The organism is Anabaena subtropica FACHB-260 (assembly GCF_014697105.1).
GTDB classification, from domain to species: domain Bacteria; phylum Cyanobacteriota; class Cyanobacteriia; order Cyanobacteriales; family Nostocaceae; genus Trichormus; species Trichormus subtropicus.
Genome location: NZ_JACJRF010000006.1, coordinates 1 through 190,058 on the forward strand (window position 1 = coordinate 1; position 190,058 = coordinate 190,058).

Consider the following 190,058-nt stretch of genomic DNA (forward strand, 5'->3'; position numbering starts at 1 on the left):
ATTGCTGCCAAAATCGCCTCTCACACACTACGCAAATTGCTTCGCCGCCTTTTTGGTATTGATGTTCTCACCTTCCAGTCTCATTCTCTTTAATTCACATTAGACGTAAATTATTCTAAATTGACGGTTAGTTGGGTGCGTCAGTATGAATAATTGCTTAGTAAAGCTAGGTTTTCTTGCACTGACGCACCCAACCTACTTGGATATTTTTTTATATTTTGAATTTCTTGTTGGAGTACTAGCCATAGAATTTCTAACTAAAATTTTTGAGTGTATATCTTGGCTAAGTTAACATATACTCTGAATTTTTATTTAAACTTAATAACTTTATGACTAACCATATCTAAATTAAATTATGGTTATTTGCTGAGTTGCCATAGAATTGAGTAGTTGATTTGACTCATCACAACCTATAGAATATGGTTAAAATAAAAAAATGTATTCTACAATACAGAATTAATGTTTAGGTAAATAGAGAATCAATAAAATTTATTGAACAACCAACCAAATGACAATGTTTGTAACAGAAGTTAATTGATTAATTTCTGTAATTCTTGCTGTGAGTTTTTGATATTTAAAGTTGAGATAGTTTTAACAAAAGCTAGAACAATATTTGATCCAAAACTTGTTTAATTGAGCTAATTAATCTAACTTGTAGGGGTAATTCTGTCACTAATATCAATCATCGCTATGAACGCAGTCACAGATAAGCTCATAAATAAGCGTATTCGACCCTGGCAACGCCTATTTGTACTAGCGATCGGCTCGATGGTATTTGCTGTTTATGCCCCTACAGTCGTGCAAGCAGCAGATTCTCCCACCCTACAATCTTTATCAGCAACTACAACAAAACTGCAAATTTCAATTGACACTACCTGGGTATTACTTTCTGGGTTTTTAGTGTTTTTTATGCAAACCGGCTTTGCCATGTTAGAAGCAGGTTTGATTCGTCAAAAAAGTGTAGTTAATGTTTTACTAGAAAATTTTATTGATGCTGCTGTAACCATTCTGGCATGGTGGGCAGTAGGCTTTGGTATTGCTTTTGGGACAAGTGCTGGTGGTTTGTTTGGTATAGACACATTCTTCCTCAGCCAACTACCTGATGTTGATGGTAGCTATCCATTAGGCGCACCAGGTTCTACAGCCGCTATCAACACCTATACTTTGTTTTTCTTTCAGTTTGCTTTTGCGGCTACAGCCAGTACTATCACTACTGGTTCAATGGCTGGCAGAACAGACTTTATTGGTGACTTAATTTACAGTGCAATTATGGGTGCTATTAGCTACCCAGTAATTGTTCATTGGGCGTGGAATTCTAATGGTTGGCTAGCCCAACTCAGTTATCATGATTTCGCTGGTGGTTCGGTTGTTCACACTGTTGGTGGCTGGACAGCACTAATTGGTGCATATTTGCTTGGACCTCGTTTTGGTCGCCCACCCTGGGGAAAACTACCACCAGCTCATAATTTAAGCTTGGCAACATTGGGAACAATGATTCTCTGGTTTGGTTGGTACGGATTTAACCCTGGTTCAACCCTTGGTACCGCTAATCCAGGTTTAATTGGGTTGGTAACTGTAAACACCACACTTGCCGCAGGAGCAGGTGCATTAGCAGCCTTAATTTTTCTGTATATCCGTACAGGTAAGTGGGATCTAGTTTATTGTCTCAACGGTTCCCTATCGGGTTTAGTCGCAATTACAGCTGCTTGTGCTTATGTCGCTCCCTGGGCTGCTGTATTAATTGGATTAACTGGCGGTGTTTTGGTGGTGCTAGGGGTGGATTTAATTGAGTCACTCCATATTGACGACCCAGTAGGAGCATTTGCTGTACATGGTATTAACGGCATGATGGGTACTCTTGCCGTTGGCTTTTTAGGCCAATCAGAACTCACCCTGAATCAAAAATCAGGGCTACTTTTAGGCGGTGGGTTTGATTTACTAGGTATACAAATACTGGGTATGGTGGCAATTATAGTTTTTACCGTAGCTTTTGCCTTTCTGATGTATTGTGGACTCAAAGCTATGGGACATTTACGTGTTAATGCCAAAGCAGATCACATCGGTATTGATGCGTATGAACATGGTGTATCAGTATGGCCTGATGTTTATGCAGTCGAACAATTGATCGCAGAACAAGACCAGATTAAAACTTCTGAAACTAATGCTTTGGAGGATGAATAAAGTGGCAAAGCTGATCAATTTTCATCTGACCACTCCTTACTTAAATTGCTTGAAAACGATATTGACAATGTGAAGCTATCCCTCCTTTCAATCAGAAATTTTGTTAATTAAAGACTCAATGAAGGAGATGTAACTGTGTGAAAAAACAATCTATAATAAATTCTTCAGAATTCTAGCCAATAATATTTACAAAAGTGCCATTAATTTCCTAAACTCCTATTTAGGTTAATTGAATTGCTCATTGGTCAATTAAGTGGGATCAATAAAAAATAGCAAATAACCACTTAATTTTATCTAAGTAGTTGTCATGAACTGCATGAACTGCGTACACAAGAAAGAATGAGAAAGGGACTAGGGACTCAGGACTCAGCACTCAAGACTCATTACTTTCTTTCATCGGCTGTTAAAGATAGTTGGAAGGTTAGCGATCAGACTCATGTACCAACAGAAATCAAGAACAAAAAATAGACGTTTTTCTACAAGAAATAACGTCAAAAACAGACAATCTAACGCTCAAAACAAGATATTTACTTTCATCAAAAAACTCTCTCCCAGTTGGCAAGCCTGCATACCTCTGGCTTGTTTAATCGTTTTGGGTTGGAGTTATGTAGCAGTTGCCCAAGCCCCAGCCGCCGGCCCAACAACGGCTGAACTGAAAGTTGCTCTTGACACCCTATGGGTAGCGATCGCAGCCTTTTTGGTATTCTTTATGAATGCTGGTTTTGGTATGCTGGAAACCGGCTTCTGTCGTCAAAAAAATGCTGTTAACGTTCTTGCCAAAAACTTGATCGTGTTTGCCCTCGCAACCGTTGCTTTTTGGGCAATTGGTTTTGGCTTAATGTTCGGTGATGGTAATGATTTCATCGGTTTAAACGGGTTTTTCCTTACAGGCGCAGATAACAGTCCCGCCACCGGTGATGCTTATAAAGGTGTGTTTAGCGCTCTGAGTTGGACTGGCGTACCGTTAGAGGCAAAATTCTTATTCCAGTTGGTATTTGCAGGAACTGCGGCAACAATTGTTTCTGGTGCAGTTGCCGAAAGAATCAAGTTTGTTGACTTCTTGATTTTCAGCCTCTTACTTGTAGGTATAGCCTATCCCATTACTGGACACTGGATTTGGGGTGGTGGTTGGCTGGCAAAAGCTGGCTTCTGGGATTTTGCTGGTTCTACAGTAGTCCATTCGGTTGGTGGCTGGGCAGCTTTGATGGGAGCCGCATTTCTCGGCCCCCGCATTGGTAAATATCAAGATAAGCAAGTTGTGGCTTTACCCGGTCATAACATGAGTATTGCTACCTTAGGTTGCCTGATTCTGTGGTTGGGCTGGTTTGGCTTCAACCCCGGTTCTGTAATGGCTGCTGACCCCAATGCAATTACTCACATCGCCTTAACAACTAACATGGCTGGTGCAGTCGGTGGTATTGCTGCTACTGCTACCGCTTGGGTGTACTTGGGCAAACCAGACTTGTCCATGATTATTAATGGTGTTTTGGCTGGTTTGGTGGCAATTACTGCACCTTGTGCTTACGTTAACATTCCCGGCTCTATCATCATTGGTTTGATTGCTGGAGTTTTAGTTGTTTTCTCCGTCACCTTCTTCGACAAAATTGGTATTGACGACCCAGTAGGTGCTACCTCAGTTCACCTAGTTTGTGGTGTTTGGGGAACTCTGGCAGTTGGTTTATGGGCTGTTGGGCCTGGTGTTTATTCTTGGTATGGTGAAGGTGGTGGGCCTGCCAGAGGTTTGTTTAGTGGTGGTAACTTAGCACCGTTTCTCACTCAATTCTTAGGCGCTGCGGCAGTCGGTGGTATGACAGTCCTTGTCAGCAGTATTTTCTGGCTAGTTTTGAAGGCAACTTTAGGTATTAGAGTCACCAGAGAAGAGGAATTGGAAGGCTTAGATATCGGTGAACACGGTATGGAAGCCTATAGTGGATTCCTCAAAGAAGCCAGCCCAGGTGGATTTACAGAAGGCAAGGCTTCTGGTAAATACTCTTCAGGTGAAGATTACACAATTAGCTGATAAATCTTCTATTTAGAGCTGAAGACCCCGTTTTTTGATAAAGCGGGGTCTTTTAGTTGGGCTTTTAGTTGAGAGTCAATAAAATCACTTATTAAAGCAAACAGAGGTAGAAAGAAAAATAACTGTTGACTAATGACCAATGACTAATGACTAATGACTAATACCGATTTAAAATCTGAGTCAAATCATTGGTAGATGTCGCTAGTCGTGTCAACTTCTACAAAACACTTTCCTATTTGGGCTTTTTTCTCACTGGTATCCAACGGCATACTGATGCTGGCGGTCATCCTGCTAATTTGGCAACAGCAGAAATTGACAGTCTTTTCTAGTAATGCACCCCTTTCGGTTCCAGCTAGTCAACCCCAAACTGTTGCACCAGAGTTAGGCCCTCGTCACAAACTCAATTACCAAAAATGGGTAGATATCCTCAAACAAGAAGCCAACGTAGCTGCGGAAAAACGCCCCCAGCGCTTAAGCATACTGGCAGGCGATTCTTTGAGCCTATGGTTTCCCGTTGAATTATTACCAGAAGATAGAACTTGGCTCAATCAAGGAATTTCTGGCGAAACTAGCCGTGGACTATTACAAAGATTGAATCTTTTTGATAAGAGTCAGCCAGAGACGATTTTTGTGATGATTGGCATTAATGACCTAATTCGAGGGGTAAGTGATGAAGTTATTTTAGATAATCAGCGACAAATCCTGAATTACTTGCGAAAAACTCATCCGCAAGCGAAGATTTTTGTCCAGTCGATTTTGCCTCATGGGGGAGAGGACGCAACTTGGGAAGGACGAGAAAAACTTCTAGTCATCCCCAACAGTCGGATTCAAAAGTTAAATCAACAGTTGCAAAGCATAGCCACTAATCAAGGCGTGAAATATTTAGACTTATACCCTTTGTTTACGAATCAAAAGGGAAACATCCGCCAAGAATTCACCACCGATGGTTTACATCTAAGTCCCGCCGGCTATGTAGTTTGGCGCACTGCATTGCAGGTTTATCAGCAAGGAGTGGACAAATAAATTCAAAATATCCTACGGGAAGAGCAAGCGCTGCAAAATTCAAACTTAAAGAATTTCTCCCCCTACTCCCTGCTTGATTTTTAATTTTTCTTGCCTATCTCCCAATCTCCGTAACCAAATTGTGTCTTGGCACGAGAGAATCAGAGGAGGAGATATTAACAAATACAACAATGGATACAAAAACTTTTAAGCGTACACTACAACATTCAGAAAATTACAACCGCAAGGGCTTTGGGCATCAGGCAGAAGTTGCTACCCAATTGCAGTCTGAGTATCAGAGTAGCTTAATTCAGGAAATACGCGATCGCAACTACACTCTGCAAAGAGGTGATGTCACTATCCGACTAGCCCAAGCCTTTGGTTTTTGCTGGGGTGTAGAACGTGCTGTGGCGATGGCTTACGAAACTCGCAAGCATTTCCCCACAGAACGTATTTGGATTACCAATGAAATTATTCACAATCCCTCGGTGAATCAACGGATGCAGGAGATGCAGGTAGGATTTATTCCAGTGGAAGCTGGTAAAAAAGACTTTTCTGTTGTTGCCAACAATGATGTGGTCATTCTACCTGCCTTTGGTGCTAGCGTCCAAGAAATGCAGCTACTGAGCGAGAAAGGCTGCAAAATCGTTGACACTACTTGCCCTTGGGTATCGAAAGTTTGGAATACAGTCGAAAAGCACAAAAAAGGTGAATATACTTCAATTATTCACGGTAAATACAAACATGAAGAGACTGTTGCTACTAGTTCCTTTGCTGGAAAATATTTAATCGTCTTAAATTTACAAGAAGCCCAATATGTTGCCGACTATATTCTTAATGGTGGCAACCGAGAAGAATTTTTGCAAAAATTTGTTAAAGCTTGTTCAGCAGGTTTTGACCCTGATAAGGACTTAGAACGAGTCGGTATTGCCAACCAAACAACCATGCTCAAAGGTGAAACTGAGCAAATTGGCAAACTGTTTGAGCATATCATGCTGCAAAAGTATGGACCGATGGAATTGAATAAACATTTTCAAAGTTTTAATACCATCTGTGATGCTACTCAAGAACGACAAGATGCGATGTTGGAATTAGTGCAAGAAAATGTAGATTTAATGATTGTTATTGGTGGATTCAATTCTTCCAATACTACTCAATTACAACAAATATCTGAAGAACGCGGCTTGCCTTCTTATCACATCGATATCGTTGAACGAATTAAATCAAGGGATGCCATCGAACATCGGCAATTGAATGGAGAATTAGTAACTACGAAAAACTGGCTACCAGCAGGAGAAATTGTCGTTGGAGTTACTTCTGGGGCTTCTACACCAGATAAAGTAGTGGAAGATGTGATTGAAAGAATTTTTGCTTTGAAAGCAACATCACCAGTACTTTAAACATAGCCAACTTAGGAAATAACTCTTGTAGGGTAGGCATTCCGTCTGCCCTGAAACTTTTTTTCACAACAATATCAACGCATATACAAATTAATCCTGAGAATTTAAATTCCATGAATTATTGGCTAATGAAGTCAGAACCAGAAGTGTATAGCATTATTAATCTACAACAAGATGGACAGACTATCTGGGATGGTGTTCGTAATTATCAAGCTCGCAACTTTTTGCGACAAATGCAACCAGGAGACTTAGTTTTTTTCTATCATTCTAATACTAATCCCCCTGGCATTGTTGGATTAATGCGTGTAGTCAAAACAGATATTGCTGACCCCACTCAGTTTGACTCAAGCAGTAAATACTACGATTCAAAATCAACTCCTGAATCTCCTCGTTGGCAAACGGTTATAGTAGAATTTGTAGAAAATTTTTCTCAGCCTATCTCATTAACAACCCTCAGAAAAAAATTTAGTGCAGAAGAACTCATAGTTATTAAACAGGGAAATCGATTATCAGTAATGCCTGTGTCTGATACAATAGCGCAAAAGATTTTGGCAATGCAACATAACACGAGCGATCGCTACCCGTTACTGCATACCTCCTGATATTTCTTTACGTATTTATAGCGTTTTTTATTATTTCAAGTCTTGAGAGTTGATTTAATTTCAGGAATGTATGATAAAAAATGCTGAATAACTAATTCTTGGAGCGTTGCATAAGTGCAGACATAACACCTAGTCGGGAATATTATCTGCTTTGCTAACTCACCTGGGGAATTTGGGATCTAATATTTGTAAGATGTATCTTACATGAGTTATGAGTAAATATTTAATCAATCGTCTACTAGTTGCTATTCCTACACTAATTGCCATTAGTCTAGTTATATTTACTATCCTGGCATTAGCGCCTGGTGATCCAATGGGTGAATTTGCTCTCAATCCCTCCATTACAGCAGAGGTAAGAGAAAATATCAAAAAATCTTTAGGATTAGACCAACCAATTCATATTCGTTATCTCAAATGGGTGATAGCTTTTATTCGTGGAGATATGGGCTATTCTTTCACTAGTCGCAGTCCTGTAATTGATTTAATTTTACAACGCCTACCGACAACATTATGGATAGTTGGTTCAGCTTACCTACTAGGTGCTATGCTGGCTATCCCTTTAGGGATGATTTCTGCCCTGAAACGCCATACATTGATTGACCATGTTTTAACTACATTAGTATTTTTCGGTTTCTCTCTGCCAACTTTCTTTACGGGCTTACTGTTTATTATTATCTTTAGCATTCAGTTAAAATGGCTGCCTTTCATCTATAACAGTACATTACAAGTAAAAGATTGGCAGAGCTTGATTGCCCAAATTCAACAATCTATTATGCCAATTTCTGTGTTAGCACTTTGGCAGACAGCAATGTTAATGCGCTTTGTTCGTTCAGAAATTTTGGAAAATATCCATCAAGATTATGTACGTACTGCTTATGCGAAAGGATTACCCAAATTTTTAGTCATTAGTCGGCATATTTTACGGAATGCGTTAATTCCTGTAGTGACATTAATAGCATTGGATATTCCCAGTGTGTTTACAGGTGCTTTGGTGACAGAAAAGGTTTTTCGTGTTCCTGGTATTGGTGCTTTATTAATTGACTCTATTTATAAAAATGACACTCCCGTTGTGATGGCAATTACCTTTATATATGCAATCTTAATTGTGATTTTTAATCTGGTTGCTGATATTCTCTATGGTTTATTAGATCCTCGTGTTCAATATACAAAGTAGGGTAATCACAGAATTTTTTGCTAGTTGGTAGTCAGCACTTTATTACTAAAAAAATAAGAAATGAATTCCTGAATAAAAATAAATTTATTCCTCAAAAAAGATGTTGAAAAGATGGTTTAGTAGCACTTCAGAAATACCTCCATTATTGGCTACAAGTAATATTGCTAGACAAGAAAGCCTCTCTCAAGAGGCGTGGCGTAAGTTTCGCGGTAATCGTCAGGCTATGTTGGGTGCTGTGCTGCTGATGATTATCATTTTGAGTGTTCTGTTTGGGCCTTTGATTTACAATGTTCCCATCAATAAAATTGATTTTGCTAAGTCCACTCTTCCACCAAGTTGGGAACATCTATTTGGGACTAATGATTTAGGTCAAGATATATTAGCCAGGGTATTGTACGGTGGCAGAATATCAATCGCCGTAGGTGTGTTTTCGATGTTGGTAGCGATAACTTTGGGGATACTCATCGGCGCACTTTCAGGATTTTATGGTGGTTGGTTGGATGTGGTATTGATGCGCTTGACTGATTTGTGTCTGGCTTTACCGCGTCTACCATTATTGTTATTGGTAATATTTTTGTTTCGGGATGTAATTAAGGCGATCGCTGGCCCAGAACTAGGTATATTTGTCTTAGTTGTCCTAGTTATTGGGGGACTCAACTGGATGTCTGTAGCCAGGTTAGTGAGGGCTGGTTTTTTAACAGTGCGTGAACAAGAATTTGTCACCGCCGCCCGCGCCCTTGGTGCTTCCCCTAGACGGTTAATCTGGATTCATATTTTGCCAAATGTCATCAGTCCGGTATTGGTAGCGGCTACTCTTTCTGTGAGTACGGCTATTATTACGGAATCTACACTCAGCTTTTTCGGTCTGGGTTTTCCCCCAGATGTACCAACCTGGGGAAGAATGCTTTATGATGCACAAAATTTTTTGGAGTTTGCGCCTTACATGGTGATTTTTCCTGGGATGGCCATATTTTTGACTGTCTTGAGTATCAACTACATAGGTGATGGTTTAAGGGATGCCCTTGATCCTCGATTGTCTTAGTATAAGTTTGCATCAATTCGAATCTTTTTTAAACACAGAAGAACATAGAGTAGTGCAGAGTTTTGCGAACATCAGTTAACTGTGAATTACGGTTAGTTTCTCAATTGCACAGGCATAGCTAAATAAGTCATCTTCAAACCACCTAATGGAGTGAAAATTACTGGTGTGAGATTTTGATTGATGTGTATTTGAATTTCTGAAGATGGTAAGGCTTTTAATCCTTCCATTAAATACTTAACGTTAAAGGCAATTTCTATATCCTCACCCGCAATTTCCGCAGTCATTGACTCTCTACCACTGCCCATTTCTTGAGCTTCACAAGATAAGGTCAGTTCTTGAGCAGTACTATCAATTGTCACCTTGACAATATTATTTTTCTGGTCTGCTAGTACAGCAATTCGCTCTAAAGTGCTTAATAATTGTCGGCGTTCAACTGTTACTTGTCGCTCAAATTGGCGGGGGATGAGTTGGCGATAAGCTGGGTATTGACCTTCTAAAGTACGACTAGTTAAGCGTTGATTTTGCCATGCAAAAACCACTTGACCTTGGTCTAAATATAAGGCTATGGGTTCCTCCGATGAAGCATTATGAGTCAACATCCTTTCTACTTCTCGTAATGCTCTGGCTGGTACTGTCACCTCTAGTTGTTGCTCGTTATCTTCTAAAGGACGTTCGTTAGCGGTTTCTACTACTGCTAGGCGATGTCCATCAGTAGCAGCAAATTCCAAGGTGTCTTGTTTAACGGTGAGATGGACTCCCGTGAGTACTTGCTTTGTTTCGTCGCCACTAGTAGCAAATAATGAACCCCGTAATCCTTCCATTAAGGCAGTGGCTGTGAGATAAATAGCTTCGGTATTTTCAATTAAAGGTAATTCAGGAAACTCTTCAGACCCCATTGCTCGCACTTGGTACTGTCCGGTTTTTGGTGTCAGCGTGACGATTAAACCTTCTCCGGTTGCTGTACCATCGGTCAAGGCTGATTCATCATCTAGGGTAATTTCTCCTTCTGGTAGACGTGAGGTAATGTCTACTAGTAACTTAGCAGGAAGTGCGATCGCTCCCCCTTGCCACACGTCCGCATTAAAGCTGGTACGGATACCTAAACTGAGATCAAATGCTGTTAAGCTTACCTGATTAGTTTGAGCATCGGCTTGCAGCAGTACGTTAGCGAGTATTGGATGAGTTGGTCGTGACGGTACAGCACGGCTGACGAGGGAAAGGTTTGTACTGAGGTCGCTTTGGGCGCAAACTAATTTCATAATCTATTGGGGAATTGGGAATTGAGAAACGGGAATGAAGAAATGTAGTTTGTAATAGTGGGTGGTATCAAATTTTATCTGAATCTGCGCCTTTTAAACTTTTTGGTAGTGCTTTTATTTTCTATACAGTCATTAACGGGAAAATCCCACAACCAAACATAAACAAGGTTTCTTTGCCCATTCCCTATTTTTAATACCGTCTACTACTCTAATCTCTAACCTCTTCGCTAAAAATGTAGAAATTGTGGAAAAAGTGCTACGGCTTCATATCTGTGGAAAACTTGTGGAAAAACCCCCTATTTTTTCCACAGGGTAATTATACTTGAGTTAGCTTTTCCACCCAAGGTATCAAGTTTTCCACAAAAAATAACTATTTTTCCACAGACAAGATTTAAATTTAATCTATTTTTATACATTATTTAATATAGCAGTTCCTAATTATATGAGGTACAGTAAACCCTAGCTCCAAACCTCAACTAGATGTACCTCATCAAAACGAGAAACGCTCTATTCAATAGCACTAAAAGGTTAAAACCCCACACTTGAAACTAGATTAAGGGGATAATCGCTCAATTTTCCAACTGCCATTATCTAAATGAGTATATAGCAAGCGATCGTGCAGGCGGCTAGATCGTCCTTGCCAAAACTCAATTTCTGTGGGTATGACTCGCAAGCCTCCCCAATGCGGGGGTCTGGGAATTTCCTGAGTTTCATATTTAGTTTGAAATTCCTGCATCTTTTGCTCTAGAACTTCTCGGCTGGCAATAATTTCACTTTGATTAGATGCCCAAGCACCCAGACGACTATTGGCAGGACGACTGTAAAAATAGTAGTCTGATTCGCTTTCTGAAACCTTCTCTACCCTACCTAAAATTCTGACTTGCCGTTCTAGTTCTGCCCACCAAAAAACCAACGCTGCTTGGGGATTTTCAGCCAATTCTTGACCTTTGCGACTGTTGTAGTTGGTGAAAAAGACAAAACCCCGCTCATCAAAGTCTTTTAACAACACCATTCTGGCTGAAGGCTTACCATCTGGTGTAGTTGTAGCGATAGTCATAGCATTGGGTTCAGGAAGTTGAGCCGCTAAGACCTGCTCAAACCATTTTTTAAATTGTATAAAAGGATTGGTGTCAATCTCGGTTTCGCTCAAGCCCTCTAGAGTATAGTCTTTGCGGAGGTCAGCTATAGTTTTATCCATTGTGATTTGCTTCCTTGTTATTTGATATAGGAATCCGATTTAATTATTGAAAAAATCTCAGTACTTAGTAGGGTGAGCATTGCCCACAAAAACCCGGATATGGCAGGCATTGCCTAACCTACGTATAATTCTATGGTTCTACTCATCCTACAAATAGTTGTAGTTGTATCTATATGCTTACTTGTATAATTTTTACACAAGAGTAGCGAAAATTGATTGTATCAGATGCGCCGTTCGTCATCCCTTCAAGGTTTACTAATTTATGGTCTGAGCGGCCCAGTGGTCGCTCTGAATATCTGGTTATTATCTGTACTATTTCGTTATTTTCAAAGCCCTATTACAATTCTGAGTTTTGCGGCAATTCTGGCTTTTTTACTAAATTATCCAGTGAGGCTCTTTGAGAGCGCTAGGGTAACTCGTACCCAGGCTGTGATTATCGTCTTGCTCCTCACCTTAACTTTATTTGGCTTTCTGGCAGTTACTTTAGTGCCGATGCTCATTGACCAAACAATCCAACTATTACATAAGATTCCTGATTGGTTAACGGCTAGTCAATCTAACTTAGAGCAATTTGAGAGGTTTGCCCAGCACCGACGTTTACGCATAGATTTGCGGGTTGTGAGCAATCAAATAAACGCTAGTATTCAAAGTGTAGTGCAACAGTTGGCTTCTGGTGCAGTGGGATTAGCGGGAACGTTGCTCTCAGGACTACTCAACTTTATGTTGGTAGTGGTACTGGCATTTTATATGCTGGTGTATGGCGATCGCGTCTGGTATGGTTTGATGAATCTATTGCCATCTAAAATTAGAGTCCCTTTAACCACATCTTTGCAACTAAACTTCCAGAACTTTTTCCTTAGCCAATTATTGCTAGGGATATTCATGATTGTCGTTCTTACCCCAATTTTCCTAGTACTGAAAGTACCATTTGCTCTGTTATTTGCCATAGTCATTGGCCTTTCTCAACTCATTCCCTTTATTGGCGCAACTTTAGGTATTGGGCTAGTGACAATTTTGGTACTCTTGCAAAACTGGTGGTTGGCAGTTCAAGTTGCCATAGCAGCAATTATCATGCAGCAAATTAAAGATAATCTTGTCAGCCCTAAGTTATTGGGTAACTTTATCGGACTTAACCCTATCTGGATTTTTGTAGCCATTTTGATGGGATATGAAATAGCTGGTTTATTAGGAACACTAGTAGCTGTTCCTATTGCCGGCACAATCAAAGGAACTTTCGATACTCTAAAGGGTGGCAAGCAAGGTGACTTTATGTCAACAGTCACTGTTGTTCATGACTCACATACTCAATAGTCATTAGTCTCTCTTGCGCCCTTACATTGGAAATTTATATCATTCAATTTCAGTATTCAGTACGTTCTGATTCCATACCTATTCGTTGGTTTCGGTGCATCACAAAACCTAAAGATACTCGTTTCATTATTAAATATAAAACTAGCAGGATCACAAAACTAGCAGCAATAATGATTAAAGGTTGCTTTCCTAAAAGTTCCTCTATCCCTCTAGTCAGTAAAGCATCTGGTTGAGTAATAAAATCCCAACTATTAAAACGTAAAAACCTACCCCAATAAATGCCAACAGCACACAAAGCATGAGTAATTAATTCAACTTTTAAAATCCATTGGCTTTTATCAATGCGGTGTAAATAATAACCTAAATTAATCAATGATATGACATAAGCTTCAAATCCTGCTAGAATCACTAATAAATAAACAGGAATCAGCACTAAAGTAATCATCCACACCGATTGAATTGTCCGAATGTCGTGTATCAAGTGAATTACATCAGTTAATAAATAAGGCGCATTTGGTAAAAAAGCGTAGAAAACTAAAAATCCCAACCACCATAACCAAGAGCGCCCACGTCTGGTGCGAAACAGCCAAACACTCAAGAGCAAAGGTATAAAAGCCAGAAATAGATTCCAAGTCATCCAACGCATATTTATACTTAAAACTTGGAAGACTCTGGCTAATAATTCTTCTTTCATAACTGTTTGTTAAAAAAATATGTGATTAATTTGAATTCTATTTACTAGAAATATTAGCTTTTTTTTGGGAGATCAATTATATGAATAATGTACTAATTTACTGTCAATTTTCCCATTTATAGTTTTTTCTTTAATTAATATAAGACTCCTGTATGATTTTAAGAAATCAATAGCATCCAAAGCTCCTTGTTTCCTATTGTAAGAGTAACTATTGCCTGTCTATCGCAAGTAAATTAGAAATTCAATCAGATTGCTACAACAAGCTATAGTATAGCGTTAACAATTCAAAATTCAAAATACCCTTCTCCTGTCGGAGACGCTACGCGAACGGGAAGCGAAGCGCTACAAAATTCAAAATTAAAGACAGTTGGAGTTGGGGATTTAAACCCCGACTCAACTGATACTACTTATAGACGTAGAGGTATTGAACCCTTGATTTTATGATAAAAATATAAATGGCAAACCTACCATAATAAAAGTAATTATCAATAAGCGTAAAAATAACTACTAAGAACTTCATAAAAATAATGGCTGGTAACCTCGCTCTTTTCCTAGCTTTCAGATCAATTACAATCCGCTTGATTGCGATTCCTAAATTTTTTCTGCAAATTTTAGGAATCGCAATGAATTAAATGGTCTAATAAGGGATGAAACCCCTATGAACAGTAGAAATTACCAATTCTTTCAATCAGTTACTCAGATTGGTTACAGTATTTATTTAGTTCTTCAACTAACGTATCTGATTCTTTGCCAGTAGTTGTAGCTGCATTGGTGAGAGCAGTATCAATTTCTGTTCTAGCCTTTTTTATTTTTTCTTTCCCAGTTGGTGATGCTTCTGCTAATTTAGCTGCGCCGAGGGCCTTACCAGCTGTAGCGATCGCTTGACTAAGATTCTGGAATACCTTGATAAAACCGCTTTGAAATTCCTTGAGATTGGGATCTGTTAAATTCAGTTCGGCTAAAGAGCTACTAATAGCTTCCAAATCCTTAGACAGTTGCAAGCTAGTAATCACTTGCTGTCCTTTGTTTTGGTCAATCAAAGAGTTGCCAGCATTCACTACTTGAATCAGTCGCTGACATTGAGTGGTTTTATCTTCAAAACAACCAGTAAGAAATAAAGAGATAGTTACACTAACAGTAATAATAACGTGATATTTACGGCACACTGACATAAATTCTCCATCACAGCACAAACCCCAACAATCGTAGCGAAAATCTAGTTATTTGGGGATAAAGTCATCACAAACACTAAAAAATAAAAAACCCAGGTCACATTATGACTGGGCTTGGGAGATTATTTAGTTATCTGATGAATGCTATGTTCTATTTAAGCTAGTCGATTTATTCACCCAGAGGGTGAGTTAACAACAGGATGGGAAAAAGCCCTCACGTCAGAAAACTTTATGAGTTTGATATTTTGATCGCGCTTTTTTTGCGTTGAGCGAGAAAAGCAGCACCTGCAAACAAACCAAACCCAAGCACAGAAGTGGGTTCAGGAACAGATTGGGCTGGGTCAAAGTCATAAATAACTGTGATACCTGCTTTAGCCAAGGTATCAACATAGGAAGTGATGTTACCTGATCCAGACACTTGGGATGTAGCGATCGCACTAAACAAAAAGTTCAAGTCACCAGTACCGATGAAAGACTGTAGGATGGCACTGTCTGTATAAGTTCTTGTGTCTGAACCTGTGGCATTTAGTCCAGCAATAGTTTTTCCTGAAGCGCCGGCAAAGTCGAGTCTTTGATCGAAGCTACTAACTTGATAACTAGAAATATTTTCTGGATTGAGCGATAGTAAGATGCTGTCTAGTTCTAAGGTTAAGTTACCAGCAAGTGTAACCGCAATTGTAGCAGCATTAGAAGCTCTGTTTTCAAAACCTGCTTCTCCTGTCACATCTCCAGTAAATTGCAAGGTTACACTTCTCAGTGTACCAAGGGATGTATCAAACTTACTGACACCAATAGATTGATTAACAATGTCGGTAGGAGCAAAATTAGTGCCACCTGAGAAGGATATAGTAGCTGCACTAGCAGATCCAGCAGTTGCGATAATTCCCGCGAGGGTTGTAGCAGCGCCTAAGGTTTTGAAAAGTGTTGTTGTCATGGGAAAAATCTTTTAAGAGTTAAGAATTGTAAGTTGGAATCACTCATACATTTATATCTGTAAAATTTGGCTAATAGGCTTGAGAAATATACTTAAGTTTTTGTAAAGCTTTGACTAGTAAATCACTATGAATAATCTATATTTTCTAGTGGATATGTAAATTTTATTTAAGGAAAATATTAATTGAATAGTAGTAGTCACTTATCAGAGTATTAATTAAATACTTTTTGATATTTCACAACTGAATTAACACCTAAATACACCAGAAAAATTACAAGTGTCTTCCTGTTTCTGTCAGTATCCTGTTTTATGGAGAGTGCTAGATTTTACGTTGAATATATCAAATGAAAAAATAATTGGTATGTTGAAACTGCGTCACAGTTCGCAAAATACCCATAAAACCATACTTGTTATGTGATGCAAGCTTCTGGCTACAATAAGGCTATGTCTGAAACTTCCGCTTCTATCACTACTACACGCCCCGCGTTCATCCTCGTAGATGGACACTCTCTCGCCTTCCGTTCATACTTTGCCTTTGCTAAAGGAAGAGATGGCGGTCTGCGTACTAAAACAGGTATTCCTACCAGTGTATGTTTTGGCTTTCTAAAATCTTTATTGGAAGTCATGGCTACACAACAGCCACAAGCAATGGCGATCGCTTTTGATTTAGGTTTGCCAACTTTTCGCCATGAAGCCGACGATACCTACAAAGCTGATCGCCCCGGAACACCAGAAGATTTTGTCCCTGACTTAAAAAATCTCCACGAATTACTCGAAGGCTTTAACCTACCAATTTACACAGCCCCTGGTTACGAGGCGGATGATGTATTGGGAACCTTGGCACAAAAAGCCAGCGCCGAGGGGTATAGGGTGAAGATTCTGACAGGCGATCGCGATTTATTTCAACTAGTCGATCCTGAGAAAGAAATCACTGTCTTAAACTTCAGCCCAGATGCGCTAAAACGCTCTACAAACAGCATCACTGAAATCAGCACAGAACAAGTTAAACAAAAGCTGGGTGTCTTACCTACTCAGGTTGTTGATTTTAAAGCCCTTTGTGGCGATAAATCAGATAATATCCCTGGTGTGAGAGGTATTGGGGAAAAAACCGCAGTCCAGTTACTTAATACCTATGGTTCACTGGATGAGGTTTACAAAGCATTAAATGAAATTAAAGGCGCGACTCAAAAAAAACTAGCAGAAGGGAAAGAAGATGCTGCTAAGTCTCAATACTTGGCAAAAATAGTTGTAGATGTGCCTCTAGAAGTTAATTTAGAAGACTGCAAGTTAGTAGGTTTTGATGAAAATGTCCTCATTCCCATTTTAGAAAAGTTAGAATTTAGTCGTTTCTTGACCCAAATCAACGAACTACAGCAACGTTTCGGTGGCAAAGTTGAAAAAGTAGCAAAAGCAGAAAACCTGTCTATAATCACCAACTTTGAAGATGAAGACATTACTTTTTATACTTTTGAAGAAACACAAGCAAGACAAGAAAATCAACCTACTTCACCAATTCAACCACGCATTATAAATACTGAAGCCAAGCTGATAGAGTTAGTGCAGATATTGCAACAATTCACTAACCCAGAAACTCCCGTTGCTTGGGACACAGAAACTAGCGGACTAGAACCAAGGGACGCGGAATTGGTAGGGATTGGCTGCTGCTGGGGAACAGAAGCAGATGCTATGGCTTATATTCCCCTCGCTCATACAAAGGGGGAAAATTTAACTAAAGAAATTGCACTTGCGGCACTACGTCCAATTTTAGAAAGTGCTGATTATCCCAAAACTTTTCAAAATGCCAAATTTGACCGCTTAGTTTTCCTAGTCCAAGGAATTAAATTAGCTGGTGTTGTTTTTGATCCTATGTTGGCTAGTTATGTTTTAAATCCAGATACTAGCCATAATTTGACTGATTTGACTCAGCGTTACTTGGGGTTAATCATTCAAAACTATGTAGACTTAGTTCCTAAAGGCAAAACCATCGGTGATATAGATATATCTGCTGTAGCAAATTATTGTTGTTTACAAGTTTATGCTACATTCCAACTTGTAACTAAGTTGCGTGAAGAACTAGCAAAAATTCCAGCTTTGGATAAATTACTCACGGAAGTAGAACAACCGTTGGAAGCTGTGTTAGCAACAGTAGAATACACTGGTGTCCGCATTGATTCAGCTTATTTGCAGGAACTTTCCCAACAATTAGAAATAGATTTAGCTAAATTACAAGAACAAGCAACCGAATTAGCTGGGGAAAAATTTAATTTAGGTTCTCCCAAGCAATTAAGTTATATATTGTTTGAAAAATTGGGATTAAGTACTAAATATTCGCGGAAAATACAGACTGGTTATTCTACAGATGCGGCGACCTTAGAAAGGCTCCAAGAAATTGATGATACTGGCTTTGTCAATGCCATCATAGAGTATCGTACTTTATCTAAATTAAAGTCTACTTATGTAGATGCCTTACCAGTGTTGGTACGTTCAGATACTAAACGGGTGCATACAGATTTCAACCAGACAGCAACATCAACTGGTAGGTTATCTTCGTCTAATCCTAATTTGCAAAATATCCCAATTCGCACAGCTTTTAGTCGGCAAATTCGTAAAGCATTTTTACCAGAATCAGGTTGGTTGATGGTAGCTGCTGATTATTCACAGATCGAGTTAAGAATTTTAGCTCATTTGAGTCAAGAACCATTGTTAGTGCAAGCATATCAACAGAATGAAGATATTCATACAGTCACCGCTAAATTAGTTTTTGAAAAAGAAGATATTACAGCAGATGAGCGCAGAATAGCAAAAACTATTAATTTCGGTGTGATTTATGGGATGGGTTCTTTGAAATTTTCTCGTTCAACGGGAATAGATAAAAACGTTGCTAACGAATTCATCAAACGATTTAACGAACGCTACGCCCAAGTCTTTGCATATTTGGAAGGAGTAAAAAAACAAGCGATCGCTCAAGGTTATGTAGAAACTATACTCGGTCGTCGGCGTTATTTTGACTTTACTAACAACAGTTTACGTAGCTTAAAAGGTACGAACCCCGAAGATATAGACTTAAGTAAACTGAAGAATTTGGGTGTTTACGATGCAGGCTTACTGCGATCGGCTGCTAACGCTCCAATTCAAGGTTCGAGCGCGGATATTATCAAAATTGCGATGGTACAAATCCATGAAGTTCTCAAAAAATATCAGGCGCGGCTTTTATTACAAGTCCATGATGAATTGGTGTTTGAAGTGCCTCCCCAAGAATGGGAAGAATTAAAACCACAAATTAAATCGGTGATGGAAGATGCTGTTAGCCTAAGTGTACCCCTAGTAGTAGATGTTCGCGCAGGTAATAACTGGATGGAAACAAAGTAAAGTACTTGAATTTATCAGTTATCAGTTAACACTTAACAAGTGACTGATAACTGATTTAATGTTGAATTTTGTAATGTTTACCCTTCCCTTACCCCTCTCTCTGCACAGGTAAAGGTGCTGGAGTGACAGCCACTTGTGTGGTTTGTCCATTGCGTTGTACTTGGATTTGTAAAGGTTTGCCGATTTGGCTACTTTCCACAATTTTTTGCACTTCTTCAACTGTTGTTACAGATTGGTTATTAATACTTTGAATGATATCTCCTGGTCTAAGTCCGCCATTTGCGGCGGGAGAACGAGGCACAATACGAACTAATAAAATACCTCTATCAGCTGTAATATTGACGCGATCGCCAAATCTTTCGTTGATTCTTTCCCTAATTTCTGGTGTCAAGGTCGCCATCTGCACACCCAAGTAGGGATGTTCTACCCTACCTGTAGCAATTAGTTCCTGAGAGATTTTCTGCACAGTATTCATCGGAATGGCAAATCCCAAACCTTGAGCGCCTCGGAGAATAGCTGTGTTCATCCCAATTACCTGACCACGAGCATTCAGCAAGGGGCCGCCAGAGTTACCAGGGTTAATCGCAGCGTCTGTTTGTATATAGTCAACGCGCTTATCACTAGCACCAATATCACTACTAGAACGTCCTGTGGCGCTAATAATTCCCGAAGTAACAGTGTTATTCAAGCCTAGAGGATTACCAATCGCAATTACTGCCTCACCTGGTTGTAAAGCTTCCGAATTGCCTACAGATACAGTTGGTAAGTTGTTAGCATCGATTTTAATGACGGCTACATCTGTTACTGGGTCTTCACCCAATACTGTACCGTCAAAAGTTCTGCCATCCTTGAGGGTAACGGTAACTTTATCCGCACCATCAACCACATGGGCATTAGTTAAAATTTGACCAGAAGAGCTGATAATAAATCCTGAACCACTACCCCGTTCTACTCGCTGTCTGGGCTGGGATGGTGTTACATCTCCAAAAAAGCGGCGGAAGAAGGGGTCGTTAAAATCATCTGGTACACGAGCAGTCACGGTTCTAGCAGAATCAATCCTGACTACTGCTCCTCCTACCCTTTGTACTACTCCTACGACAAAATTGGGGTCTCCAGTAGATGAAAAAATAGCCGGGGGAGCAATTACTGGAGTACTATCAGTAGCTGTTTGAGACTGAGATTGATTGGTAGGCGACTGCAATGACCTCGTAGGTAGAAGAGAGCAGCCGCCCACAGAAACTACTGCTACACTGCCTAGCAGCATCAAAACAGTACTGCTGAATTTTCTCTTTTGAGGCAAATTTTCATTACAAATATTTTTTAGATTACTATTATATGTCTTCATGTGTCTTTGCTTCTCCGTGTTAGTCAGTGAATGCTAGAATTTTGCCTACCGGGTTTGTCCCAAAATGATTACAACTCAAAAGCTGGTTCCAGGTCTAGAGCGTCTGAATGCTAAATTGGTGCTTGCTTATATCTTCTATTGTGACGATTAGCAGCGAAGGTGGTAAATGATGGAAATTCCCATTGACAGTTTATGGAGTCAGGTACTAGAGCGTTTACAACTAGAACTGTCTCGCCCCACCTTTGAAACTTGGATTAAGACTGCTAATGCGGAACGTCTAGAAAATAATTGTCTGGTAATAATTACTCCTAACCCCTTTGCGCGTAATTGGTTACAGAAGTATTACATCAATACTATTGCTCATGTAGTACACGATATTTTGGGATATCCTGTAGAAATTTACATTACGGTTGCTAAGGGTGAAGAATTTGAGGAGATTAGTGGGGGTGGAGCGTGGGAATCGTCAACTAAAGATAGTATCGCCGAAAGTTTAAATCACAACAGACAAACCAATACAGAACTCAATGCTAAATATGTATTTTCGCGGTTTGTAGTTGGAGCTAATAATAGAATGGCTCATGCAGCTTCTTTAGCTGTAGCTGAATCTCCTGGTAGAGAGTTTAATCCTTTATTTCTATGTGGTGGTGTAGGTTTAGGTAAAACTCATTTGATGCAGGCGATCGCTCATTATCGTTGGGAGATTTGCCCAGATTCTAAGATATTTTACGTTTCCACAGAGCAGTTTACTAATCACTTAATCACAGCTATTCGCAACGACAGTATGCAAAATTTCCGAGAACATTATCGTGCGGCTGATGTGTTGTTAGTAGATGATATTCAGTTTATTGAGGGTAAGGAATACACTCAAGAAGAATTTTTTCATACTTTTAATACATTACATGAAGCTGGTAAGCAAGTGGTTATTGCTTCTGACCGTCCACCTAACCAAATTCCCAGCCTACAAGAACGCTTATGTTCTCGGTTTTCTATGGGTTTGATTGCTGATATTCAAGCACCAGATTTAGAAACGAGAATGGCGATTTTACAAAAAAAATCAGAATATGAAAATATTCGTCTGCCCCGTGATGTAATTGAATATATTGCTACTAACTTTACTTCTAATATTCGGGAATTGGAAGGTGCTTTAACTAGGGCCTTAGCATATATTTCTATCTGGGGGTTACCGATGAATGTAGCAAATATAGCTCCTATACTAGTAATGCCAACGGAGAAAATAGAAGCTACTCCAGAAGCAATTTTTAAAGTTATTACTGACAATTTTGATATCTCAATCGAAGACCTGAAAAGTAACTCCAGACGAAGGGAAATTAGCTGGGCGCGTCAAATTGGGATGTATCTCATGCGGCAACATACTGATCTAAGTTTCCCTAGAATTGGTGAGGAGTTTGGTGGCAAAGACCACACAACGGTGTTGTATAGTTGTGATAAAATCGCTCAACTCAGGGAAAGCGATCGCGGATTGTCACAAACACTACGTCAACTAAGCGATCGCATCAAAATGAATAGCCGTTCTCAAAAATAATCAAAAGTTACGCTTTCAATGCCAACTCAAACTCTGATTTAATCTGCCAATGTCTATTGTCATGAATCAGTAATGTTAATTTTTTAGCAGTGAACTCAAAATATAAATGACGATTAACAAATTCTGGCCAAGCAGCTTGAAAGTTTTGTCTTGTTAAGTCCCGAAACGCAACTGTCATGTGTGGTGCAAAAGGGCGTTTTCTACCAACTTCGTCTACAATTTGCAAGCTGGCTTCTGTATGGATTATCAACTCGGCTTGCAAGTTTAATAGTTCTGGACTCCTTGCTACATTGATATAGATGACACGAGGCGCAAAGGCATCAAAACCACTCAGAGTTACTGGTATTGACTGCTGTTGACTGGCAAACTCTCTCAGGGACGTTTCTAGTGTTGATATGTTATCGTCTGCCCACTCGAAAGGCGGTTGTAGCGTGATGTGTGGCGGCGAATTTTGCGCGTGGCGACTGGCGTAATTATCTGCAAAGTATTGTTTGATTTGGTTGGCGTAGTCTTGTATCTCTTGTGGCGGTAGCAGGGCGACAAAAAAACGGCTCTTGGGATAATTCAAAATCAGATAATTCTAAATTTAGGATTTGGCGAACAAAGTAGGTATATCCTCTGACAATATTAGAACATAGGATTTCAGGAGGTTGCAAGCAAAATGCCTTGGTTTGTAAAAATAGAAGAAGGCCTGGTTGATAAATCCACCTTTGACCAATATGTACCTGCTCACCAAGCCTACGTCAGAGATTTGATTACCAAAGGATACAAAGCCAAAACAGGTTATTGGGCGCAGTTAGGGGGCGGGATGTTACTGTTTGAGGCTGCTTCGATGGCAGAAGCTAAGGCAATTGTCGCTGATGATCCCTTGGTGAAGAACGGTTGTGTCAACTATCAACTTTACGAATGGAAAATTGTAGTCGAATAACGCACAGTTACGGAATTTGATGTTATATTACTAATAGACCTGGACCTATGCGACTGCAACGCCTAAATCTTGTCAGGACCGGAAGGTAGCAGCAACACGGGATGCTTGTAGTAGGCGTAGTCTCCGGGTCGCCCTATTTATTAGGAGCTATCAGCAGCAATGCCTGGTTTTGGAGATATTGTTCAAAAAGCTTTTTACCTCGGTGTCGGACTGGCTTCTTACGCAGGTGAGAAAGCTGGAGGTAAATTAACTGAACTGCGATCGCAAGTCCAAAAACTAGCAGATGAAATGGTCGCAAAGGGCGAAATGACCACAGACGAAGCCCGTCGCTTCGTGGAAGATATGATGAAACAAGCTCAACAACCCCAAGCACCAGATGAAGCCCCTGAGAAATCACCTACTTCTGAACCTCGTCGCATCGAAATTTTAGAGGAAGATGAAGAACCAACGGTGAGAGAGGAATCAACAGAAAATGTAGATCAACTACGCCGACAAGTGCTAGACCTGCAAGAAGAGTTAAAAAAATTGCAAAAAGACTAGTAGCAGCTAAGTTTTTACCTTCAGCACTAGCACTAATCACAGTGTTAGCTTAGTGTGCTACTACGGGCGTAAAAATCTATAATTATAAATGACCTAGGGTGTACTTTAGTGCTTCCAGCCAAGTAGCACTATGCGTCCTATTTTTTGCAAGCCAGGGCGTTAAGTTTATGGATCAATGGCAAAAAGAGTTGTTGGAAATGGTAGAAACCGTGACCGATGAAGTAGAACGCTTCTTCCTAGGAATGAGTGAAATGGTAGATGCCTTTTTTGAGCTAACAGAAGAATTCACTGAACAAGTCCAAAACAGCATTGTTACAGAAGTTGACCAATATTTACAGGATATAACTGAGCCAATTCTGGATATTTACTGGGAATTAGAGGATGTTGTGGCGGATGTTGATCCTGGCTTTCCTTATTCCGTTGAAGCTACAACAGAACAAAATCCTGCCTGCATGGGTTGTAGCAATTACCACGGTCATGTTTATGGTGGTAACTTGTTAGTCTGTGGTATGCACCCGCATGGCTGGGATGATGGGAGTTGTCCGGATTGGGAAAAGGAATAGTGCTGAGTTGTGGATGTTAAGTTATTAGTAGTGTATCTTTACATTTCTTTGGACTAATAATTTATGAGTAATTCTTCGCCGGAAACTGTATCTCAGCCTAGCCAGGAACTTAAGTATGGTGAACGGAATATTGCGGAAGGGCAACTAATTACGTTTCCCAATCCCCGTGTGGGTAGGCGATACGATGTTAATATCACCTTGCCGGAATTTACCTGTAAGTGTCCTTTTTCTGGTTATCCCGACTTTGCCACAATTTATATTACCTACGTTCCTGATGAGCGAGTGGTGGAATTAAAGGCTCTAAAACTTTACATTAACAGTTACCGCGATCGCTACATTTCCCACGAAGAATCTGCTAACCAGATTTTAGATGATTTTGTCGCAGCTTGTGATCCCTTAGAAGCGACCGTCAAAGCCGATTTTACCCCTCGTGGGAACGTTCATACTGTGGTTGAAGTTCGCCATACGAAGTAAAGAACTTAGGGAGTAGGGGGAGAAACTTTTGAATTTTGAACTGATTCCTTCCTACCACCCATTTTTCTTTTTGTTTGCAAAAATTTAACTGATGCACCAAATATTCATTATATGCTTATATAACTATAGAGATATTTAGCCATATAAAGGAGTCTCATGGTTAATTCGCTTGCTACTCCAGAGCCTCAAACGCTGAAGCCGGGCGTTAAAGCACCTGTACAGGAAACATTATTAACACCCCGGTTTTATACTACCGACTTCGATGCAGTGGCGAATTTAGATATTTCCGCCAATGAGACTGAGATTCGAGCAATTGTAGAAGAACTGCGTGCTGACTACAACCGTCATCACTTTGTGCGTGATGAAGAATTTAAACAATCTTGGGATCATGTTACTGGAGAGAAGCGCCGCGCCTTTATTGACTTTTTGGAGCGTTCTTGCACTTCGGAATTTTCAGGATTTTTGTTATTTAAGGAATTATCCCGCCGCATCAAATCCCGTAACCCTCTGTTGGCGGAAGCTTTTGAATTTATGGCAAGGGATGAGGCGCGTCATGCGGGATTTCTGAATAAATCAATGTCGGATTTAAACCTTTCCCTAGATTTAAATTATTTAACCAAAAATCGCACATACACCTTTTTTCCGCCAGAGTGGGTTATTTACACAGTCTACCTCTCGGAAAAAATTGGTTACTGGCGCTATATTTTGGTGCATCAACATATGCAAGAGCATCCTGAATACCAGTTTTATCCGCTATTTCGGAAATTTGAAAGCTGGTGTCAGGATGAAAATCGACATGGGGATTTCTTTAAAGCATTGTTGCGATCGCAACCTAAATTATGGAAAAATTGGCAAGCACGCCTGTGGGTGCGCTTCTTCCTGTTGACTGTGTTTGCTACCCATACAATGACAGTCTTTGAACGCGCATCATTTTATGAATCCATTGGTATTCATCCGCGCAAATACAACAACAGAGTTATTCAAGAGACAAATAACACCTCAGCTAGAGCATTTCCTGTCATCTTGAATACCAACCACCCACTATTTTTCTGGCGCTTAGAACAGTGTTCAGAAAATAATCTCAAATTAGTAGCGATTAACAACAGCAAACTGCCCAAGTTCGTGAAGTTTTTCCAAAGAATACCCCCAGCCACTGCCATTTTCTGGAATATGCTACGGCTTTATTTGATTAAACCAATTGATACCGAAGCAACACGCGCTACAGTTCTTTAATACATCTCTGTGCCTCTGTGGTTACAAATTCTTCACCACAGAGACACGGAAACCCAGACTTACTGTTTTGTGAGGATTAATTCTGGTTGTGGCGTTTCTGGTTCTGGCAAGCCGTACATTGAGCGATAGAGTTTGTCGTATTCTTTAGCGGATTTGTACCAACTGAAGTCTTGACTCATACCACGCTTTTGTAGTTCTTGCCATTGGGGTTTGTAGCGGAAGCCTTCCCAGGCGCGAATCATGCAGGTAAATAAATCTAGGGGTTCGTAGCGGTCAAAGCAATAGCCTGTACCTGCTTCATTTACTGGGTCGTGGTGTGATACCGTGTCAACTAAGCCCCCGGTGCGGCGGACGATGGGGACGGAACCGTAACGCAAAGCCATCATTTGGCTAATACCGCATGGTTCAAAGCGGCTAGGCATTAAGAAGGCATCAGTACCAGCGTAGATGCGGCGGGATAGGGCATCGTTATACAGGAGGTAAGTGGCCATACGTCCGGGGTAGCGGGATGCTAATTGCCACATTTGGGTTTCGTAGTAGCGATCGCCTGTTCCCAACAAGACAAACTGAGCATCAGTATAAGCCATAAAGCGATCGAGCATTTGGATGACTAAATCTAGTCCCTTCTGCTCAACTAACCTTGTCACCATGCCAATCAAAAAGGCATTGCTGTTAACTTCTAATCCTACTTCTTCTTGTAAAGCAATTTTGTTGGCTTTGCGTTTATCTAAAGTATCAGTAGTGAAGGTTTGAGCAATATATTTATCTGTTGCCGGGTCGTACACTTCCGTATCTATACCGTTGACAATCCCCGATAATTTACCACTAATGAAAGATAGTAAACCTTCTATGGTTTCACCATAAGCAGGAGTCTTGATTTGCTCGGCATAGGTCGGAGAAACTGTATTTACCCTATCAGCAAACTGGACAGCAGCCGCCATTGTATTGTGTCCCTGCATATACCAAGGACACCAAGTAATTTTCTCTAGATACCAACGCCAAGGCCCTTGATAAGCCAAATTGTGGATGGTAAAGACTGTAGTGATATCTGGTGATTGGTTCATCCACACAGGAATCATGCCTGTATGCCAATCGTGACAGTGAATAATTTCTGGTTTCCAGTAATTCCAGCAAAATTCAGCCGCACCATTGGCAAACAAGGTAAACCGCCAATCTTCATCATCGCCTGAATAAATCCGCCGGGGGGTGAAGGCTGGATGTCCAAATAAATACAAGGGAACATCAGTACCAGGCAGCACCGCTTCGTGAACTGTAAAGTCCTGAAACATGGCGTATCCCTTCCAGATTGGCTCTTTGGGAATCTCCATTTTGTCTGGCAAAAAGCCGTAATAGGGCAAGAAAATACGTACATCATGCCCCATTTTTCTCAAGACTTTGGGTAATGCACCGACAACATCACCCATTCCCCCTACTTTTGCAACGGGTGCTGCTTCTGCTGCCACAAATAGAATCCGCATGGTATTTTTTGTTTCCCCGATTCTGCCTATACAGTTATCAGTTATCAGTTAACAGTTCTCAGTTTTTGATTGTTTAGTGTTTACTGACCACTGATTACTTATCTAAACATATATAGTTGACCAATCGATTAAGAACCACGTTGGATCTCTGCAAAGATTATATTTAAAATCTCTTGCGCTCCCTGTTCACGTAGACGTTCTGCTAATTGTGTACCAATTGCTTCGGCATCACTAATAGCGCCGGAAATGGTGTCTTTGACTAAGTTTTGACCATCTACACTGGCTACTATACCTGTGAGAGTTAATTCATCACCATTTATATCTGTATTTACACCGATTGGTACTTGACAACCACCTTCTAAACTGCGTAAAAAAGAGCGTTCAGCAAGACAGCGATCGCGTGTTTGGGGGTGTTCAATAGCTTTAAGTAATGATATCAGTTCGGTATCATCAACACGGCATTCGATCCCTAAAGCGCCTTGTCCGACTGCGTGAAGAGAGATTTCTTTGGGGAGGATTTGGTGGACGCGATCGCCCATTCCTAAGCGTTGTAACCCAGCAGCCGCTAAAATCAGACCATCATATTCGCCTGCATCCAGTTTAGCTAACCGTGTATTCAAATTTCCCCGTACATCTTTAAATGTCAAGTGGGGGAAATGGTGGCGTAACTGCGCCAAGCGTCGCAAGGAAGACGTACCAATTACCGCACCTTCTGGGAGGGTATCAATTTGTTTGTCTTTAAATTTTTCATGTACTACTAGCGCATCGGCGGGGTTTTCCCTTTCTGTGATGGCTGCTAGTGCTAATCCTTCGGGTAAGTTAGTCGGCAAATCTTTCAGAGAATGAACAGCAAAATCAATCTCTTGATTGAGCATTCCCACTTCCAGTTCTTTGGTGAATAGTCCTTTATCCCCTATTTTGGCTAGTGCTACATCAAGGATGTTGTCGCCTTGGGTAGACATGGTGTGGACTTCAAAATTGATATCTGGGAAACTGTTTTGTAATTGCTCTCTAACCCAGTATGTCTGAACTAGAGCGAGTTGACTTTTACGAGAACCTATACGTATTGTGCGTCTAGCACTGGAAACAACTGAAGTCATAAAACAATATGTCAAACCAGGCGATAATTTAACTCTCATCTAGACTACCGCAGTGAGTGCCTCCCTGATTGACTTTGCTCGATTTAGATTAAGTTTATTTTTGTCTTTCTTTACACTTTTTCACATTATTTAAAATTACTCAACACTACTTGAATCAAAGGCTAGGGCTTAGGGGCTAGAGACTGGTATTTTGTATTTATGACAGTGGAATTTACTAATCCAAAATGGTATTAACGGTCTGCTTGGAGATATTCTTGTAATTGCTGAGTACGCTGTTTTGTTACCTTTTCTAAGCAACTGAGATAAACACTCGGAGCTATACTTCCGCCTTCATAAGCGCTGCTCTCAAACTCACAGCTACTGTCACGAAACTTAATCCATGCTTGTTGTGCAGCAATTAACTTTTGTTGTCTGGGACGTTGTAACTTTGGTAATAGCCGTTTGTAAACTTGATTTAATTTTTTATCAGCATTTTGATAGGACAATTGTGAGCAGCGATTGATTTCCAATTGGGTTTGGGCATTGTTGCAATTGATATTTTGCGCTAAAAATATTGCCTTTGCCGTTGTTACTGTGGGAAAAAGTAAAGTGGTGCAAGCGAGGATAGGGATTAGGCACTGAGGGATGGGTAGCTTCATCATAAATGACGCGATGTACAACTGATTTTTAAAACCCCACTCCAAACCTTTCCCCATTGGCGTTAGTCTGCCGTTAGGCAAGCTGAGAGAGGCTTTGATTTTTGCTCCCCTTTCTTGGTAGGGAAAGATTTCGGGGTGTGGAGGGTAATGGGTAAGTATAGATTTTTAATAAAAACAACAGAAAAATCAATATTACGTCAACCCTTATACCCCTACACTCTCAAGCTAGTGTTTTACGGGTAAAGTGTAAAAAAGCAACCCTATCACGAGAGGGAAGCGATAATTACCAAAGAATGCTAAAAGTGATTTGGAGCTATAGCGATGATCCACCGTCGGTCGGAGACCATTAGCTAGGCTGGGGAATTGTCAAGCCATCGCAACTAATTATTCCATTTAATATGAATCGTTCCGCTTGCCTTATTTTTAACCCAGTTGCTGGTCAGGGTGATCCAGAAGTAGATTTAGCAGAAATTCGGGCAATCCTCGAACCAGAAATGGATCTCGATATTTACTTTACATCAGAAGAAATTGGCGCAGACCAACTTGCACAAGAAGCTGTAGAACGGGGAGTAGAGACAATTATCGCTTCCGGGGGAGATGGTACATTATCGGCTGTGGCTGTGGCTGTGGCTAGTACTGATATCCCTTTGGGCATTATTTCGCGGGGTACAGCCAATGCTTTTGCATCGGCGTTAGCAATCCCTGACACAATTGATGCTGCTTGTCGGACAATTTTGCAGGGAGTGACTCGTAATGTAGATGTAGCCTATTGTAATGACCTACCGATGATATTGTTGGTAGGCATTGGTTTTGAGGCGGAAACTGTGGAAAGAGCAGACAGGGAAGCGAAAAAACGCTTTGGAATGATGGCGTATATCCTGGCTGGCTTTCAAGAGTTGAGAGAATTAGAGAGTTTTGATGTAGAAATTGAAACCGAAGACAAAATCATCAAAACCACCGCCGCCGCAGTAACGGTTGCAAATGCTGCACCTCCGACTTCAGTATTAGCTCAGGGGCCAGCAGGGATTATTTATAATGATGGCTTATTAGATTTAACAATCGTAGCACCTAGCAATAAAGCAGGAGCGATCGCCGCCACATATCACCTTTTTCAAACTGCTTCTTCTAGAAATGCTACAGAGCGAGATGACATCGGTTATTTACGAGGAAAACAATTTAAAATCACTACAGACCCACCACAAAAAGTTGTCATTGATGGTGAGGTAGTGGGTACAACTCCAGTTGATATTAAGTGTGTACCAGAAGCCTTAAAGATTTTTGTCCCATTAGCACCAGAAGAGGAGCTAGTAGAGAAACTAGAAGGATTGCCCAATTTGACTATTGAAATGAAGGAATCAGCCGAAGAATCATAAAAATGTCTCATTCTAGCTGTTGACCGTTAACAGTCAACAGTCAACAGTCAACAGTCAACAGGAGTTAGTAGTATTGAAACTAGTTTCTGATCCAGCAATCCCTAAAAAAATCCGCAAGATGCAGCAACGGGTACGATGGCAAGACCCGTTAATATTACAACGGAATATTGACCAAACTCGTCTAGAAATAGCGGATGGCAAAAATGGGGACGGAAAATTCTCTTTTTTAGTAGTGGGTGATAGTGGTTCGGGGAAGCATCGGGGACACAATCCCCAGCGTCAGGTAGCAGAATTGATGTTACCCCATCATCAAGAATGTAGTTTTCTGGTGCATACTGGCGATGTCATTTATCTGGTGGGGTCGAGTGAATACTACAAGCCAAATTTTATCCAGCCTTATCGTGAGTTGATTGTAGGTGGAGAGAATCCCCGACAGATTACTTATGACAAGATGGTTTTTAAGTCACCGATTCTTCCTGTACCGGGAAATCATGATTATTATGAGTTACCCGTATTATTAAGTTTATTGTCTGTTTCTACTTGGCCGCTTCGCTATTTATTGCGATCGCGCTTAGATATAGATGTGGGTTTTCGTGGTTCGGGAACTGGTGATGCTTATGCTAAAGCTTTTCTCGATTATCTCAAAGCATGGCAATTACCAGGAGATTTACCTCGTCACTTAGATAAACATTATACCGTTAAGACAGATACAGGGCGTTGTCTTGCTTACCAACCAGGAAGTTTTACTCGTTTACCAAATCGTTATTACACTTTTCGCTACAGTGGGATAGATTTTTTTGCCCTAGATTCTAATACATTTAACGATCCAGAACCTTTACCTGCAACAAAACAAGGTGATAGCGATCGCTCAATTTTAACCAAGCGCCGAGATGAATTAGAGCGCGAGAAGATGGAAATGATTGAAACTTCGGCCAAACTAAACCCGGATAACCCCAGTGAAGCGGAACGTTTAGATGATTTGCGCTCGAATGTGTCTCAAATTGAGGAAGTTATTGTTGATATCGACAAGCAATTAACCACTGATTCTCAACCAGCGCAGACTGACACCGAACAACTAGACTGGCTCAAGCAGAGATTAATTGCATCGTGGAATAACCCCGAAGTCCGGGGAAGGGTAGTTTATTTCCACCATCCTCCTTATGTCACCGAAGCGACTAAATGGCTACAATCACAGACTTTAGCAATTCGCAGCCGCCTACGTAATGTACTGGATGCAGTCGCTCAAGAGATCAGTGGCATCAATCAAGGTCGTCCCCTAGTAGATTTAGTATTGAATGGTCACGCTCACTGTTTAGAATATCTGCAAACCTTCGACACCGGACATGGTGATGCAAATATGCACTGGATTGTCTGCGGTGGTAGTGGGTATAGCTTGCGCCGCCAACGCACAGAAGGAGCAGATTTAATTGAAGCAGATAAATTAATTGCGCGATCGCATCTTTTCGTCGGTCGCAATGGTCAAGGCTCCCACAAACACCGTCCCTATTCTTGTTTGCGTATTGATGTGACAGATGATAAGCAACCTAAATTTATTGTCCGTCCTTTAGTCGCTGATTGGTATCAACGGCAATGGCACAATCATGAGCTTCCACCGTTGGTTATTTAAATTGATCCAGCAGAAGTAATAGCAATTAAACCAATTCGTGATGAATCGCCATCACAAATTATGTATAAATAAAAAATTTGTCACAAAACTACAACTTGGGTAAAATTTCTGGTAACAAATGACCAGGAACTTTAGATAAAGCCAGATTTTGCCCTTGAATGCCTAATTCATTGTGGAAAGCGCGAATAGTTTTGACTACATAAGCGAAAGTTGCTTGATAAGCTTCTGGTTGCTTACTCAACCCGTTTAAAGCTTGCAAATGATTATCCAAAGCGGCTTCCAAGTGATGCGATCGCTTGCTTTTATCTCCATCAAAAGAATTATCTGTGACTAACTGATAATGAGCGAGTCCCAAGTTGTTATGGGTGGCGAATAAATCAAAGCTTAAAGATCCGCTACTCAAAGAATGAGCTAGAGCGATCGCTTCTTCATAAGCACTAATACATAAATTTAGCAAGTTTTGCTTAACATCTTTAGTAGTTTGAGGTAGATTCGCTAAATGCCAGTAAGCAGTACCTAAATTATTCTGAGTAGCCGCACAAGCACTAGGAACCATCGCCGCAGTCCGATATTTCAAAGCTTCGCTGTAGACATCAATCGCCAACTGGAGATTTTCCCCTGGTTGTTCGTACTGTGCCAAATTCCAGTAAGCAGTGCCGACATTATTTTGAATCATCCCATATTTCAGGGGTTCATCTTGGGGGCTGTAGTGAGCCAGTGCTTGTTTGTAGGCAGCGATCGCTTTCTTCAAATGCACAACTGGTTGATTATACTGGGCTAAATGCCAATAAGCAGTACCTAAATTATTCTGACAAGCCGCATATTTTAAAGGATCTGATTCTACAGTCCTGTACCGTAAAGCTTCGCTGTAGGCTACCACCGCCTGTTGCCAATTTTCCGATGGACTCGCAAACCGCGCCAAATCCCCGTAGGCTGTCCCCAAATTATTCTGCACTCGTGCGTAAGTATCAGAGTGTGTCTCAGGGGAAATCATTTTCAAAGCTAACTCATAAAATTCGATTCCCTGCTCAATATAAGTTTGCCCCTCTTCTAGATTAGGTGGTGTACGATACAACATCCAATAAAGAGTACCTAAATCATTTAAAATATCAGGCAGTTGTGGCGAATTTTCGTCATAGCTAATAGACTCTTGATAAGCAATAATTGCTACCATCAAGTTTTCTAAAGTTGATTGTCCCTGCTCAATCCGTAGACGATATAAGTTGCCTAACTGATGATATGCTGCCGCCAGTATCTCTCCAGAAGCTGACTGTGAGTGTAATTTCTCAATCTCCAACAAAAGTTCCTGTGGCTGCCAGTCATCCTCTGCTGTCGATGATATTTTAGTATTAATTGTTGCCAGTACTAATTCTGTTAACTCCTGGCTGACATGGGACAAAGATAACAGCGATGGAGTGTTAGCTGTACTAGACTTAGCAGTAAGTTCCTGTTGCTTTTGCTGAGTTGGGGGTAATTCTGATATTAACAGTGAAGTATCCTCTTTTGATTGTGGATGATTCCCTGGTATATCTGTTGGCAAGTCTGAATCATCCCCAAAATCAAATTCTGTGGATGAGCTTCTAACTTCACCTTCCATGCTTAACTCGTCTGGTACAGACTGTTCCAGATTTCCCAACTTTACACTTCTAGGGTTGGATAAACGTTCTGGATGACCTGAATTTTGTGTTGTTGGGGTAGGTTCTCCCGCAAACACAAACACACCAGTCCGCCAACGCCAAAACTGTGGTGCTGACTGCTGAATAGCCGATAACCAAGGACGCGACACCCATAACAATACACTAGATTCGAGAAATCGGCTGGATTCTTGAGCAGTAAAAAATTGTTCGCTTAAGCGTAGATAGTGCAGAAACAAACGCTGACTGGCTACAGTTTGTTTAGTCAGTTGTTCCACACCCACCAATTGAAACGTCGGGATCGGTAGAGGTTTTCCTGGTGTATCCTTAGAAGCGCCTATAATCGGCGGCGGATAATTAGCCAACCACTGATTAATCTGAGCAATAGGGTTGGGTTCATTTAAATTCAACCGCAAAGTAACTAATCTTGGATAAGCCGATGTACTAGCTTCCTGTCCATCTGATACTTGATAAAGCACCTGGCCTACAGGATAAGCCAAAGTAGAATGCAGGCGGGCGGCCACTTGATTTCTCAGGTGTAAATCATCACACACTGCTAAAAAAAGTTGTCGCCGTAAACCAAGACTGAGGGCAAGTTTTAGACGGTGATAGACTTGCCTATTCCAAGCAGAATTATCGGAGTGTCCAGTATCATTCACGTTCATGATGGCTTAAGCGCCAATACGTACTATTAAGGGGGAGTGGGGGGAGATGAGGAAGTGAGGGAAATGGGAAAGAATTTCTACTTACCTTGTCTACCTCATTCCCTTCATCGTTCTTCTTTTCCAAGTTCACGCGTAAGTCCTAACTATAATCAGAGAGTTGATACTCTGCTCAGGATAAATTAAAATTTTTATACTTATTTCTGTCTAAATATAATTACATAGAAATATTTTTGACAAAAGACAAGAAAAACAGGTTCTTAAGAAATTAGAACCTGAAATAATAATAATTAATTTTTTTTAAGTTTTATGCTCAACTGAGACTGGAAACAGAGAAAGCGACAACTATTAAACCGCCAACCAAAATTATGGCAGCGACTCCTAAAATAACGTAATTACGTTTTTCCCCTGCTGTGGGAGGTTCTGCTTGATAAACTTTTGGCTCTCTGGCAAAGTTGTTTAAAAGTCCGCCTTCTTCGTTTGTATAGGGCATGAATTATTTCCTTGCTCTGAATTATTTTATTTAATCTTATAAAGACTCATATCTTTTACTCACACAATTGGAGATAAATCGTTACATTTGGTCAATAGTCAATAGTCATCGACCGGATTTAATTATGCGTTACCCAAGACCCTGGGTAAAGAGTTAGCATTACTAAGTCTATAGGTCATTTCTATGAACTATAGACTATGGACTATGGACTATTGACTATGAAGTAACTAATTAATTGTGCCTGTGATTGGTGAACTAGCACTGGCGTAGGTTTTTATGGGCATTCTGCCGGCAAGGTAGGCTAGACGACCAGCAACGGTTGCCAAGTTCATTGCTTGAGCCATTGCAACTGGGTTTTGAGCCAGAGCGATCGCACTATTAATTAATAAGGCATCTGCGCCTAATTCCATCGCTTGAGATGCTTCTGAGGGCGCACCAATACCCGCATCTACCACCACGGGGATATTGGCATTTTCGATGATAATTTGAATGTTGGCGGTGGTTTTTAGCCCTTGTCCTGAACCGATGGGCGATGCTAAAGGCATGACTGTAGCACAGCCGACATCTTCTAGGCGCTTGGCTAACATCGGGTCAGCGTTGATATAAGGTAATACAGCAAAGCCTTCTTTTACAAGTTGTTCGGCGGCTTGCAGTGTGCCAATAGGGTCAGGAAGTAAATATTTGGGGTCTGGTATTACTTCCAACTTGACAAAATTATTGTCTTCTTGTCCCAATAACTTAGCCATTTCTCTGCCCAAACGGGCAACCCGAATGGCTTCCTCTGCGGTTTGACAACCAGCCGTATTCGGTAACATCCAAATTTTTGACCAATCCAATGCTTCAGCTAAACCTTCATGTCCAGGGGCTTTGGTTTGCACTCGCCGCACCGCTACCGTCACAATTTGGCAACCACTAGCCACAACACTTTGCTGCATTTCTTCTATGCTGCGGTATTTACCTGTACCTGTCATCAAGCGGGAGTGGAAAGATTTGCCTGCGATGACGAGGGGTGAATCTTGAGTGGTGAGTGTGAGGTTTTGGGAATGTCCGTTGGCAAAGTTGGCGGTGTGAGTAAGCATGGGGGTGGTAGATGGCTGTGTTTGGAAGCGTGAATAGTGGAAATTAGACAGTAGGGGGTCAGATTTTTGTTGCCAAATCAAATCGGCGATGAGTGTGGCGGTTACCGGTGCAAGCAATATACCATTACGATAATGACCAGTGGCTAAAGTTAAATTGCCACAGTGACTAGTTCCTAAAATAGGTAATTCATCTGGAGTGGCGGGACGAAATCCCCACCAAAATTCTTGAATGGGATAGTCCTGTAACTGAGGATAAAGGCGAATTGCATTGTGGAGTAGGGTTTGAATGCCGGCAGGGGTGTTGTGGGGAGTAAAGCCGACATCTTCACTAGTTGCCCCAATAATAATAGAGCGGTCTTTCCTCGGTACGATATAAATATTTTCACCAAATAAAACCCGCTTTAGTGGCAATTCCGGTACAAATTCCGGCACTCGCACACGCATCATTTGTCCTTTGCGGGGACTCACGGGTAAAGGTAATAATTCATTTGCCCAAGCACCAGCAGCTAAAACATAGTGTTCAGCCCGAATTATTCCTGTGTTGGTTTGTACACCTACTACCTGTCCCTGATGTTGTAACAAACCTTCTACTGTCATCCCATCTTTAAGCTCAACACCAAGGGTTTCTGCCGCAGTGCACAGCACACGCGCTAGTGCTTGATTATTTACTTGGGCATCCTCTGGATACCACCAACCACCAACAACCTCTGCGCCCAATCCTGGCTGGTATTGATGAATAGCTGCTGCTTCTAACCAGTATGCGGGTGATTCTCCGCACCCCTCCACCTCTACACCCTTGTTCCCCTGCCGTTCGTAAACTGGTGCTAAGATGCCGCAAGGCCAGTAACCAGTTTTTAAACCTGTCAAATCTTCTAACTTACTTGTCCATTCTGGATATAAAGAACGCGATCGCCAGCATAGCGACTTCATCGCCCCATCGGTGATTTGTTCGGCATCTGGTGCTAACATCCCGGCGGCGGCGTGAGAAGCAGCAGAGGGGAAATCACGACAAAGTACGGAGACATTTGCCCCGCGCAACTGAAGTTCAACGGCGATCGCCAAGCCAATAACGCCGCCACCAATAATTACAATGTCCCTAGTCATTAGTCATTAGTATTTAATATTAGCTATTTACCATTAGTACATAACTAATAACTCATAACTTGTAACTAACGACTAGTACAAGTAGGTATTTTTTGGGTATTGGGGATTAATTTTGTTCACTCAGCACTTATTACCACAAAGCGCGAATTGGTTCTTTGGCTTGATTTGTACTACCGGATGTTCTCTCAGTAGACTGAACTTCGGTAGTGTTATCAAAAGATGATGAATCAGTGGAATTGTTATTTTGAGCCACGCTAGTTCTGTTACTGGTGGATCTGCGCTCTTCCTGGTTGCTGTTGCCTCTCTCTTCAGCATTAGTATTAAAGTTATCTTGGGCTACGCTACTCCTGTTTTCATTTGTAGTAGCATTGCTGCGATTGGAAGAGGAACTATTAACATTAATGTTGGCTGGGAGTACTTTTGAGGCTTTTTCCCCTGGAGCATTACTGCTAGTTGGCACATTGTTACTAGCGGTTTGCTGTCCACCCATTGGGAAATTAATGCCTAGCAATGTCCCCATGAGAATTGCCACGCCTCCAGCCATAAGAATTAGCGGTGTCCATCTACCCATCTTGATTTTCTCCTTGTTAACCTAACCTTCGGATTGCCACACTACCTGAGAACCTTGACCCCAAAATCCGTCAAATTTTGTCACCTTGACATCGCCTAGTACCTGAGTTTGACAAGCTAAACGGAGGTCTTTTGTAGGAGAATGGGGAGGAAGCGAACGCCGCGCTTGATCTCGCCAATTCGCTACAGACACTTCACCTTCGACTTGAACAGCACAGGTTCCACAACTACCAATACCCCGACAATTTATTACCTTAGCACCGCCATTGTAGAGGTCAATACCACTTTTTAGCAGAACTTTGCGTAAATTTTCTCCGTTATTGCACTCAATAGTCTGACCCTGAGCTAATACCTTAGGCATATTCTAATCAGCAAATTGGCTTTTTGTTGTATCTTGGCACATTGCCTTTAAAGTTGTCTCCAAAGTCCTAGTCTTATGACCAAAAATCCTTTACCCCACATTTGGCTTTATGACACCACACTACGGGATGGCACTCAGCGTGAAGGGCTATCAGTTTCTACAGAAGACAAGCTACGTATTGCCCACCGACTCGATCAACTAGGGATTCCCTTCATTGAAGGTGGATGGCCAGGAGCCAACCCTAAGGATGTTCAATTTTTCTGGCAACTCCAAGAAGATCCGCTCAAACAAGCAGAAATTGTTGCATTTTGTTCAACTCGCCGTCCTCATACTAATGTCGCAGATGAACCAATGCTCCAAGACATTCTCGCTGCTGGTTCTCGCTGGGTAACAATTTTTGGCAAATCGTGGGATTTACACGTCACCACAAGCCTGAAAACAACCTTAGAAGAAAACTTGGCGATGATCCGCGATACGGTTGAGTTTTTTCGCTCTCAAGGGCGGCGGGTAATCTACGATGCCGAACACTGGTTTGATGGCTATAAGCACAATCGAGATTATGCTTTACAGACTCTCAAGGCAGCAACGGCAGCAGGTGCGGAATGGCTAGTCCTCTGTGATACTAATGGGGGTACTTTACCCCATGAAGTTAGTCAGATTGTTGAGGATGTTGTAAAGGGGAGTGGCAAAGATTTAACCCAATTTCCAATTCCCCAAATCGGTATTCATACTCATAATGATTCAGATATGGCTGTTGCCAATGCTCTGGCAGCAGTTATGGCAGGGGCGACAATGGTACAAGGGACAATCAACGGTTATGGCGAACGTTGCGGGAATGCTAATTTATGTTCATTAATTCCTAATTTACAACTGAAATTAGGTTATGGCTGTATCGCAGAACACCAGCTAGGTCAACTAGCAGAAGTTAGTAGGTTTGTCAGTGAAGTAGTAAATCTTGCCCCTGATGAACACGCTCCTTTTGTGGGACGTTCGGCTTTTGCTCATAAAGGTGGTATTCATGTTTCTGCTGTAGAAAGAAATCCCCTTACTTATGAACACATTCAGCCAGAACAAGTAGGGAACCGTCGCCGAATTGTGATTTCTGAACAATCGGGTATTAGTAATGTGTTAGCTAAAGCCCGTACTTTTGGCATTGAACTTGACAAACAAACACCAGAAGCAAAGCAAATTCTTCAGCGCCTTAAGGAATTGGAAAGTGAAGGGTATCAATTTGAGGCAGCAGAGGCGAGTTTTGCCCTGTTGATGTATGAAGCTTTGGGGGGAAGACAGCAGTTTTTTGAGGTGAAAGGGTTTCAAGTCCACTGTGACTTAGTTGAGGGCAAGGAAATGACTAATGCCTTGGCGACAGTGAAAGTAGCTGTCAATGGTAAGAATATTTTGGAAGCCGCAGAAGGTAACGGCCCTGTAGCAGCTTTAGATGCAGCGTTACGGAAAGCTTTGGTTAACTTCTATCCCCAAATTGCCACCTTTGAACTAACAGATTACAAGGTGCGGATTCTCGATGGACACACAGGCACGTCCGCAAAAACCCGTGCCTTAGTGGAATCAGGTAATGGTTATCAACGCTGGACAACTGTTGGTGTCTCACCAAATATCTTGGCAGCTTCCTATCAAGCAGTTGTCGAAGGTTTGGAATATGGTTTGTTATTACACGCTCAGGCGGAAGCGGCAGTGAAGGCTTCTAGTTAATTGGTCAGTTGTCAGTTGTCAGTTGTCAGTTGTCCTTTTCTCTCCCTTCCCCTGCTCCCCCTGCTCCCTCTGCTCCCCCTGCCTCCTCAAGTAAAACTCTCCCACGCTTGGGTAACTAATTTACTGAGCCAACGGCGTTGTTGTTGGTCTAGTAAGGGGTCATCTGCCAGTAATTGGGCTGTTAAGTCTTCTAATGATTGACCTTGCGATCGCACTATTTTTATCACTCCGGCGATCGCTGAGGCAACTAATTCTTCATCTACACGCTTTTGTTTTAAAGCAAAAATTTCTTGTGGGCTGTCTGGAATGGGATAATTCATGGCGTGGGTTTATAAAATTTCCAAATGGACAAAAAAATTTGACAAATTATTAAAAATTCTTTACTGAATCTTTATAGAAACCGATAGGGCGGAGTTTATCGTACTTACTGCCTTTCGCATATCTGTCTTAGTGAGTAGATTGACGGAGATGTCAGCAAAACATGAAAGAAATCCTTTATTTAGAAGTGCCAATTACGGATACGGCTGCTGTTCTCAGTTGGCTGCAAACAGATTTTGACCCAGGCAACTGGGAAAAAATACTGACTCCCGATGGCTGTAGGCTGAAAATATCTAGTAAATATACAGCAAGTAGTACAAAAATTACCGAAAATTTACCTAAAGAATTTTCTTTATTTCTCTGGTCAGTCCAGAGAACTACTTACCTCAAGGTTTTTCGTTGGGCAGATCAGCAATTACCCGGAGAGAAGGAAATCCTGCAACGCTTAACCACGGAAATTCGCCAGCGTTTTCCCCATCAATACCCAGAACCACCAGCAATTGATTTATCCCAGCAATCAATTTTTGAGGCTCTAGCACCCCACTACCCTTTAACTGTCAAATATTTCCAAAAAATGCCCAATGGGGAATATGACCTCAAACGTGCTTACTGGTGGGAACAGAGATGGCGTGAAGGGGTAAGAAATCCACAGGAGCCTCGGCAAGTTGTATTTTCACAGAATGGGAGAGTGGCGGAGGAAAAAAATTCCCCCCCGCTCCCTGGCTCCTCCTCCCCCACTTACGACCTGATCTATATCGGCGGTGCATTAGGTGCAATTCATGCGGCGGTGATGGCTAAGTTGGGGTACAAAGTGCTGTTGGTGGAACGTTTGCCCTTTGGCAGGATGAACCGTGAATGGAATATTTCCCGTGATGAAATTCAGAGCTTACTTCACTTAGGTTTGGTGACAGCATCTGAGCTAGAAACAGTTATTGTGCGGGAATACAAGGACGGATTTAATAAGTTTTTTGATGGTAATAACCCGGCAAAACTGCGATCGCCCATCTTACACACGCCAACGGTGTTGAACATAGCCTTAGACTCAGAAAAATGGCTGCAAATGTGTGGGCAGAAGCTGAAGGCCGCAGGCGGTGAAATCTGGGATGAAACAGACTTTATTAGTGCAGATGTTTATGATACACAAATTATCGTCACTGTCAAGCACTTATCAACTCAAACAGAAACACAAGTAAGTGGAAGGCTGCTAGTAGATGCAATGGGAACAGCTTCTCCCATTGCTTGGCAATTAAATGGTGGTCGCGCCTTTGATAGCGTATGTCCAACAGTGGGAGCAGTCGTAGATGGTGGATTTGAGCCAGGAGTATGGGATTCTCAGTATGGCGACGTACTTTATAGCCACGGGGATATTTCTCGCGGTAGGCAGCTAATTTGGGAATTATTTCCGGGTGCGGGTGAAGAACTGACAATTTATTTATTTCACTACCACGAGGTGAACGCCCAAAACCCAGGTTCGTTACTGGAGATGTACGAAGACTTCTTTACAATTTTGCCAGAGTATCGCCGTTGCGATATGGACAAACTGGTGTGGAAAAAGCCGACATTTGGTTATATACCAGGGCATTTTAGTGTTGGTAGTAGCGATCGCACCATTGCCTTTGATAGATTAATTGCGATCGGTGATGCTGCATCCCTGCAATCACCTCTGGTATTTACTGGCTTTGGTTCCCTAGTTCGCAACCTAGACCGCCTCACAACCCTGTTAGATGTAGCCCTCAAACATGATTTATTAAAATTCAGCCACTTGAACCTGATTAGAGCCTACCAAAGCAATGTGTCTGTAACTTGGCTCTTTTCCAAAGGCATGATGGTTCCCACAGGCAGATTTTTACCACCCCAGCGCATCAACTCCATGCTAAATACCTTCTTTGGGTTGTTAGCCGATGAACCACCAGAGGTAGCTGATAACTTTATCAAAGATAGGTGTGATTGGTTCACCTTTAACCGCCTAGCACTGAAAGCAGCGCGAAAAAATCCTGCTTTGCTGTGGTGGATTTGGCAACTAGCTGGGTCAAGAGATTTAGTCAAGTGGCTGGGTAATTATTTTAATTTTGGTCGTCACGCCCTAGTTAACGCTTTACTGAGTGCATGGTTCCCGCGTTTTTTGATGCAAAACAAAGCTTGGCTAGAAACCCGCCATCCAGGATTATGGCTGCGGCTATTAGCTATCAACTACGCTATCACCACAGGTAGACCGCGATCGCCCCAGCAATTTGCCAAACTCAACTCGGAAGCAGTAATTCACAATCCAGAAGGAGCAAGAGGGTAAGTTTTTCTTCCTCATCTCCCTTATCTCCCCACTCCCAACAAAGGAACATAATGACTCAAGCTGTTGATCAAGTCGATTACAATACTCTCGATGCGGCTAAACTTCGTTTTATTGAAGCCGCAAAACGTACGCTGCAATTTGCACCGACTTATGGTAATGTACCAGCCACAGGGCTTGGAGGAAGTGCTAACGCCTTTAACTTCAATTTGGCTCCATTCTTGAATACAGCCAATCCAGAACTCTTTATTAGCCTTGTCCCTGAAGGTCTTGGTACTGCTGATGATGCCCGTCCTGATGACCTCTCACAAGAGGAACTAAGACGATTTTGGTGGAATATCGGGATCAAAATTCTCTCTTGTTTAACCAACGATGCTGCTTCTTCGGGGATGCAAACCGTACTTTTGGGGCTATATCTGCCCTCAAGCACCCCGGAAACTGTATTTACCCCTGCCTTTCTGGATGGGTTTTTAGATGGCGTAGTTGAAGGATGTAAGCGAATCGGATGCGTTTACATTTCCGGGGAAACTCCCCAACTCAAAACCAAAATGATTCCAGGGCGATTGGATATTGCCGGTTCTGTATTTGGAGTCATGCCCCCTGGTGTGGCTCCCATTGATGGTACACGTCTAGCGCCAGGAAATGCGATCGTTTTGGTGGAAAGTACCGGACTCCATGAAAACGGCTTTACCCCCGTGCGAAAACTAGCCGAATCACTCCCCAATGGGTACAGAACGAAGCTTCCCAGTGGAAAGGAGTTATGGGAAGCCATGAATGCCGCTTCTCACCTCTATACGCCACTAGTACAGGCAGTGTTGCGTGAGGGTATCCGTCCTACCGCAATGGAAAATATCACCGGTCATGGATGGCAGAAACTTATGCGTTCTGCTAAACCACTACGGTATGTCATTGATAATTTGTTACCAGTTCCCGAAATATTTCAGTTTGTCGAAAGTCATCTAGAAGGGGGAACAGAAATGATGCTTTCCGTGTTCAATTACGGAGCAGGATTTGCATTTTATACCGAGACAGAGCAGGATGGAGAGAAAATTGTTCAATTAGCAAAAGAACAAGGATTAACAGCTGCGATCGCTGGTAGAGTTGAAGCATCTCCCAGTCGTGAAGTAGTAGTCACACCATTTGGCATCACGTTAAAGGGAGAGTCTTTTGGCATTGCCAAAGGCGCATAAGACATTAACACAAAAATTTACAATTCACCATTCAGAATTTCTAGGACTGTGACATGGGTCGGAAATTTCTCTCATCTCCCTATCTGCAGTTCCCGACCTATTGATCACCAGGCTTATTAAAATTCGGCAATTCTACTGATGCCAAAGACTTGCGCCCCTTTGGTGGTCGCTGGGGATAAATCACGGGTGAAGGTGATGGAGTATCGTTAGCAAAGTCATCAAATGAATCTGGGGCTAAGTCAGTTAACGGAAACTCAAATTCATTTATTGGTGAAGCTTCTGAATTATTCTGCTCTGGCACTTCAGCAATTTTGTCAGTCGAAGATAAAGTAAAAGACAATGTAGAGTTAGTTGGGGAAGGACTATCTTCTACTATTGCTTCAATGGAATGTTCTGGTGTCTCCTCTTCTTCTACGCTAGTAGCCGAAGTTTCCCAGACAATTGTATCCACTGGCTCACTTTCTGCGACAGCTTCCGATGTAGATGGTGCTGGTGATGTAACTCCTGACTGGGAAGAGAAAAACATTTGAATCAGACTATCTATTTGCTGATCTAAATCTGATGAACCCAGCGATGGCGCTTCTTCAGGAGTATTAGACGGCTCATCTATTTTTGATTCTGGTTCAGTTGGCTGGGAGATTGTACGTATATCTTCCTGATTTTGATCCTTCCCTGGCCAGTTCCAGATAGAAGGTGGATTAGGCATCGAGTAATCGCTGGTAAATGGGTGGGGCGCTTGAGGTTCTTCCCAAGACTGAGCGGAATCCTCTTCTTGAGAATCTGGTTCTGCTGACCAAGGTTTAATTGGCTCGGCGTTGGGGAACAAAGACCGTGCTTTCCTGGCAAATCGAGTTTTGTGAGGGACTGTGTTTTGCGTATTTCCAGCACCCGCATCTGAAGATTCGTAGCTAGGGATCGATGTTTCTAAACATTTTTCCAGCGCTGCTTTAAATTGCAAAGTTTGGCGCTGCTGTCGCATCAGCCGAGTACGCAGTTCTCGACAAGAGTTTTCTGATTGGATGACCTGTTGAGATTGTTCGCTATAGTTAGTTTGTAATAAAGAACATTCCCGTTCTAATTGGGCAATGCGCTGTTGACTAATTTTTAATTGAGCTTTATAACTATCAATCAGAATTTCTTGACGTTGAGTAGTTTGGACAGCAGTTTCTAACTGTTGGAATAGAGATTGGATTTGTTCTTGGGCTGCGGCTAGTTCTTGAGCTTGTTGATTGAGCATAGACTCAGTGACACTAGAGCGTCTCTTCTGCCACTGCAAAGCCTTTTCTGACTCAGCTAGGTCATCTCGTAAATGTTCCACTTGCTGGTACAGTTCATTGTTTGCAGCACGCAATTCCTCATTAAGCGCCAACAACTTCTGAAATTCATCATTCACAACTGCTTGCTTGTCACCATTAGGCTCAACTACCCAATCCTGTTGTTTTGTATCTTGGGGAGAATCAGCAGTTTGTGTGTTGTTTTCTTCATCTTCTGCTGGTTTCAGGAGTGGCAATTTAGAAGTAGCTGTGTTTTCAGAAGGCACAACTTTGTAAAAAGGACAGATTGTCTGTTCTGGTTGTAGTGAATTAGCAGAAGAATTAGGAGATTCCATCACAGCCCTATTGTTTGAGGTGTCAGCTTCATTCATCACTCTTGAACCACCCACTTAAAAATCCCAGCAATGCTAACATTAGCATTGCTTTTCAAGTGCTTAGGGATGGCTCTATCAACCAAGTTAGACTTCTCCCCAGCATGGGTAATTAGTAATTGATTCAGTGTTCCCCATTTTGCATATATAACTGATGTCGTTATAACATTATGAGCTTGCCCCCCGTCAACCTGAGACCTGACGAGGGTTTCGAGTTCAAATGCTACAAATATATAAACCGCAGTACAGATACCTAATCGAGTTTTCAGCCTGCTTGCCTTTTATAAACAGTTATACGGTAGTAGCTCGCTGGTACAAATTCACACACTAGAGAAACACTGTCTCTGTATATAATTTATCAAATGTCTAGTGTGTAAAAGTTAAAAATTAAAAAGGTCATTAGTCCTCTCCTACTCCCCTTGCTCCCCATTACGGCAACCAACGGGGATGAAAGCCGATAAAGGGTAGCTTTTCTGGTTTGATGGTGCTGATGGCTGTGTCGGAAATGGGTAGAAGAGGCATCAGCCAGAGATTGCTGCTGACGATCGCTTCACCATCATCTGTTTTCAATATTCTGGTTGTACGTGTATCGGGGTTGCTTTGAGCAACTATTTGGTCAAACAACAAGCCTAAACCATCGGGTGATAAGCTCATTTGTACGTTTCTTTGTTCTATTGGTAAAACTAGCAATGGTTTTTGCTGTCCAGTTTTTGTGTCAATTGCCACCAAGTAAGGCTGTTCTACATATTGTTCTTTGGATACAAGCTGTGTCAGCAAGCAATAGAGGGTGGGTAAGGCTGGATCAAACTGGCAACTAAGAATTGAGCCTGTGGTTTTTAATAAGGGTTTCTGGGTGCCTTGGTTTGTCACCAAAAACAAATCTTTTGTGAAATCTGTGTTAAATTTCACCATTGCTGCTTGCGAGCCATCTTTAGAGAATGCCTGGACTAGCCCAAATTGGGGGAGAAAATCTAGGGGTTTGCTGGCATCTTCTTGTAGTGGTAGGATGGCGGCTCCTTGACCCTGGGCAACGGCTACGGCTTGACTGTCGGGAGTAATCATAAAATCTCCCCCTGGCTGGCTTTTTAGACGTTGAGGGGTGGGTCTTTGTCCTGATTTGCTGGTAGTTGACATAAACCACAGTCCAAAGTCACTGGGATCATTTCTATTTCCCCGTTGGACAACTATGGTTTCTCCATCGGCTGACAGGTCAAATTTTAGGTTTTGATATTCTTTATTATCTAAAACTAGGTCAATTCTACCTGCTGGTGTATCAGATTTGGCGGCAATGCCTGTTGTGACTGTGTATAATTGCGCTGAAAGTAAGTCTTGATTATTGGCAGCACGAGCCGAAAATAGGATTTTTTCTCCATTGGGGAATGGTTTAAAGTCCATGACAACTAAGTCTTTGGGACTAAGTACCTTTTTCTGCTCTAGAGACAAGTTGTAAAGTACTAGCTGTCCCTGGTCTTGTTGATCGGCTCCAATGTAGAGAATGACGCGATCGCGTGTGCGAAATTGACTAGTAAAGGGCTGAATTAGCTGATTTTTTTGTTCTTTTTGGGCGAACCTATCTTTAGCTCCCTGCAACTGCAATTTATAATTAGTTCCATAAGGTGCTGGTGTTAGTAAGGTATAAACCATCCTTCGTCCCGCCCAACTGAATTTACCCGCTAGAGGCGGTTCAATTTTTAAGTTGTCCTCTACGCTTTTTATGTCCATTGGACGGCTAAAGGTGAGGGAGAAGGAGATATCTTCTGCCCCGATTTGTTGATTTTGCCAAGTAAAATCTCGCACGCGAGAGGCTACAACATCGCCTTGCAGTATGAGCAGACCAATTAGTAAACTCAAAATTAACATCAAGGCGATCGCCACGCGATCTAGTGGTTGAAGAAAAGGTTTGGTAGTCATTGGTCAGTTGTCAGTTGTCAGTTGTCAGTTGTGATTCTCTTCATCCCCTTTCAATCTATTGACTAATAACTATATGGATTTGCTGGTTGGGAAATCTTCTTTAATGAGTTAGCGACAATAGTTAGTTGACGTTTACCACTTAAGGTTTCTGTGGTCATTTGTCCTTCTACTTCTAGCCAAGTGTCGGGTGCGTAGCGTTCTTGATCAGCTGCTAATTTGACTGGCAAACCTACAGGATAAGCATCGGCGGCACAGCAGGTGAGGACAAATCTAGCTAGGAAGATATATTCTTTGCCAATGTCTGGGGGATGGATGACAAATCCTTGCACTTTGGCTTTTTGTCCTGTGTAAGCATCTGGTTCGGGATAGACATTGACTGTGCGTACCCAATCTACGAGCGATCGCTCTTCTGGACGAACGGAGGCGCGGAAGGATTGGGGTTGCAAGCGGGAAGTGGTCAATAAATCAGTTACACCCCTCTGGAGTGCTTTATCGCTGGCAAAAACTTGTGGTGTAATCACTAAGCCTGCGATCGCCGTGATCAATAGTAAGCCACTACCCCAACCAGGGGCAAAGAAAGTTATGTGCTGAGGGTTCGGGGTGACATCACGAGGACGCAAGCGCCACAGTTCTTTAGCCTTAGTGAAGCCAATCATTAATAAAACAATCCCGGCTACTATGACCAATCCAAAATAATTGGGGTGAATTAATAAATTGAGTTTGCCAGTCAGCCAATATCTCAGCATTAACACGCCCCAGGCTGTAATTGCCAAGACATCCAGCCAAGAAAGTAGTTTATTGGGAACTTGAGATTTAGTCATTGGTTATTTAGTCAATGGTCAATAGTCATTAGTTGTTGTTTTGTACTGTGGAATATTGACTCTGGAATAAATTAAAGAACGTGCAAGTTGATGAAAAGAGTAAACAAGAATGTTAGTAGTCCGGCTAAGGCGAATAGGTAAAAGATTGTCTTGGGTTTGAATATGGATAACATCAAGCCAACACTTTTGATGTCGATCATTGGCCCGAAGACAAGAAAAGCTAATAAAGAACCAGTGCTGAAAGTGGCGGCGAATGATAGAGCAAAAAATGAATCGACAGTAGAACAAATTGATACTACTGCGGCTAACACTAGCATGACGAGAATTGAGGTAATCGGCCCAGCACCTAAGCTGAGAATGACTTCACGGGGTGCTAAAACTTGAACAGCCGCCGCGATAGCGCTACCAATGATCATGACTGCGCCTAATTCTCGTAATTCTTGAATACTGTTATCTAGTGAAAGGCGCAGTTTAGCCCTAAAGGGTTTGTCGGCGCTGGTGCTAATCTCATTGACTGGGGCTAGGTTAGTATCCAACCGTGTTGGTATACCACCTGCTCGACCACCTAAAATGTAAGTTCCTGAACGCAATATATTTGGTGTACTTGTGTCCTTGGCTGAGGAATATCTACCCCGGCGTTTTGTTTCGGGTTTGGCGGGGGGATTAAACTTTAAATAACGGGCGATCGCTGGTTGGACTATGGGTTGTAAGTCTGTCTGAGAACTGAAAACACAACCGATAATTGTGGCAATTAACAGCGAAAATACTACACGTAAAATTACTATTTCTGGCTGTTCCCGAAATGCTGTCCATGTTGACCAAATTACAATTGGGTTAATTGTTGGTGCTGCTAGTAAAAAACCAACTGCTACAGGCGTGGGTACTCCTTGCATCAGCAAGCGCCGCGCTACTGGTACATTCCCGCATTCACACACTGGAAACAAAAAGCCGACCATACTGCCGACTAAAGCTCCTAGTAAGGGGTTTCTGGGCATTCTTTCTACCAATTTGCGCTCATCAATAAAAAACAGCAGCACACTGGAGAATAAAACCCCAAGCAGTAAAAAAGGCATTGCCTCGACTAGCAGACTCAGAAATATTGTGAAACCATTGTTCAGTTGATTCATGGGCCTCGTAGTCAAAAGCTCTGTGGATTTTTGAGGTTATGCCTAGTCATTCTATCGAAACGGGGATCAAACACATTTGGTTACAATGCAACATAACATTTGGATAATAAGTTGATTGTGGACTTATATGACAATTCCCAATTACATCATGTACATTACACCCTAGCTTCTAATCCCTAGTCTCTAGCCCTTAACTTCAAAGAGAAGTAGCTCACTAAAACGCTATGTTTGGGCTTAAGCAATGATTGGTGGTGGTTTGTCAGCACATAGCTATTTTTACTTGAGTGAATTTACTGGCAATGAAAATTTTAAAGATTGTTCTCCTGCGAAAATAGTTCCGGTACTAGCAGAGTAGGTATAGAGTTACGTAAATTTTAAGTACCTAATATTTATACTTACTATCAATTAGCTCTTGAGAGTATTAACTTCCGGGTATTTTCATCAAGGATTCATACTTTTTAAATAATTGGGGATCACTGTAGTAATCAGTTATCAGAGCTATGTTAGCTCTCCTGTAAAGCTTTGAGGCTTTTGTTTGCTATGAATATGCAAATGAATTGCTCTCGTTGCTAACTTACAACTAAATTTTTATGATCCCTGGTGCAATTATATTTTCACTTTGGTTGATTTTTTACTATAAAAACTTTCAAATTGCAAGCCCAACTGCCAAAATCAACTTATATACTTTAAGTATTTTCACGATATTCATCTATTTAAAGTATAAGTATTGTTACAGTAAGAAATTTTGTGTAGTGTTTACTAACTACAGTGCCAGTGGTAAACGTAGAAGCTAAGATATTAGCTTATTTAGTTGTCAGTCTTTGTATATATCAGAATTCCAAGTGTCACAAGAATTTTGTTCTCTCATATCACCACCTGTTTTAAGTGTTGGTAGCGATCGCGATTTAGGTTTAGATTCCACTGTCCTGGAACTACCAATGTACACTTTTCAAGTAGAAGTTAGCTTTACTGGTGCAGAAGTAGCAAAGTATTTTGACAAAGACCCCTTGTTACCAGGAGTGATTTTACTAGATCAGGGAAAGTTTATCGGAATGATTTCCCGGCGACGACTGGTAGAATTTTTGATTCGTCCCTATGGACAAGAGTTGTTTAACAAACAACCATTAGATGTTCTCTACAGTTATGCTCGCACAGCAATTATGGTGCTTGTTGATACTACACCAATTTTGACCGCGATGCAAAATACCTTGAGGCGATCGCCAGAATTTTTGGCAGAACCTCTAGTGGTACAAACAGCAGAAAATGACTACAGATTATTAGATCCCCATGAATTAAACATTGCAGCTTGGCAAATTCGCGGTATAGAAACTCAGGTACGTTATGAACGCAGTCAAGCCCAAATGATTCAAAACGATAAAATGGCCAGATTGGGGAGATTAGTCGATGGAGTAGCACACGAAATTTTAGACCCTGTAGGTTTTATTTGGGGTAACTTAACTTATATATCTAACTACAGCCAAGATTTACTTAAGCTAATAGCTGCTTATGATAATTGTTTACCTCAAGCTTGTAAGCAGATAAATGATGTTAAAGAAGAAATTGAATTTGATTATTTAGAACAAGATTTATCTAAAGCATTAACTAGCGCTATTTCTGGTGCAGAAAGATTAAAAAAACTTGTTACTAGCTTGCAAAACTTCTGCCATATTGATGCAGTTTATCCAAAACCAGTAGATTTACACGCTTGTATAGATAGTATTGTCATTTTAATTAAAAGTCGGTTAAAAGGAGAAATTTCTATTATTAATAATTACGGTAAAATCCCCCCTGTTTCTTGCTTTATAGGTCAATTAAATCAAGTATTGATGAATATTTTGAGTCAAGCTGTAGATAGTTTGCTAGATGAAGCGGTGCGTCAGCAACTGCAACCAGATTGTAGTAAAAATTTTAAGCAAGCCACAATAGAAATTACAACAGAAATTATTTCTCAAGCCGCAACCAAAGCAAACGAACCAGATTCACGCTGGATTTCAATTTGCATTGCTGATAATAGTCTAGGAATGTCTGATGAATTACAACAACAAATACTCGAAAATTTTTCTATAGAAAAAAGAACTGACAAAGAAACAAGTCTAGCCGTCAGTTATCGTATCATTACTGCTAGACACGGTAGTAAATTAAATTTCTCATCGACACTAGGCATAGGTACAAAGTTTGAAATTTTACTACCTTTACTTTAGTCAATAGTCATTGGTCAATAGTCAATTCTCGTCTCAACCTACTTCCTCATCTCCCGATTTATCCTAGTACAGCATGGCGTAAATAAAGCCAACATTTAAATTTGTTAAAAAGCCTATCTTATAAACTTTTTCATGTTTGACTTTTGACCGTATCAATTTTAGATTTTGGATTTTGGATTATTTTTCGTTTCAAGCCCCGTTCCTTGTGGGCGGAACAAATCTAAAATACTTGCTGCGCTGCGTCCGCGAGGAAGACAGCAAATCTAAAATCCAAAATTGATTGACTTTTGACTTCACGGCGGTACTAGCCTCCGCTTGCTTCTCCCCAATCTCTAATCACAGAAAAAAGCGCAGAGTAGTCATCATTGGCAAATGACATTTTCATTGTTGTTTGTAAAAGTCTCTGCACTGTTTCAATACTACTGAGATCCAAACCTAAATATTGGGCTTCGGAAATAAACAAATCTGTGTCTTTGAGTAAGTGTTTTGTCGGAAAATTCGGATTGCTATAATTGCCATCCAACATCCTTTGCAGCTTTTTATCAAAGGTAGGTGCATATAGCGCACTTTCGCGTAGGACTTGCATAAATTTGTCCACATCAATACCTTGACGCTGCACAAACGCTAAACTAAGAGCAAAACTAGTAGTTAATGAAGCAATTAGCTGATTTAGGGCTAATTTCAACCCAGATGCAGTTCCTACTGGCCCTATCAGTAAAGGTTCTGGGCCAAAATTCTTGAGTAAATCTAGACGACGTTCATATTGTTTGGGTTCAGCGCCTACCATCACCGTCAGCGTACCTGCTTTAGCTTCGGGAATACTTCCTAACACTGGCGCTTCTATATATTCGCCGCCACCACCAACTACAGAATCTCGAATTTCTTGGCTTTGTGTGGAGGTAATTGTTCCCATCTGAATGATGGTGCGTCCTTCGAGAGTCCGCCAAGAAGTGTCCGAAAGCAACACATGATATATTGCTGCGGCATTAGTCAGCATGAGGATGACGCACTCAGCCTCTCGAATTGCGTAGCGGGGATGTGTCACTACTTCCGCGCCAGCTGCTTGTAATGGTGCTAGTTTTTCTGGGGTACGGTTATAGGCAACTACCTGTATATCTGCTGCTAACAATCTTTGGGCCATTGGTAGTCCCATAAGTCCAGTTCCCAGAAATGCCACCTTCATTTTTCACGTTCCTTTGATAAAGCCGCGTTTCCATCGTTTGATTGTAGGTTGTTAGGGAGTAGCTATTTAACAGTTAACAGATTTACATGATTTTTCTACTCCCTACGTCCGGATCTAGCGATCAGCCACCTGCGGCAAAAGTTGCCATAATTACAACTGAAAGCAAGATACCAGGACTAAGTAGTGTTACTAGCATTAACAAGTCATGAGCAGTCATAATTGTATCTCCCCTCTGATGCCCGATTTCATGGTAATCACTGTTATGCTAGTCTATATCCAGCCGATCCAGCATTCTTAAATAGAGTTTTAATTATTAGTCATTGGTCATTAGGCATTAGTTCATAGTCAACAGTTCCTAGTTTTCTGGTACAGACAATCCTTTGAGTGGTTGGGAATTTTCTTTTTTTGTCAGTCCCTTGCTTTGAATTAAAACCCCAAAGTTACCCAATCCTGTAGGATCGATTAACTGGTGTAGTGACTGTCGCCGTTGTAGTAATTCAGAGAGGGATATTTTTTGATGGGGAAGGGCAGCAATGCGATTTCCTAAGCCCAAAGCCATCAGGAATAAAGCTTGTTGGGTAAAGCCAAGCTTTTCTAAACCACAGCGATCGCCCCATCGCTCTAATGCGGTAAAGTCAATATGGGCGGTGATATCTTGTTGCCCAAGATTGATATAGGGGTTGTCATGATGACGATGTTGATAGTAGCACTGTAAGGTTCCTTGCGATCGCCTGGGATGATAATAGCGGCTGGCAGGGTAGCCATAATCAATTGTTATCACATACCCTCGTTGCAAGCGGTCTGCTAGTATACTCAACCAATCAAAAGCAGCTAAATTAATTTCACTACGATAGCCATCGACATAACCACCTTGCGCTAAATTAATCCCCACTAAATCGAAATATTCTGCGAGTTGGGGTGTGGAGGGTTCTGCTGCAACTTCCGTTAATTCGTAATTAGGGGATGAGGGAAAATTTTTCTCTTCTCCTACTCCCTCATCTCCCCCCACTCCCTGCATCGTTACATAAATTTCTTGTAGTTTCCCTGCCTCTAAAATAAACTGATGTACTGGCAAAGCATCTACTAATTCATTGGAGAAAAAACAGCCAATAATTGAGTTAGGTGATATCTCTTCCCAGCTACACCAACGCACGGGAAACTCTTGTAAGCGTTGCTGCTGTTCTTGCTTTAAACCTGGGGATTTTTCCACAATCATATACTGCAAGGCTGCAAACAATTCAGGATATTGCACCTGAATATAGTTAAGGATATGCAATGCCAACAGTCCTTGCCCTGCTCCCATTTCTACCAAATAAAAAGGTATGGGTTGCCCTAAAATCTCCCACATCTGGACAAATTGTTCTGCCAATAAATCACCAAAGTCAGTACCAAGAGTAACTGAGGTGAAAAAATCACCACCCTTGAATCCAATTTTGACTGCATTGCTGGAATAGTAGCCGTGTTCAGGGTGATATAGCACCATGTCCATATATTCTGCAAAATTAATTCGTGCTTCGGGACTGTTAGCAATACGATGGGCGATGGCTTTTTGTAGCGCTGAATAAGAATTCATAGACAAGTTAAATTAATACGGGGAGTAGAAATTTGTCTAGTTAGATATTTTCTCCTACCCCTCGTCTCCTACTTAAGTTCAACTTTCTAAAATATAAGGTGACGTTGCTAAAGTTTTAGCTCCTGCTTGCATTAGTTCTATATCTGATTGTGTCCAAGAATGAGACTCTTGGCAGTGATGAGCAACGAGCAAGCCCCATAACCCTCTGGGTACGAGAACTGGTACGACTAAGTTGGCACGGACTTGCAGAGTGCGGAGAAAGTCTCGATGGCAAGTATTTATGGGTTCTGATTCAATGTCAGCGATCGCTCTTGTACGCCCAGCTAAATACAATGCTGCATACTCATCATTAAAACATTCATCTGGCCCAGTTGACCCTAATATTGACAATTCTTCCGAACTTAAAGCCTCAAAAGTCACTTGTCCATGCCACTGCCAGTAAAAGTAATACAAAACCACGCGATCAACTTGCAGCGATTCTCTGATTTTATTTGTCGTTTGTCGAACTAATGCGTCCCTTTGCATTGTTTGGACAAGACGATTGAGGACTCTTTGTAAACCTTGTTCAGTAGGTTTATTTGAGCTAGGATCAAATTCTGCGTGAGAATGAATTTGCACAGTTCTACAGTTATGAATTAGTCAAACTTGTCAGATTTATATAGTAATTTATCTGACCTTAATTGAACAATCGTGCTAGAAAAAAACAGTACCAAATATTAAGCTGAAAAGCTTTATTCATCAAGTTTTTGAATTGATTACATTCAACAACTATTTTGATTAGGCTCTAAGTAAATAGTCAGCCTTTACGCTAAGAAAATAAGAGTAAAAATTTAGAATAATTAAATTATTATCATGTCAAAGTATATAAATTAGTTACAGTATGTAATGTTAAATTAATAATTTCTTTATTTTTTATAGTTCGTTGAAAAATAATATCTCAGAATTTACAAAAAAAATTGAGAATTTGTGGGAGTTAAAACCCACAAATAGAACAGTAAGTAAGTCGGCGCAAATAAAGCAAACTATGTTTAGCTATGTAAAACTATTGTAATTAAGTTCGTAGTAATGGTTACCCAACGGGAACGCTGCCTTAACAGCCTTTTTTTTAGGACTAAAGTCTTTACCCTCCGGGTTCGTTAGTCACTAATGGGGAAACCCCCAATACTATGCTAACTCACTACAAACCTTTCATTATTTACGCCGTCCTACTTATTGCTATGGTTATCTATCTACAGATCCCATGATTACGTCAATACTGCCAAGAATTACCACAACATCCGCTAGTTTCACACCCCGCAGTAAATGGGGAAGAATTTGCAGGTTGTTGAAATCTGCCGGACGAATTTTCCAGCGCCAGGGAAAGCCGTTATCATCACCAATCAGATAAATTCCTAGTTCACCTTTACCACTTTCCACACGGGCATAAATTTCACCCTTAGGCATCTTGAAGGTAGGAGAAACTTTCTTGCCAATGTATTGATAATCAAAAGCATCCCATTCGGATTTCTTTCCTGCCTCTAAACGCTTGGCTTCGAGATTTTCGTAGGGGCCGCCGGGTAATCCTTTGATCGCTTGCTTAATAATCTTCACAGATTCGCGCATTTCCCGCATTCTTACCATATAACGGGCTAAACAATCGCCGGCAGTTTCCCACTGTACTTCCCAGTCGAAGTCATCGTAACATTCATAATGGTCAACTTTCCGCAAGTCCCATTTCACGCCAGAAGCACGTAACATCGGCCCGGACAGTCCCCAGTTAATTGCTTCTTCGCGGCTAATTGTCCCAATACCTTCAATCCGACGACGGAAAATTGGGTTATTGGTAACTAACTTTTCGTATTCATCAACTACAGGTAAGAAGTAGTCGCAAAATTCTAGACACTTATCTACCCAGCCATAGGGTAAATCAGCAGCTACACCACCAACACGGAAGTAGTTATTATTCACCATCCGGTAGCCTGTAGCAGCTTCCCATAAATCGTAAATCATCTCCCGTTCGCGGAACTGGTAAAAGAAGGGAGTTTGAGCGCCTACGTCAGCTAAGAATGGACCGAACCACAGTAGATGGTTAGCAATGCGGTTCAATTCCAGCATGATGACGCGGATGTAGCTAGCGCGTTTAGGAACAGCAACACCAGCTAGCTTTTCTGGTGCATTGACGGTGACAGCTTCATTGAACATTCCTGCGGCGTAGTCCCATCGGCTAACGTAGGGGACATACATCACAGTGGTGCGGTTTTCGGCGATTTTTTCCATTCCTCGGTGTAGGTAGCCGATTACCGGTTCACAATCAACGACATCTTCGCCATCCAAGGTGACAATTAGCCGCAGAACCCCGTGCATGGAGGGATGGTGTGGCCCCATATTCAGCACCATTGGTTCAGTGCGGGTTTCTATTCTTGCCATAAATTCCGTGTTCTCCCATTATGAAAATTTTGAGTTGAACCGTGTTGATGCCATCCAGACGCGATGGCGTAACCGCCCACTGTAGGCGATCGCTCATGTCTGCCAAAATTAAATTCCTATGAGCAGCATCTTAGGGAAAAGCCCTATATGTATTGCCCATACAGGAGTATGTTGGAGAGATGGGGGCAGCAGAGGGGTTTTGCTTGATGTTTCATTTTGTTTCACTTCTTCAATTATTATAGGAAAGCTCGATATCTAAAGAAGTTGAGGCAGTGGATTTTTTAAATGTTGACTAATGACTAACGACTTGAAGCTAATGAATTCTCATTCTCCAGAACCGATCGCTATCGAAGAACTGATATTTTCCCATCTACCTGTATTACCTGAAGAAGTAATTACAGGTTTGGCTGTGCGTCCTGGTGGGCGTTATTTGGATGCAACGGTGGGGGGGGGTGGTCACAGTCGTTTGATTTTAGAGGCTGCACCAGATGTCAAACTGACTGCTATGGATCAAGATGAGGATGCTTTAGCAGCCGCTAAGAAGGAGTTAGCAGAATTTGGGGAGAGGGTAAAGTTTGTGCGGAGTAATTTTGCTGCTTATGAGTTCCCCTCCGCTAGTTTCGATGGTGTACTCGCCGATTTAGGTGTGAGTTCTTATCACTTAGATACACCAGAACGGGGTTTTAGCTTTCGCCATGCAGCAAGTCTGGATATGCGGATGGATCAAAGACAATCTCTAACTGCCGCCGATGTAATTAATGATTGGGATGAAGTTGAGTTAGCAAATATTTTCTTTAAATACGGTGAAGAGCGACTTTCACGACGGATTGCTAGACGTATTGTCGAAAAACGCCCTTTTCATACAACCACAGAATTAGCTGCGGCGATCGCCTCTTCTGTTCCTCCCAAATACCGTTATGCTAGAATTCACCCCGCTACTCGTGTATTCCAAGCTCTACGCATTGTCGTCAATGATGAGTTAAAATCCCTAGAAACTTTTATAGAAAAAGCACCAGCAGCCCTTTTACCTGGTGGCAGAATTGCCATTATTAGTTTTCACAGCCTCGAAGACCGTTTGGTAAAGCACGGTTTAAGAAATTTACCTTTATTAAAGGTTTTAACAAAAAAACCCATTATTGCCACTGAAGCCGAGATTGCCAATAATCCGCGATCGCGTTCTGCCAAACTCAGGATAGCAGAAAGGAAAATAAATGACGTAAAGACATAGCACGGCTACGCCCATACCAAGGTTTTTGGGGAAATTTTACAAAATAAAAGAGGGGATTTCCCCTCTACAGACAAAGTAATTATTTAATTGAAGATAAGCACCAACTATATGCGGTTGCTGGTGGTCGCTGGGAGCATGGCTATAGGATTTACTGCCCCTTTACCAGATTCATGGATTTCAAAGTGGGTGTGAGGACCTGTGCTAAACCCAGTGTTACCCATGAGGGCAATTTGCTGTCCTTGGTTAACTTGTTGACCAGCCCGCACTAAAAGCTTGCTATTGTGAGCATAGCGAGATAAGCTGCCATCGGGGTGGCGAATATCAACCAGAATGCCATAACCACCTTTATTCCAACCGGCTTTCTCAACAACACCATCGGCAGCGGCCAAAACTGGTGTGCCAACAGCGTTAGCAATATCAATACCTCTGTGCATTCTACCCCATCGCCAACCGTAGCCAGAAGTTAATACACCTTTTGCTGGCCAGATGAATGCTGTTGAGGAGTTTGATGGAGGGGGTACGCTTTCATCAACTGTTTGTGGTAAGTACTGGTCTACTGCTGCCAAAGGCGGCAATTTGGGAGACACAGTAGTTCCCCGCATTCTTCCTAGTGACTCAGAAGCATTGGTTCGTGGTGGAGGTGTTGTAACCCGTGTAGAAGACGGATTACGAGAGGGAGTTACACTACTCCCTCTTTGATTGGGCAAGAATTCTGGATTTAATGGCTCATTGACAGGGAGCGTAGCACGGAATTCAGGCTTAACAGGTTGGCTACTGTAGCTTGGTGCTAGTGGTGTGGGAACAGCAATTGGTACAGCGACTTCTTGCTGTCTGGAAACAGGTCTAGTTACTGCAAAGTTACTGGGACTAGTAACGGGAATTGGTACAGCAGCAGTATCGTTGTTCTGCTCGGCAGCTACTGGTACAGATGTATCACCAGACTGTTGAGCGCGATATTTTTCCTGTAATCTTTGAATTTCTGCTTGTAAGCCACGCAATCGCTCATTTTTCGCTCTTGCTACTTTTTCCGCAGGTTTTTGAGGCTGCTGTATTTCGATAAAGGCGCTGGGTATTGGAGTATTACCACCTACGCCCTGAGTTTTGGTAACAGCCTCTGATTCTGGCGGAACAATGCTATCAATTGGTGTTTCACTATTAGCAGCGTTTGGTGTTGGTACAGCAATAGGAACACTGGTGCTGTCAGCTAGAAATGGTGGCTGTGTAACTGGCAGGATTGGATTAACTCTGGCAGTATCTACAGGAGGATTAACTACTTTAGGAGTGCTAGGATACTGCACGCTGCTGGAGCTAATGATCACTGGTGCTTGAGCAATGGTGCTAGTGTTAATTCTAGCTCCAGGAATAATTAGTTGTTGACTGATTTGCAGTTGATTGGGATTGCTCAAATTATTGGCTTTTACCAGTTCTGCAACCGAAGTATTGTATCTACTAGCGATCGCCGCTAGGGTGTCTCCGGGTTTGACTTCGTAAGTGTTTTCAGTGGGTGCTGTAGTTACCGTTACTGGCTGTACTGGTATACTAATCGCCTGTGGCTGTTGTACTGTCGTTGCCAGACTGTCTGGATTGCCATTAGCCACTGTTGATGGCTGTTCAATAACTGTACTGTTTGTGTTTAATTGTGGCAGTTGAGTAGATGCAGTTGTTTGCTGTGTCAACTCAATATTAGTTTTTGATAAATCTTTTGACTCCTCAGACCGCAACTCCGCCAGACTTTTTCTTAAACGGCTCGATTTTTCTTGTAAACGATTGAGTGCAAATTCTTGCTGTGCTTTTAATCGGGCATTAATTTCACCACTGTCAGCAGCGTTATCTGTTGCTGCTTGTATTTGTGGTTCAGTTTTTAATGATGGAGTTTCCCCAGCAGCCACACCGTTAACACTGCTGAGTTGTTCTGCTAGCTCTTGTACTGGCTTGGCTGTTTGCTCACCTTGTGCCAGTTGCAATTGCTGGTTGATGGTAGTTTTATGAGTGGCAATGTTTTTAGTAAGATTCTCTGATGGGGCAAGTTGACCAGACATTCCACTTGCCAAAACTTGCCATTTAGCTTCAAGTCCCGGCAATTGTGAAACTGCTGTCGGTTCCACTATGACAGGATTCTCCGGTGCGCTGGATGATAGAACTATGGGAGTTCCCAGCTTTGTAGAAGCCGATTTCACTTCCAGATCAGCCGCCTTAGGAATGGTTGAGGCTGCCTTTTGGCTACCCACAGGCGCAGCCGCTTGGGCTTGATCGCTTTGTCGAGTCACCAAAAGGCTGGTTGCTCCCATTGAGATGGCTAGGCCAATCATTGCCGCTTGTCTACGCGCCCGGCGACTAGCTTGATTGTTTGCTACGTTTAACTGATCTGCCGGGGCATTATCGCTGCTAAGGGTATTTTTCAGCACAGCCTTCACTCTTTTTTTCAATGCTCGTTTCAAAGACGACCTCCTATGATCACTAGCGCTTAACTGACCTCGATTTTCCGGTCGGATACTAGTCAATGATTTAGATCACATCACACGATAGACCAAGATCACTTTCACCAGAGATACTTACGCAAGATTAACCTGCTTCTCTGATTTAGACAAGTTCACACCTGTTAGCAAAATTTAAAGTTGCTGTGCTTACTTGTCTTTTCCACTCCACACACCCTCACACAGTTTGCCATTCACAGTTGTCTTTGGTGATTTTGCTTCAGGTGCTGTGACTGGAGATTATATACTCACTCAGTCAACTGTCGCCATCAGCAATTTCCCGGCTATGACTTCTGGAAAAGCAATGCCCCCTGCTGTAGATATCTTCAAGGTTTTTCTACTTGATCCGTCTTCCCAACACGAGACTTTACGTTGATTATTCCCTAAAGCACAACCGTATTCACTTCCAAGGGCTTTTTTGACTCTTAGAGGATCGATAGTTAGTTTAAACAGTGCAAATGCTTCATAAGAATGGGTTTCAACCCTTTTGTTCCTCGAAACGAGACGATTTTAATTCATCAAAATCTATCATTCAAAGTGCAGACGTACTGGAAGTTACTATACAAATTTCTTATATTCTCCTACCCGCCTTTAAGAGCTTTTTCAATATATTTACTGTTTTACTTGACATAAATAGTATAAACAAGCACGTGTTTTGAAATTGGTAACATGGACGCAAATTTCTTTAAACTTCTTCAGATAATAGATTTAGCAGCTTGTCTATAAGTAATGCTGCTTAAATGACATTTGGTGACTAACTTATATTAGATATCCTAACTGACGACGCACTTCAAACAAGCCTACCGCCACACTTACTGAGAGATTTAAGCTGCGGACACCTGATTCAGCCATAGGAATGTATAAGGTGGCATCACAAGCTGACAGAACATTGGAGGGTAAGCCTTTAGTTTCACTACCGAACAACAACCAATCATCTGCTTGAAATTGAAACTGGATGTAATTAGAACTGCCACCAACTGAAAAACCTAACAATCTGCCGCCTCGCTCTTGATGTACATTTTTAAAGGCTTCTAAAGATTTGTGATAGTGCAGTTTGACGTAAGGCCAGTAGTCTAAACCTGCTCTTTTGAGGTAGCGATCGCTAATTTCAAATCCCAATGGACCAACTAGATGTAACTCTGTACCTGTAGCAGCACAAGTACGAGCGATATTGCCCGTATTAGGGGGTATTTGCGGATTAACTAAAACTACCTGAGGCATTGTCCGTATAATTTCTGTTTGTATAAAAATATATACTATTTATGTAAAATCCACCAATAGACAGAGGTCAATCATAGGTTTTGTTAATAAATGTCAAGTGAGTTATGTTGATTAGAATTTTAAAACGACAAAATTGCTTGTTCGTCATTAGTCATTAGTCAACAGTCAACAGTTTTTAACTCTGGACTATTGACTATTGACTTATCAATTTACCCCTTTAGAGGCGTACACAATTTGTTTTGCAGTTCAACTTCGCGTTCTTGAGTGGTGGCTATTGCTTGAGTGATGACGCATTGACTGTCAAAACCGACTTTATGTAGTTGTAGCCAATGTTGGGCTTCATTTCCTTCTCGGATGATTTTCTGTAAAGGAGAGAGGAAACAGCTAAAACCATGTTGTTTAGCGATCGCCCAAACTTCTTGATATATTTCGTTAACCCAGTCTCTAGCTATGATATTTCTACCGTCTTGCCAATGTGTAAGTTGAGCATCAAGACTAGCTGTAGCTGCGGCTGTTTCGTTGTTAGCGGTGAGAGTTATGAGTTCTTCAGGAGAAAACTTGCTTTGGGTTAAGGGATCCAGATCGGGGTTTTCTATTAGTTGTAATAAACGCGCTTCTAGGAAAGCGGCGATCGCCAGTAAGGCGATGGGATCTGTAACTAAATCACAAATTCTCAATTCTAGGCGATTCAAATCATAGGGACGGCGATCGCCATTTGGGCGTACGGATACCCACAAGTGACGGACGTTTTGCATTGTCCCCATAGCCAATTGCTGTTCTACCCATTCAATATGATGGGTATGGCTGGTAAATAGTGGGACGTGGTTTGGTGTTTGGGGGAAAAGACCCCAACGGGTGGAGTGATAACCTGTTGCTTTGCCATCTATGAAGGGAGATGAGGCACTTAAGGCTAAAAATAATGGTGCTTCTACACGGATTAACCGACAAGCCCGCATTAACACTTCTGGATCATCGATACCTACGTTGATATGAACACTGGCGGTAACTACTTGTGTACCGTACGTTTGCTCAATATAGTCATGATATGGGTTGGCTGGGTCGGAGCGGAAAAAGCGATCGCTTCCGCCCAAAGACAAAGTACTCCCAGGAACGAGAGTATAATCACCCAGTTGCTGGAGATAGTTTCTTAATTCGCGCCGGGGACGAAGTAAAGCACACAATAGACTTTCATAGCTTGGCAATGGACTGGTTGTGTATTCTACGTTGCGGCTATCTGGTTCTCTTACAAACCCGTCCAGCTTGCTCACAATTTTATCCGAGAGACCGACGATTTCACCTTGAGGCGTGCCGGTGTACATTTCAATTTCAAAGCCTTTTAATAAGACCACTTCCTTCTCCTGCGGCTCTCCCAGCCTCTAAATTGTATCGAAGTTAGACAATCCTTAAAATCAACATTCGGGCAAATTTAAAGTTAAGAATTATGGAACCTTAGACCGAAGTTTTTCAGCGTTTGACTCTACCCAACGAGTGCTGTGAATGTTAAGGGTCTGGATAATTGCCTAATCCGTCACCCCTCATTCGCAACTAACATATAATTCTGACGAATTTCCTCATCTAAAACTGATGAGAAAATTTGAGCTTTTGATATTGACAATAAACAGTATTGATGATTGACAAATTCAAAAATCTATCAGCCAGGATAATTACAATCAGGGGCATCAGCTAAACTAAAGAACTTAGGTAACTGTGATTTTGCTGTGTAGAACTAGATTTTACCTAGAAAAAAACCAGTGTTATCCAAAACGAAGTTTTCCCAACAGTTACTTATGTATGGCTTAATACTAACGTTTTATACAGCTTAAAAATTATGGTGTAATCCATATTCTCATAAAATTGTATCAAAGCCTGTATTGGCGATAGACCTGGCTAGCAGCACGATGTACTAGGGAATGTCGCCAAACTAGTGATGTCATATCATCAGCGTAACCACCACCAATGACGCAGGCGACGGGGTAGCCTGTACCTACACAGGTACTCAAAACCTGCATTTCCCGACGGAAAATTCCCGTATCAGTTAAGGCTAGTTTACCTAAGCGATCGCCTATATGCGGATCAACGCCAGCATCATAAAATACTAAGTCTGGTTTGATATCTGACAGCAAATCTGGTAAGTAAATCGCCAAGGTTTGTAGGTAAGCGTCATCTTCCATTCCCACAGGTAGGGGAACATCTAAATCACTATGTTGCTTAGTTCCAGGGAAGTTGACTTCACAGTGCATGGAGAATGTAAATACACTGTCATCATCTTGAAAAATAAACGCCGTACCGTCTCCTTGATGGACATCCAAATCCACAATCAAGATTTTTTGCGCGAGTCCCTGTTTTTGGAGAACACGACAGGCGATCGCTAAATCGTTGAAAATACAAAAACCAGAACCATAACTGGGAAAAGCATGATGAGTACCACCGGCTGTATTGCAAGCTAAACCTTGGCTAAGTGCTAACTGTGCTGTAAGTATCGTTCCACCCACGGCTATGCAGGTACGATTTGCTAACCCTGGACTCCACGGTAAACCAATACGACGCTGTGCTTTAGCATCTAGTGTCCCTTGACAGTAGGCTTGCACATAGTCTGGGGTGTGAACTAATTCGATTAATTCTTGGGGTGGAAGTGCTGGGTGATGAAATTGATTGGTTTGCGCCACACCATCATTTAACAGCAATTCGTAAAGTTTTTTAAACTTTGGCATCGGGAAACGATGACCTTCAGGTAGTGGTGCGACATAATCCGGGTGATAAATAATTGGCAATTCCATGTTATTTATTTTCACCCAAATACCGATACTAAAGATATCAGACTCATGTTTGATTTCTGAAAACCCAAATCATTTAGTATTTTGATACAAAATTTCTGGCAAAATCTAAGCATAAATATTTATAAGATAGTCATTGCCGACCCTATATTCCAAAAATAAAATACTAATTTTATATATCAATTTATTTTAGAAATCACCATGAATCTCCTTTAAAAAAGGGTGACAAATTAGCACTTAACTTGATTGCTAAAAATACGTTTTTGTTAAGAATTGACAATTAAAGAATAAATAATTAAATGAAAGTGAGTAAACACTTTTGCAAATGTTAATGAATAGAGGAATAATTAATATTTTTTTAGGTGAACAGGTAGATATTACCTAAATTTACAGCCAATTAATTTTAAAATAAACCGTGAAAACAAAAGTTAATAATTATCCAATTATTCAGTATAAATTTTGCAACCAAATATTCTTCATAGCATACCTTTTAGGGTAGTAGCGATCGCCATATTAAACTTATTTTTTTTCATTTCTTCTCATAAGAAAACCTTAGTTTATCCTTAACACAAATAACTGAAATATTCTCCATAATAGCTATCAACTAATCTGCTGTTAATGGCTTTTATTCCAAAACTAAGGAGAATGTAGTGAGCTTATCGAGACGTGAATTTTTTACACTAGCCGCCACGGGATCTGCGGGTGCTGCACTCTTATCTCCATTGCAGGCTTTTTATGCTAAACGAACTCTAGCAGCAGGCCCTTACGGTGCGCTTCAATCTGACCCTCTCGGTGTACTAGACTTACCAGCCGGATTCTCTTATGTGAGATTGTCTGAAACAGGACAAACCATGACCGATGGCTACAAAGTTCCAGGTGGACACGATGGTATGGGAGCATTTGCAGGAGCTAATGGCTCGACAATTCTCATCCGTAACCACGAACTCAATCCAGCATCAAGTACAAGTGTTGGCGCACCTAGCTCTAAAAAATACGATACTCAAGGTAAAGGTGGCACCACAACTTTAGTAGTTAGTTCCAATCGCACTTTAATAAGTCACTACGGTTCTTTAGCTGGTACTTACCGTAACTGCGCTGGTGGACCAACCCCTTGGGGATCTTGGCTCAGTTGTGAAGAAAGTTTTGAAACAGGTAACAAAAAACATGGCTACGTATTTGAGGTTCCTAGTAGTGCAACTGGATTCGTAACACCTGTAGCCCTGGTAGCGATGGGTAGATTTAATCACGAAGCAGCAGCAGTAGACCCCAATACAGGCTATGTCTATATGACCGAAGACCGCAGTGATGGCTTGTTATATCGCTTTGTACCTAATCAAAGAAATAACTTGAGTGCAGGAGGTACACTGTCTGCTTTGAGAATCATCTCAAAACCTAAAGCAAACACCACAACAGGGTTTACAGTGGGTCAAGCTCATGCAGTAGATTGGGTACCAATTACTAACCCCAATCCTTCGAATGATACGGTAAGGGTTGCAGGCTTTAATTCAGGAGCCGCTAAATTTGCTCGTGGTGAAGGAATTTTCTATAGCAATGGAGATATTTATTTCTGTTGTACCAGTGGCGGTAGTGCTGGAGTAGGTCAAGTCTGGCGTTATACCCTTGCTACTCAAACACTGCGATTATACATACAACCCAATAATGCCAGTATTCTAGATTTTCCTGATAACATTGTCGTTGCGCCCAACGGTGATTTGTTCATCTGTGAGGACGGTGGCGGTACTGACTTTGTTGTAGGTATTACGCCAAGTGGCTCACTCTATAAGTTTGCTCGCAATGCGTTGAACTCAAATGAGTTAACTGGGGTTTGTTTCTCACCCAATGGACAAACCATGTTTGTGAATATGCAATCACCAGGAATTACCTTTGCTATATCAGGGCCTTGGTAAAGTTTAGTCACTATTAGCAAGGCCATTACCTAATAAATAGGCTCTTATTCTATACCTTGTTTACGCTTAAGAGCAAAACCTGAGCCTACTACGCTTAATAGGGTCAAAAAACTAGTAATAGAAGTGGGTTCAGGAACTCCCTTGGTAATAGGGGTTTGACGAATTGTAAAAGCATCGTAAAAGTTATTGCCATCTAAATCATCAGGCACATCAATAGAAAAAGTGAAGTTTACAGATTCGCCAGGAGCGACTGTTCCACCCAACCATTGGAGATTGTAGGAACCATCCTGAAGCACTTGGGCAAATCTCGATGAGGTTGGCGGTACATCAGAACCCAAACCGTTGAAGTCAAAATCTGGAATGGCAAAGCCAAAAGGTACAAGAATTAACTCAGGTGGTGCAAAATTATCGTTAATTCCAAAACCTATCTGAAATTTAAAGCCGTTCCAAATAGAACTTGTATTATTTACAACTGTTTCGGTAATAAAATACTCTGTTGTTCCTCCGGAAGGACTAACAAACAACTGAGTATCAATTGGCGCTATGGCTTGAAAATTTTTAGGGCTACAAGATAGACCGGGAAAATTTAGAATCTGATTTGGACTAGGAGTTATGCTGTTGTCGTTATTGGGGGATGGCGTAGCCACAGGAGTTTGCACTTGTGGACAGAATAGACCAACTTGGCCTGGGCCTGTTGGTGGGCTTATATCTGTAATAGTTCGTGCTTGTGATGTACCACCGAAGTATACAGAAATTACCAAGGTAGTAATCAGAGTTCTACTGATTTCTTTAACTTTTTGATACATAACTTAGTTAGGAAAAATTCAGCCAGAAGAATTGTACCAACTACCAACGTAATAACTTAATTTTTTATACGTACTCATAAATAAATATGTCTTTAGGTTAAGAAAATCCAAATAAATCAGATTTTGTTTCTCTTAATCTGGACAATTTCTAAAAATTCGCCCAAAAATGTCCAGATTTTGTATTTAGGGCTACATCTGCCAAACCAAAGACTAAAGTCCTTACTACAAGCTCATTGAACCAGCAAAGTTAGCGTGACAATTTATTGATATAAGATAAGCCTTGTAACTTCATATAAAAATGATCTGCCTGATCCTTGCAAGCGTCAGATAGAATTTCTCTATAGGATTCATCTTGATTTCTGAAATTTGGATTTCTCTAGTATTCATTTCCATAAAAAGGGAGTTGCTTTTTTTGCATCTAGCCCCTAACAATATATAAATGTTCTGTGAGTGTGCAGAGCAATCTTGCAATTACAGATATTTTCTTAGATCAAAAGTTAAAGTTAATGATGATGGAATGGATTTTATCTCTAGGATTTCTCGCATTTGGTTTAATAATGGGAGTAATTAGTGAAAAATTTATATTTAAAAAAATAAAGGCATTCGCGCTTAAAAAAGAAATTCCTGGGAGCTACATAATTTTCCATTCTCTGCAACGTATGCCCTTAATTTGGTTTTTACTTGCAGGACTTTCAGCAGCAATTATTAGTGCGCCTCTCAGGCCAGATGTGAGTACTTTGCTGCAAAAGATTATTAAAATTGCCTTTCTATCATCATTTACATTAGTTTTAGCTAATCTGATTTCAGGTTTTGTGAAATTATATACTCACAAAACTGCAAAAGCTACAACATCACTAATTGCTAACCTTGCCAAGGCTGCTGTTTTGGGTTTGGGGGCATTAGTTTTATTACAAACATTAGGTATTGCAATTACGCCGATTGTGACCACTTTAGGCGTTGGTGGTTTAGCAGTTGGTTTAGCACTACAAGATACACTAGCTAATTTGTTTTCCGGTTTTTATTTAATTATTTCTAAGCAAGTGAGAACTGGAGATTATGTCAAACTAGATGCTGGGCAAGAAGGGTATGTTACAGATATTTCTTGGCGTAATACTACAATTAGAGAGTTGAGTAACAATGTGATTATTGTTCCCAATTCTAACTTGGCATCTGCGATTTTTACGAACTATCATCTACCAGCAAAAGAAATCACGTTAACAATAGATGTGGGTGTTAGTTATGATAGTGATTTAGACGCGGTAGAAAAAGTAACTGTAGAAGTTGCCAAAGAAGTCATGAGAGAAATTGCCTCAGAATTACTAGACAATGAACCTTATATTAGATTTCATACTTTTGGTGATTTTAGTATAGATTTTACGTTGTATATGCGCGTTAGTGAATATTTTGATCAGCGTATTGGCAAACATTTATTTATAAAAAAACTGCATAAACGTTATCAGAAAGCAGGAATTTCTATTCCTTTTCCTATTAGAGAACTATATTTTCCAGGAAACATTAATAATAATGGTGGATGAGGCAAAAAAGTAAAAGGTAAAATTATGTGTATTTACCTTTTACTTAATTTTTATGATAAGCGCGATATCACAGCTCTGAAAATTTAGAAATTATCTATCTTCTGCGACCAGGAGTCCGTCCGCCTTCATCGTTACTACCACCGTGGGGACGGGAATTACCAGGGTCGCAACCTTCAGAACCATTGCCAATTCCCTGGTTACAGTTGCGACGCACTTTTCTGTCATCATCGTTATCGTCGTCATCATCGTTATTGTCGTCGTCATCGTTATCGTCGTCGTCATCATCGTCATCGTCGTCATCGTCATCAATTCCAACTTCAGCTCGTTGCTCTGTTTCTTCTACAGCATACTGAGAAGATATATCTGCCACTTCGCCAGTGCTGACTAATGACTTGTAAATTAAAGCACAAACTTCGGCTCTAGTTGCCACCTTGTCAGGATTAAGAGAACGGACGTTAGGATAATTAACTACAATACCCCTTGTGGTAAGTGCAGCGATCGCACTACGAACATCACTACGAATGGTAGCAGCATCGCTGTAAGCTACTAAAATTGATTCTGTAGAACCACTGAAAGTATAATTAAGTCCTCGTGCCAAGGCTAACAAGACTTCTAGACGAGAAAGGCTTTGGCTGGGGTTGAATGTATTACCAGACACTCCTAAAAAGCCTGTGGAGTATGCTTGGCGAATGGAATTATAAGCCCAGTGTCTAGTCGAAACATCTTTGAAGCTAATGGCATTGCGGACTTGTGACTTAGTGAAGGCTTGACTAATCATCGCCGCAAATTGGGCGCGAGTTAGTTGTTCATCGGGGCGGAAATTACCATCGGGAAAACCTTGGATAATTTGTAAAGCTGCCAATTCCGAAATAAAATCATTAGCCCAATGATTGCGGGCAACATCGGTAAACTTTACTTGAATACCATTGGCGACACCCACTTCTCTATAACTCATCATCATCTGGCTGAGATTATAGGTATAACTGTCATCATCGCTGACCTGATTTAGTTGTACCAATCGACCGGGTTCAACCTTCAAAGCTTCAGCTAAGTTGTAACTAAAAACACTAACGGTCTGATTTACTAAAGCAAAACTACCCGTAGTAAAAGAGGTAGGATAAACGCTATTTGTCGCAACCGTGGAGAAATTTTCGGTTTGGAACTGACTAGTAGTGATTGATTGGGAACTATTAAGAAATGTCACCCGTTCGCCGCTAACTTTGGTGAAATAGTCGTAAGAAGTGCTACCCGCATCAATCATGCCATCTTGATTGACATCAGCACCATATACAGTGCGAACTACCTGATATTCTGTTGGATCGGCAGACATAATCAGGTTAACGGCTGTATGTGCTGATAATAATTCAAATTCGCTATAGCCAATAAAGCGGTTTTGCATATCATACAGGCGAACGACTACGCGATCGCCTGCTTTTAATCCTTTGACAAATTTTGCTTTCTGCTTGACTTTATACTTGTAATCACCTAAAAACCTTTCTTTTAAGTAACCTTTTTGACGTTTTCCCTTAAAGGAAACACGAGCAACCACATCGGAAAAGTTACCAGCAGGCTGCAAAATTGCCAAGCTAAAACCAGTCTTTTTCCCTGCCACTGAAGTACTAGCGGTACTAGCTTGAGTAGTGCGTTGTACTGTAGTGGTACTGCTAGTTGTTTGTTGGGAAGTAGTTTCCTGACTAGCTATCATGCGGGTCACAAACTGAGTAGCTCCGTCATCAAATTTGGCAACTTTACCAGATGTGTCAGTACGATACACCCAAATTTGCTTGTCTTGAGCAGCAATTACTTGCCAACCTTTTACCATTGCTTGACTACAGGTGGCGGCTGCTTCCAAACCCAAACAACCGTCTGACCAACTCTGCTCTTGAGCGTGAATGATACGTAACGTTGAGATGTTTAACCCTGTACGTTGAGAAATATTTTGGAGAACAGCTACTCTGACAGATTCTGGCAAACGGCTGGTTTCACCGTTGGTAGATTCATTTGCTAAAAGTTGTTGAGCTACGGTTGTAGAGACACCTGGAACTGCATAAGCAGACAATATGGGAGAAAAAATTGTTATCGAAGTAGCAGCTAAAAAGACTTTGCTGAAACGAGCTAGAGAACTTGGATTTGCGTATTTCATCTCACATCGTACCAAATGGCTAAAAGTCAAGGAAAATTCATCTTTCCTTGATTTATTAATCCCTTTGTGAAGATAAAACTAACATCTGACTCGCATATCACATTTTCATAGGGGTTTAGAGGTTAGAGTCATATATTCATTTAGAAACTTTGTGTAATTTATATGACAACTTTTCTATGATTTCTGGTGTAAAAACCACTGTTTGCCGCAAATTCTCGGAGGTAAGAGGCTTTAATATATAAAGAAATAGTTTAGAAAACTTAATAATAATGATTCTAAATACTCAACAGCTACCAGCGATCGCTAATTTTGAGAAACTGATATGGAATTGGCGCGATTACAAGATTCAATACACAGTTATGGGTACTGGACAGCCGTTAGTGCTAGTTCACGGCTTTGGTGCTTCCATTGGACACTGGCGCAAAAATATTCCCGCTTTGGCAAATGCTGGCTATCAAGTCTTTGCGATTGATCTTTTGGGTTTTGGTGGTTCTGATAAAGCAGCCATTGATTACAGCGTAGATGTTTGGGTAGAACTGCTAAAAGACTTTTGGACAGATCATATTCAACAACCTGCGGTATTTATTGGCAATTCTATTGGCGCACTTATCAGCTTGATTGTACTGGCAAAATATCCAGAGATTACAGCTGGTGGTGTTTTAATCAACTCGGCGGGTGGCTTGAGTCATCGTCCCTACGAATTGAACCCACCATTACGAATTATGATGTCGGCTTTTAATAGAGTAGTGAGATCGCCCATCACAGGCAAATTTGTCTTTAACCGCATCCGTCAAAAATCTCAAATCCGCCGCACACTCTACCAAGTTTACCGCGATCGCACAGCCGTTACTGATGAATTGGTAGATTTACTTTATACTCCATCCTGCGACCCAGGCGCGCAGCAAGTGTTCGCCTCCATCCTCACCGCACCTCCAGGCCCCACACCAGAGGAACTATTGCCCACAATAGAACGTCCTTTATTAGTAATTTGGGGTGCTGACGACCCTTGGACACCGATTACCGGGGCTAAGATTTACGAACAGGCACAAGAGAATGGGCAAGACATTACAATTCTTCCTATTCCCGGTGCTGGTCATTGTCCCCATGATGAAGTTCCAAACGTTGTCAACGCCCAGATTGTTGATTGGCTGGCACAGAGGTTAGAGGTTAGAGGTTAAGGACAAGAAGCTAAAGATTTTTTATTTAGCACTTAGCACTCTATAAGGACTGCAAGAATTACCAAGAAGACTTTGTGCCATTAGGGCAGAATGGCAGGTAACAATCTGGGTGAGTATTTATAATTTATCGATTGCACCTTGACAAAATCAAACTCAGGTGGTGTGTAATGGAGCTTGATGTGTGTAATAAAGGAGCAATTCCCTTAATTCATCATCCAGATTGTTCTGCTTTAGGTTATCAAGTTATTCGAGAACTGGGATGTAACAAAGAAGAAGGACGCATCACTTATTTAGCTTATGACCCTAAGTCTAAACAACAGGTAGTAATTAAGGAATTTAGTTTTGCTAGTACCTGTACTGACTGGTCTGGTTTCAAAGCTTATGAACGTGAAGCTGAAATCTTGCAAAAACTTAAGCATCCTCGCATTCCCCGCTATCTGGATTCTTTTGAAACTCAGACTGGTTTTTATCTGGTACTGGAGTATAAACAAGCTTTATCTTTAAGCTCAAAACACAGCTTTAATCCAGAAGAAATTAAGCAAATAGCTGTGTCAATTTTAGAAATCTTAGTGTATTTACAACAACGAATTGACCCAATTATTCATCGGGATATAAAACCAGAAAATATCTTAGTTGATGAAGAGTTAAATGCTTACTTGGTTGATTTTGGTATAGCTAGAGTACAGAGTGCAGAAATAGCCCTCACCAGCTTGGTAGCAGGAACACCAGGTTTTATGCCACCGGAGGAACAATTAGGATATCCTTTGTCTTTGGCTTCAGATTTATATAGTTTAGGGGCAACACTAATTTGTTTATTGACTAATAATCGTTCTGTAGATATTGACAAGTTAATTAATAGTCATGGCTGTTTTGATTTTCAAAAATTAGGTTCCCAAATTAATTTACGTTTTCGGTCATGGTTAATGCGAATGGTAGAACCCAAGTGGCAATATCGTTATGCTAATGCCGCAGATGCTTTGACAGCACTTGAGCCTATTGGAGCTACGGGTAGTGCTACTGTGATGGAAGTATTACTCACAGGCATGAAGTTGAGAAGACAAACTACTTTTTTGGGTTTAGCAGTAATTGGAATGTTAACAGTAGCCGGAGTAACTTTGATACTGTCTGAACAAGGTGGGGTAGCACAGCAGTTACAGGAAGCGAGGGAGTAGGGGAAGTTAGGGAAGAAATTATATTTCAATACGGTTCAATTAGGGTGATTAGTCAATCGATTTGTTGAGAACCAAGATTTGGGGGATTCTCCCCCAATCCCCCTATTGGGGGACGGTTGCGTCCCCCAAACCCCCTCCAAAAAGTCGATCTGTTGTATTGGCAGTAATTATTTTATTGTTAACTTAACTGAACTGTATTTAATTATCTTGACCTCATCTTCCTCAGCCAGTTACCAAATCCAACAACCCTGGTGGCGGAGTAATTTCAATGCGACGGGTTTGTAAATCTACCACGGGAGCGATCGCCACAACAAAGGGAATCAATACATTTTTTGGTTTTTTGTCGCTAGGAACTGACTGATGCAAACTTACCTCTAGTAAATCATTACCAGCCGGGATGACATCAACTACTGTTCCCACCAATTCCCCAGAGGCTTGCAGGAATACTTCCATGCCAATTAAATCGACAACATGATATTCATCTTCACCCAATTCGGGGCGATCGCTCGCTGGAACAAACAATATACAACCGCGTAGTTCTTCTGACTGGCTACGATTTTCCACACCAGCTAATTGGATGACATACAAATTTTTGCCATCCAAATAACGACCATGTAATAATTCTATCGGTTGCGGTTCTGTCTGCCCCGGACGCAATAACCATCTGGTTCCTGGCACTTCAAAGCGTTCGGGAAAGTCGGAATCAGGATAGACTCGCACTTCCCCCGATAAGCCTTGGGCAGCAACGATTTTACCAATTTGCAGCCATTCATCAGGATTAGGAGTTGAGAACTGGGGTGTGGGAGGTGGAGATTGAGGAATAGGTTTCTTTCCCCCCTGCGCCTTACCTGTCCTCTGCCTTTCCTCCCCTGCCCCTCTACTTTCTTGTTTACGCTTCATTGCTTCATTGCTTCATTACTTATGCACTGACGACTGCACGCCGATAAATTTGTTCTACTGCTTTAGCTAGACGCTGCATACCAAGGGCAATTTCTGCATCGCTACCAGTCAAACTGATGCGGATACATTGGTGCTTGTGCGCCCATTCTTCTTTTAATCCAGGGAAGAAGGTACTACCAGGGACAACAATTACGCCTACTTTCTTGAGTTCTTGATACAGTTCCCAATCGGTGATGGGCAAATCTTGTAACCATAGCCAACTAAAGATAGCGCCTTCACCACGATGGAGGAACCAAGGTAAATCCTTGGGCATTGCTGCTTCTAGGGCAGTTTCAACAATGGTAAATTTGTTTTGGTAGAAAGGACGAATTACTTGTTCAGCGATTTGTGCCAACGCACCAGAGTTAATGGCACGAGCAGCGATCGCCTGTCCATAACGTGAAGAATGTAAACTAGCATTAGTCTGGAAAGATTCTAAAACTTGAATTAGCTTTTCATCTCCGATAGCAATGCCAATTCTCTCCCCTGGTAAACCCGCTTTCGATAAGCTGGTGCAATGAAGAATATTTTCCCCGAAAATCAGCGACATATCTGTGAAGTTCAACGCCGGGAATGGGGGAGCGTAAGCCGAATCAATCAATACTGGCACATTATAAGGTGCAGCGAGGGCAGCAATTTTTCTCACCTCCTCATCTGTGAGGACGTTACCAGTCGGGTTACAAGGGCGGGAGAAAATAACGCAACCTGTACTTTCACTAATTGATACCTGGCTGAAATCGGGGCGATATTTAAAGCTGTGAGCAGTCGCATCAATATCTAGAGATGGTTTGTAGGCAACTAAAGCTTCAGGAACTAGACAAATACCACCATAGCCAGTGTAATCAGGACTCAAGGGTAAAACAATTTGCTTGAGTTCGCCGTTGCTGGTGTAACCGCCAAAAGCATTAGCAGCATAGAAATAGAGGGTTTGACTGCCGGGAGTGACAAGAACATTGCGATCGCTTAAATTCAGACCATAACGACGGTTAAAATCTTTAACAATTGCTTCAATGAACGGCGCATACCCTTGACTGGAACCATAACGGCAAACCACCTCGCCATATTCTGGACTAGCCAAGAGTTCTGCTGTGCAATCCCGCCACAACTGCTCTACCTCTGGTAATATCAACGGGTTGCCTGCACTCAAATTAATTAAATCCTGCCCTCCTCCAGACTGCAACGTTTCGATAATGTCCTTCATAATCGCTCGTACACCAGTCAGGTTGGACATTTGATCGCCAATTTTAGTTAGGGCAGGGTTCATAGCTTTAACAGTACAGATAATTGAAGGGTTGACAAAAAATAGAATTAATGCGGCAGATAGATATCATTTTCCAAGCTTACCGCCTGTAACTAATGTACCAATCTCACAATAAAATGCAATTTTAGTTAGTTTACAAAAAAGTTACAAATAATTTCTGCAACTACCTTTTGATAGAAACTTGTATCACCCCATCATTTTTAATTTTTCAGTGTTGCAGGTAAGATACTCGCAGGTAAGGGCTTATTTTGAATTTTAAATTGATTAGGAGGGCTGGCTTGTGGAAGCGAAAGCAGCAATAGCTTACGGCGCGGGTAAGTCGTTGACAATTGAAACCGTCCAATTAGAGGGGCCAAAAGCTGGGGAAGTATTAGTTGAGATTAAAGCCAGTGGGGTTTGCCACACTGATGCTTACACCCTTTCAGGTGCAGATCCCGAAGGTTTGTTTCCCGCCATTTTAGGCCATGAAGGGGCGGGGGTGGTGGTAGATGTAGGCGCTGGTGTCACCAGTGTCAAACCAGGCGATCATGTGATTCCTCTGTATACGCCGGAATGTCGTCAGTGTGAATATTGTTTGAGTTTTAAAACTAATCTCTGTCAAGCAATTCGCGCTACTCAAGGACGTGGTGTTATGCCCGATGGTACTAGTCGTTTTAGTATCGATGGGCAAATGATTCATCACTACATGGGTACATCTACATTTTCTAACTACACAGTATTACCAGAAATTGCTTTAGCTAAAATTCGAGAAGATGCCCCATTTGATAAGGTTTGTTATATCGGTTGTGGTGTGACAACAGGTATCGGTGCAGTTATTAATACAGCCAAGGTAGAACCAGGGGCGAATGTAGTAGTTTTTGGACTGGGGGGTATTGGTTTAAATGTCATCCAAGGGGCGCGGATGGTGGGAGCCAATATGATTGTTGGCGTAGATATTAATCCCAGTAAACGCGCCTTGGCTGAAAAGTTTGGCATGACACATTTTGTTAATCCTCAGGAAATTGAAGCTGATTTAGTTGCTTATTTGGTGGAGTTAACTAAGGGTGGTGCTGATTACAGTTTTGAATGTATTGGTAATGTCAAAGTGATGCGTCAAGCTTTAGAATGCTGTCACAAAGGTTGGGGTGTGAGTGTCATTATTGGTGTTGCTGGTGCAGGACAAGAAATTAGTACTCGTCCCTTTCAATTAGTAACTGGGCGCGTGTGGAAAGGTTCGGCATTTGGTGGCGCGAGAGGACGTACAGATGTGCCGAAAATTGTTGATTGGTATATGGACGGAAAAATAAATATTGATGATTTAATTACTCATGTCATGCCAATTGAAAAAATTAATGATGCTATGGATTTGATGCAGAGAGGCGAATCGATTCGCAGTGTAGTAACTTTTTAATTGTTAGATTGTAAGCAGAGTGGGTAATACCCACCTGAATTAAAAATACAGTTTCCCGGGTTTTGATTATGCACACACCACAAACCGGACAAACGTCGGCAAACCTGATGCAAAATCTCTACGAAAATGATTTTTATGCCTGGACTCAAGAACAGGCTAATCTGCTGCGTCATCACCAATGGGGACAGCTTGATCTGTTAAATTTAATTGAAGAGATTGAATCGTTGGGAAGAAAAGAACGCCAAGAATTAAGAAATCGCCTCAATATATTAATTGGACATTTACTGAAGTGGGAATATCAAGCTACAAAACGCAGTCGTAGTTGGTTGGCGACAATTCGTATCCAAAGGCGGGAAATTATCAAATTACTCAGTGAAAATCCTAGTTTGCAATCATATCTAGAAAAAGCACTTCCAGAAGCTTATGAAAACGCCAGGGATTTAGCATCAGGAGAAACAAACCTGCCATTTTCAACTTTCCCTCAACAATGTTGTTATTCTTTGGCAGATATTTTAAGCGATCGCTTCTATCCAGGTATACTGCCAACAAATGATTTACTTGAGTAAGTGATTATGACTAATCTCAAACTCATCTCCGAATATAAAAGTTTTGATGGCAAACTCGGCTTTTACTATCATCCTTCTTCCACCTGTCATAGTGCAATGCGCTTTGCTGTTTATCAGCCACCCCAAGCAGTCGCAAAACCATTACCAGTCCTCTATTTTCTCTCTGGGTTGACTTGTACGGAAGAGAATTTTATGGCTAAGGCTGGGGCGCAACGTTATGCTGCTGAGTACGGTTTAATTTTGGTTGCACCTGATACTAGCCCGCGCAATACTGGGATTACTGGTGAGGATGACGAGTGGGATTTTGGCACAGGTGCGGGATTTTATGTGGATGCTACAGCAGAACCGTGGCGATCGCACTACCAAATGTATAGTTATATTGTGCAAGAATTACCTGCTTTAATTGCTGCCAATTTCCCTATACAATCAGAGAAACAAGGTATTTTTGGTCACTCAATGGGCGGACATGGGGCGCTTGTCTGTGCTTTGCGAAACCCCCATCTCTTCAAATCTGTTTCCGCTTTTGCACCTATTGTTGCACCTATGGGCTGCCCTTGGGGACAAAAGGCTTTTAGTCGTTATTTGGGTAATAATCAAGAAAGTTGGCGTAGTTATGATGCCAGTGAATTAGTTCAACAGAAAAAATATCACAATTCAATTCTCATTGATCAAGGTACATCTGATAAATTTTTAGCAGAACAATTGTTAACAGATGTATTTGCCCAAGCTTGTACAGCAGTTAAACAACCACTCAACTTACGTTACCAAACAGGATACGACCACAGTTATTATTTTATTGCCAGTTTTATAGAAGATCATATCCGCCATCATGTGATCGCTTTTGAGAAGATTTAGATTGGCTAGATGTATATCTGTGCAAAAAAGCCCCCAGTTTTAACCGAGGGCTTTCTGTTCAGGCGATGGCGTAACCGCCCAGCGTAGCTGTTCGCTAATGTCTTACCGCCAAGTACAATTAATAACGAAACCAGTTGCGATCGCGATCATAACGACGGTTATTATTCCAGTCATAACGACGGTTATTATCCCGGTAGCGACGGTTATTATTCCAGTCGTCACGACGGTTATTATTCCAGTCGTTACGACGGTTATTATCCCGGTAGCGACGGTTATTATTCCAGTCGTCACGACGGTTATTATCCCGGTAGCGACGGTTATTGTCGCGGTTATAGCGGATATTATCCCAATCATCACGACGGTTATTTTGGCGACGATAGCTTTTTTGGCTATCTAACTCAAAAATAGAAAACACGGGTGTGTTAGCATCAGCCTTTGGTTGAATAGCCAAAGCTGAAGCGGATGCAATCAAACCGGCGAGAAAAATAGAGGTAAAACGATTGATCATGTGAGTCTGGAGTTGTTGTTCGTAATTTTTACCAGTCCAGTTCAATTTACGCAAGACAGATTCCACATGACTTTTAACAGTTGTTAAGTTATCAGCATAAAATACCATGATAACTGTTTACTGTTGACTGATTTAATCAAGCTTATCAATCTTATGGTAGCTGGAAAAGTTTTTTTGGGTGTGGTGAGTTAGAAGGATTTTGTTGTAAGTGATACGAGTTTGTTAACAGGGTTTTGAACATTAGTATTATATTGTTATATTTTTAAATATTTTTTTACAATAAAATAAATAAATTCAAATTGAGTGGATGAGATTGATATAAAACAACATCAAAAAGACTTAGAAATAATGGTAGTCTCTACAAAACGTGGAGAACAAACATCATTGATGTTAGGTAAGTTTTGATGTCAATAAAATCTCCCATATTCAGGTGCTAGTTAATGACTTGAGACTCAACAAAAAATTAACCTGAATAGCATTCTTTGGGGGAAGATGATGAGTGAAATCAAGAAAAAAAGACGTTTACTAATACTGTGTTTTTAGCCATACAGCAAGAAAATATTTTTTCTAGCCCCTATTGCCTAGTATCAAACAATTAATTGCCAAAGTGTAGAATTTTATGTCTCAGAGCAGTGCAAATACAGCAGCCTTACATTTAAGTGAAAAGTTACCTTTTCCATTAAAGCGGTTAGCAGATTTAGCTTATAACTATTGGTGGAGTTGGAGTAGCGATCGCCTAGCATTATTTCAAGCCATTGATCCCCAAGAATGGGAACGCTGTGGACATAATCCAGTGGCAATTTTAGAATCAGCAAGTTACGAACGCCTCACCCAATTAGCCGAAGACCCCTTTTATCTCAAGCAAGTTTCAGCCTTAGCACTGGAGTTTGACCAATATATCAACCAGAAAGATACTTGGGTGAGTCGAGTTGCACCCCAAGTTACTCATAACAACCCCATAGCTTACTTTTGTGCCGAATTTGGTATCCATGAATCCCTACCGATTTACTCTGGTGGCTTGGGGATTTTGGCAGGGGATCACCTGAAATCATCGTCAGATTTGGGTGTACCATTGGTTGGGATTGGCTTGTTATATCGCCAAGGTTATTTTCGTCAGCGCCTGAGCCGTCAAGGTTGGCAGGAAGATTATTATGTAGATAATTCCTTCCACCGGATGCCCATTGAGTTGATGAAAAATGAGCATGGGGAAGCACTTACGATTAAATTAGAAGTGCGTCAGCGCCAAGTAACAGTGCAAATTTGGCGCGTACAAGTAGGGCGTGTAAGTTTATATTTACTCGATAGCGATCGCCAAGACAATGACCCCATAGATCGTTGGTTAACAGGACATTTGTATGGCGGTAACTCAGAAACTCGCATCGCCCAAGAAGTCGTCTTAGGAATTGGCGGTGTCCGGGCTTTACAAGCCTTGGGAATCAAACCTTCTGTCTATCACCTCAACGAAGGTCACGCCGCTTTCTGTACCTTAGAAGTGGCTCGTTTAGAAATCGAACGCACTGGTAAATCCTTCTACGACATTGAAGCCACCGTGCGGAACAGTTGCGTTTTCACCACCCATACACCAGTTCCCGCCGGTCACGATGTCTTCTCTCCAGATTTAATTGACTCCTACTTTGCCCAATACTGGACACAACTACGCCTCTCCCGCGAACAGTTTTTAGCACTAGGCGCACGGCGACTAGGTGATCCTTGGGAACCCTTCGGAATGACCGTCTTAGCCTTGCGGATGTCTCGCGCTTGTAATGGCGTGAGTGAACTGCACGGTCAAGTATCCCGCAAGATGTGGACTGTTCTCTATCCCCAACGTTCAGAGGAGAAAGTACCTATTGGTTACATTACCAATGGCGTTCATGCACCCACTTGGACAGCCCCTTTATTAGCAGACTTGTACAATCAATACTTGGGTGCAGACTGGAAAACTCGCGCCGTTGACCCCAAAATGTGGGCAAAAGTTGACGACATTCCCGATGAGGAATTATGGTCACGCCATCTCATTCTCAAAGAAAGATTAGTCGCCTATACCCGTTATAAAGTCAGGAAAGCACGGGAACAACGGGGTGAAGACCAAAGACTGATTCAAGCCAGTGATAGTTTACTTGACCCCAAAGTTCTTACCATTGGGTTTGCCAGACGCTTCAGTCCTTACAAACGTGGGGATCTAATTTTACGTGATGCAGAAAGGGCATTGCGGATTTTTAGCAACGCCCAACGTCCAGTGCAGATAGTCTTTGCGGGGAAAGCCCACCCAGCCGATGAAGAAGGTAAGCGGATTATTCAGCGTTTGATGGAATGGTGTCATAATTCAGGCATTATCAACCGCGTCGCCTTTATTGAAGATTACGACATTTACACCGGACAGAAATTAGTGCAAGGTGTGGATGTGTGGTTAAATAATCCCCGTCGTCCCTTAGAAGCATCAGGTACAAGTGGACAGAAAGTCTGCTTTAACGGTGGGATTAATTGCAGCGTCCTTGATGGCTGGTGGTGTGAAGGTTATCAAGTCGGTGCAGATGGTAAGGGAATTAATGGTTGGGCTATTGGGGAAGATGCTCACACTAGCGACCAAGAATTACAAGACCGCATTGATTCTCAATCCTTGTATAAGTTGTTGGAAGAGGAAATTGTGCCTCTATACTATGACCAAGATGCACAAGGTATTCCTCATGGTTGGGTGCAAATGATGAAGGCATCGATTAAGACTAATTCACCCTTATTTAATACAGACAGAATGATTGCTGATTACGTTACACAAGTGTATGTACCGGAAATCGCTACTGTTGTACAGCCAATTTTGGCTAAGGTTTTGTTGTAGTCTCTGGAAATCTTTTTAACGCAGAGGGAAGGGAGTACACGCAAAGAAACGCGGAGGATTTTTAAGTTTCTTGGTTCGGTAAAGGGGTGGTTTAACTACCCCTTTTTTTTGTGGGATAGAGCTGTCCAAAAGCTATAAACTATAATTTATGGCATCTACTATTCAAGCTTTACCTCAAGAAGTCGTATATCTGATTACAGCAGGCGAGGTAATCGACTCCTTTGCTGCTGTTGTGCGGGAATTGGTAGAAAATTCCTTAGATGCAGGGGCGACAAGAATTGTAGTTTATCTATGGCCGCAGCAGTGGCGTATCCGTGTGGCAGATAATGGTTGCGGCATGAGTTTAGATGATTTGCAACAAGCAGCCTCAGCCCACAGCACTAGTAAAATTCGCTCTAGTGATGACTTGTGGAAAATTAAAAGTTTGGGATTTCGGGGGGAAGCGTTACATAGTTTAACAACCCTGGCAGATTTAGAAATTATTAGTCGCGCCCCAGAAAATGTGGGCTGGCGAGTGGTTTATGGTGATAGTGGACAAGCTATTCAAGTAGAAACTACAGCGATCGCTCCTGGTACAGTAGTTACAGTCTCAAATTTATTTGCCAATTGTTCGGCGCGTCGTCAAGGTTTACCCACGACCACACAGCAAATGAAAGCTGTACAAGCCGCGATTCAACAAATTGGCCTTTGTCATCCCCAAATTAATTGGCAAGTTTGGCAAAATGACAAGATATGGTTTACCATCTCTCCTGCGTCATCTGTGGGACAGTTAATCCCGCAACTTCTCCCCCAAGTGCGCCCCGGTGACTTAGAAGAAATCAAGCTAGATATACCCAACCCTGAACTGACAACTCAGCACGACTTAAACGCCACCCCAACAGCACTATCTCTAGTAGTCGGATTACCCGACCGTTGTCACCGTCATCGTTCAGATTGGGTCAGGGTAGCGATTAACGGCAGAATGGTAAAGTCGCCAGAATTAGAACAAACAATTTTGGCAGCATTTCACAAAACATTACCACGCGATCGCTATCCGATTTGTTTCCTTCATCTTGCCATTTCTCCCAACCAAATCAACTGGAACCGCAACCCTAGCAAAACGGAAATTTATCTCAACAACTTGAGTTATTGGCAAGAACAAATTACTCAAGCAATTAACCAAGCACTACGCATTAGTTCTGCCAATATCAAAGAATCTGTGCATACAACGCGAGTTAGTCAACTACTCAAAGCCGCAGAAACAAAAGGCAATTATAACTTCAACTCCCAAAATACCAATAGCGATGAAACTCAGCACTATTTAAAAGCCGTCGCCCAAGTCAGCAACACTTATATTGTGGCTGAACATCCTGGGGGAATGTGGTTAGTAGAACAGCACATTGCCCATGAACGAGTGTTGTATGAACAATTATGTGATCATTGGCGACTCATTCCTGTTGAAGCGCCAATTATTATCTATCAATTATCGCCAGCGCAAGTTTGCCAACTGCAACGCATTGGTTTAGATATCGAACCTTTTGGAGACCAACTCTGGGCGGTGCGTAACCTACCAGCAATGCTACAGCAACGGGAAGATTGTGCAGAAGCCATTTTAGAACTCAGTTGGGGAGGCGATTTACAAACAGCCCAAGTTGCTGTCGCTTGTCGCAGTGCAATTCGCAACGGTACTCCCATGAGCTTACCAGAAATGCAAAAGTTACTAGATGATTGGCAACGTACTCGCAATCCCCGTACTTGTCCACATGGTCGCCCGATTTATTTATCTTTGGATGAGTCTTCTTTATCTCGGTTTTTCCGTCGTCATTGGGTGATTGGCAAAAGTCATGGCATTTAACATATCTGATAGACTAGCCTAAATTTGCAATCATTAAAAACTGTTAGCCTTGGGCTAATAACTAACTATGAATAAAGACTTATTTTGTATAGAAAATCTCCGAGTCGCCTATCCACAACGTAGCGGGGAAGGACTAAGTTGGGCAGTTGATGATGTATCTTTTACCTTGCAACCAGGGGAAAGAATGGGATTGGTGGGGGAATCTGGTTGTGGTAAATCTACATTGGGAAGGGCGGCAATGCGTCTGTTACCTGCTTCTAGCCGTGTGGAAGGGCGGGTAACATTTCAAGGACAGTCGGTATTTGATTTAACACCAAACCAATTACGGAAGTTTCGGGGGGAAGCTGTAGCATTAATTTTCCAAGACCCGATGACGCGTCTTGATCCGTTAATGACAATTGGTAATCACTGTATAGAGACTCTGCAAGCCCACTTACCAGAATTATCAGCCAAGGAAGCGAAAGAAAAAGCACTGGCGACTTTAGAGAAAGTAAAAATTCCTGCTAGTCGTTGGCATCAGTACCCCCATGAGTTTAGCGGAGGGATGCGGCAAAGGGTAGCGATCGCCTTAGCTTTACTCCTCAATCCCAAGTTAATCGTCGCCGATGAACCGACCACTAGTTTAGATGTCACCGTTTCTGCTCAGATATTACAAGAATTAATCCGCTTGTGCAGTGAAGAAAACATGGCGCTGTTGCTAATTTCTCACGATTTGGCAATGGTAGCCGAGTATTGCGATCGCATCGGTGTGATGTATAACGGCAAGATGGTAGAAATGGGTGCTACTGAATCTGTGTTTAAAAACCCCCAACATGAATATACGCGATCGCTCCTCAAAGCTGCTTTACATATTCAAGCTGTTGATGAAACCGGGACTGAAGAAGTTTCTCAATCCCCAATTCCTGATCCCCAGTCCCCCATATTGCGGATTCAAGAACTTAAGCAGTATTACACTATAGAACCTAGTTTCGTGGAAAGGTTGTTTAAGGCGGAAAGTCAGACAATTAAAGCTGTAGATGGGATTAACTTGGAATTATATCCAGGGGAAATTTTGGGGTTAGTGGGTGAATCTGGATGCGGTAAGAGTACTCTGTCACGGACAATATTGCAGTTAATTCGTCCTACCTCTGGCAAAGTTGAGTTTTTAGGTCAAGATTTAACTAAGTTGTCGCGTCAAGAAATTCGTGCTTCCCGGCGACAAATTCAAATGGTGTTTCAAGACCCCCATGCTTGTCTAAATCCAGTGATGACAGTAGGCGAGAGTATTGCTGACCCTTTATTAATACATAATATTGCTGATGTGGCTCATGCCAAAGAACAAGTTTTGTGGATGTTAGAGAAAGTCGGGTTAACACCACCGGAAGTTTATTATCAACGCTACCCATCTGATTTATCAGGAGGACAACAACAAAGAGTGGCGATCGCTCGTGCTTTGATTACTCGCCCTAAAATGTTAATCTGCGATGAACCAGTGAGTATGTTAGATGCTAGTGTGCAGTCGCAAGTGTTGGATTTGATGTTGCAACTGAAGGAAGAATTTGAGTTAACTTATTTGTTTATTACTCATGATTTGTGGTTAGCAAGATTTTTGTGCGATCGCATTGCTGTTATGCACGGCGGTAAAATTGTCGAAATTGGCCCGACAAAAGAGATTTTTGCTCATCCCCAACACCCCTATACTCAGACTCTTTTAGCTGCTGCTCCCCTACTTGTAAGAACTTAGCACAGTCAAAATTCCCAAGCTTCCTATATCAAGGCTTGTTCTATTAGCATTAGTTAAGAGGTTATTTATAAAGTAAAAATAAAATTACTGTAGGGTGTGTTAGGCGCACATTCGGAGATGATGTCTCACTCCAAGAATAAATTAAGCGCCTAACGCACCCCATTATTTAGGGGTGCGTTAGGCTAACGCCTTAACACACCCTACTTAAGATTTACTTTATAAATAGTCTCTAAACTTGTCTCATTTTTCACGCCCATGAAGTAGAAAGACTTAATAAAATAAAAGTTCGTAGTAAGGGGAAAAGAGCGATAAATCGCTTACTACGAACAAAAATTTATTTATATTTAATTTTCTCTACCTACTTACTTAATTAATATCAATTTCTGTTTTCAATTAATTTAACTCTGTCTCCACTTGCACCATATAGTTCCACAAACCTTTTAAACAGCAACATATTTGCTTGTTTAGAAAATTTGCTTAATTTGAATAACCGTTCTATATTGACTTCAGCCAAATCACGTAAATAAGGCAAATCTTCAAATAGAGTCAAGCAAGAAGCAAAATGTAATAAAACTTGCAACAATGGCTTAGGCCAATCTAAATCACTATAAATTTCTATAAATAGCTGATGTTCTCTGTCATTTAGTGGAAAAGCATAAAATATTACAATTATTCTTTTGTTATCATAAACTGGAATACTCAATTCAATAGTATAAGGAGTATGTAAGATTAAATCTACTTCAACTATAGGTTGCCTCCAAATCCTTAAAGCATTAATGGGAGAATCTAAAAGTGTATTAAATTTGATGATTCCTCCAAAAGTTGTTGGTTGAAAGTCACTAATACTCAAAATTCTTAAATTATTTAGACTAAATTTGTGAATTGTTTCTAAATGTTTGAGATTTAAGAGATGATAAATTTGGCAAAGATAAGGAAAGGGTAAAATATACTCCTGGCTGATCATGTGTCGTTTTTTTAGTTCAACCTGATTTCCTTGATATGGACATAATAAGCCTGCATCTTGATCAGAGATATTTTCTGGTTTTAGATACAGCCAACTTACAAAAAAGAAGGAAGTTGTCAAAAGCTGAAAGATTTCTACCACAGATAAATATCCATCTGCAAAAGCAGACATACTTCTATCTGTGATGCCGAAAAGCCAAGACGGAATTCCAATTAACCAAATTCCTGTTTTTAGTTTATTTATAAATTGATAAAATTCTAATTCTACAGAAGTATTTATTTCTTGATTATGTTCTCTATGATGGGTATCTTTAGATAGATTATCAACCATAATAATTAATTTTAATCGTCTATTACTGTATTTATAGTAATTAGAACTACCAGAAAGATACTCTACCTCTGGCTGGAAAATAAGTTGATAAATATCCTAATTTTTAGCAAAAACAATCTTAGTAAAATAGAACTATAGAGAGAGGAGTTATTGAGGATGAATTTTAAGCTAATTGCTAGAATATGAACCGGATTCATCTAAAATCTTCGATAAATAATTGAAAGTATCACTTCTCAAAAAATAGGTTTTCGGGTTTTTAACGTTTTGCCTGATGTTAATACCTTGTAATCTACCTGTAATAATTAACTAGGTCAGCATAGAATTATTACTATTAAAGCTGTATTATTTGTAAGTATTTTCTAAAAATTCTCTTCTAGCCGGCAGTAATGACCATCCGTCATGCGACTACAACTGATTTACCTGCAATTGTGGCTATTTATAATGCTGCCATTCCTAGCCGCATGGCAACTGCTGATTTAGAAGCAGTATCTATAGAAAGTCGTATTGCTTGGTTTCAAGGGCGATCGCCTAGCCTACGTCCTTTATGGGTAATCGAACAAGAGGGAGTAATTGCTGGATGGCTGAGTTTCCAGTCATTTTACGGACGACCAGCCTACGCTTCAACGGCCGAACTGAGTATTTATATTGCTCCAGGTTTTCATCGGTGCGGTTTAGGTAAGCAATTGTTAGCCAAAGCAATTCACGAAAGCCCAAATTTAGGATTGAAAACTCTATTGGGATTTGTTTTTGCTCATAATCAACCGAGTTTAAAGCTGTTTGAAACCTTCGGATTTCAAAAATGGGGATATTTACCCCAAATTGCCGAATTGGATGGTGTGGAACGCGATTTAGTAATTATGGGATTGCGAATTTAGGTTGGCGATCGCTAATTTGAGTGCAAGATAAGTTTATTCCACCTGGCTCATGTTGTGGCGATTACCTACGGTGGGCGGAACGCCATCGCACGCAACTAGTTGTCTTCAGACATTGCTCGGTTTCCATAAATAACTCATATCCGGCCCAGAGGGAATAATCCCACCAGGATTCAAAGGGAACAGATTCCCATAGTAATCCTGTTTGATGCTTTCTAAATCACAGGTACTAGCAATGCCCTTTAGTTGATACAAGTGACGCAGATAAGCACCTAAATTTTCATAATCTTGAATTCTGCGACGGTTACACTTAAATAAGCCGTAATAAACAATGTCAAAGCGGAACAAAGTTGTAAACAGACGCGCATCAGCTAAGGTGAGGTTATCTCCACAAAGGTAGCGACTAGTAGCAAGCGCTGAGTCAATTTCATCCAGAGTGGTAAATAATTCATCACAGGCTTTGTTATAAGCCTCTTGGGTTTGAGCAAATCCGCAACGATATACGCCGTTATTCACACTTGCGTAAATCTTCTCGTTCCACAAGTCAATTTTGGGCTTTAATTCCTCAGGATAAAGATTCAATCTAGGATTTAATGCAAACTCATTAAATTCAGAGTTCAGCATCACAATAATGTCTGCACTCTCATTATTTACAATGGTCTTAGTTTCTTTATCCCACAACACCGGTACTGTAGAACGTCCACTATAACCGGGTTCGGCAAGGGCATATAATTCAGCCAGACTCTGACAACCTTCCTCTGGATTTTTGAACACCCAGCCGCCTGAATCCGCAGAGGGAGCAACAATAGATACTGAAATTGCATCTTCTAATCCTTTCAGCGCCCGAACAACTAACGTGCGGTGCGCCCAAGGACAACCCAAACCGACATAAAGAGTGTAGCGTCCTGCTGCTGGTTGGTAGGGGCTATCTTCTCCAGTTTTGACAAAGTTCCTAAATTGGCTACTAGGACGAATATATTCTCCTGATTGATTGCGGGGAGCAAGTTGAGACATCATGATTTGCCAAAGGGTTGTCCACACAAACTTACCCAACCCAATAATCAGTTTAGGCGGTAGAGATTTACCTTTTTTCTGAGTCTTATTGGCACTAGTCATGATGAAATTACCTAACTTGCTACTCGTTGCTGCTGACTCGATATTACATCTACACTTGGTTCTGGTAGTGATGGACGTAAGCACAAATAAAGCAACGGCCCGAATAGGGGAATCAACGCAAATAACCAAAACAACTGGGATTTTTGCCAACCGCGACGCGCCATATCATCCCCTAACAAAGCTGGAAATAATAGGCAAAGTAGGCAAAAATCTAAACTCATGACATGGATAAAGCGGTTAGTTTGCCACTGCTGCATAAAGTTACTCCAATCTCCTTGTCGTAAACCATAGGTAACTAAAATTGCTGTGGCTACAGTCAAAATCACACCAGTGACGCGGGAATCTAGCAATTTAATTAAGGTGTTCTTGGTACAGGGAAATTGGGGATTGGGTTCCCGTAAGGCTAAATATGGTAACAGCGCAAATGCACCTACACCAAAGGAAGCAGTAGCAAATAACCAAGCTGGTATTTTTTGCCCTCTACCATCAATAAATATGAGGGTGCTGTAAATCAAAGGCCAGATGCCCATGAGGTTAAACAATGCTATGACTAGGGGATTAATGCCTTGCCACTGACCGATAGACAGGTTTTTGATTACCTCGATTGTATCTGGTTGATCGGAAGGAGCGAGGACAAAAGCATAAAAAGTAAAGACTAACCACAGCACCCCAAAGGCAATTTTTCTGACCATGATTTCATATAATTTAACTGAAGGCTTCTGAGAGGTAATCAGCCGCCGCCGCGACAACTGCGATCGCACTTTCGTAATCTAGGCGTGTAGGCCCTAAAACTCCCACACTACCTAAGGGAACTGTTCCCCGGCGATAGGTAGAAGAAATCAGAGAGCAGGTGCGAATCGGTTCTAGGGGGTTTTCTGCACCGATGCGGACTGTCACCTTTGATTTGTGCATATCATCCAACTCTGGCTCCTCAAATATTAGTCGCCACAGTTGCTCTTGTTCTTCTTCCAATAGTTGGATGATGGTTTGCACTTGCTGTATCTGAGAAAATTCCGGCTGACGAAGAACTTCGGCCACACCCCTAACCATAATTTGAGTCGCAGCTGGCGCAGCAGTCCTATTGGCTAATTCTGCTACGGAATCTTTGAGAAACTCCCCATAGCGTTGAAATTCTCGATCTAATTGACTCCAATCAAGGGTGCTGATTTCTAACAAACTTCGCCCCCGCAAATGACTATTCAAGAAGTTAGAAACTATCTGCAATTCCCGGTCAATTACTTCTGAGTCGGGTTTTGTTTCTCCTCTGGCTGGGGGTAAATCCATCAACTTGGAGTGGGTTTCATAACTATCCGTTACCAGAATCAGCATGATTTGTCCCGCTTCTATCTGCACTAATTGCAAATGTCGTACAGATGCTGTGTTGGTTTGCGGCATAGTAATCAAGCTAATACACCCACTCAAACTAGCTAAAATCTGCGCGGCTCCTTGCAACAAAATTTCCAAGCTCCAATCTTCCCACTGGAGACGCTGTTGTAGTGCCAACTCTACCTCTTTAGCCAACACTTCGGTTCGCGTAGCATCTCGCAAAGAGGGTGTAATTAGCTGGTCAACATAAATGCGATAACCTGAGTCAGAAGGTACTCTTCCAGCAGATGTATGCGGTTGGTACAATAACCCAGATTTCTCTAGTACGCCCATCACATTGCGAATCGTGGCAGAGCTAACACCCAGGTCGTACTCCTCGACCAAAGCTTTTGAACCAACAGGCTCTGCCGTAGCTATATAATGACGTACCGTTGCCCAAAGTATATGCTGTTGTCGATTAGTCAACTGGACTTGCATAAGTTATGTTTGACGGAAGGCAAACTTTAAGTAAATTTTGAAAAATTGTGCTTTTTAAAGCAAAAATTAATAATAGTTAATCAAAAATGCAAAATATATTTCTATTGTAATAACTATTATTAAAGTTCTCTGGTTGCTATTTTGTTTGACAGGCTGATGAAAAAAAGATTTTGATATGGTCTTATTTAATTTTCTCAGTATTTTTGCATATAAAATCTAAGTAAATTGTATCGCAAGATACGTATTTTTGAGGCTATCATATATACTTGTGATGCTAGCTAAATTTAGCTTTAACTTAACTGTATAGGGCTTCATTTCTGTAATTTCAAACTACTGTAATTTTGTCAACAATAGCACAACTAGGCTGGAATCTTAAACTCCAGCTGAAGAAGCTTGAATTAGCTAGTAGGTGCTAATACTGGGGAATTGAAGAGTCAACTAAAAGAGAGTAGGCATCAATACCACCAGCAATATTTTTGACATTTGAGAACCCTTGAGAAACCAACCACTGACACATCTGAGCAGAACGGACACCGTGGTGACACAATACAAGAGTTTCTGCTTCGGGATTAAACATAGCAGGAACCTGTTCTGACCACTGAGCATATTCACTCAGAGGTAGATTGACAAAGCCATCAATTTGGGCGATCGCTAATTCTTGTGGTTCTCGCACATCTATTAACTGAATATTTGCATCTTCATCAGCAAGATATAGAGCTAATTCATTTACACTAATTTGAGTAATTGGTTGCCCGGAAGTATTCCCTGTCATGAGGTTTTTGTAAACAATCCTATATTATTTATGTTGACAGAAAACATGAAGATTGGGGAGCAGGGGCAGGGAGCAGAGGGAGAAGAAAAATATTAGCAACTGACAACTGACAACTGACAACTAACAACTGACTAATGAACACACAACGCTCATTCTCTGGTTTTATCCTAGCTGGTGCGATCGCCTTGATTATAGTAGCGATCGCAGGCTTTTACTGGTTCTTTGCCAAAAATCCAGTTAATCTTGTCGCATCTAATTCTCAAGCGAGTGCAGCCATATTTGTATCAAAACTGGCTCCTGTAACAGTTTCATTGCTGGTTAATCCCGACAGGTTGCAAACTTTCGACAGTTCAGGAGAAATATCTAAACTCAAAACCAGTTTGTTGGCTAAGAGTGGCATAGATTATAAGCAAGACATTCAACCTTGGCTGAAAGATGAAATTACACTCGCTCTCACCACATTAGATATTGACCGTGACCCCAAAAACGGTAGACAGCCAGGATATCTCATGGCGCTAGCAACCGATAATCCAGACAAAAGCCGTGAGTTTGTCGAGTTGTTGTTTTCCAAACGGGTATTAGCTGGAGCCAACTTAGCAACTGAAGAATATCAAGGTGCGAAAGTTATCTATGACAGTTCTCTAGCAGATGCTGATACTCTAGCTGGTGCAGTGGTTGATAACTTTGTCTTATTCGCCAACAATCCTAAAGTTTTGCGTGATGCGATTAATAATGTCCAAGCGCCTGACTTAAATTTGCTGAGTTCTCCCCAATATCAAAAAGCTACTCAACAGCTACCTAAAGGCTCTCTAGCTACGGCTTTTCTTAATCTCCCTCTAGTTGCACAATGGCAAGGGTTAGATTTACCAGAACCAACATACGATAGTCAAATTGTCGCTTTCACCTTAAACCCCAAAGGAATATTGGCAGAAACCAGTTTCCTCGCTTCCTCGGAAATGGAGCCAACATCACCCCCCTTATCAAAACCTGTAGAAGCATTACAATATATTCCCGCATCAGCAGCTTTGGTAATTGCAGGTTCCCATTTAGATAACTTGGGTAACAGCGATTTAGCCAAACTCTGGACACAAGCAAAAACGGCTATTTCTGGTTCAGGAACAGATGTAATTTCTAGATTGGTGCAACCTTTAACAGATTTGCAGAAAAATCGAGGCATCAATTTGGGACAAGATATATTTAGCTGGATACAGGGAGAATATGCTATTGCATTAGTTCCCCGTTTTGGACAAACAATTCCTGACTGGATTTTTGTGACAGAAAAATTAGAAAATGTACCAGAAGGTATTATGCGTTTAGATGCGATCGCTTCATCCCAAGGACTCAGCACTAACACAATCACCCTAGACAAGCAAACTGTTTCCGCCTGGACAGAACTAACAACCGCAACTAAACAGAGTGATACAAAAGACAGACCATCATTTACTGTAGAAGCCAAGGTACAAGGGGTACATACAACACTAGGAAATTATGAAATTTTCACCTCTGACCTAGCAACAATCTATGAAGTTTTGAATAATAAAGAAAAATCTTTAACTAATAATCCTCGCTTTCAAGATAGTATTGCTCCCATTCCTCAGCCAAATCAAGGCTACATCTATGTGGATTGGACAAAAAGCAAAAATTTAGTAGAGCAGCAAATACCCATTCTTAAGCTCATAGAAGTAGTAGGAAAACCATTCTTTGAGAATTTGCGATCGCTCACCTTTAGCAGTTATGGTAGTGACCCCAGAACGCTTAAAGGCGGTGTGTTTTTGCAATTACGTCCTTCGTAAAGCTAATAATATGCTGTGATAAAGATAGTGTAAAAACTTTTGGTTTTTATTAAAAAAATCAATTTAACCTAATTGTAAATATATGGTTTATGGCACATTTGAATGTGTCACAGTTTCTATATGTTTTCCGAAATTTTTTAACTAGAATATGTATACATCATTACTAAACTAATTAGAGCCTGTTGGAGGGCTGCTATGAAATATTGTCGCCCCCGACTTAAGTTTCGAGGTGGTTGGCTGTTGGCTATAGCTACTACTGTAATTACTACACCTGTAATCGCACAGACAGCTAATTTTGCCACACTTCGCTTATCACCGGGGTTTGAACCAGCACAAGGAAAAGTTTCAGGTCATACAGGTGGATCTTATTCATTGTCTGCCATTAGTAACCGCGATCGCCATAGAAAACCTTGCATTGGCTTTGCTGACCCCAAGCCAGATCACATTATGATTTTAGAAAAAGACTTTCCTCGTCTGAAACTATTAATTAATAGTGGTGGGACTGATACTACCTTATTGATTCAAGGCCCAGACGACACAACAATTCGTTGTGGTGATGATACAGGAAAGAGAAAAGACGCTAGCGTTGATGATATCGACTGGAAAAGTGGAACCTATCGAATTTGGATAGGTAAATTCAACGCTGGAGGCAAGATTAACTACACGCTGACAGTGCAGCAGTAAATTGGAGACTGGGAGCAGTATTGCATCTCCCCCTACTCCTCAGTACCCAATCCCCCATTAACGATATGATGGGATAGTAGCTTGTTGTGCTTTACCGAGGGTGCTATCTCGTGCTATCTACACTGCGTGCTGACTTTCGTATCATCTTTGAACGTGACCCTGCTGCCCGTAATTTGCTGGAGGTCTTGTTTTGTTACCCTGGTTTGCAAGCCCTGTTATTCCATCGGGTAGCTCACTGGCTCCATCATATCGGGATACCGTTTATTCCCCGCTTAATTTCTCACATAGCTAGGTTTTTGACAGGTATTGAAATCCACCCTGGCGCAACAATTGGACAAGGTGTGTTTATCGACCACGGTATGGGTGTGGTTATTGGTGAGACTGCAATTATTGGAGATTATGCCTTAATTTACCAAGGTGTCACCCTTGGGGGAACTGGTAAAGAAAGCGGCAAGCGCCACCCCACTTTAGGCGAAAATGTTGTTGTCGGTGCTGGTGCTAAGGTACTGGGCAATCTTCAAATTGGCAATAACGTCCGTATTGGTGCTGGGTCTGTTGTCCTTAGGGATGTACCCTCGAATTGTACTGTTGTAGGTATTCCTGGAAGAATTGTTTATCGTTCGGGAGCGCGGGTTGCTCCCCTAGAACATAACAACTTACCAGACTCTGAAGCTGAAGTAATTCGGGCTTTGGTTGATCGTATTGAATTACTAGAACAACAAATACAAGCGTTACAGAATAATCAATCTGCTTCCAAGATTCCTGTTTTAGTTGCAGCAACTTCCCCAGAAGGAGAGATATCGCACAATTCCCAGTGGTGCAACCTCAGTGATAAAGCTATTCAACAGTATCTAGATGGTGCAGGCATCTAGATAAATTCAAAATTACAGAAATTGTAGAGGGGGAATAGTTCTTTCTATTTCCCCCTATCCCCTTTTATGGGTTAACAGCTTGTGTAGACCATTCTTGGTTGTCATCACGATGATAAAGCCAACGGTTTTGTGGTTCACCGCGTAATTCCAAATGGTCTACTTGAGTGGGTTCGAGTAGTAGTAGGCAAAAATTCCCTACTGGTTTCTGAGTATCCGGTGGTGGTGGGTTAAAAGCTGCCTGATCCTCTCTTGGTTGACTGGGATGAGGCCAAGCAAACTGTAACCGTGCAGGATCACTCAGTTCTTGCCAAGTAGTAATTCGGGCTGTTTGGAGATGAGGGTAAGATTCATCATTTCCTACTAAAGTTAATTGACCAGTCAGGCGGAATTGTTCTCTAGTATTGGGAAAATACCAACAAACTTCTGCCCAAGGTTGCTGCTGTATCTGGTCGATTTTCTCACTACGGGCATCGGTAATAAATTTTAATTGGTTAGTATCTTTCAAAAAACCACGAAAGACTACAGTCCGATTAGCTGGATGACCATTTGCCCTGACGGTTGCTAATTGCAAGTAACGGGCGTAAACTAGAGTGCGGTTACGATGGAGAGCATGGGCGATCGCGCTTCGCCAAGGAGCTAGGGACATAATAATTTGTAATTCGTAATGACCTACAGATAGGTTTGGTTGTATGTATTTTATCTCACACTTACTTCTTGTTAATTAAGTTTGATTGCAATGACTAAATTCTAGACTCATTGCCATATAGGTGACTTTGCCATATTTTCTATTTATATACATTGCTTATAGCTGGAATTGGTGATTTGAACAGAAGTCGATTTTACGCTAAATTTCCCTTATCTTTGATCACTTTTGCACTTGAATACTGTTGATAATTGCAACTCAGTGTATAAACTTTCTGAGTAGGAAAAGCTATTATACACCATAAATTTATGTGGCAATTTCTACAGAGCAGGCATAGCGTAAAGTGGGAAAATTTTCAATCTTTTATCCTCAATCTACTTGGCGTATAGTCGTAATCTGTTAACAAGCAACAAGTCTTGATCTATGGTTCGTGAGCTTGAAAGAAAACGTCAGAGTGCAAGGTTTCCTGAATCTGCCCCAGCTGCTAATCCGGTATTTTTTAGAACCTATAGCCGCCGTACACAAGCGGGGTTAAGGGAAACTTGGGATGAGGTATGCGATCGCATCCTCAAAGATTTAATTGAGTTGGGTAAACTTAGCCCCGAAGAAGTAGCGATTTTAGAAAAAACCCAGCGTAATCTCACAGCCCTACCCAGTGGACGCTGGTTGTGGGTAGGCGGAACCGAGTGGATAGGTAAGTCCAAAAACTTCTCTGGTGCTTATAACTGCACATCCACGAACCTCCAAGACTGGAAAGCCTTCGGGTTGATGATGAATCTCGCCATGATGGGCTGTGGGACAGGAGCCGTGATAGAACCGCAGTATATTAATCAACTACCACCAATCCGTAATCAGCTAAATGTCATTCTTAAAGGTGAAATTGGTGCTACTCCTAAAAACTTACGTCGTGAATATACACAAACCCATATAGAAGGCAATAGTGCTACTATCTACGTCGGAGATAGCCGCGAGGGTTGGGTAGAATCCTATCAAGCCCTCTTGGAACTCTCCACAGATGAAAGATTTACTGATGAAGTACAAGTATTTGTTGATGTTAGCGACGTGCGCCAAGCGGGAGAAACCCTCAACGGCTTTGGTGGCGTTGCCAATCCTGTAAAATTACCAGGACTGTATCAACGCTGTGCGGCTATTCTCAACAAAGCTGTAGGTAGACAGTTAAATTCTGTAGAGTGCTGTCTGTTAATTGACGAAGCGGCTGTAACGATTGTTGCAGGCAATATCCGAAGAAGTGCGGGTATGCGTCAGTTTTTATCTGACGACCAACTAGGGGCAACTGCCAAAGATAACCTATGGCAGCAAGATGAAAATGGCAACTGGCGCATTGATCCTGAGCGTGATTCTTTGCGGATGGCCAACCACACCAGAGTTTTTCACCGCAAGCCAACATTAGAAGAGTGTGTTGATGCTGTACGTAAACAGTATTACAGTGGCGAAGGGGCGATTCAATGGGCTGGTGAAGCAGTAGCTAGAGCCAATATTGATTTGCTCACTACAAAAGCCTTGAAAGTCGAGTTTCTCAAAGCTTACGAACAAGGAACAGCTAAAGACTGGTTGCAAAAACGACATCCTCATCTTGATGAAAAAGAGCTAAAACATCGTTTAGCTCGTTATGGTTTAAATCCTTGCGGAGAAATATTAGGTAGCGATTTTCACTGTAATTTATCGGAAATCCACTTAAATCAAATTGACCCATTTAATTACAAAGAACAAAGTGAGGCTTTTACTGCTGGGGCTTTATCTGTAGCGACACTGTTAAATCACAAATTCACAGAACCTCGCTATCAATACAGTCGGGAATTAGATCCGATTGTGGGTGTTTCTTTCACTGGTTTATTTGATTTCTTTGTCCATGCTTTTGGTGCAGATTGGCTGCGCTGGTGGGAAGAAGGAAGACCTGGAACGCCCGAAGGATTGGCGTTTAAACACCAAGAAGAAAAATATCTCAGTTCTTGGCGGGAAATTGTGCAGCGTGTTGTGTGGGATTATTGCGATCGCCACAACATCAAACGTCCTAATCGTTGTACCACAGTCCAACCCAGTGGCACAAAATCACTATTAACTGGTGCAAGTCCCGGTTGGCATCCCCCCAAAGCCCAGAGATTTATTCGCCGGATTACTTTCCGTAAAAATGACCCAGTGGCTTTGGCTTGTATTGATTATGGTTACAATGTCATACCTTCCCAATCAGATAAGGATGAAAAAGGTAATCTGCTGAATGATCCCTTAGATCCACGGGTAAGTGAATGGTTAGTAGAAATTCCTGTAGCTGTATCTTGGGCTGATATACCAGGAGCTGATACTATCGACATCAGCAAATTTAGTGCGATCGCTCAGATGGATTTCTATATGCAGGTGCAGAAATTCTACGTCACCCATAACACATCTGCAACCATCGAGGTGCGAGAACACGAAGTTGAAACCTTAGGAGAGCAAATCTGGCAAGCCATTCAAAATGATGAAGGCTACATTAGTGCAGCACTACTAGCCAGGTTTGACGACCATCAAACTTTCCCTCGTCTACCATTTGAGCCAATCTCCAAAGAACAGTATGAGCAAATGGTAGAAGAAGTTGTACAACGTCGCAAAACTGATGATTTTTACGCCGTTTTAAGTCGCTATGATTTCGGCGATTTAATGGAAGTAGGACCAGCCGGGTGTGACTCTGATAAGTGCATGATGCCTGAACAAAGTCCCCAGTAAATTTATAGTCAATAGTCAACAGTCAATAGTTAACAGTACAAAATAAAAAACTCTTAACTAATGACTAATGACTAATGGCTGAATTTGCAAGTTAAGATTGATTAAGAATTCATATTTTTCACACCAGTATTAGGAGAGATTTAAATGTTCATTGATGAATTGTCACCAATATTCAAACAATTAGTCCAACATCCAGCCTCCTTTTTGGGTGGATTTGCCTCTGGTGTGCTGAGACTTAACTTGGCAGATGATCCTGTCAAAAGCTGGTTAGATAAGCAAATTGGTGTTACCAGTTATTCTTTTCCAGGAACTGATGCACATAATGGCAGAGCTAGCGGCCCGCAGTCAATATCGATTGAATAAGGGCTGGGTATTGGAAAGAGGTAGAGGATACAGAATTTTGAATTGATGTGTCCCTACTCCCCATTCTTACAACCAATTTCCAACCAAGACATAAGCCGCCCAATAAGCAGGGCGACTGTAATTAGGATTATTTTTTAATAAAGTTACTTGCGCGCGACGCAAGGCTTCCACTTTACTAACTTTGCCATTCACTAATTCACGGTAAAATTCCCCAATTAAGATGGCGGTAGATTGATCGTTAATATGCCAAAGTGAAGCCACTGTACTACGTGCGCCGGCTTTTATCGCTGCACCTGCCAAGCCTAAGGTAGCACGATTGTCACCAGTGGCAGTTTGACAAGCACTCAGCACCAGTAATTCTAAGGTTTGCCTACTAATTTCGGTTTGGTTGCGGAGTAAGTTATCGAACTGTAAAACATTAATCGAACCATCATTGGCTAAGATAAATGTATTTTCTGGGCGGGAACTAAATTGTCCGTGAGTAGCTAAATGTAAGACGTTGAAAGGAACGGTATTGACATTTTTTTCTAATGTTATGCGAGTAAAGTCTTGATTTAGCAGTTGTTTGGTAGATGCACCTGTTTGGTTAATGAAGTCGAATTCTAACTGAATTCCCGGTAAGGGTGGGAATGTAGAAAATTCTGGTGGTGGTTGTACTAAACCCGCAGCTAGTACTTGTAGCGATGTTTGCGCCAGAGGTTTGGGAGTTAATAGTTGCAATCCTAAACTGAGAGCAACAGCATATTTTTCTACCAAATATTTCTCGCCGTCGTAAAGTGCGGCTAGTGGTACATTTCGTAATGCTCCATCTAGAACAAATACTAGTGTATTAACTTTACTTGTGGCTAAATCTGATTCTATGGGTTTAATTAACCAGCCGTAAACTTCTTGGGAAAGAGTTTGTACTTCTTCTGTCCTGTCTGGTTCTAAAAGATACTCCCGGAGTTCTGTTAAGGTGCGTTCAACTTCAACCTGGGATTTTTTAACTTGATAATGGCGTAATGGTTGCTGGGGGATTTTGACGATTACTTCGAGTTTTTCTGGCAGAATAATTGGGTAGAGTATAGCTGTGTTGGGATTATCTTGGTCTACTACTTGATCTAAAAGTACCTTCTGCCCTTGTAAACAAGCTTCTCGGAAAAAGTTATCGAGTTCTGCTAACTGCAACGCCTCTATGCGTGTTCTAGCTTTATCTAATGTTTTAATGTCGGTTTTTTCGCCAGAATTTTCCAGTAGTAATGCTACAGACTCACGATAAACTGGCTCTACATTGTCTCGGAAATTAAACTGGATATCTTGATTGACTGCTGCTAAATCAGTACGTAATGATTCTAATGTGTCTACGGCTGCATCATAGGCAGCGATCGCTCCTGTAAAATTACCTTGGGCTTTGAATAATCTACCTAATTGCCATTGCCATAAATAAATAATCTCTGGCGCGTTACTGGTTTGCGCCAACATCAAAGCTTGTTGTGTCAGATTAATCGCCTCAGTAAATTGTTGTGTTTTTTCATACAAATTACCCAAATTCCCTAAAGCATAGGCTTCGGCTCGGATATCATCCAAACTCTGGGCTTGTTGTACAGTTGTAGCCAGGAGTTGAGCAATTTGAGATTTGGGAGTGTTTAAACTACTCAAACTGTGAGCAAAGTTAATGCGGGCGTAAATTGATGGGCGTGAGGGTGGAATTTGTACAAGCTGAGACTGAATTTCTGGAATTAGGGTTTGTGCTGCTGCAAATTGTTTTTCCTCAATGAGTAAATTGAGATGATTGAGTCGTGCTTGAATTTTTGTTAAGGGTGAAGGTGATATATCAAATGTTTGTTGGTAGAATGCGATCGCCTGAGAAATTTTTTGCTGAATACGAGCATTATTCCCTAAACTAAGCAGACTTAAAGCAATATTTTCTGGTGATTTGAGCCTTTGGTGAATCCCTAAACTTTGTTCTAAAGCCAGACGAGATTTTTCTAACTCTCCTACATTTTCCAATGTATCACCAAGGGAAAGTAAAACTGATGCCTTTGCGAAAGAATCACCTTGATTTTCTAAAGTTTGATTTACCTGTTCTAATTTATCAATAGCTTGCTTATTAAAACCTTGATTTCGTAATGCTTGAGCTTGAGAAATTAAAGCCAAAGCAATACCATTTTCATCTCCTATCTTGGTGTAAATATCTCCAGTCTGTTTCCAGGTAGCCAGAGCCGCTTCTGCCTTTCCTGTCAAAAGTTGTAAGCGCCCTTGAATATCGAGAGTTTGAGCTAAAAGTGCTAAATTTTTATTAGTTGTGCCTTGTTGTTTAAATACCTGTAAATCCAAACTTTTAGTAATAGCTAGTTGCGCTTTTTGCCAATCACCAATTTGCTGATAAGCCAGGGATAAATTACTCAAAGCTACAGCTTTTTTTAAACTATCTCCCTGCTGTTGATATTCTTGAACTGCTTGCTGTAAAATTTGCACTGCATCAGCAAAACGACCACTTTCATATAAGGTTTGACTCTCAACCATTTTAAAAGATGAATCTTGATTGATGATTTTCGGTTGAGAACTATTTGCGAAAGCCGGAGTAATCACAATAGATATAAATATAGTTAACACAGCCAGCAAACAAAAATTAATGAACTTCCTTTTCACAACTCCCCACTCCCCTAAACCAAAAAGACATATTTACTCTTCTCTGTGCCTCTGTGACTTTGTGGTTAAATAGATTCTTGTAAACCACATAAAGACAGAGAAAAAGCCCCTCTGAAATTAAAAACGTAAAATCTCGCGCTCATATCCTTCAGGTACAGGTGTGACCTCCCAAACCAACCCTTCACCAGATTTCAATATCACCTGCACATACAATTCTTCTATAGGCGTTGTCGCAATATCTTCATTGTTGGGAAATGCTTCTAAATCTTCCGTGAGCAGCCTGAGTTGGAATCCCACAGGAATCATATTTTCTGGATTTGCACTGCGTAATTCAAAGCGCCAAATCCCTTCGTCTGAATTGCCTTGAGGAAAAACTCGTAATTCGTAAGTATTACCAGCTACTATGATTTGCCGAGATAAACCGAGAGTAGACGCTTGGGTTTCTCGGCTCCTCATCCCTGAAGGCAAAGCTGTCAATTGCCGTAGTTCCCAGCCAAGTTGTTGAGCAAAATTTGATACTCCTTCTTGAAACCATTGCCCAATTGATGCTGGCTGAACAATTCCTTGGCGCAATTCATACAAGCGTTGTCGCCAACCGCCATGAGCTAACAATGCTCCCCACAATGAAAAGGGAACTTCTAAGCGGGGAAATTTGATATCTGCGTTACTTAATCTTGCAAGTAAATTGTCCGCTTGGGTTTGGGGTAAGGGTGGTAGGGGAGACACCGACCCACGTCTGATTTCTTCAGGATACAATTGGCGAGTTATCCAAAGCACATTCAAGTCTTGGATGAGCTGATCAGATTCTAAACTGTAAGTGCGATCGCTCCCATCATAAACTCCTAAAGTCTTCAGTTGTTGATGAGTTGTGTACCCAAAAATTCTGATCCATTCCTCATCAGGATTTACCTGCACTGCTAAGTAATAATCAGCCACCCATTCTGGAATATCTACCCATTCTTGAGGTACACGCAACTCATCCACATCCATCGCTAAGGTAGGAATTAACACCAAGCGAGAGTTATCAAAATTAATAGCGGTACCATTGACAAACTCCCAAATACTCGCTGATGTAACCATATTGGGATACACTCTGGCGCTGGGCGTAATCTCCTGTTTCAACCAAGTTAAAAATGTTTGTAAAGAAATTTGATTAACCCAAGCACGTTGATCACCACCAGATGTAGAGTATGTATGTTCTAGAGTTGGCGATGTCTGAATAATTTCTAGAACTAAATCATCATCAATAACCAAATAAGGAGAAGCATTAAACATAATCAAAATGGCTCCATTTCAAGTGGGTTGGGATGTGCATAGTGGTTGTTGAGCCATTCTTCTAAACTTTTACTTATGGCATCCAGTACGACTGGTGTAGGGGAGATATGCAAACTATCAACACTCCACTGCGACAGGGTAGTGAGTAATGAGCGCTTAATGCTACTAAGACGGCGAGACACGGAATATTGCTTAATTTCTAACTGTTCAGCGATTTGTTGTTGAGTCAGCTTTTGCTCATAATAAGCTTGGAGTAATTTTTGAGACTGAATATCCAAAACTGCTAAAGCATCTATTAAAACTTGGTTTAATTGTGCCTGTTGTGTTTGTCTAGTTGTGGCTTCTTCTTGGGCAATAATTTCTGTAAGTAAAGATGCTGCTAAATCTGCGGGTAATGTATCTAATAAATTACCTGATTCTTGGCCGTTCATAGGAGCATCGACAGACACAAACTTGGGATAAAGAAAATTACGTACAGCTTTAGCGCAGGTACTCAGCCAATTTTCCAAAGTTTCTGGAGTCACCTGACTCAAGCTTTGTCTATTGTAAAGCTGAGTAATTACTTGCCATGTAGGAGTATCCGGTTTCCCTAACTGACGGATGCTTTTATTATCACTGGTGTAGAGTTCCCTAAAACATTCCCAAGCTAAGACATAACTACTGATAATTTGATTACTAAAGCCAGCATTCTCTAAAGCACTTACCAACCGTCTCCGACTAATTTTATGCAGTAAAGCCCAGTCCGTGCAGATATCGGCTTCCTTTCTTAAACGTAGTGAGTCTTTGAGAAAACGCTCAAAAGCATATTCAGCATAGCTTTTCAAATTGGTACTGTATTCAGGATTAAAATTTTTGAGAATTTTATGAATGCAGGAAATAGCAATCTGAAAACAATCAGCAACAGAAAATTGACTGATAAAATTCAAGGCTATTTTTCTCGCAACCCAGTAGCATACCTCTTGCAAATAAGCCGAGATATGTCCCACCGCTAGGAGACTGGATTCAATTTGCCAGAGTTTGTACCAATAAAGCACCCAGAAATGATCAGAAGTCTGTTCTGGGTATTCTTCTAAGCATTTTTTAATACTTCGCCGTAGTTTACTATCAGTTACCCAAACACTGAACTTATCTGCATCAAACTGCACAAAGGTAGAGAAGATTTCAATAATGCCCTGTCGGGGTTGCATGAAATTTATGTGAATATAAGAGATTTAAAATTTACACATTTCTACTTAATTGTAATACGCAACACTGTAAGCATTCTTCCAATTTGGCCAAAAAATTTTCCTACTCACTGCATAAACACTGAAAGCCGTCGTAGAAAGGCACAGATGAACGGTTATGAGTTGAAGCAAACATAACCTAGCAACAACTTTAGACTTACAAGGAATAAACATGGCAATTATTAACGGTACTTCTAGTAATGACACACTGTTTGGAACCAATGGTCCAGATACCATCGACGGCAAAACAGGGAATGACGTAATTTATGGCAATGATGGTCTTGACTGGATATACGCCGGCCCTTATAACCCTGTTCTTGGTGTTTCTGATAACGATATCGTTTATGGTGGTGGGAGTGACGACTATATCTATGGTGGATATGGTGATGACATACTCTATGGTGAAGCCGGTAACGATAACATCTATGGTGAACTCGGTAACGATACTCTTTATGGTGGCATAGGTGATGATTATCTCTCCGGTGGTGACGGCAATGACAAACTCTATGGTGGTGACGGTAAGGATATTCTCTATGGTGGTGCAGGTAACGATATTTTAGACGGTGGTACAGGTGCAGACCAAATGTTAGGGGGTGCAGGTAATGACACTTACTATGTAGACAATATTGGTGACAAAGTTACTGAATTTGCATCAGAGGGAACTGATACTGTCATCTCAACAATTAGCTATACCTTAGGGGCAAACGTCGAAAACCTTACCCTCTCCGGTAGTGCAGTTAGCGCTACAGGTAACGAACTCAACAACTTCATCAGAGGTAACAGCGCCAACAACTTTATTTATGGTTTAGGTGGCAATGATATCGTCTACGCTGGTGGGGGAAATGACACCGTAGATGGTGGTAGTGGTGATGATGTCATCTACGGTGACACAGGAAATGACACTCTCTATGGCTGGACTGGAAATGATAAACTATTTGGCGGTGATGGTACCGACACCCTTCACGGTGAAGATGGCAACGACATTTTAGATGGTGGAAGCGGTGCAGACACAATGTATGGTGGTCTAGGAAACGACACCTACTATGTGGATAATGTTGGTGACAAAGTTACCGAATATGTTGGGCAAGGAACTGATACTGTCATCTCAACAATTAGCTATACCTTAGGGGCAAACGTCGAAAACCTCACCCTCTCTGGTAGTGCAGCTATCAACGGTACAGGTAACGAACTCAACAATGTCATTAGGGGTAACAGTGCCAACAACTTTATTTATGGTTTAGGTGGCAATGATACTATCTACGCTGGTGGGGGAAATGACACCGTAGATGGTGGTAGTGGTGATGATGTCATCTACGGTGAAGCTGGCAATGATACTCTCTATGGCTGGACTGGCAATGACAGATTATATGGTGGTGATGGAGACGATAACATCTATGGTGAAGATGGTAACGACACTCTTTATGGTGACGCTGGCAATGACAAACTTTATGGCGGTGCTGGTAACGACACCCTTTTTGGTGGTGCTGGCAACGACTGCTTAGTTGGCGGTACAGGGAATGACATCCTCTGGGGTGGTGCAGGTGCAGATAAATTTGTCTTCAATTCTAGATTTGAAGGTGTAGATACTATTAAAGACTTCAACTGGGGTGAAGGCGACAAAATTTGTCTTGGCTCATCCTTTGGCGCCACCTCTACTAGCCAGATTTCCTACAACAGCCTTTCTGGTGCATTGTCTTTCCAAGGTACTGTGTTTGCCATTCTAGAAAACAAACCTGCTGCTTTTTCAACTTCTCTCGATATCAATCTCAACTGCAACTGTTAATTAGCTTGATTGGGGGCGCTATCTTTGCGCTCCCCAGTTTGTATTGATATGAGATGGACAAGAAATCAATACATCTAAACAACCTCACTTAAGTAAATTACAGATATTAAATTTAAAGTATTTATATTATTTCATAAAAACTTTAATTTCTCACAGTATAAATGCGTTTATCTGTGATTTAATGATACTCAGGCTCACAACCTTATCTGTAAAAATTTTCAACATCGCAAATGTAATATTCATAAGTATCAAAGGAGGACAATTAATGAAATTAAACCAAATAGTAAATATTAGTGCTATAGCTCAAATATTAGCAATAGCATTGAGTATATTTCCAGAATCTGCTCAAGCTGGATTTGCTAGAGCATCTAGTTCTGCTGTTAATACAACTGATTCTTTCTCCTTTGAGATAGATACTTCTGTCACAGACACTAAAACTGCTCCTGGAGAGTTAAATATTGGCTTATTTCCAAACGCTATAAAAAATGCTTTCTATGAAGTTGGCCCAGATTCATCTTTTAGCACATCTGTCTTTTTTATTGCTGGAGACCTTAAAACTTCTTTAATCGAAGATCCATTAATATTAGCGGATTTGAATGATGAACCCGATTTTTATAGTTCTTTTGGAGGAAGATTTATTAATAAGGCAATTAGATATGAAGCAAGATTAGAAGATGCAAGTGGAGAAAATTTTATTGAATTTGAGTTTTTTGCTCCTTTTACAGACCCCAACTCTTTGTCTGTTTTTAACTTTTTAAACCTAGCTGAATTTCTTAATTCCGATGGAATTGTCATCTTTCCTAGAAATCTTGGTTCTCTAAACTTCGCTGGATCTGATGAAAGAAATGGTTTTAAATTTACTCCTGCTGATGTAGTCGCACAAGTTCCCGACCCTAGTGTGACAGCAGCTTTATTAGGTGTTGGAATTATGAAGACTTTAGTAGCAGTAAAGCCACAAAAACGTTGGCGAAACTAAATAATGCTTACATTTCCTCACTAAATTAGGCGATAATAATCTAGTGGTGTGTCTTCTCTAGAGACGTGTTATAACACGTCTTCATAGTTATGGATATAAAAGCAAATTATTTTATAAAACTAATAAACCATTATAAAAATTACTGGTAGATTAAGACTATTTCACCATGTATAAAGACAAATCTAGATTATGGATATTAGGTAATATTTTCATCATTTGGATGTTACTTTGTTATCGCACCTTAGCTGATATTATTCCAGATACAACGCTTCCTGTTAACTCTACTGTCAGATTTCAAGGTAATACCAAAGTGATAGAAGGAGGAACACTGGTAGGAGAAAACCTTTTTCATAGCTTCAAGGAGTTTTCTTTTTCTATCCTAACACCAGATACGACTGGAGACACAGCATTTTTTAAAAACGGTGAAGCTGTTAGAAACATATTTACAAGAGTGACTGGGGGCTTACCTTCAAATATAGATGGAATTATTAAAGCTAACGGTACTGCCAATTTATTTATTATTAATCCTACAGGTATTATTTTTGGTCAAAATGCTAGTCTAGACATTGGTGGTTCTTTTGTTGCTTCTACAGCAACTAGCTTGAAATTTCGTGATAATACAGAGTTTAGTGCTGTTGAGTCTGGTGTCACACCATTATTAACAATCAGTGTGCCAAGTGGTCTGCAATTTGGTGGTCATCTCAGAGATATTGTTAACAAAGCCCAAGCAAATTTTGATGAAGACTCTTATACTCTTGGGTTGCCTATAGGATTAAAGGTTCCTAATGGAAAAACATTAGCCTTAGTAGGTGGTGATCTTTTCTTAACTGGGGGTAACTTAACAGCTATTGACGGAAAAATAGAGTTAGGTAGTGTTGGCGCTAATAGTTTTGTCGGCTTAAACGAAGTAGAAAAAGGATATGCTTTAGAATATTCATCGTCTCAAAAATTTGGTAGTATTCAATTTTCGCAAGGAGCAAGTGTCAATCCGAGTGGTAATGGTGGCGGTGCGATTCATATACAGGGTAGAAATATTAATATTGCAGATAATTCACTGATTATTTCTTTTACTTTTGGTTCACAAACAGGAGAAAATCTTACTATTAATGCAACTGAATCTGTAACATTGAGTAACGGTTCTAATATAGCAACATTTACAGAAGGTGAGGGAAAAGCTGGCGATATATTAATAAATGCTACTGAATTTATAAAAATGGTTGGTACAGCAGATGATAATTCTCCAAGTATTATTGGTTCTCAAGTATGTGTTATTTCTTCAGAGTGTAATAGTGTGACAGGTAACAGTGGTAATTTATTTATAGAGACTCAGAAATTACTTATCGAAAATGGAGCAAGAATAGACAGTTCAACTTTTGGGATGGGTCAAGCAGGGAATATTTTTGTTAAAGCCACAGATACTTTAGAAATTAGTGGAAATAAAGATGGAATTCCCAGTGGAATCTTTGCCCAAGTAGGAGACGACCTCCTAGAAAAACCAGGAGATGCAGGTTCTCTCATGATTAACACAAAAATACTTACTGTGAGAGAGGGAGCGCAAATTGTTACAGCAGGACGACAAGCTGGTAATGGTGGAAATTTAACTATCAATGCAACTGATTCAATTCTTCTAAGTGGATATTCTCCTTTGGCAACATCTGATATTTTAGATAATAACCGCAGTGGAATTTTTGTCTCTGCTGAACCTGGAGCAATGGGTAATGTAGGCAGCTTAAGCGTAAAAACTGAAATATTGACTGTTGAACAGGGAGCAAGAATTTCAGCAGATAACTTTGGTTCTGGTAAAGAAAATACATCGTCTATTAATGTTACACGCTTAATAATTCGTGATGGTGGAGAAGTGAAGTCAGGTTCTTTCGGGGATGGTGCAGGTGGAACTTTGACTGTCAATGCTACCGAGTCTGTAGATGTTATTGGTACTGGAACCATTGGCGGTGAAACTATCCCCAGTACCTTATTCTCCCAAGCCCAAGGAAGCGGTAAAGCTGGGAGTTTATTTATCAATACACCTACTCTCAATGTCCGTGAAGGAGGAGAAGTCACAGTCAGCGCCACAGGTACGGGTGCAGCAGGTAATCTAACTGCAAACGTCAACACAATTCGCCTCAATCAAGGAAAACTGACTGCCGAAACCAATGCTGGTGAAGGTGCAAATATCACTTTAGAAAATGTACAAGTTTTGGTGTTGCAAAATCAAAGTTTGATTTCTGCTCAAGCTTTCAATGATGCTAGTGGAGGTAACATCACTATTAACGCGCCTGATGGCTTTGTGGTTGCTTCCCCCGATGAAAATAATGATATTGTAGCTAATGCTGTTCAAGGGAAAGGTGGCAATATTAACATTAATGCCCGGAGTATTTTTGGTATAGGACAACGCCTATCAACACCAGCAAATAATACTAATGATATTGATGCTAGTTCTCAGTTTGGTTTAACAGGTACAGTCACAATTAATACACCTGATGTAGACCCCAGTAGTGGCTTGGTACAGTTGCCTAATAATTTCACGGATGCGTCACAACAAATAGTCTCTAGCTGTAACCCTGGCAATCCTGCTAGACGTAGTTCCTTCACTATCACAGGACGGGGAGGAATTGCCCGCAGTCCGATGGAACCATTTCAAAGCGAAGTATCTACAGGACGATGGATAACATTAGATACGATGAATTCTCGTCAAAATAGTAATGTGAGCAATAAAAACCCTCAATCTTCCACACCTAAAATAGTCGAGGTGCAAGGCTGGATTGTCGATAAAAACGGTAATGTATCTCTAGTAGCTCAAATACCAAATATCACCCCTCGTGGTGTGTCTGTTGCTAGCGGTGTTTGCTCGGTTGAGTAATATTAAGAATTTTTGATGGGGCGAGACTCAATTTTTTACCAACAGCTATATCTGGAGTACTAACATTGGGCAAGTTAGTAGTTTTAAAGTTAAGTACAGGGAGTTTTGAGGCGGGATTTCCTATAACGCTGCAAATTGGTGATGAAAATGCTCGTCCCACTGTAGAAATTACTGGTGAATTACCACCAGACTCAGATATTCCTCTTTTTTACCATCAATGGCAGTCTATTTACTGTCAACTTAAATTTTCTGGTCGCCCTATCGGTATTCCTAAACAATCAAAACAAACACCTTCTTTAGAAGATTGTCAAAAAGCTGCGGACACTCTAAAAGTTCGTTTAAATACTTGGCTGTCATCCGATAGCTTTCGCTCCATTCGCGAAAAATGGCTGGAAAAACTTACACCAGAAGACCATATCCGTGTACTGCTACAAACTAATGACCTGAGATTGCAAAAACTTCCTTGGCATTTGTGGGATTTGCTAGAACGTTATCCAAAAGCTGAAATTGCTTTGAGTGCGCCTAGCTATGAACAAGTCAACCACAATTCACCGCTTAAATCACAGGTGAAAGTTTTAGCTATTTTGGGTAATAGTCAGGGAATTGATATCCAAGCGGACAGTAAACTATTGCAAGAATTACCTCATGCCAATACTACCTTTTTAGTTGAGCCATCAAGTAAAGACTTAACCGACCAACTATGGGAACCAGACTGGCAGATTTTGTTTTTTGCTGGACATAGTGCTACTGATAAAAGCGGTGATACCGGGAAAATTAATATTAATCAAACAGAGTGTTTGACAATTAGTCAGTTAAAGTACGCCTTGCGGAAAGCCGTAGAACGGGGTTTACATCTGGCGATTTTTAACTCTTGTGATGGTTTGGGTTTGGCACGGGAGTTTGCAGATTTGCAGATACCCCAAATTATCGTCATGCGCGAACCTATTCCTGATAGGGTGGCACAAGAATTTCTCAAGTATTTTTTAGAAGCTTTTGCCCGTGGCGAATCTCTATACATAGCAGTCAGGGAGGCGCGGGAACGGTTGCAAGGACTGGAAAATCAATTTCCTTGTGCTACTTGGTTGCCTGTCATTTATCAAAATCCGGCAGCGATGCCTCTATTATGGCAAGAATTACACGTCAACCAGAATGATGAAATAACCTCTTTACCAAAAATTGCCACTAGAGGAGGTATCAAACTACGACAAGCTTTGTCTGCGGTCATACTTGCCAGCACCGTCGTAACACTATTGTTAATGGGGGTACGGTATTTTGGTTTACTGCAATCATGGGAGTTGATGACATTTGACCACGTACTAGGTTTGCGTCCACAGGAAAAGCCAGATTCACGCATACTGGTAATTACTGTAACTGAAGAAGATGTGCAATCCCAATCTCCAGATAGGCGGGGATCTTTATCTGATGAAGCTCTTGGTAAGTTGTTAGCAAAATTGGAGGCATATCAACCACGAGTGATTGGTTTGGATATATACCGTGATTACGCAGTAAAACCAGCTTATCCAGAGTTAGCCACACGAATGAAAAAAAGCGATCGCTTTGTGGCAGTATGTCAAGTTAGTAACCCCCAAAGTAGCAACCCAGGCATTAAACCACCACCAGAAGTTTCCCCTAGCGCTCTCGGCTTCAGTGATATCGTCATCGATGCAGATAATGTGGTACGTCGTCATCTGTTGGCGTTAACGCCTCCTCCCTCATCTCCCTGCACTGCACCTTATTCTTTAAATGTGCAGTTGGCTCTACGTTATTTATATACTGTAGGAATTAAGTTACAATTTACGCCTGATGGAGCATGGCAACTAGGTAAGCTAACCTTAAAACCAATAGAGGCTCATACCGGAGGCTACCAAGGTATTGACGCGTTAGGACACCAAATTCTACTCAATTATCGCTCCTTTGATAAGTTAGAAGCGATCGCACCACGGATTACATTACAACAAGCACTAACTGGACAACTACAAGCGAATGCAGTCAAAGACAAAATAGTTTTAATTGGCACAACAGCCGAAAGCTTTCGTGATTATTCATTGACGCCTTATGCTTCCTCACAAGGTAAGCTACAGGAAATAGCAGGAGTGTTTTTACAAGCCCAGATGGTTAGTCAGTTGTTAAGTGCGGTTTTAGACGGGCGACCTCTGTTATCAACTTGGCATATATGGGTTGAAGTTATTTGGGTTTGGGGTTGGGCTATTGTAGGGGGTTTACTTGCTCTTTATCTGCGACAACTTACTCATTTAGGACTGGCCGTTGGCATAGCATTCCTGAGTTTGTACAGTATTTGCCTGATATTATTAATACTATACAGTTGTTGGGTTCCCTTAGTACCTGCGGCGATCGCTTTAGGAGTTAATACTGTTATCTTAGTAGCTTTCATCAAGCCTATCAAAGCAGCATAAAAATATTTTTTTGCTTGACAACAAACTATGAAAAGCTTTCAATTCACCATAGCCTTGGGCATAGCATTCACTAGCAATATATCCTACCCTCTACAACTCCAGGCTTTACCACTTGATACAAGTCTTGCCTCAGTCCAATTTATCCCACCACCGCCACCCCCAGACCGGAGTGCAGCAGGTTCTAGAGGTGGGGCTGCAAGTCGTGGATGCGACGCAACTCATCAAACAGTAACAGCCTTAGTACCTACCTACAAACAAACTCTCAACCAAAGTAAGCAAGCAGTTGTTCCCATCACCCAGGTTTGGGGCTTAACAAATGCCGAAAATCCTAACTTCTTCTTTTTTGTTCCACATAACACCTCATCTATCGCCAACATAGAGTTTGTTTTGCAAGAGCAAACCCATAATAAAAGTCAAACTTTATACCGGACTTTCCTAACTCCACCAGAATCACCAGGAATTATTAGTGTTAATTTACCTCCCAGTGCAGCCTCATTACAGATAGGAAAAATGTATCGCTGGTTTTTTAAAGTACGGGTGCAATGCGATGGGCTACGCTCCGCCGTAGACCATCGCCAACAGTCAATGAAACTAGATTATGCTGAAGGTTGGGTGCAAAAAGTTAACCAAAATTTAACCTTAAACGAACAAATTAAACAAGCAACACCTCAAGAAAAAGCGGCGCTTTATGCAGCAAATGGAATTTGGTACGATGCCCTCATGAGTTTGGCAAAATTACGCTTCACCAACCCCAAAGATAAGACTTTGTTAACCAATTGGAAAACTCTACTTAATTCAGTTGGTTTGCAGGAAATAGCTAATCAACCTCTAGTGAATTGCTGCCAACCCAGTATCAATGAAAAGTAGTTTTGCATACAACATCACCAATCATAAAATTTTCATAAAGAACAAACAGATAAAAATATCTTTTCTTTCACCGTTGACTTCATAACCAAGCGATAAACAAGGTTTTCCCCTCTTGTCTTCTGACAATCAGACATATAAGACTTGCTGATTTCATATTAAGAGATATTGTAAAATCTCTCACTTTGAAAATTATCATGATCAGTTATCATATGAGCGTATGCCTCAGTTCAGCCGCAGGGAAACTTTAGTTGGAGTTAATGCCAGCAACCATAATTGCTGCTCTACGACATTTACCGTCTGTGACCAAAAGAGACTAGGCAATATTTGCTCAGAATCTTTTAACATCTGAACTAACCGCTTTTTGTTAAGAATTACGTGATCCCACATGACTATCTACGTTGGAAATCTCTCATACCGCGCCACCGAAGCAGACTTAAGAGCCGTATTTGCAGACTACGGCGAGGTCAAAAGAGTTGTATTACCTACTGACCGCGAAACCGGTCGGATGCGTGGTTTTGCCTTTGTTGAAATGAATGAAGATGCCCAAGAAGATGCAGCTATTACCGAATTAGATGGCGCAGAATGGATGGGTCGTCAACTTAGAGTTAACAAGGCTAAACCGCGAGAAGATGACCGACGAGGTAGTTGGAGTAAACAACAAGATTATTAATCAATAACAGCCTCTGATCCCAGCAAAAGGTGTTTTATTTATCAATACACAGAGGGCTAATGTTCGCTAGAAACATTTAAACAACGCCATAAAAATTAAATAACAAATCCGACTAGTTGTGATTTCCCAAAAAACTATCATAACCAGTCGGATTTTCATTACGCGTATATTCCTATACCCTGAAACCCACCTCAAAGAGGCTTGGTCAAAAGTCAGTCAATGTGAGAATGAACCTTTCCATTAAAAGTAATTGATGCCCATCCTACAAAAATCGTCATAATATTTGTGCAAAATGTTAATAGTAGTACTTAAAACGTCGATTTCGTAGATAGCACACAATACTAAGTACACTTACTCAAACATATTCTGCTATTTCAATGATTATCCCCAGGATAGCAGGCGGAAATTTTTCATTTCTTTAGTTTATCTAAAATCAAATCTAAGTTATCAAATTACCTTTCTAAGATAGAAGCAGCAACTGTATGTTGCCACGCAAAACCTGACCCAACTAACAGCCACTCACTAGGGAGTACATAACATGGCTAAAGCGCCAGAATCTTTGGATTCGTCTATCCAAAAAGCTACAGACAAAGCTCTAGACCGCGATTGTACAACCTTATCTCGTCATGTCCTCCAGCAACTCCAGAGTTTTTCCGCAGATGCACAAGATTTGAGTGCGCTGATGAATCGGATTGCCCTAGCTGGCAAACTGGTAGCCCGTCGCCTTAGCCGCGCTGGTTTAATGGAAGGCGTTCTCGGATTTACTGGGGATGTGAATGTACAAGGGGAATCCGTCAAAAAGATGGATGTTTATGCCAATGATGTGTTTATCTCAGTTTTTGAGCAAAGCGGCTTAGTTTGTCGCCTGGCTTCCGAGGAAATGGATGAACCATACTACATTCCAGAAAATTGCCCCATAGGTCGTTACACCTTACTTTATGACCCCATAGATGGTTCCTCAAACACCGATACAAACCTCAGTTTGGGTTCCATTTTCTCCATCCGTCAACAGGAAGGAGATGATAGCGATGGTCAAGCTAAAGACCTCCTCACCAATGGACGCAAGCAAATTGCGGCGGGCTACATCCTGTATGGTCCCAGCACAATGCTGGTTTACACTATAGGTAAGGGAGTTCACTCCTTTACCCTTGATCCCAGCTTAGGAGAGTTCATCCTCAGCGAGGAAAACATCCGCATTCCTAACCACGGCTCAGTTTACAGCGTCAATGAAGGTAACTTTTGGCAATGGGAAGAATCTATGCGGGAATATATCCGCTATGTACATCGCACAGAAGGCTACACGGCTCGTTACAGTGGCGCAATGGTGAGCGATATTCACAGAATTCTGGTCCAAGGCGGTGTGTTTCTCTACCCAGGAACAATCCAAAACCCTGAAGGTAAATTGCGGTTGTTGTATGAATCTGCGCCCCTGGCCTTTTTAATTCAACAAGCTGGTGGTCGGGCAACTACAGGATTAGTAGACATCTTAGATGTTGTACCGAAAAAACTACACCAACGCACACCTCTAATTATTGGTAGTAAAGAGGATGTGGCGAAGGTTGAATCTTTTATTCAGAACGGTCATTAGGAGAGGAAAAGGCAGGAAAGATGGGGAGATGAGGGAAGAATTTTGACTCAGCACTCATAATTCAGCACTCATAAACTCAGCAATTTTTCAGCTAAATGTGAGAGTTTATCTCAGCTGGCCGATGTCATAAGTGATAGACAAAGCAAAAATGCAAAAGTAACCATCAATACTTTGATGAGTTTTGTCGAAATCACTTAGAACATCTTTTACGGGGTGAAACAACTGTAGCTATGGCTATCAATCATTTATTGGAGATTAAAGAATACGGTCAAAGTATCTGGATGGATAATTTGAGCCGTGACATTATTCAGTCGGGGGAACTGAAAAATTTAGTTGAAAACCAGGGTATTTGCGGGATTACTTCCAATCCAGCAATTTTTGAAAAAGCGATCGCTGATAATGCAATTTATGATGCTGACATAGAAGCTGGAATTCGTGCGGGATTACCCACATACAAAATTTATGAATCCCTGGTTTTCGCAGATATCCGTAACGCTTGTGATATCTTGCGCCCTGTATATGAAGCCTCGAATAAATTAGATGGTTATGTGAGTATCGAAGTACCACCAACCATTGCCCATGATACACAAGCCACGATTAATGAAGCCCGCCGCTATTATCAAGAAATCGGTCGGGAAAATGTGATGATTAAAATCCCCGGTACTGAAGCCGGTTTGCCAGCCGTAGAACAGGTAATAGCTGAGGGAATTAACGTTAACGTTACCTTGCTATTTTCTGTCCAAAGCTATATCAACACAGCTTGGGCATATATTCGGGGCTTAGAAAAACGTTTAGCTGAGGGTAAAGATATCAGTCAAATTGCTTCTGTTGCCAGCTTCTTTCTCAGTCGGATTGATAGCAACATTGACGGTAAAATTGATGCCAAACTAGCCCGTGGCGTTGATGATATTAACCTGGAAGCAAAACTGAGAGCTGTTAAAGGTAAAGTAGCGATCGCTAATGCCAAGATTGCTTATCAAGAATACAACAAAATTATTGAAAGCGATCGTTGGCAAGTCCTAGCAGTCAAAGGCGCAAAAGTGCAAAGATTATTGTGGGCCAGCACCAGCACTAAAGACCCTGACTACAGCGATGTCATGTATGTCGATGAGTTAATTGGCCCCGATACCGTCAATACCTTACCACCAGCGACAATTACCGCTTGTGCTGACCATTGCGAAGTCGCTAACCGTATAGAAACAGGAGTTGCAGAAGCTTACCAGTTAATAGAAAGCCTCAAAGACCCAGACATCAACATTAATATTGATGCCGTTATGGACGAATTGTTAATCGAAGGTATTAACAAATTTGTCCAACCTTTCCAGTCCCTAATGAACTCTTTAGAGGGCAAAGTCAAGCTATTGTCACCAGTATAGGGACTGGGTACTAGGAAGAGGCACAGGGACAGGGAGCCGGGAGCAGGGGAGAAGAAATTTACCTGATCCCAATCCCCAATCCCCAATCCCCAGTACCCAGTACCCAATCTCTCAAACCTCCATCTAAAATCCAAAAACTGTATGGTTAGTCTCCTAGAAAATCCCTTGCGCATTGGTCTGCAACAGCAAGGGATGCCTGAACCCCAAATCATAGTCATTTTCGGCGCTTCTGGTGATCTTACCTGGCGCAAACTCGTTCCCGCACTTTACAAATTACGTCGGGAACGGCGCATTCCCCCAGAAACTACCATTGTTGGGGTAGCCCGTCGAGAATGGAGCCACGAATACTTCCGCGAGCAAATGCAAAAAGGCATGGAAGAGGCTCATAGCAGTGTCGAACTCGGAGAACTGTGGGAAGATTTTTCTCAAGGTCTGTTCTATTGTCCTGGAGACATAGACAATCCTGAAAGTTACCAAAAACTCAAGGATTTGTTAACCGAATTAGACGAGAAAAGAGGTACACGGGGAAACCGGATGTTTTACCTCTCTGTTGCTCCTAACTTCTTTCCTGAAGCCATTAGACAACTAGGGGGAGCAGGAATGCTAGACGATGAGTATAAACATCGTCTAGTAATTGAAAAACCCTTTGGTCGAGACTTGGCATCTGCCCAAAGTCTGAACAAAGTGGTGCAAAAATATTGCCAAGAAAACCAAGTTTATCGCATTGATCATTACTTAGGTAAAGAAACAGTTCAAAACTTGCTAGTATTCCGCTTCGCCAATGCAATTTTTGAACCACTGTGGAATCGTCATTTTGTTGACCACGTACAAATTACCGTCGCCGAAACCGTAGGTGTGGAAGATCGGGCTGGTTATTACGAAAAAGCCGGCGCACTGCGGGATATGTTGCAGAACCACCTCATGCAACTTTACTGTCTCACAGCGATGGAAGCACCAAACTCAATGGATGCTGATAGTATCCGCACAGAAAAAGTCAAAGTGCTACAAGCTACTCGCCTAGCTGATGTACATAACTTGTCACGTTCAGCCATACGCGGACAATACAGTGCTGGCTGGATGAAAGGTCAACCAGTATCTGGGTATCGGACAGAACCAGGAGTTGATCCCAATTCCTCTACACCTACCTACGTAGGCATGAAGTTCTTAGTTGACAACTGGCGTTGGCAAGGTGTTCCTTTTTACCTGCGTACTGGCAAGCGGATGCCGAAAAAAGTCAGTGAGATTTCCATCCATTTCCGTGATGTTCCCTCTCTGATGTTTCAATCCGCCGCGCAACAGAGAAATGCCAACATTTTGGCTATGCGGATTCAGCCGAATGAAGGAATTTCCTTGCGTTTTGATGTGAAAATGCCAGGAGCCGAATTCCGCACTCGTTCCGTAGATATGGATTTCAGCTATGGTTCCTTTGGGATTGAAGCTACTTCCGATGCTTACGATCGCCTATTCCTTGATTGTATGATGGGCGACCAGACATTATTCACCAGAGCCGACGAAGTAGAAGCAGCTTGGCAAGTAGTCACCCCCGCATTGTCTGTTTGGGATACACCAGCCGACCCCGCCACTATTCCCCAGTACGAAGCAGGAACATGGGAACCAGCAGAAGCAGAATTTTTGATTAACCAAGATGGTCGTCGCTGGCGCAGACTTTAATTAGTCATTAGTCATTGGTCATTATTCCACGGACAACTGACAATTAACAACTAACAACTGACAACTACACAAAATTGGCTATGACTTCTCAAGCTCCTACCATTTTCTCACTTCAAGCCCCGAAGGATATTTCGCTGAACGAAATCGAAACGGAACTCAATCAAATTTGGCAAAGTTACGGTATTACTGGCGAAGATGGCGCACTACCTGCGGCAACTCGTGCTACCACATTTACTCTAGTAGTATATGAACCAGAAGAAACCCAATATCTGTTGGCATCTTTAGGATTTTACAACGGCCCCATTGATGGCATCCTGGGCCCACAGACAGAGGTTGCACTGCGACAAGTACAAATCAAGTATGCACTGCCAGAAACCGGTACAGCCACACCCGAAACCATAGCTAAACTGCGGGAAGAATTCGCCAAACGCCAAGGCAATTCTGCTACAAGTGAAACTACTAATGGAAATGCTTCCTATAGTTACAGTAGCACCAGCCCCAGGATTGCTGATGAAATCGCCCTCCGCAACCCTTGCCGGATTATTGCCCTGTTTCCCATTGTCGGTGAAGATGAAGGGGTAAAGGCTCAAGTTTCTGCTTACTGCCCCATTCAAAAGCAATCATCTAGTACACTCATCTGCTGCGAATACATCACTCTCAGTGGTACGCCTGCTGCTTTGGAAAGAATTGGCGGGATGATTCCAGCGTTGTTGATTGGTGGCTTGCCAAAATTTCTGTGGTGGAAGGCTACACCAGACCCTAACAACACTCTATTCAAGAGATTAGCAGCAGTTTGTAACAACGTCATTGTTGATTCTTGCAACTTCAACGAGCCAGAAAGCGATTTACGTAGCCTCAAAGAATTAGTAGCAACAGGTGTACCTTTAGCTGATTTAAACTGGCGTCGCCTGTCCGCATGGCAAGAGTTGACAGCTCAAGCTTTCGATCCCCCAAACCGTCGTGCAGCGCTCAAAGACATTGACCGAGTGACAATTGATTACGAAAAAGGTAACCCCGCCCAAGCATTGTTATTTTTGGGTTGGTTGGCGAGTCGCTTAGAATGGCTACCAGTTTCCTATCAAAAGGATAGCGGCGATTATGACATCACGCGCATTCATTTTGTCAATCAAGACCAAAAGCAAGTAGAAGCTGAGTTAGCAGGTGTTCCCGTTGCTGATGTGGGTGATATTGTCGGCGATTTAATTGCACTGCGTCTTAGTTCAACCAATACTCAAGCAAATTGTGGTACAGTTATCTGCTCAGAAACTGGCGGTTGTATGCGGATGGAAACTCACGGTGGCGCTCAATCGGCTGGTTTGTTTCAACAAGTAAGTTCCTTGTCGGAACAAAAAGCAGAAGCTCTGCTCAGTCAACAGGTACAACGTTGGGGACGTGAGTCACTATTTGAAGAAAGTCTTGCAGTTATCGGACAAGTATTGCAGTCAGAAGCTAAGAGTTAAGTCAGCCTAAATAAAAATAAGGAAGATTTCCCATCTAAGTTTGTGCGAATTAAGTGAAACCCGGTTTTGTTAACAAAGCCGGGTTTTTAGTTTGAAGCTCAGTGAAATTAATCATCAAAATTCGCTAATTTGTATTCTGTTAACAGTATTCTCATAGGCTAATCATTTATTAGTTAGTTAAGCCTGTATGGAAAAAGATGAGGAGTATATTTTGAGTAAAAATGTAGTCAGCTTGATTAGTTTTATAGCTGCTATTATTTTCAGTATTGGAGCCATCATTTTAATTCAATCACTGAATATACCTGCCTTCATAACTCTTAGTGTTTCTGTACTAAGTAGTTGTTTTTTGTTGATTTTCATTTTTATACATAATCTAATATCTCACTTTAAATAGTTGAATTCAGCATAACTAATATCCAAAATTAGGAGTATTACTTGACTCTTGAATAATTACTTGTGATTGCTGAATGTTGGCGTTTGAACGACCTCTAGCAACTTGCTGTTGGGAAAACATTTCTCGCAATACCATTGCTGGATCTACATAGTTATTAGCGTATTTCATTCCCCAATGAAGATGTGGCCCGGTTGTGCGTCCAGTCATCCCTACTCTACCAATTCTGGCTCCAGTGGGTATAGTTTGACCTTCCCAAATCTGAATACCGCCTGGGCGGTCAATGAAATAACGACGACCATTGGCGGAGTCTACATAGCCTTCCATGTGACAGTAGGTGTGTTCCCATTCCCCTGACTTAATTACTATGTGCGTACCACAGGCATTTTTATCGCCAACTTTCATAACTGTACCAGCCCACCAGTTGCGAATATAACTACCTTGGGGAGCAGCAATATCTAAGCCACTGTGAAATTCCCACCCAGTTCCGCCAGTAGCAGAACGGCGATAGCCAAATGCAGATGTGTAAGCTTGAAAATTCTCCACTGGAAAAGAAGCCGCTAGCCAACCACTACTTTTTGCTGTTTTACTTGACTGTATTTCTCTAGCTATCACAACTTCGGCTTTAGGTAATAAAGTTATGAAGCTAACTATATTTAATCCTAATGCTAATAGCGTGGCTCCAGAAAGTGCTACTTTTTGTTGCCTATTAATCATTTTTTATTCCTCAAGCCACTTAATATACTTAAATCTAATTTCTGTGAATTTTGTGTAAATACAATCGAAAAATTAAACAGAAAATTTAAACTTACTACTTTTAAAAAAGGTGTGTTTTATGGCTCATGGGAATTAATATTTACGTATGTACTGAGCATTTTCTACATCTTTAGTCAAATAGCTTACGATATAAAGCTTTAACCTGTCAAATGTACCTGAAAAAATATCACTATAGGTGGTTACTTGATATCAAATAAATGCTTGTTTGGAAAAAATATATAAAATATGGAGTGTACTTACTCTAGTACCTACGTATATACTTAAGTAAGTAATTGTGTCAAAATAAACAATTAATAATCGAAGTGATTCTCAACTCTGTATTGTTAGTGACAAGTTCATCAAAATTTTTAAATGTAAATTTTTATTCATTCATGAGCTAGTGACCATTTGCAATAATTTTACGAATGAAATGGCAACTCATCTCAAAAAATAGTTGCCAAGTATTCAAAATATTGTTAGCTTTTATGCTTAAAATTGCTGAATATGTCGATTGACTTTAGCCGAAACGTCAATCTGACCACTTGCAGGACTCCCCCAAGCCATGCTGACTGAAATCTTTCCTTTCCGTTTTGAATTGAACACAATTGCGATCGCCGGATCGACTTTATGGTCTTTGGCGCTATATTTAGGCTTTTCCCCGGTGAGTGAATGGGTAATCGAACAACTCAACCGTTGGTTTAACTTTGCGGAGCGATCGCTATATACTAGCCAAACAGAATTTGAAAAAACTCGCAAAGCCAGAGAAGCCCAAAACGCCTTTTACGCCTCACTTTTTAGTATTGTGCCATTTCTGATAGTCGGCACTTTATGTAACTGGGGAATAGAAATCAGCTTAGGTCGAGGCTGGGCTATTAGCACGGGTATACTAGCTTGTATGGGTTGCGGTATTTATGAACTAGGACGACGTGACGGGCAATCTGATTAATTAGTCAATAGTCATTAGTTATTGGTTATCAAATTCTCTTCTCCCCCTCCTCCCCCTCTCTATTCTCCCAACTTCTCAATTTCTTCACTAACAATTTGTGCTATCTTCTGGGCGGCACCGCTTTCACCACGAACACGGCGGAGTTTTGTTTGTATTTGGGCTAATTTTTCGGGATGAGTCAATAAATCTATAACCATATCCCCAACTTTTTCAGGCTGGAGTTTACCTACAAGTTCTGGGACTATTTCTTCTTGCGCCCAGATGTTAGGCCATGCTAATAAACCTTTGCGTCTGAGAAATAGCCAGTTAATTATCTTGGCAAAAGTTGAACCCACTCCGGGTAAATTTGCCAAAATTCCTGGTAAACCATCCCAAGAACGCATAGCATCAAGTTGCTGTGTAGGTAGCAAAACAAGCATTGGCACACCCAAAGCACCTAATTCAGCTGTATTGGCTCCCACCGTAGTTAAACAAAGACTACAGTGGGATAATAATTCATAGGCAGGATTTTCTTGCCATAGCTCCACATTTAAACCTTTACCTGTTTTCAGTAGCGGTTTTTGATTGCTTTGTTCTGTCAAGACTAAAGTAGTACTGGAAAATTTAAAAGTTTCCACAAAAGGGTTTTTTTGGGAATCACCAAAACTAGCTAAAGTTTCCAAATCCAAAGTTGGGGCTACGGGAATAACAAATTTTGTTTGCGGTTTTCTGCTGTGGATGTATTCAGCGATCGCTAACATTAACGGTACACCTTGAGCTAGTTTTGCCGCTTTTGATCCTGGCAAAATACCGATGATTGGGAAGTCGGGCGTGGGGAGTTGGGAGTTGGGAGTGATATCTGAGGAATTGGCTTCTAGCATTAAGTCGCCGACAACTGTAAATTTGTGAGCATATTTTGCTGAGGCTTTAGCTGAAAGTTGGGGTTTCATGACTCCGAAGCGGTCGATTAAGTTATGCCATCTCGCTTCCCATTCGGCATATACTACTGTGCGATATCCGAGTTTTTTGCCTATGACTACCGGAAAAAATTGGTCGCCTCCCAGGAAAACAATTACGCCTTTCTTTCTCCAATCCCAATTGTCAAAAGTTTTACCCCATAACAAAAACTGCCAAAAATACTCTGCTGATTGTACTCGGTCTACTTCTGGGTAAGAAAGGGCGATCGCTGCTTCTTTACCACTAGCATTAGGACAAGGTGACAAAAGGACGGAAATCCTCACCTCGTCACGGTCATCACCCAATTTTTCCCGTAAAGCTTTAACTACTGGACGCACCCAGGTTGTTACTTCCCCTGGGCCATTAGAAAGAATGAGAATATCTATTGGAGTCATAAGTTCATGGTGAAGATTTTTCTAACTACTTACCTAATTCATTTCTCACTGACACAGAAAAGTACTGATATAATTACGAACTATCTTTGATCATGTCTGTAAATTTTTTTGCCGAATCATTTTCCAGTGACTTTGCTACTTGGCTGCTGAATGAACCAATGACGCTCACTGAAATTAGTCCATCTGGATTATCACTCTAACTAATACGTGCAGATGCGCTAATTTTTTTGCATTCAGATGAAATCGTCCTCCATCTGGAATTCCAAACTAGACCAAAAGCTGACATTCCCTTTCGGATGAGTAATTATTGCTTACGGGTGTATTGAAACTTTCCCCATAAGCAAATGCGTCAAGTTGTCATTTATTTACATAAACACAAAAACCTTGTAAGCCTTACCTCACAAGGGTTTTAAGATGAAAGCGGGCGGCGGGAATCGAACCCGCATTAATAGCTTGGAAGGCTATATACAATCCTTTATTTACAACAGTTTCAACTTATTTTTACAATTTCTACACCCAATTTACACCCAACAGAACAATATTAAAATTTCCTGACTTTTCAACTTCTGATTAAGATTGAACTATTGACAGAAATAATTAAATATGTATATAGGTTTTGGGGAATTAGGATTAAATTTGGGCGATCGCCAACTTTCTCATTTTTAGCGATCGCATGGTTCTACTATCTTATTGCAAATGGCGTTAACACAACAAATTGGAGATTTTTGTGACTGCCACCACCTACAGTGGGCGCTCTGTGCCATTGCTACCCATAAACCTTCAAACCGACAATCAGGTAATGCTTGAGAAAGTATAAAAGAAAACTTTTATATCTCAGATATCCCTTGTAATAATAGTAATTAACCATAGTTTAACAAGGTTGCTCTACGTTTTCGGGGTGTCGTAATGAGCTTAATTAACCTGGATCTAGTTATCAGCGCAGTTACTAGCATTGCCAATCCTGTGATTAAAGAAAAAATCCTGCGTAGTGAGACAGTAATTAAGTTACTCCAGCAATTTAACCTTGATCCAGAGCATCCACCTGCGGATTTTAGCGGTGTTTACGCCTACACCTTAGTCGAATATGGTGTTGGCAAACCAAAAGCATTTCTGGAATTATTTCGACAAGAGGCCATTAAACAGGCTTTTCGCAAAGCATTAGGTCATAATAACCCCTCAATTCTGCTGTCTGAGGTTGATACTTTTCTTGATGCTTGTACTTTGGGTGATGAAATCAGAAGCTTAGAACTGGACGTGAGAAGAGAAGTAGCTGCGTTTGCGACTGTATTTATTGAAGTCGCCAAACGCAGTCGCACACCTGCTGATGTTTTGATGAGTCAGCAGATTGGTTCTTTACATAAAAGGATTGCTAGTATCCAAGAACAACTGGAGAGATTGCCTACACTGGAAGGAATTCGGACAGAAATGGCAAGATTAGCCACCCAGAATTATCCAGCATTAACCCCAACTGCCACTGAAAATCAATGTAGAGCGATCGCCTTAGCCCAACAAATGCGAGGATGGTTTGAAACCTTGGGCTACCGCCTAGAAAAATATGAAATCTGGGCAGAAGAATATTTTGAATGGATTATCAAAGTTCCAGTCCGCCGCAGTTATGACCGCATTCTTGTACGTGGGGTTGCAGGAGAAGTGGGACTGAGTGACGTTATGGCTTTGCGTCAATCAGTTAATCAACAAAAAACTGATGAAGGCTGGTTAGTCAGTACCCGACGCATTTCCCGTGCAGCACGCGATGAAGTCAAGAAAGAAGAAAATCGTCACCTTGATTGTTTTACATTTGACGAACTGATTGATTTAGATGCTGACTTTACTGGTTATCTTGATTGGTTAGAAGCGGAAATCAAACGCCGCAAGATTGATCAAAAGTATGTGCCGCTTGCTTGCACTAAAGAAGAAATTGATCCAGTAACTAAGCGGCGAATTGGTGTCAGCCGTTATGAAGCAGAAGACGGTTGGATTGATGGTTACATCGACCTTTGGCTGGATGACCCTACTAAAGAACATATTTCCATTCTGGGAGAATTTGGCACAGGTAAAACTTGGTTTGTCTTTCACTATGCTTGGACAGCACTGCAACGTTACAAGGATGCTCAAAAACGTGGTGTTGAACGTCCCCGTTTACCTCTAGTAATCACCCTGCGTGACTTTGCCAAGGCTTTAAATGTAGAAAATGTTTTGGCAGGTTTCTTCTTTACTCAACACAATATCCGCTTAAATAGCGAAGTGTTTGACCAACTCAACCGGATGGGTAAATTGCTGCTTATTTTCGATGGTTTTGACGAAATGGCAGCAAAAGTTGACCGCCAACAGATGATCAACAATTTCTGGGAACTCGCAAAGGTAGTAGTTCCAGGTTCTAAAGTTATTCTCACCTGTCGTACTGAACATTTCCCAGAGGCGAAAGAAGGACGCGCTTTACTCAACGCAGAACTGCAAGCATCTACGAAGAAACTAACTGGGGAAACACCACAATTTGAAGTGCTGGAACTGGAGAAATTCAACGATGAGCAAATACGGCAGGTTTTGTTATACCAAGCTGAACCAGCCACAGTTGAACAAGTCATGGGCAATTCGCAATTATTAGACTTAGCCCGTCGTCCAGTGATGACTGATTTAATTTTGGAAGCATTGCCAGATATTGAGTCCGGTAAACCTATTGATATGTCACGGGTTTATCTGTATGCAGTGCGGCGCAAGATGGAACGAGATATTAAGGCAGAACGTACTTTTACTTCCTTGGCAGATAAGTTGTACTTTTTATGCGAACTGTCTTGGGAGATGTTGTCTACTGACCAAATGAGTCTTAATTATCGCTTGTTCCCAGAACGTATTCGTCGCTTATTTGATTCTGTTGTGCAAGAAGAGAAAGATTTAGATCACTGGCATTATGACATGATGGGACAGACCATGCTTGTCCGTAATGCTGATGGTGACTACACTCCGGCTCATAGGTCACTGTTAGAGTTTTTTGTGGCGTATAAGTTTGCGGCAGAGTTGGGGGTGTTATCTAGCGATTTTACAGAATTGGCCCAAGCGCAATCGCTTGTAGATAAAAGCGTCGTCCCTGTTGATTATACTTGGTCTAGTTATTTTTCGCGTCAAAGGAGTGGTGAGGCGATCGCACCACTTAAGGCATTTATAAGTGAATCTTTGGAGAAGTTGAGGGAAACTTTTGGAAAAACGCCACTTACCAAAGCTGTCATGGATTTACTTTTGCCGATGGTTGATCTTGAAGCAACAGAGGCAATTATTAAAGTTATTAAGGGGACAAGGAGAAGAAGTGAGGATGAGGTTGGCTATGTTGGTGGGAATGCGGCAACTGTTTTAGTAAAAGCAGATAAGGCTGCATTAAATCATCTTGACCTTTCTCAAGCGGTAATTTTACAAGCTGATTTGACCGAAGCAACTTTACATCATGTCAATTTTTCTCAAGCTAATCTGAGCAATTCTATTTTCACTAAGGTATTAGGCACTGTCTTGTCAGTAGCATTTAGTCCAGACGGAAGGATTTTTGCTACAGCAGATGCTAATGGGGAAATCTACTTATGGCAATTTATAGATTGTAAACGGCTGTCCACTTTAGAAGGGCATATTGATTGGGTACGAACAATTGCCTTTAGTCCCAATGGTCGAATGCTCGCCAGTGGTAGCCAAGACCAAACAGTAAAGTTGTGGGATATCCTCACAGGTAGATGCGTTAAAACTTTCAATGAACACACTGATAGAATATATTCTGTTGCTTTTAGCCCTAATAGCCAAATACTAGCTAGTAGCAGCCAAGACCAAACAGTAAAGTTGTGGGATATCAATACAGGTAAATGTCTTCAAACTTTACATGGTCACACTAATAGAATATATTGTGTTGCTTTTAGTCCTAATACTCTGATACTTGCTAGCGGTGCGGAAGACCAAACAGTAAAGTTGTGGGATATCAATACAGGTGAATGTCTTCAAACTTTACATGGTCACACTAATAGAATTAGGTCGATTAATTTCAGCCCTGACGGTAAAATCCTTGCTAGTGGTAGTAGGGATCATACAGCAAGGCTTTGGGATATTGATACAGGTAAATGCGTAAAAGTTTTAGAGGGGCATACTGGTACAGTATGGTCAGTAGCATTTAATAACATTGGTCAAATAATCGCAACTGGCAGTGGTGATAATACAGTAAGGTTATGGGATTTACAAACTGGTAAATGCTTTCAAATATTACAAGGTCATTTTAATTGGGTACGTTCGGTCAGCTTTCACCCACAAAATCATATTTTAGCCAGTGCTGGTGATGACCAAGCAGTAAGATTATGGGACATTAATACTGGCGATTGTTTAAATTCTTTACAAGGATACCACCATTTACTATTATCTGTTGCTTTTAGTCCTGATGGTAAGACTTTAGTTAGTGGTAGCAACGACACTTTAGTAAGATTATGGAATATCAATACAAGCAAATGCTTCCAAATTTTACAAGGTCATAAAGCATGGGTGACATCTATTGCTATTAGCCCAAATGGACAAATTCTAGCTAGTGGAAGCTCAGATAAAACAGTAAAAATTTGGGATATACGTAATGGTAGCTGTCTAAAAACTATAGAAGCGAAAAGTAATTGGGTTTTACCGACTGTGTTTAGTCCAGATGGTCAATTTCTAGCTTTTGCTGACAAAACAACAATTCAGTTGTGGAATATTTCTACTGGTGAACATTTTAAAACTTTACAAGGACATACAGACTGGCTAAAATCTATCGCTTTCAGCCATGATGGCAAATTATTAGCTAGTGGAAGTGAAGATAACACAATAAAACTATGGGATATTAGTACAGGTCAATGTATCAACACTTTGCAAGGACATCTTGATTGGGTTTGGTCAGTTAGCTTTAATCTTGATGGACAAATATTAGCAAGTGGTGGTGGTAACTACGATAAAACAGTAAAACTATGGAATACAAGCACTGGTGAATGTATCAAAACTTTGCAAGGACATAGCAGTGACGCAAGGTTCGTGGAATTTAGCCCAGATAGTCGAATTATCGCCAGCAGCAGTCACGATAGAACAATTAGGCTATGGGATTTTTATACAGGTGAGTGTTTTAAAACTTTAGAAGGACATACTAACTGGGTAGTATCTATTTCGTTCAGCCCTGATGGGAAAATTTTGGCTAGCGGTAGTGAAGACGGAACAATAAAACTTTGGGATATACAAACAGGTTGTTGTATATCGACCCTGATACCTGAAAGACCTTATGAACGTATGAATATAACAGGCGTTAAAGGCTTAACCGAAGCTGAAAAAGCCACCCTTAAAGCATTAGGTGCGTTGGAAGATAGAGAATAAATCTGGAACTATATACAAGCAGAAGTGTTGAAGCGATCGCCCCCACTTTCCCTTACATTAATTTGGTAAGAGCAATCAGCTACGCTGCTGGGCGGTTACGCCATCGCATGGCGAATTCTGACAGGTTTCTAATGTCCGATGACCATGACAACTCTATGCCAGGATATTAATATCCTTGTCATTAACTATATATATGTACAGCCTAGAAATTCCAGAAGGTCAAGCTGAATTTGCTGAACTACTCCGTCGAGTGCTAGAAGGAGAAGAAGTGATTATTTCTCAAGCAGGCACTCCTATCGCGCGTATAGTCCCAATTGCTGAACAGAAATTACCTCGAATTCCAGGTTTAGACCGTGGTCAGGTAACAATTTCCCCAGACTTTGATGCTCCTCTCCCCGATGAGGTGCTAAATGCTTTTATCAACCCAACAGACCCAGAAGCATGAGAGCATTACTTGATCCCATACGTTTATTTGGTGGGTTATTGACGATAACCGACTCTCATCTACAGCTAGAAATATAATTGCTGACTCAGGGAATAACTTATTTTTTAGTGCTGCAAGCGCATGGGAAATTGTAATTAAAGTTCGTTTGGGTAAATTAAATTTACCAGAGCCACCAGAAACTTACATTCCCAGTCGGTTGACTATGAACCGATTTGAAAGTTTGCCCATTCAAATGAATCACGCTTTACAAGTCGTCAATCTACCTGCTTTACATCAAGACCCTTTTGACCGAATAATTATTGCTCAAAGTCAAGTGGAAAAAATGCCCATAATTACTGTGGATAATAAAATCACACAGTATCCTGTTGATGTAATTTGGTAGCCAAATTAAAGATGAATAAAACTCAATCAGTGGCAGAAAGGAAAGGATAGCCCATCACCGCAGTAAAGCTAATCCTCATCGTCTCCTTCTTCACAATACTGTGCTGGTGGTTCGCCATGATATTCAAGAATCTTGGGCTTTTTCATTTTTGCATTGACAGGCTCAATCTTTTCTAGCTGCAAATCAAACTCCCACTCATCCAGTAAATCAAAGGTAAATTGCAGATGATTTCCCACCTCAAGCGGTAATTCACCTAAGCGAAAATCGCCAGTATTTGGGGGAATATCAACAAAGGGATGAGTAAATTCAAAAATGCGTCCTATATGGTCTTTGTAAATGAATCGGTAGAGGTGTTCAAAGTCAAAATCAAATGCTTCCACAACTGCGGCGGCCACTTGATCCAAATTGAGGTCGCTAGGAATGGCTATGCGTCGCCAAGCATCTAACAGCGTAACTTTCAAAGTATAAATTGCCTGCTTAAACTCTCCGTTGGCGATGACTAAGGTTTGTTCCCATTCAGGAAAGTATTGTTGGAGATATGGTTTGAGTTTTTCAAAGGCGATGCGGAAATCCAGAGATATTTCTTCATCTTCTGGTTGTGGTTCAATTTCATCATAAATTTCAGAGAGCAAACCTATCATGGCATCTCCCCAAGGACAGCGTTTTACAGTAGTGATACGCCATCCTTTAGCGGGTTCTGGTTCTCCTGGAGTGAGGTCAAGAAAACCAAATAAATGCAACAGGCTAAGATTGTGGAAGCCTGGATAATAGACTAATTTATCTTGTTCTTGGTAACTATTAACGGTTAAACCTTCATCTGGAATTTCTCGCCAAAATTGGCAGCAGCGAAATAATGGTCTGTATATGTCTCTAGATTCGCCTAAGAGTTCACCTTCTCCCCAAAGTAGCCAGGATTCTAAGAGTGTGAAATATTGTTCAGTTGGGTTGAAGCCTTGCCAAATTTTTAGGCGTTGTTCGTCTAATATTAATTTGGTTTTTTTGCCTTGGGTAATAACTTGAGACAGTCCAGATGTGCGAAGGACAAAGTATAGTCCGTGAATGTAGGGGTATGATTTTTGTTGGGGACGCTTGAGGTTAGTTTCAATGGGGTAACTCAAGCGAGAATTGAGTTGCTGGAGGTATTTGAGAGAGAATTGGTGATACGTGCTGCTGACTTCAACGCCGTCTGGTTGAAGAAATTCTAGGATGGTTTGAAAGTCCCGCAGAATTTTTCCTGGGGAATTTTGGCTAATGCTTTGCTGTTGGAGGATTTGCTTATTATCTTCCGTCAGGGTAGGAAGTTGTTCTCGCAGATGATTGGGAACGGAGAAAAGTCGTCTCATCATCTCATTGGAACTCTCATTTACAGGGTATATGAAATGCTTTATTTACAATAGTTGCAGCTTATTTTGACTTTGCAGAAAGTAAGATTGAATTTGGGCGATCGCCCATTAGTATACAGTGACATCAGCCAGCTAAACCAACGCATCCATCAACAATATTAGTAGCTAATTTGACATCTAGAAGTGGAGATATAGCATAATACAAGTTACATACCTAACATTATTTACGGTAGGCTATGTAATTTCACTGCCTGTACTCCTCAACTCTAAACCGACCCTTTTATGTCAGAAGCGATTGACAAGAAATCTTTGAGTGAACGTGACATTTGTACAAAGTACATTACGCCTGCTTTAGTTAATCGGGGCTGGAATATCAACACTCAGATTCGAGAGGAAGTGACGCTGACAAAAGGTAGGGTGATTGTTAGAGGTAAGCTTACTAGTCGAGGTGAGCAGAAACGCGCTGATTATGTGCTGTATCACAAACCCGGTGTACCACTGGCTGTAATTGAGGCTAAAGATAATAATCACAGCGTTAGTGCGGGAATGCAGCAAGCGATCGCAACTGGTGAACTAATTGATGTACCATTCATCTTTAGCTCCAATGGCGACGCTTTTATGATATGTGATCGCACAATTACTGAGGGACAGCGAGAGCGAGAAATTCCCCTCAATCAGTTCCCGACACCGCAGGAACTTTGGCAAAAATACTGTGATTGGAAGGGAATTGACTCGGAGATTCAGCCAATTGTTTCTCAAGATTACTATCCTAGTCCTGATAAAAAACAGCCACGCTATTATCAACAGATTGCCATTAATCGCACAATTGAAGCGATCGCCACAGGAGAAAACCGCATTCTATTAGTGATGGCGACGGGTACAGGTAAGACTTTTACGGCTTTTCAAATTATCTGGCGGTTGTGGAAGTCGGGAGCGAAAAAGCGTATCCTGTTTTTGGCAGACCGCAACATTTTGGTTGATCAAACTAGAGTCAACGATTTTAAACCCTTTGGCTCAAAAATGACCAAAATTAAGCAGCGACAGATAGATACATCTTACGAAATTTATTTATGTCTGTATCAGGCGGTAACGGGAAATGAAGAAGCGAAAAACATTTATCGCCAATTTTCACCAGGTTTTTTTGACTTAATTATTATAGATGAGTGCCATCGGGGAAGCGCATCTGAGGATTCTGCATGGCGAGAGATTTTGGAATATTTTAGCAGTGCAACGCAGATTGGTTTGACTGCTACCCCAAGAGAAACAGAAGAAGTTTCTAATAGCCTTTATTTTGGTGAATCAATATTTACTTATTCACTCAAACAAGGAATTGAAGATGGCTTTTTAGCTCCCTACAAAGTTATTCGCATTGACTTTGATAAAGACTTGAGTGGATGGAAACCGAAGCCAGGACAACGGGATAAATATGGCAAAGAAATTCCCGACCAAGTATTTAATCAGCGAGATTTTGATAGAACTCTGGTTCTAGAAAAGCGGACTGAGTTAGTAGCGCGGATTATTTCTGATTATCTCAAATCAAGCGATCGCTTTGCCAAAACTATCGTTTTTTGTGAGACAACTGACCACGCAGAACGGATGCGGGTAGCATTGGTGAATGAAAATACTGATTTGGTGGCGGAGAATAGCCGCTACATTATGCGAATTACTGGGGATGATGCTCAAGGTAAAGCAGAATTAGATAATTTCATCGACCCTGAAAGTAAATATCCCACAATTGTTACTACCTCTGAATTGTTGACGACGGGTGTTGATGCTAAAACCTGCAAATTGATTGTTTTAGACCAGCGTATCCTGTCCATGACCAAATTTAAGCAAATTATTGGTCGCGGGACTCGCATTGATGAAGACTATGGCAAAATGTTCTTCACAATTATGGACTTTAAAAAAGCGACGGTGTTATTTGCTGACCCTGATTTTGATGGTGAACCTGTACAAATTTATCAGCCAAAACCAGTTGATCCTATTGTTCCGCCCGATAATGGAGACGATGAGGTAGTCATTGATGGTGAGATTACCCGCAAGCAAAAGCAGGAGAAGTATGTAATTGCAGATGAAGAGGTGGCGGTTGCTTTTATTCGTGAGCAATACCACGGCAAGGACGGTAAGCTGATTACGGAATCGATTAAAGACTATACTCGCAAAACAGTTAGTCAGGAGTACGCCTCATTAGATGCTTTCTTGAAGAAATGGCACTCTACAGAACAGAAGCAGGCTATTATCCAAGAGTTACAAGAGTTGGGAGTGCCTTTGGAAGCTTTAGAAAAAGAGATTGGTAAGGATTTTGACCCATTAGACTTGATTTGTCATGTAGTCTTTGACCAACCGCCACTAACTCGTAGAGAAAGGGCAAATAATGTCCGCAAGCGTAATTACTTTAGCAACTATGGTGAGCAAACCAGAACGGTTTTAAATGCTTTGTTGGATAAGTATGCTGATGAGGGAATTGAAGATATTGAAAGCCTGGATGTGTTAAAGGTTCAACCAATCAGCGATTTAGGCACTCCGTTAAAGATAATTAAGATTTTTGGTGGTAAGCAAGGTTACTTACAAGCTTTGTCGGTTCTTAAGTCAGAACTGTATCGAGTATCTTGACATCCAGGAATAGGATATGATTTCTCTTCTAGTAGTCTGCCAAACGAGATCATAGATCCCCGACTTTTTCAAAAAGTCGGGGATCTGAGCAACGTCAACCTGTCAAAATATTATGTCAATCAGCACTACAATTAAGACTATTCAAGATATCATGCGGAAGGATGCGGGCGTTGATGGTGACGCGCAACGCATTAACCAGTTAGTTTGGATGATATTTCTCAAAGTTTTTGATGCTCGTGAAGAAGAATATGAACTGTTAGAAGATAATTATAAATCTCCGATTCCTGAAGGTTTGCGTTGGCGGAATTGGGCAGCAGATTCTGAAGGTATCACGGGAGATGGTTTACTAGATTTTGTAGATAATGCTTTATTTAAAACCCTCAAAGAACTGAGAACTACGGCAACTGATGCCCGTGGGCAGATGATTGGTAAGGTGTTTGAGGATGCCTACAACTATATGAAAAATGGCACTCTCATCCGCCAAGTAATTAATAAGCTCAATGAAGTTGATTTTAATAAAAAAGACCAGAAAAAACAGTTTAGCGAAATTTACGAGAAAATTCTCAAAGATTTGCAGAGTGCGGGAAATGCCGGAGAATATTATACTCCCCGTGCAGTGACAAAGTTTATTGTAGATAGAATCAAACCGCAATTAGGGGAAATTGTATTTGACCCAGCTTGCGGGACTGGTGGCTTTTTAACAGCAGCAATTGATTACATTCGCCAACATTTTCAAAGTGCTGATGTCCCAGAAATTCTGCAACGGACGATTCGCGGAACTGAGAAAAAGCCGTTACCTTTTAACCTTTGTGTCACGAATCTGATTTTACATGGTATTGATGTACCATCAGCAGAACATGATAATACTTTGGCACGACCATTGCGCGATTACAGTCCTCACGAACGGGTGGATGTAATTATCACAAATCCGCCTTTTGGTGGGATGGAAGAAGATGGAATTGAGGACAATTTTCCCGCTACATTCCGCACACGAGAAACAGCAGATTTATTTCTGGTGCTGATTGCTCATTTACTCAAAGAAGGCGGTAGAGGCGCAATAGTTTTACCAGATGGTACGCTGTTTGGCGAAGGTGTAAAAACGCGGATTAAAGAAAAACTCCTGCAAGATTGCAATCTGCATACAATTGTTCGTTTACCAAATGGCGTATTTAATCCCTACACAGGTATTAAAACTAATCTGCTATTTTTCACGAAAGGGGAACCAACAGAAACGATTTGGTATTATGAACACCCTTACCCAGCCGGGTATAAATCATACTCGAAAACTAAGCCAATTCGCTTTGAGGAGTTTGCACTGGAGCAAGAATGGTGGGATAACCGCGAGGAAAATGAATTTGCTTGGCAAGTTTCAATTGCAGATTTAAAGGCGAATAATTACAACCTAGATATTAAAAATCCTCACAAAGTTGATGTAGAACACGCTGATTTAAATGAGATGTTAGCAGAACATCAAAAACTCATGGCTGAGTTGGGTGAGGTGCGGAGTAAGTTGAAGTTTGAATTAATGGAAGCATTAAATCATCAAGTTGATAAAACTATAGAATAGTAGATAGAAACAAAATAACTTAAAATATCTGGAGATTAGATTATGCAGATGGAAGTAGTAGAATTTCAAGGTATTGTCAAAGATGGTGTAATTCAAATTCCTGAAATTTATAAAGGAGAGCTAGATGGAGAGTCTGTCAAAGTAATTGTTATGAAAAAAGTTAGAAAAACAGCAGCAGTAGATATTATTGCTGAACTCATCGAGCATCCGGTGGAGTTTGAATGGCCTCCTTTGAACCGAGAAGAGATTTATGACCGCAATTTATGAAAATGGCTATTTTCTGGATTCTAATATCTGGATTTATGCTCTAGCGAATAATCAAGATATTAATAAACGCAATATAGCTTGTCGTCTAGTTGATGCTGAAGGGGTAATCATTAGTACACAAGTTATTAATGAAGTCTGTCTAAATCTAATTAAAAAATCTTCTTTCACTGAGCAACAAATAACACAGTTAATCGAGGCATTTTATAAAGGTTCTCACGTTATTTCATTTAATCGTGATATTTTGGTGAACTCTTCTAATATTCGGAGTAGATATAATTTCTCTTTTTGGGATAGTTTAATTGTTGCTTGTGCTTTAGCTGCGGGAGCAAGTATTCTCTATTCTGAAGATATGCAGAATGGGTTAGTGGTAGATAGTCAATTATAAATTGTGAATCCGTTTAAATGAAAGTAGATACATTTTTTAAAAATTTTGAATTGTTGACTGATGCGCCAAATGCGATCGTAAAGTTACGGGAAATCATTTTACAATTGTCAGTATGCGGAAAACTTTCACAACAAGCTGATGATGAATGTGCCAGTATTTTAGTTAGTGAAGCTCAAAAGAAGTTAGCAAAACTTATTGATGAGAAAAAATATAGAAATTTTGAAAAAGTATTACCCGTTAAATTGGATGAACAACCCTATAAAATTCCTCAAAACTGGAAGTGGGTTCGTATTGGAGAAATTGCTTTAGTTAGAGGTGGAAAACGTTTACCTCAAGGAGCTTCATTTGCGATAATTCCAACCCCATATATCTATATTCAAGTTACCAATATGAAGAATGGAACTATTGTAAATGATGGTTTGAAGTATATTGATGAGGATGTATATCAAGCAATTAAAAATTACATTATTGAGAAAGAAGACTTATATATTTCTATTGCAGGTACAATAGGACAAGTTGGAGAAGTTCCTGATTTTTACCATCAAATGAACTTAACCGAAAATGCAGCAAGAATTATATTCAAAGAATTAAATAAAAAATATTTTCTTACTGCTCTAAACTCTAATATAGTGCAAAGTCAGTTTAAAGAAAAAACAAATCAGCAAGCTCAACCTAAGTTAGCTTTGAAACGAATAGCTGATGCAATTATTCCTTTACCACCACTTGCAGAACAAAAACGTATTGTAGAGAAGTGCGATCGCCTGCTCTCAACCTGCGACGAAATCGAAAAACGGCAGCAGCAAAGGCAAGAGAGCATTGTGAGGATGAATGAGAGTGCGATCGCTCAACTCCTCTCCTCCCAAAATCCTGATGAATTCCGTCAACACTGGCAGCGCATTTGCAATAATTTTGACTTACTCTACAGTATCCCTGAAACTATTCCTAAACTGCGTCAGGCGATTTTGCAATTAGCAGTTCAAGGTAAACTTGTGCGTCAAAATATAAGTGATGAATGTGGTTCAGATACACCACCTCGATTATTGATTAACGATAAAACACTTAGAGTATCTTTCCCAAATTTAGTAGATAAAAGATTCTTTAATCTCTACAACAACAGTCTAATAGCAAGAAAATATTACGCTGGGCAAGGCACAGGAACTAGTAATTCAATGAAGAATATCACAAGAGAGCAAATTCGTAATCTACCTGTTCCCCTTCCACCCCTTGCTGAACAAAAACGGATTGTAGAGAAGTGCGATCGCCTGATGTCTCTGTGCGATACCCTAGAAGCCAAACTAAAACAAGGGCGAGACAGCAGCGAGAAACTGATGGAAGTCGCCGCAAAACAGGTATTAACAGCTTAATACCCATGTTATGTAGGGGCGGGTTCACAAATATGCTCGATGATTAATGATGATCTGGGTGAACCCGCCCCTACTTTCTCTGGTAGGCGTTCCACCACTTGCAGAACAAAAACGCATTGTAGAGAAGTGCGTAGGCGTAGCCAGTCGCAGAGAGACATCGCCTGATGTCACTCTGCGATACCCTAGAAGCCAAATTGAAACAAGGGCGAGATAGCAGCGAGAAACTGATGGAAGTCGCCGCAAAACAGGTATTAACAGCCTAATAGCCATTTTCCGTAGGGGTGGGTTGACAAATATGCTCGATTATTGATGATGATCTGGGTGAACCCGCCCCTACAAACCGCGTTTAGACTTACGATAAGGCAAAATTAAGATATTAGCCCTGACATTTGACTCTCAAGCCGATCATGACCTCAATCAAAGCAAAACTCATCGAAGCGATCGAAACAGTACCAGATTCGATTTTAGAGCAAACCCTTGATTATCTCGAATATCTCAAAACCAGAGAACAGAAACCTCAGACTTTATCTCAACAAGTTCCTCAAAAAGAGGGAGAGCCGATTTTGCGTGGTTCTAAAGCCAAAGATTTACTCAAGTTTGCAAACACATGGCAAGGAAACGACTTCGAGGAATGCCTTCAGCTTGTTTATGACACCCGTTCCCAAACAGAGTTCTAATGTATTTGCTTGATACCAACCACTGTAGCCGCATCATCTTTGGTGATTATAACCTAATCCAACAACTACAGCTTCATAGCGAAGCAGGAATTGCTACCAGTGTTGTAGTATGCGGAGAACTCCTATACATGGCAGCAAAATCCGATCGCAGTGTTGCCAATCTTCAGCAGGTCAGAGTATTTTTAGACACAATCGATATTTATCCCGTCAATTTCTCAATTTCTGAGGTTTATGGCAATCTCAAAGGCAAATTGGTGAATGCTTTCGGGCCTAAAGAAAAAGCCCAGCGAAGAAACTTCAACCTGCAAGCCCTTGGTTTTGGAGATAATGACCTCTGGATTGCAGCCACAGCAATTCACTATAATCTCACTGTAGTTTCCACAGACAATGATTTTCGACGGATTCAGCAAGTAGAAACTTTGCTTTTGGAATCTTGGCTTGCCAGTTAATTTACTTAGAAAAATTACTAATTTGTATTAGATAATCGCACTCTCCTAACTGAAAAGCGATCGCCGATGATGGATTCCAGAGGTTGTAGGGGCGGGTTTACAGATATGATTCAATCATTCACCACTATCTTGGTTAACCCGCCCCTACTGCTTCTAAAAAATGCGGGGTAGGTTTTGTAGAGAAGCGATCCTCTTATCTTGCACCTGGGTTAAAAACCGGGTTTCTTGCAAATCCCTCAGCTTAGAAACCTTAATTTTTCGTTCAGAAACCCGGTTTTTTAGGGCTTATTTTGGTGTAATAGTCCCGTCATTCTGAGCTTGTCTAATAGCTCGTTTCAAAATTAACACCGCCATTTGAGACAAAGAACGCTCCTCTGCATCAGCCAATTGTTGCAGGGCTTCTTTGTCTACTTCTTCCATGTAAATAGTTACAGTTACTTTTCCCATATCACCATCATAAGCTATCTTGTGTCTTTTTATATTAAACACACTAAGACGCATAAATTAACATAAATGTACATCGTATTTATGTATAATTACTGATAAGTCAAAAGCCAGCGATCCACTTTCCTACGGCAGACGCTGGCTTTTGGCCCCTCTATTCAGGAGTCACATACAATGTTAAACCCTGTTCGCTATAAAACCGAAGAACACCGAGCTTATCAACAAGCTTTAGATGATTTCGGCATCACCGAATTACTAGCCAAGCTCAAAAACTACTCTGACGCAGACTTTGATAGCACCTGGATGCAACTCCAGCAGCAAGAAATAGAAACTCTAGCGGCAATTCTGATTTCTGCGTTAACTCACAGCATCAATGGTAAATTGATTACCGCTTATCTAAATCTCATCCGTCACAATCACCAAAATATAGCTCCAGGCTTGATTAACCTGAAATACCCAGACGCATCTATTGAGTTTCCCGCTAACTTTCCTGATGTAGCAAAAACACCGAGATTTTTATATGGCGATCGCCTGCGTTGGCTTAGTAATGAAAGTGATACTGACTGGGGTATTGTCATCGGTCGATTTTATAGCTTTGCTTCTCATCGCTGCTGCTGGAGTTGGTGCTACCTGATTTGGTTGAGTAAAGATTGTCCCAGTGCTGCTTGGACATCTGCGGATATTGCTTGGGAAGAAGATTTAGAACCAATGGGCGAGGAGACACACTGATGAATCCTCATCCACTCAAACAACGAGAGCAAGATTTAATACAACTCTACAGTTATTGTCAGTTGGGTATGACTCCCAAGGAGTTTTACACCAAGTGGCAGGTGAACCACGAAGAAATGGCGCAGATTTGCGATCGCTCCCTTTCTACCGTGCGACGCTGGTTTGCTAGAGGTAAAAACTACCGCCGTCCCATGCCAGCCGATTTACGCCACCTTGCCCTAATGAACTTTCTACTAGAACACTTTGAGGAGATTCCTGAAGAACTGTTGCAGAACCTGTGTTTTCCAGACGAAAGTAGGGACGGGTTCATAGATATCTTTGAGGATAAATGAGGGTATTTGTCAACCAGCCCCTACGGCATTTAATTGCAATATCAAAATGATATTTCTTGCCAGCCACCTTCACAGTAGGCTGGCTTTTGTCTTGGAAATTACACATAATCACCAGGAGAATTTGATGACATACCTTGAAAAACTCAGTCCTTGGTGTATAGTTCGGCTGTTACCTAATATGCAGAACCGGATTGTCGCTCGTTTTCGCCGCCGCAGCGATGCGGAAGCTCATCTACAAGTTTTGCGCCGACTCATTCCCAGTGTCAGTTTTAGACTGATTTTCGATGTGCCGTTAGAACAGCAAAACCTAACTGCTTGAAATCAACAATATCAATGATCCGTGTTTAGTGATCCTAGCGATCCGAATAAACCACATTTTTGTGATCCGCGATGGCGTTCCGCCCAGCGTAGCTGATCGCATACCAGCATCAAAAATCATGTCATAGCATTATTCAGTCTGGTGAGAAGTTGGGCGATCGCCAGGATACCAAACTGAAAACTCTTGATCAGGCGATCGCCTACGCTGGGATACCGTTGGCGAAATATTGCTTAACATAAAAACGGCGATTTTTCGGTGTATTACATGGAGAAGATCGTTATAGCTCTCCGTGTAATACACCGAAACAAGAAAACTAATTTAGTTGTTTAGGGAATTCGCCAACGGTATCAGCTGGGCGGAACGCCATCGCCACTAAAGTTTAATTTTTGGCAACTAACAAATCAAAATCAAGCAAGGAGGTTTCAAACTGAAACATACTCCCGTAATTTCTGCTGAATTTACACCTACTGTCTGAATATGGCCAACATTCTGCAAGCAAAAGTTTCAATTGAGGGAACTAGAACACTTGCCATACACCACTTTGGCGTTGATGCTTTACCACTAGAAGCTAAAGAAAAAGATGGTGTCGCTGGTAATAGTCCTAATGAGTGGAAAAAGACAGTTCTCATGGATGAAGAACGCCAGTTATTTTTGCTACCAACGTATTTTTTCGGCTGCATTAAGTATGGCGGTAAAACTGTCAAACGTGGCAAAGGTAACTTACTTGCAGATATTGCCAGCACTTTACAAGTCATGGACGAACAGATTTATATCTGTAATGAAGACGAGCCAATTCAGTTACCAGATCCACCTCAAGTCATTGAAGCAGGAACTCTCAAAACTGAAAAATTACCCGATAGCTACGTCGAAGTGATTGGTGTACGCAACCCATCCACTAAAGCGAGGAACATTCGCTACCGTGTGGCGGTGAAACCTGGATGGCGATGTTCGTTTACTATTCTGTGGGATTCGGTTGTTGTTGATCGAAAGTCACTAGAGACAGCGATCGTCAACGCTGGAACATTGGTAGGTGTTGGCGATGGTAGAGGAAGCATTGGTTACGGAAGATTTGAGCTAAAGGAATTTAGCATTCTTTAAATATTTGGTTCGTCAGGTTTCGTTAAAACCTGTCCCGTCACCTTCCGTCTCGTTATGTCATGTTGTGTTAAGTCGAGTTAAGTCATGTCTGTTGAACTTTACAAACAAGTCAAGCAAAAACGCCAACATCCAAACCTGCCTGTTTACCAATGGAAGCGTCAACCTCTTGAACAATGGAAAATCACTCGGCAGTCTATCTACACCAGAGATGAGGGATTGTGTCAAAGTCCAGATACCCAGCCTCCAAAAGTCAATGAATTGTGTAAAAAAACAGTCTGTTTAAAAACTGCTCACATCGACCACATTCGCCCATTGTCGTCTGGTGGCAGTAACCATGCTTCTAATTTGAGAACTCTTTGCCCTGTATGCCATGCGCTGCGGCTTGATAGGAAGCATGATGGTATGAGAAATAGACTTGTCCAACAAGGGTTAATCCCTGTGAATTGGAAGCAGTTTGTTTGGGATGAAATTGTAGGCGATCGCATTCCGCCCATTGTTAGGTGATCGCACAACACAGTAGCGAAAATCTTGCCGATGTCCGATATCGCTAAGAAAAGACGTTGTGGCAACTCTGCATCAGTATTACTCAATTTTCTGTGAAGTTGGGCGATCGCCGCCTATAGCTAGTAAACCAAAAACAATGAATTATCGACCCCTCAAGTCATTAATACTACTTACAATTGACAATGAAAAACGGCGGAGTGATTTCATTTGTTGCGACATTGCTAGTGATTGATCTTTCAGCATACTGATAGAGTAAGGAATACCTCTTTCGAGAAGCTTAGTAGTTGCAATTATTGGTGAGTATTTAATTTTCTCAGGGTAAACAGGAATACAGGATAATCTTTGCTTACTGAATCTAATAGCCAGCATTCTTGCTAAAGAAAAAATTGCAGGGTCATAAATATCAATTTCAGGAAGTTCTATTATCTTTACTAAAGTTTCTGAGTTGCCAATCTTCCCCAACGCCTTTGCTGCTGTGTTTTTTACAAAACTATCTGGGTGGTTGAGGCCAGTGATTAAGCCATCTATCGCTTGAGCATTACCAATTTCCTCTAACGCGCTTGCTGCACAGCCTCTCACCCAATCATCGGAGTCATTGAGGGCAGCGATTGAGATTTCTACCGCTTGGGCGTTACCAATCTTCGCCAACACCTCTGCTGCTCTGGTTCTTACCCAAAAATCTGGGTGATTGATGCCAGTTATTAAACCATTTAATGCTTGGGTATTACCAATATTCCCTAATGCCCCTGCTGCTTGCCGTATCACTTCATTATCTGAGTGGTGGAGGGTAGCTATTAAGTAATCTATCGCTTGGGCATTACCAATCTTCCCCAATGCCTCTGCTGCTGTCACTCTCACTTTAATATCTGAGTCGTTGAAGGCAGCGATTAAGCTATCTACCGCTTGTGCATTGCCAATCTCCCCTAAAGCCTCTGCTGCACTGCTTCTCACCCAAATTCGTGAGTCATTAAGAATAGTAATTAAGCAATCGACCGCTTTGTCATTGCCAATCTTCCCCAACGCCCATATAGCACTGCTTCTCACATTACTATCTGAGTCGTTAAGGGCAGCGATTAAGCTATCTACCGCTTGGGAATTGCCAATCCTTCCCAACGCCAGTGCTGCATCCTTTCTCACATAACTGTGTGAATTTTTGAGGGCAGCGATTAAGCCATCTACTGCCTGGGCATTGCCAATCATCTTCAACGCCTCTACTGCATTCTTTCTCTCATAACTATCTGAATTATTGAGGAAAGCAATTAAGCCATCTACCGCTTGTGCATTGCCAATCTTCCCCAACGCCTTTGCTGCTATACCTCCCTCGGAACTGCAAAAACCAGAGTTATTGAGGAGAGCAATTAAGCAATCTACCGCCTGAGCATTGCCAATCTCCCCTAAAGCCTCTGCTGCACTGCTTCTCACCTCACTACTTGAGTCGTTAAAAACAGCGGCAATTAAGCAATCGACTGCTTGAGTATTGCCAATCTTCCCCAACGCCTGTACAGCATTCCTTCTCACCCAAACACGCGAGTCATTAAGAATAGTAATTAGAGCGTCTACCACTTGAGGATTGCCAATCTTCCCTAACGCCTCTGCTGCACTGTTTTTCACTCCACGATCAGAGTCATTGAGGACAGCAGCAATTAAGTTCTCTACTGCCTGGGGACTGCCAATCATCCCCAACGCTTTTGCTGCACTGCTTCTAAATGGACTATATGAGTCATTGAGGAGGACGGTAATTAAAGCGTCTACCGCTTGAGTATTACCAATCTGCCCCAATACCTTTGCTGCTTTGTGTGTCACCTCAATACTTGAGTCGTTTAGGGCTTTTTGTAACTCGCAACACATCTGTGAATTACTTTTCCCTATTGCTATAACACTTGATTCTATAAACTCAATAAATGGGTAACGTTTCCAAAATTTATAGATTTTGTCAACTATGTTTGTAATTACGGGATGATGAATATTTGGAATTTCCAAAATACATCGACCTGATAATAGTAACAAAGTTTGGAAAATATCGTCTTTTTCATTAATGATAGTTTGAAGTAAAGAAACTGGATTTTCCATCAATCCTATTAGTAAAATCAAAGTTTCATGCCAGTCATACTGCCAAAAGAGTCTTTTGGCTAAAGCTAGACCATTTCTTTGATTTTCCTTAATAGCTCGGTTTAAATAAGAAGCTGTGAAATATTCCTGAAAAGTCCGGTGTAGAAATAAATATTCATTACCGTCTCTGTCCAATTTTTGCAGGATGCCATATTCTTCTGTTAGCTCCATCATTGCTGTAGTAATTAATTTATCTTCTTGACCCTTGTAATATTTTTTAATTTGATGAAATAGTTCAGAGCTAGAAAAAACCTCTTGGTCAGAACATGAAAAATGATAAGCAAGTTCTTCGAGTAATTGGCGTTTAGCTTCTATCTCCCCCTCTGAAAGAGGCTTCCTGTTTCGACTCCATTGCCTCAACATACAATCCACAGTTTTTTCATAAACCTGAGTACGCCGTGCAGGAAGTGTCAGACCTTTTTCTTGATAAAGACTACAAAGCAATGATAAGAGTAGGGGATTTTGGGCTAATCCAATAAATTGAGGTTTTCGGTTAAGTTCGGCAACTAGTCCCTTAGCTGAAATTGAATCATCCTCAATGTAATCAGCAGCATTAGCAAACCAAGTTTCAATATACTCGTCTGTTTGTTTTTTGCTAAATGGGACAATTTCAACTACCTTAGCATCTTCAATAAAATTGCCACTATAACCTACAATTCGAGAGGTGCTGATAATTGAACAGGGATAATCGCGTATAAATCGGTTAAGTTTTTCTCTTAAATTGAGCCGATGTTCGTTTGGTACTTCATCTAAAGCATCCAATAGCAAAATACATTTACCATGAACTAATTTTTCTTTTAAAATTTGCTTAATTTTATCTGCTATCTTATGTGGATAATCTCTCTGAATAATACCTGGGATAATATTAATAATTTCGGACGAATCTTCTGTGAAATCAGATAATCTCACAAATATTGGTAAAACAACATCTTCTACATTTATTTGATTTTCTAACAGTTTTTGTTTCTCACTTCGAGATATTACTCCTGACTCCATTCTTAATAAAGTAGACTTGCCCATTCCTGGGTCAGCCAAAACCATTATTTTATAATTTTTTTGTTTAGCCTCTTTTCTTATTTCTTTTTTGGCATCTTCCCAACTAACAGTAGTTTTTACTGAGTCCTCACTAAAACCTTTTAAAGCATAAATGTGTTTGAGGTCTGTTTCCGATTCTAAATCCAGTGTATTTGTTTCCCTCTTTTCAAGGGTGACTTGAATAGGAATATACTGATTTTTTAAAACTATTTGCTGTCGAGTATGAAAAAGTCTAACGTATTTACAATTTTCTTCAGTTACTTGCAAAAATTCCAAAACTATATTTTTCTGCTCTTCCTGACTCAGTGGTGCTTGCAGTGCAGGTTGACGAACTATCCCTATTTCTTGAAGTAAAGACCGTAAAACTGCTTGAACTGTTTCAGCGTTAGCTCCCTGGTAAGTTATGTTGTCTCCAATGCGAATATTTGTTCCTTGCCCAATGTTGACTGTATACTTACCAATCTGCAAAACATTCTGGTCAGTCTTACTAACAATTAATACTTGACGCAAAACTACCAAATCGTCACGGGTATGCTGACCTTCAGCAATACGTTCCAGGATAGCTAGTAGCTCATCGGAGGTGGGCATAACTTAATAATTATCTGACAGCAACTCTGTATTTACTGTAGCAATAGTATTTAGGCAAAAATGCTGTAATTTTGCACAGTCACAGTAAATCTACTAATTTTTTTAATAAATTTTTTGTAAATTTGATGCGGTCTAATAAAAGTATTTCTAAAGATTGATTTTATAGAAATTTTGGATATTTTTTAGCTAAAGGTATTCGATCATACATATTAATTATTGATATTGTGTATGGGTGTAAGACGATCGCATCCACATACACTTGAGAAAACTAGGCGATCGCAACTACAATCATCCACTTCAAAAACTCTTGTATTAATTACCATCTCCAATCCGCAAGCCATGAGCTTGACCAATGTTGATGTTATATTTTCCACGCTGATTTACATTTTGGATGATTTGGTTATTAGTACCTTGTTGATTAAACGCCCCAGGTTCAGGTTCAATCTCCGGTTCACCTTCAAATGGTAATCCTTTAGGCTCAGTTTCACCACCTGCGTAGTATGCCAGGATAAAATTATCAGCTTGCTCAAAATTTAAAATGGGATGTTGACGATCGCGTGTTCTTCTCGGTACTACTTCACGCGCATACATTGCTAAATCTGCAACCCGCACATAACCATCTTTTTGCGAGACTCCTTTACCTGCTAAGGCTTCAATTAATGCCAGTGTAAAAGCACTATAGGGTCTACCAGCCAGAGATTTTTCATCGGCTTGGGAGGAGGCGATCGCTACTCGTCCTTTACCTTGATTAAACAAAGCTTGAGCCTCTGGCGGAAGGGGTGCTTTTTCGGCTTCATACCCTAACTTTGATGTATCTCCTAAGCCACCAGCATGGCAACAGTCCAGTAATACTAACAGCTTTTTGGCAGAAATTGCCTGTAGCTTGGTGATAAATTCTGTACCACTAATCGCTGTTTTATGTAGTTTGGTCTGGTCATAGCCAAAAGGCATCAAGTAATATACTTCCCCTATGGGACTATTGACTTGATAGCCATGCCCAGAGAAATAGACAATTACCGTGGAATCAGATGTAGTTGATTGAGCTAATTGGTCTAAAGCTGCAAGGATTCCCTCTCGGTTTGCCTGTTCTTTAGTCAACAAATGCACCTGTTCAGGTGGATAGGCGCAGCGTTCCGCGTCTTTAAGAATATCGGCAAAACCGACAGCATCATCTACGGTGTTGGGTAAATCACCACCAACCCCAACAATACAGGCATGACCTTGGCTAAATAGTGCGTTCACTTTTGATTAGGTATTAGGTAGTATGGTTATAATTTAGCATCTATCTTTAGGTATGAAAATTAGGCATTTCGATATTAAAAAAATTATATTTTTATCATTAGTTCTTGTGATGAAATTTCCAGCTTTGGCTCAAGCAGAGGTTATAACTAATCCTAAAACAATTACAGTCAATGCAACAAAGGGAGACAGTATCACCCGCACGATTACACTGCGGAATAACGAGAAAATAAATCCTTTAAAAGTAGTTACTTCTGATTTATTGAGTGCTGATAATAGCTCTGTTTTACCAGCGCAGGCAATTAAACTTACTTCACCACCTACTCAAATTAATCCTCAAGAACTGATTATTTTACCAATCCAGTTTGATTTGCAAAATTCTTCTAGTGGAGAATTTACAGGTGAAATAGTATTAACCTATGAGGCTGGTGAAAAAACTATTCCTGTGATTGTCAGGCTCAAAGATCCTTGGCCATTACCTCTGACTGTATTAGTGTTGGGAATCATCATTGGTATGGCGGTTTCTGCCTATAGTAGTCAAGGGAAGTTAAGTGATGAGGTAACAGTTAACTTAGAGAATTTGCGTACCCAAATTGCTGCGGATAAGGTAGAGTCACGCTCATTCTGGTCACGCGCTGATATATCTCTTAATATTGCCAAACAAGCACGCGATGCCAAACAAATTGTTGAGGCTCAAACAGCAGTTAATAATGTGAAGGAAGTTTGGCATAAATGGCTAAAGCAACGTCCTGATTGGCAGATTCTGTTTCGCTATTATGATAAACTCCATGACCGCCTTGACCGAGAGGACTTAAAAAAAGATACATCTGCTCTCTATCTTCAAGTTATAGACCGAGATTTAGAACAAGCTTTGCAAAATGCTCCTGTTCTCTCAACAGCAAATGAACTGCAACAAGTCCTAGATAAAATATCTCAACAAATTAATACTTATATTCAGTTAAAAACACAGCTAGAAAAACTAAAAAACTTAACAGCAGGGTTAGAAGATATTAACCAACGCTATGAATGGGAAGATAAAGCATCTGAATTAAAGCAGAGATTGCATACGCTATTGCCTGCTCAAGAAACTGAGATACAGACTTTACAATCTGAAATTAATACCAGTATTGAAAAAGTAAGGGTGTTAGAAATTCAGGTTTTTGATGTAGAAAAAGGTATTGATGGTAGTTCTGAAGCAGGTATGGTTATTCAAGCCCCGTCAGTATCGGAGAATGAGCCTTCACAAGTTCCATTTTTGAATAAAACAGGAAAGGCGATCGCCAGCTTATGGCAAACTGCTAATGGGCGGTTGAAATTGTTTTATCTCTCCAGTTATCTGATTTCCTTTACTGTGCTGGCTGGTAGTGGTTTTAACCAGTTGTATTGGACTAAGCCAACTTTTGGGGCTAATGGTTGGGGTGATTATTTTGCTTTGTTAGCATTGGGTTTTGGTGCAGAAGCTACTCGGAATGTTGTCACACAAGTAGCCCGCAAAGCCGATGAATCAAGCTCATAGTGCTATCAGCAGCAATTACACAGTATTGGCAATTTAGGTCTTAATTTTTGTATTTTGGCGCAAATTAGCCAATAAAGACGAAAAAGCCTAAAATATTTTTAACTCAGTGACTAAGGATCAGAAATAGTGTGGATAATCAAGATCATCTCAGTGAAATTATTGATCGCATCCTGAAGGGTAATCGGACTGAGGCGGATATTGAAGAACTGCGGCGATCGCTCAAAATAGCTGACGGTGTAGTACAGTCAGTAACCCAAACGGGCAAGTTCAACACCAATATTGGGCAGATAACTGGGGGAGATGTTCATATAGGCGATCGCATTTACCAAGGCACTGATGCAGACACTATTAAAACAATTATTCAATCTGTATTAGAAGAATTTGAACTCCCCCGCCGAGGAGCAGATAGACAATTGCAAAAATGGAAATACTTGCACACCTTCAAAAGTCATTCGGGTGCAATCAACGCTTTAGCAATTAGTCCTAATGGGCAAACATTGGTAAGTGGCAGCAATGACAAAACACTCAAGATTTGGGACTTGAGAACTCTGCAATTACTCTACAGTTCTCCCCCCAGTCAAACTGCTGTTTTATCCTTGGCTATTAGTGCAGATGGCAATACTATTGTAGCTGGTAGTCAGGGAGGAACAGTCAGAATTTGGAATTTGCAAACTAGAGAATTAGTTGGCAATCCCATAAAATTACATGAAGGAGCAATTAACTGTGTTGCCATCAATCCTGATTGTCAAACTGTTGTTATCTGTAGCTCTGATAGAACCCTCAAGGTCATAGATTTATTTACTAAAGATATAATTCACAACTTACCCGCAGGAACAACCCCCATCAAAGCAATTAGCATTAGCCCAGATAAACAAACCCTGATAACTGCTAGTGAAGCAGGCACAATTAAAACGTGGAACTTAACAACAGGAAAATTAATCTATTCCCTTGCACAAGCTCATGAAAGTTCAATCAATACAGTAGTATTTACTCCTAATGGTCAAACATTTATCACTGGTAGTTCCGATAAAACCATTAAAATCTGGGCTATAAATTCCGCTAAACAAATAGAATTACTACACACACTAGACAGAGGAAAAACCCCAATTAAATGTCTAGCGATTTATCCCGATAGTCATACTCTCATCAGTGGTAGTGAAGGCGGCGTAGTCAAATTTTGGGATTTAGCAACACAAGAACTACTGCACACTCTCCTAGAAGTTCATCTAAGCTCTATCAATTGTCTTGCTATTAGTTCAGATAGCCAAAAATTTGCCACTGGTAGCGAAGGCGGTAATATCAAACTTTGGCGTAGATATTCTTAAATTATCTATATAGACCATAAGCTAACACTTATACCTTGTTGTAACAATAAAATTTAAAGTTATTTGTCAAAATGTAGCTCAGAAAAGTCTAAAAAAACTAAAATTTTCTCAATTTACCAACTAAGGAAAAGTGTGGCTAACCGCGAGCATCTGAGTGAGATTCTTGACCGCATCCTCAGTGGCAGCCAAACTGAGGAGGATATTGCCCAACTGAGGCGATCGCTCTCGGCAGACAATCTGCAAATTGCATCACAACTAGGTAGATATAACGTCAATATTGGTGAAGGTAAAGAAATACATATAGGCGATCGTATTTACCAAGGTGCTGATGCCGAAACAATCAAAGAAGCTCTGCAAGCCATATTGCAGGAAATTCAACTCTCTGTGAAACAATCAAAGCCAGTTTTCTGGCAATATCGTCATACCTTGAGAGGACATACAGATTCTATCAATGCGGTTGCGATCACTTCAGACAGTAAGACACTAATCAGTACCAGTGATGACAAAACTATTAAAGTTTGGAATCTCAATCCGCCAAAGTTACTTTCAACGCTTCCCAAACAGAAGGATGAGCTTTTGTGCGTAGCTATTGCTAATAATAACCAAACCCTGGTTAGTGGGGATAAAGAGGGTAATGTTCAGATTTGGAATTTACAAACAGGAGATTTGATCACAACCCTGCCTAAAATACATAAAAGATTGATTCACAGCATCGCAATCAGTCCAGATGGTAAAACATTTGCTACAGGCAGTGCCAACAAAACTATTCAGATATGGAACATTAATCCTCTTGAAAGATTGTATCTAACTCCTAAACAGGAAGCCCAGATTAATGTGGTAAAAATCGCTTTTGATAGCCAAACTCTCATCAGTGGCGACGACCAAGGTACAATTAAGATTTGGAATTTACTGACACGAGAACTGTTGAATACTTTGCTAAATGGGCATGAAAGATCAATCAACTGCCTTGCCCTTAGCCAAGATGGAAAAATGTTTGCCACTGGCAGTTCCGATAAAATCATCAAAATCTGGAATTTACAAACAGGTGCTTTGCTTCAGACATTGAATCAGGAAGGGGGATCTGAGGAAGAAGGAAATACACCAATCAATGCAATTGCATTCTGTCCAAACAGTCAAATCATCGTCAGTGGTAGCGAAGGTAATAAATTTGGGTTTGGTAAAACCAGAATCTATTTCGGAGGAAGCATTCGGATCTGGAATATCAAAACCGGAACATTACTGCAAACTAGGAGTAAGGCGCATACTAGCCCAATTAATTCCCTTGCTATTAGTTCAGATGGTCAAGTTCTTGTGACAGCAAGCAAGGCAGGATCAATGATAATCTGGCAAAGAGCGCAAACTTAGGCGAATTCTCGCAGAATTACTATAAATGTAAAATAAAAAAGCCACTTAGCTGCGATCGCCATCCATTTAAACCAGGTTATCAAATGGCTCCTAGTGAATACCTCAAACAAATTCTGCATCGGATTGAAAAAGGGCAACAAACCGACGAGGATATAAAGTTTTTACATCAGCAACTTCTGGCTGACGTTAGCCAAGTTGTATCACAGCTTGGTCAATATAACGTCAATATTGGCGAAGGGAAAGATATACATATAGGCGATCGCATTTATCAACAGTTGGATAAAGAAGCGATGGAAGCCTTAGTTAAAGCTATTCAAGAAGCAAGTGGTATCTATCAAAATACTCAGGGTGGCGATGCAGCCGCTAGAGATATTGATAAACGTATTACTTACGAAAACTGTACAATTATTCAACTACTGGCTAAAGATAGTAATCTTGGCAATGATTCTCAAAGTTTATTAAATAAATCATATTTTTCTGGTATTCCTCAAGAAAGTATTCAACAAGCGTATCAAGACGCTTTACCTCCTGATGCTAGTGTGTGGAATCTAGAGGAAAACGACATCACACAAATATTAAAGGTAATTGAGGAATTTAGAAAATCATTGGAGTTTGTGAAGCAGTTAAGCCAAGATGAAACTATTCCTCAAGAGATTCGTAATAATTTAATTAGTTTAGCTGAAGAATTAGCAGCAAAAAAGCATTCAGGTGATAAAACTAAACCACCTACAAATTTTTCGTCTAATCCAAAAGGGCAACTGGAATCTTATTTAATTGCTACTCTTGAGCGTTGCGATGATGATAATGAGCAATTTTTAATGAATGCTTGGTTAATTATTGATGATTCCTTACCAGTAAACGACCTCTCTAAATTTATATCTCTATTAGATAAAGATGAACAACAACTAGGAATATTATGTAAATTTAATGATATTCCACAACAGATCAACAAATTCTTAAAAACAAGCCTCAGACATCTTAGAGGTAAACAATATCAGCTAATTATTGAGGTATTCTTACCAAGTGATTTGATTGGTACAGAAGTAGACCGTTGGAAAATTTCTGACCCAATCTTAGAGGAAATAACTTTGGGGATTAAGTATCCAATTCGACTGCGATCTCTAGAACGTTTAAATCTTGATTATTTAGATTATTATTTATCTGATTGGTACAAATATTGGGATAAGGTTAAAGATGTTTTACACAATGAAGCGGTTCAAGAATTATTTGAACATCTAAAGCAAATGGATAATTTTAATTTTAAATTATTAAAAAATAATTTACAGAACAAAATAGGGCTGAAGGTAACTTGCGCTCCTCCCAAAGCCAAAATTAAGGATTTATTTAAAGCTATCTTAACCGCAACAACACCGATTATGATTTGGACAAGATATGATATTCCTAATCTCGATCAAGTAACAGCAATAGATGAAGTCTTAAGTTTTAAACCACTATGTCATTTGTGTGAATCAGTCAGACAAAAAAGAGAACAAGCTGATGCTCAAACGGAGGAACATTTAGGTTTTCATTTAGCGCTGCTTTGGGAAGATCCTCATCGTCTTACACCTAATGTCATGCTTCAATTAACTACCCCAGGACAATAACAGGGAGTTGAAATCAATAAAATGACTGATTGGAAAATTTTTCAAGGTAATAGTAACCCACACGATAATATTAATCAACTTCCCCCGCCGCCAAGTTGGCGTAAATTTCTGGGCGCAGATGATGAATTAGTAAATGAAATTGAGCAACGCTGGCAAAAATTTTCTGAGGGTTTGGAAGTGGATAAGAGGAACGAACAACGGGGTAAAAGTTTCCGTATCCACACCGATAAAAGTAATGACAGAAATACTGTTATTAATATGGTAAATGCAGCCCTGTATTTAAGACGACCTTTGTTAGTAACAGGAAAACCAGGAACAGGTAAAACGTCTTTGGCTTATGCTGTGGCGTATGAACTAAAACTGGGGGCGGTGTTACCTTGGTATATCACTGCTCGTTCTACCTTACAGGAAGGATTATATCGTTATGATGCGATCGCCCGTCTGCAAGATGTGCAGATGGGCGATAAAAGTAAGGATATTGGTCGCTACATTCAACTAAGCCCACTAGGTACAGCCCTGCTTCCTTCCCGTCGTCCGCGTGTGTTGCTGATTGATGAAATAGACAAAAGCGATATTAACTTACCTAATGATTTACTCAACTTGTTTGAAGAAGGGGAATTTGAAATTCCAGAATTAGCGCGGATTTCCAAAGAGGTGAATCAGGTAGAAGTTCGCACCTATGATGGAATGGATGTCCCTATTAAAGCAGGTCGAGTGCGCTGTCAAAATTTCCCTTTTATTCTGTTAACTAATAACGGTGAGCGAGATTTTCCACCAGCATTTTTGAGGCGTTGTTTAAGGTTAAATATGCCTTATGAACCTGATGCAACTGCCTTAAAGGATATTATCAAGGCACATTTAGGCAGCAATGTGATAACGAAAGATGAAGAAAAAATCAATGGATTAATTGCAAAATTTAGAACATTACGAGAAGGTGGGGATATAGCCACAGATCAATTGTTAAATGCCATTTATTTAGTCACTTGTGAGTTTAAGCCAGCACCAGCAGAAGAAAAAGACTTGATTTCAGTGTTGCTGAAATACTTAACCAGTGCGGAGGACAGATGATTGACCAGTTAATTACTGCATTGAGTAAAGAAGTAAAAATGTCAGCCGCAGAAATTGCTGATACGATTTGGCTGGCACTTCAAATGCAGGAATTTCAACCTGAGTCAGTCTCCTCTGATTTAAACCTGAGAACGGAAGACGAAAGAGAAACTAACAACCAGGAAAATCAGTCAAACCAGGGAACATTGCCAAAACCTAAGCCAGAAATTTCAGAGTTAGAAGAAATACCAAATCAGTTACCAGAGGAACAAAAGGCAGGTATTTATCCCCGAAATGGGCAAGGAGCTTCAAAATCCTCAGATTTGTCCTTTAAAGTCCCTGATGCTCCTTCTTTACGCGAACCTTTAACCTTAGCACGAGCGTTAAAGCCCTTAATGCGTCGTGTTCCTTCTGGGAGGGAATTAGTTTTAGATGAACCCGCCACCATTCAACGAATTGCGGATGAAGGACTTTGGATACCCGTACTCAAACCCGCAGTAGAACCTTGGTTAGATTTAGAGTTAGTAGTTGATGAAGCCATCTCCATGCAAATTTGGAGACATACAATTAGAGAATTAGAACAACTGCTGAAAAACTATGGAATTTTCCGAGATGTGCGAGTCTGGGGACTAATTACAGATGAAAACGAACAAGTGCAGATTCGGCGGGGTATTGGTACAGCAGCTAAAAATCAAACTCTCCGCAGTCCCAAGGAATTAATTGACCCCAGTGGTCGGCGTTTGGTGTTGGTAGTCAGTGATTGTGTATCATCTCTCTGGCGCAATGGAGCGGTTACACCTGTATTAGAACTCTGGGTAAAGCAAGGGTCAATGGCTATTGTCCAGATGCTTCCTAAGTGGCTGTGGAAAAGAACTGCTTTAGGTAGAGCCTCAGAAGTACGGTTGCGGGCTTTGACTCCGGGAGCGTGTAACCAGAAATTAATCGCCAAGGAAGTGTCATTCTGGGATGAACTTGAAGAAGAAACCGGGGTTAAAGTTCCTGTATTTACCTTAGAACAAGATAAGGTCGCTACTTGGGCGCAAATGTTGTCGGGTAAGGGCAGTATTTGGACACTGGGATATGTGTTTAAGTTAAATGTAACTCCTGTTGATAGGGAAAGTAGTTTATTTAATCTTACTCATAGTAATTTGGGTGCAGAACAGCGTGTACAGGCGTTTCGGGTAACGGCTTCACCAATGGCACGAAAATTGGCGGGATTGTTAGCTTCTGCACCTGTTATTAGTCTGCCAATTGTGCGATTGATTAGGGAAACACTGTTAAAAGACTCTCAACAAGTTCATGTGGCTGAAGTGTTTTTAGGCGGATTATTAAAGCCATTATCTGAGATTAACGCAGATACCAATCCCGATTATGTTCACTACGAATTCATGGATGGAGTACGGGAGTTATTAGTTGATTCTGTGCCTTCCCAATATGTTTTGAATGTGGTGGATGAGGTATCGAAGTATGTAGCGAAAAAAGCAGGCTTTTCACTGGAGACTTTTGCTGCTGCATTGAGAAATCCACAAAAAATTAGAAATAAAAAAATTTCTGATGAACTTCGACATTTTGCAATGGTTACTTCCCAGGTTTTGAGGTGTTTAGGTGCTGATTACGCAAAGCTTGCCGATTCATTTAAAGGAATTAAGAAACAAAATAAAATATTGGATTCTAATCGTGAAGCGTTTGATAGAGAATTTCAGCTATTACTAAATTCAGAAAGTTCTTCTGCCCATTCACTATTAGCTTTCATTAATCGCTCACTCGCTCAGTTTAATCTAAGTAATTATGATAGCTTGACTGAAGTAATAAATGAGGCATATATACGTGGAGTTAGACTTCTATCAGCAGGCGAAAAGATTGAGCATCCGCTTGCTTGGATTCGAGTAACAGCTTATGACATTATTAGAAAACAGAGTCGAGAATTTATAAAATTTTCACCTATTGAAGAATCTCATGTAATGAGAATAGATCAAGAATTTAATAATAATATTAGTACAAACGACAATGAATCATTTAAAAAATTACATATAGCTTTAGGAGAATTAAATCCAGATGAGCGCGAGATTTTAATTTTAAGAAATGTTAAAAATTTATCATGGAAAGAAATTCAACTATATCTCTTGTCCAAAGGGAAGGAAGTTAAAAATGAAGCCATACTTCGTAAGCGTGGAAACAGGGCTTTAGAACGTCTTCGTAGCATATATAATTCAATGGAGTCAATGATTATCTAAAATAGACATCTTCGACAATGAATGTAGAGACGTTACAGGCAACGTCTCTACAAAGGTTTCAGGTAACGCAGAATAGCCTGGACTTTTTCATCAGGGCTGAGGGCAAGAAGTTGTTTTTCTAACACTTTGAGTGTCACGGATATTATCCTTTGATAATCTTGTCAGGCTACATTTACAATTTTATATTTCACCCAAGAGTTAACCGCGATTTTTGAGCAAATTACTAATCTATTGTTCATAAGTATTAAATGACACATCATAAACAAATCCAAGAAACTCTGGATCGAGTTGAGAATGGACAGCAAACTGATGAGGATATATCATTTTTACGTCAGCTACTTTTGATTGGCGATCGCCAAATCGTATCGCAACTAGATAAATACAACGTCAACATTGGTGAAGGTAGAGACATCCATAATGGGCGATACCTTCGGTGGGCTTCGCCAACGTATCTACCAAACCTGGGATGAACAAGCAATCAAAGCTTTAATTCAAGCTATTCAAAAAGTAAATTAGCGATGTGTCGCTAGTTTAACAGAAAGTTACTTAGTTGCGATCGCCATCTCAACCCAACTAAAAATTGACTGCTGAACCATAATCAAAATGACCACCCCTGAAGAACTAAACGCCATACTTGAGCGCATCGTCAAAAAACAGCAGACTGAAACTGACATAACATTTCTGCGACAATCGCTCAGTGGTGGTCAAATTGTCTCTCAGCAAGGGAAATATGCAGTCAACCTGGGACAAGGACAGGAAATTCACGTAGGCGATCGCATTTACCAAGGTGCAGATGCAGAAATAATTCGAGAAATAATTCGGTCTCTCCGTGAAGAACTAAAAGCTACTGGTCAATTTGCTGCATATAAAGAGCAGCACCAGCAGTCGGTTGATGAACTGGTGCAACAAGTGCGATCGCACATTCATGATGATATTCAGCGATTACATGGCACGATGCCATTATGGGGTGTAGATCACTGGGTTCCTTTGGGTGATTTGTTTGTCGATGTGAACATCCTAGAGGAACTGAGTAGTAGTCGTAGGTCAGAACTCGATGACCTGTGGCAAGATTTTACAACTGGGATGGAGAGGTATTCAGGCGATCGCAGTTTGGATCGCATTGGCATAGGTAAAGAGCGACAAAGGGTTTCAGGACTAGAGGTACTGGCGAAAAATACAAATCTCATGGTGGTGGGTAAACCAGGTTCAGGGAAGACCACTTATTTGCAACGAGTAGTTACAGAATGCAACGCTGGCAATTTACAAGCACATCGAATCCCAGCTTTGATTAAATTACGAGATTTTGTAGAGGATGGACGTAAATTTGCCCATTCGCTGGAGCGTTATTTTGAGCAGTCCTGGCAGTTATCAAATACAGAAATTAATTTAATTTTCCATCAAGGTCGAGCATTGGTTTTGCTAGATGGATTAGATGAAGTAACAGGGGAAGATGGTAAAAACATCACCAAGCAAATTAAGCAGTTTGCTCGTTCTTATCCGCAGGTACAGGTAATTGTGACTTGTCGGACGCAAAGCCAAGAATCGCGGTTTGAGCGTTTTGATTATGTAGAAGTAGCAGATTTTAATCAAGCCCAAGTAAGATTATTTGCCGAGCATTGGTTTAAGGCAGTTATTGGGGATGACTCAGCAGGACTTGCAAATTCACAGGAGTTTCTAAATCAGCTTTTTCTGGAAGCGAATAAACCGATACGGGATTTAGCGATTACACCAATTTTGCTCAGTTTGACTTGTGCCGTGTTTCACCAAACTGGCAAGTTCTACTCAAAGCGTTCCAAGCTTTATGAGGAAGGGTTAGAGCTACTACTAGAGCAGTGGGACAAGTCAAGGGAAATTGAGAGAGATGAGATTTACCGAGATTTATCACCGGAACGAAAGCTGGAGTTACTTAGTTATCTGGCGGTGAAAAAGTTTGAGCAGCCGCAGTATGTTTTGTTTGAGCAGGTAGAAATTGAGGGTTACATAGCAGAGTTTTTGGGAATTGGGCTGCGGGATAGTCGAGCAGTCTTGAAGGCGATCGCATCTCAGCATGGGTTGTTGATTGAGCGAACACAAAAAATTTGGTCGTTCTCACACCTGACATTTCAAGAATATTTGGTGGCAAAGTGGTTTTGCGATAAACAAGATTGGGAAAGATTAGTCATTAGAAGTGCCGATAAATCATGGAGAGAAATATTTTTAATTATATTCTCATTACTAAAGAGCGCAGATTCCTTATCACTGGCAATGAAGTTTTGGATTGATCAATTGACAGAAATAGATAAAGGTATAAGTCTTTTTTTAATTTGGCTAGAAAAGAAAGTTAAATCAATCAAAAAGAGCTATAAACTAACAGCTATAAAAGCTCTTTTCATTGCATTAATTCATAATTTAGAGAGCAATGCAATCGAAAATCTCTTCACAAAGCTAGATTCAAATCTTAATTATGAATATCAATCACTATATGACCTTGTTTATGGTTTTTTTTCTCGTCCTGATAATTCAACTTACGAATTTACAGTTTTTTTAATTGTTAATAATTTTACAGATGGCTACTTTAACTCCCATTTATCAAAATTTATTTTAGCTAATAAGGATTGGCAGCCAGACGATAAAATAGGGTTTGAAATGTATGGGTTTTCATGCTTTTCTAGTGCTTACTGGGCAATAATTGCCTCAAATCCTTACTTCAATGAGAGTATTTTTAATATATTGCCACCATTTGAATTCTATCTGGCGAAAGATGCTCCTGGACAAGAACAAAGCTTTCGTTGGGATTATCTTGATGATTGGTGGGCAATTAACAATGATGATTGGAGGCAACAATTTGCAATCATCTTAACAGAACATCGTTATTTGGGAAGTAATTGGCGGCCAAACAAAATGCAAAAGGAATTATTACAGAAATACTATGATGCTAATAAACTTTTAATTGATTGTCTTAATAGCGTTTGTCAAGTCAGAGAAAAAGTACGCAAAGAAATCGAAGAAACTCTACTATTACCGATCACCGAAATCGAAAAACGTAAATATGAAATAGCCGAATAGAGCGATCATCTCATGATTTGTATGAATTTTAGGCTACATCATCAGAGATAAATTTATGAATTTGATTGTAAACTTCTGAATTTTCTTCAAGGGCTTGACGTAAATCATACTGTGCTTGTAAATTTAACCAAAACTGGGCGGTGTTGCCAAAATAGTGGGATAGACGCAAAGCTGTATCTGCCGTAATACTGCGCTTTCCAGTCAAAATTTCACTAATTCGTGTCTGAGCTACACCTATATCTTTGCTTAATCTATAGGCTGTGATATTCAACGGTTCTAAAAATTCTAGTTGTAGGATTTCGCCTGGATGAATGTTTGGCAAACGGTTGTTATTCATAATGAAGTTTATACCTAGTGGTAATCGACTATTTCAACTTCCAAAGCATTGTTTTCATCTGTCCAAACAAAGCAAATTCGCCATTGGTCATTAATCCGAATACTGTACTGCCTACTTCTATCACCAACTAGCTTTTCTAAGCGATTTCCAGGTGGAACGCGCAAGTCAAAAATATGCCTGACAACAAGCTGCGCTGTATCTAAGTTTAGAATTTAACCGTAAGCATATCCTATAAATATTCTTCAGCGCGGTTAATTATGACTGACGTGAACCCGGACATCACTGGAACTATTATGATCGCCCTCCTCCCTCAAGATAATGGACAGTATATTTGCCACTTATCATCATCTCTGAGCAATTCTCCTAGAGAAAACATACAATGCTACGGTCAAACCAAAGAACACGCGATCGCGATCACCTTAGAACAACTAGCCCATGAATATCGCCAAATAGCAGAAGAACGACAAAATATAGCGTGGGACACCGTAGAGCGATCAAACTCTGGAGAGCCAATTACCAAGCATTACCATGTAATTTTGCACTACGAGCGCATTGCTGAGGAAGAATCGAAGTTTGAGGCAATGCACAATACCATCATGGGAAATACGGTAGTAGAGAATGCTAATATCACCGTGATTAAGATTGAGCCAGATATACCAATTGAGCCATTAACGCGATCGTGGGATTGATTGGGATAGTAAAATCCGGTTTTCAGGACTTGAGTACTGTTGCGATCGCCGAAGGCATAAGCTTATCTACGAGACGCTGCGCGAACGCTTATCGCCTGATGAAATTAATGCGGACTGTTGTGTCTGCCCCTCCTATCTTTGGAATTTAAACTAGAAATTTCTTATTCATTCCTGCACAGCATTAAAGGCAAGAAGATAAAACACCCAAAACTGAACTGTTGAATTTGCTATTTAACTAGCTGAACAGTTTTATAACCATACGAACCCATAGAATCCTGATTCTGCCGTTGCTGGCGGATGGTTGCCAAATGCTCTAATGCTTGATTCAAACCTCTTGAAATGTGCCGCTCATATCGAGCTAATTTATCTGTATCTTGCGGCAAAGCCAGGGATTTTTTCTCCTCTTCCCTAATCTGTGCCTGCAAACTTTTCAGTTCTGTACCCCCACTTCTATCGCTCCCCAAATCAATGAGTGATTGCAAGGCATCGGGAAATTTAAAATTCATTTCAGCCCTTAAAATAGAGAGATTGGCGATCGCCGCCTCCGCCTGCCAAAGTCGATTTAACTTGAGCCACCCCATTGCCACTTGCTGCACCAAAAGTTTTTCCGTAGCAGTTGTTGGTTGATATTCGTCAATTAAGGACTGTACAAAGCCTTGAAATATCTCCAAATCTTCACCCATTACTAGCGGTGGATTAACCGACAGTAACCCATGTCGTGTAGAGTTTTGAGAAGCAATCGACTTGCCCTTTTGTGTAACTGGCCCACGAGATTTTTTTCCATTGGCTCGACAAATTTCAGGATTGGCAACCATAAGCTTCTCTTACAAAATTACTGGTATAGTCATCGCTTTTAGTTCTTCACAAGTGGAAGAACTAATACAATTTGTGTATGTATAAAGTCACAAGTCAAGTGGCTTGTATTAGTAATTCCCTGTACTTGCTTTTTGTTTTCTTCTAAGACTTTGTGAGCGATCGCGGTCATACTGGATTAACATCACTAATACTCACTGAGCATGAGCGATCTCCCAAGTCAATAAATAATTTTTCACCCATCATTGTAAGCACTTCAGCTTCTGAACCTTGGTAGCTAACTTTATCCCCTTGTTTAAATTTGTAGACCTTTGGAGAAATCACCTCAAAGCTATCGCTGATAGGGATTTCATCTAATTGTGGCTCAGAAATTGTAGATAAGTGTACGTAATTTGTAGACTCTTGAGAAACAGGCTCAAAGCTGTTCCTACCAATACTTTCGGAATAAAAATCTTGATTTGTAGATGTTGTAGACGATTCTCTATGTAAATTTTCATCCAAGTTCACAACTGGAGTATCTGTTTGTGGCTCAACCAATGTTTTGACCTTCATCTCATGAGAAAAATCGTCTACATCGTCTACAAAATTAGACTGGGCTTTCTGTAATTCAGTTTTCACGATGGTTTCAGGAGAGAAACAATTATCTACAAATCGTCTACAATCATCTACAGAGTTTTGACTATTATTCTTCTGAACTTCTTGTTTTACAGGGGTTGAGGCTTTTTTATCAGCAGCCAACAAATCGTCTACAACTTTATTGGTTCTAAACTCTAATCGTTTACCAGTTCCTCTTAATTCCCCGTAACCCATATCTACTGCCTTAGTCATCAGTTCTCTAACCTCGGCTGATTTCATTCGCCCTTTAGCGTTTTGGCTGAGGCTGACATCTCTTGCAGTGAGCCATCCTTCCTCACCCAGTGATTGGCGTTTTATAGAAAGCTTAATCATGGCTAAAATTGCAGACTGTGTTGATTCCCCAGCTATTTGTAGATGCACTGTCTGAATCTGTTTTAATAGATGCTCAATGATACCTGCTGCCTGTTGCACTCGAATTAAGGGAATAATTGCTGGTGGAGTTCCACAAAAAGAATCTGATAGTTCATGGATGAGATGAAGATTTAAGGATACCCGTCCCAACAACCCTTTACACTTTTTCAAAAACTCTTTCAAAGCACCGTTTGGCAGTCTTCCGGCTTCAAGTTGCCATTTATTGTCCACACTACGGAAATATTGGTAAGCCTCATCTGTAATATGGTACGTCTGAGGCGCACAGTTAAGTGTTGCCCTGTACAGTCCTTGAAGCAGTCCAGTTAAGTCAATAACCGGTGCGCTCTCATCTGGTAGTAGACGTATATCTTCATTCAGTATTGAAAAAGTAAATCTGGGTAGTAATCCATCACTTGCGCCAATCTGAAAATATTGATGAAGTATGGAGGGTTGTAATCCACCAAGCCAAGCTGTGTTACTTGCCTTAACACAAATGTTCTTTGACACTTTAGCTTCACTGAATCCATCACCATCATACAAACTGAGAAATTCTTGGCGGTCATTACCTTGACCACGCTTGTATTGATTGAATCCACCAAACAAACCTGATAATTCATCAACAACATTCAGTATTGAGTATTCTGGTGCTTTTGCAATGTAATCTTTCAATCCTTCCAATGTGGAGCCAGTAAAATACATCTTGTTTACTGGCTTTGGTGCTTCTGGTTGTGGAGTGGATTTATCAGATTTTTCCCATGCAGCTAAATCTCTGTTGTATTCTTCTGATTCTTCTTTAAATCGTTTAACTTCTTCCTCTATTAGAGCATTTAGAGGCTTTTTAACCAAAGCTCTAAAGATGATTGACTTACCAGTTCCAGACTCACCAACTAAAGCATGGTTAATAGCTGGATTTTGATAAAATTCATTGTGCCTATTTCCGATCAGAACCTTTGTACCAACCATGTGAGATGAGCTAACTACGCTGATTAAACACATCATTAATGAGGTCTCTGGTAGCGATTGGTTGCGCCCAAATAACATTAAGGCTGTCGCTATTGTTCTTGGTAAGAACTGCCTAACATCTAAATTAATCTTGGAACATCTTAATATTGTTTGAATGTCTTCTCTTATCAGTTCATTATCTTCAGACTTACGATGTTCTACTTCTACATTGCCTAGAAAATTGTCTAACTTTACAGGATAATACTTTTTGTTTGCCTCAGTTTTAAAACGACTTATTTCTGATTTTGAAACCTGAGAATCTAGCAAATTGATGTACTCAGCTTTAATATCGTCGTATGGAATGGTGGCTGTAGTGTGAATAAGAACTTTTGATGGTTTGGCGATCGCCTGTTGGTGTTTCTCTGGGAAGATATGACCTTTTGATCTAGCGATGTCTAAAGTGACTCTAAAAATTTCTTTGGTGTTACAGTTTTTATGGCAATGAAACTGTCCTGTATGCTCATTGATGTGTAGGCTATCGCTACTATTTCCCCCATGAACAGGACACTTGCAAGTTATCCAGTTCTTACGCCCTCCAGGTTTATAACCTTCTAGATATTGAGACAGCTTCCGCATATCAGCCCAATCATCAGCAACAGGCGGATTGCCTTGTAATTTTGCCTCATGGTATGGGATTAGTTCTCTCAAACTTTTGTAGGTGTATCGTTTTCCAGTATTAAGGATGATTTGAGTTTGTCCATTAACGACGTTCTCTGACGCGAAATGCCAACACCCGGCCAGTCTCATCACCCTTGATGGATTTTTGATCGAGCGATCTGCATCTGCATACTCTAGTAAGTCAGCTTGCAGACTTTTCCACTGCTGAGGATCGATGAACTGCTCAAAAGTCCAATAACTATGTATAGACCTACCGCCAGTATCTATCTGCAAACTTGGTTCTGGCAAATGGAGCGATCGCCATAATTCCTTCTGTACTTCTTTATCTAGATTGTCATGTTCAAAGAAAATCGCTCGACACTCTGTTATCTCATCATTTTTATGTCCACAGCCATTTACAGTGAAGTAAACCCCTCTACCTTGTGTTTGAAATCGACGAACAATCTTGACTAATTTATCTAGATTATTGGTTTGTGTCTTTCTCCCTTCATCGTTAGCTTTTCGTGGATCGTTGCTAGGATAAAAAGCCCGGATATAGACTACATCATCCTTGATATATCCCAGAGCTTCAAGTTGTTGACGGATTTGAGCTACGTCAATTTTAGGAGCATTTGCTCCTTTGCCTGTTCGTGCATACATAGCGATTTGTTATCCTTTATGCCAATAAATATTTAGAAATACTTTGATGAACTGTTTGAGTACAATGACTTAGAAGTTTTGTCATCGACTTCATACTCAAAATCTCTGTTTTTATCCGGTTCTAAAAACTTATGTTGTCGTGTTTCAGAGCAACTAGTAGTGGAGGCAATTCATTTTGGAGCAGTCACTTAAGAGTTTGTCTTTTTTGGGGTAAAAATCATGACTCCTTTATGTACAAACAAGCTTATATATTTGCTTTGAGAAGCGGTTGAATCTTGTTTTTAATAATTCTCGTGTATCAATTTACCTTCCTTCCTCTTTTATGTGGTTGATTAGATGGAAGGGACTGAAGATAAATATCTATCGCTCTTTGATGAGCCTGCGGATTATCTCTATTAGCGATCCAGTCGAGTATTAAAGTAATGTTGTAAAGCGTAGTTCTGGAATTTATTTTTTGCCAATGGATTCCTTCTTCCCAAATCCCTTTGAGCCGATATCGCTTAAATGTTTCAGGTGATAAACCTATTTGTTCTGATAGCTGTCTTTTGCTAACAAAATAGTTCATATCGGAGTTAATTGTTAACGAACTACTCTAATATGAACCATTTTTACCAATCTAACGCGAAAGCGACTTTTCTTTTCTAATCCTTACCAGTTAAGCTTTTGAGGCGATCGGTTCTTTTTTTCTGCCTTGCCTTTGCATGTTTCCGTTAATTATGAATCTACTTTTATCTTTTTTCATAAAAGCAGTAATTTTTTGCCTAGCTGTCACAACAGGCATATAAAATTTTTTCCTGAAGTCATCATCACGATTTGCTAACTTGATTGCCAAATCCATAATCTTCCATGTGTTAGGGCTTTTTTCCTTATCAAAAGGATTCTCGCATCCCTGGAGTTCTCTGTTTTGATGTTGCCTAAGAGCTAAATAATTTTTCATTCTCCGTGTCTCGCTTGATTGAGTAACAATAAAAACCATAAGTTCTCTTTCTTTTATTAATTCACGGAGTAATAGAGCTGGATACGTAGTCAAAAGTAGATGTTTAGAAAGATTCTCAAGCATTCTAAAAACAGATTTCCATAAACTTACCTCTGGCAATATGAGAGGTTCTAATTCTTCGTGGAGCTTCCAACTAGGAAATCTACTATCAATAACCTGTCGATAGAATTCTCCAACTACTAAATTGCAATACTCAATTAGTATCTGGTCTGTAACTGTTTGTATCAAATCTGAATTTTGTCCCGCAGATGTAACCTCATCTAAAACTGAGCAAAGGATAACTCTAGAATCCAAATAAAATGGTGCAGGAGCAATGAGATAGGGACTGGGCAAAACTAAGACTTTTGTGTGCATAATTTTCCTCTTATTAGTAAAGTTTTTTAACGTAAGACATTTATGCAGATTAATCAATAGGTCGTAAATTCAACATTTTTAGATAATCTACATAATGCTTTTCAATCATCTCAACGCTGGTATCACACCATTTACCTATAACTGATTCAGAAACACCTTTAAGAATTTGAATAGTGATGAAAGTATCTCTACAACTATAAGGTGTAGTGTTTGGTTTAATAGGGTCGACAATTCGATTCCAAGCATTATTACAAAAATTGTTGTAGTTGATTACTTTTCCCTTTGGGCTAGGAAAAACCAAATCATCTATATTAGGATTTTCAGGTTTGATAGATATCAGTAAATTTCGTAATCTTTCTGAACAAGGAAATTGCCGTTTTTTGTTGTTTTTAGATCCCTGTACTCTTGTAGGGATACCATTTCCCGATGTTGTCACTGACTCTTCAAAGCGAATATAAACACAGTCCTCTGCTATGTGCTTCCATTGAAGCCCAATTGCTTCTGATGGACGACAACCTGTCAGGAAGAAAAATTCTACAAGTGAAGCATAATGACTATAACTGATGCCTGTATAGCCTCTACCGTTCCAATTTCCCCGATGATCTTTAAATGCTTTAATAATTTTTTCTCTTTCTTTTTCTGAAAAAGCATTGGGTTTAGGTTCCAATTGATAACGGTACTTTGGCATCTCGTTAGCCATTCCCACATAAGGGTTAGAGTCAATCAACTTATGTTTTACAGCCCAGTTGCAAGCTGCATTAAGTTGAATCAATGCCCGCTTGGTTTGCCCTACTGTAGTTATCCTCTCCAATTCTGCTTTCACTTTAAGAGCATCCAGCAATGGTATATCACCTAAACGTTGGAACAGTTTGGTGAAGCTATTGTGGTATCCCTTAGTTGTTTCCTTGAGGCTTGATGATTTGTAATTGATATAACCTCCCCAAAGTTCTGTTATTTTGGGTGTAACTTTGGGTGTAATGTCAGGTTCAACGGTACTCAGCACTGATTGAGGCTTGTACTTGTCCAGAGTTGGATCAAAATTTCCTGAAGCAATATCCAACTCAATCTGATTCTTTTTTGTTTCTGCTGCTTTACGGCTTATTTTTGTATCGGGTAAACCAAGAGATAAATAGTATCTTTTCCCTCCATAGCGAAATCGTAGTTGTAACCGTCCATTGGAATCAATAATAGAGACATTTCCCTTGGGTACTTTCCCTTTAGGTGTTTTGGTGTACATATTACACTGTTTTTAGCTAATTATAGTACATCAGTTCGCTACACCCAATTTACACCCAATTTACACCCAATTTACTCTAAACAGACCCAATTTCTTGTTCAGATATGGTACACGGGTACCATTAGATTAAGTATTCTATAAACACAAAAAACCCTTGTAAGGCTTAACTTACAAGGGTTTTAAGATGAGAGCGGGCGGCGGGAATCGAACCCGCATTAATAGCTTGGAAGGCTATAGTTTTACCACTAAACTACGCCCGCAAATTTCCAACTTTAATAACATAGCATACTGTTCCTGAAAATTCAAGTCTTGAGTGTAGGATCAGACAAGTAGGAGCCAGTGAAGATAGTAACCAATGACTACTGACTGATTGGCTCTATTGTAATTCTGACGAAAAAATTACTGAAGTCTGGTTTTGTACCATCACGATTATGTCCTGGAGTGAAGTTTTCGTTTCTGAATAAATCATTCATTAACTGCTCGTAGGAGCTTTTATTAACTTGTAAATCTGTGGGTTCTATCTCAAGAACGATCGCCTGCTGGAAGTTACCATCTTTATCAATTACCAAACTAGCTAGTAGCTGTGCTGGCTTGATTGCAGAATCACCAGGAAGATAGCTAGAATCTACGGTTTTTGTAAGACTTCCTTGATATGCAGAAAGCACTTCCGGTAAATCATTGACTAATTGGCGCGCTTCTGATTCTGCTACAGGGATTAATGTAGCGATCGCTCCCCTGGCTGTAGAATTTGATGAATTATCCTCAGTCGATGTGTTTGCAGGTTCTTCGCTAGGAGTTGGGGTATATTGCTCAGTCGGAATTTTAGCAGTTTCTTCGCTGGGAGTTGGTGAATTATCTTCCGATGGAGTGTTTGCAGTTTCTCCATTTATGTTGGATGAATTCTCTTGAGACGGAGTGTTTGTCGTTTCTCCAGTTGGTGTTGTTGAAGCATCTTCACTATCCCGTGGAGTTTGTTCTTCTACTTCATCCGACTCTTGTAATTGTTCTGGTGTAACAGGTGGAGTAACTGATGGTAGTGGCGTTCCCTGTCCTAGTTCGATTTCTTCACGACGGTTCCAAGGAAGCTCACCCACAGGAACTGTAGGTATAGGTGTAGGTTCTGGTTCTGTTTCCGGCGTAGGCGTTGTTGCTGATTCTGTTTCTGGTATGGGTGTCTGTTCTGGTTCTGGCGTAGGCGTTGTTGCGGGTTCTGTTTCTGGTATGGGTGTCTGTTCTGGTTCTGGCGTAGGCGTTGTTTCTAGTTCAGGAAAAACTTCCGTGTTAGATTGAGCAACATTATTATTAATTTCCGCCTGGGATTGCTCACCAGAATTAACAATCTCAGAATCCTGAGTTGAGGAAGTTGGAGGTACTGGTTCTGCGGTAGGTGTTCTTACGGACTGTTGAGGTTGTGGCGAGGCGGGTTTATCTGTAGAGTTGGTCTGAGGAGAAATTTCTATCAACTCAATCGGAACAGCAATTTGATTTTGCTGCGGAAACCAAAGCCCCACAGCATTAGATGAGCGTATCAACCAAAAAACCAATAAGTGTAGTGAAAATGAACCTATGGCTATAGCAAACCATAAACCTGGTGGATCGTTATGTCGCCGCCAGACTTTAGCGGGTATAGGAGTTTTATCCGCTACCGATGTTGTCATATTTATACATAAATATATAGTTCGGAGCTATTGCTGTTAAGTCTATTGTGAATATTAGCGATTAGCCATTAATTCTGATGTCACAGCAAAGGTCAGAACTGTTTCATCTATTCCTTTAAGTTTTAGCGGACTACCTTTAGTAATTTCTTCGTCTTGCAAGTAATCTGCGACAGCCGCAGAAACCAGAATTGTACCGGGAACAGCAGCAGATTGCAAACGAGCAGCGATGTTTACACTAGGGCCAATAGCAGTATAGTCGGCACGTTCAGCACTGCCAAACATTCCCACAACAGCCGTCCCTTGGTGAATCCCACAGCGAAACTGCACACCACCATAATCATGAGTATCAAAGATTCCCTGATCTCGCCAGCGCTGGTTCAATTGAGCCAATGAGCTGTGCATAGCTCTAGCTGTATTCACGGCTCGACGTACCTGTTCATTTGGGGTTAGTTCTTCTGGCGCTCCATAAAGAGCTAAGATAGCATCTCCCATAAACTTATCTACAGTTCCACCGTTGTCAAACACAGCCTTGGTCATGGTTTCTAAATACTCATTCAGTAATTCTGCCACTCGGCGGGATCTGAGAGTATTAGCTAACTGTGTAAAACCAACAATGTCACTAAACAAGACTGTAATTAAGCGCGGTTCCGGTCTTAAATCTAAGCTCAAAGTACCCGCAGCAGCTTTTGACACCAATGCAGGTGGCAAAAAGCGCTTAAGAACTGATTCCGTCAGATAAGTATTTAACTCCAAGACTCGCCTTTCATTTTCCTTCAAGGCTAGAAGATTGCGAACTTCTGCCAGAAGTTCCCGGTCATTGAATGGTTTTGCTAAATAAGCATCCGCACCATGTTCTGTACCTTCAATGCGGGTTTCTTCATCAACTTTCGCAGTCAGCAAAATAATCGGTGTTCCTTTCACCTTTTCTTCGTTGCGGATCATGCGAATCATCTCTAATCCAGTCACCAAAGGCATCATTAAGTCAGTGACAATTAAATTGGGATTGAGTTCTTGGGCTTTACCAAACCCTTCATAACCGTTACGAGCTGTATAGGTTTGATAGCCACTACGCCGGAGGATTTCTGATACATAGGTTCGTAAATCCGGATTGTCATCAACAACGAGGATTGAATGAGGGGAGTGGGGAGTGGGGAGTGGGGAGTGGGAAGTTTCAAGAATAGGAGATTGATTAATAGCTTCTATATCTATTTCTGCTGTTGTTTCTACCAGTTCTAAATCTGCTAATTCTACGCTGGCGCGGCTGGTGTTAAGTTCAACAGGAGTGTCTAATATTTGCTGTGCAGGTAAATGAGCATTGCCAATAACCAGCCACAGGGTAAAGGTAGTACCTCTGCCGTAGACCGATTCAACAGTAACTTTACCACCATGTAGTTCTACTAATTCTTTAACTAAAGCTAAACCTAAGCCACTACCTTCGTAAGAGCGATTTTCTGAACCTTCAGCTTGACGGAAACGTTCAAACAGATGAGGGATTTGTTCTTGAACAATACCAATACCTGTGTCTTGGACTTGCAAAATGCAATGATTATGTGTGGATTGCAGCTTGACACTGATTGTGCCACCTTCTGGTGTAAATTTCATGGCATTTGACAGGAGGTTATAAACCACCTTGTCAAATTTTTCCATGTCTATGTAGACTTTGGGGCATTCATCTAATTTAGTAATCAGATGTAGTGTCTTTTTTTCGCAGTAGGGACGAAATGATTCAGCAATTTGGCTGACAAAATCCACTAAATCACAAGGGCGGAAACTTGGCTGCATTCTTCCAGCGCCGAGGCGTTGCAAATCTAGTAGCTGGTTGACTAGCCGCAGTAATCGCCGGGAATTACGCAAGGCGATCGCACTTTGAGCATAAGATAAGCCCTCCCCTGCTCCCACTGCCGATTCTAACGGCCCTTGAATGAGGGTGATAGGAGTACGAAATTCATGGGATATATTTTGGAAAAACTCAGTTTTTTGTTTGTCTAGTTGCAGCAAGCGCTCTGCCTGTTCGCGGGTTTTTTGGTATAAATGCGACTGTTGTACAGCGATCGCTGCTTGTGCGGCTACGGCTTTTGCCAATTCAATATCAGATGATAGCCATCTCCTGGTTCTATTTCCTTCCCGCAGGGTGATACTACCGATACATTTGCCGTCTGCTAGTAAAGGGACAACCATGAGCGATCGTGCTGGCATTTTCAAAGGCAAATCAAATCCCTTGGTTTCCCAAGTAAAATGATTCATATCTGTAATTACTACAGGTTCATGTGTTATTAATATTTCTTGCAGAATGGGATTTTCTAGAATTGGTGCCTGAGATTCTGGCAACTCCTGAGCTACAAGGTGATGATTCTCTAGAAAATTTTCACCATGCTGAGAAATATCATACAATCCCACACAATGAACAAACTCATCTTCCTCAGTCCACAAAGACAAGACACAGCCATCAACTTGTAAAGCTTGTCCTAGTTGTTGGGTAATAGCCGCAAAAATATCTTCAGGGTTAAGACTAGAGCGAATCGCTGTTGTAATTGTATTAATTAATGATTCTCGCTTCGCCAGCGCCCGTACCTGTTCATAAGCATAAGCTTGGGACAAAGCCAAGGCAGCTTGATCCGCTACCATCAAAGCTAACTGCACTTCTTCCTCTCCCCAGACACGAGCCTGAGAACATTGGTGCAGTGCTAAGACTGCCATCAGTTCTTGTTGGCAAATCAAGGGAACAACCAAACTAGAACGAATCTGTGCCGCAGCAAACGCCTCAGCCCTGTACTGTAGTTCGGGACTATCTCCATGAATGCGCTCATCACCCGCCACATCATGAATTATCTGCACCTCGCGGGTTTCCCAGACAGTATCAGCCAGAAGAGGCTGAGGGGCAGAATCAGTTATGGTTTTTTCTGTTGCGACTGGAGAATTTTTCTGATATGTAAATCCTTCGTCCACCAATTGCTCATCTTGAAAGGGACGTAATAGGCAGACATCCACCTCCAACATATGACCAACTGTATCGACAATTGCTTGCAAAATTTGTCGATAATCTAAGGCGCTGCGGATTGTGTTAGTAACTGTATTCAGCAGCGATTCTTGACGCAGGGTGCGAGTTAATTCACGAGTGCGGGCTTTGAGAACATTGTGAGTATCAAGGGCTTGGCGGACTACGGCTTTAAGCTCTTCGGCTTCCCACGGTTTGGTGACATATTTGAATACTTTACCAGCATTGATTGCTTCTACTAAGTCTTCTACGTCAGTATAACCAGTTAAAATAATCCGAATAATATCTGGATATTGTGTAGCTGTCAGGCTCAAAAATTCTGTACCACTCATGATCGGCATTCGCTGATCGGAGATGATCACTGCGATCTCTCCCTCTTGCGCCAGCAGATCCAGTGCCGCAGGGCCAGATATAGCTCTCAGCACCTTGTAGTCACGATAGAAGGTGCGGTAAAGCAAGTCAAGGTTGTCTGGTTCATCATCAACAACCAAAATTTTGGGCTTACTGTTTACTGGGGATTTCATGCACCGCTTTCCTGCTGTAACGGCAGTCGGATAAAGGTTAATCTGATTGGGGGGGATTGGTTCACAGTAATTTGCCTCAATGGCTTGTCAAGAATGCCATTTGCGCTAGCGCAGTGCAATTGGTTTTGATATCAGTGTTTCCTCTACGATTTGATGCTTACTAGCCAAATCTTGTCTCACCTCCAGTAATTACATTTCCGTCTTACTCTATACATTCTTCCAGTCTGGCGCAAAAACCAGATGAAGCTGCTTATTAAGTTTGCCCGTTGTGACAGTTGCACTAACACATTTAAGTAAATTTTATTTATACCAGTTATCCTAGAGAAAGAAGCTAGGGATTAAGGAATGAGGCATAGTGAGGCATAGGGGGAATAAAAAAGAAAGACTTTCCCACACTCGTTGTCACCATTTGTCTGTAGGTGTTTGGTTTGTTTCATTACTTTGGACTATTGACTAATGACTATTGACCCTTGACTATTAAATCAATTTACAAGTTCAATTTTCCCAGTTGCTGTTTAGAATATTTGAGAAGATTTTATTTGAATAATATTAATATTCAACCAACTTTGACATCCTGGTTCTTTGACCCATCTAGCTACAAACCCGTGACAGCATCAGCCGAGCCAGTTTCTCACCAATTCCACGTTCGTGCTGCTACACCTGCTGATTTGACTGGTATTGCCCAAATTATTGCGGAAAGCTTTCACTCTCAGACTGGTTTCTGGGGATGGGCTTTTCCTCTGCTACGTTTGGGTATTTATGAAGATTTCAAACATCGCCTGTTATCGCCTGCACCTCATCACCTTTGCTTGGTTGTTGTGGAGACTACTGACAATGGAATTGATAAGTTAGTGGGAACTGTAGAAATTGGTGTGCGTTTTAGTGATTACTGGACACAGATTGGCAAGAGTTTTCCTTACCTGTCTAATTTAGCTGTTCATCCCCAATATCGTAGGCATGGTGTGGCGTCAAAGTTGCTCATCAGTTGTGAACAGGTGTCTAGAGAGTGGGGATTTCAAGACCTATACCTCCACGTTTTAGAAAATAACTATCAAGCACGGCAACTTTATTTTAAGCTGGGGTATCGGGTACACAAAGTTGATTCTCATTGGAATAGTTTTTTCTTTAGGCGCTCTCAACAGATTCTATTGCATAAGCACATCAACCTTGATCCAACTAGCTAAATAGACTTGTATGCTTTAACAATTAATTGATGCGATGGCGTTCCGCCCATCGCCTGCAATGGGCTACGCCCCACCGTAGGCGATCGCCTCTACGAAAACTTAATATATAGTCATTAAAAATCCATAATATTGCAGAAATTTACATTGCATTATTATTCTCTGTACAGATTTTTTAATTGAGCAATTTCCCAGCATCACCTGAATATTTTGGTTAAATATTATGAGTTAGTGAACATTCACTACTAACAGTAAACTAAGAGTTTTTAAATTAAAGATTAGCTGAGTGGATAGTTTGTTATCTTTTGTTTTTACTTGAGTCTTAGCCTGTACAGGCAATCACTGTTAATGCTTCTATAACAATGAGTGTAAGTAAAGTTATACTACTTTTCCTGTGGAAATGATGCTATTTACCTTTTTTTGTAGCAGTTCCCAATTACATTAAGATACAGTACATCCTAGCCCCTAAGCTCAACGAGAATTACATCAATAAAACGAGAAACACTCTATAGAATATGAATTTACTATGAAATTACCAAACATAGATATTGTCAAAAAGAAAAGTCTGATTACAATATCGACATCAGTAAAATCACCTTAAATAAATTATTAAATCCTTACAATAACTTGTCATTTAATATCTTTGACTTTATCAAAACTTTAAAGAAAATCGTGCATAATTTAGGGACAATTTTAGTTAATTCACATACAATGTGATTACTTAATTAATTATTGGTTTTAATTTACTCTGTATCTTAGTTAAATTGAACAAACAATTTATATTACTAAGAAATAATAAAAACTATAGTGGATTTAATAATAAATGTCCACTTTACGTTTTCCAGACAACTCAATTGTTCAAAATTTTGTACAAACATGGATAGCGAAAAACTCCGCCGCTATCAGATTACTATGGTATCAACTTACTACCCTGACACCAGTTGCCTTGACGATTTTGTCATGCTAGATGGAGCTGAGCAATCACATAGCTCAGATGTTTTGACACTTCTGCACAGTGGAAAAGTTTTTATCGTCAATAGTCGGAGACGTAACGGATTAATTTTATTTAAACGCTATCATGCAGAATTTGCTGGTCCAGGAGCAGCTATCGGTGGAGATTATGATTGTGATTGTCAAAAGGTGATACCCATAGGTAATCTTTCTTTACTAACGCCTGAATCTTATGAAGATCGGCAAAAAGCTTATTTAATCAGGCGACAGTGGATTCGTTTAATCAAGCAAATTACAGAAAACCCAGTACCTCAGCAGCGAGTGCAGAAGATTCTAGATCAATTTGAACAATACTTTCCATCCACAATGGTGGCTGATTTACCTGATGTTGCTTTTGCTTTGTTAGTAGGAGTGCTACCACAAACGGTGGGAATGGTACGTCGTTGGGGTAGTGAACCGGAATAAGGGTTAGGATTAGAGAATAGGTGCTAGAGGATAGGATGTACTGTAACTCATGTAATTGGCAACTGCCATAGTTGCTAGTGCCTGGCTTCTACATTCCGCAAAATTGCTTGTATATGATTAAGCGTGCGGAGGTTTTCTTCTGGTGTACCTATAGTAATTCTCAATCCGCCGCTAATTTGGCGTACTAAAGTGCCAGAATTCCTGAGTTGTTGATGAATTTTTTGTAAAGTAGCGTCTGATGAATTGTCGCCATTTAGTTTCAGTCGCAAGAAAATAAAGTTTGCCGCACTTTCTGCAACTGCTAATGCTGGATGCTGAGAGAAGCCAGTAATGAGTTTGGCGCGTTCATTCAGGATTTGGGGAATTGATTCCAGCAAGATGGGGCGATTTTGTAAAGCAACTAGAGCAGATGCAATAGAGAAACTAGGTAGATTGTAAGGTAAGCGGACTTTTTCTAAAATAGCGATCGCTTCTGGATGAGCTACACAATAGCCAACGCGCATGGCTGCTAGCCGGAAAGCTTTAGAAAATGTACGTAAAATTACCCAATTGGGGCGCTGTGCTAATTCATTAACGAGGGTGTTTTGGCTAAATTCAAAGTAAGCTTCGTCAATTACTACTAAAATCTGATCACTCAAATTTTTCAACCATGTCACTTCATTTGCAGTTAAAGAATTAGCTGTTGGGGAATTGGGATGAACGACAAAAACTGCCCGAATGGGAGGGTTTTGAGTTTGTTCAATGGCAGATTGGGCTGCTGTTAAATCGATTTCAAAGTTTGTGGAATTTCTAGGTACCGCCACCACAGGAATACCCAAAGTTTGCGCCAAAATCCCGTACATAGAAAAAGTAGGATTTGCAACTAAAATTGTGCCTTCTCCGCCTAAACACGTAGCAATTAATAAAGAACGGATTAATTCATCCGAACCATTACCCACTGATATATTGTCAGCAGTAAACAGCGATGATGAAAGATTGGCCGACTCGTTGACATATTGGGCGAGCGCACTTTTGAGTGTCTCATGTCCTCCATCGGGATAACGATTACTTTCGATTACCTGCTGAAAAGTCCAGGCGAGCTTTTGTTTTAACTCAGGTGGCAAATCATAAGGGCTTTCATTCGTATCCAACCGATCTAACTGGGCTGGAACTGCTGCGGCTGTATTGCTGCTGGGGTGGGGTTTATAGGCGGTGAATTGGGCTAAATCTGAACGGATGAAAGGAAGCATAATTAGTCAATAGTCAACAGTCAACAGTCAACAGTCAATAGTTATCAGCCTTTCAAGAGTACTTTGGACTGTAGACTATGAACTATTGACTGAGTTCATATTTTACCGCCTTCGGGTAACTGGCAGAATAAGCGAATTGCTTGCCAGATTTCTTGTGTAACATTGCCTAAGGCGTGGTCACTGTCGAGTTCTACTAATTCTACCCAAGGGCGGGAATAAGCAAAGTCACGGCTGGCTGTAACGGGTATGACTTCATCTTGTTTGCCATGCAAAATCAAAGTAGGGATTGGGCGTTGCAGGAGGTCTTCCTGGTATTGAGCCGCGTCTGTCACAAAATTGTAACTTAGGGGGAGCGATCGCCCTTCGCCATAGTGGTAAACCGGATAATTGCCCTCTTTTTGCCAAATTTGCATCGCTTCCTCTCCCATTTTGGGCAGCCAATGGGATAAAAAACCAAAAGCTGGGGCTAGCAACACTAAGCGTTCTACTTGTAAATATTGCTGTCCCAAGTGAGCAGCTGTCAAACCACCCAAACTGGAACCAATCAGTGTTATTGGTACAGAATCATCAGGGAAAATTGCTGCAACTTGTTGAATCTGGCGCGTGATTGTTAACTGAGAAAATCCACCAGCATTGAGATCAGGAATTGTTAGTTGTGCAGAAATTTGGGCAAAACGCTTGCCGATATCTTGTGCTTTTGCAGATTGAGGGCTAGAAGCAAAACCGTGAAGATAGATGTATTGTTTCATTGGGAGTAGATACTGGGGAGTAGGGAGTAAGAATTTTTTCTTCTTTCCCCCTACTCTTGCCCTTTATCGCATAGTGACAAACTCTTCGGCGGAAGAGGGATGAATACCCACAGTGGCATCAAAATCTTTTTTGGTCGCACCCATTTTGACAGCGATCGCTACACCTTGGATAATTTCAGCTGCATTTTCACCTACCATGTGAGCGCCTAAAACTTTGTCGGTGTTCCCATCGACTACCAACTTCATCATTGTGCGTTCTTGTTTACCAGTAAAACTGTGATACATGGGGCGGAATTTGGTGCGATATATTGTCACTGCGTCACCTAATTTTGCCCGTGCTTCGGCTTCTGTTAGCCCGACTGTGGAGGCTTCGGGATTAGAAAATACCGCAGTGGGTACAGTCTGGTGACTGAATTCTCGCCGTTTGCTGCCAAACTCACTGTCAGCAAAGGCGCGACCTTCCCCAATAGCTACAGGAGTTAAGTTTATGCGGTCTGTGACATCGCCAACAGCAAAGATATTGGGTTGGCTGGTTTGACTGTATTCATTCACAGCAATAGCATTCGTGGTGCTGTATCCTGGCCCTTCTACAGAACTTTCAACAACATCAATCCCTGCTTTTTCCAATCCTAGTCCATCTACGTTGGGAGTCCGGCCTGTGGCTACTAAAAATACATCGGCAATGATTGGCTCTTGGGTTTCACCCGATATACTTATTTTCAACCCTTCTGGGACTTGTTCAACTGCTGTCACTACGGTATTTTGAATGATCCGAATACCGTGGTTAGTCATGCCTTCTTGAATTTCGGTGCGGATGTCGTCATCAAAACCTTTTAAAATCTTGTCACCCCTGGTAATTTGGGTCACTTGTGAACCTAAACCACGCATGATACAGGCAAATTCTGTCCCGATGTAACCAGCACCAATAATGGCAATGTGTTTTGGTTGTGCTTTTAAATGAAAGATTTCGTTGGAGGTGATGCCATATTCCATACCTGGCAAATCTGGTTTGGCGGGACGACCACCAACGGCGATTAAAATTTTATCTGCGGTAATTTTGCGATGACCGACCGTCGGTCGTAGACCATCGCCAACTTCCACAGTGTGGGGGTCTACCAAGATAGCGCGGCCAGGGATTAGTTCTACACCAGCTTTTTCTAAAAAGCTGATGTGCAGTTGTGATAGTCGCCGGACTTCCTTATCTATAGATGTAATGAAATGTTCCCAATTTAATTCTGCTTTACCTACTTGCCAACCATAACCGGCTGCATCCTCAAACAAAGCCGGGAAGTGGGAACCATAAACCATCAGTTTTTTGGGTACACAACCTCGGATAACACAGGTTCCACCAACTAAATCATTTTCGGCGATCGCCACTTTTGCCCCGTAACTAGCAGCCCGTTTAGCAGCAGCCAAACCTCCAGAACCAGCACCGATTACAAACAAGTCATAATCAAAAGTCATAACTGCCTATATATTTTTACAGGTATTTTAATTTAATCTTCTCTCTTGTGTCAGTTGGTAGTTCTCTATTGGTCTCAAATAGTCTTGATTCTCTTTCTTTAAGTTGTATACTCAGCGTTAATTTTTACGTAGTCGTAACTTAAATCGCATCCCCAGGCTTTACTCACGCCGTGACCATTACCGACATTGACAGAAATTAAGACTGTATCTTGTTGAAGATATGCACCTGTGGCTGTTTGTTTCAAATATGCACTGGCGGCTGTGCGGTCAAAGGGGAGAGGTTGACCATTTTCTAAAAGTAAAAAGTCTCCTAGCTGAATTTGCAGGTTTTCTTGCTCGAAGGGTATACCTGCACGTCCGGCGGCGGCGGCGATGCGTCCCCAGTTGGGGTCACGGCCAAATATTGCAGACTTAACTAACGATGAACCTGCAATAGTTTTGGCGATTTGTCTAGCGGCTTGTTCATCATGTGCGCCTGTGACTTGCACTTCCACGAGACAGGTTGCACCTTCGCCATCACGAGCGATCGCTTTGGCTAAATGTTGGCAAACTGCTGTGAGCATGGCTTCTAATTTTTCAGATTCTGCGCCTACATCAGTAATTGCTGGGGTGCGAGATTGTCCATTGGCTAGGGCAATTAAACTGTCATTAGTGCTGGTATCCCCATCTACGGTGATGGAATTGAAGCTTCTATCGGCTGCCCTAGTTAACATCTGTTGCCAAAGATGGGGGGAAACTGCGGCATCACAAGTTACAAATGCTAACATTGTCGCCATATTGGGATGAATCATACCCGAACCTTTGGCGATACCACCAATGCGGACTGGGCGTTCTCCTATAGTTGTTTCTAAGGCTATGGATTTCGTTACCAAATCTGTAGTGATAATTGCCCCTGCGGCTGCGTCTGAACCTGTTTCAGAAAGGGATGCTACTAGTTTAGGAATACCACTGCGTAAAGCATCCATTTTAATTCGTTGACCAATTACCCCAGTGGAAGCCAACAGAATTGATTCAGGGGAAATATTCAATTCTTTTGCTAATAACTCGGCGCTTTCTGCTGCGTCCTTAACACCTTGACTACCTGTAGCGGCGTTGGCTTGTCCGGCATTGCAGAGAATGGCACTGGCGCTTGGTTTGGCTTGTAAGCGTTGACGACAGTAGTCTACACAAGCAGCTTTTACTTGACTAGTTGTAAATACACCAGATGCGATCGCTTCTACATCTGACACTATCAAAGCTAAATCTGGCAACCCCGAAGGTTTCAGTCCTGCTGTAATTCCCGCCGCCCGATAACCTTTTGGTGCTGTAATCCCACCAGTAATTTCCTGCCAGTCTGCCATCTTCTTCTCTCACCCCTACAACAAAATTTAGTGGCTTGACTGGCGATTATACCAATTCGCAATTTCTAATTTGTAATTCGTAGTTCGTAGTTCGTAATTCTTGACATGGGGTATTGGTTCTTTTCCACCAGTCCTCACTAAATCAAAAAAGGAGAGCCACTTGGGCAGCTCTCCAGATCATCAGGGTGCATCTACTTAGCACAGTATAGCATTTTTGCCCTGAGGAGTAATACCCATTATTTATTTTTTGTATAAAGATTATTAAGAAATTTCACGGATGCTATTGAACTCAATAAATCATACTAAGTTCCCCAAGAGACAAGGGGGCAGAGGACGCAGAGGAGCAAGGATTTTTTAAATTACCTAACTCAGCACTCACGACTCCCCACTTTGCGATAAACTTACATTTATAAAATAGGCAGTGGAAGACTTGTACAAAAAGAGATAATATTAATCTTCTGGAAGGAAAAGTCGCAAAAAGAGGGACTAAAGTTAAAAAATATTTCTTCTTTAACCTTTCCACTTAATTAAAGTCTTCAATATCCAATCCTTAGCGAAAAACTTTTAAATCCTGTGACTTTGAGCTTGTCTGTTGCTAAATCTCATCGCCAACCCTGGCCTGGACTCATAGAAGCCTATCGTGAGTACTTACCCGTCAGTGACAAAACGCCGGTTGTGACTTTGTTGGAAGGTAATACTCCGCTAATTCCGGCACCAGCGATCGCAGAACGCATCGGTAGACAAGTAAGTGTGTTTGTGAAATACGATGGTCTAAACCCCACTGGCAGCTTCAAGGACAGGGGGATGACTATGGCGATTTCCAAAGCTAAGGAAGCAGGAGCTAAGGCAGTAATTTGTGCAAGTACAGGCAATACTTCTGCCGCCGCAGCCGCCTATGCTCGTCGTGGTGGAATGAAGGCGTTTGTCCTGATTCCCGATGGTTATGTGGCATTAGGCAAGTTGGCACAAGCACTACTTTATGGTGCAGAAGTATTGGCAATTAAAGGCAATTTTGATCAAGCGCTAGAAATTGTCCGGGAGATGGCAGAAAGTTATCCCATTACATTGGTGAATTCAGTCAATCCTTACCGTCTAGAAGGGCAAAAAACAGGAGCCTTTGAGGTCGTTGATGCTTTAGGTAACGCCCCAGACTGGTTGTGTATTCCAGTGGGCAATGCGGGGAATATCACAGCATATTGGATGGGTTTTTGTCAATATCATCAAGATGGGAAATGCGATCGCCTACCCAGGATGATGGGATTCCAAGCAGCAGGTGCAGCACCCTTGGTAAATGGTCAACCTGTATCCCATCCCGAAACCATTGCTACAGCCATTCGTATCGGCAACCCAGCTAGTTGGGATAAAGCGATCGCTGCCCAATCAGCCAGTCAAGGAAATTTCCACGCTGTGACTGATGAAGAAATTCTCGACGCTTACCGACTGTTGGCATCATCAGAAGGCATTTTCTGCGAACCCGCCAGTGCTGCTTCCGTCGCCGGCTTATTAAAAGTCAAAGACCAAGTACCCACAGGCGCAACAGTAGTATGTGTCCTCACAGGTAACGGTCTCAAAGACCCAGATACAGCAATTAAACATAGTCACAGCCAATTTAAACAAGGCATTGCAGCAGATTTGGGTTCTGTAGCCAAGGCGATGGGATTTTAAGAGTGTTGAGTGCAGAAGTAAGAGTCAGTTGTCAGTTGTCAGTTGTCCATAGTCAATTTTCTTCCCTCTGCTCCCCTGCCTCCCCTACTCCCCACTCCCCCGTCCTCGTTCCTTGGCCAAGCTATCAATTGCGTCACCTAAGGCAGTGGTTAAGCTTTTGCGGGTTTGGGTGTGGTTTTCTTGTTCGGTTTTCAATGCTTGGCGTAAGCGATCGCGTTCTTTAATCACATCCACAAGTTTGGCTTTCAACTCTTCCACTGTGCGGATTTGTGCCAACTCTTGCTGCACACCTACGCCAGGTGTTGCATCGGGTAATGTTTGTCCTTCAATCCCTTTGAGTTGTTGAATTTCTGCTTTGAGGGAGGCGATCGTTTGACGGAAGAAATCAGTATCTGTGCGGCGTTGTTGTGCTTCTGTGTTGTAGAGTTTGCGCCACTTTTCAGCACTTTCCCAAGCCGCATCTCGTTCTTGTTGCTGTTCTATTAGCTGCTGCTTGAGTGCTTGGATTTCTGTTAGCCACTGTTGTGTTAGGTGTTGTCCAATTTCAATACTTTCAGCCATTTATTTACTTATTACTCCTATTGTTGGACTATATAAACGTAATTATTTTTTAATCTTTTTCCTTACTCTTTGACCAAAGTATCTCTGTCTCCATACAACTTTGATCAAAACATAACTAAATACCTTACTAAACGGCTGCATACTAAAGTTCTACATACTATAGTTAGCATAAGCATAAAGATTATCAAATATTAAGCAGTTTTACGGTAGATGCGATCGCCACGTAAAATCTGGCACATTATTTAGGGAAACTTATCTGCCATCACATAAGGTCATGCTTCAGCATCGTTTTGTTCGCTTCTTTCGTCATCTAAACTGGCACACACTCAAGAAAACTTTTACTCGAACAACGGAAAGGCGGCTTTTAGGGCTGGCTTCAGAAATTGCCTTCAATGCAATGTTATCTTTATTTCCGGCAATTCTCGCCGTACTCACCGCCATTGGCTTCTTTACCGACACCTTGCAAGACACCTTCAGACAACTGGCGGCGCAACTAAGCCAAGTCGCACCAGAGGAAGCGATGGTATTGATTCGTGATTTTGCTAGTAGAGAAATTGCCAACTCCAGAAATAGTGGCTTATTTTCTTTGAGTTTTGTCATTGCTATTTGGACGGCTTCCGGGGCTGTAAGTACTGCTATGACGGCTTTTGATCAAATACATCAAATCCCTAAAGAAAAGATTCGCCCGTTTTGGAAGTCTAAACTTGTGTCATTAGGATTAACGGTAGGTACTATCTTGCTTTTAGTACTGGCTTCTTTCTTAGTGTTTATCAGTGATTTATTGTTGGGAATGGTGGTCAACGAAAATGGTGGGTTAATTTTCCTACTGCATCTTTGGCAGTTATTACGCTGGCCCTTAGCTTTGGGAATTGTGGCTACAGCATTTAGTTTTATTTATCGCTATGGTACTAGCGTCTGGAAACCAGGTACACCGATAATGCCAGGAGCAATAATTGCCGCAGTTTTCTGGGCAATTTTATCTGGCTTATTTCGATTGTATGTGGCTAATTTTGGTAACTACAACAAAGTCTATGGTGCAGTGGGGACAGTAATAGTTTTAATGCTGTGGCTGTGGATGAGTGCTGCTGTTTTGTTAATAGGCGACCAGTTAAATGTAAGTGTCGGTGAAGATATCCGCTCAAAAACACCTAAGGAATTACCACAAGAAGTTATTCAATAAGTATCGTTACAACTATTGTAAAATTCTCAGATAGCAGTAGAATGTTGAACAATTTTATTTATTGCGAAAAACGAGCGATCGCCTGAATGCCTAATTCTTCTCCCAAGTTCTCTTATATTGACTATAATGCTCAAACAGTTACCATAAAGCGTCTACGTCAACTAAGCCGCCTGTTAGATACAGTCATAACTGTTCCCGGCACACCAATAGCTATTGGTTTAGATCCAATCATCGGATTTATACCTATTGGCGGTGATGTTTTAGGTTTAATTCTTTCCAGCTACATCGTCTATGAAGCATCGCGCCTGGGTGTGCCTAAAAAATTATTGAGCAGAATGATATTTAATATCATTATTGATAGTTTATTAGGTAGTTTTCCCATTATAGGCGATCTATTTGACTTTGCCTGGACAGCAAATCACTATAACATCAAGCTACTTGAAAAACACTTAAATGGTTATTAGTCATTAGTCAACAGTTTTTTCCTTCATCTCCATCATCCCCCCCCTGCGCCCCTACTTATTTTTCCCACTCCCCACTCCCCATTCCCCAATTTCTGCTGTAGAATGCCTTAACGAGTGTTGAGATCACTCATTGAGCAAATACATGAAAGATTGGTGGCAAGAGACTTTCCCCAAAGGGCGGCAAAGTCTGGTAATTAGTGATGTTCATGGGTATCCTGTACAAATTGCATACGGTGAAAAAGGAACAGGTAAACCTTTATTTTTATTACATGGTATGGGTAGTTGGAGCTATAATTGGCGTTATAGTGTAGCTCCCTTATCTAAGTATTTTCGAGTTATTTGTGTAGATGCTAAAGGCTTTGGTTTTTCTGATAAGCCTTCATTTCGCCGCGAAAAAAATGGGCATCAAGTCATTGAATTAGAGCGCATTATTCAATGCCTATGTGATGAACCAGCCATTGTTGTAGCTGAATCTTTAGGCGCATTAGTTGCTCTTGCCTTAGCACAAAGAAATGTCAGATTAATTGGGCGATTAATAGTGATTAATGCCCCAATTTTTGCTGAAAGTTTACCACATTGGGCAATGTCCATACTTGCCCAAACGCCAATAGAAATATTACAAACAATCGATTCTTTGCGTTTAGCTTATTTATTTGCGCCAATAGTTCGAGAAATCATGGCGATAGAAAGGCGTAAAGTGTTATTCGATCCTTCAATTTTGACCCAGGAAGATGTGTATTGGATTACTTATCCATTTATTGAAATTCCTGGTACTTTAGTTAAAGTTGCCGAAGAGTTACAAATAGCAGCACGAGAAATTGAGAATTGGCAAGCCAATAAACCAAATATGCTGAGTCAAATTCAAAAGAATTTGAGTTTAATCGAGTCTCCCACATTAATTTTATGGGGTGATAAAGATAGTTGGTTTCCTGTTAGTCACGGGGAAAAATTACATCAAAATCTGCCTAATTCCAAGTTGCAGATTTTAGATAATTGCTATCATGATGCTTCCACTGGTTCTGCAAAAGTGGTCAATCAAGCGATTCTGAAATTTCTGAAAGAGACAGATTTTTTGTAATGATATGGGAATCAGATTTGATGATTGAAAAAATATAAGTATGTGTAGTGGCGTGGCAAGCCTAATGCACTATTTTAGCCTTGCCACACCACTACGAAACTTTGAGGAAAGTTAAAGTGAAACTTACATTTAAAACACTCCAGAAGGATCATGCGTTGGCAATCCTTAAGTGGCGCTATACTTACCCATACGATTGCTATAACTTTGACGCTAATACTGTCCTTGAAGATTTGTGCTATTTGCTTGACCCGAAAAATGCTTTTCATGCGATTTTAAACCCGCTTGGGCAACTCGAAGGCTATTGTTCTTTTGGAGCGGATGGTCAAGTACTAGGTGGGAACTATGGTGTTGAAGCTTTGGACTTAGGTATGGCGATACGGCCAGACTTAACAGGACAAAGACATGGGGAACAATATGCCAAAGCTGTAATGAAGTATGGGGCTGCTCGATATGGGGCGCAGTTTTTGCGGGTAACGGTAGCACAGTTCAATAAACGGGGACAACGTGTGTGGGAGAAGTTAGGATTCGAGCAAATAGAAGAGTTTACCAAAATTGGTAGTGGCGAAAAGTTTGTGATTATGACTCGCGCAGTCTAAACAGTCAGCACCAGAAAATTGGCTAAGTTTCCAGAACAATTATTCAGAAAATTTTTAAATTTTTTATACTCTTCACAGTCCCAAATCTACGGCAATGCGATGGGCGCAGGCGAAGCCAGAAAAGGCGACTGCATTTAAACCCTGGCCAGGAAATGTACTGTCTCCTACACAATAAAGCCCCTTGATAGCGGTGCTATTAAAGGGCATAGACAACAAACCCCGTAGTTTACGTCTGGGTATGGGGCCGTAAGTGCCGTCTTCTCTACCTAAAAAGCGGCGATGGGTGCGGGGTGTCCCTACTTCTAAGTAATCTAAACCTGCATCTAAACCAGGAAAAATCTTCTCTAGTCGGTCAATTATGCGCCAAGCCGTCTCTTCTTTCTTGGCTTCGTACTCACTCGCAGACAAACCTTGCCAATCATTTATCCAATCGGGCGTAAAGGCGTGAACGATGTGATATTCCTCTGGAGCTAATTCTGGGTCAAGCAATGTGGGTATGGAGACAAACAGTGTACCTTCTGGTTTGGTCATGTTTTGCCAATCTTCTAAGATAATGTGATGGCATTCTGTTCCTTGAGGTAAGACTGACTCTTTTACCCCCATATGTAAACTCAGAAAACTAGGTGATTTCTGATAATTCTGTTGCCATTTTTTCTCATTAGGTGGTATTTTATCTACAGGTAGCAATTTCTCGAATGTGTCCCACCGTGTAGCATTAGAAACTATACGCTTGCCTCGATAAATCTCACCATTCGTTAGTTCTACACCGATAGCACTGCCTTTTTCGGTCATGATTTTTGTTACCTTGGCTTGATATTTAATCTCACCCCCAGCTTTTTCTAAGCCTTCTACCAGTTTCTGAGCAATTTGACCTACACCGCCTTTGGGGTAGTTAACGCCGCCGTAATGCCTGTCAGAAAAGACCATGCCTGCATTAATCATGGGTGTCATCTCTGCTGGAACTACAGACCAGCAGTAACATTCCATATCGATAAATTTCAATAATTGGGGGTCTTTAATGTAGCGACGAGCAATATCCCCAGCATTTTGAGGCAGATACTTAAGTAAACTTAGACACGCCAGAGGATGCTGTACAAACGTTCGCAGGAGATACCGGGGTTCTTCTAGAGACAGCAAATCCATCTGGTTGAGGCAATTAAATACTTTCCAGCATTCGTCATAAAAACGACGAATCCCCTCTCGTTCATGAGGAAAGTAAGCAGCAAGATTTTGCAAAAAATTATCATAAGACCGTTCAACTTTCAGGTCTAAACTCTTGGGCAGGTGGTAGTGAATTTGTACAGGATCAGCGATCGCATCTACACTACTATTTACAGCTTCTAATGCCCGTGTGAGTAGGTTTGTAGTTCCTCTGTTACCCAACCCGAAAATCATAGAAGCCCCAACATCAAATCGATAGCCTTGACGTTCAAAGTAGCCAGCACTCCCACCAGGAATTAGATAGCTTTCTAGGATCAGCACTCTCGCTCCTTTGGCTGCGAGTTGGGTGGCTGTAACTAGTCCGCCAATGCCAGACCCAATCACAATGACATCAAATGAAGAATTTTGGTAATTAGTTGAGGATGCGGACATAAAAGCTGCGCTTACATGAAATTAACCAGCCAAACCGCATTTCATAATACCTTTATTTAGATATAGCTTACGCAGTTTCTACAAATTAATGAACGGAAGCACTTGTTTAGGAAGCTCGATAGTTGTTTCTACTTACACAAAAAAGAGGGACGAGTCTGCTACCGCCGACCAATCCCGTCTGCCGATCCTTAAAGAGAGGAGAACACTGATTAATAATATAACTTTGATTGAGAATACTTGTCAACTACTAATGAAAATCTTTTGCATTAAATTTTGAAGTCTCAAGATTCAAGCCCACAAACCCAGATTAATTACGAATTATGAATTATGAATTGCGAGAAAGAGTATGATGATGTTTCAGTTCTTATAGAATTAAAAGTGGCTATTTCTGGCTATGACGGTACAACTGCGTGTTTACGTTCCTCCCCATCCTCTAATTAAGCACTGGCTGGCAGTTGCCCGTGATGCTGCTACACCTTCAGTCTTATTTCGTAGCGCCATCACCGAATTAGGTAGATGGCTAACTTATGAAGCAGCGCGGGAATGGTTGCCCACAGAGGAGACAACAGTACAAACTCCCTTAGATATCTGTCCAGCGACTGTAATTAATCCCCAAATACCTGTGGCTGTTGTGCCGATTCTGCGGGCAGGATTAGGATTATTAGAGGGGGCGCAAACTATACTACCTTTGGCTTCAATTTATCACCTGGGCTTGGTACGTGATGAGGAGACGTTGGCAGCTTCCTGTTACCTCAACAAATTGCCAGAAAAATTTGACCCTCAGACTAGGGTGTTAATTACCGATCCGATGTTGGCTACAGGTGGGTCTATCATGAAGGCTATGTCAGAATTAACACAACGTGGTATCGACCCTTCTCTAATTAGAATTGTGTCTGTAGTGGCAGCTCCACCTGCTTTGCAAAAATTAAATGCAGCTTATTCTGGTTTGATAGTTTACACTGCCACCATTGACGAAACGGTGAATGACAAAGGATTTATTGTCCCAGGATTGGGCGATGCAGGCGATCGCATTTTTGGGACATGAGCTAGTATGCAGCTAGGGAAGGAAAATAGCTTAACTAATGTAAAAGTTGCTTCAAGGCGGTATTATGAGTCAGCGTGATGGTTTTGCTACTGGTTTTTTTGCAGGGGCAGTATTCGGCGGCGTAGTAGGCGGTATTCTCGGAGCCGTGATTGTTTCTCGAAGAGATGAGGAATTGCTCGAAGATGAGAAAGAGCTAATTAACGGCTCAGGAGAAAGCAAAAAAGTACCAGCCAAACGCCGCCGGATGATATCCCCAGATGACGATAACCTAGAAATGGAATCAGCTCGGCGATCGCTTGAAGATAAAATTGCCCAACTAAATGCCACAATAGACGAAGTGAGGAAGCATTTGGGAAATGTCAATGGCTCTCCCACTCAGTCTACAGGCGATCGCTCCCTCAACAAAGATTCTTAAAAAAGTTGTATCTAAAGCGTTTTTTAGTTTATTTAACCATGCTACTACCCCCCCACTCTCGGTTTCTGGTAATGGCGGTTAATGCGGCAACTATCCACATCCGTCATAGCATAGAGTAAATTAAAATCAATAATAAGACCGCTTTAACACTTATTAGGAAACTAAACCATCCATGTTTTTACTGATTACTACATTGGTTACGTTCATTAGCATTTATAGCTATTTGCTAATTATCCGGGTTTTATTGACTTGGTTCCCCCAAATTAACTGGTACAATCAACCATTTGCAGCTTTGAGCCAGATAACTGACCCCTACTTGAATCTATTTCGCTCCATTATTCCTCCTCTAGGCGGTATGGATTTTTCCCCCATCCTTGCCTTTGTAGTACTTAATGTAGTCAGTGGACTTCTCACAAATCCGGCTCTTTTACGCTTATTAGGAGCGTATTAACGCTTTTTGTCTTGGCTAATCGATATTAGTTAGGGTGGTCAAATCCACCCTAATAAAATAATTATTAATGGAATTTTATTTGCGGACTTGGGCGCTAAACCCAGATGCTTTAAACTGCTTCAGCTTCAGAGGTAAAGGCTGATTTGCAGGTACAGTAATTCTTAATTCAAAATCACTGATTCCTGGTGGAACTTCAGCAATAGAACCTAGACGGGTGCGGTTTTGTAATATCGGGTCATTGTTAGCATCATAAATGCGCCCGTAGATATCTGCATCGTAGACCGTCTTATAAGTGCCATTTTCGGCTTTACCTGTGACAATAAAGCAATTAGCTGCTGCACTTCCATTGCTAGTTACAGTACCCTTTGCCAGTTCTGCTGGACACTCTTGGTAGGAAATGTCAGATAGTTTAATTTGAGTCAGCGCCATAGCAGTCGGAGTCCACACCCACGATATCAAGACCACGAGACAGGAAATAACAACGGTTGTGATGAGTCGTGAATAGTTGAACCTAGCTAACGGCTGAAAATTCAATATTAGTGCTGTACTGTTTTTCTTTTTCATATTTGTATAAGGTAGCAAGGAAACATACATAAACTTTATACCGGACGGGGGAAGGGGAGAAAACTAATGACTGGTGACTATTGACTAATGACTTTTATTTACTTTTGTAATAATTATTAGATTAGATACTTGATCGCAATTCAGTTATGACTCCAGATGAGATTGCTACAGTCTTGCAAACAGCTTTTAATCGTTGTGATGCAGCTAGCTGTCCTCTAAGTGCTAGGCAGAAAGAGATATTATTGCAATTAGTTGCAGAAATCCAAAGGCAATCTCTATCTAGAGAGTCAGATGCTCCTAATCCTCTAGACGAACTCACCCCAGAAGAATTAGAAACATTTTTAGCGTTCGTCAAGACAGAAGAAGAACAAGACCGTACTTGGAAGGTGCAGTTACTCAACGACTGGCTGCATAACCAAGATTCAGGAAATGTGCAGTTTATTCGAGAACAGTATGGGTTGCAGTGGTTAAACCGTGTTGAGTCATATCATTTTGACAAGTATGCTTATTTTGAGGATGCACTAAAACTAAGAATAGGCGATCGCATCGAAGTTTCCAATGCTCTGTGGGAATGGGTGCAAGACGATGGCCCTTGCAAACGGGAATGGTTTGGTGCGGTTGTGATTCAGATTGATGAAATCAGTACTGGTGATAGTCTTGATACTAATTGCGTTGTGCGCTTCTACAACGGCGCTGAGTACGAAATTCCCGGTATTTACGAATGGAATCGCTACAATTGGCGCTGGCCGAAGAAATCAAGTTGAATAGGGAACAGGATAAAGTACCTACCAGCTCATTTCACAATCCTAAATGTTGCTGCAACGCTTGACGCATGACATCTACAGGTATATGGTCTTGCTGCAACCAGATTTTTAAGGCGGCTACTCCTTGCTGGACTAGCATTTCTAGGCCGTCAATAGCAATTGCGCCTTGTTGTTGTGCTTTTTGGAGAAATTGCGTTGGTTGGGGGATATAAATTAAATCATAGGCGATTGCGCCTGCTTGTAAATTCGCCAATTCATCTGCACTCAAAGGCGACTCATTAACTTGAGGATACATTCCTATCGGCGTTGTGTTGACCAGTAGGTCAGCTTGGGGGATGAGTTTTGCAAGATTATCCCAAATATGCACTTGTAAATTCTCAGCAATGGGTGAATTTTCCCAACTGCGCCGAAATTCTTCTAAGCGTTGAACATTCCGCCCTACTACATGAATTTCTGCAAAACCCAGTTGATGACAACCTGCAACCACAGCCCTAGCAGCACCACCATTACCTAAAATTACAGCAGTTTTCTGACTCCAATCCTGCTTATATATTGTCTGCAAAGGGGAGATAAACCCTTCTATATCTGTGTTTGTCCCCACCCATTGATTATCTTTTCGGGTAACTGTATTTACCGCACCTATGGCTTGAGCGACGGGGCTAATTGCTGAAAGCAGAGGGATGATAGCTTGTTTGTGGGGAATCGTCACACTAAACCCAACTACACCGATATTAGCTAAAAGAGCGATCGCTGCTTCTAAATTTTCTGGTTCTATAGGAAAAGGCAGATATACATAATCTAATCCTAATTCGGCTATTGCTGCATTGTGCATCACCGGTGACAGCGAGTGTTCCACCGGATGTCCAATTACCCCTAAGAGTTTAGTTTTACCTGTAATCATCGTTTTGGTCAGTTGTCAGTTGTCAGTTGTCAGTTGTCAGTTGTCAGTAGCTCTTTCTCCTATGCTCCTCGGCTCCTCTGCTTTCTCATCTCCCCTCACTTCCCAGTACCTGCTCTACAATTATTAAAAGCTACTTAACATTTCTTTGTAATATGCAGGCAACTACAGCCCCTTCTACAAATCCAATCCCTGGACAATACTGGCAGTGGCGAGGGCATAAAATTTACTATGTACGTGCGGGAGAAAAACAACCGCAGCGTCCGCCGTTGTTATTGGTGCATGGTTTTGGTGCTTCTACAGACCACTGGCGTAAGAATATCACAGGACTGTGTGATGATTTTGAAGTATTTGCCATTGATCTTTTGGGCTTTGGGCGTTCAGCTAAACCTAAGTTACAGTATGGTGGCGACTTGTGGCGTGATCAACTCCATGATTTTATCAGTGAAGTCATTGGTCAAAAAGCAGTGTTAGCTGGTAACTCCCTTGGTGGCTATGCTTGCTTGTGTCTTGCATCTCAACGTCCTGACAGTGCGGCTGGTGTAGTCTTATTCAATAGTGCGGGGCCATTTAGTGAAACGGAACCTACACCTGAACCAGAAACTTTACAATCACAAATCCAGCCACCCAAACAACTCTCCCCTTTACAAAAACTTCTGGGTGATAGTTTGAGGTTAATTTTTAAACAACCTTTAGCCCAGTTTTTATTATTTCAATACCTGCGTCAAGACTGGGTAATTCGCCGAACTTTAGAAAAAGTTTACCTTGATAAAAGTGCAGTCACAAACCAATTAGTAAAAGAAATTTCTCGTCCGGCTTACGATACTGGTGCGTTGGATGTATTTTTCTCGGTCTTTAGCAATCCTCAAGGGGAAAAAGTTGATGTGTTATTGAAGCAATTAACTTGTCCTCTGTTGCTATTATGGGGTGAAGCTGATCCTTGGATGAATGCTAAAGAACGTTCGCAAAAATTTCGCCTATATTATCCAGAACTCACGGAACATTTTCTCACAGCTGGTCATTGCCCTCATGATGAAGTACCAAATCAGGTAAACCCACTTTTACGAGAATGGGTTTTGTCAATTGCTCAATCATGAAATCCAGAAATGTTGAAAGCTGATACAAAACTTTACATTCTTAGTTAGACTAACTCCAAAAGTCCTAAAATAGTCAACATAACATTATCTCCTCAAACCAATGAACATAAC

152 protein-coding genes, 1 tRNA gene, 1 other RNA gene and 2 pseudogenes are annotated in these 190,058 nt (G+C 41.0%); 88 read left to right on the top strand and 68 right to left on the bottom strand.

Features of this window, described 5'->3' with window-relative positions; all coding sequences use genetic code 11:
• The 8 genes and pseudogenes from H6G18_RS25330 to H6G18_RS05055 all read left to right on the top strand — a co-directional run.
• Positions 1-93 (top strand): annotated as a pseudogene (locus tag H6G18_RS25330) (IS982 family transposase); the annotation flags it as partial.
• 621 nt (positions 94-714) lie between these two features.
• Entirely contained in the window at positions 715-2,181 is a 1,467-nt protein-coding gene (locus H6G18_RS05025) for an ammonium transporter (protein ID WP_190406135.1), read from the top strand.
• A gap of 436 nt (positions 2,182-2,617) precedes the next feature.
• Positions 2,618-4,201, top strand: a complete 1,584-nt coding sequence (locus H6G18_RS05030; RefSeq protein ID WP_190405994.1) for an ammonium transporter — start codon at positions 2,618-2,620, stop codon at positions 4,199-4,201.
• 207 nt (positions 4,202-4,408) lie between these two features.
• Positions 4,409-5,224, top strand: a complete 816-nt coding sequence (locus tag H6G18_RS05035) for an SGNH/GDSL hydrolase family protein (RefSeq protein ID WP_190405995.1) — start codon at positions 4,409-4,411, stop codon at positions 5,222-5,224.
• Positions 5,225-5,394: 170 nt separating this feature from the next.
• Positions 5,395-6,603, top strand: a complete 1,209-nt coding sequence (locus H6G18_RS05040; RefSeq protein WP_190405996.1) for a 4-hydroxy-3-methylbut-2-enyl diphosphate reductase — start codon at positions 5,395-5,397, stop codon at positions 6,601-6,603.
• A 113-nt stretch (positions 6,604-6,716) separates the two neighbouring features.
• A complete protein-coding gene (locus tag H6G18_RS05045; protein ID WP_190405997.1) occupies positions 6,717-7,205 on the top strand; it encodes an EVE domain-containing protein in 489 nt (162 codons plus the stop codon).
• Between the two features lie 211 nt (positions 7,206-7,416).
• A complete protein-coding gene (locus tag H6G18_RS05050) occupies positions 7,417-8,379 on the top strand; it encodes an ABC transporter permease (RefSeq protein WP_190405998.1) in 963 nt (320 codons plus the stop codon).
• Positions 8,380-8,479: 100 nt separating this feature from the next.
• On the top strand, positions 8,480-9,421 hold the full coding sequence (locus H6G18_RS05055) for an ABC transporter permease (RefSeq protein WP_190405999.1): 942 nt from the start codon (positions 8,480-8,482) through the stop codon (positions 9,419-9,421).
• Between the two features lie 92 nt (positions 9,422-9,513).
• Here H6G18_RS05055 and dnaN read toward each other — a convergent pair whose 3' ends face one another.
• Together dnaN and pdxH are read right to left on the bottom strand one after the other, a co-directional pair.
• On the bottom strand, positions 9,514-10,680 hold the full coding sequence (gene dnaN, locus H6G18_RS05060; protein WP_190406000.1) for a DNA polymerase III subunit beta: 1,167 nt from the start codon (positions 10,678-10,680) through the stop codon (positions 9,514-9,516).
• A 553-nt stretch (positions 10,681-11,233) separates the two neighbouring features.
• Complete coding sequence (gene pdxH, locus H6G18_RS05065) at positions 11,234-11,878, bottom strand: pyridoxamine 5'-phosphate oxidase (RefSeq protein ID WP_190406001.1); 645 nt, start codon at positions 11,876-11,878, stop codon at positions 11,234-11,236.
• A gap of 225 nt (positions 11,879-12,103) precedes the next feature.
• On the opposite strand from pdxH, the gene H6G18_RS05070 reads away from it, so the two are divergent.
• Positions 12,104-13,189, top strand: a complete 1,086-nt coding sequence (locus tag H6G18_RS05070) for an AI-2E family transporter (RefSeq protein WP_190406002.1) — start codon at positions 12,104-12,106, stop codon at positions 13,187-13,189.
• Between the two features lie 49 nt (positions 13,190-13,238).
• Here H6G18_RS05070 and H6G18_RS05075 read toward each other — a convergent pair whose 3' ends face one another.
• The 3 genes from H6G18_RS05075 to H6G18_RS05085 all read right to left on the bottom strand — a co-directional run bounded on the left by H6G18_RS05075 (position 13,239) and on the right by H6G18_RS05085 (position 15,989).
• Positions 13,239-13,883: a DUF1361 domain-containing protein gene (locus H6G18_RS05075; protein WP_190406003.1), complete on the bottom strand. Its 645-nt coding sequence runs from the start codon at positions 13,881-13,883 to the stop codon at positions 13,239-13,241.
• 692 nt (positions 13,884-14,575) lie between these two features.
• The gene (locus tag H6G18_RS05080; protein ID WP_190406004.1) at positions 14,576-15,055 is read right to left on the bottom strand and encodes a hypothetical protein; all 480 of its coding nucleotides are present in this window, start codon (positions 15,053-15,055) and stop codon (positions 14,576-14,578) included.
• 229 nt (positions 15,056-15,284) lie between these two features.
• Positions 15,285-15,989, bottom strand: a complete 705-nt coding sequence (locus H6G18_RS05085; RefSeq protein ID WP_190406005.1) for a choice-of-anchor E domain-containing protein — start codon at positions 15,987-15,989, stop codon at positions 15,285-15,287.
• Positions 15,990-16,433: 444 nt separating this feature from the next.
• On the opposite strand from H6G18_RS05085, the gene polA reads away from it, so the two are divergent.
• Positions 16,434-19,358, top strand: a complete 2,925-nt coding sequence (gene polA / locus H6G18_RS05090; RefSeq protein ID WP_190406006.1) for a DNA polymerase I — start codon at positions 16,434-16,436, stop codon at positions 19,356-19,358.
• A gap of 88 nt (positions 19,359-19,446) precedes the next feature.
• On the opposite strand, the gene H6G18_RS05095 is transcribed toward polA, so the two are convergent.
• The gene (locus tag H6G18_RS05095) at positions 19,447-20,703 is read right to left on the bottom strand and encodes an HhoA/HhoB/HtrA family serine endopeptidase (RefSeq protein ID WP_190406007.1); all 1,257 of its coding nucleotides are present in this window, start codon (positions 20,701-20,703) and stop codon (positions 19,447-19,449) included.
• A gap of 169 nt (positions 20,704-20,872) precedes the next feature.
• Between H6G18_RS05095 and dnaA the strand changes: the two genes are divergently transcribed.
• A complete protein-coding gene (dnaA, locus tag H6G18_RS05100) occupies positions 20,873-22,246 on the top strand; it encodes a chromosomal replication initiator protein DnaA (protein ID WP_190406136.1) in 1,374 nt (457 codons plus the stop codon).
• A gap of 7 nt (positions 22,247-22,253) precedes the next feature.
• Here dnaA and H6G18_RS05105 read toward each other — a convergent pair whose 3' ends face one another.
• Complete coding sequence (locus H6G18_RS05105) at positions 22,254-22,814, bottom strand: 2'-5' RNA ligase family protein (RefSeq protein ID WP_190406008.1); 561 nt, start codon at positions 22,812-22,814, stop codon at positions 22,254-22,256.
• A gap of 93 nt (positions 22,815-22,907) precedes the next feature.
• Between H6G18_RS05105 and H6G18_RS05110 the strand changes: the two genes are divergently transcribed.
• The 6 genes from H6G18_RS05110 to acsF all read left to right on the top strand — a co-directional run bounded on the left by H6G18_RS05110 (position 22,908) and on the right by acsF (position 25,984).
• A complete protein-coding gene (locus tag H6G18_RS05110) occupies positions 22,908-23,174 on the top strand; it encodes a YciI family protein (protein ID WP_190406009.1) in 267 nt (88 codons plus the stop codon).
• 36 nt (positions 23,175-23,210) lie between these two features.
• Positions 23,211-23,307: signal recognition particle sRNA small type (gene ffs / locus H6G18_RS05115), an RNA gene on the top strand.
• Between the two features lie 26 nt (positions 23,308-23,333).
• Positions 23,334-23,714 (top strand): phasin family protein, encoded by a 381-nt coding sequence (locus H6G18_RS05120; protein WP_190406010.1) that lies wholly within the window; start codon positions 23,334-23,336, stop codon positions 23,712-23,714.
• Between the two features lie 167 nt (positions 23,715-23,881).
• Complete coding sequence (locus H6G18_RS05125) at positions 23,882-24,277, top strand: hypothetical protein (protein ID WP_190406011.1); 396 nt, start codon at positions 23,882-23,884, stop codon at positions 24,275-24,277.
• 63 nt (positions 24,278-24,340) lie between these two features.
• Positions 24,341-24,751, top strand: a complete 411-nt coding sequence (gene queF, locus H6G18_RS05130) for a preQ(1) synthase (protein ID WP_190406012.1) — start codon at positions 24,341-24,343, stop codon at positions 24,749-24,751.
• Between the two features lie 156 nt (positions 24,752-24,907).
• Positions 24,908-25,984, top strand: coding sequence for a magnesium-protoporphyrin IX monomethyl ester (oxidative) cyclase (acsF, locus tag H6G18_RS05135; RefSeq protein ID WP_190406013.1), 1,077 nt, complete (start codon positions 24,908-24,910; stop codon positions 25,982-25,984).
• Positions 25,985-26,043: 59 nt separating this feature from the next.
• On the opposite strand, the gene glgA is transcribed toward acsF, so the two are convergent.
• The 3 genes from glgA to H6G18_RS05150 all read right to left on the bottom strand — a co-directional run bounded on the left by glgA (position 26,044) and on the right by H6G18_RS05150 (position 29,200).
• Positions 26,044-27,462 (bottom strand): glycogen synthase GlgA, encoded by a 1,419-nt coding sequence (gene glgA, locus H6G18_RS05140; protein WP_190406014.1) that lies wholly within the window; start codon positions 27,460-27,462, stop codon positions 26,044-26,046.
• A 128-nt stretch (positions 27,463-27,590) separates the two neighbouring features.
• Positions 27,591-28,562, bottom strand: a complete 972-nt coding sequence (gene hemC, locus H6G18_RS05145) for a hydroxymethylbilane synthase (protein WP_190406015.1) — start codon at positions 28,560-28,562, stop codon at positions 27,591-27,593.
• 230 nt (positions 28,563-28,792) lie between these two features.
• Positions 28,793-29,200: a lysozyme inhibitor LprI family protein gene (locus tag H6G18_RS05150; protein ID WP_190406137.1), complete on the bottom strand. Its 408-nt coding sequence runs from the start codon at positions 29,198-29,200 to the stop codon at positions 28,793-28,795.
• 398 nt (positions 29,201-29,598) lie between these two features.
• Here H6G18_RS05150 and H6G18_RS05155 point away from each other — a divergent pair, with 398 nt between their 5' ends.
• Complete coding sequence (locus H6G18_RS05155; RefSeq protein ID WP_190406016.1) at positions 29,599-30,573, top strand: YegS/Rv2252/BmrU family lipid kinase; 975 nt, start codon at positions 29,599-29,601, stop codon at positions 30,571-30,573.
• A gap of 73 nt (positions 30,574-30,646) precedes the next feature.
• The gene (locus tag H6G18_RS05160) at positions 30,647-32,200 is read left to right on the top strand and encodes a metallophosphoesterase family protein (protein WP_190406017.1); all 1,554 of its coding nucleotides are present in this window, start codon (positions 30,647-30,649) and stop codon (positions 32,198-32,200) included.
• A gap of 88 nt (positions 32,201-32,288) precedes the next feature.
• Here the strand turns inward: H6G18_RS05160 and H6G18_RS05165 are convergent, their stop codons facing one another.
• The 5 genes from H6G18_RS05165 to H6G18_RS05185 all read right to left on the bottom strand — a co-directional run bounded on the left by H6G18_RS05165 (position 32,289) and on the right by H6G18_RS05185 (position 38,103).
• Positions 32,289-34,499 carry a tetratricopeptide repeat protein gene (locus H6G18_RS05165; protein ID WP_190406018.1) on the bottom strand — a complete coding sequence of 737 codons (2,211 nt, stop codon included), beginning with the start codon at positions 34,497-34,499 and terminating at the stop codon, positions 32,289-32,291.
• Positions 34,500-34,809: 310 nt separating this feature from the next.
• Positions 34,810-34,989 (bottom strand): photosystem II assembly protein Psb34, encoded by a 180-nt coding sequence (psb34, locus tag H6G18_RS05170; protein WP_190406019.1) that lies wholly within the window; start codon positions 34,987-34,989, stop codon positions 34,810-34,812.
• Between the two features lie 227 nt (positions 34,990-35,216).
• On the bottom strand, positions 35,217-37,172 hold the full coding sequence (gene thiO / locus H6G18_RS05175) for a glycine oxidase ThiO (protein WP_190406020.1): 1,956 nt from the start codon (positions 37,170-37,172) through the stop codon (positions 35,217-35,219).
• A 130-nt stretch (positions 37,173-37,302) separates the two neighbouring features.
• Entirely contained in the window at positions 37,303-37,743 is a 441-nt protein-coding gene (locus tag H6G18_RS05180; RefSeq protein ID WP_190406021.1) for a hypothetical protein, read from the bottom strand.
• 21 nt (positions 37,744-37,764) lie between these two features.
• Complete coding sequence (locus H6G18_RS05185) at positions 37,765-38,103, bottom strand: 2Fe-2S iron-sulfur cluster-binding protein (RefSeq protein WP_190406022.1); 339 nt, start codon at positions 38,101-38,103, stop codon at positions 37,765-37,767.
• A 75-nt stretch (positions 38,104-38,178) separates the two neighbouring features.
• On the opposite strand from H6G18_RS05185, the gene cimA reads away from it, so the two are divergent.
• Positions 38,179-39,813 (top strand): citramalate synthase, encoded by a 1,635-nt coding sequence (cimA, locus tag H6G18_RS05190; RefSeq protein WP_190406023.1) that lies wholly within the window; start codon positions 38,179-38,181, stop codon positions 39,811-39,813.
• An 86-nt stretch (positions 39,814-39,899) separates the two neighbouring features.
• Here the strand turns inward: cimA and H6G18_RS05195 are convergent, their stop codons facing one another.
• Positions 39,900-40,133 carry a hypothetical protein gene (locus H6G18_RS05195; RefSeq protein WP_190406024.1) on the bottom strand — a complete coding sequence of 78 codons (234 nt, stop codon included), beginning with the start codon at positions 40,131-40,133 and terminating at the stop codon, positions 39,900-39,902.
• A gap of 161 nt (positions 40,134-40,294) precedes the next feature.
• Between H6G18_RS05195 and H6G18_RS05200 the strand changes: the two genes are divergently transcribed.
• Together H6G18_RS05200 and H6G18_RS05205 are read left to right on the top strand one after the other, a co-directional pair.
• Positions 40,295-42,418 (top strand): flavin-dependent dehydrogenase, encoded by a 2,124-nt coding sequence (locus tag H6G18_RS05200; protein WP_190406025.1) that lies wholly within the window; start codon positions 40,295-40,297, stop codon positions 42,416-42,418.
• A 50-nt stretch (positions 42,419-42,468) separates the two neighbouring features.
• Complete coding sequence (locus H6G18_RS05205) at positions 42,469-43,605, top strand: AIR synthase-related protein (protein WP_190406026.1); 1,137 nt, start codon at positions 42,469-42,471, stop codon at positions 43,603-43,605.
• Positions 43,606-43,702: 97 nt separating this feature from the next.
• Here H6G18_RS05205 and H6G18_RS05210 read toward each other — a convergent pair whose 3' ends face one another.
• From H6G18_RS05210 to H6G18_RS05225, 4 genes are all read right to left on the bottom strand, one after another.
• Positions 43,703-45,250: a hypothetical protein gene (locus H6G18_RS05210; protein ID WP_190406138.1), complete on the bottom strand. Its 1,548-nt coding sequence runs from the start codon at positions 45,248-45,250 to the stop codon at positions 43,703-43,705.
• A 429-nt stretch (positions 45,251-45,679) separates the two neighbouring features.
• Positions 45,680-47,161 (bottom strand): Ig-like domain-containing protein, encoded by a 1,482-nt coding sequence (locus H6G18_RS05215; RefSeq protein ID WP_190406027.1) that lies wholly within the window; start codon positions 47,159-47,161, stop codon positions 45,680-45,682.
• 62 nt (positions 47,162-47,223) lie between these two features.
• The gene (locus tag H6G18_RS05220; RefSeq protein WP_190406028.1) at positions 47,224-47,982 is read right to left on the bottom strand and encodes a TIGR03943 family putative permease subunit; all 759 of its coding nucleotides are present in this window, start codon (positions 47,980-47,982) and stop codon (positions 47,224-47,226) included.
• 71 nt (positions 47,983-48,053) lie between these two features.
• Positions 48,054-49,109: a permease gene (locus tag H6G18_RS05225; protein ID WP_190406029.1), complete on the bottom strand. Its 1,056-nt coding sequence runs from the start codon at positions 49,107-49,109 to the stop codon at positions 48,054-48,056.
• An 842-nt stretch (positions 49,110-49,951) separates the two neighbouring features.
• On the opposite strand from H6G18_RS05225, the gene H6G18_RS05230 reads away from it, so the two are divergent.
• Positions 49,952-51,310, top strand: a complete 1,359-nt coding sequence (locus H6G18_RS05230; RefSeq protein ID WP_190406030.1) for a sensor histidine kinase — start codon at positions 49,952-49,954, stop codon at positions 51,308-51,310.
• 304 nt (positions 51,311-51,614) lie between these two features.
• Here H6G18_RS05230 and H6G18_RS05235 read toward each other — a convergent pair whose 3' ends face one another.
• The 4 genes from H6G18_RS05235 to H6G18_RS05250 all read right to left on the bottom strand — a co-directional run bounded on the left by H6G18_RS05235 (position 51,615) and on the right by H6G18_RS05250 (position 56,472).
• Positions 51,615-52,493 carry an NAD(P)-dependent oxidoreductase gene (locus H6G18_RS05235; RefSeq protein ID WP_190406031.1) on the bottom strand — a complete coding sequence of 293 codons (879 nt, stop codon included), beginning with the start codon at positions 52,491-52,493 and terminating at the stop codon, positions 51,615-51,617.
• Positions 52,494-52,848: 355 nt separating this feature from the next.
• The gene (locus tag H6G18_RS05240; protein WP_190406032.1) at positions 52,849-54,066 is read right to left on the bottom strand and encodes a class I SAM-dependent methyltransferase; all 1,218 of its coding nucleotides are present in this window, start codon (positions 54,064-54,066) and stop codon (positions 52,849-52,851) included.
• Positions 54,067-54,144: 78 nt separating this feature from the next.
• Entirely contained in the window at positions 54,145-54,684 is a 540-nt protein-coding gene (locus tag H6G18_RS05245; protein WP_190406033.1) for a GAF domain-containing protein, read from the bottom strand.
• 603 nt (positions 54,685-55,287) lie between these two features.
• Entirely contained in the window at positions 55,288-56,472 is a 1,185-nt protein-coding gene (locus H6G18_RS05250) for an NAD(P)H-quinone oxidoreductase subunit H (protein WP_190406034.1), read from the bottom strand.
• A 316-nt stretch (positions 56,473-56,788) separates the two neighbouring features.
• Here H6G18_RS05250 and rsmH point away from each other — a divergent pair, with 316 nt between their 5' ends.
• Entirely contained in the window at positions 56,789-57,700 is a 912-nt protein-coding gene (gene rsmH, locus H6G18_RS05255) for a 16S rRNA (cytosine(1402)-N(4))-methyltransferase RsmH (protein ID WP_190406035.1), read from the top strand.
• 104 nt (positions 57,701-57,804) lie between these two features.
• On the opposite strand, the gene H6G18_RS05260 is transcribed toward rsmH, so the two are convergent.
• From H6G18_RS05260 to H6G18_RS05275, 4 genes are all read right to left on the bottom strand, one after another.
• On the bottom strand, positions 57,805-60,105 hold the full coding sequence (locus tag H6G18_RS05260) for a peptidoglycan DD-metalloendopeptidase family protein (protein ID WP_313954415.1): 2,301 nt from the start codon (positions 60,103-60,105) through the stop codon (positions 57,805-57,807).
• A gap of 828 nt (positions 60,106-60,933) precedes the next feature.
• Positions 60,934-61,395, bottom strand: a complete 462-nt coding sequence (locus H6G18_RS05265) for a tRNA (cytidine(34)-2'-O)-methyltransferase (RefSeq protein WP_190406037.1) — start codon at positions 61,393-61,395, stop codon at positions 60,934-60,936.
• A 209-nt stretch (positions 61,396-61,604) separates the two neighbouring features.
• On the bottom strand, positions 61,605-62,744 hold the full coding sequence (gene gshA, locus H6G18_RS05270; RefSeq protein WP_190406038.1) for a glutamate--cysteine ligase: 1,140 nt from the start codon (positions 62,742-62,744) through the stop codon (positions 61,605-61,607).
• A 510-nt stretch (positions 62,745-63,254) separates the two neighbouring features.
• A complete protein-coding gene (locus tag H6G18_RS05275; protein ID WP_190406039.1) occupies positions 63,255-64,172 on the bottom strand; it encodes a histone deacetylase family protein in 918 nt (305 codons plus the stop codon).
• A gap of 647 nt (positions 64,173-64,819) precedes the next feature.
• Here H6G18_RS05275 and H6G18_RS05280 point away from each other — a divergent pair.
• Positions 64,820-66,076: an alkaline phosphatase PhoX gene (locus tag H6G18_RS05280; RefSeq protein WP_190406040.1), complete on the top strand. Its 1,257-nt coding sequence runs from the start codon at positions 64,820-64,822 to the stop codon at positions 66,074-66,076.
• 44 nt (positions 66,077-66,120) lie between these two features.
• Here H6G18_RS05280 and H6G18_RS05285 read toward each other — a convergent pair whose 3' ends face one another.
• Positions 66,121-66,882 (bottom strand): PEP-CTERM sorting domain-containing protein, encoded by a 762-nt coding sequence (locus H6G18_RS05285; RefSeq protein ID WP_190406041.1) that lies wholly within the window; start codon positions 66,880-66,882, stop codon positions 66,121-66,123.
• A 509-nt stretch (positions 66,883-67,391) separates the two neighbouring features.
• Here H6G18_RS05285 and H6G18_RS05290 point away from each other — a divergent pair.
• Entirely contained in the window at positions 67,392-68,417 is a 1,026-nt protein-coding gene (locus H6G18_RS05290) for a mechanosensitive ion channel family protein (protein WP_190406139.1), read from the top strand.
• Between the two features lie 94 nt (positions 68,418-68,511).
• Here the strand turns inward: H6G18_RS05290 and H6G18_RS05295 are convergent, their stop codons facing one another.
• On the bottom strand, positions 68,512-70,560 hold the full coding sequence (locus H6G18_RS05295; protein ID WP_190406042.1) for an S-layer homology domain-containing protein: 2,049 nt from the start codon (positions 70,558-70,560) through the stop codon (positions 68,512-68,514).
• Between the two features lie 269 nt (positions 70,561-70,829).
• Here H6G18_RS05295 and H6G18_RS05300 point away from each other — a divergent pair, with 269 nt between their 5' ends.
• Together H6G18_RS05300 and H6G18_RS05305 are read left to right on the top strand one after the other, a co-directional pair.
• Entirely contained in the window at positions 70,830-71,738 is a 909-nt protein-coding gene (locus tag H6G18_RS05300; RefSeq protein WP_190406043.1) for an alpha/beta fold hydrolase, read from the top strand.
• Between the two features lie 167 nt (positions 71,739-71,905).
• The gene (locus H6G18_RS05305) at positions 71,906-72,910 is read left to right on the top strand and encodes a serine/threonine protein kinase (protein ID WP_190406044.1); all 1,005 of its coding nucleotides are present in this window, start codon (positions 71,906-71,908) and stop codon (positions 72,908-72,910) included.
• Positions 72,911-73,132: 222 nt separating this feature from the next.
• Here H6G18_RS05305 and rimM read toward each other — a convergent pair whose 3' ends face one another.
• Positions 73,133-73,810, bottom strand: a complete 678-nt coding sequence (gene rimM / locus H6G18_RS05310; RefSeq protein ID WP_190406045.1) for a ribosome maturation factor RimM — start codon at positions 73,808-73,810, stop codon at positions 73,133-73,135.
• Between the two features lie 19 nt (positions 73,811-73,829).
• Positions 73,830-75,113 (bottom strand): valine--pyruvate transaminase, encoded by a 1,284-nt coding sequence (locus H6G18_RS05315; RefSeq protein ID WP_190406046.1) that lies wholly within the window; start codon positions 75,111-75,113, stop codon positions 73,830-73,832.
• Positions 75,114-75,390: 277 nt separating this feature from the next.
• Between H6G18_RS05315 and H6G18_RS05320 the strand changes: the two genes are divergently transcribed.
• From H6G18_RS05320 to fghA, 3 genes are all read left to right on the top strand, one after another.
• Positions 75,391-76,500, top strand: coding sequence for an S-(hydroxymethyl)glutathione dehydrogenase/class III alcohol dehydrogenase (locus H6G18_RS05320; RefSeq protein WP_190406047.1), 1,110 nt, complete (start codon positions 75,391-75,393; stop codon positions 76,498-76,500).
• A 68-nt stretch (positions 76,501-76,568) separates the two neighbouring features.
• Entirely contained in the window at positions 76,569-77,066 is a 498-nt protein-coding gene (locus H6G18_RS05325) for a DUF29 domain-containing protein (RefSeq protein ID WP_190406048.1), read from the top strand.
• 6 nt (positions 77,067-77,072) lie between these two features.
• Positions 77,073-77,921, top strand: a complete 849-nt coding sequence (gene fghA / locus H6G18_RS05330; protein WP_190406049.1) for an S-formylglutathione hydrolase — start codon at positions 77,073-77,075, stop codon at positions 77,919-77,921.
• 118 nt (positions 77,922-78,039) lie between these two features.
• Here fghA and H6G18_RS05335 read toward each other — a convergent pair whose 3' ends face one another.
• A complete protein-coding gene (locus tag H6G18_RS05335; protein ID WP_242040194.1) occupies positions 78,040-78,537 on the bottom strand; it encodes a hypothetical protein in 498 nt (165 codons plus the stop codon).
• A 511-nt stretch (positions 78,538-79,048) separates the two neighbouring features.
• Between H6G18_RS05335 and glgP the strand changes: the two genes are divergently transcribed.
• The 3 genes from glgP (at position 79,049) to H6G18_RS05350 (ending at position 84,819) form a co-directional block, all read left to right on the top strand.
• On the top strand, positions 79,049-81,262 hold the full coding sequence (gene glgP, locus H6G18_RS05340) for an alpha-glucan family phosphorylase (protein ID WP_190406050.1): 2,214 nt from the start codon (positions 79,049-79,051) through the stop codon (positions 81,260-81,262).
• 148 nt (positions 81,263-81,410) lie between these two features.
• Positions 81,411-83,096, top strand: a complete 1,686-nt coding sequence (gene mutL, locus H6G18_RS05345) for a DNA mismatch repair endonuclease MutL (protein ID WP_190406051.1) — start codon at positions 81,411-81,413, stop codon at positions 83,094-83,096.
• A gap of 67 nt (positions 83,097-83,163) precedes the next feature.
• Positions 83,164-84,819: a dipeptide ABC transporter ATP-binding protein gene (locus tag H6G18_RS05350; RefSeq protein ID WP_190406052.1), complete on the top strand. Its 1,656-nt coding sequence runs from the start codon at positions 83,164-83,166 to the stop codon at positions 84,817-84,819.
• Between the two features lie 376 nt (positions 84,820-85,195).
• On the opposite strand, the gene H6G18_RS05355 is transcribed toward H6G18_RS05350, so the two are convergent.
• Entirely contained in the window at positions 85,196-86,113 is a 918-nt protein-coding gene (locus H6G18_RS05355; RefSeq protein WP_190406053.1) for a hypothetical protein, read from the bottom strand.
• Positions 86,114-86,499: 386 nt separating this feature from the next.
• Here H6G18_RS05355 and H6G18_RS05360 point away from each other — a divergent pair, with 386 nt between their 5' ends.
• Positions 86,500-86,988 carry a GNAT family N-acetyltransferase gene (locus H6G18_RS05360; RefSeq protein WP_190406054.1) on the top strand — a complete coding sequence of 163 codons (489 nt, stop codon included), beginning with the start codon at positions 86,500-86,502 and terminating at the stop codon, positions 86,986-86,988.
• 105 nt (positions 86,989-87,093) lie between these two features.
• Here H6G18_RS05360 and H6G18_RS05365 read toward each other — a convergent pair whose 3' ends face one another.
• The 4 genes from H6G18_RS05365 to H6G18_RS05380 form a co-directional block, all read right to left on the bottom strand.
• Entirely contained in the window at positions 87,094-88,101 is a 1,008-nt protein-coding gene (locus tag H6G18_RS05365; RefSeq protein WP_190406055.1) for a glutathione S-transferase family protein, read from the bottom strand.
• An 11-nt stretch (positions 88,102-88,112) separates the two neighbouring features.
• On the bottom strand, positions 88,113-88,793 hold the full coding sequence (locus H6G18_RS05370) for a DUF2834 domain-containing protein (RefSeq protein WP_190406056.1): 681 nt from the start codon (positions 88,791-88,793) through the stop codon (positions 88,113-88,115).
• Positions 88,794-88,806: 13 nt separating this feature from the next.
• Positions 88,807-89,904, bottom strand: a complete 1,098-nt coding sequence (gene hrcA / locus H6G18_RS05375; protein ID WP_190406057.1) for a heat-inducible transcriptional repressor HrcA — start codon at positions 89,902-89,904, stop codon at positions 88,807-88,809.
• Positions 89,905-90,316: 412 nt separating this feature from the next.
• Complete coding sequence (locus tag H6G18_RS05380) at positions 90,317-90,676, bottom strand: rhodanese-like domain-containing protein (protein ID WP_190406058.1); 360 nt, start codon at positions 90,674-90,676, stop codon at positions 90,317-90,319.
• 134 nt (positions 90,677-90,810) lie between these two features.
• On the opposite strand from H6G18_RS05380, the gene H6G18_RS05385 reads away from it, so the two are divergent.
• The 3 genes from H6G18_RS05385 (at position 90,811) to cysE (ending at position 94,025) form a co-directional block, all read left to right on the top strand.
• Positions 90,811-92,469 (top strand): DUF3352 domain-containing protein, encoded by a 1,659-nt coding sequence (locus H6G18_RS05385; protein ID WP_190406059.1) that lies wholly within the window; start codon positions 90,811-90,813, stop codon positions 92,467-92,469.
• 195 nt (positions 92,470-92,664) lie between these two features.
• Positions 92,665-93,153, top strand: a complete 489-nt coding sequence (locus H6G18_RS05390; RefSeq protein ID WP_190406060.1) for a hypothetical protein — start codon at positions 92,665-92,667, stop codon at positions 93,151-93,153.
• A gap of 110 nt (positions 93,154-93,263) precedes the next feature.
• Positions 93,264-94,025 carry a serine O-acetyltransferase gene (gene cysE / locus H6G18_RS05395; RefSeq protein ID WP_190406061.1) on the top strand — a complete coding sequence of 254 codons (762 nt, stop codon included), beginning with the start codon at positions 93,264-93,266 and terminating at the stop codon, positions 94,023-94,025.
• A gap of 64 nt (positions 94,026-94,089) precedes the next feature.
• Here cysE and H6G18_RS05400 read toward each other — a convergent pair whose 3' ends face one another.
• Entirely contained in the window at positions 94,090-94,671 is a 582-nt protein-coding gene (locus H6G18_RS05400; RefSeq protein WP_190406062.1) for an Npun_F5749 family FMN-dependent PPOX-type flavoprotein, read from the bottom strand.
• A 420-nt stretch (positions 94,672-95,091) separates the two neighbouring features.
• Between H6G18_RS05400 and nrdJ the strand changes: the two genes are divergently transcribed.
• Positions 95,092-97,389: a ribonucleoside-triphosphate reductase, adenosylcobalamin-dependent gene (gene nrdJ / locus H6G18_RS05405; RefSeq protein WP_190406063.1), complete on the top strand. Its 2,298-nt coding sequence runs from the start codon at positions 95,092-95,094 to the stop codon at positions 97,387-97,389.
• A gap of 144 nt (positions 97,390-97,533) precedes the next feature.
• Positions 97,534-97,752 (top strand): hypothetical protein, encoded by a 219-nt coding sequence (locus H6G18_RS05410; protein WP_190406064.1) that lies wholly within the window; start codon positions 97,534-97,536, stop codon positions 97,750-97,752.
• A gap of 66 nt (positions 97,753-97,818) precedes the next feature.
• On the opposite strand, the gene H6G18_RS05415 is transcribed toward H6G18_RS05410, so the two are convergent.
• The 3 genes from H6G18_RS05415 to H6G18_RS05425 all read right to left on the bottom strand — a co-directional run bounded on the left by H6G18_RS05415 (position 97,819) and on the right by H6G18_RS05425 (position 102,845).
• The gene (locus H6G18_RS05415; protein WP_313954416.1) at positions 97,819-100,383 is read right to left on the bottom strand and encodes a CHAT domain-containing protein; all 2,565 of its coding nucleotides are present in this window, start codon (positions 100,381-100,383) and stop codon (positions 97,819-97,821) included.
• A 117-nt stretch (positions 100,384-100,500) separates the two neighbouring features.
• Complete coding sequence (locus H6G18_RS05420) at positions 100,501-101,658, bottom strand: DUF1822 family protein (RefSeq protein WP_190406065.1); 1,158 nt, start codon at positions 101,656-101,658, stop codon at positions 100,501-100,503.
• A gap of 2 nt (positions 101,659-101,660) precedes the next feature.
• Entirely contained in the window at positions 101,661-102,845 is a 1,185-nt protein-coding gene (locus H6G18_RS05425) for a sigma-70 family RNA polymerase sigma factor (RefSeq protein ID WP_190406066.1), read from the bottom strand.
• A 208-nt stretch (positions 102,846-103,053) separates the two neighbouring features.
• On the opposite strand from H6G18_RS05425, the gene H6G18_RS05430 reads away from it, so the two are divergent.
• From H6G18_RS05430 to H6G18_RS05450, 5 genes are all read left to right on the top strand, one after another.
• Positions 103,054-104,664 carry a calcium-binding protein gene (locus tag H6G18_RS05430; protein WP_190406067.1) on the top strand — a complete coding sequence of 537 codons (1,611 nt, stop codon included), beginning with the start codon at positions 103,054-103,056 and terminating at the stop codon, positions 104,662-104,664.
• A 265-nt stretch (positions 104,665-104,929) separates the two neighbouring features.
• Positions 104,930-105,640, top strand: a complete 711-nt coding sequence (locus tag H6G18_RS05435; RefSeq protein WP_190406068.1) for a hypothetical protein — start codon at positions 104,930-104,932, stop codon at positions 105,638-105,640.
• 166 nt (positions 105,641-105,806) lie between these two features.
• Positions 105,807-108,500 carry a two-partner secretion domain-containing protein gene (locus H6G18_RS05440; protein ID WP_190406069.1) on the top strand — a complete coding sequence of 898 codons (2,694 nt, stop codon included), beginning with the start codon at positions 105,807-105,809 and terminating at the stop codon, positions 108,498-108,500.
• Between the two features lie 65 nt (positions 108,501-108,565).
• The gene (locus tag H6G18_RS05445) at positions 108,566-110,914 is read left to right on the top strand and encodes a CHASE2 domain-containing protein (protein WP_190406070.1); all 2,349 of its coding nucleotides are present in this window, start codon (positions 108,566-108,568) and stop codon (positions 110,912-110,914) included.
• Between the two features lie 27 nt (positions 110,915-110,941).
• Positions 110,942-111,781, top strand: a complete 840-nt coding sequence (locus H6G18_RS05450; RefSeq protein ID WP_190406071.1) for a DUF928 domain-containing protein — start codon at positions 110,942-110,944, stop codon at positions 111,779-111,781.
• A 222-nt stretch (positions 111,782-112,003) separates the two neighbouring features.
• On the opposite strand, the gene H6G18_RS24965 is transcribed toward H6G18_RS05450, so the two are convergent.
• The gene (locus H6G18_RS24965; protein WP_277875566.1) at positions 112,004-112,126 is read right to left on the bottom strand and encodes a hypothetical protein; all 123 of its coding nucleotides are present in this window, start codon (positions 112,124-112,126) and stop codon (positions 112,004-112,006) included.
• 40 nt (positions 112,127-112,166) lie between these two features.
• Here H6G18_RS24965 and H6G18_RS05455 point away from each other — a divergent pair, with 40 nt between their 5' ends.
• The 5 genes from H6G18_RS05455 (at position 112,167) to opcA (ending at position 118,546) form a co-directional block, all read left to right on the top strand.
• Positions 112,167-112,451 carry an RNA recognition motif domain-containing protein gene (locus tag H6G18_RS05455; RefSeq protein ID WP_190406072.1) on the top strand — a complete coding sequence of 95 codons (285 nt, stop codon included), beginning with the start codon at positions 112,167-112,169 and terminating at the stop codon, positions 112,449-112,451.
• A 538-nt stretch (positions 112,452-112,989) separates the two neighbouring features.
• Entirely contained in the window at positions 112,990-114,039 is a 1,050-nt protein-coding gene (fbp, locus tag H6G18_RS05460; RefSeq protein ID WP_190406073.1) for a class 1 fructose-bisphosphatase, read from the top strand.
• A 230-nt stretch (positions 114,040-114,269) separates the two neighbouring features.
• Entirely contained in the window at positions 114,270-115,415 is a 1,146-nt protein-coding gene (gene tal, locus H6G18_RS05465) for a transaldolase (protein WP_190406074.1), read from the top strand.
• A gap of 141 nt (positions 115,416-115,556) precedes the next feature.
• Complete coding sequence (zwf, locus tag H6G18_RS05470) at positions 115,557-117,086, top strand: glucose-6-phosphate dehydrogenase (protein WP_190406075.1); 1,530 nt, start codon at positions 115,557-115,559, stop codon at positions 117,084-117,086.
• 80 nt (positions 117,087-117,166) lie between these two features.
• On the top strand, positions 117,167-118,546 hold the full coding sequence (opcA, locus tag H6G18_RS05475) for a glucose-6-phosphate dehydrogenase assembly protein OpcA (RefSeq protein ID WP_190406076.1): 1,380 nt from the start codon (positions 117,167-117,169) through the stop codon (positions 118,544-118,546).
• 409 nt (positions 118,547-118,955) lie between these two features.
• Here the strand turns inward: opcA and H6G18_RS05480 are convergent, their stop codons facing one another.
• Positions 118,956-119,654 carry a M23 family metallopeptidase gene (locus H6G18_RS05480; protein ID WP_190406077.1) on the bottom strand — a complete coding sequence of 233 codons (699 nt, stop codon included), beginning with the start codon at positions 119,652-119,654 and terminating at the stop codon, positions 118,956-118,958.
• A 601-nt stretch (positions 119,655-120,255) separates the two neighbouring features.
• On the opposite strand from H6G18_RS05480, the gene H6G18_RS05485 reads away from it, so the two are divergent.
• Complete coding sequence (locus H6G18_RS05485; RefSeq protein ID WP_190406078.1) at positions 120,256-120,639, top strand: hypothetical protein; 384 nt, start codon at positions 120,256-120,258, stop codon at positions 120,637-120,639.
• Between the two features lie 59 nt (positions 120,640-120,698).
• Here the strand turns inward: H6G18_RS05485 and H6G18_RS05490 are convergent, their stop codons facing one another.
• Positions 120,699-121,970: a lipid-A-disaccharide synthase gene (locus H6G18_RS05490; RefSeq protein WP_190406079.1), complete on the bottom strand. Its 1,272-nt coding sequence runs from the start codon at positions 121,968-121,970 to the stop codon at positions 120,699-120,701.
• A gap of 82 nt (positions 121,971-122,052) precedes the next feature.
• Here H6G18_RS05490 and H6G18_RS24585 point away from each other — a divergent pair.
• The 4 genes and pseudogenes from H6G18_RS24585 to H6G18_RS05505 all read left to right on the top strand — a co-directional run.
• A pseudogene (locus H6G18_RS24585) lies at positions 122,053-122,293 on the top strand (Rpn family recombination-promoting nuclease/putative transposase); the annotation flags it as partial.
• Positions 122,294-122,876: 583 nt separating this feature from the next.
• On the top strand, positions 122,877-127,322 hold the full coding sequence (locus H6G18_RS05495) for an NACHT and WD40 repeat domain-containing protein (RefSeq protein WP_190406080.1): 4,446 nt from the start codon (positions 122,877-122,879) through the stop codon (positions 127,320-127,322).
• A gap of 193 nt (positions 127,323-127,515) precedes the next feature.
• Positions 127,516-127,767, top strand: a complete 252-nt coding sequence (locus H6G18_RS05500) for a type II toxin-antitoxin system Phd/YefM family antitoxin (protein ID WP_190406081.1) — start codon at positions 127,516-127,518, stop codon at positions 127,765-127,767.
• Positions 127,768-127,843: 76 nt separating this feature from the next.
• Complete coding sequence (locus H6G18_RS05505) at positions 127,844-128,149, top strand: type II toxin-antitoxin system VapC family toxin (protein WP_313954418.1); 306 nt, start codon at positions 127,844-127,846, stop codon at positions 128,147-128,149.
• A 68-nt stretch (positions 128,150-128,217) separates the two neighbouring features.
• On the opposite strand, the gene H6G18_RS05510 is transcribed toward H6G18_RS05505, so the two are convergent.
• Positions 128,218-129,495: an IS1096 element passenger TnpR family protein gene (locus H6G18_RS05510; protein WP_190406082.1), complete on the bottom strand. Its 1,278-nt coding sequence runs from the start codon at positions 129,493-129,495 to the stop codon at positions 128,218-128,220.
• Between the two features lie 279 nt (positions 129,496-129,774).
• Here H6G18_RS05510 and hsdR point away from each other — a divergent pair, with 279 nt between their 5' ends.
• The 5 genes from hsdR (at position 129,775) to H6G18_RS05535 (ending at position 135,688) form a co-directional block, all read left to right on the top strand.
• Positions 129,775-132,105: an EcoAI/FtnUII family type I restriction enzme subunit R gene (gene hsdR, locus H6G18_RS05515; protein ID WP_190406083.1), complete on the top strand. Its 2,331-nt coding sequence runs from the start codon at positions 129,775-129,777 to the stop codon at positions 132,103-132,105.
• A gap of 112 nt (positions 132,106-132,217) precedes the next feature.
• Positions 132,218-133,672, top strand: coding sequence for a type I restriction-modification system subunit M (locus H6G18_RS05520; RefSeq protein ID WP_190406084.1), 1,455 nt, complete (start codon positions 132,218-132,220; stop codon positions 133,670-133,672).
• Between the two features lie 42 nt (positions 133,673-133,714).
• Positions 133,715-133,939: a hypothetical protein gene (locus H6G18_RS05525; RefSeq protein WP_190406085.1), complete on the top strand. Its 225-nt coding sequence runs from the start codon at positions 133,715-133,717 to the stop codon at positions 133,937-133,939.
• Entirely contained in the window at positions 133,923-134,324 is a 402-nt protein-coding gene (locus tag H6G18_RS05530; RefSeq protein WP_190406086.1) for a PIN domain-containing protein, read from the top strand. The genes H6G18_RS05525 and H6G18_RS05530 overlap by 17 nt, the downstream gene beginning before the upstream one ends.
• 17 nt (positions 134,325-134,341) lie before the next feature.
• Positions 134,342-135,688 carry a restriction endonuclease subunit S gene (locus H6G18_RS05535; RefSeq protein ID WP_190406087.1) on the top strand — a complete coding sequence of 449 codons (1,347 nt, stop codon included), beginning with the start codon at positions 134,342-134,344 and terminating at the stop codon, positions 135,686-135,688.
• Positions 135,689-135,696: 8 nt separating this feature from the next.
• On the opposite strand, the gene H6G18_RS05540 is transcribed toward H6G18_RS05535, so the two are convergent.
• Positions 135,697-135,846 carry a hypothetical protein gene (locus tag H6G18_RS05540; protein ID WP_190406088.1) on the bottom strand — a complete coding sequence of 50 codons (150 nt, stop codon included), beginning with the start codon at positions 135,844-135,846 and terminating at the stop codon, positions 135,697-135,699.
• Between the two features lie 249 nt (positions 135,847-136,095).
• Here H6G18_RS05540 and H6G18_RS05545 point away from each other — a divergent pair, with 249 nt between their 5' ends.
• Together H6G18_RS05545 and H6G18_RS05550 are read left to right on the top strand one after the other, a co-directional pair.
• On the top strand, positions 136,096-136,365 hold the full coding sequence (locus H6G18_RS05545; RefSeq protein WP_190406089.1) for a hypothetical protein: 270 nt from the start codon (positions 136,096-136,098) through the stop codon (positions 136,363-136,365).
• Entirely contained in the window at positions 136,365-136,814 is a 450-nt protein-coding gene (locus tag H6G18_RS05550) for a type II toxin-antitoxin system VapC family toxin (protein ID WP_190406090.1), read from the top strand. Before H6G18_RS05545 ends, H6G18_RS05550 begins: the two co-directional genes overlap by 1 nt.
• Positions 136,815-137,099: 285 nt before the next feature.
• Here H6G18_RS05550 and H6G18_RS05555 read toward each other — a convergent pair whose 3' ends face one another.
• Positions 137,100-137,303 carry a ribbon-helix-helix domain-containing protein gene (locus H6G18_RS05555; protein WP_313954417.1) on the bottom strand — a complete coding sequence of 68 codons (204 nt, stop codon included), beginning with the start codon at positions 137,301-137,303 and terminating at the stop codon, positions 137,100-137,102.
• 129 nt (positions 137,304-137,432) lie between these two features.
• Here H6G18_RS05555 and H6G18_RS05560 point away from each other — a divergent pair, with 129 nt between their 5' ends.
• From H6G18_RS05560 to H6G18_RS05580, 5 genes are all read left to right on the top strand, one after another.
• Entirely contained in the window at positions 137,433-137,987 is a 555-nt protein-coding gene (locus H6G18_RS05560; RefSeq protein WP_190406092.1) for a hypothetical protein, read from the top strand.
• Positions 137,987-138,319 carry a helix-turn-helix domain-containing protein gene (locus H6G18_RS05565; protein ID WP_190406093.1) on the top strand — a complete coding sequence of 111 codons (333 nt, stop codon included), beginning with the start codon at positions 137,987-137,989 and terminating at the stop codon, positions 138,317-138,319. Before H6G18_RS05560 ends, H6G18_RS05565 begins: the two co-directional genes overlap by 1 nt.
• A 124-nt stretch (positions 138,320-138,443) precedes the next feature.
• Complete coding sequence (locus tag H6G18_RS05570) at positions 138,444-138,638, top strand: hypothetical protein (protein ID WP_190406094.1); 195 nt, start codon at positions 138,444-138,446, stop codon at positions 138,636-138,638.
• 477 nt (positions 138,639-139,115) lie between these two features.
• Complete coding sequence (locus tag H6G18_RS05575) at positions 139,116-139,736, top strand: hypothetical protein (RefSeq protein ID WP_190406095.1); 621 nt, start codon at positions 139,116-139,118, stop codon at positions 139,734-139,736.
• A gap of 84 nt (positions 139,737-139,820) precedes the next feature.
• Positions 139,821-140,240, top strand: a complete 420-nt coding sequence (locus H6G18_RS05580) for an HNH endonuclease (protein ID WP_190406096.1) — start codon at positions 139,821-139,823, stop codon at positions 140,238-140,240.
• 141 nt (positions 140,241-140,381) lie between these two features.
• Here H6G18_RS05580 and H6G18_RS05585 read toward each other — a convergent pair whose 3' ends face one another.
• Positions 140,382-143,972 (bottom strand): HEAT repeat domain-containing protein, encoded by a 3,591-nt coding sequence (locus tag H6G18_RS05585; protein WP_190406097.1) that lies wholly within the window; start codon positions 143,970-143,972, stop codon positions 140,382-140,384.
• Between the two features lie 312 nt (positions 143,973-144,284).
• A complete protein-coding gene (locus H6G18_RS05590) occupies positions 144,285-145,214 on the bottom strand; it encodes a caspase family protein (RefSeq protein WP_190406098.1) in 930 nt (309 codons plus the stop codon).
• Between the two features lie 106 nt (positions 145,215-145,320).
• Between H6G18_RS05590 and H6G18_RS05595 the strand changes: the two genes are divergently transcribed.
• From H6G18_RS05595 to H6G18_RS05630, 8 genes are all read left to right on the top strand, one after another.
• Positions 145,321-146,727 (top strand): hypothetical protein, encoded by a 1,407-nt coding sequence (locus H6G18_RS05595; protein ID WP_190406099.1) that lies wholly within the window; start codon positions 145,321-145,323, stop codon positions 146,725-146,727.
• Positions 146,728-146,855: 128 nt separating this feature from the next.
• The gene (locus H6G18_RS25175; protein WP_190406100.1) at positions 146,856-148,052 is read left to right on the top strand and encodes a beta-propeller domain-containing protein; all 1,197 of its coding nucleotides are present in this window, start codon (positions 146,856-146,858) and stop codon (positions 148,050-148,052) included.
• 132 nt (positions 148,053-148,184) lie between these two features.
• A complete protein-coding gene (locus H6G18_RS05605; RefSeq protein ID WP_190406101.1) occupies positions 148,185-149,417 on the top strand; it encodes a WD40 repeat domain-containing protein in 1,233 nt (410 codons plus the stop codon).
• Between the two features lie 83 nt (positions 149,418-149,500).
• The gene (locus H6G18_RS05610) at positions 149,501-151,021 is read left to right on the top strand and encodes a VMAP-C domain-containing protein (protein ID WP_190406102.1); all 1,521 of its coding nucleotides are present in this window, start codon (positions 149,501-149,503) and stop codon (positions 151,019-151,021) included.
• Positions 151,022-151,042: 21 nt separating this feature from the next.
• Positions 151,043-152,089, top strand: coding sequence for an AAA family ATPase (locus H6G18_RS05615; protein ID WP_190406103.1), 1,047 nt, complete (start codon positions 151,043-151,045; stop codon positions 152,087-152,089).
• A complete protein-coding gene (locus tag H6G18_RS05620) occupies positions 152,086-154,302 on the top strand; it encodes a sigma-70 family RNA polymerase sigma factor (RefSeq protein ID WP_190406104.1) in 2,217 nt (738 codons plus the stop codon). Before H6G18_RS05615 ends, H6G18_RS05620 begins: the two co-directional genes overlap by 4 nt.
• A gap of 248 nt (positions 154,303-154,550) precedes the next feature.
• Entirely contained in the window at positions 154,551-154,772 is a 222-nt protein-coding gene (locus H6G18_RS05625) for a hypothetical protein (RefSeq protein ID WP_190406105.1), read from the top strand.
• Positions 154,773-154,905: 133 nt separating this feature from the next.
• Positions 154,906-157,347, top strand: a complete 2,442-nt coding sequence (locus tag H6G18_RS05630) for an NACHT C-terminal helical domain 2-containing protein (protein ID WP_190406106.1) — start codon at positions 154,906-154,908, stop codon at positions 157,345-157,347.
• Between the two features lie 28 nt (positions 157,348-157,375).
• On the opposite strand, the gene H6G18_RS05635 is transcribed toward H6G18_RS05630, so the two are convergent.
• Positions 157,376-157,684 (bottom strand): HigA family addiction module antitoxin, encoded by a 309-nt coding sequence (locus tag H6G18_RS05635; protein ID WP_190406107.1) that lies wholly within the window; start codon positions 157,682-157,684, stop codon positions 157,376-157,378.
• 14 nt (positions 157,685-157,698) lie between these two features.
• Complete coding sequence (locus H6G18_RS05640; RefSeq protein ID WP_313954419.1) at positions 157,699-157,896, bottom strand: type II toxin-antitoxin system RelE/ParE family toxin; 198 nt, start codon at positions 157,894-157,896, stop codon at positions 157,699-157,701.
• A gap of 45 nt (positions 157,897-157,941) precedes the next feature.
• Here H6G18_RS05640 and H6G18_RS05645 point away from each other — a divergent pair, with 45 nt between their 5' ends.
• Positions 157,942-158,373: a hypothetical protein gene (locus H6G18_RS05645; RefSeq protein ID WP_190406108.1), complete on the top strand. Its 432-nt coding sequence runs from the start codon at positions 157,942-157,944 to the stop codon at positions 158,371-158,373.
• 227 nt (positions 158,374-158,600) lie between these two features.
• On the opposite strand, the gene H6G18_RS05650 is transcribed toward H6G18_RS05645, so the two are convergent.
• The 8 genes from H6G18_RS05650 to H6G18_RS05685 form a co-directional block, all read right to left on the bottom strand.
• Positions 158,601-159,188, bottom strand: coding sequence for a hypothetical protein (locus H6G18_RS05650; RefSeq protein WP_190406109.1), 588 nt, complete (start codon positions 159,186-159,188; stop codon positions 158,601-158,603).
• Positions 159,189-159,354: 166 nt separating this feature from the next.
• The gene (locus H6G18_RS05655) at positions 159,355-162,432 is read right to left on the bottom strand and encodes a DUF3987 domain-containing protein (RefSeq protein WP_190406110.1); all 3,078 of its coding nucleotides are present in this window, start codon (positions 162,430-162,432) and stop codon (positions 159,355-159,357) included.
• 298 nt (positions 162,433-162,730) lie between these two features.
• Positions 162,731-162,997 carry an excisionase family protein gene (xisR, locus tag H6G18_RS05660; protein WP_190406111.1) on the bottom strand — a complete coding sequence of 89 codons (267 nt, stop codon included), beginning with the start codon at positions 162,995-162,997 and terminating at the stop codon, positions 162,731-162,733.
• Between the two features lie 90 nt (positions 162,998-163,087).
• Complete coding sequence (locus H6G18_RS05665; protein ID WP_190406112.1) at positions 163,088-163,783, bottom strand: hypothetical protein; 696 nt, start codon at positions 163,781-163,783, stop codon at positions 163,088-163,090.
• A gap of 49 nt (positions 163,784-163,832) precedes the next feature.
• Positions 163,833-165,020: an Arm DNA-binding domain-containing protein gene (locus tag H6G18_RS05670; RefSeq protein ID WP_190406113.1), complete on the bottom strand. Its 1,188-nt coding sequence runs from the start codon at positions 165,018-165,020 to the stop codon at positions 163,833-163,835.
• Positions 165,021-165,209: 189 nt separating this feature from the next.
• A tRNA-Gly gene (locus H6G18_RS05675) sits at positions 165,210-165,280 on the bottom strand.
• Between the two features lie 99 nt (positions 165,281-165,379).
• On the bottom strand, positions 165,380-166,678 hold the full coding sequence (locus tag H6G18_RS05680) for a hypothetical protein (protein WP_190406114.1): 1,299 nt from the start codon (positions 166,676-166,678) through the stop codon (positions 165,380-165,382).
• A 54-nt stretch (positions 166,679-166,732) separates the two neighbouring features.
• Positions 166,733-170,197: a response regulator gene (locus H6G18_RS05685; protein ID WP_190406115.1), complete on the bottom strand. Its 3,465-nt coding sequence runs from the start codon at positions 170,195-170,197 to the stop codon at positions 166,733-166,735.
• A gap of 539 nt (positions 170,198-170,736) precedes the next feature.
• Here H6G18_RS05685 and H6G18_RS05690 point away from each other — a divergent pair.
• Together H6G18_RS05690 and H6G18_RS05695 are read left to right on the top strand one after the other, a co-directional pair.
• Complete coding sequence (locus H6G18_RS05690) at positions 170,737-171,381, top strand: GNAT family N-acetyltransferase (RefSeq protein ID WP_242040197.1); 645 nt, start codon at positions 170,737-170,739, stop codon at positions 171,379-171,381.
• A gap of 873 nt (positions 171,382-172,254) precedes the next feature.
• Complete coding sequence (locus H6G18_RS05695) at positions 172,255-172,794, top strand: hypothetical protein (RefSeq protein WP_190406117.1); 540 nt, start codon at positions 172,255-172,257, stop codon at positions 172,792-172,794.
• Positions 172,795-172,868: 74 nt separating this feature from the next.
• Here the strand turns inward: H6G18_RS05695 and H6G18_RS05700 are convergent, their stop codons facing one another.
• The 4 genes from H6G18_RS05700 to argJ all read right to left on the bottom strand — a co-directional run bounded on the left by H6G18_RS05700 (position 172,869) and on the right by argJ (position 177,576).
• Complete coding sequence (locus H6G18_RS05700; protein WP_190406118.1) at positions 172,869-174,023, bottom strand: histidinol-phosphate transaminase; 1,155 nt, start codon at positions 174,021-174,023, stop codon at positions 172,869-172,871.
• A 95-nt stretch (positions 174,024-174,118) separates the two neighbouring features.
• Complete coding sequence (locus tag H6G18_RS05705; RefSeq protein WP_190406119.1) at positions 174,119-174,772, bottom strand: YqiA/YcfP family alpha/beta fold hydrolase; 654 nt, start codon at positions 174,770-174,772, stop codon at positions 174,119-174,121.
• A 63-nt stretch (positions 174,773-174,835) separates the two neighbouring features.
• The gene (gene gor, locus H6G18_RS05710) at positions 174,836-176,236 is read right to left on the bottom strand and encodes a glutathione-disulfide reductase (RefSeq protein WP_190406120.1); all 1,401 of its coding nucleotides are present in this window, start codon (positions 176,234-176,236) and stop codon (positions 174,836-174,838) included.
• Positions 176,237-176,334: 98 nt separating this feature from the next.
• The gene (gene argJ, locus H6G18_RS05715) at positions 176,335-177,576 is read right to left on the bottom strand and encodes a bifunctional ornithine acetyltransferase/N-acetylglutamate synthase (protein WP_190406121.1); all 1,242 of its coding nucleotides are present in this window, start codon (positions 177,574-177,576) and stop codon (positions 176,335-176,337) included.
• 573 nt (positions 177,577-178,149) lie between these two features.
• On the opposite strand from argJ, the gene thrC reads away from it, so the two are divergent.
• Positions 178,150-179,241, top strand: coding sequence for a threonine synthase (gene thrC, locus H6G18_RS05720; protein WP_190406122.1), 1,092 nt, complete (start codon positions 178,150-178,152; stop codon positions 179,239-179,241).
• An 84-nt stretch (positions 179,242-179,325) separates the two neighbouring features.
• Here the strand turns inward: thrC and H6G18_RS05725 are convergent, their stop codons facing one another.
• Entirely contained in the window at positions 179,326-179,802 is a 477-nt protein-coding gene (locus tag H6G18_RS05725; RefSeq protein WP_190406123.1) for a hypothetical protein, read from the bottom strand.
• 274 nt (positions 179,803-180,076) lie between these two features.
• On the opposite strand from H6G18_RS05725, the gene H6G18_RS05730 reads away from it, so the two are divergent.
• The 4 genes from H6G18_RS05730 to H6G18_RS24980 all read left to right on the top strand — a co-directional run bounded on the left by H6G18_RS05730 (position 180,077) and on the right by H6G18_RS24980 (position 183,120).
• Complete coding sequence (locus tag H6G18_RS05730) at positions 180,077-180,982, top strand: YihY/virulence factor BrkB family protein (protein ID WP_190406124.1); 906 nt, start codon at positions 180,077-180,079, stop codon at positions 180,980-180,982.
• A gap of 86 nt (positions 180,983-181,068) precedes the next feature.
• Complete coding sequence (locus tag H6G18_RS05735; protein ID WP_190406125.1) at positions 181,069-181,446, top strand: DUF4112 domain-containing protein; 378 nt, start codon at positions 181,069-181,071, stop codon at positions 181,444-181,446.
• Positions 181,447-181,588: 142 nt separating this feature from the next.
• Entirely contained in the window at positions 181,589-182,524 is a 936-nt protein-coding gene (locus H6G18_RS05740; RefSeq protein ID WP_190406126.1) for an alpha/beta fold hydrolase, read from the top strand.
• A gap of 116 nt (positions 182,525-182,640) precedes the next feature.
• On the top strand, positions 182,641-183,120 hold the full coding sequence (locus tag H6G18_RS24980; RefSeq protein ID WP_190406127.1) for a GNAT family N-acetyltransferase: 480 nt from the start codon (positions 182,641-182,643) through the stop codon (positions 183,118-183,120).
• A 72-nt stretch (positions 183,121-183,192) separates the two neighbouring features.
• Here H6G18_RS24980 and crtH read toward each other — a convergent pair whose 3' ends face one another.
• On the bottom strand, positions 183,193-184,713 hold the full coding sequence (gene crtH / locus H6G18_RS05750) for a carotenoid isomerase (protein ID WP_190406128.1): 1,521 nt from the start codon (positions 184,711-184,713) through the stop codon (positions 183,193-183,195).
• Positions 184,714-185,107: 394 nt separating this feature from the next.
• Here crtH and upp point away from each other — a divergent pair, with 394 nt between their 5' ends.
• From upp to H6G18_RS05765, 3 genes are all read left to right on the top strand, one after another.
• Positions 185,108-185,758, top strand: a complete 651-nt coding sequence (gene upp / locus H6G18_RS05755) for a uracil phosphoribosyltransferase (RefSeq protein WP_190406129.1) — start codon at positions 185,108-185,110, stop codon at positions 185,756-185,758.
• 64 nt (positions 185,759-185,822) lie between these two features.
• Positions 185,823-186,173, top strand: coding sequence for a hypothetical protein (locus tag H6G18_RS05760; RefSeq protein ID WP_190406130.1), 351 nt, complete (start codon positions 185,823-185,825; stop codon positions 186,171-186,173).
• A 172-nt stretch (positions 186,174-186,345) separates the two neighbouring features.
• A complete protein-coding gene (locus H6G18_RS05765) occupies positions 186,346-186,624 on the top strand; it encodes a YggT family protein (protein WP_190406131.1) in 279 nt (92 codons plus the stop codon).
• A 75-nt stretch (positions 186,625-186,699) separates the two neighbouring features.
• Here H6G18_RS05765 and H6G18_RS05770 read toward each other — a convergent pair whose 3' ends face one another.
• Positions 186,700-187,188 carry a biotin carboxylase gene (locus H6G18_RS05770; protein ID WP_242040199.1) on the bottom strand — a complete coding sequence of 163 codons (489 nt, stop codon included), beginning with the start codon at positions 187,186-187,188 and terminating at the stop codon, positions 186,700-186,702.
• Between the two features lie 146 nt (positions 187,189-187,334).
• Between H6G18_RS05770 and H6G18_RS05775 the strand changes: the two genes are divergently transcribed.
• On the top strand, positions 187,335-187,952 hold the full coding sequence (locus H6G18_RS05775; RefSeq protein WP_190406132.1) for a hypothetical protein: 618 nt from the start codon (positions 187,335-187,337) through the stop codon (positions 187,950-187,952).
• Between the two features lie 34 nt (positions 187,953-187,986).
• Here the strand turns inward: H6G18_RS05775 and H6G18_RS05780 are convergent, their stop codons facing one another.
• Positions 187,987-188,853, bottom strand: coding sequence for a shikimate dehydrogenase (locus H6G18_RS05780; protein WP_190406133.1), 867 nt, complete (start codon positions 188,851-188,853; stop codon positions 187,987-187,989).
• Positions 188,854-189,005: 152 nt separating this feature from the next.
• Here H6G18_RS05780 and H6G18_RS05785 point away from each other — a divergent pair, with 152 nt between their 5' ends.
• Positions 189,006-189,947, top strand: a complete 942-nt coding sequence (locus H6G18_RS05785; RefSeq protein WP_190406134.1) for an alpha/beta fold hydrolase — start codon at positions 189,006-189,008, stop codon at positions 189,945-189,947.
• Positions 189,948-190,058: the final 111 nt, after the last annotated feature.

Coding starts and splice junctions, on each gene's coding strand:
- H6G18_RS05030 (WP_190405994.1), top strand. CDS start 2,618: ATGTACCAACAGAAATCAAGAACAAAAAATAGACGTTTTTCTACAAGA.
- H6G18_RS05040 (WP_190405996.1), top strand. CDS start 5,395: ATGGATACAAAAACTTTTAAGCGTACACTACAACATTCAGAAAATTAC.
- H6G18_RS05045 (WP_190405997.1), top strand. CDS start 6,717: ATGAATTATTGGCTAATGAAGTCAGAACCAGAAGTGTATAGCATTATT.
- H6G18_RS05050 (WP_190405998.1), top strand. CDS start 7,417: ATGAGTAAATATTTAATCAATCGTCTACTAGTTGCTATTCCTACACTA.
- H6G18_RS05055 (WP_190405999.1), top strand. CDS start 8,480: ATGTTGAAAAGATGGTTTAGTAGCACTTCAGAAATACCTCCATTATTG.
- dnaN (WP_190406000.1), bottom strand. CDS start 10,680: ATGAAATTAGTTTGCGCCCAAAGCGACCTCAGTACAAACCTTTCCCTC.
- pdxH (WP_190406001.1), bottom strand. CDS start 11,878: ATGGATAAAACTATAGCTGACCTCCGCAAAGACTATACTCTAGAGGGC.
- H6G18_RS05070 (WP_190406002.1), top strand. CDS start 12,104: ATGCGCCGTTCGTCATCCCTTCAAGGTTTACTAATTTATGGTCTGAGC.
- H6G18_RS05075 (WP_190406003.1), bottom strand. CDS start 13,883: ATGAAAGAAGAATTATTAGCCAGAGTCTTCCAAGTTTTAAGTATAAAT.
- H6G18_RS05080 (WP_190406004.1), bottom strand. CDS start 15,055: ATGTCAGTGTGCCGTAAATATCACGTTATTATTACTGTTAGTGTAACT.
- H6G18_RS05085 (WP_190406005.1), bottom strand. CDS start 15,989: ATGACAACAACACTTTTCAAAACCTTAGGCGCTGCTACAACCCTCGCG.
- polA (WP_190406006.1), top strand. CDS start 16,434: ATGTCTGAAACTTCCGCTTCTATCACTACTACACGCCCCGCGTTCATC.
- H6G18_RS05095 (WP_190406007.1), bottom strand. CDS start 20,703: ATGAAGACATATAATAGTAATCTAAAAAATATTTGTAATGAAAATTTG.
- dnaA (WP_190406136.1), top strand. CDS start 20,873: ATGGAAATTCCCATTGACAGTTTATGGAGTCAGGTACTAGAGCGTTTA.
- H6G18_RS05110 (WP_190406009.1), top strand. CDS start 22,908: ATGCCTTGGTTTGTAAAAATAGAAGAAGGCCTGGTTGATAAATCCACC.
- H6G18_RS05120 (WP_190406010.1), top strand. CDS start 23,334: ATGCCTGGTTTTGGAGATATTGTTCAAAAAGCTTTTTACCTCGGTGTC.
- H6G18_RS05125 (WP_190406011.1), top strand. CDS start 23,882: ATGGATCAATGGCAAAAAGAGTTGTTGGAAATGGTAGAAACCGTGACC.
- queF (WP_190406012.1), top strand. CDS start 24,341: ATGAGTAATTCTTCGCCGGAAACTGTATCTCAGCCTAGCCAGGAACTT.
- acsF (WP_190406013.1), top strand. CDS start 24,908: ATGGTTAATTCGCTTGCTACTCCAGAGCCTCAAACGCTGAAGCCGGGC.
- glgA (WP_190406014.1), bottom strand. CDS start 27,462: ATGCGGATTCTATTTGTGGCAGCAGAAGCAGCACCCGTTGCAAAAGTA.
- hemC (WP_190406015.1), bottom strand. CDS start 28,562: ATGACTTCAGTTGTTTCCAGTGCTAGACGCACAATACGTATAGGTTCT.
- H6G18_RS05150 (WP_190406137.1), bottom strand. CDS start 29,200: ATGAAGCTACCCATCCCTCAGTGCCTAATCCCTATCCTCGCTTGCACC.
- H6G18_RS05155 (WP_190406016.1), top strand. CDS start 29,599: ATGAATCGTTCCGCTTGCCTTATTTTTAACCCAGTTGCTGGTCAGGGT.
- H6G18_RS05165 (WP_190406018.1), bottom strand. CDS start 34,499: ATGAACGTGAATGATACTGGACACTCCGATAATTCTGCTTGGAATAGG.
- psb34 (WP_190406019.1), bottom strand. CDS start 34,989: ATGCCCTATACAAACGAAGAAGGCGGACTTTTAAACAACTTTGCCAGA.
- thiO (WP_190406020.1), bottom strand. CDS start 37,172: ATGACTAGGGACATTGTAATTATTGGTGGCGGCGTTATTGGCTTGGCG.
- H6G18_RS05180 (WP_190406021.1), bottom strand. CDS start 37,743: ATGGGTAGATGGACACCGCTAATTCTTATGGCTGGAGGCGTGGCAATT.
- H6G18_RS05185 (WP_190406022.1), bottom strand. CDS start 38,103: ATGCCTAAGGTATTAGCTCAGGGTCAGACTATTGAGTGCAATAACGGA.
- cimA (WP_190406023.1), top strand. CDS start 38,179: ATGACCAAAAATCCTTTACCCCACATTTGGCTTTATGACACCACACTA.
- H6G18_RS05195 (WP_190406024.1), bottom strand. CDS start 40,133: ATGAATTATCCCATTCCAGACAGCCCACAAGAAATTTTTGCTTTAAAA.
- H6G18_RS05200 (WP_190406025.1), top strand. CDS start 40,295: ATGAAAGAAATCCTTTATTTAGAAGTGCCAATTACGGATACGGCTGCT.
- H6G18_RS05205 (WP_190406026.1), top strand. CDS start 42,469: ATGACTCAAGCTGTTGATCAAGTCGATTACAATACTCTCGATGCGGCT.
- H6G18_RS05210 (WP_190406138.1), bottom strand. CDS start 45,250: ATGAATGAAGCTGACACCTCAAACAATAGGGCTGTGATGGAATCTCCT.
- H6G18_RS05215 (WP_190406027.1), bottom strand. CDS start 47,161: ATGACTACCAAACCTTTTCTTCAACCACTAGATCGCGTGGCGATCGCC.
- H6G18_RS05220 (WP_190406028.1), bottom strand. CDS start 47,982: ATGACTAAATCTCAAGTTCCCAATAAACTACTTTCTTGGCTGGATGTC.
- H6G18_RS05225 (WP_190406029.1), bottom strand. CDS start 49,109: ATGAATCAACTGAACAATGGTTTCACAATATTTCTGAGTCTGCTAGTC.
- H6G18_RS05235 (WP_190406031.1), bottom strand. CDS start 52,493: ATGAAGGTGGCATTTCTGGGAACTGGACTTATGGGACTACCAATGGCC.
- H6G18_RS05240 (WP_190406032.1), bottom strand. CDS start 54,066: ATGAATTCTTATTCAGCGCTACAAAAAGCCATCGCCCATCGTATTGCT.
- H6G18_RS05250 (WP_190406034.1), bottom strand. CDS start 56,472: ATGGCAAGAATAGAAACCCGCACTGAACCAATGGTGCTGAATATGGGG.
- rsmH (WP_190406035.1), top strand. CDS start 56,789: ATGAATTCTCATTCTCCAGAACCGATCGCTATCGAAGAACTGATATTT.
- H6G18_RS05265 (WP_190406037.1), bottom strand. CDS start 61,395: ATGCCTCAGGTAGTTTTAGTTAATCCGCAAATACCCCCTAATACGGGC.
- H6G18_RS05275 (WP_190406039.1), bottom strand. CDS start 64,172: ATGGAATTGCCAATTATTTATCACCCGGATTATGTCGCACCACTACCT.
- H6G18_RS05285 (WP_190406041.1), bottom strand. CDS start 66,882: ATGTATCAAAAAGTTAAAGAAATCAGTAGAACTCTGATTACTACCTTG.
- H6G18_RS05290 (WP_190406139.1), top strand. CDS start 67,392: ATGATGGAATGGATTTTATCTCTAGGATTTCTCGCATTTGGTTTAATA.
- H6G18_RS05295 (WP_190406042.1), bottom strand. CDS start 70,560: ATGAAATACGCAAATCCAAGTTCTCTAGCTCGTTTCAGCAAAGTCTTT.
- H6G18_RS05300 (WP_190406043.1), top strand. CDS start 70,830: ATGATTCTAAATACTCAACAGCTACCAGCGATCGCTAATTTTGAGAAA.
- H6G18_RS05305 (WP_190406044.1), top strand. CDS start 71,906: ATGGAGCTTGATGTGTGTAATAAAGGAGCAATTCCCTTAATTCATCAT.
- rimM (WP_190406045.1), bottom strand. CDS start 73,810: ATGAAGCGTAAACAAGAAAGTAGAGGGGCAGGGGAGGAAAGGCAGAGG.
- H6G18_RS05315 (WP_190406046.1), bottom strand. CDS start 75,113: ATGAACCCTGCCCTAACTAAAATTGGCGATCAAATGTCCAACCTGACT.
- H6G18_RS05325 (WP_190406048.1), top strand. CDS start 76,569: ATGCACACACCACAAACCGGACAAACGTCGGCAAACCTGATGCAAAAT.
- fghA (WP_190406049.1), top strand. CDS start 77,073: ATGACTAATCTCAAACTCATCTCCGAATATAAAAGTTTTGATGGCAAA.
- H6G18_RS05335 (WP_242040194.1), bottom strand. CDS start 78,537: ATGGTATTTTATGCTGATAACTTAACAACTGTTAAAAGTCATGTGGAA.
- glgP (WP_190406050.1), top strand. CDS start 79,049: ATGTCTCAGAGCAGTGCAAATACAGCAGCCTTACATTTAAGTGAAAAG.
- mutL (WP_190406051.1), top strand. CDS start 81,411: ATGGCATCTACTATTCAAGCTTTACCTCAAGAAGTCGTATATCTGATT.
- H6G18_RS05350 (WP_190406052.1), top strand. CDS start 83,164: ATGAATAAAGACTTATTTTGTATAGAAAATCTCCGAGTCGCCTATCCA.
- H6G18_RS05355 (WP_190406053.1), bottom strand. CDS start 86,113: ATGGTTGATAATCTATCTAAAGATACCCATCATAGAGAACATAATCAA.
- H6G18_RS05360 (WP_190406054.1), top strand. CDS start 86,500: ATGACCATCCGTCATGCGACTACAACTGATTTACCTGCAATTGTGGCT.
- H6G18_RS05365 (WP_190406055.1), bottom strand. CDS start 88,101: ATGACTAGTGCCAATAAGACTCAGAAAAAAGGTAAATCTCTACCGCCT.
- H6G18_RS05370 (WP_190406056.1), bottom strand. CDS start 88,793: ATGGTCAGAAAAATTGCCTTTGGGGTGCTGTGGTTAGTCTTTACTTTT.
- hrcA (WP_190406057.1), bottom strand. CDS start 89,904: ATGCAAGTCCAGTTGACTAATCGACAACAGCATATACTTTGGGCAACG.
- H6G18_RS05380 (WP_190406058.1), bottom strand. CDS start 90,676: ATGACAGGGAATACTTCCGGGCAACCAATTACTCAAATTAGTGTAAAT.
- H6G18_RS05385 (WP_190406059.1), top strand. CDS start 90,811: ATGAACACACAACGCTCATTCTCTGGTTTTATCCTAGCTGGTGCGATC.
- H6G18_RS05390 (WP_190406060.1), top strand. CDS start 92,665: ATGAAATATTGTCGCCCCCGACTTAAGTTTCGAGGTGGTTGGCTGTTG.
- H6G18_RS05400 (WP_190406062.1), bottom strand. CDS start 94,671: ATGTCCCTAGCTCCTTGGCGAAGCGCGATCGCCCATGCTCTCCATCGT.
- nrdJ (WP_190406063.1), top strand. CDS start 95,092: ATGGTTCGTGAGCTTGAAAGAAAACGTCAGAGTGCAAGGTTTCCTGAA.
- H6G18_RS05410 (WP_190406064.1), top strand. CDS start 97,534: ATGTTCATTGATGAATTGTCACCAATATTCAAACAATTAGTCCAACAT.
- H6G18_RS05420 (WP_190406065.1), bottom strand. CDS start 101,658: ATGTTTAATGCTTCTCCTTATTTGGTTATTGATGATGATTTAGTTCTA.
- H6G18_RS05425 (WP_190406066.1), bottom strand. CDS start 102,845: ATGCAACCCCGACAGGGCATTATTGAAATCTTCTCTACCTTTGTGCAG.
- H6G18_RS05430 (WP_190406067.1), top strand. CDS start 103,054: ATGGCAATTATTAACGGTACTTCTAGTAATGACACACTGTTTGGAACC.
- H6G18_RS05435 (WP_190406068.1), top strand. CDS start 104,930: ATGAAATTAAACCAAATAGTAAATATTAGTGCTATAGCTCAAATATTA.
- H6G18_RS05440 (WP_190406069.1), top strand. CDS start 105,807: ATGTATAAAGACAAATCTAGATTATGGATATTAGGTAATATTTTCATC.
- H6G18_RS05450 (WP_190406071.1), top strand. CDS start 110,942: ATGAAAAGCTTTCAATTCACCATAGCCTTGGGCATAGCATTCACTAGC.
- H6G18_RS24965 (WP_277875566.1), bottom strand. CDS start 112,126: ATGTTAAAAGATTCTGAGCAAATATTGCCTAGTCTCTTTTGGTCACAG.
- H6G18_RS05455 (WP_190406072.1), top strand. CDS start 112,167: ATGACTATCTACGTTGGAAATCTCTCATACCGCGCCACCGAAGCAGAC.
- fbp (WP_190406073.1), top strand. CDS start 112,990: ATGGCTAAAGCGCCAGAATCTTTGGATTCGTCTATCCAAAAAGCTACA.
- tal (WP_190406074.1), top strand. CDS start 114,270: ATGGCTATCAATCATTTATTGGAGATTAAAGAATACGGTCAAAGTATC.
- zwf (WP_190406075.1), top strand. CDS start 115,557: ATGGTTAGTCTCCTAGAAAATCCCTTGCGCATTGGTCTGCAACAGCAA.
- opcA (WP_190406076.1), top strand. CDS start 117,167: ATGACTTCTCAAGCTCCTACCATTTTCTCACTTCAAGCCCCGAAGGAT.
- H6G18_RS05480 (WP_190406077.1), bottom strand. CDS start 119,654: ATGATTAATAGGCAACAAAAAGTAGCACTTTCTGGAGCCACGCTATTA.
- H6G18_RS05485 (WP_190406078.1), top strand. CDS start 120,256: ATGCTGACTGAAATCTTTCCTTTCCGTTTTGAATTGAACACAATTGCG.
- H6G18_RS05490 (WP_190406079.1), bottom strand. CDS start 121,970: ATGACTCCAATAGATATTCTCATTCTTTCTAATGGCCCAGGGGAAGTA.
- H6G18_RS05495 (WP_190406080.1), top strand. CDS start 122,877: ATGAGCTTAATTAACCTGGATCTAGTTATCAGCGCAGTTACTAGCATT.
- H6G18_RS05500 (WP_190406081.1), top strand. CDS start 127,516: ATGTACAGCCTAGAAATTCCAGAAGGTCAAGCTGAATTTGCTGAACTA.
- H6G18_RS05510 (WP_190406082.1), bottom strand. CDS start 129,495: ATGATGAGACGACTTTTCTCCGTTCCCAATCATCTGCGAGAACAACTT.
- hsdR (WP_190406083.1), top strand. CDS start 129,775: ATGTCAGAAGCGATTGACAAGAAATCTTTGAGTGAACGTGACATTTGT.
- H6G18_RS05520 (WP_190406084.1), top strand. CDS start 132,218: ATGTCAATCAGCACTACAATTAAGACTATTCAAGATATCATGCGGAAG.
- H6G18_RS05525 (WP_190406085.1), top strand. CDS start 133,715: ATGCAGATGGAAGTAGTAGAATTTCAAGGTATTGTCAAAGATGGTGTA.
- H6G18_RS05530 (WP_190406086.1), top strand. CDS start 133,923: ATGACCGCAATTTATGAAAATGGCTATTTTCTGGATTCTAATATCTGG.
- H6G18_RS05535 (WP_190406087.1), top strand. CDS start 134,342: ATGAAAGTAGATACATTTTTTAAAAATTTTGAATTGTTGACTGATGCG.
- H6G18_RS05540 (WP_190406088.1), bottom strand. CDS start 135,846: ATGTCTCTCTGCGACTGGCTACGCCTACGCACTTCTCTACAATGCGTT.
- H6G18_RS05545 (WP_190406089.1), top strand. CDS start 136,096: ATGACCTCAATCAAAGCAAAACTCATCGAAGCGATCGAAACAGTACCA.
- H6G18_RS05550 (WP_190406090.1), top strand. CDS start 136,365: ATGTATTTGCTTGATACCAACCACTGTAGCCGCATCATCTTTGGTGAT.
- H6G18_RS05560 (WP_190406092.1), top strand. CDS start 137,433: ATGTTAAACCCTGTTCGCTATAAAACCGAAGAACACCGAGCTTATCAA.
- H6G18_RS05565 (WP_190406093.1), top strand. CDS start 137,987: ATGAATCCTCATCCACTCAAACAACGAGAGCAAGATTTAATACAACTC.
- H6G18_RS05570 (WP_190406094.1), top strand. CDS start 138,444: ATGACATACCTTGAAAAACTCAGTCCTTGGTGTATAGTTCGGCTGTTA.
- H6G18_RS05575 (WP_190406095.1), top strand. CDS start 139,116: ATGGCCAACATTCTGCAAGCAAAAGTTTCAATTGAGGGAACTAGAACA.
- H6G18_RS05580 (WP_190406096.1), top strand. CDS start 139,821: ATGTCTGTTGAACTTTACAAACAAGTCAAGCAAAAACGCCAACATCCA.
- H6G18_RS05585 (WP_190406097.1), bottom strand. CDS start 143,972: ATGCCCACCTCCGATGAGCTACTAGCTATCCTGGAACGTATTGCTGAA.
- H6G18_RS05610 (WP_190406102.1), top strand. CDS start 149,501: ATGGCTCCTAGTGAATACCTCAAACAAATTCTGCATCGGATTGAAAAA.
- H6G18_RS05615 (WP_190406103.1), top strand. CDS start 151,043: ATGACTGATTGGAAAATTTTTCAAGGTAATAGTAACCCACACGATAAT.
- H6G18_RS05620 (WP_190406104.1), top strand. CDS start 152,086: ATGATTGACCAGTTAATTACTGCATTGAGTAAAGAAGTAAAAATGTCA.
- H6G18_RS05625 (WP_190406105.1), top strand. CDS start 154,551: ATGACACATCATAAACAAATCCAAGAAACTCTGGATCGAGTTGAGAAT.
- H6G18_RS05630 (WP_190406106.1), top strand. CDS start 154,906: ATGACCACCCCTGAAGAACTAAACGCCATACTTGAGCGCATCGTCAAA.
- H6G18_RS05635 (WP_190406107.1), bottom strand. CDS start 157,684: ATGAATAACAACCGTTTGCCAAACATTCATCCAGGCGAAATCCTACAA.
- H6G18_RS05645 (WP_190406108.1), top strand. CDS start 157,942: ATGACTGACGTGAACCCGGACATCACTGGAACTATTATGATCGCCCTC.
- H6G18_RS05650 (WP_190406109.1), bottom strand. CDS start 159,188: ATGGTTGCCAATCCTGAAATTTGTCGAGCCAATGGAAAAAAATCTCGT.
- H6G18_RS05655 (WP_190406110.1), bottom strand. CDS start 162,432: ATGTATGCACGAACAGGCAAAGGAGCAAATGCTCCTAAAATTGACGTA.
- xisR (WP_190406111.1), bottom strand. CDS start 162,997: ATGAACTATTTTGTTAGCAAAAGACAGCTATCAGAACAAATAGGTTTA.
- H6G18_RS05665 (WP_190406112.1), bottom strand. CDS start 163,783: ATGCACACAAAAGTCTTAGTTTTGCCCAGTCCCTATCTCATTGCTCCT.
- H6G18_RS05670 (WP_190406113.1), bottom strand. CDS start 165,020: ATGTACACCAAAACACCTAAAGGGAAAGTACCCAAGGGAAATGTCTCT.
- H6G18_RS05680 (WP_190406114.1), bottom strand. CDS start 166,678: ATGACAACATCGGTAGCGGATAAAACTCCTATACCCGCTAAAGTCTGG.
- H6G18_RS05685 (WP_190406115.1), bottom strand. CDS start 170,197: ATGAAATCCCCAGTAAACAGTAAGCCCAAAATTTTGGTTGTTGATGAT.
- H6G18_RS05695 (WP_190406117.1), top strand. CDS start 172,255: ATGGATAGCGAAAAACTCCGCCGCTATCAGATTACTATGGTATCAACT.
- H6G18_RS05700 (WP_190406118.1), bottom strand. CDS start 174,023: ATGCTTCCTTTCATCCGTTCAGATTTAGCCCAATTCACCGCCTATAAA.
- H6G18_RS05705 (WP_190406119.1), bottom strand. CDS start 174,772: ATGAAACAATACATCTATCTTCACGGTTTTGCTTCTAGCCCTCAATCT.
- gor (WP_190406120.1), bottom strand. CDS start 176,236: ATGACTTTTGATTATGACTTGTTTGTAATCGGTGCTGGTTCTGGAGGT.
- argJ (WP_190406121.1), bottom strand. CDS start 177,576: ATGGCAGACTGGCAGGAAATTACTGGTGGGATTACAGCACCAAAAGGT.
- H6G18_RS05725 (WP_190406123.1), bottom strand. CDS start 179,802: ATGGCTGAAAGTATTGAAATTGGACAACACCTAACACAACAGTGGCTA.
- H6G18_RS05730 (WP_190406124.1), top strand. CDS start 180,077: ATGCTTCAGCATCGTTTTGTTCGCTTCTTTCGTCATCTAAACTGGCAC.
- H6G18_RS05735 (WP_190406125.1), top strand. CDS start 181,069: ATGCCTAATTCTTCTCCCAAGTTCTCTTATATTGACTATAATGCTCAA.
- H6G18_RS05740 (WP_190406126.1), top strand. CDS start 181,589: ATGAAAGATTGGTGGCAAGAGACTTTCCCCAAAGGGCGGCAAAGTCTG.
- crtH (WP_190406128.1), bottom strand. CDS start 184,713: ATGTCCGCATCCTCAACTAATTACCAAAATTCTTCATTTGATGTCATT.
- upp (WP_190406129.1), top strand. CDS start 185,108: ATGACGGTACAACTGCGTGTTTACGTTCCTCCCCATCCTCTAATTAAG.
- H6G18_RS05760 (WP_190406130.1), top strand. CDS start 185,823: ATGAGTCAGCGTGATGGTTTTGCTACTGGTTTTTTTGCAGGGGCAGTA.
- H6G18_RS05765 (WP_190406131.1), top strand. CDS start 186,346: ATGTTTTTACTGATTACTACATTGGTTACGTTCATTAGCATTTATAGC.
- H6G18_RS05770 (WP_242040199.1), bottom strand. CDS start 187,188: ATGAAAAAGAAAAACAGTACAGCACTAATATTGAATTTTCAGCCGTTA.
- H6G18_RS05775 (WP_190406132.1), top strand. CDS start 187,335: ATGACTCCAGATGAGATTGCTACAGTCTTGCAAACAGCTTTTAATCGT.
- H6G18_RS05780 (WP_190406133.1), bottom strand. CDS start 188,853: ATGATTACAGGTAAAACTAAACTCTTAGGGGTAATTGGACATCCGGTG.
- H6G18_RS05785 (WP_190406134.1), top strand. CDS start 189,006: ATGCAGGCAACTACAGCCCCTTCTACAAATCCAATCCCTGGACAATAC.